Origin of the sequence: Diplocloster modestus (genome assembly GCF_019042245.1) — a bacterium.
Taxonomy (GTDB): Bacteria; Bacillota; Clostridia; order Lachnospirales; family Lachnospiraceae; genus Diplocloster; species Diplocloster modestus.
Window position 1 is genome coordinate 115,344 of the sequence record NZ_JAHQCX010000004.1, and the last position, 230,686, is coordinate 346,029.

The following is a 230,686-nucleotide window of genomic DNA, read 5'->3' on the forward strand; positions in this document are numbered from 1 at the left end:
CCAGCCGTCAAAAAACAGACTGAAACTCCACAGGCCCAGAACATTTCCCGCAAACCCGACGCCTGCGATGATAAATGCAACGCCCCATAAAATACTTGATAAGCGATATCTCATAAGTATATCCTCCTTTATTCCATGTTATTAAGTGTATCACACAATTCTTTTATATACCATACGAATTGGAATCCATCCTGCTGCCAGCGGTCAAAATACTGAAATCCCAGTTTTTCCGCAAGAGCGATGGAAGCGGTATTCTCTACCCTTATAAATGCGCTCAGCTCTTCGCAGTCCAGTTCTTCCTGGGCATACCGGATCGCCGCCTCACAGGCCTCAGCTGCGTATCCCTGCCTCCAGTGCCCGGCATCTATCACATAGCCCAATTCCAGCACACAGCAGTCATCCATCTGACGGGGGGTTAATCCTACCCTGCCGATCAACCTGCCGGTGGAGCGTTCAAACACCGCCCACAGTCCAAAGCCATAAAAAGCATATGCGCTCTCTATATAAGCCTTTGTCATCCTGCGCTCTTCCTGCGGATCTTTCTGAAGTCCGGGAATATATCTGGTAACCCGCTCATCACCATAAATCCCGTAAAGCGCATCCACATCATCCAGCGTAATTTCCCGGATCAGCAGACGTTTCGTCACCGCGATCGTTCATGGTTCCCCGTGCGCCCGTTTCCACACTCTGACCATAAATTTCTCATCAACTTCCTCGAATCCTTCCACCAGGATATCCGCCGCGCTTAAATCCTGATCCCCGGAATCCGGGTTGATATAGCCGACACAGGGGATTCCGGCCGCCTTCGCCGCCAGCACCCCATTCTGTGAATCTTCTATTATAATACACTCGTCAGGGGAGAGTCCCAACTCCTGTGCCGCGTATAAAAACACATCCGGAGCCGGCTTCGGCTTATCCAGCGTATCCGCACTGACCATCCGGTCGAAATATTCCGTAACCCCGATCCCGCGGACCGATTCCTCAATCAGATCTTCCACGGAGGAGGAGGCCACAGCCAGCTTTAATCCTGCCTTGTGCAGTTTCCGGATTAATTCCACCACGCCTGGTACCGGCGGATAACCTTCTGTCTGAAAAATCTCACTCTGCTTTTTCAGCCCTCTGGCCTGGATCTCCTCCACACTCAGCGTGAGCCCGAACAGGTTTATTATTTCTTCCACTACCCGGTACTGGGTGGAGCCCACCGTCTTCTGGTAGGCCTCATAGGTATATTCTTCTTTGCATCCAAGCTCTTCCAAGACCTGGCAGTAAGCTTTATAATGAACCGGCTCGCTGTTGATAATCACGCCGTCCATATCAAAGATGACTCCTTTTAGCATGCGTTTATGCTCCTAACAAATGAATTTACATAGAACATACCATTCCTTTTGACAAATAGCAACATTTTTTTGCAGAGGGAGCGAAGCAGGGCGGGAAGCGGGCAGGCTGGACACGGATTCTGGACCTGGCGGTGTACGCCTGGGAGAGCTGGCTTTCGGGCATGGGGACGGCTGGGTGTGGGGCGGCTGTATCTCTGTGGATGCGTTCGAGGGGGCTTTGGATTTCTAATAGGCCAGGATTTTGGCCAGGACAGCCCGGGGCCGGACAAACTCGCATTCGCTCAAACAGTGTCCGGCCCCGGGCTTGGCCAAAATTCTGCCCTATAAGAAATCCATAAGACCTCTCAATGCATCCACAGAGATACAGCCGCCCCACACCCAGCCGTCCCCATGCCCGAAAGCCAGCTCTCCCAGGCGTACACCGCCAGGTCCAGAATCCGTGTCCAGCCTGCCCGCTTCCCGCCCTGCTTCGCCTGCAAAAAAAATAAAGGGAGGTGATGGCGAATGTAGATTTTTCGAAATTGATCTGGTGTTTGCGGACGTTATTGTAAGATCGCTCCGGTATTGGCGGAGGTTACGCTTTTGGCGTAGCGGGCCAGGTAACCGCCTTTCGTATTGGGGGTGGGAGGGTTCCAGCGGGTTTTCCGGGCATTTAGGATTTCGTCGGATACTGCTACATGGATGGTGTGGTTCGGGATGTCGATGTCGATTTGGTCGTTTTCTTCGATCAGGGCGATAGGACCTCCCAGGGCGGCTTCGGGAGATACGTGTCCTATGGCGGCGCCCCGGGTAGCACCGGAGAATCTGCCGTCGGTGATCAGGGCTACGCTGCTTCCGAGTCCGCTTCCCATGATGGCGGAGGTGGGATTGAGCATTTCACGCATGCCCGGACCGCCTTTGGGTCCCTCGTAGCGGATGATAATGATATCGCCGGGGTGGATGAGGCTCTGGTAGATGGATTGGAGGGCTTCCTCTTCGCTGTTGAATACTCTGGCTCTCCCCGTGTGTTTCATCATTTCCGGGGCGACAGCTGAGCGCTTGACTACACAGCCGCCTGGGGCCAGATTGCCTTTGAGGACGGCGATTCCTCCGGTGGGGCTGTAGGGGTTATGGAACGAACGGATTACTTCCGGGTCCCTGATTTCACAGTTTTGGATATTTTCTGCTATGGTTCGGCCGGTACAGGTCATCAGGTTCGTATGTAAGAGGCCCTGTTTGCTGACCTCGTGCATGACGGCACGAATTCCTCCCGCCCGGTGTAAATCTTCGATATAATGGGGTCCGGCCGGGGCCAGATGACAGAGGTTCGGTGTTTTCTCTGAGATTTCATTAGCAAGATCCAGGTCCAGTGTAATATCGCACTCATGAGCGATGGCCGGCAGGTGGAGCATACTGTTCGTGCTGCATCCAAGAGCCATATCGATCGTTAGAGCATTCAGAAAAGCTTCCCGGGTCATAAGATCTCTTGGTTTTATATCCTGCTCTACCAACTTCAGAATCTGCATGCCTGACCGTTTCGCCAGCCTCAGACGCTCAGAATAGACGGCAGGTATCGTACCGTTCCCGGGCATTCCCATTCCAAGCACTTCCGTCAGGCAGTTCATACTGTTCGCTGTGAACATACCGGAACAGGAACCGCAGGTGGGACAGGCGTTTTGCTCATACGCTTCGACCTCCTTTTTCCCCACCTCTCCAGAAATGCACCGGCTTACCACCTCTGATACATTGGAATAGCTGATACGCTCCTGACCGATTCTTCCAGCCAGCATCGGGCCCCCGCTCACGAAGATCGACGGGATGTTCAGCCTGGCCGCGGCCATCAAGAGTCCTGGTACATTCTTGTCACAGCTGGGAACCATAACCAGACCGTCAAATGGATGCGCCATCGCCATGGCTTCCGTACTGTCCGCGACCAGCTCCCTGGTTACCAGGGAATACTTCATCCCTTCATGTCCCATAGCAATTCCGTCACAAACCGCGATAGCCGGAAACACCACCGGCACTCCACCAGCCAGGGACACCCCCTGCTTCACTGCCTCCACGATCTTATCCAGATTCATATGACCCGGCACGATCTCATTCCAGGAACTCACAATACCAATCAAAGGCTTCTCCATCTCCTCCTCCGTGAGGCCCAGTGCATACAACAGTGCTCTCTGCGGCGCCGCTTCCATCCCTTTCTTTATCCGGTCACTTCTCATGAACATCCTCTCCTTTCTCATATGATGTATGCTATCACATATGACATAGTATGTCAATTCAGTTATCATACATCATTCCACCGCTCCGCCCCGGACAAAGACAGCGTTCTGCCCTGTCAGGCACCCCACCCCCCTGTGTTCCCCCTAAGAGCAGCTCCGCCACCCCCAGACCTTCCTCTGTTCCATGGCTATCCCGCTACCTAGCGTTCAGACATACTGACCGCCTCAATCGCCACGCTTCCCCCGCGGACTACCTCGATTCTGTTCCCAAAGCACTCTGCCAGCAGCCGTATCAGGTCACTGTTTCTATTTTCAGTCTGCAGGCACTCCAGAATTACGGCGCTTTTTCCATAGTCTTTGATCCGCACCCGGAATACTTCCGCGATCCGGAAGATTTCCTGGCATTCCTCCACGCTCAGGTTTCCTGCCTTTATGAACATCAGCTCTTTTTTGTGAATGGGAATGTCGGTATAATCCACAACCTTTATAACTTCCACGCTGCGGTTCAGCTGTTTCTTGATCTGCTCAAAGGTCAAATCGTCGCTGGTCAGGCTGATGGTCATGCGGGAAACCGTGGGATCTTCGGTCTCTCCCACCGTCAAGCTGTTCAGATTGTACGCTTTTCCGGAGAACAGGCCGGATATTTTGGCCAGCACTCCGATTTCATTTTCTACAAACAGGGATATCCATCTCTTTTTCATCTACTTTTCCTCCTATGCTTCCATAATCATATCGCTCAATGCGTTGCCGCCCGGAACGATAGGCAGGACATTGGCTTCTCTTTCAATGATAAATTCGATTAAAGTGGGAGTACTCTTATTATCCCTGGCTGCTGTCAGCGCGGCTTCTATATCTTCCGCGGATTTTACCCGGATTCCTTTGGCATCATAGCTTTCCGCCAGCTTCACATAGTCGGGGAGATATTTGGGGCAGCATTTATCCGGATTCAGGCAGTCTCTTTTACAGCTTTTTCGGTAGCATAAGCAGGTGCTGGAATACCTGCGGTTGAAGAACATCTCCTGCCACTGGCGGACATTTCCCAGGTAGCCGTTGTTCATAACACAGATGATAACCGGAAGCTCCAGCGCCATAGCGGTGGCCATCTCCTGAAGATTCATCTGCATACCGCCGTCTCCGCTGATACAGATAACATCCGTGTCCGGATTCCCGATTTTCGCGCCGATGGCAGCCGGGAATCCGTAGCCCATGGTACCCAGTCCTCCTGAAGTCAGCAATTGCCGGTTCTCATCCAGCTCCAGATATTGGGTGGTCCAGAGCTGGTTCTGTCCAACATCAGTTACAACGATGGATTCCTGAAACATGGTATTGATCGTTCGAAGAATCAGTTCCGGAGTCAATATCTGATTCTGGTTTGATTTCTGATACTGGTTTTGATCCTGCATCCGAATCGGGTATTTCTGCTTCCATCCATCGATCTTTTGTGTCCACTCTTCCAACTGCAGCTGCTGCGCTTCCGCTACCATCATCTGAAGGGCCGCTTTTGCATCACCTACAATCGGGATATCTACCTCTATGTTTCTGGAGATTGACGCCGGATCTACATCCACGTGGATGATCGAAGCGCGGGGCGCGAATTCACTGATTTTTCCAGTAATCCGGTCGTTAAACCTGGTTCCAATGGAAAACATGACGTCGCACTCGCTGACCGCCTGGTTCGACGCGTAGTTTCCGTGCATCCCAATGTTTCCTACATACAACGGATGGGTGGTAGGAATGCAGCCCTTTCCCATGATCGTCGTGATAACCGGGACACCGGTCTTTTCTGCGAACTGGGTCAGCAGCGCTCCGGCGCCCGATATCTTCACACCGCCGCCGCACAGCAGAACCGGCTGTTTTGCTGTATTTAGTATTCCCATAGCTTTCTTTAGCTGGCCTGCATGGATTCCGGTGTTGGGCTTGTATCCGCGTATGTTTACTTCTTTTGGATATTCACTGCTGCCGAACTCCTGCTGGATGTCTTTCGGGATATCGACGACTACCGGTCCCGGCTTTCCAGATGCCGCAATATAGAAGGCCTCTCTGATGATCCTGCCCAGGTATTTCCGGTCACGCACGGTAACAGCATACTTACAGATGCTTCTCGTAATCCCGACGATATCTACCTCCTGGAAGGCATCGTTTCCGATGAGATTTGTGGGTACCTGGCCTGTGAAACAGACTAACGGCACGCTGTCATAGTTGGCGGTGGCGATACCGGTCACCAGATTGGTGGCTCCCGGACCGCTGGTAACCAGACAGACTCCTGTCTTTCCTGTCGATCTGGCATAGCCGTCTGCCTCGTGAACCAGTGCCTGCTCATGTCTTGGCAGCACCACATCCAGATCGCTCTGCCCATATAGAGCGTCGAAAAGATCGATGGCCATCCCGCCGGGATAGGCGAACAGAGTCTTTACCCCTTCCTCAATTAATGCTTTTACAAATAAATCCGCGCCTTTTATTTCTCGTCCATTCCTTCCCATGTCTTGCATACCTATAGGATTCCTTTCCATGTTTTTTTCTGCCATTTCCATCTTTCATCCCTCCTGTGTCATACATTTTCTGTGTGTTTTCCCTCTTACATGTGTCTGTGAAATTAAAAATAATGATGCCAAAATCTGCCGGAGTCCGAAACTGCCTTACGGATGCTGGAACGAAAAAAAGCCCTAAGCCAAATACCTTTGGCTTAGGGCGAATATTTCATCCGTGTTACCACCTAAATTCAGAGATTCCTCTCTGCACTCTGCCAGCACGGATAGATTACCGGAACTGACAAGAGACTCTATCAGTACGGATATTACTATCGATACCGCTTTCCCTGTAACGGTGGAAAATTCCGTTGAAGTCTACTAAAGATCGCTCTCGTTCGGTCCACTGCTCGGAGGCTACTTCCATACTCCCGAATTGAAGATTCGCACCAACCATCTTCTCTCTGTAAATTCCGCAAAGTATTTACTCTTCCTCGTCCCTGCATTTTCTATCTCATTTATTTTCACCACTTTAACACAGGAAATTCACGATGTCAATTGAAATATCCTATTTTTTAAATTTCTACATATTCTATTTCTAAAATAACAAAATAATTCTAAAATATTAAAAAAATATCTATTCCCGCACTTCTATAAAATGAATTCCTGCAGTTTCAGCCAAAGGGCATGCAGGAAGGGGTACCCGAAAGGGGCAAGAACAAAGAGGAACATTTCAACCAGATCCGCATCCTGATTTTCAGTCTCGATTGCTGTGAACTCATAATCTATGGTTTCATAGTACTGCTGATTGTACAAAAAATACTCGACCACGATAAAAGCGTTTGCACCATTATTTATAATATTGGAACATACAATGCGGGTATCTGTGACGGCTGCCTTTTTATAAATAATCCGCGCCGATTTCAAGGCTTCAAAGTTACTGTTCTCTTTTACTTTCCATATGGAATAAACGCCGATATTGCCAGTCGGTGTTTCACTGTATTGTTTGACGGTTGAGATGCTGATTATGTAGGTGTAAATAATAAACGTAACGGCTACAGCCAATATCAATAACAAGCCGGCGAAGATAAGCTGTTTTTTCTTTATTCTGGTCATAATCACTCCGCTCTTAAGTAGATTAAAACGAAAAACGTTTTTATCGTGCGTGCATAGTTGTTCGGAAACCATTTATCAGGAAATACCGGGGTTGGTATTAGGGATGAACCGAATCTAATGCTTGATATATTTATGTAATTCATATAATAAGTTTTTCATGTGCTCCATGATGAAAGCAATCTCGTTTTCATCGCATCCTTTTACAATGTTCAGCAGCTGATCCTGTAGCTCTGTTAATTCGTAGTCCTCCTGTGTACTTTTGGCCGGAATAATCTGATCCACCGAAATATCCAAAGCGGTAAGTATAGACAGCAGACAGTTTAAACTCATTCTCTTATGTCCTGTTTCCAGACGATAGATATAGTTTGGTGTAACGCCCACTAATTCCGCTAATTTTTCCTGGCTCAGACCTTTGCTTACTCTTAAGTTTTTTATATTTTTAGCCATCTGTTTGTAAATTAATTCCAAAACTATTCCACCTTATCTTCCTACCCATTATTTTAGTCATATCGTTTCGCTGTGCAACTGACTGTAGGGAAATTATTTTTCCCGCCAGTCAGGGTTGGGCAGAACCTCTAAGGAGGCCTGGCAGCCGGCTTTTTTCGACAATTAGAAAAGACGATTATCCTTGGATTTTTGGATAATCGCCTTTTCTTTTTTTCTATATAAAGAGGAACAGGTACCGCTTCGAAACTCTTATTAAAATACTCTATCCCTCTGGATCTAGCCCCAGTTCCTTCATCGCATGACGGATATGGATCTTCATCGCGCTTCTGGCTCCCTGGGCATCCCTGGCCTCCAGGAATTCCATGATAAGCCCATGATCGCTTAAGGTACTCTTTACCGCCGCCTCGCTCTGCGCGGAAAGCGCCACCCCCCTGCCGATCGCCTCATACAGCACCGGCATCAGTTTGTACATGAAGTCATTGTGGGTAGCTTTCGCAATCGCTTTGTGAAAAGTATGCTCTGCTTCGGTCCGGTCTTTCCCTTCACGGATCAGCTCTTCCACCTGCCGTCCGTAGCCAATGATCCGCTTCAGCTCCTGGTCACTGGCCCTGGCTGCCGCCAGCGCGGCCGCTTCCGGTTCAAAGATCAGACGCATCTCATACAGATCCCGCGCACCCGCTTTCGTATCCGTCAGGTTTCCAAGCGCCATTCCAGCAAAGGTATCATTTTCTTCCCGGACGTAGGTACCAAGCCCTCTGCGTATCTCCAGCACTCCGTTGGTGATCAGAATGCGAACAGCCTCCCGAAGAGTCGTCCGGCTGACATCCAGCTCCCGGGAGAGTTCGTTTTCATTTGGAATCTTATCCCCGGGCCGGAACCTTTTCTCGATCGTAATCATGGTCCTTATATCGTCGGCCACACTTTCCGAAAGCCTTCTCGTATTTGCCATTTTGACTCCTCCTCCGTCTGCTTCTTTCCGTCTGACGATACAGGAATCGTTCAGACGGTTTCCCGGCAGATCACTTCGAACCCCATTTTCCGCTGCCTTGCCGTCAGATTCTTTGCCTCCATCATGTCCAGCAGCATCTCTGCCGCCTCCACTCCGCTGTCCCGGTAAAAATAACGGGCAGTGGTCAGTTTGGGCGAGATTACTTCTGCTAATTTGGTATCTCCCAGGCTGGCAATGGATATATCCTCCGGTATCCGCCTGCCCAGATCCCGGATCGCATTAACCGCCCCCACCGCGATCTCATCCGCAGCCACAAACACCGCATCAATATCCGGCTTCCTGCTCAGCAGGTGACACATAGCATGATACCCATCCTGAATCCCATACCCGGTTTCTGTTATGATGATATTTTCGTCCGGAATGCCATTCTCGGACAAAACTGCCAGAAATCCATCCTGTTCCCTTAAAGCTTCCCTGTTTTTCCGCGGCACTGCCAGCATGGCGTACTGTGTTCTGCCCCGTTTGACGAGAAGCTCCGTCATGTTTCTGGCTGCCTCATAATCATCGAAGCAGACACAGCTGTGTCCTTTTACCTGCTGTCCGATGATCACGCAGGGCGTCGTAAGTTTATCCAGAAATTTCTGTTGTTCTGCAGGAAAACCGGTTGGGATAAAGATAATCCCATCCACCCGGTTGTTCCTGAATATATTCAGATATTCCAATTCTCTGCTCGTACTGTTTTTTGAGTTGCCCAGTAATAGATAATACCCTTTTTCTGCCAGAACGGAGGTAATTCCGTCTCCCATCTCGCAGGCAAAATCGGATCGTATTTCCGGAAGAACGATGCCCACCTGCATGGTTTTATTCGTCCTCAGCATCTGCGCCTGCGCGGATGGTATGTAGCCCGTCGCATCGATGACCTTTTTGATTGCCTGCCTTTTCTCCTGACTTACATACCCGTCATTTATATATCTGGATACCGTCGCCCTTGAAACTCCCGCCAGCCTCGCAATCTCATTTATATTCACGGTAAAATTCTCCTTTTATCATCGGTATAAAGCTCAAGAGAAATGATATCAGAAAAATTATGTTTTGGAAAGCCCGATTTTGTGGTAAACTTTAAAGAACAACGTAAGAAAGAAAGGATGTACAAAATTATGGCACAGAATCCAGTTGTAACATTTGAAATGGAAAATGGAGATCTCATCAAAGCGGAATTATATCCCGATCTCGCTCCCAATACGGTCAATAACTTTATCAGCCTTGTCAAATCCGGTTTCTACGACGGCTTGATCTTCCACCGGGTAATCAACGGTTTCATGATCCAGGGCGGATGCCCGGATGGCACCGGAATGGGAGGTCCCGGCTACAGCATAGCAGGCGAATTCGCTCAGAACGGATTCGTAAACCAGTTCAAACACGCTCCCGGCGTATTATCCATGGCCAGAGCGATGAATCCCAACTCCGCCGGAAGCCAGTTCTTTATCATGCATCAGACCTCTCCCCATCTGGACGGCTCTTATGCAGCCTTCGGCAAGGTGACGGAGGGAATGGATGTGGTAAATAAAATCGCGGAAACCGATACGGATTACAACGACCGGCCGCTTACTCCTCAGGTAATGAAAACAGTCACCGTAGAAACCTTTGGAGTAAATTATCCGGAACCTGAAAAAATGTAAGCATAGCCAAAGGAAACTAACCGGGATCAGCCAATGACGCGGAGGGCGGAGGTGCTATTTTTACCGTCACTCTGCCTGCCAGGCTCATCGGAACACCCATATAAACTATCTGCAGGAAGTCTCAATATTTCCGCAGATAGTATATCTTCAGAACAGCTGCCGCGGTCACATGAAACGCCAGCACCGCAGCCATGGTCAAAGCTACGATCTTATTATAATAGGCAGACACGGTGATCCCCACCACCAGCGCTCCGGTTGTAATAAAAAAGCTCTTCCCCAGCGCGTTCTGGCGGATCATCTGCCTGCGCTCATCGTTCTCGGAGCGGTACAGGGCATTCAGCCTGGTCTCGCTTTTAAGCGCCATCCAAAGTCTGACCAGATAAATGATCAGCAGGATACAAAATCCAAAGAAAAGGCCGCTGACAAAAGATGACAGCATCTCATCCGTACTGCCGCCCGCGGCGCTGCCTGCCGTCATAATACCGGCCGCTACGACCGCCACCGCTGTCAGCAGACCTATTCCATACATTATGATTCTATGTTTCACTGTTTTTCTGAATCCATTCATAAAGCTTCCTCCTTCACTTCTGAAAAGTCAAACACTTCTTCAATCGTCAATCCGAAATAGCGGGCTATCTTATAGGCCAGTACCAGAGATGCGGTATACTTTCCCACTTCGATCGAGGTAATGGTCTGCCTGGTCGTTCCCACCGCTTCCGCTAACTCTTCCTGGGATAATTTTGCCGCTTTCCGCAGTTCCCGTATTCGTGTTTTCAAACATATCACCTTCTACTTTTCGCTAAGTTAACTTTGCATTTATAGTATAGTTTGCTTTGCATTTTTTGTCAAGCCCGCTTTGCATTTTATTGAAATTTTCTGTTCCCGTGCCAATTTCGAAATGCTTCTGTTTTCGGGTACTGGATTTGACAGATATGTATTGAACTATTAGAATTAAGAAATAATAGCAGCGGTCCAAAAATCCCCGCTGGCCCTAAAACAGAGAAAAATTTGAGATTTCTGTGCTATTATTTATAATAGTGAAACATCCACGAGCATCGGAAAGGAGTTCTCTGACATGAGCAAAATTCTCTTAGTAGACGATGAAAAAGGCCTCGTTGCGATGATGAAAAATTATTTTGAGCTGTCCGGATACCAGGTGCTCACAGCCTGCTGCGCAGCGGAGGCTCTAAAGCAGGCAGCCCGGCAGCCGGACATTATTTTGCTGGACATCAATATGCCCGACCTGGACGGGCTGACCGTCTGCGCCCGCATTCGGGAGCATATCTCCTGTCCCATACTCTTCCTGACCGCCCGGGTAGAAACAACTGATAAAATCAGAGGCTTTCAAGCCGGAGCCGATGACTACATCGTCAAACCCTTTGATCTGGATGAACTGGGGGCAAGGGTAGCGGCCCACCTGCGCAGGGAAGACCGGAAACAGGGCCAGTCCGTCCTGCGTTTTTTCGGGAATATGGCCATCGACTATACCAAACGCCGGCTTTCCATCGATGATACGGAAATATCCTTATCGAAGATCGAGTTTGGCATCGTAGAACTGCTCTCCGCCAATCCAGGCCAGGTCTTTGACCGGGAGAGGATATATGACATCGTATGGGGCCTGGAGGGAAGCGGGAACAGCGACACGATCATGGAACACATTCGGAAAATAAGGGCAAAATTCTCTGCCTGCACAATGCACAATTACATTGAGACCGTATGGGGGGTGGGTTATAAATGGAATGGCTGAACAAGAAAGGACTGAGACAGTCCTTTTTTATCATCACCGCTCTCTTTTTATGTCTGGGAATCGTGTTAGCCGGCATCACATTTTCGATCTGCTTAAAAGTCCAAGATCATATCTCCGTTTCCCCAAATTTCGAAATATCATTGGACGAAGAGGGAAAAATCATCTCTGGGAAAGAAACAGCAGCGAAACCGCAAACCCCAGATCACGGAGGCGGCATCTGGAACCTGATCACGCTCCTCCAATTCACCCTGCCTGTACTATGGATTATCCTGTCACTGATCAGCGCCGCCGTCGTTTTTTACAATCTTAAACTAAAGCGTCCGCTTGCCGTATTGCAGGCGGGAGCCTCCCGAATCCGGCGCCATGATCTGGATTTTCAAATCGAATCCTGCGCGCAGGACGAACTGGGCCAGCTCTGTGAATCTTTTGAAATCATGCGAAAAGAGCTGCAAAAAAATAATCAGGAACTCTGGCGTCAGATGGAGGAGCGCAAAAGGCTGAACGCCGCCTTTTCACACGACTTAAGAAATCCCATCACCGTTCTGAAAGGCTCAGCGAAAATACTCCAAAAAGAAGCAGCGCAGGATTCCCCTGATTCACGAATACATGCACCCATAATAAAGGAATCCATATCTTTGATCACAGAATACACCGCCCGTATTGAAACCTACGTAGCGCTTATGACAAATGCACAAAAATTAGAAGAAATAGAATGCCGCCCCCTCCTATGCGATACAACCGCATTACACACAGAACTGGAACACGCGCTGACTGTCCTTACCTCCAGCCAGAAAAAAATGATAAAAATATCAAACACCATCCTCACTTTGCAGGTACGCATCGACAAACAATTCTTATTTGACACCGCAGAAAATCTGGTAAATAATGCCCTGCGCTATGCCTCCGCAACCGTCCAAGTCGAAGTATCCTATCACCAAGACAAAATACAATTCTGCATTACCGATGACGGTCCCGGCTACCCCGACACGATACTGCAAAAAGGGCCGACTCCTTTCCTCAGAGAAAACCCCTCAGGAAATGAGCATTTCGGAATGGGCTTGTACATCTGTAAACTCCTGTGCGAAAAGCACCAGGGAGGAAGCCTGACCCTTGAGAATACCAACCGTGGAGCAAAGGCTACTGCCATTTTTAGAACGGAAAGCCTCTTTCCGCCCCATTCCGCAAACTCCTTGAGCATTTCTTGAGATTCATCCGTTACAATCTTCTTATCAAGCAGATAAGGAGATTTTTTATGGATATTCAGGTGAATCAGATTTCGAAAACGTACGGCAGCGGTGATAATCAGGTGGCCGCCTTAAATCGGGCTGCCATGACCATCCACGCCGGTGACTTCATTTCCATTATGGGACCTTCCGGCAGCGGAAAGAGTACTTTACTGCATATCTTAAGCGGTTTGGACCGTCCGACCACCGGTACGGTGACATATGGCAAGACGGATATTCATCACGGGACAGACCGGGAACTATCCGCTTTCCGCAGGCGGAAAATCGGTTTTATCTTTCAACAGTTCAATCTTCTTCCCGTTCTCACCGCCCGGGAGAACATCATCATGCCGCTCCTGCTGGACAGGCAGAAACCGGATGAGGCGTATCTTCAGAAGCTGGCCGGGCTGCTGGGCCTTACTGACAGACTGGACCATCTCCCTCATGAATTATCCGGCGGGCAGCAGCAGCGGGTGGCGGTCGCCCGTGCTCTGATCGCGAAACCGGATGTGATCTTCGCGGATGAGCCGACCGGGAACCTGGACAGCAAAAGCGGCGGGGAAGTGATGGCTATGCTGTGTGACATTCGGGAAAAACTGGGCAAAACACTCGTCATCATTACTCATGACACCCGTATTGCGGAAATGGCCGGCCGCCGGTTCTATATCGTTGATGGAGAACTCTCGGAGGTGACGGTATCATGAAATCATATCTGTCTTTAGCCTGGAAGGAATTAAAAGCCCAGAAAATCACTTCGACCCTGATTTTACTTGCGGTTATCCTGTCGACGATTGCCACGACCGCCATCGGCCAGTCCATCGGGATCTTACAGTCCATGCGGGTGAATCAGGCTTCCGGCCTGAATGGGGACCGCTACGGGACTTTTCATCAATTAACCGAAGAACAGGCGGCCGCTTTGTCATCCGATCCCCGTCTATACGATGTCGGCAGTCTCATCAACCTGGGCAATCTGGATTTGGGCAGCAGCGGTCTGACCCTGTTTCTGAGGGAATACTGCGGGGATGCTCTGGACGCCTACCCCTCTGTCGGAAAAATAAAAGAGGGGCGGCTTCCCACAAAGGAACGGGAAATCGCCCTGCCGGAGGACGCGCTGCAGTATCTGGATTTTAACGGAAGTCCGGGTGATCTGATCACGCTGCCCGTAAAAGTCAGCCTGCTATCCGATGTACAGCCGCCTTATGAATATACCGCCGATTTTGTGCTGACCGGTATCCTGGAAAGCAATTACATCGGTTACGCCACCGGAACCGTGGACGCGGTAGCTGGTGAAGGAACTGCGGCCGCCCTGCTCCCTTGGCGCTATTTTCTGTATTCCACAGATTTCAAGACGAAAAACACAGATCTCTTTCAATCCATTGTGTATGAGCTTGCCGGTCAGCTGAATATACCGGAGGATCATATTCAATATAACTGGGTGCTGTTAGACGCTCTGGGTATCTCCTATGATGAAAAAGGAAGCGCCGATAGCGCCGCCGGTTTCCCCTTTATGACAGCCGCCTGCGTTCTGGTCGGCGCACTGATCCTGTTGGCGGCCGGCCTGGTTATCTACAATATATTAAAAGTCGCGGTTACAAAACGGATACAGGAATACGGGACACTGCGGGCCATCGGCGGTGAACGAAGACAGCTGTACCGGCTGGTGACGTCGCAGCTGCTGGTGCTTTGCGGAATCGGAATCCCGTCCGGATTATTATGCGGAGTCCTCTGCGCGAAAGGAATCCTGACAGCAGCCACCGGGCTGCTGAATCCGGATCTGTTCCTGGCTGCCGACACCCGGGAACTGAACGCTGTCATAGCGGAAAACAGCTCCTGGCAAGTATGGCCTATGCTGGCCAGCGCTGCCGTTACCCTGCTGTTCGCTGTGCTCGCCGCCTTTCCCGCTGCCCGCTATGCCTCCCATGTATCGCCCACGGTTGCCATGCGCGGGCAGAAGCTGAAGATCAAAAGACACAGCAGAAAGAAAAAACGGATACGCAGCTTCGAGGCTTTTTATGCCCGCCTGAACCTGAAGCGGGGCCGCGGACGTACCTGGGTCACCATTCTGTCTATGGTTATGAGCATTACTGTTTTTGTGGCACTTCAAAGTTTCAGCGGCCTTCTGGATACAAGCGCGGCCGTACAGCAAATGCATCTGGGCGACTACGCGGTCACTAACGAAACCGTTGGAATCCCCCCGGAAGCAGCGTCTGAATTAAAAGAACATGAAATGGTCGGGAATCTGTCTGCCGTAAAATTATCGGTCTATCAGCAGGATGAAGAGGGTAATCTGCCGGTCCGTCTTAATTTTCCGCTGCAGTCCTGGGAGTCCTTCCAGATAGCCGGAATCGATTCCTCCCGCCTGGCCTCTTACACGCCTGGTCTTTCGGATCAGGATCTTTTGGAACTGCAAAGTGGTAAAGCCTGCCTGATCAAGAATCCCATTGCCTTTGTCTATGAGGGGAAAACCATAGAGTCTACAAATCTACAGCTTAATGACAGGATTACGGTTAACGGGCAGGAAATGAGGGTGGCCGGTATCGCAGACAATCCGGTAACGATCAACAACGAGGGCTTTGTAAACGGCGTACAGGTGATCGTATCCGATGGGGCTTATGATACTTTGACCGGCCGGACACACTATTCCGAGCTCTACCCGGAACTGCGGGAAGGCGCTGATGCGGATTCTTTTGAAAAACAGCTGGACGAATGGTGCCTGGAAAATCCTGGCAGCCATTGGCTCTCCTACCGCCAGTCCGACGCGCAGCTGGCCGAGAGCTTCGAACAGATCCATCTTCTCTGCTGGGGACTGATTTTATTCATAGGATTGATCGGTGTATTGAATATCATCAACACAGTTTACACGAACATTCATACCCGGGTTCATGAAATCGGCATGCAGCGGGCAATCGGAATGAGTACGCGCAGCCTCTATCAAACATTCCTGTGGGAGGGCGCCTACTATGGTATGATCGCCTCTGTATTCGGCGCTGTCTGCGGATATCTTTGTACGATTTTTATCGGTGCGGCTGCGGCCGATCATTTACAGTGGACGGCCGTTCCGGTGCTTCCCATTCTGGAAGCCGCAGCTGTCTCTGTAGCCGCCTGCCTGGCAGCCACCGCGATCCCGCTGCGTGGGATCGCCAAAATGAATGTGGTAGAATCTATTCTGACAGTTGAATAAGGGTTTCCCTCCATCGCTAAATTCAGAATTCAGATCAATCTAAATAAAGAAGCACAGTACCCTCCGGCCTGTATTGTACAGATTATTTTTCTGTACAATACAGGCCGGAGGGTACTGTGCCTTTCTGTTTCACTGGTATTATTTGATATTTTGTATGTCCTTAATGATTTCCTCCGCGGAATAGAACTCCTTCACCAGGCTTTCCCGCTTCACTTTGGCCGTGTCATAGACCGCATTGAGTGCCTTATCATACTCTTCTTTGGACATGAGTTTTCCTTCCCATTTATACTGATAAACGGGCTCGCCGTTCTTATCCAGCTGGACATTTGAATTGTCCTCCGCGCCATAGTAACCGGCCGCGATCTGTTCCAGCCGGCCATTTTCCATTTGGTACACCACGTCATAGTAGCTGTCCATATGGCCGTCGGAATTACACAGCAGACTGCCCCGTTCAATATATGAGAAATTTAACCGGCTAAGCTGCGTCTCATAGACTCTCCCATCCGCGCAGCTGATAATTTTACTCCCGACCGCTTCACTGCTGCCGAAGGCTGCGATCTCCGGAATATCATCATCATTGATATAAATCAACCGGTACCCTTCCCACATACCTGCGTCCTGAGCCTGCAGATAATCAGTATAAGCCTGCTGCCATGAGCTCTTCGCATCCGCGGGCTTTGGCCGGTCCGCCCCGAGAAACCCCAGCACGGACTTTACGGTAATTTCCGCCAGCGCAGAGTTGGTTTGTTCACTCAGCTCTTTTTCAAAAGTGAAGGATCCCTTTGCATCACCACTGAAAATTCTCGCCTCCGAGTATCCGGTACCCGCGTCCGGTCCCGATGCCGGTGAATAACTGCAGATAATAATAATATCGTTATAGCCGTCGCTGTTATAATCCGGAAAAGATACCGCTTCTACGGAGTTGAAAATCTCATTTGGCCGGATGTTATCCGGGAACGGCCCATCCAGGATACTGCTCACCTTGTTGTCCTTCCAGACGACGAATTCGGCGTCCGCCAGCGGTTCCTGATCCGTATCCGGCGCATAGGAGGCAAATTTCACTTCACCTAAAGGGGGGAGTTCCACATCAAAAGTCTGGTCTTTGATGATTCTCTCATCCGGAAACGTCCTGTCTGCCTGGTCTTTTTGGTCCTTTTGATGCTCCTCCATTCCCTGGCTTTTCTTATCGTTTGTCCCGAAACCGGAATCCTGTTCTTCCCTTTGACTCTCCTGCGTGGCTGGCTCCTGGTCCGGTGCCGCTTCCTTCTCCTTGCCGCAGCCTGCCAACAGACTCATCAACAAGATACCAAACACGATGATAGTTGCTAGTCTCATGGTTCTTCCTGCAGATTTTCTGCTTGTTCTCTTCATGACATGATTTCCTCCGTGCATGCGTTTTCCGCACATACAGGTACGGGTGAACCTCTTATCGTTCAACCTTTTCCCTTTGTTGTTTCATTTCTCAGTTTCTCACAGGGATGTCTGTCCTGCAGTCCCTATTATACTATCACGGTACCAATCTGTCACTAATTTCTCTATCTGTGATCTGGAAATCTATAGGAATCTGATCTGAAAATCTATAGGAATTCCCCCTTGTTCCCTGTGGATTTACGGGGTATAATATAGTCACTTCGGAGAAAAGTGGAACAAAAGTGTATGGAAGAAAGGACACACCTGTCATGGAATTTGAACAAATTTTACACATTGTGGTCACCTGCTTCATCCACGTGCTGGAATGCATCGGTATCCTCATCATCATGGTGGGGGGCTTACGTACCTTCATCTCCTATGTGCGTTCCGGTTTCAATGCGGACAGGCATGACATCAAGCTGGGCTTTGCCCGGTCTCTGGCTTTTTCCCTCGAATTTAAACTGGCCGGGGAGATCCTGCGGACGGTAATTACCAAGACGATCAGTGAAATGTATGTCCTGGGCGCCATTATCCTGCTGCGGGCCATCCTCACTGTCGTGATCCACTACGAGATCAAGTTCGAAACCGAAAATGAACGTTTAGAGCAGGAACAGGAACAATTGGAACAAAAACAATCGAAGTAAGCGGCCTCATCCCCGGCCTTTCATATGGGACTATTACGGCAGAGGTTTTTCCAGCCTCATCTGGGCGGCCAGCGCATTCTGATACACCTTATCGCTTATGGGAAGATGCACTTCTTCCATAAACCAGCTGGACAGATACGCTGCGTTGGCCAGCTCCAGCGCATTGAGGCCTTCTTCTCCCGGAACAGCCAGCACGTTACCGTACCTGATATGATCCGCAAAATTCTGTAACATCAGCCGATAAGTATCGGCTGTTTCTTCCACTGGAATTCTTCTGCGTTGGTGAGAAGGCTTTCCATAGATCTCCCGGTTCGACCGCGCAAATTCATCTGTCGCAAGCTCATTCTCATCAAAGGTAAGTACCGCATTATTTTCTATCGTAAGCCGTCCCTTTGTCCCCCATATCTCCAGCCGGTTAACCCCCGGGCTTTCTCCCGAGGACGCCAGATAATTCCCTTTAAAACCCGCAGCGTAGTGAAATCTTAGTTCTACACTGTCATCCACGGAAAACGAATTAAATCTGCCGTAACATAAATCCGCCCGGATACTCTTTGGCATTCCGAACAGCCACTGCCAGAGATCCAGATCATGCTGGCACTGATTGATCAGCAAGCCTCCGCCCTCTCCCGTCCAGCTGCTGCGCCACGGGGAACTCTGGTGATAACAAGGAGACCGGTACCAATCGTTTCGGATCCAGAGCGCACTGGTCAGACTTCCAAGACAGCCATCGCTGATCATTCGGTGAGCCTTAAGCCAGACGGGCAGCATCCGCAGATTAAACATGACCGCAAAAGCAGGCCGAATGCGGTTTTCCGCGACGGGCGCCTGCCGGTGTGCGTTAATCAGCTGCCGCGCTTCCATCGTGCTGACCCCCAGCGGCTTCTCCACCAGTACATGCAATCCATACTGAAAAGCCCGAACCCCAAGTGCCACATGCGTCCGGTGGGGCGTGGCGATCAGAATTCCGTCAAACTCTCCGGCATGCGCGAACATTTGATCCGTATTTTCATACCGCTGTATTTCCGGATATCGTCTTTGTATCTCCTGTTGGCCTTCCTGATTCCGGCAGCAGATACCGGTAAGCGTAAGTCCTTCTATCCCGCCGTCCGTCATCAGCTCGGCATATTGTCTCCCCATTCCGCCATATCCCACTAATACCATGCGAATCTTTTTTTCATTTTTGCCTGTCATTTGGACGCTCCACAGACTACCTTTCCGGGATTCAGCAGTCCTTTGGGATCAAAAACCTGCTTGATTCCCTGCATCAGCCGGATCTGCGTCTTTCCTACCTGCTGCTCTAAGAATGCCTGCTTTGCATACCCGATTCCGTGCTCGCCCGATACCGCGCCGCCCAGTTCATTGGCCCGTTCATACATTTTATCGAAGGCCAGTGCCAGTTTCTTCTTCCACTCCTCCTCATTCAGCTCATCCCTGCAGATATAGACATGCAGATTGCCGTCCCCTGCATGCCCGAAGCTGGGGATCCGGATATCGATCTCCCTGGCCAGCTGGTGGGTATATTTGATAAATTCTGCCACATGGTTCCTGGGGACGACCACATCGCACTCATCCATCTCCGTTGTGGAGGCTTTGATCGCCTCCAGGAACGCGCTTCTGGCGGACCAGACAGAATCCTTGCGCTCATCCGTATCAACCAGCAGCACATCCAGCGCCCCCTGGCTCAGGCACAGCTTCGCGGTCTTATCATACTCCGCTTCCACCTGCTCCAGGGAGCTGCCGTCAAAGGTCAGCAGCAGATACGCGTCACTCTGGGTGTCCGGGAATTTCTTACCCAGATATTCTTCCGCGAACAGGATCGTCTCCCGCTCCATGAATTCGACCGCCGTCGGAGCGGATTTGGACCGGATGATCTCCGGAACCGCCTCGATCGCCGACTCCATAGACGGATACGGGATCAGCAGGCTGATGCTCTTCTGGGGCAGCGGCACCAGCTTCAGTACCGCTTTGGTAATAATGCCAAGCGTGCCCTCCGATCCGATCATCAGATCTTTTAAGCTGTACCCAGAGCTGTTTTTGACGATTTTCCCGCCCAGCTCCACGATCTCTCCGGTGGGAAGAACGACCGTCAGCGCCCGGACATAATCCCGGGTAACACCATATTTCACCGCCCGCATACCGCCGGCGTTGGTGCTGATGTTGCCGCCGATGGTGGCCGACTTCTCCCCCGGATCCGGCGGGTACAGAAAATCGTGGTCCTGGGCGAACTGGGCCAGTTCCATCAGCAGCACGCCCGGCTCCACTGTGACTGTCAGATTCTCTTCATCCAGCTCCAGGATGTGATTCATCTGCGTGGTTTCCAGCATGATACCGCCGTACAGGGCCACGGCCGCGCCGACTAATCCCGTTCCGGAGCCGCGGACAACTACCGGTATATTTTTATCATAAGAATATTTCATAATAGCAGATATTTCCCCTGTAGAGCCGGCCCGGATCAGCACGTCCGGATAACTGGAGATCCCCCCCAGCTCATCATGGCAATAATCCTCACCGATCTGCTCCCGGGTCAGCAGGTTCTTTTCCTCTACAATCTGTTTTAATGCCAGGATATCCTCCTGGTCCATTTTGTGATAATTCATCGCCCATGCCCTCCTTTCAGCTGCTCCGTCAGTTTCGGAACAATCTCATACAGATCGCCGACCAGTCCGTAGTGCGCCACATCGAAGATGGACGCGTTCGGGTCCTGATTGACCGCAATGATGCAGTCCGATCCCTTCATTCCTGCCACAAACTGTACGGACCCGGAGATTCCGAGCGTGATGATCAGCTTCGGCTTCACGGTCCTGCCGCTCAGTCCGATCTGATGCTTGGCGTCAAACCATCCTGCTTCGATCAGCGGTCTCGTACAGGCCATATGTGCCCCCAGCAGTTCACAGAGCTCTTCTATCATTTCCATGTCCTTCGGACTCTTTACACCGCGCCCCGCCGCCACAATCACTTCTGCCTCAGAAATATCGATTTCCTTGGGCTTTTCAATTACCTGCAGTACCTCGGTATCCGTTTCCACTGCGGAATCGGGAAGCTGCATCCTGGTCACCTTCCCTCCGGCCTGCTCCTGCCGCTTTGGCGCCGAGAAAATCTTATACCGGACGGTACAGAACTGGGGTCTTGCGTTTGGTGTCACGATCTGGGCCATAATATTTCCGCCGAAGGCCGGACGAATCTGCACCAGGTCCGTATTGTCCTTCATCTGCAATATCGTGCAGTCAGCGGTCAGCCCAGTCCGGAATCTGGCCGCCACCTTAGGAGCCAGTGACCGCCCCAGGTTCGTGGCACCGACTAACACAGCGCTGGGATGTACCTGCTTCACGAAATCTTCCAGGGCATTGGCATAAGGGCCTATCCTAAAATCCGACAACTCCGGCCTGTCATAGACAAATACTTCATCCACGCCGTAGTGCAGCAGTTCCTGCGCCGCATCGTTCAGTTGACTGCCCAGGATCACGGCGTAAACCGGATGCGCGTTGACCGCAGCCAGTTCTCTGGCCTTTCCGATCAGTTCGAACACGACAGGATGGATTCTTCCCTGTTCGTATTCCGCGAATACGGTAACTCCATTCCACAGGCTTTTATCGATTCCCCCGGATTTCTGTTCCTCCAGCGTGATCACTCCCTGGGGGCCTTTTTTCACACACAGCTTACACATTTTACAGCCGGCGCTGATATCCAGTTTTCCGTTTTCATAGCTGATGGCGCCGAACGGACAGGTTGTCATCAGCTGTCCCGCGGTCTGCTCATTTACCAGTTCTTCGTGTATATGTAACGTTTGCACGGCTCATTATCCTCCCTATATGAATTTCTTCCCGCCCAGTATCCGGACAAAGGTTGTGGTCAGCAGGTCAGCATCTCCCTCGAAGATCTCCTTCGATGTGTTTTTCTGAGGCGGGAAGATGCGCTCCACCTGCGTGGGAGATCCGGCCAGGCCGTAGTTATTCTCGTCCTGGTCCGCAAAATCTTGAATGGAAAACGTCTGTATGCAGTTCTCATCCGCTGCCATCTTCCGGCGGTACGACGGAAGCCTGGGCGTATTCGCGTCCTTATCGATGGTCAGCAGGCACGGAAGAACCATCTTTACCTGCTGCAGATACCGATCCATATTCGCTTCCACGGTGATCGTCTTTTCTCCGGTTACCGTATTTCCTCCGCCTATCTCACACCCCTTTACAGCCAGGATTCTCTGCACATTCGCCATATGATCCATCCCCAGGAACTCAGCCGTCTCAGGCCCTACCTGGGCAGTGTCCCCGTCTGTGGTCTGTTTGCCGCACAGGATCAGATCGTATTCTCCCATCTTCCGGATTCCCTGGGACAGGGTATAACTGGTCGCCACTACGTCCGCACCCGCGAATTTCCGGTCACTGATCAGGCCGCCGTTGTCGGCCCCCATATAGACCGCTTCCAGCAGTACGCTTTTGGCCTGGGGCGGCCCCATGGTGATCACATCCACCTTTCCGCCGTACGCTTCCCGCAGGCACAGCGCCTGCTCGATGGCATACAGGTCGAAAGGGTTCATCTTGGATTCCACGCCGTCCCGTTTTAAAACTCCCGTCTTTTCATCCACTTCCACATTGCTGGTCCCCGGTACCTGTTTGATACACACCAGAATTTTCATGTTCTACCTCCTCGACAGGTCTTTCTTTTTATGTTATTCCTAATAAAAAGATACCCCAACCAGTGCAGCCCGGGATGGCTGCGGCAGTTTGAGGTATCCATATGCACAATCCAAATTTAATACATCTAACCCATTTATTAATACATCTTATCCACGATGGATTCCGCGGATTTTTTATTGTTGATATAGCTCTCATTATATGTCTGCCGGTAATACTCCGTATACAGGACTTCCATAATATACAGCTGGCTCATAACCGCAGTGGTCGAGCCTCCCTGCAGCGGCCCTTCCTTAGCTCCGCAGAGAATGGAGGTGTCGGAATAAGTCGTAAGCGGCGATTTGGCGAATCTGGTAATGCCAACCACGTACGCTCCCGCTTCCTTTGCCAGTTTCGCCGTCAGGATCGAATCCTTCGTGGAACCGGAATAGGAGATCACCACCGCCACATCCTGCTGTCCCAGCAGAGACGCCGCCATGGCCTGCATATGGGAATCCGTATAACAGAAAACTTTATCCGTGATCCGCAGGAATTTGTTGGTCGCCATCATGGCCACATGACCGCTGGAACCGACGCCGAAAAACATGATCTTTCTGGCCGGCACCATCGCCCGCAGTACCTCCAGTAGCTTCTGGTGGTCCAGCAGCGCATTCGTCTCCACGATTGCGTTGACATTGGAATTCAAAAGCTTCTGGGTCAGCACCATCAGATTGTCATCCTTATTGACATCCTCCGACAGAGGCTGCACTTCCTCTTCCCCTTTGATACTTAGGGATACTTTTATCTTGAATTCCTGGTAACCCTGCAGCTTCATCGTCTTACAGAATCGGAATACGGTCGTTTCCCCTACCTTACATGCGTCCGCCAGATCCGTGATGGACATAAACAGAACATCCTGCGCATGCTGCAGCAGATAATCCGCCACTTTTCGTTCCGCCTTTGTAAACTGATTATAGTTGGAACGTACCTGCATCATAAAATCGCCTTGAGCCATAGCAACTCTCCTTCAAATATTTTCTCCATGATTTGAGAATTTTACCGGCCCACCCGTCCTTTTGCCAGGTGAACTGCTCCCCAAAGGCCCGCCCTGTTACCAAGTCCGGCCCTTTTGAACACCACATCCCGAAAGCTTGGCATGATCCGTTCCAGGGTTACTTCCTTCACCTTTTCCACTACATAGTCCTGAGCCATTACCCCGCCCCCCAGCAAAATGCACTGAGGATTAAAAATATGTATCAGTGTAACCAGTCCATGGGCAATCTCCCAGATCCAGTCGTCCAAAAGTGTCTGAAGCACAGGATCATTGGCGATCCTCTCAAAGAGTTCCCTGCCGTTATGAATGTCCGGGTCATAAGCGTGAACGGTTCGGATCAACGCGCTGGTTGAGGCATAGTCTTCATAGCAGCCGCTGATTCTCCGGCCTTTTACCACCTGTCTGCCATGGATAACCACACTTCCCACTTCACCGGCAGATCCGGCCACCCCTCGGAAAATCTGTTTTCCGATCACGATGGCTCCTCCCACTCCGGTTCCATAGGTAAGACACAGATAGTCTTCGAAGCCTCTGGCGGCTCCAAAGTGCCCCTCTCCAATCGCTGCAGCATTCACATCGTTCTCTACCGCAACAGGCACCCGGAATTCAGCCTCCAGCCGTTTTCGGATCTCCATACCGGTATATCCTGGAATATTATCGTTGGCGTAACGGATCTTTCCTTCCTGAACGTCCACCTGACCAGCTGTGCTGATCCCGATGGCGTCACAGGGGCCATATGACTTCAGAATCTCAGCCGCACGCTGCATAACGAATTCTCCGCCCAGACATGCGTCCGTATCCTGTTCCTTTCTTTCCGTTAACGTTTCCCCTTCGCAAACTGCGCTTTTTATGGATGTTCCCCCGATATCCAGTGCCAGTATTCTCATAACTCACTCCTGCCTTACCACATTGACACACTGCATCATGATACATACAATCATGGTAATTATTATATTATACACTCATTTGTGGATCGCCGCTACATATCTTTTCGTAATGTCCATAGGCCTTGTGATGGCTGTTCCCACCACAGCCGCCAGTACTCCTGTCTTTAAAGCTTCTTTTAACTGATCCGGACTCCAGATCCCGCCTTCCGCGATTACCGGCTTTCCCGTGTCCTCCACCAGCCGTCTCATCAGGTCAAAATTCGGAAGAACCGCCTCTGCCGTGTATGGCGTGTATCCATGCATGGTGGTCGCTATAATGTCAAATCCAAGTTCTGTGGCCTGTAATCCTTCCTCATAGGTCGAACAGTCCGCCATAAACAGCTGATTCGGATATCTTTTTCGTACCTCTCGAAAAAATGGTTCCAATTCAACCTTTCCCGGACGGGTCCTGTTCGTACTGTCAAGCGCAACAATTTCCACACCGGTCTGTATCAGTGCCTCTACTTCCTTTATGGTTGGTGTGATATAGACATCGGAATCCTCATATACTTTTTTGATAATTCCAATAACCGGTAACGGCACTTCTTTTTTTATTTCGATAATATCTGACACACTGTTGGCCCGGATTCCCACTGCACCGCCCTTCATCGCTGCAACCGCCATACGCTGCATGATATAAGAACTGTACAGCGGTTCGTCTTCCAGTGCCTGACAGGATACAATCAGTCCTCCTTTTATTTTCGCCAGTATGTTATTATCCATCTGGTATCAACCTCCTCTTCCCCCAAACAGCAGTTACCTGATCCTGGGTACGAAGTCATGTAATTTCTTCAAAGGCCTGATCCAGTCGTGCGAGATCTTCCGGTTTCACAATATTATTTTTCATAATATTATACTCTTTCAATGTCCGAATATTTTCCTGCGTTGGTTCTACACCCAGGTCCTTTAGAGTAAGGGGCATATTCATTTTCTTCATCATTCCCAGTATCTTCTGATATTCCGTCTCCGTCTCGTGGTTGAACCGCATCTGCATCAGCACTCCTACCGCTACGATCTCTCCGTGCAGCGCATTCTTCGCCTCCACCGGGAAGAATTTGCGGACCGCATCGTACAGGCCGTGGGCCACTGCCAGCTGGTCGGAACCGCTGGAGAAACCGCTGACCATGGAGGTGACGATCAGATTGATTAAGGTCAGATCCTGAAGCAGTTTTTCATCACCCATAGGGTTTTCATATACCTGCACGCCAAATCTGGTCAGGAAATCATAGATAAATATGGAGTTGGAATATGCCATATATTTCTGAAGGGATACTTCCGGATAGGTCAGTTTGGCCGTGCCGTTGACGATCTCCGGGAGTTTCGCGATCGAATCCATGATGCCGGACGCGAACAGCTGCTTCGGCGACGACCCGATAATATCCAGGTCCACCAGTACAGAGTCGATCTCTTTCTCCTTCGGGATGGAGCAGTCATAGCTGCCGTTCTCTTTTGTATACATGATGCTCACTGCCGAACTTCCGGCGCAGGTGGCCACCGAGGTCGGCACCGTTATGATCGGAAGTCCCGCCATATCGGAGAATACTTTACACAGATCCATACACTTCCCGCCGCCTATGGCCACGACCAGTTCACTTCCAGCCTCTTTCGCCGCTTTCGTCAGGCGATTCGCAAAGTCCACGGAGTTCGGTTCATTCATTACACGATAAACGGTCTCAATTCCTTTTTCCGCGATTCCGGCCTCTGCTTTTTCCCGGACCAGGGGCAGGGTCGAAGGGCCGCCCACGATAAAAGCTTTTTTTCCGTAGCGCAGGATTTCATCCGGCAAAAGCGCTGCGGTTCCCTTTCCATATATAAATCTGCTGCAGCCTATTTTCAGAAAACTTACCTCTTCCATTTCGTTCATTTCTCCTTTTATTTGTCGCTGCCGGCTGTCAGTCCGCCGATCAGATATTTTTGTGCCATAAGGTAAATTAGAATCGGAGGTATAATGGCGATCACTGTGCCCGCCATGATCCAGTTCCACGGAGTGACGATATCCACCATTCTCGATAATCCCACCGTCATGGACACCTTTCCGGGGGATGAAGTCAGGATCATCGGATACAGGTACGCATCCCAGCCATTAAAGAAGGACAAGGCGAACGCCGTCGTAACCGCCGGAAGCGATACCGGGAGAATAACCCGCACCAGTGCTCCCACTCTGGTACAGCCGTCTACCACAGCCGCTTCCTCCAGGGTTACCGGAATGCTGTCGAAGAAACCCTTTAATAGCAGGATCGGATTCGCGATCGCCGTAGCCACCATGGCGATGATGATCAGTATATAAGTGTCATACAACCCGGTGGAATAAGACAGGCCGTATAACGGTGTCACGATGACGATCTGCGGTACCACCTGGATCGCCACGATGATCATCAGGAACGGGACTTTGAATTTGAATTTGAATCTGGAGAGTGCGTAGGCTGCCAGTATGGCGATCACCACGGTGAACAGGCTGGTGCCAACCGCATAGATAATCGATGCTGCCAGATATTGCCACAGCGGCGTCTGACTGGCCAGCTCTACATAGTTCTCCCATCGGAAATACTTCGGCAGGATCATAGCCTCCCCGAGCTTCTCAAACGGTGTAAAGGAAGTCATTACCGCCACATAGATCGGCAGCAGGGCAATCAGCATCCATATGATTACAAAAAAGTACCGTACGATATAGTTTCCGGTCTTTTTCATGGTTTTTCTCTTTTTCGCATTCATTGGTTCTCCTCCTTTACGTTATGTTTCATCAGGAAGAAAGCAATGATGGATACCAGGGCCATCGTAAACAATGCAATCGCGGCAGCCCCTCCCAAATCCGAGTTAACGAATGCTTTCTTATAGATCGTGATACTCAAAAGTTCAGTCGCGTTCAGCGGTCCGCCTCCGGTGATGACATAGACCAGGTCAAAGATCGTAATAGACCAGGCCATCAGTATGGTTCCGCTCATAACCATAACCGGTTTTAGCAGCGGTAACGTGATATGGGTGAAGTATTTGATTCCCAGCGCCCCATCCAGCTTTGCGGCATCCTCCACCTCTGTGGGTATGGTCTGCAGCGCGGACAGAAGGCTCATGACAAGAAATGGGACTCCCTTCCAGATCCGGATAAAGATAACCGTCACCAATGCCAGATCCACTCCCAGAAAGCCGATCGGTTTGTCGATGATATGCAGATTCATCAGGATCGTATTGATGATACCGTTGGAGGAATTGAGCACCCAGCTCCACATAGTACCTGCAAACACGTGTGGAATCACCCAGGGAATAATGACAACGGTCCGCATAAAGCTGCGCCCGGGAAGGGGTTTATTCAGACACAAAGCCAAAATGGTGCCTACAATAAAGATTCCCAACAATCCGAACACCACCCAAACGCCGGTCCGGCCCAGTGTCGCCATAAATTCCGGTGTCGCTATGTAGGAAAAATTCTTAAAACCGACCCACTTCTGAAATTTACCGATCAGATTAACTTTCGCAAAGGAGTACCAGATCAAATTCACAAGCGGTATAGCAAAGATGGCAATCATAACAATGATCGCAGGTGTCAGATAGATGTAGGGTAGCCGCCCCTTTCTTCTTTTCAATTTCATAATAGTATCCTGCCTCTCATGAATTTCCGGGAAGACGGATGGGCAGGAATCCTGCCCATCTGCCCGATCTTACCGGACGCAGCCGCCCGGTAAGGAACGATATCTACTCACTATAGTTCGATGCTACCGTCTGAATCATAAAGTCTATCGCTTCATCCGGTGTCATTTTCTCAAGCGCTGCCGCCTGTGCGCCATCCGCGATCGCCTGCTCTATCATGGCTACCTGCTTATCCTTCGGACGGGCGGATACGGTCTCAAGCTGTTTTACCAGCGGTCCCCAGTAGGGATCTGCAAACTCTTCCTTATCTTTTTCAGATTCCAGTATCGGCATCAGTCCCCACATCGTCGCATGTCTGGTCTGATTATCGGAAGACATCAGGCACTGCACTAATTTCCAGGCTTCATCCGGGTTCTTGCATTCCGCAGGGATCGACCATCCGTCACATCCCATGATGGGATGGGAACCGGCCGGTCCGGCAGGGAATAATGAGGTCATGAACTTACTGTCCTCGCCTTTATCCAATTCATCCAGGAATTCTTTTACCGCCCATCCGCCATCCAGATACATAGCGATCTGGCCGTCACGGAATAAGGGTCTTAAGCCAAACGGGTTATATTCTTCGGGGCTGGGCTGGATAATGCCATAATCATTCACAATAGCTCTGACCTGCTCCAATGCATCGGCAAATAATTTCCTGTTATTTTCATCGTTTTCAAAGGTAAAGCATTTATTCGCGTCATCCCAGATATCCACACCGGTATAGCTGGCATAGAAACTTTCAATGACATTCGCATAATCCTCCATAGCCTTCACACCAAATCCAAGTCCGGGAACACCTGTCTTTTCCGTGATGGTTTTTGCGTAGCTGATCATCTCTTCCATGGTCTGCGGAGGCTTCTCGGGATCCAATCCGGCCTGTTTGAAGAGATCTTTGTTATACCACAGGCTGAACGCCCCGGTTGCAGCCGGAACCCAGTACATCTTTCCGTCGGACGTTGTAGCCACATCAATGACGGACTGTGGAATATCCTTGCTTAAAACAGGATCATTTTTAACCCGATCCGATAGATCAGCAAGATATCCTTCAGAAGCCAAATCCCAGCCGTTGATAATATTGATAAAGGTTACATCCGGCAGTTCCCCCTGCGCGCCCAATAATTTTAATTTGGTAGTTGCTTCTGTCCATGCCATAGCGTCGAATTTCACCGTAACGTCCGGATTCTCTTTCTCAAACTGCTCTACGATCGGTGCGAAAATAGGTTCTGCCTTGGTCAGATCCCCCAGTCTTAACAGATTAAGCTCTACTTTGCCACCCGAGCCGGCGTCTTTGGCAGCAGAATCGCCTGACGCTGTACTAGCCGGAGCGCTGCCGCCCTTGTCATCCGCCGCCTGCTCTTCTTTTCCCCCGCCGCACGCTGTTAAGGACACCGTCATAATTACTGCCATTGCCAATGCTAATAACCGTTTCATTCAACCTTCCCCTTTCATTCCTATACCGTATTTCCGACGGTATAATGGTTATACCCTCCGGGTATTCTTAAATTAAGCGGCCCGTCGCCTGACCCTGGCACGCGGGCCGCCATAGTTCATAAATCATCACCTGTTTCTTTGCGTATGTAACACTCGTGTATGAAATTCTTTATTTTAACCCAACTTCTTTCAGCATCTTCTCAATCTTGGCATCCAGCTCCGGGGTGATCTCCGGCAGCGGAATACGTCCGGGTCCGCAGTCAGAGCCAACTAAGGCTGCCGCTCTCTTTAAGATAGCCAGTACAACAGGCTCTCCGCCGGTGGCGGATTCTGCCGCTGCCAGATCCAGATAAGGGGTTAACCGGTCGCGGATCTTCTTCGCTGCCACATAATCTCCGGCGTTTCTGGCTTTCCACATTTCCACTGCGATCTCCGGTGCGAAGTTTGAGGTACTGGAGATAAAGCCTGCGGTTCCGGCCAGAGCTGCAAACGGCTCTAAGAATTCACCATGGCCATTGATTACAGCGATCTTGCCGCCGATCTTCCGGGCTACTTTTTCCATTTTCGCAAAGTTCGGGGTACATTCCTTGATACCTACTACATTCGAGCTGTCCACCAGCTGTTCCATGACTTCCAGCGGAACATCCTTATGGGTAACTTCCAGATTATTATATAGAAGGATTCCGATATTTGCCGCTTTCGATATCTCTTTGTAGAACCTCAAAACCGCGTCATCTGTAGGAACATAGTAATAAGGAGAAAGAACCATAACGCCCGCTGCTCCAGCGCCTTCGGCGTGAGCCATCAGATCCTTGACATCCTCGATATTGCTGTGATTGCAGCCTGCAATGATGGGAAGTTCATCCCCTGCTTCGTCCACTGCTGTTTCAATCAGTTTTTTACGTTCAGCAATCGTAAGAGCTCCGCATTCACCGGTGCTTCCGCCTACAACCAGAGTGCAGTTGTTGTCTTTGTTGATTCCTTTGCCGATCAGAAAACGGATGTGATTTCTAACGCCTTCATAATTCACCTGTCTGTCTTCGGTCATCGGAGTAACAGCGATTGCGCAAATACCTTTTAATGCTTTTTTGAGTTCTTCAGGTTTCATAATTTTCATATCCTCCTTTTCCCATTACGGGATTCCCCACACATGATTTGTTTGCCGGCAACTTAAATTTCTGCGGTACGGACGGGGATTTTTCATAATTGTGCCGTACGCTCGTTTAAGTTATTTTTATCATAGCACAGAAAAAAAAGAATTCAACCATTTTCGGAAAAAATTTTCTTTTTTATGAAATGTATAAAAAATATTTCCACTATTTTTGTGCACATTTAATGTCTTTTAATCATGGGGATACTCTAATATGTAATAAATCCCCTTAATTGGCAAGCGGAATGTGACAACAAAAGACGGACTATCGGCAGGAAGCTGATAGTCCGTCTTTTGCATTGAGAGGGTCGCGGCCCTCTCAATGGGGTTTCCAAAAGGGCACCCTTTGGTACACGACTTGTGGCCACACTCCCGGAAAAGTAGCAGGACAGCGGGCAACCGTCAAGGCTGAACTGAACTGTCTTACGCCCGGCCTTGACTGCCGCCTCCTGTCCCGCTGAATAGGTGGACAAGGCGAATTATCCCTCAAAGTGCTTGGCCGCTCTCTTTCTGATTTTGTAGCGTTATTGAGGCTTTCCCACCTTCTAATTCGCCTAAGGTGTACTGCTCCATGATTTCAGCCCTCGCCACATCTACCCATGCGTTTAAGTTCTGTATCTGCGTGGCGGCGATGCCCTCCACATAAATCTGTATATCGGCCAGCAACTTCACAAAATCCGGGTGCGCCGCCAGTTCGCAAAGCAGGACGGTATCAATCCGCCCGCTTTTCAGCAGGTCTTTCAGGCGTTCCTGTATTGTCAACGCCATATTATCCCCTCCTTACTAGCCACTCGATAAATCGAGAGTCATCATAGTTCTGTTTTTAGTATTGAGTACATCTTCATGTCAATAACTATACCGTTCTTGATGGCGTTATTTCTCAATGTGCCCTCATATTGAAAACCTGCTTTTTCAAGTACCCGGCAAGATGCGACATTGTATGCAAACGGCTCTGCGTAGATACGAATAATATCGCTCTTATCAAAAACACACTTGCAGATTTGTTTAACGGCTTCAGTCGTGATTCCTTTTCCCCAATATTTTTCTGCGATGTAATATCCTAATTCGGCAGTCTGTCTGTGGATATTTCCTTGACGAAAAACGCCAATACTTCCAATTACTTTTCCGTCTATGGTAATAGCAAAGGCAAACGTTTCATTTTCGTCCGCGGAGAGCATAGCAGAAATATAATCCGCTCCGTCTTGCTCTGTGTAAGGGTAAGGTAATCCGTCCCGAAGATTATCTTGTATTTTTATATTGGAGAGAGCCGAAGCTAAATCTTTTGCGTCTGATAACTTCCATTTTCTTATTTTACAAGTCATTTTTTGACATACCTCCTCGTCAACTCCCGATTTTTTAATCTGCCGTTTTCATTCTACCACAATTCCGAGAGCGTGGAAATAGTGCGTTTTCCAGCCGGATTTCCAACCTTTCGGATATACGGGACGGGCGGTCAAAAAAGTGTAGACATGTGTTAGTTCATCAACGCCGGCTTCGACAGCGGCAGGATAATTCTGACAAAAGCTTTCAGTCTGGTGCAGCCGTCCACTACCGCTGCCTCTTCCAGCGTTACAGGTATGGTAACAATAACTTTCCAAGATACATTTTCTTATGATACGCAGTTTTAGTCGAATTTCCTCATATCCCAACTCTCCTTTCACTTTTTTATAAATAAATATCCGGTCTTTCCGCAAAATTACCATCTTCTTACATTCAAAACCGTTACAATCCACAAATTCATCTTCAAATTTTCACAATCTCAGTCATAATGTGGAAAGTTAAAAAATTAACGAAGAATGATTGACATTTTTTTAACGATCCCATATAATAGGCATTGTCAAGAGATTGTTAAAAAATTATCAAATAGTTATTATAGGAGGATTCGTTATGGCAAAGAAAGAAACCCAAACCCCGGTACCTGCTGTCATCGACAGTGTGGAAGCGCTCCAGGCGAAAATGAAAGCGATGAGAGAAGCGCAGAAAAAATTCTCCACCTACTCTCAGGAACAGGTCGATAAAATCTTCTTCGCTGCGGCCATGGCGGCCAACAAGCAGAGAATTCCCCTTGCCAAAATGGCAGTGGCGGAAACAGGCATGGGCGTAGTCGAGGACAAAGTCATCAAAAACCATTACGCAGCCGAATATATTTACAATAAATACAAAACTATGAAGACCTGCGGTGTCCTGGAAGAGGATCCCGCCTTCGGTATCAAAAAAGTAGCGGATCCCATCGGCCTGGTGGCAGCGGTCATCCCGACTACCAACCCGACCTCCACCGCGATCTTCAAAACCCTGATTTCCTTAAAGACCAGGAACGCCATCATCATCTCCCCCCATCCCCGGGCTAAGAACTGTACCATCGAGGCGGCGAAAATCGTTCTGGATGCGGCCGTAGCCGCAGGCGCGCCGGAAGGCATCATCGGCTGGATCGACGTTCCATCCCTGGAGCTGACTAACGAGGTTATGAAGGAAGCCGACATCATCCTGGCAACCGGCGGCCCTGGTATGGTGAAGAGTGCTTATTCCTCCGGAAAACCGGCACTGGGTGTCGGCGCCGGCAATACTCCGGTCATCATCGATGATACGGCGGATATCCGGATGGCGGTCAACTCTATCATCCATTCTAAAACCTTTGACAACGGTATGATCTGTGCTTCCGAGCAGTCCGTTACCGTTCTGGATAAAGTATACAAACAGGTAAAAGACGAGTTCAGTTACCGCGGATGCTATTTCCTGAAATCTGACGAGATCGAGAAGGTCAGAAAGACGATCATCATCAACGGCGCCTTAAACGCTAAGATCGTAGGACAGTCCGCATACAACATCGCAAAACTGGCCGGTGTGGACGTGCCGGAGAAAACCAAGATCCTGATCGGTGAAGTGGAATCCGTGGATATTTCCGAGGAATTCGCACATGAGAAACTGTCGCCGGTACTGGCTATGTATAAAGCCAAAACCTTTGAAGAGGCCCTGGTAAAATCCGAACAGCTGATCGCTGACGGGGGATACGGCCATACTTCCTCCCTGTATATCAATACCAATGAAAAAGAAAAAATGGCAGAGCATGCGGCCAGAATGAAAACCTGCCGTATCCTTGTCAACACTCCTTCCTCCCACGGCGGAATCGGTGATCTGTACAACTTTAAATTAAATCCTTCCCTGACGCTTGGCTGCGGTACCTGGGGCGGCAACTCCGTATCGGAGAACGTCGGGCCGAAGCACCTGCTCAATATCAAGACCGTTGCCGAAAGGAGAGAAAATATGCTGTGGTTTAGAACACCTGAAAAGGTTTACTTCAAGAAAGGCTGTATGCCGGTCGCTCTGGACGAACTGGGCACGGTGATGGGCAAGAAAAAAGCTTTTATTGTCACCGATACTTTTCTTTACAAGAATGGCTATGTGAATCCCATCGAGCAGAAACTGGACGAAATGGGTATCCAGCACACCTGCTTCTATGATGTGGCTCCCGATCCGACCCTGACCTGTGCCAAAGAGGGAACCCGCCAGATGTTAAACTTTGAGCCTGACTGCATTATCGCACTGGGCGGTGGTTCCGCTATGGACGCGGCCAAGATCATGTGGGTCATGTATGAGCATCCGGAAGTAAACTTCCATGATATGGCTATGGACTTCATCGATATCCGGAAACGTATCTATACCTTCCCGAAAATGGGTGAGAAAGCTTATTTCGTAGCCATCCCCACCTCTTCCGGAACCGGTTCGGAGGTAACTCCTTTCGCCATCATCACAGACGAGGAAGCCGGAGTTAAATATCCGCTGGCCGACTACGAACTGCTGCCGAACATGGCTATCGTGGACGTAGACAATATGATGAGCCAGCCCAAGGGCCTGACCAGCGCGTCCGGTATCGACGTTATGACCCATGCCCTGGAAGCTTACGCTTCCGTTATGGCTACGGATTACACCGACGGTATGGCTTTGAAGGCTATGAAGAATGTGCTGAACTACCTTCCTACCGCTTATGAAGACGGTTCCAACTTAGAGGCCCGCCAGAAGATGGCCGACGCTTCCTGTATGGCCGGTATGGCATTTGCCAACGCATTTCTGGGTGTATGCCACTCCATGGCCCACAAACTGGGCGCCTTCCATCACCTGCCTCACGGTGTGGCCAATGCCCTGCTGTTGACCCTGGTGATGAAATATAACGCGGAAGAGGTTCCCACTAAGATGGGTACTTTCTCCCAGTATGAATATCCTCATACTCTGGCCCGCTATGTAGAGTGTGCGAACTTCTGCGGTATCGCAGGCAAGAACGATCAGGATACCCTGGATAAATTCATCGCGGCGATCGAAGACCTGAAAGAAAAGATCGGAATCAAGAAGACCATCGCCGAATACGGAATCAAAGAGGAAGATTTCCTGGCTACTCTGGATGAGATGGTGGAACAGGCTTTTGACGACCAGTGCACCGGAGCCAATCCCAGATATCCTCTGATGAGTGAAATCAAAGAGCTGTACCTGAAAGCTTACTACGGAAAATAAGCAGCAGATACGAAATCGGATCATATGATAACTCGGCATAGGAATCTTTTGGCCGGAAGAAAATAGTCCTCTGCAAAACCATTTTCATATGTTAAAATAATTGTTAGGAACCCACTTCATACGTTATCGTGCAGCGGCCGCTGCACGTGCGCCCGAAGGGTACGTATTCAGGAATGCCCGGAAGGTATACTCTGTAGAACAGGGAAGGGAGAGAATTCAATGAAATTAGATCAGATCATCGCTACCCGCGACAAAAAAACAGTATATAAAACCGAAGGACTGGTTATCAAGGTATTTAACGAGGATCACCCGAAATCAGATGTATTCAACGAGGCGTTAAATCATGCCAGAGTGGAGGAAACCGGCCTGAATATACCGAAGGTCGTGGAAGTCGCCCAGGCAGAGGGTAAATGGGCCATCGCCACCGAATATGTGGAAGGGAAAACCCTGGCACAGATGATGGAGGAGGATCCGGATAACCTTCAGCAGTATATGAACCGCTTCGTGGATCTTCAGCTGGAAGTTCACAGCAAATCTGCGCCGCTTCTGAATAAGCTGAAAGATAAGCTGAACCGTCAGATCAGCAGCCTGTCCGGGGAACTGAGTGCAACCGCGCGCTATGAGCTGCATACCCGTCTGGACAGTATGCCGAAGCATGCGAAGGTTTGCCACGGTGACTTTAATCCGACGAATATCATTATCGACAAGGCCGGAACGGCTTACATTATCGACTGGGCTCACGCGACACAGGGAAATGCTTCCGCGGACGCGGCCAACACTTATCTGCAGTTCTCCCTGTATGATCAGAGACTGGCGGAGATGTACATGAGCCTGTTCTGCGAGAAGAGCGATACCGCCAAACAGTATGTACAGCAGTGGCTGCCCATCGTGGCTGCCGCGCAGCTGACGAAAGGGAATGAGAAAGAAAAAGATTTCCTTTTAAAATGGATTGATGTGTTTGATTATCAATAGAAGGAAAGCATGATTCCGGTGATGTGAGGGGACTGGCTCATTCCGGACGGCGACTAAGCAAATGATAGAGTAACGCGAGGAAGGTGCCTGTCCCCGGTTGTTGGTTTGCAGCTAAGACCAACTTCCGGGGACAGGCACCTTCCTCGCGTTACTCTTCTATTCGTTTTGTCGCCGTCCGGAATGAGCCAGTCCCCTCTTTGAATCTTAATGTTCCAGTACCTCATATATATCTCTCGGCGTGATCGTATCCAGATAGCTCTGCTGCATTTTGCTCACTCCCCTCTGCTTAACTATCTTCTCCCAGTCCGCCGCGATCGCATCCACCGCCTCCTTTGGCGTCATCTTTCCTTCGATCGCCTGCCGCTTATAGATCTCGATCGCATCATACATCTGTACCGCTCCGGGAATCCGAAGATCCGGCACTCCGTACTGGTGACCCAGAGCCAGCGCAGGCAGAAAGCTATCCGCATCTTTGTAAATGTCCCGGATCGTCTCATCCTCCCACTCCCAGGTCTTGACGGGTTCATATTCCCAGTAAGCTTTCTGTACATTATGGATCAGCCGGTCTCCTGTAGTCATGAAGCGGATCAGGTCATAGGCCGCCTCCTGATTCTTACAGGTATTGATAATGGAAAACTGCCAGCCATGGCCCAGCATCGTAGCGCGATGTATCTCCTCTTCCTTCTTCCAAGAATTGTTCTTGACCTGGAAGACCTCATAGCTGCCCGGTATCATAGAATATCCGGTGGAGGCCGCCTTTTGGGGCAGCACGGAGATATCCCTCCTTGCTATGTCAAAAGTCGCAGGCCAGGTAAAAAGCAGCGCGATTTTTCCAGCTGCCCAGTTATTCTGCATATCGGTCCAGTTCAGGTTCTTCATCTCTTCGGTCGAATAATTTCCTCGGACACAGTAAACAATATCCTCCATTGCCCGGACTCCCGCCTCATTGTTAATCAGAGGCTTCATGGTCACCGAATTAAAATAGGCGTCCCCATTATATAACCCATCCTTTTCCAGGTAGGATACATAACGTACCAGAAAATGCCAGGCCGAGCCGCGGCTTCTGGCATTGATCTCCGCGGTACCGGAACAGTCCTTCCCATTGAAGAATTCCGCAATATCATAATATTGATCCCAGGTTTCCGGGAACAGCCGGTCGCCGATTCTAAGCTCATAGCCGTACCTGCTTTCAAATTCTGACCCGTATTTTTCCCAAAGATCCTTGCGGTAAGCGGTGATAAATACATCTCCATCCACATTCAGCGCATAGATATTGTCTCCATACCAATTATAGATTTCCCTGTAGTGCGGAAAATAGGAATCCCATTCCAGGCCGCCCTCACTGTAAGATAAATTCACTGTTTCCAGATCGATAAATCTATTGAGCGACACCAATTTTCCGGTTTCCACCAGATCTCCCATCAGATAGGACGGATATAGAATAATATCATACTTATTTTCACCTTTGATAATATCATATGCGGTATTTTCAAAAATTTTGGAAAATGGAATTTCTTCTATTTTTAAATTCACTCCATTTTGTACTGCCCAGGCAGTCCCATCCTTTTTCAGGAAGTCCGCCATACGGTCCTGAGGAGCCGCCACCGTAAGGGTAATTCCCTCAAACTCCTTTACCTGCGGGGCCTTCTCCCGGTTCGTTAAAACGACGGTATCCGTATCATGAAAGCTAAAATCCGGCTCCTTAAAACCGCCAAGTTCGCTTTCCAGTTCTTCTCCGATTTTTAGCGGCGGCGATTCTACCAGGTCTATATCCCCATATTCATCCCTGTGGATACCCGCTGCCAGCAGAAGTATAAGAATACCCGGCACAATCATGAGGAACGGAATCCGAACCCCCTTGTTCTTCTCTTTCATCTGCCGTCCATCTCCTTTAACAGCATCTTCCGGTATTCCGACGGACTGTATCCGTAGATCTTTCGGAAGACCTTACTGAAATATTTTGTATCCTGATAGCCTGCCGCCACCGATATTTCATAAATTTTAAGCGCCGGATTTTTCATCAGAAAAACCACTTCATCCATACGCTTTTTCGTAATATAATCCATCACATTGATGCCCGTCCGGGCCTTAAATATGGACGACAGATAACTTGCGGACATATGGATCTCCTCCGCTATATCTCTTAAGCTGATTTCCTCCCGGTAATGCTGGTCGATATAACTGCGGGCCTCCTCAATTGCCGTGTTGGACGTCTGCTGCAGTTTCCTGCCCGTATCCACATACTGGGCCGTTATCTTAAGCAGCACCTCCTGCATCTGCCCGATGCTGAGCGGTTCATTCACCGCCTGGAAGAACCGTTCCAGCCGGATATCTAACATCGACGGGGTCATTCCGCTGTCATAGATTTCCTGAATGATAATGGTCAGCAGCCGGTAATATACCATCCGGACGGTTTCTATATCCGCCTCTTTTAAGCTGCTTATCCGTAAGAATACCTCTTCGATGCATTCCCTGGCCGTCGTTTCATCCAGCCTCGCCAGCGCATTGGCGAACACTGCCTCATCATATTTTTGGATTACCTCTTTTTGAACCGCATGGGGCATATCCATATATTGGTAAATTCTATCCTCGTTGCGCACCCCGCAGATTTCCAGAGCCTCCCCCGCTTCCTGAAAAGATTTTCCGACGCAGAGCAGGTCCGGAACTTTTCTCCCGATTCCAGCCAGCACGGGCAGATGAAAATGTATTTCCAGATACCGCCGGAGTCTTTCACATTGTAAACGGATCTCATTTTCTCTGCAGCCTTCCCCGCCTTCCTCCAACAATACATAGATTTTATTATCCCTGGCCGCGCAGCATACCGGACATCCGCTGCGCTGCATCTGCTCTTTTACCGCCCTGCACGCGGCGGCGGTCACTGCCTCAGCCTCCGTACTTTTCTCCTGCTTAAGTGCCAGTATAAGAGCTATACAGCCTTCTCCCTTCATCGGTAATTCCAGGTCATTTACCATTTCCATGATCCGGTCGATCGCATATTGCTCCGAATCCACCAGCATGAAGATCAGTTTCTCCGCTTTATACCGCTTATTCTCTTCCATTGTGGTTATAATGGTATTCCGCAGCCGCTCTTTTTTCTTAAGCCGCTCGGCCACCCGTGTAAGAGCCGTCTTAAGCTCTTCCGCCTCCACCGGCTTGAGCAGATAATCCACAGCTTCGTATGTCACCGCGCTCTTCACATACTCGAATGAATTGTAACCGCTGAGAATCAGAAATTCCGTATCCGGGTAACAGTCCCTGGTCTGCTTCATCAGCTCGATACCGTCCATCCCTTTCATTTCCATATCCGTTACCACCAGTTCCGGCCGATTTTCCTGAATCATATCCAATGCGTCTCTGCCATTGGCCGCTTCCCCGATAATCGTAAAGCCAAGTTCCTCCCAATTCAAACAATTTTTCAGCCACAGCCGAACATAGCGCTCATCATCCACCGTCAGTACCCGATACATGCTTACCTCCATCCCTGATCGCAAGCCGGCGATACCGGCAGGAAAACAGATACCGTCGTTCCCACTCCCAGCCGGCTTTCCAGCCTGATCCCATACTCCGCTCCGTATCTTTTTTTGATTCTCTCATTTACATTACATATTCCGATCCCGCCTTTTCTCCGGCTGTTGATATTCGTTTCCTCCGCCGCCAGTCTCTGCTGTATTTCGCTTAACCGCTGCGGGTCCATCCCCTGTCCGTCATCGGTAAATTTAAGGATCAGTATATCATGCTCCTGCACGGATAAGATCTCGATCGTATTATCCTCTGTGCTGTCCCGGAATCCATGGACGATCGCATTTTCTATGATCGGTTCAAAGGAAAATCGGACGATCGGACGATCCAGGAATCTTTCATCCACCCGGTTTTGCAGGATTACCTTTTCATCAAACCGAAGATTGTGGATCGTCAGATAATTCCGGATATGGGTCAGCTCGTCCCGGATCTTCGCCGTATATTCCGTATTCAGGTTATACCGGAACATACCTGAGAGTGCGCCGATAGCGGTAATAATATTCTTCTGCGGATTCTCCGAATAGAGCAGCCCCTTGATCATTTCCAGTGTATTATACAGAAAATGCGGGTTAATCTGTGTCTGCAGCGCATATAGCTCAGCCTCTTTTTTCATAATCTCCAGGCTATATTTTTCATTCTGAAGCTTCTGTTCCACCCGGTGCTGCTCTTCCAGCTGAACGATCAGTCCCTGGATCTGCGTGATCATTTCCTTCAGATGCAGAGCCAGCTGCCCGGCCTCATCCCTGCCCTCGATATTCACCTCCGCCTCCAGATCCCCCGCTGCGATCTCATCCATTACATTGCCAAGCGCCGTTATCCGCTGGGTGACGCTCTGCGCGAAAAAATAACTGAAAATAAGGCCCAGAACCCAGATCAGGCTGGATACCAGCAGAATAAAATTCCGGACCTGATTGGTCTTGTGGGCAAATTCACTGCTGGGCAGCGATCCGATCACATACCATTGCAAAGCGTTATCACAGCTGAAAACCAAAAATTCCTTTTTTCCGTTCAGTCTTGTTTTCAAAACTCCCTCTGTCTGTCCCGTCGCTTTTACCGCCTCCAGCTTCTCTCTGGAGTTCAGTTCCCGGTCCTTGCTCTCCTGATTCCGATAGATCAGGCTGCCGTCGCCTTTAACGACAAACACCACCCCTTCCTTTCCCAAAGTAACCGTATCCAACGCTTTAAATATTTTATTTTTATCCACGTCCATCCTTAAGATGGCCAGCGGATTATTTTTCCTCACATTGAAAACCGCGGTATAACAATACAGATTCGAATCATCTCTCACCAGATACCCCGTATCATCATACCGGTCCGTCCAGTAGAAGTCCTCCGATTCCTTTCCCCGCAGCAGATTCCTTGCCCAATCCTCATTCATGATCTCACCGGCGCTGAACAGCGAATAATTATCCCAGGGAATATGATCGTCATATGAAAAAATACGGATATCCAGAATATCCTCATTTACCATGCGAAACGTCTCAATCTGTTTTTTCACCGCCTCAAAATACACCAGCATATCCTCGTAGTCATAGTCCCCTTCCAGCAGCAGATCCTCAAATCGCTCCCCCGCATAAAAGGAATTAAAAGAAACCTCCAGATTATTAATCCGGTAGTCAATATTATTATTAATCTGTTTTAAAACCTGCAGTGTCGTTTCCCCATACTCACTGTTCAACACCGACTCCGACTTATCAAACACAGAAAAAGAGAGTATCAAAATGGTGACAAATATACAGACCGTCAGATAAAGAAAAATCTTCGTCCTGAGCCGGATATTATTTGCCATACTTCGCACCATTTCAATACTTCTCTGTTTCAACTCACATCACACCCCATGCCGCCAACTTCTACGAATGATTATAAATGGTTACCGTTATACCGTATCCCTCCAGAATCCCCCGGAACTCCTCTAATTCCTCATCCGAAACCGCTCCCAGCTCTTCCAGTGGATAAGCAATCCCCAGCGCTTCATACTTCTGAACCCCTAACTTATGATACGGTAACAGATGCGCCTGCGCAATAGATAACTCCTGACAACATTTTCCAACCCTTTCTATATGTTCCCGATGCGCGTTAATTCCGGGAATCAGTGGCAGCCGGACAATCACCTGCTTTCCGGCCCTCACAAGCTTTTCCAGATTCTCAAGAATCCGTTCGTTCGGCACCCCCGTAACCTTCTGATGCATCTTAGAATCCATCTGCTTCAGATCGAAAAGGACCAGATCCAGCCCTCCAAGCACCTTCTCATAATCCTCCCACCGCGCATACCCGCAGGTCTCAATTGCCGTATGAATTCCATTCATTTTACACTCCCTCAAAATCTCAGCCGTGAACTCCGGCTGCATCAGCGGTTCCCCGCCGCTAAGCGTCACACCACCGCCGGAATTTCCATAAAACTGCCAGTCCTTCAGCACCTCCTCCAGAATCTCCGTCACACTCTTCTCTTCCCCCGCAGTCTCCAGCGCTCCCGCATAACACTTTCTCACACACTCCATACACAGATCGCACTTTTCCCTGTCAATCACCCGGCCCCCCTCAACACTCCGGATGGCACCCTTGGGGCAATTTCCCACGCACCTATCACAACCCAGGCACTTCATCTTCCGAAACAAAATATCCGGCTTCACCCCTCTCGACTCCGGATTACAGCACCACAAACAAGTAAGCGGACACCCCTTCAAAAACACCAGCGTCCTGATCCCCGGCCCATCCTGTACCGAAAACCTCTGAATATTAAAAATCGTTCCCACTCGATCCATAACCAGCTCCTCCATTCTCATCCCATTTAAACTCTCTCTACAACATCCCTCTATCTCAACGCTAAACACAATCACCATAATCGCATTTACAGCTACATAACCAAATTCACAACACTCCTCCGTCCCAACCACATTTACACCTGCCACCACATTTGCAGCCAAACTAACCTCACCGCCATAACTATTGGCCACAAATATATTAACACCTACAACTATATTTGCAGCTATGATTAACTTATAACCGCAACTCAGCCCTTCCCATCTCTCCCAGAAAAAAAGTCCGCCTTTTGCAGGGGGCTGCCGCGCGAAGGGGAGAGGAGGCCGGCGATCCGGGCGCGATATGGGCCTGATGGGTGTGGCGGTAAGCCTTTCGGGGAAAGTGTCCGTGTTCCGGGGACATTGGGCGGCCGTGCTGCTGCTTAACATAAGCGGGGCAACGGTTCCGGGATGCGGGGCGGCCTTCACGGCCGACCTGCAAGGTCCTCTGAGTACAGAACGCATCCGGCGTTCTGCACGAATAGGACCGGTTCCCGGAACCGCTGCCCCGCTTATGTTTAGCAGACAGCCGGCGCAAGCCCACAGTCCCCGGAACACGGACACTTTCCCCGAAAGGCTTACCGCCACACCCATCAGGCCCATATCCCGCCCGGATCGCCGGCCTCCTCTCCCCTTCGCGCGGCAGCCCCTCTCCCCCCGCAAAAGGCAACTACTTTTAGAAGTTTCCGATCTCCGCTCTGCGGATTATATTATCCTGCACCTCAGGAGCCAGACTTGTAAAATACGCACTGTATCCGGCTACCCGGACCAGCAGATCCTGATACTTCTCCGGATGCTCCTGCGCATCCCTGAGCGTCTTGCTGGACACCACATTAAACTGGATATGATATCCGCCCTTCTGCTGATACGTCTTGATCAGAGACGCCAGATTCCTGGTTCCCGCGTCTCCTTCCAGCGCCGATGGATGGAACCTCTGATTAAGCAGCGTTCCATTGGACGCTAGCCGCTGATCCACCTTTGAAGCGGAATTGATCACCGCAGACGGCCCTTTCTTATCGGAGCCCACCTGAGGGGAAAGTCCGCCGTCAGCCAGCGGGAAACCGGCCAGTCTGCCGGAGGGCAGCGCTCCGACCAGGGCGCCGAACGGCACGTTGGAGATCACCGTATAGATCCCCGGCGAATGTACGCCCTTCCGTCTCGGAATCGTGTATTTCGCCACTTCTTCACACCAGGCCCGGCCCACTTCCGACACGATGGCGTCCACATAGTCATCGTCATTTCCATATTTGGGCGCCCGGTTCAGCAGCATTTGGCGTTCGTTTTCCTTTCCTTCGAAATCATTCAGCAGCATATCGGTCATTTCACTCATGGTAAATACTTGTTCTTCGAATACCAGCTTTTTCAGCGCGGACAGCGCATCTCCCACATTGACGATTCCTACCGCCTGCGGGCACAGACAATTATACCGTCCTCCGCCTCTGGTAATATCCCTTCCGTTTTCCAGAGGATTTAACATCAGGGATGACAGATAGGGCTGCGGTACCATTTCTCCGTGAATCCAGTCCGCCATATTCATGATAATCGCCCCATGGTAGATAAAATATTTCATCTGGGTGAGGAAAGCATTCCACACCTCCTCATAGGACTGAAAGGTTCTGGGATCCTGGGTTTTAACGCCGATTAGTTTTCCCTTGTCCTTACCATAATAGCTGACCCCTCCGTTAAGCGCCAGCTCCAGCATCTTCGGAACCGTAACCCAGGCCGCTCCGCCATTTCCCCAGCTGTCCTCGCCTACCACCAGTTCCACACAGCCGATAATACACAGGTTTCTGGCGTCCTGCAAAGAGACTCCACGGTTCATCAGCGCATCCTTTGCGACCTCGATATTGAAGTTCTGGGGCATCCCGATCCCTGTCTTGATTACCTCTGCCGCACGCAGCCTTAATTTTTCCGGCGTTTTATCATGATAGCAGACCGACAGGTTCGGCTGAATCACCTTGATATGTTCCATCGCGTCCAGACAGATGTAGGACATCTCATTGGTCACGTCATTGCCCGCAGAATCCATTCCGCCCACATTCAGATCCTGTCCTGTGGGATCGCCGGCCCAGTATTTCGCGCTGGCGGTATCCACGAACTGATTGATTTCGCTGAACTTCACATACAGGCATTCTACCAGTTCTACCGCTTCCTCCCGCGTCAGCTTTCCGGCCGCTACATCTTTTTCATAAAACGGATACATATATTGGTCGAATCTGCCGGGGCAATAAGAATACCCATCCTCTTCGATCCATTGCATCACATGGGCGAAAAAGAATAACTGGCAGGCGTCTTTAAAATCTCTGGCCGGATTCTCGGATACATAATAACATCTGGCGGATATCTCTTCCAATTCTTTTTTTCTGGCCGGATCCGTCTCCTGTCCGGCCAATTCCTCAGCATAGGCGCCATAGCGTTTGCAGTAATTCATTGCGCCTTCCATACAGATACCGGCCGCCTGATAAAAATTGAAGGCTTCGTACTGTTCCGGGTTATTTCCCATATCTACCGTCTCTAATTTCCGGTCGATGTCCTCTTTCATTTTCTTAAAACCGGTATTGAGCACCTTGCCATAAGATGCATTTGTGTGTCCAATCCCATAATTAAGCGGAAGCGCGGCATTGTAAATACCCGTATCATAGACTGCCTTTGTTTCCGCGGAAATCATCGATAAGAACCGGGTGGTTTTCCGGTATTGTTTCCAGTACGGCACACATTTGCGGATCTCCTCCTTGGTCTGCTCCGTACAGCGGTACGGGTCCTGCGGACGTATTTCGAACATATCCAGATCGTTTTCGATCCAGTCTACATTATTCTCCGGATACAACACGCCGCCCTTGATATAGCGGCCGTTATTGCCGACGATTAATTCATCCGGCATAATCCGAAGCGTCATATGTTCCACGATATACCGGAACGCTTTCGCTCTGCGGATCTGTATCTCTTCCCCCTCCGTCTGCCTGTAGGCTTCCGTAACCAGGCGCATCCGTTCGCTGTCCACCTCCGGGACCGTATCTAGCAGCCGTTTCTTCAACCGTTCTGAACGGCACATATCCTCCGGTTTCATCTGCATAAAATCATTTACATATCCTGTTACCTGTTCCTTATGCATATTTTATTCCCCTTTCTTATATAAAATTTTCTTTTATTCTTCCAACCCTTTCAGCTCCCGATACCGCTTGATTCCCCGTCCCATTCTAATCATGGCGTTTATGGATTCCACCGCGTTTTTAACCGGACAGTCGCGGGTGCCCAGCAGACATTCCTCCAGCCCGATGTCACATCCTTCGCAGAGCGCTCTGCATTTTTCACCGGCCGCTTCCACCAAAGCGTTATCGAACTCTTTGATATTTCCGTCGATTACCAATTTCATCTGACTTACCTCACTTTCTTTTCCAAATAGCGGATTCGCAGCTATTCTTCCCTTTATTTCGACGTTGAATCTTCCCCGCATTTCAGTGTTGACAGGGAACGCATAGCCACCGCCACATAACAGGTTTCGGTATGAAGCCCGCAGTGTTGGCACAGTTTTTCCACAGCCTGTAACGCTTCCGTCACTTTTTCCTGGTCTACTTTCATCTTACTCGCCTCCTGTTTCTTTATTTTCTCTGAAGCATATACCGGAATGATAACGTCGCCAGGATGATCACTCCATTTACCAGATACAAAACCCATTGTGCAATTCCCATGATTAAAAATCCATTGGTGATCAGGGTCAGGAAAAATGCACCCAGAATCGTTCCCGGCATATTTCCCTTTCCTCCCGCCATGGTGGTGCCGCCAATTAACGTAACTGCAATCGCCGTCATCATATTTTCCGATAACATACCGGACACTGCATTGGATGATTGGGCGCATCCCAGGATTCCGGCCATAAACGAAAATACGGAGCACAGTACAAACGCTGCCACGATCGTATGGCGGATATGAATCCCTGCGAATTCTGCCGCTTCCCGGTTATCCCCGATAAACGCGATGTTTCTTCCGAACTTGGTTTTCTGCAACAGGATATAACCCAGCAGCACAAATACCGCCATCCACAGAAACATCACCGGAAATCTTCCGATATTTCCAGCGAACAAATTCGTAAACGCCTTATTGGAAAATACCACCGCCCGCTGTTTTGTAAGTATATAGGATAAGCCGTTGGCGATCATGTTCGCGGCCAGCGTGATAATAATGCTGGGCAGTTTCGTTTTTACAATGATCAGTCCGCTAATGAACCCAAAGCCCGCACAGACTGCAAAGGAAATGACAAATGCAGCCGCCACCGGCATTCCTTTGTTCATCAGGACGCACAGGATCGAGGCCGCCAGCGCCGGAAGCGTCTGTATCGAAAGATCGATCTCGCCCAATGTCAGTACAAAGGTAATTCCTGCCGCTAAAACTGTCACAATGCTCATGGACCGCAGGATTGTAAAAAAATTCTTGGCGGTCAGAAAGCCATTTGCAGTCACTGAGAACAGGAGGAACACCGCGGCGGTTACCAGCACGATAAACCCACCATGCGCGAAGAAACCCTGTCCCAGCCGCTTTATATTTGAATTTTCCATAATTTCCATTCCTTTCCCCGCGTTTTCATGTTCGTTTTAATTCCTGTTCCCGGTTGGACATCAGCGCGTTTCCGGTCAGTACGACGATGATGACAAGGCCCACGATGATATTGGTCAGATAAGGGGAAATGGCAAACATAAACAGGCCATTGGCAACGATGGTGATAAACAGCGCTCCCATAAACGTACCGATCATATTGGCGCGTCCTCCGGATACCGCAGTTCCCCCGATGACTGAGGCCACGATAGAATTAAGTACCAAAGCTTCCCCCACCCCTGCCGTCACATAGGTAGACCGGCAGCATTCCATGAAACCGGCGGCCGTTACGAACACCGCGTCCAGTAAGAACGCCAGCATTACATGTCTGTTGATCCGGATGCCGTAGATCATGGCCGCTTCCCGGTTATCTCCGATACACAACAGATTCCGTCCAAACCGGGTTTTTCGGATGATGAAGTCCCCGATCAGCAACATAGCCGCCATCCAGAGAACCGCGTTGGGAATTCCCGCGGTCTCACCGCCAAATACCTTCAACATACCCTGATGCTCCATCAGGATCGGTTTGTTATTGGCTATGATCCTGGTCAGTCCCATGGCTACTCCGCTCACCCCCAGTGTTCCGATGAAGCTTGGAAGCCCGGCTTTGACAATCACCAACGCATTTAGTAACCCCAATGCCAGAGTGGCCAATATACCAAGGATCAGCGCCGGAAGGAATGGCACATCCCGCATATACAATGCCGCGAAGATCACCGGTGACAAAGACAGCATCGCACCGTTGGATATATCCGTCTCCCCGATGGACAGAATAAAAGTTTCTCCAAAAGCCAGTACACTCAGTGTCGCCATCGACTGAAGAATCGCCTTTAAATTCGTCCCGCTGAAGAAATTTTTTGTCGTGACGCTAAAGATGAGCACCAGGGCCAGGATCGCTATATATAGAATCAGATTGTTATGTTTTGATTTTCTGCCAAATTTACGAACTTGTGTCATTCGCTTGTAAACCTCCGTTTCTTATACCCTTTCCGTATTCCTCAAGGGTATCTTTTCATTCCTGCTTCTTCATGCCTGTTATTTCGTGCTCTCTTCTATAATGCGTTCCCTGTTTTCTTCCGCCGCTTCGATAACCGCTTTGATCCGGCCTTCCTTAATAATCACCGCCCGGTTGCAGATGTCGATAATATCGTCGATCTCCGCCGTAATGATGATGACTCCTTTTCCCTGTTTCGCTGCTTCTAACAGCAGGGCCTTTACCTCTTCCTTCGCGCCGATATCAATTCCCTGGGTAGGTTCTACGAACATTAAAACCTCCGGTTCGACCAGCATGCTTCTGGCGATCAGTACCTTTTGCATATTACCGCCGCTTAAACTGGTCAGCTTCTTGTTAAGGGAGCTGTGTCCCCGGACATGGAATTTTTTGACCGCATCCTCCGCAAGCCGCAATTCCGCTTTTTTATTCACAAAGCGGCTTCTGCTTTTCACGTTTGTAAACTGCACCGCCAGGTTTTCCACAATGGATTTCTCATAAAATACTGTTCTGGGCCCCCGTTCCGGCAGCAGGGTAAGGCCATTTGCCACCGCCTGGCCCGGCGTCCGAATCTGTACTTTCCTGCCATCGATTTCAATTAGCGCGCTGCCTCTTTTATATGCCCCGTATATCATATCCAGCATGAGATTCTGTCCCTGATTTCGAAGGCCGTATACCCCAAGTATTTCACCTTTTTTAACATCGAAGCTGATATGATCCAACACACCGTTATCAGAGTGCAGGTCTTTTACCGACAGAAGAACCTCTTCTCCCGGTTTCTGCTTCTTAAAATTGCTGTTTACAAATTCCTGTCCTACAATCATTTCCACGATTTTATTATGGTTCAGGTTTTCGATCGGCTGGGTGCCGACCAGTTCCCCGCCCCGCAAGGCGGTTACCGTATCGCAGATTTCCAGCATTTCGGGTATCATATGGGAAATAAAAATAATACCCAGGCCTTTTTGCGCCAGTATTTTCATATGCCGGAACAAAATATCCCGCTCATGCCTTGCAAGCCCCGCCGTGGTCTCATCAAATACAATCACTTTAGCCCCGCCGTTAAGGCAGCGTACGACCTGCACCAGGCGCTGCATTACCGTATCGATGTCGCCCACCGGCATGGACGGGTCAATGTCAATATCAAAGTACTCTTTTAACAGCCGTTTTGATTCGGAATGAATGAAGCGTCTGTTCACCAGGCCTTTCTTTTTCACGAATTCCTTTCGTCCGATAAAAATGTTTTCCGCCACGGAAAGCTGACGAGCCAAATTCAATTCCTGGGGTACGATAAAAAATCCCGCCTGGCAGGCCTCCTTAGTCGATTGAAGTCTGACTTCCCTGCCTTCATAAAATATTTTTCCTTCCGTCGGCTTATGGATGCCCCCCATAATCTTGATCAGGACACTCTTGCCGGCCCCGTTATGTCCGGCCAGCCCCATTATCTCCCCACTGTGCAGACAGAGGGAGACACCGTGAAGGACCTCCGTCTCGCCAAATGTTTTTCTAATATTTTCCACACGGACCAATTCCATGTCCGCTTGGCGGCCTGTGCGGTCCGTAGCTTCTTCACTTTCTATACCGCCCATGCTCTCTCTGCCTTCTATGTTGTTTATACTGTCCATAGGATCTATGCCGTCCCTCCCTTCTGCCCGCAGGCCGCGCTGAAGGGTTTCTTATGTACAGCGGCCCGCGGGATTTTGATTATTTACTCCAGATATCCTCTACACCCAGATCCCATTGGTTCTCCAGCGCATCGATTTCTGCCGGAACCGGAATCTCCGTCACGCTTTCCGGAACGCAGTAGGTGAAATTCGTCTTCAGATTTTCATATACCGTAACCGGAAGGGGCGAGCTGACCACGAACTTCGGATATGTTTCCCCTGTTTCCTCTGCCAGCAGATTCTTACAGTACATCTTCACCAGGTTCGCTCCGGCCGTATACCAAGTCTGTGCCACAAAGGCCCCGGTGTAGTTGTGATCCGGCCCGTCGGTCGCCATCGGTATCGTGATCGTATTATCGATGTCTATCGTCACCATGGAAATATCCTTCCACGCCTCATAGCCCAGTTCCTTGAAAGCGGTCTGCGCATTGTCAGCCGGCGGATTCGCCCAGTCGATCAGCAGCACCTTGATATCCGGATTCGAAGCCAGCAGCCCGGTGATTACGGATTTGGATTCTGCCGGATCATCATACCACTCATCGACTACTTCCACATCCGGATACTTGGCCAGCACATCATCCCAGCCTTTGTACCTCTGGTAACAGGTGTTGATTGTGCCGTTTTTGCCGTTTATGTAGCCAATGGTCCCGATCTTACCCTGCCCGTTTAAGATCTTCACCGCCGCTTCCGCCGAATAGATGCCTGCCTGATACGCATCGATATCGGTGATTCCGATAAAGTTCGGATCGTTCCAGTCCAGGTCAAAGGGTACGGCAAGCATACACCCAAGCTTCGTCTTTTTCATAATCTTTTTCAGGATTTCCGTCTCCATCGCCGCATCGGAAGGACACGTGAAAATTGCATCGTAGTCCTGGGCAATCGCTTCGATCCTCTGATAGTCCTCCATCTGTGATGCACCGTCCTGAGCGGTAGCTACCCAAATATCTGAGAGTTCGATATTCAGATCCTCACACTGATCCCGGAATGCCTGCTGGATCAGTTTCATCGAATCATCCAGATGATCCTGCTCCAGTGCGATTTTTAAATTCATGGAACGTATCTTGTCTTTTTCCTCTTCTGTCAGTTCCAAATCCGCTCCGGTGCCTGATTTTACCGCTTCAGACATGCTGTCATCCTTATATTCCGCTTTGACCACCGGATCGTAAATGTCCAAAATATCCTGCTGGGTAAGCTTATGAAGCCCTTCTTCTGCAGAATCCTTCGTTTCATCCTGACCGGTGGGTTCTGCAGACGGATTCTGCTGTGTTTCTGCTGTTTGCGCAGCCGGCTGGTCTGCCGGCTGGCTTTGTGTGGAGCCGCAGCCCGCAGCCGAAGCGATGATCATCATGCAGCTTAATCCCAGCGCCAGTATCTTTTTTGTTCTTTTTAACATAACCTTCCTCCTAATTCATCCTATCGTCTGTTACACTTTCCTGATGCGGTACCTGCATCGTTTCCTTGTCTGCAATTGTATTTTATCCTGAGCCATAAGGATTCGTAACCCGATCATTTATCTGTCTTTTTCCAAAAGGTGTAACATTTTTTGATTTTCGGCAAAAGGGAGCGGAAAGGGGACTGGCTCATTCCGGACGGCGACCAAGCGGACGGAAGGGTAACGTGAGGAAGGTGCCTGTCCCCGGTAGTTGGTCTTAGCTACAAACCAACAACCGGGGACAGGCACCTTCCTCGCTTTGTTCTTCTATTCGTTTTATCGCCGTCCGGAAGGAGCCAGTCCCCTCTCGTTCTAGATCACAGCATTATATTCCCGTATTTTTTCCACTGAAACCTTTGGTTTATGCTGTGCGTCCAGCAGGCCGTTGACCTCCTGCATGACATCAGTCAGCTGAGTATAACAAAATCCCTGCAGCGTTTTAACTCTGCTGATCGCAAGAATCAGTTTCTGATACTGGTCCATCAGTTCCTGGGCCGTAACCTGCGTATCCTTATATCCCCATGCATGACTATAATCACTGACGGTAGCGGTACCGCCGAACTCTGACAGGATCACCGGCTGATGCATCCATCGATGTCCGTGGGCGTACAGCATCCTGCCCTGCGCGTCCTTATTCATCATGAGTTCCACATTCCCATATTTTTCTTCCAGTTCCTCCGGCCCCACCTGATAATCATGTATGGAACAAAGATCGGTAAAGCAAATCTGTTCCCAGCCATCGTTACTGCTCACGATCCTGCTGGGATCCATAGATTTTGTAAGATAATAAAGCATGGCTGCATAATTCTGCTGCTGTTCAGAGGAGATAATATTCCGTACACCCCAGGATTCGTTCAGGGTCACCCATGCGATGACACAGGGGTGATTCCAGTCCCGCCTGAGGATCTCGATCCATTCTCTGGTCGTATTGGCGACCGCCTCTGCGGAAAAAACATAAGCGCTGGGCATCTCCTCCCAGACCAGAAGCCCCAGCCGGTCCGCCCAATAGTAAAACCTGGGATCCTCGATCTTCTGATGTTTGCGCACACCGTTAAATCCCATCTCTTTCACCATCTTCAGATCCTGATAAAAGCTCTCATCGCTGGGGGCTGTCATCAGCCCGTCCACCCAATACCCCTGATCCATAATCAGTTTCTGATAATAGGGCTTGTTATTTAACAGTATTTTGCCGTTTTCTATGGAAATTTTTCTCATGCCGAAGTAACTCTTTACCCTGTCCTCACAATACCCGCCGGAACATATAGTGATCTCCAGATCGAACAGCTGCGGATGCTCGGGGGACCAATAGTGAAATTCCTCGATGGGATCGCTCTCCTGGATATGAAAACAAAATTCCGTGTTTCCAGGCTCCTGCTCCTGTTCTGATGCGGCAAGTACTCTTCCCTCATAAAGAATACGGCAGGAAATGTTCTTAGACCTGTTTCCAACCCAATGCGTATGAATGTCCACGATTTTATTATCGATGTCGGTAAGAACCTGCAGGGAATCAAAATAACCGGCTCCCGTTATCTCCAACCACACGCTCTGCCAAATGCCGCTGGTCTGGGTATACCAGCACCGCTCCGGCTCCTCCCCCCAGAACTGTTTCCCTCTGGGATAATCGCAGCTGTTGGTATCCACCACCCGAACGGTGAGGGAGTTGTTTCCATCACGGACACAGGTGCTGATATCGAACTGAAAGGAAGAATGTCCCCCATAGTGTTCCCCCACATACTGCTCATTGATCCATACCTTTGTATGGTAGTCCACCGCGCCGAATTTCAGAAGATAATGCCGCCCCTCCTCCTTCCTGATATCAAAATTCCTGTGATACCACAGATAATGATGGCAGGCGGTATCCCCAATTCCGCTGTTCTTAGACTGATAACAGAACGGTACGGTAATTTTATCTGTATACTCGTGCGATTGATACCAGTTCTGTTGTTCGCCGTTTCCGCTGTCATCGAACGCAAAGTCCCATATTCCATTCAGACTGATCCAATTCTCCCGCTCAAAATCAGGTCTTGGATATTCCTGTCGAATATAGTCATTCTTAATGTTCGTCATAGGTTAAGTCTCCAATCCTATATTGAATATTATTTCCCCCATCCGCTCGTCCAACGGAGGTCAGATAAAGAATCCTGCCGTCATTCAGTTCATACATAGCCGGCCATACGTTGCCGTCTTTTACCGTACAGGTGGCGCCGTTATCTTCTGTCATCCACAGCGTCTCCCATGGGGAATCCTGGTTTCTCATCCAGGTTTCACCGCAGTCATTGCTGACAGATACATGATGGGTATTGGAAGTGACCAAGATAGCTCCCGTATGCAGAGACAGGATAAAGGGGCCTCCCTTCTGATCCGGAATGCGCCCGCCGTTTACTTCCGGCCAGTGTATTCCATCCTCTGATATCTTAAAGAAGATATCCCCGCCCTCGGTTGCTATGACTTCATATACCAGCAGGTATCTTCCATCCGGCAGTCTGTCCCACACGGGCATGCCGGGCCGGGCCTCGCTCTTTTCCTTATCACAGACAACGGGGATCTCCGCGCCCCAGCTAAGCCCTCCATCGGCAGATATCTTCTCCGCGATCACCTGGGAATAAGGAGGATTCGCGCAGGCATATTTTTCACTGGCATACATAACCGCCACATCACCATTTTTGAGACGCAGCATATGCGGCTCGTAGACGCCCCGGTCCGGATTGCCCAGCTGGCCCGATTCCCCATGATTTTCGTCAATGATGCTCACTCTCTCCCACGTCTTTCCCTTATCGCGGCTCTTATAGACTGGCAGCTCATAGGACTGCTGCCAGATCACAGACCGGCAGGCCAGAAGGATATCGCCGTTGGGCAGCAAAAGAAGCTGCCCGTTATCCAGATCTCTTCCAGGGTCTTTTAAACTGGCTCTCTCCTCCCAATGAGTGCCGCCGTCATTGCTGACAGCGATGATCAGAGTATTGCCTCCGTACGGGTCCGCCATATAACCCATATTCCGGTAAACCGTGTATACAGCCAGCCAGCTTCCGTCCTCCAGAATAACCATTCTCGGATACTGGGAGCCAAAGCGTCCCGGACGGATTCGTCTTGCATCCGGCCCGGCGTCCTCACATAACGGCTCATTATTGATCAGCACAGGTTTCTTCCAGGATATATTGTTTTGCAACTTCATATTATGTAACCCCTATCTTTTTTGGTCGTGCTTCTACTCTATTGTTCACAGTTTTTCTCTATTGCTCACTGTTATACTTCTTGCTCATAGTCCTAATTTTATTTCTTGTTCATGGATCTTCCCTATATGCCGGCTGTTTTACCTCTTGTCGGCATTCACGCTAAGTTTTCTCTGCAGACAGTCTCCACCCGGAATGGACATCCGGGCGGAGAATATACACTATTTTACTATAATTTTAAAACACTGGGGATCCAGCCCATTAAATTCCCACTGCTGGATATTAGCGCCGTTTTCCACCCGCCCGGCATCGATATCCAGACACTTTCCGGAATTCTTGGCTATTATGGTATAATAGCCTTTTCCCCGGCTGAGCACGGTCCACTTCTGGGGATTTAACCCATTCGGGGTCCATTGCTGAATATTGGCGCCGTTTAATATGGAACCTTCGCTGACATCCAGGCACAGCGAACTGTTTACATTTTTTACCGAATAATACCCATCCGTATCCATGAGAAGCTCCCACTGCTGCCAGGAACCGCCGTTACTTTCCCATTGCTGAACATTGGCTCCCGGTTCCGTTAAGCCGTCCTTTACCTCCACAGCCTTTCCGCTGTGTTTTGCCAGAAACACATAGGGTGTATTTGTTTTGATACCAGAGACTGCTTCGATCTGCCAACACTGGGGCTCCAGTCCGTTCTGAGTCCAGACCTGTACATTACTCCCTGCCTCACTTTTTCCGCTATCCACGTCCAAGCACAGATCTGTAGACCCGGATCGAATCCGGTAATATCCATCGCCCAGCGATTCGAATCTCCAACGCTGTGACTCCGAATCCGTCCACGACGCCTGCATCACATTGGAACCGGCCGTTGACCCATCCACGGTCAATACCTTACCCGTATGGGCCGATACGATCTTATAGGAATCATTTCCGACTGCTTCAAAGATCCACTCCTGAGGAGACTCCCAATTTTCATCCCAGATCTGAATATTGGCTCCTTCCTCCCCCGATCCTGCGTCCAAGTCCAGATACTTATCCGTATGTTTCGGCTTCAGCTTATAGCAGCCGCCGTCCAGCCCCGGAGACGGTGGATTCAGATAACCCCTTCTCAGCTGGATATTATGTCCGCTGTCCGTGTAACCGGAACCCGACCTTCCGGCGGAAGTGATACAAACGATCTGATCGCTCCCCGTTTGATATAAGGCAGGCCATAGATTATCAGCGTCTCCGAACAGAGAACCAAAGGGGGCGTTACTCTCCAAATTCCAGGTCGTTCCTTCATCCCGGCTGACCGATATCTTATGTGTGTTGGAAGTAACCACCAGTTCCCCGGAGCTTAAGGCTAAGACGAAAGGCGCCCCTTTTTGACCCGGGATCTGACTTCCCATTCCAGCCGGCCAGTTGATTCCGTCCTCCGAGATTTTATAGAAGACATCCACATCCGTGGTTCCCACTATTTCATATACTAATATATATTTGCCGTTCTGCATTTTTGTCCAGACTGGCATACCGGGGCGGGCGTTCTCATGCTCGGTATCGTACACCGTCCATATCTCCTCACCCCATGTCTGTCCGGCTGTATTGGAGGTCTTCATGGCCAGGATCTGGGAATAGGCCGGTGATGACACCGCGTATTTCTCACTGGCATACATAACCCCTATCGTATCTGCGTCCAGCTGTACCATATAAGGCTCGTAGACTCCCCGGTCCGGGTTCGCAAGCTCTCCGGGAGCTCCGCTTATCTCGTCGATCGTACTCAGATAGGACCAGTGATAGCCCTGATCTGAACTTTTGTACACATCCAGTTTATAAGACTGATGCCAGATCACCGAACGGCAGGCCAGAAGAATATCTCCGTTTTCCAACTGCAGCAGCTGCGCATTGTCCAGATCTCTTCCCGGATCTGTGATCGTAGCAATAATGTTCCAGTTTTGTCCGCCATCCCCGCTCTTAGCGATCTGTAATTCATTGCCGCCCGCCGGATCCGCCAGATAACCATTATTTCTGTATATGGTATAGGCTGCCAGCCATGTATTCCCATTGGTGATCATGCGCGGAAATTGAGATCCGAAGTTTCCCGGTCTCTCACCTCTGGCGTCCGGGCCTGCGTCTGTAAATGGCATAATATTATGGACTAATACCGGCTCTTCCCAAGTGATCATCGGCGTGTCAGATGCCTGCGCTCCTTCCGCCGTCGTAGGCTGCCCCGTGATGACCGACAGTGCCAGGAGCATCGTGATGATTCCTGAAAGAACCCCCAAGTGTCTTTTTTTCATTCTACCCTTCCCCCAATCCGCTTACTTAAGCCCAGCGTCCGATATCGTCTCCTCGAATTGATCCGCCATCCACTTCAGGGAATCCTCCGGTGTCTTCTCTTTCGTCAATACATAGTGGCAACCCAGTTCCAGCACGTTGTTCAGCTCACTGGTGACAATCGGCACATCTACATCGGCAATGGAAGCTCCTTTATCCAGGCACTCCAGTAAGACCGGATATAACGGGTTATATTCTGCGATCTCCGGCTTCTCATAATTGGAAGTGCGGCACGGATCCATCGTATTCTCAACTTTTAAGATTTCCCCGTCTTTGGAGGTACAGAATTCACAGAACTTGAATGCCAGCTCCTGGTTGGCGGATTTAGCCGATATAGCCAGTGCCCATCCCCCCAGAACAGGCGCACCCCCGGCAGTGACAGAAGCGCCGACTTTATCCTTTACCGCAGACCCTTCCGACTGGGCGGTATTATACATTCCGGGCCACTGTTCCATCATAGCGGCGTCACCGGAGCAGAACATGGCATTGGAAGACTCCCAGTCAAATTCTTCCCAGTTTTCCGGAGCGCACTCAGCCAGCTGCAGCATATAATTCATGGCGTCCACGCCGGCCTGGTTATTAAAATCCGCCTCAAAACTGTCATTTACGATATCCCCGCCATAGGCGCAGAGACGGTTCTGCCAGATCCAGCGAAGATTCATAGCACCTGCATTCGCGCAATATCCATAGGTCGTGGGAGAATCCGGGTTAAATTTCTTTGTAAAAAACTTGCAGATGTCAAGATACTGATCCAAAGTCGTAGAATCGCCCGGTGCAGTCAGGTCATAGCCATACTGCTCCTTGAACTTCGCCTGCAGCTCCTGATCCTCAAACAGGTCGGTCCGGTAGAAATTCATAATCACATCCGGTTTGTAGGGCAAAGCTACGATTTTATTATCATAGCGGGCATAGGTGTCATATAATCCGGTCAGGAAATCGTCCGGATCATAATTTTCACTGGCCCAGTCCTCCATCATCCCGGTCATGTCCGCAACGAGTCCCGTGGTGGCATATCCGTGTATATTGGCGATGGGCATCAGGATGGCGTCAAAGCTGCCCCCCGCATTTAAGTCCATCTGTATCTTTTCCATATAACTCTCACCTGGAAATGTATTCACAACTACCTCTGCCCCGGTAATCACCTCAAACGTCTTCACTTGATTTTCCAATGCGGTCGCAAAATCCCCTTCGCAGGTGGCAATCGTAATTTTCTTCCCCTCGTATTTCCCTACCAGAGTCCCGTCCAGTGTCAGATTATCGAGTGTCAGACCCAATATGGTCGGAGCCTCAAAGTCCGCGTTCTGCTTCTCTTCCTGCACGGCGGCAGGCGGGTTGCTCTCCTGTGTCTGTGTCTCCTGTGTCTCCTGTGACTTGCTTCCACAGCCGGTCACTGCCAGAATCATGGATAAAATAAGGGAATACACCATCAGCTTTTTCATGTACCTATCTCCTTTACACTTCATTCATTATTAAGATCAGTTGCAATGTCGACATCGGATCTGTGCCTAAACGCGCATCCGCATGCTGTGCATACGTTTTTACCGTGATATCATGCTGCAGACATGATAGGATCATTTCTTATGCTTTCCGGAATCACAAGCTTTATTGAAACAGGATATTTTCCTGCAACAATCTTTTCTGTTCTATCCTTCTGTTATACCTTCTTTGTTCTATCTTGGAGCCAAAAACCTTTACCAGCCGTTATCCTTTTACAGCACCGGCCGTAATACCATCCACAATAAATTTCTGCGCAAACAGTGAGGTCAATATAGCCGGAATCATCACGATCATACCGATTGCCGACAATGTGCCATAGGGGATATCGGTGTTATATTGAATCATACTGGATATGGCAATGGGCAGCGTCTTTTTCTCATCACTGAACACCATTGTCAGCGCCATGCTGAACTCATTCCAGGAGTTAATGAATACCAGGATCCCCACTGTCACGATACCGGGTGTTACCAGTTTGACCGCCACCTTTGAGAAAAGGCTGAAGTTATTGCAGCCATCGATCAGCGCCGCCTCATAGATGGTAGCCGGCAGTTCCTTGAAGTAATTGATAAACAGCCATATGGCAAACGGCAGGTTCACCGCAATATGACACAGAGCGATACCCGTCAGCTTATCCGTCAGCCCGACTTTTAGAAATATCACAAAGTACGGGATCGTAAACAGCAGGGCCGGCACCATACGGATGGTGATAATGCCGTCACTGATCAGTTTTTTGCCCCGGAAGCGGAAGATCGACAGACCAAACGCTGCCGGCAAAGCCAGAAACATCGTGCCGGCGACTGCCAGACAGGCAATGAACATGCTATTTAGAAAATATCTCCCCACGTTGGTGTTGGTGAATATATCCACGTAGTACTGCATGGTAATCTTGGTGGGTATCCAAGCGGGAGGCAGCTGAAAGATCTGCGATCTCTCTTTAATGGAGGTCGTAAAGGTCCAGTATATGGGAAACAGGAAGTAGAGGGTAAAGATAGCCGCCACAAGAATCGCCATACCGGTCCAGAACATTTTTTTTGCACGATATTTATTCATACCTCATCGTCCCTCCTCTCCAAAATACGCATCAGCGCGAACGAGATCACCGCGATCACGATCAAAAACAGAAATGCTCCGGCAGATCCCTGCCCCACTTTCGAATATGTAATAGCCGTCTTATAGATCGTCGTACCGATGGTCTCCGTAGAGGTACCCGGCCCACCGGATGTCAGGGTATATATGACATCGAATGCCCTCAGGCTGTCCATAACACGTACCGTAACAACCATGGCGATAAAGTTCCGGATATGCGGGATCGTGATACGGAAAAAGATGGTGACCTTTTTCGCGCCGTCGATCAGTGCCGCCTCATATAATTCCTGTGGTACCGTTTTAAGCGCACCCATAAAAATCAAAAGGCAGAACGGTATGGAGCCCCACATCTCCACAAATATGATCGCGAGTTTTGCCGGCATCACTGTGGTCGTCCAGTTTACACTTTGAATTCCCAGCAGATTCAGGATATTATTGATCACCCCGTAATTCGGAGTGAACATAAGACCCCAGATCGTGCCTATGACAGTCGGCGCAATCATCATGGGGATAATCATGATCGTTTTGAGGATGCCCGCCCTTTTTTCGAAGACCCTGCTGGTCAGAATCTGCGCCAGCAGCATTCCGATCGCTACATCCAGCACCACCACGGCCACCGCGAAGGTGAATGTCCACCCGACAGCCTGACGGAACGCCTCATCCTGGATGATTTTTACATAATTTTTTAACCCTACAAATTTGGCTTCGCTCTGCGCAAAATACAGATTATAATTTGTCAAACTGATTCCAAAAGAATACAGAAGCGGAGCTACCGAAAATAAAAGTAAAAATATACCCGCGGGTGCTACAAAAATAAGATGTGCTTTTTTATCCGCGTAATGAACGATAGTCTTCCAACGACGTTTCAACTTTCCCGCCCCCCTTGAATTGTAGTTTAAACGCTTTAGCTTGTATCAAAAGAATAACATAAGTTATATATATTTTATATACTGAATTTAGTATAATTTCATAATTTGTTTTTCCGCTTAAAGCCTAGTATTCCGCAGTTTTTCGTATTTTCTTTATATTATTATAGACTTTTCATTTTTTTACTGTTATACTAACTATACTAAGTTTAGGGGATGATGTCGAATGAAAAAAATGCCTTTATACAAACAGATACAGGAAGATATCAAGCAGCAGATCGCCTTCGGTTCGCTTACTCCCGGCGACAGGCTTCCCTCAGAGATGGACTATTCCCGCAAATATTTTGTGAGTCAGATCACAGCCAAAAATGCTCTGAATGGTTTGGTCGATGAGGGATACTTAATAAGAATACAGGGGAAAGGAACCTTTGTAGCCAATAATCCAACGAAGACAACGTCTCCGTCCCTATCCGCACAGCCCTGCTTTCAGGCAGCCCAGAAGGGACTGGTCGGTCTGTTGATGCCCGCCATGGTTACAAAGGTATCCCAAAAATTGTTGAATTATATAGAAAAATTCGTGTCGGCTGAGAGTTATCAGCTGCTCTTTCATATCACCCGTGAATCTATCACAGACGAAGCATTCTCTATCCATTCCATGCGGGCAGAGGGGGTAAAGGGGCTCATCATTTTTCCAGCCATCGACGAGATGTATAATGAAGCGATCCTTCGGCTGAGTCTGGAAAAATTCCCGCTGGTCCTGGTGGACCGAAGCTTAAAGAGCATACCGGTGAGCAGCGTCACATCCGATAATTATACCGGCGTCTACGCCGCTACCTCCCATCTCATCAAAGCTGGACATAAAAACATCTCGATCATTTCTCCAAAAGTTACAAATTCTGCTGTGGAGGAACGGATCTCAGGATATGAGAATTTTCTGCTGGAACATAATATACTGATTAATAAGAGTAATTGGTGTATTCTGGATTTTGATATCAACGAGACCGCTTATGCGTTTGATTACATTAAGAATTTTTATGCCGGGCATCCGGAGATTTCAGCCGCGATCTGTATCAATGCGGAGATGGCCCAAACCACCTATTACGCTCTGAAGAGCATCGGCAAGAGAATACCCGAGGACCTTGAGCTGATTTCCTTTGATCAGCCTTATGTTCCCGGAGTATCCTATATTGTTCAGAACGAAGAAGCCATAGCCAGAAGGGCCGTAGATCTGCTACTGTCAAAGATAGAGGGCAATCCGGATAACGCTCAGATAAAAGTGGCGACGGAGTTTATCGACATCAGCAAGGCGGACTCCGGGGACGTGCCTTATCATATGCTCTATGTCTTAAATCAAGGGCCTTTTTCGACTTGAGCACTGTCTGCCCTTCCGGTTTTTCGCAGTGTATATGATCAATAGTAAAAAATAGGTGGCCGAACGATTCGGCCACCTCCCCAAAAAAGAATTTTTTATACTTTTTTATTTCGATTCTCCATGTATTTATCCCATACTACCATAATAAGTAGGATGACTCCCTTAATAAGGAGTTGATAGTTGAGTGTAATATTATATAAGTTCATGGCGTTCATCAAAAGGCTCATAAAGAGTACGCCGCCCAGCGTATTCAGAGCGCTGCCTTTTCCTCCCGACAGGGCGGTACCGCCTAAGATGACCATGGGGATAACCGTCAGCGGCCCATCGTCGGCTATTATAGGGCTGCCGGTATTCAGACGCGCCATCAGGAATATTCCGCCCACGGCGGATAATACCGCGAATATAACGAAAATAATAAATATGTAAAATTTCACATTCGTCCCTGTGCTTTTGGCGATCACCTGGGAACCGCCCACGGCATATAGATTTCTTCCGAAAACGGTATATTTCAACAGAAATTCGAAAACCAGAATAAAGATCAGAAAAAGAATCGTTATGACCGGTATCGGCCCGATGGTTCGCATTCCCAGATCGATCGCCAGGGGATCGGTCACCACCACAGGCGTCTGGTTACACAGGGCCAGGGCGATTCCCCGGACCAGGATCATCATGGCCAGGGTTACCACAAAGGAATCGATCTTCAGAAAAGAAACCACTCCCCCTGTAACGGCCCCCAGGATAGCGCTGGCCAACAGCGTCAGAAGCACAGCCGGTCCAAAGCCGACATGAGGGATAAGCATCGCACAGAACACGCCTGAGAACGCCATCATAGATCCCATGGAAATATTCAATTCCCCGCAGATCAGAGAGAGCGCCAAGCCCAGGGCCGCCATGCCGGAAGCCGGAAGCTGGATGAGCAGGCCGAAGATATTGTTCTGGGTCCAGAAGGACTCATTGATCAATGCCAGAAAAGCCGCAAATACCAGGGAAATAAAGAGAATTTTTTGATTTTTCACAACAGAGCTTATGCTTTTCATTGTCTCTCCCCCCTACTTTTTCTTGAGTCCGTCCAGTGCGACCGCCAACAGTAACACAAGCCCCTTGATCACCATCTGCAGTACGGAATTGATACCGGACAGATTCAGGATATTGGTGATTAGTCCGAAGATACACACACCGATCAGGGTCTGTACCATACCGCCTTTACCGCCGCCAAGTATATTGCCGCCGATCAGAGCCGCGATACAGGCGTCAAAGTCCGCGCCGTTTCCCATTGTATAGGAGGCGGAGGTGGTTCGGGAGGCTGTCACGATCCCGGCTGTGGCAGCGCAGGCTCCGGCGATCATAAAGGTGGTGATTTTTACCAGCAATACGGGAACGCCGGACAGGAAGGCCGTCTCTTTGTTCCCCCCGGTCAGAAAGATCATCCGCCCATATCTGGTTTTTACCAGGATGAACTGCAAAAGAATCATGATCAGGATCATCAGAATCGTGGCAAAGGGAATTCCCGCCACATTTCCCTGACCGATGAAGGAGAAAGCCGTGCCCCGCTGCGAGTACAGATTATTTCCCTTTGTATAGGTCAGCGCGATATACTGGGCTACAAGGGAGGTACCCAGGGTGATGAGGAAGGTCTCGCTTAAGCCTCCCCGGGTGACCTTTAATAAGATTCCGTTAAGGAGTCCCAGCAGACAGCCGGCCAGAATCGAACAGACCAGCGCAGCCCACAGGGGGACGCCGCTTCCCTGCAGCCCAATCGCCAGGCAGCCGCACACACCCAGGATACTGCCGATGGACAGGTCAAATCCTCCGGCCAGTAATACAAAAGTGACTCCTGCCGCCATGATCCCGTTAATACTGATCTGTCGGATAAAATTCAAAATATTTTGAGAGGTTAAGAATTGTTGTGACGCACAGGTCCCGATCAGGATCATGAGTAACAGTATAAACAGGTTTATATTTTCCCTGATCCAGGATAGTACCGCAGATAACACGTTTCGTCCGTTTCCGGTTTTATCATTCATTCTTTTCCCCCCTATATTGCAAGCCGGAGTACATTTTCGGAGGTGATCTGATCATTCCTGAGTTCTCCGGAAATTTGTCCCTCACGCATGACGATGACACGATTGGATAATGCCAGTATTTCAGGCAGGTCTGAAGAGATCAGCAGAATGCTTTTCCCCTGTTCGATGATCTGATTCATAATCTGATAGATCTCGAATTTAGAACCCACATCGATCCCCCGCGTGGGTTCATCGAATATGAACACCTTTGCATCCGTATTTAACCACTTGGATACAATAATTTTCTGTTGGTTCCCTCCGCTTAAATTCATGACCTTCTGTCTGGGAGAGGGCGTTTTAATATGAAATTGATCAATTAATTCCGAAATATTCTGATCTTCTTTTTTTCTGTTCAGCAGAAACCGTCCGCTGCTCTTTCGAAGGTTTGTCATGGTAATATTCATTGCCACACTAAAGCTTAAGATCACGCCGTCCTTCTTACGGTCCTCCGTGAGATAAGCGATCCCGTTGCGGATCGCATCTTTGGGGGAATTCACCGATATCTCATTTTGATCCATATAGATTTTGCCCGAGTCCCGATAGTCCGCACCGAATATCATTCTGCACACTTCGGTCCGTCCCGCGCCTACCAGCCCGGCGATGCCCAGAATCTCCCCGGCATGTACCGAAAAACTGACGTCCCGGGCGATTCCTTTCCGGCTTATCTGCTCCACTTTGAGCACCTCAGGTCCCGGATTGTGATGGATCTTTGGATAGATGTTTTTCATCTCTCTCCCCACCATCTTTTTGATGATGGTCTCATTATTCAGGTGCGCGATCTCATCCGTATCCACGATTTTACCATCCCGGATGATCGTTACCGTATCACAGATTCTGAAAATCTCCTCCATGCGGTGAGAGATATAAACTACCGTGACCCCCTCTGCTTTCAGATCGGCAATGACCCGATACAATATTTCCTGCTCCTTTTCCGTCAAAGTGGCGGACGGCTCATCCATCAGGATTACCTTGGCGTTAAAGGTCAGCGCTTTGGCAATCTCCACCATCTGCTTCTCCGCCACACTCAGCCGTTCCACTTTCATGGATACCTCAAGTCCTGAACCCACCTTTTTCAGAGCTTCCCGCGCCTCCTCATACACCCGGGGCCACGAGATCATACCGTGCCTTTTAAATTGCTTCATCCTGCCCAGATAGATATTTTCCGCAATACTTAAGCTCTCGATCAGATTCAGTTCCTGAAATATAATGGAAAGCCCCAGCTCCTGCGCCTTCAGCGGATGATCGATCACCGCCGGTCTGCCGTCTATCTCGATCTCCCCCTGGTCGGCTTTGTAATTTCCATACAGAATCTTCATCAGGGTAGACTTTCCGGCGCCGTTTTCTCCCACCAGCGCGTGTACGCTTCCCCGTTTCACGGCAAAAGATACTTCATCCAGAGCCTTCACACCCGGAAAGCTTTTTGAAATATTATGTAATTGAAGAACATAGTCCTCCACCTTGCTTCCCACCCTTCCCATGTCAGGGTGCTGTAACTCTTAAGGCAACCGTCCCCGGCCTTACAGCACCCTGCTCTTCTATTTTGCCTGACCCAACTTTGTCATGCCGTCATATGATCCGTGACAATGGCCAGGAACCGGATACTATTTGTAGTCGGCCACATTATCCTTGGTGATGACTTCCGGTACATATACCTGGGTCCGCTCCACAGTTTCTCCGTTCAGCACCTGCTTTACCACCTCGCAGGCCTTATCGGCGTACCATTTTGTTCCGACTGCTACGGTGCAGACGATCTCATCGCCTTCCACCATCTCTACGCCAACCGGATCTCCATTGATGGAACCGATCAGGATCTCTCCCTCTTTGCCGGCGGCCTTCACAGCCTCCAGAACTCCGACCGCCATTCCGTCATCGATGGGGAAGATCACTTTCAAATCCGGGTTGGCTGTAATCATATCCTCGGCTGCCGTCTGGGCTTTGGCCCGGTCCCAGCTGGCATCAATCTCAGCTACGATCTCCAGTTTTCCATCCACTGCATCTTTGAATCCCTGCTTGCGCTGCATGCTGTTATCCGCACCCGGTGTTCCGCCGATGATCCCGGCTTTTCCAGAATCCGCATGTTTTATGATCTCCTCGCCTACCAGACGGCCGGCGTCATACTGTCCGTAAACCACATAGTACAAAACGTCGTCCATCTGAAGTTCCGGTTCCATATTGAACAGACTGGTAATGATAATCCCCTGATCCGCAGCTTTCTTAAGCGCCGGCGCCACGGACGCATTCTGTGAAGCCTGAATCTGAATTCCGGTAACGCCCTGGGAGATACAGGTCTGGATCTGGTCCACCTGAGTCTGCGGATCCCCTTTACAGTTGAACTCCAGGTACTCATAACCGTATTCCTGACATGCTGCTTTCGCATCCTCCAGATATTTCTGCGTCCAGTCGTTGGCTTCCAACACCAGGAATGCAATCTTCACTTCTCCACCGGCGGCAGTCTGCCCATCTGTTGCCGCTCCCTCCGCCGGCTTATCTTCCGCAGTACCGTCAGCAGGAGCTGTCTGGCCGGAGCCGTCCTCCGTCTGCTTGGTTGTCTCAGCGTCTGCCTGGGCGCCTTCATCCTTTTTTGCGCCGCAGCCGGCTGCCATACTACTTACCATAACCAGAGATAATAACAATGCAAATAGCTTTTTCATTTACTTTCTTCCTCCTTTTTTATTCCGGTCTGTTTTCGTCAATAACCGGACGATGTTATTGCGTATTATATTTTTCTTTTCCTCATCCGAAATATGTGCAAACAGGATGCAGCCCAGGCAGTACGCCGGATTATACCAGGGCAGATCCGTTCCGAACAGGACTTTTTCCGAGCCGGCATGACTGCACATTTTCTCTATCATACCGTTCAGACGATAGGTATCTGTCAGTTCCAGATACACATTTTCCTGACTTGCCGCCAGTTTGATGGCCTCATCGCATTCCCCCTGGGCGGAATGTCCCATCAGGAATTTTAGATTCCGGTACCGCTCTGTCACATTGCGGATGGCATCGATGGAGCTGTAGGACCGGCCGTCCATAGCGGTCCCCCAGGTGTGGGACAGTACCAGCAGACCGTGGTCATCTGCATATTGAAGCAAAAGCTCATAGCCTTCGCTGTCCAGCCTGGTTTTGTGGTAATCCGGCAAAATCTTAAATCCCACATAGCCCTTATTTTCCTGAAACGCCCGCTCGATCTGATCCAGGGTGGCCGGATAATTGGGATTAAAGACAAAGTATCCCCTGATTTTATCCGGATGGCTTTTCATCGCCTCCTCTATCTCCTGATTTCCCGCAATTGGATCAAACAGTGCGCTGTTTGGCGCCGATATAATAAATTCAACATTCTTCTGTTCCATAGTGCCGAGCATCTCCCGGAGTTCTTGTCTTGGAAGGCTGCTGCCATAGAAACCACCCATATGCGTGTGGGTATCGATGATCGGGACACTGCTCAGACATCCATTTTCCATAAATTCTTCTGCCAAAGTAGATCTATTTTTCATATATGCCTCCATGTGTGCGTTTCCCTGCACAGATAGGTTTGCTGAAACCGGTTGTTCAAGCTTTTGCCTCGCTTATCAGACGTTCTATATTACCATGTGCGATTTCTTCGCGTGAAGAGGAAGATATTTCCAGGGAACGCAGCACTGCCAGCGATCCTCCGATATTATTCGTAGGGAAATCGCTTCCGTATACAAATCGTCCGCTGCCGAATCGGCCGATCATCCGTTCCAGTCCGCCGTCCGTCTCATAATCCCCGGTCTCAAAGTATACGTCCTGATAAGCCCGAAGCAGCGGGAACCAGAATCGGTCCGGACTCCATGGGCCGTAGTTGTGGATGATCACTCTCATCCGGGGGTACTGTTCCAGAAGACGGTATATATGTTCATAGCCCTCCGACGGTGTCAGGAATAACGGAATCTTCCGCATCTGGAGTTCGGTTAACAGTTCATCCATGGTAATCCGTTCCAGGAAATATCGCTGCGTCGTGGGATATGCCCGCAGAGCCTTCACCTGATGTTCCTGCATAGCCTGGAACAATTTCTCAGGTTCAAATTCCTCGTCTGTGGCGGGCGGCAGTATCGTCCAGGAAGGGATCAGTCTTTCGGGACATTTCGCCGTCTCTTTCACAAGCTTTTGATTTCCATAGGTGGGGGTTACATCGATCATGGCCTGATGCCCCACGATTGCGCTCTCGATTCCGCAGTAATCCATATACGCAATCATCTCCCCGGCGTCCCTCGCCTCCGCCACCCGCTCGACCAGCGTGAATCCTTCATGGTTCACAACCGTATGATTCACAACTCCATAACCGATCATGGCACTGCAGTCTATTACTCTCATACCGTCTCACTCCTTTATTCAAGATAAAATACCGGCTCCATATCCTTCCAGATATCCTGTGAAGTCTGCGGATTCCAAGGTTCCCGAAATCTGTCCGCTTCCGCTTCCCATTCCGCGCAGATTTGGTTCTCGGCCCACATTTTTTCTATCTGCCCAAGATTCCTCTCCTCCACTTCGTAGTAGGAGAACAGCAGGCCATCCGCGCAAAATATGGAATAGTTCCGAATCCCGGCTTTTTTCAGCACTTCCTTTATCTGCGGCCAGATAGCGGTGTGCAGTCTCTGATATCCTTCCAGGCCGTCCGGTTTTAAACGGGCCGCCCTGCCTATACGAATCATCCTGCTCATATCCTCACGCACTCAAACCCTCTGCACTGGGCAAAGCATTCCACCTCCCGGGAGAAATCACCCACTCCCAGCGCTAAATGATGGGAGGGACCGGCCTGGCACCACTCATCGAAGAATTGAGGGATCGGTTTGGCTACCCTGACCCTGCAGTTCGGATTTCCTATATTAAGGATATCCCCTTCCACCACTTCTCCGATCGTGTAGATCAATTTAAACGGAGCGTCTGTTCCAAACTGGGTCAGATTGATCAGCGTACAGGGCCCTTTTTTCATATCAAAATCAATACCCAGCCCTTTTCCGGTCTTACCGTGCTGCACATCCAGGTGTTTCAGTCTGGGCCTTCCCGACGCTACATTGATATTACTGGGTCCGTCATGACCCACCATAATAAAGTCCTCATCAAAGTCCATGGAAAAGAATTCCAGGAACATTCCGCCGCCGCCTAACAGATCCAGCAGTTTCATGGCCATCGCAGTCTTAATATCCCCCTCGGTAACCCCGGGGATTCCCATAGCCGCCAGCCTAGACACCGCCAGTGCGGACTGGGAACGAAGGGTTGTGGTCTCTTCTGTAGCTCCCCACCAGTAATAACCAAATGCATCGATTTTATGCCTGCGTATGACTTCATCGTAAGCTACCGCGATCTGCGCGGAAGTCTTCATGTGCTCGTTGGTTACGGTCTCATCCACCTCGTACAGGCTGCGGAACTGTTCATACATATCCTGAAGCTGCTCGTCCGTCACTCTTTCGTAGGCTTCTTTGAATTCCTCGATCTCCGGTCGGCACAGCATCCGGCCTGTGGTGCGGATCACCCGCTGCTCATCCGTAGGCATATCGGTCATATTTGTGTATGTATTGCCGATCACCGCAAAGTTCATACCTTCGAATGCACTGCCGGCGGCAGCCCCCATACAGTCTCTTCGTATGTCGTCCCACATCCCCTCATCCTGAAAATGTCCGCTGATCACTTTGAACTTTTTCGACAGTCCCACCAGGGTGCCTGCGTACTCCGGGATACAGCACGGTCCTTCATGGTGAAGGTAGATTTCCGTGTCGGCCGACTTATAATCGTAGCTGGAATCTTCATGGGCATTGATCAGGCGGATCGGTACAGCAAGTGTCCTCACTGCAGGTACGATCATCATTCCGGTGGTATAGCCCAGTGGAAAAATGAGCAGAATATCCACTTTGGCCGTGTTTAACGCCTCGGCCGCCCGAACGGCCGCCTCCGGGCTGTCCACCAGTTCTGAGTCCACTACCTCTCCAAATTCCTCCAGCCGTTCCCGGAACTTCGTATACATCCGGCTTCCCATATCCTTTAAGTTCGGGAACTGGCTCCAATAGATTCTGTGGCCTGTCCTGAGCAGACCGATTCTGGGTTTGAGTTTTGCTTGCATCATTTGTCTTATATCCTCCTTTTTATGTTAACATGATTCGACAGTTAAATCGTGAAACTCCATTCCGGTAAATCCGCATAAAATCTCCAGTTCCTTGCGATAGTCGCCCTGAACCCCACTCCAGTGATGACCAGCGCCCTGCTGCACCACGTCCTGGAGAATTCCGCTTACATCCCTTGAGAATGCAATCTTAAGCGGGGTACCTTCATATTCCAGATCCGTATGTACCGCATCTCCGTTTAAAACATACAGGTGCATACCGTCTTCCTTATTCATAAGATTTGCGATCGTATAGCTGCCTCTGGCATAAGTCGCGTAGCATATGGCACAGCCGTCACAGGTCTCTATGGATTTGCGCAACATCACTTCGGACCGGTCCTTCGCCAGGGAAAATGCCCCGGCCCCGCAGTGTGAAAACAGGATCGAGTTTTCTTCTTTATATAACTTCAGGAAATCTCCGTTAAACGCGGCTTTTCCGGCCAAATGTTCCAGCAGGCACATGACGATGGTGGAATGCAGATCCCCCTCGCAGCCGGCGGCGATCAGATCGTCATTTAATCTGGCGACCGCCAGGCATATCTGGGATTTCAGTTCCGGAAAACAGTTGATCGAATAACCGGCCAGGCAATAATGTTCCGTCAGCCGGCGGGCCGCCAGATAATAACGGGAAGCCAGAAGCCCGTCTATTTTCTCCACATCGCAAAGCCCGATCTGGCCTCTGATTTTCTCCCAGTAATCCTCCACCTCACACTCTGGTACCAGCGAGGCGGTCTGATAAAATTCTTCGATCGGTATATTTTCCAGATTGATCCCGAGTGTGCGTTTTACGGCAAATTCATCCCAGGCCATGCTCATCATGATATTGTTCTTGCCGGCGGATACCCCGATGGCCATATTTTTCATCCGGCCGTAGAGCATGGCCGCCCTGGCGAACTTCAAGAGCTTTTGCTCCGTATCTGTATCTCCGATATCCGCTACTTCCAGGGTATAATGCTTATGCAGGCTGTGCAGTGCCCCTGTTACCAGCACTCCTCCTACCAGGGTCAGCGCTCCGATCTCTTTGTCCACCGCCCAAAGGAACACAGGGACATCACACCGGTCAATCAGATCCACCAGGAAATAATCCGGGACGAACGTGGTCAGAACTACCAGAATCGCATCCGGATTCCCGGTATGAAGCTCTTTTCCGATCTGCTGCACCTCCTGTCTGCTCATAGCAATATAGTCCCCCGGCAGCCATCTGGCCTCCTGGTTCTGCTTCAGCGCGTTTTTCATTTCCTCGTATTTTTCATATACTCTTTCCTCCCCCAGATGATTGCCAGGAAAAGCCATAGCGGCGATTCCGATATATGGCTCATGCGTCATCCTTTTCTACCTCCTCCTATTACTTTCAGTATAGTTAAACGTTTACCTTTTGGGTTAAAAAAATATGGAGGAACGGCGGGAACCGTATGTATCACCAGCCGTACAGCTCCCAGTCCTGCCGCAGCGCTTCATCGGTAGAGTTTCTCACAATCAGCTGGCAGTTTAATTCCACACACTCCACCTCTTCCTTCTCATCCTCCATAAGCTTCAAAAGCTTCGCCGCCGACTCAAATCCCAGTTTATACTTTGGAACATTGATCGTCGACAGGGAAGGTTCCACCAGGGTACCCACAAAAATATTATCAAATCCGATGACCGCCACATCCCTGGGCACGGCACGGCCGGACTCTTTCAGAGCCTTTATGGCCCCTATAGCCATCTGATCGTTGGCGCTGAATACCGCGGTAAAATCCGATGATCCTGTCAGAAGCTTCTTTGTGGCGATATAACCGCTGATGGAAGAATAGTCCCCATAAGCGATCAGATCTTCTTCTACCCGGATTCCGGCGTCCTGTAAGGACTGCCGGTATCCTTCCAGATTATCATCACACATCATCAGATCTTTCGGACCGCAGATATGTGCGATTCGCCTGTGCCCTTTGGAAAACAGATGCTCCATAGCCACTTTGGCGTACTTCACATTATCTATACCGATCGTGCTGATCCCGGTTAACGCAACGTTACATTCGGTAAATATAATCGCGATCTTTCTCCCGCCATCCATCATCTGGTTCAGCTCCCGTGCGTAATTCATCAGGGAATTCTTAGGGCAGCAGCTGTCGATAATCAGTCCGTCCACCCAGTTAGAATAAAGAAAGCGGACCAGCTCCTTCTCTTTAGTAAAATTGTAATCGGAACTCTGGTACATAATCTTATAGCGTGTACTGCTCACCGCATCGTCAATCCCCTGAAGCACTTCGGGGAAAAATACCTGCGTCACCTTCGGCAAAATCACTCCGATATTGTAAGTCCGTCTGCTCTTCAGGCCGCTTGCGTTTACATTCAGATTATAGCCCAGCTCTTCGATGGCGGCTTTCACTTTCTCTTGCGTCTCTTCGGTAACTGCTTTTGTGTGGTTTAGTACATGAGAGACGGTGGCTGTGGAGACACCTGCTCTCTTTGCTACATCTTTTATGCTCGCCAATTTGCAATCTCCATTCTTTCTCAAGTTAAACGTTTACCATATAAATATTGTAATATACTATTCTGACTATGTCAACTGTTTTCTGACAATTTATTGAATTTTCTATTTCGGCTCCACCATTCACCGGGCAGGTTAAGCATAGCTGGTAACCATAAAAAAAGCTGCTTATAACAAATCACCGTTATAAACAGCTCACTCACTCCGAACATTTAATTACAATCCATAAAAGGCAAAATACACAATGTAAATACACATGCATATTCAGCATATTTCCACAAATACAGGCACTTAAAAAACGCTCATTTTCTACTGGGTCTGGTGATTGTTCTTCTCACCCTGATATGGTACTATTTTAATACGGAGCAACCGCGTACAAGGAGGTTAGCCTTCCCTCATTCAACAGAGGGGAGGTGGTGTGCATGACTACATATGAAGCCATATCGTTAATGATCGCTTTTGGTGTACTACTCATCACGCTGCTTACCTACATAGATAGGAAGCATAAGCATTAACAAAAATACCTACCTTGTCACTTAGCCGGTACAGGTAGGTATTTTAGACCCGAGAAGGCTAACCACCACTGTGGGCGATTGCTCCTTTATATTTTCAATATAACACAAGAATTATTTTTTGTAAACGTCATTTTCTAATATATTTCCTCCGAAACTTCCGGAGAGAACCCAGGCCGTTTGGCCGACGGAAGAAATATCCATCCGATCAGCACGGTAACCAGCGCGAAGCCCACATTCACCCGATAGATCATCGCATACCCTAAGGATTCCTGTATCGCGGAAAAGAGCGGCGGAAAGATAAAATTGGAAAAACCGAACATCAGCATGGAGACGATCCCATAGCAGCTCGAGACCAGCCTGTCCTCGGCCAGCAGATGCAGATATTGAAAAATGACGGTCAAAAACAGCGGAAACACAATACCGTGCAGCAGATCTCCCAGGATTACGACGGGTATGATCCCGGTAGAAATGCATAGGAATCTGAGTCCTGAGAACACGAATACCAGCAGAAATGACTTTTTCACATCATAATTCCTGAAAAACTTCCCGATGGCAATAAAACACAGGAATTCAGAAAAAATTTTGAGTCCTGTGCTGAGGCTGAACAATTGGTTGGACAACAGCAGATTCCCTGTGATCCCGGTCAGATAGGAGGAAAATGCGAAATCGCATCCCACATAGCTGCCTATTCCTAAAAAACTCATCAGGTACAGCACATTCACTCTTCGGTTCTTAAAAATATCCGCAAACCGGATCTTCTCCGCCCGCTCACTCTCTGTCACATCCTCGAATTTTTTCCAGATGATCAGGACGCAGGCAGACAGCAGGAGGATTGCCAGCAAATGAAGCCCCCGGAAAGAAAACAAGCTGATGATCGTTCCCCCCGCCAAAGTCAGGCATCCCATCCCGACCGAACCCCATTTTCGAATCTTATCATAGGGGTATCCCTTTTGATCCGCTATTTTTTCTATATATATTTCATAAGTACCGATCAGCGGCACTCCGAAGCAGCCATAGGCCGCCGCGAACCAATAGATGAAGCCTGGCCGTATCACCAGAAACAGGACGCACAAGCCGAACAAAGACATAAGATAGGCGAACATAAACCTTTTTTTATTGCGCGCCCTGGAGAACAGGTAGCTAAGAAGCGGCTGCGCCGCCAGGGAGAAACCGGCTCCGAAGGCGGTCACCCGGCTCACCTGCGCCAAGGTAAGCCCTGCCGCTTGGGAGAGAAACGGATAGTAAAATGTAGAGACGATTCCCGCTATGCAAAAATACAAAAAGGTGGTCACATTATAGTAAAACAGCGGGCTTTTTTTATCTAAAACCATTGGTCCAACATCTCCGCATGAAACTTCTCAAAGCCGGGTATGACATAATCCGCCTGGCATAAGATCCCCGGATTTCCAATCCCTACGCTTTTCATCCCGGCTCTTCTGGCCGCCTCGATCCCCGCGGCCGCATCCTCAAACACTACGCAGGCCGAAGGATCCGTCCCCAGTCTCTTCGCCCCTTTTAGAAACACCTCAGGGTCCGGCTTGGCTTGTGATACCTGACTGCCGTCCACCACGGCATCCAGATAGTCCTGCAATTTCAACCGCTCCAGAATCACACCGGCATTTTTACTCACGGAACCCAGCGCCGTTCTCAGTCCGTTTTTCCTGCACTCTTCCAGGAAATCCAGGACGCCGGGAAGCAGCTCGGATTGGTCCATTTTATTTATATATTCTACATACCAGCGGTTTTTCTTCTCCGCCATCTCTTCCTTTGCCTTCTGCGTACATTTCACATGACCGATCTCCAGGAGAATCTCCAGGGAATCCATCCGGCTGACACCCTTAAGCCTTTCGTTTTGTGCTTCCGTAAAGGAAAATCCCAGTTCTCCGGCCAGCCTCTTCCAGGCCAGATAGTGATATTTGGCCGTGTCGCACAGCACACCGTCCAGATCAAAGATACAAGCTTTTATTTCCATGTGCTCCTCCTAGTTTACTTCCAACCCGTTCCGGTCCGGAAGCGGGCGGTAAGCCTGATGTGGTTCCGTCTGATACCAGTAAGCTACTGTGGCGATATCATCCTGCAGCGGCAGGAACCGGTTCTCGCTCCTCCATCCCAGCGCCTGCATTGTCACACGAAGCTCTTCTTCAAAATAAATGGGATCCGGAATATGAAAACGGTACATGCCGAACCTGGTATTCGCCCGGTACAGGCCGTCGGGTTTTATGATCTGGGGCAGCCCCTGGTACAGGTTACTGAAGCTTCCATACTCTCCCGCCGGCTGTTCAAAGTTCCAGGCGCCCCCGAAATAATCCTCCGTGCCGGTCCCGCAGATCGTGGGGAATTCGGCATCATGATCCAGATAAAATTTCACTTCCCCTTCGCCCCACCAGCGGTTGCTGTTCACCTGCCAGGCCGCATAAGTTCCCACATACTGCCCTTTTCCGCGTATCCCGTCGATAATCGTATAGGGTACCTTATACTGAACCGGATTCTCCCGCCGGTAAGAGGCATGAAAATATGCCGCCTTATCGCTCACTGCCTCCAACAGATAATCGATCTGATAGAAAAATATCCGTTTTTCAGATCCTATGTTTTCTATGGTAATTCTGGCGCCCTGCCGAAACGGCATGGGAAAGTAACAGTTGTACCCTCCCGCAGGATTGACGCTGATCGGAGCGGAAGAGATATTCGCACGTTCACACCAGCCATTGCAGAAGAAATCACCCAGCGGCACCTCCACAGAGGGGACTTCCTCATCGTCCCAGTATATCCTGAGGATCAGAGATCTTACACTCTCCATATGAGCGGTCATCCACATATGGGTGATTTTACCGCTTTCGGTTATGGACGCGATCTCGTATACTTCTCCTGCTTCTATTTCCACATAGGGCCTGACCTTCCAGCCCATTCCCAGTTCTCTGGCCGGATGGGTCATATCTCCCTCGGCGATCCGGGCCATGGCGCCCCTGCCTTTCTCCCCGGTGGGATTCTCCGCCGTGATGGAACGGGATTTGGCCCCGGATAGTTCGTATATGCGGTTCATCGGATCAAACATTTATCCTTCCTCCTTCGTTACCGTAACCTGATCAGCCGTTACCTCTGCCTGATACCGTCCGCCTTTCAGGCGAAGACCGAATCGGATCGCCCGGATATGTTCCGGCAGAGCCGGATGGAACACAGGCTGTCCGTCCTTTCCAACCCCCGAAAAGCCCGCCAGGCCGCAGACCACAGCTTGCCAGAGGCCCCCCGCGTTGGCAATATGGATCCCTTCGGCCGCCCCGCGCTGCGCAAGATCAATCTCCATACTCTTCTGTAAAAACTCATAGCTGCGCTTCGCATCCTTCACACCGGCGTGAACCAGGGCGTGGATCACATAGGAAAGGGAGGAATCATGGGTCGTAATCTTCTCATAATATTCCAGGCAGTTCTTTTTCGTCTCCTGGTCGAATGCATCCGGAAACAAGCTGAATAAGCCCAGGGTATCCGCCTGTTTTAAAGCTTTGCTCCGGTAATTCTTCTCCTGGGAAATAAAATGGCCGAACGGTTTGCTGCGGTCCTTCCATATTTTGTCAAATTCCACGTCCGCGAAATGGTCAAAATCCTGGCACTGCCAGATAAAATGCGCATCCTCATCATACGGAAATACCAGCCGGTCGTGTACTTTTTGGAATTCCTCCATCTCCAGATCCGTCACGCCCAATTCGTTCTTGCGCTCATCACCGGCGATTTTAAGAGTTTCCAAGGTCTGTTTAAGCGCAAATTTTACCATATAGTTGGTATAGGCATTGTCATTGGTAAATGCCAGATATTCATCGGGGCCCATAACTCCCAGCAGATGGCAGGTATCTCCTGCCCAGTCGACCCTGCCGCACCAGTATCTGGCGGTTTCCACCATCATTTCCAATCCCTGGTTCAGAAGGAATTCGGTATCACCTGTCACTTTGCAGTAATGCCACAGGCCATAAATCACATCTGCGGTTACATGCACTTCCATATCGCCGTACTGCCAGTTCGAACATTGTTCCAGACCTGACTGGCAGCATTCCCACGGGTATCTGGCGCCGGGGTAGCCATACCGGGCGGCGTTCTTTTTGGCTCCTTCCAGCATCCGGTAACGGAATTCGATCAGGGACCGGGCTTTTTGGGGTGCGGTGTACAGATAGAATGGCAGCAGATAAATTTCCGTGTCCCAGAAATAGTGCCCAAAATACGCTTCTCCCGCAAAACCTTTGGCGTCGATGGCCACTTGGGATGACCAGGGGAAAGCGCGGAGCAGGTGATAGATACTAAATCTCAGACTATCCTGCAGCCGTTTATCTCCTACGATCTGTACATCCGATTCGCTCCAACGGTTTGCCCAGATCTCCTCATGGGCTTTAAGGGTCAACCTCTGCGCATCCAGTTCAAGGGTTACCATCCGCTCCCGCAGACGGAGCAGATCGCCAAAGGGGCCGGATAAGATCATCCCGTCCGCTTCATCCTTCCAGTCCATACTGGTCGCGATAATCGTGTATTTGTAAAACACAAACGGTTCGCCTTTTTTCAAACGAAGCTTCCAGATCTCCCGCAGTCTCTGTTCCGTGCGGGAGCTTTCTTCCTTATAATAATCTCCGTCCTCAAATTTGCAGAAACATTTCATACAGACCATCTGACCGCTGTCCAGCGTGATCTCCGCCCATAAGCCTTCCTGGTGAAAGAGCTTTGTATCCGTAAAATGACTGTATCCGTTGGTGGTTACCGCTGCATCCACGAAGCTTTCCACCCTGATTTCCATATCCTGTCCGGCTGCCAGCTCGGCTCTCTGGACAATATAATGCTGATTCTGAAGACTAGCGTATCTTGTATATTCAGCTTCCAGTGAACCGGCCGCCGTATTCCACACGAAATGTCTAGTCAATACTCCGTTTTTCAAATTCAGGGATTCCGCAAAATCAGAATAGTCTGATAGCCCCATGTCGAACCGTTCCTCGTCCTGATAGAGCTGTATTCCCATTGGATAAGGCAGATTTACAATTTCCTCTCCTAAAATCGGATGGTTTCCATAGATACCCGGGACATAAACGCCCCATTTACTGACCGGATTCCTGGCTTCTTCCAGCGTCACATTCGCAGGCAGTCGCCAGTAATGCTCATCCTGGGAAGCCCCCGACAAATCCTCCTCAAAAGAAGCCCGCATCTGAATATAACCGTTTCCCTGAGCCCAGGCGCCCTCATAATATTTATTCTTTTCAGGGCTCCATTTTCCCTTTCTCTTTAATACCATCATTTTGATACCCTTTCCCGCAAATATTCCAGCATACAATGCAGAAGCCAAACTGCCAGCGGATTAGAAGCAAAATCAGCCGGCTGGCTTCCCTGGCCGCCGTCAAGCTGAAGTGTCGTAGCCAGGATACGGCGATTGTCTTTCTGAAACTCCACCAGATAATCATGGACTGCATAAGTTCTGGCGTCATATCTTCGGATCAGACTTTTATAGGAACCTGCGTAGTTTTCCATTTCCTTTTTGTTAAAAGCACGGTCTGTTGAGATTCCGAAGAATTGGAGGGCGGCGTATCCCTTATGTTTCAACCGGTCCGTGACCGGATGCGGGAATATGCGTTTCACCCCTTCCCGGTAAAACGGGACATTTTGAACTGGTATACTGCCGTCGCCTTTCACACAGATGATCCTATGTACTCCGTCCGGAAGCCTGTCGGCCAATTCCTCATCCTGCCGGGTGGTCAGCAGTATGTCCCCTGCGCTCAATTTGCTTAAGCTGCGCAGATCTTTGATTCTTTCCACGGTAAAAAAATATTCTATACCGCTAAAGCTGCCGGAATCATCCAGCAGATAGACCGTATGATTGTTCTGTACCCTGGGATAACTCCACACTTCCCAGCTGTTTGAATAGCAAAAACCTTCGCCGGACACCTCCGCCTCCAGCGTATAGCGCATGGGACATTTAAGATCCGGAAGGCGGATCGAGATTTGTGATAGTTGTGCCGTCTTATCCCGTTCGATCCGGCAGCTTTCTTCCTGTTCCCAAATCAGATCATCGCCGTTTTCTAATCGCACCCGGACAAATCCTTCCAGCTCCCTTCTGCTGCGGTTGGAGACCACCAGCCGTCCCTTTACGCTGCTTCCGGCATAATAATTAAAAGGATCTGTGTCTCTAAAACGGTCTCCGCCGTTTTTCCAGATCCTGCCCAGATCTTTTTGAAGCGCGATTACCACGTCACCATTGATCCTCTTCATAAGCCCGGCTTCGCATTTGCTGTTCCCCTCATCATCAAAGATGCCGGAGGTGGTCAGGGGAACATCGCGTATCGTGGTGATGTTATAGCCCTTGATCTCCGGAAAACTCCTGGTCATCTCCAGCAGATATTTCCTGGTATCCATCATCTGCCTTCTGCTCAGTTCCTCAAGTCCGCCGATTTCACCCAATACACCGTAGGATTCCAGGATTTCCTTCTGGCGGTATACCGGCTGATCGGAGCCAAATCCCTTATGGACTTTCCGCAGCAGATTCTTATGCTCGTTGGGATTCGTCCACCAGACATCTTCATACTTCGTTCCGGTCACCGGCCGGAAGGTGTCGGCATCGTTGTATTCGCCGAATAACCAGGGCTTCTTTTTCCGATAGCCGGCTGTGAATTCATGCAGAAGCGCATCGAACCTGGGCAGCTCCGAGTAAAAATGATAATCATAGATATCCGACTTTGCACCGCAGACCCCGTCGAAGCACTCCCCGGAACCGCTGTTGTCACACAGGATCATTTGAGCTTCCCGCACTTTTACCATCCGGTAAAGGTCGTTCAGGGCGGTTTCCGGCACCGTCGCATCCAGCTCACAGCCAAGGCTTACGATGGAGACAGTAGGATACCGCATAAAATAATCCAGCATCCTCGGATATTGATGGTAAATCCGGCTGATGAGAAACTCATTTTCAAAAGGCAGCCACAGCGGCAGTTCCTGCCAGGTCACGATCCCCAGCTCATCGCAGAGCTCATAGTAATAAGCCGGAGGAAAATACAGACAGTGTTTCACGGTATTGAATCCCAGTTCTTTTAGACTCAGCAGTTCTTCTTTCACTTCATCATATGTGGGTGCCGGCAGCATCCGGTCCGTATAACATCCCCAGTGCAGGGCTCCCCTCATATAAAATGGGTTACCATTGAGTAAAATTTCCCCATCTTCGATGCGGATGTTCCGGAAACCGCCCGTAAAAACCCGTGTGTCGCACGCCGTATCGTTATAGTATAGGGTCACCGTACACCTGTACACGTTTGGCTGGTCTGGTGACCAGGGTTTCACATCTGTGACCGGAACCGACATTTTATTCCGGCATGGCATTCGGACTACACTCTTACTGTGATCCGGATTTTCCACCACTGCTTCCACGGACCATTCTGCGTATTCCTGCTTTGTATCGTCATCCTTCATAAGGGGGATTGCCCCATCCTCTTTCCCACAGATCTCTCTGCTGAAAACGGCCCCCTGCACTATCGTATCATTTTCCATGCTGAAAGCGGCTTCCAGCTCAATCGCGCGGTTCTCCATGCTGAAAACCGGAACCAGCCTGTCAAATGCGCCATATTCCCGTATCTCCAGGGACACCCCTTTCCAAATTCCGCCGAAGGGCAACATAATATCCGGGATGAATCCAAACAAAACCGACCGGAAGAAATACGGGCTGTTTTTGTCAAAATCCGGTTTCATGACCCGGACTTCCAGCACGTTTTCCCCTATCTGAACCGCCTGGCCCGCCTCGATCACAAAGGAATCCCAGATCCCCTCATGTTCTCCGATCTTCTGTTTGTTCAGGAACACTTCACAGTAATAGCTGACTCCTTCAAACACCAGGCGGTACCTGTTTTCCAGGTTTATCTTTTCTAACAAAAAGCTTTTCCGAAACAGAAAAGGACCATAAAAATCCCTGTTTTCCATTATCGTTTCCACCGCGCACGGAATCTGTACTTCCTGTATCTGAGTGTCATACTCCACTTTCCATGCGCCGTTTAAATCAATCGTTCGCATACTTCTCCTCCTGCCTATCCTCAATTCTATCCTTCAGCCTGACCCTTGTCTGATCTGAATCCTATCCTTTGATACCGGCCGATACATTACTGTTCAGAATCTGCTTCTGCCCCAGGAAGAATGCGATCATGGTGGGCAGTGTCATCAGCACAGTGATCGCCATGATGGACGTATAATCTGTGGTATATGCCCCCTTAAAGAGTGATAATCCGATGGGCAGCGTAAATTTATCAGAATCCGAGATATACACCAGGGGCCCCAGATAATCATTCCAAACCACGATCATATACATGATGGCGGACAGGGCCAGCTGGGGCTTCATCAGCGGAAGAAAGATCCTGGTAAAGATCTGGCGGTAATTCGCCCCGTCTATAATTGCCGATTCTTCGAAGTCTCTGGGAATCCCCCGGAGGAACTGCCTCATCAGGAAAATATAGAACGCCCCCCCGAACCAGGCCGGCACGATCAAAGGCTTTAGCGTATCCAGCCAATGGAACGCATTATATTCCATATAGAGCGGAATCACCAGCACATCCCACGGGATCATCATGGTTGACAGCATCAGTATGAAAAAGAAGCCTTTGCCTTTAAAATCAAATCTCGCAAAACCATAGGCCACCAAAGCGCTGGAAAGAGTCATCCCGATCACGGCCAGCACGGTCACGGCCAGCGAGTTTATGAGATACCTGGTAAATGGCTGGGCGTTCCAGGCTTCTTTAAAATTTTCCAGATGGAATTCCGACGGGATAAAGCGGATCGGATACTGGCCCAGTTCCGCCGGATTCCTTACAGCTGTCAGCAATGCCCAGATTAGCGGGAATAAAAATACGACAGCCAGCAGAATCAATATCACATAGACACCTGTTTTTTTTATTTTCGTTTCCATTTTTTCCTCCAGTGGCGCGTTTACCGCGCCATAAATTCAGAGATGGGTGAACATTTTGTTCAACCTTACTCCCCCCTACACTTCGTAATACGTCCATTTTTTAGAAATGAACAGCACAGCGACGGTCAAAGCCAGCACAACCAGGAACATTACCCAGGCATTGGATGCGGCGTATCCCAGCTGGAATTTTTTAAAAGCGTTCTCGTATACATAGAGGGAATATATGTATGTGGACTTGCTGGGGCCTCCGGCCGTCAGGTTCATCACCACGGTCAGCTGCTGGAACGAAGCAATAATGGCCATAATCAGGTTATAGACGATGGTCGGGCTGATTAACGGCAGCGTAATCCTGGTAAATTTCTTCCATCCGCTGGCTCCGTCGATCATGGCCGCTTCCGTCACCGATACCGGAATCTCTTTTAAGCCGGTCAGGAAGACTAACATCATGGAGCCCTGGGCCCAGATCGTCGTCAGGACCACAGCCCACATAGCGGCGTCCGGGCTTCGAAGCCAGGGCACGGACGGGAGTCCGATCGTATTTAACAGCTGGTTCATGATCCCGTTATCCTTCAGAATCCAGGACCAGATCAGCGCCAGCGCCACACCGGAGATAATCGTCGGGATGTAGAATACCGTTTTAAAGAACCCGGCCCCCTTTTTGATCACATTGAGCAGGGCTGCCAGCAGAAGAGCGATACCCACATTGATGGGCACCAGCATGGCGGCATATTTGAATGTGACGCCCATGGAGTGATAGAAATTCGAGTCTTGGAACATTTTTAGGTAATTGGCGATTCCGATAAATTCACGGGTCCCTGTGATTTTCCAGTCAAACAGACTCATGAACAGGGAGAATGCCAGCGGGAACAGGGTAAATACCAGGAATCCTATGATCCACGGAGATATGAACAGATATGGTATGATTTTTTTCTTTCCTTTTAATTTCATAGTATAGATTTCCCCTTTATAAAAGGGCTGCCGTATCTGCCTTCGATACGACAACCCTCTGTCAAGTTTCGTTATTGGATAATGGCTTCCGCCTTGGTCTGTACTTCATCCAGAACCGCGGCTACATCCGCATCTTCCTGAGCGAAGATCGCTTCCAGTCCGGCATCAATCTCGGAGTTTACTTCCGGCCATTGAGCGGATTTTACAAGAGAAGGTCTCTTGGCTTCAGAACGCTCCAGCATCGTATAGAACGGCGCCATCTGAGGGTCATCCAGTAAACCGGTGTCCTTTGCGACTGATTCGCGGACCGGCATTTCGATTTCGCACAGAGTTTTTACTGATTCATAGTTGGTGTAGTATTTGATAAATTCCCAGGCCGCGTCCTGATTCTTGGAGCCGTTTGTCACGGACAGGAAGGAGGCGTGAACCACGCTCATACTCTCTCCGCCCTCGAATTTTGGCATCGTGGTGATCCCTAAGTTGATTCCGGCGTCATTTATGGCTGAGACGAACCACTTACCCATCTCGCCGAATGCGTAATTCCCGGAACCCATCGCCTGACCGAAATCATCATTTCTGTTTCCGGTATAGGCTATTTTATCTTTGTAAATCATGTCGTGTAAAAACTGCAGTGTCTCCTTGTTGGCATCGCTGTTAATCACAGGCTTACCGGAATCATTAAGCCACTCCCCGCCGTTGGACCAGAGCATGGATTCTAACGCATAGGGATCCGGGTTGTAGTAGAAGTATAAGCCGGTGGCTCCGTCTTTTGTGGTGGCCGCTGCCGCCGCTTTCAGATCTTCCATGGTCCAGTCTTCGTTTATGGTCACGCCTGCCGCATCGGTCAAGTCTTTGTTATAATAGATGGCTCTGGTGGAGAATCCGATCGGCATACCGTAGATATTTCCGTTCATGTCCGCGTAGTTGAACAGGGTTGCATAGAAGTCATCCTTGTCTTCCAGGCTGTCGATCTTATCCTGCAGAGGCACCAGGCTTTCGTAGTATGCCGGGAAATTCCACATTTTCACGATGTCCGGCGCGTTGTCGGAACCGATGGCCGCTGCCAGTTTCTGATCAAATGCCGTTCCGTAGGTCTCTAACTTCACCTCGATCTGATCCTGGGATTCGTTAAATGCTTTCACGATCTGTTCCTGTACCGTAACGGCCGGGCCGGAATCACCGGTAGCATACCTAAGCTGTATTTTCTCTCCTCCCGCATTTGCGGTTTCCTGGACGGCGGTATCACCAGCCGCTTCCGGCTGTTTTTCTTCTTTCGGGCTGCCGCAGCCTGTCAGCGCTCCGGCTAACAGCATTACCCCCATTCCCAATGCAGTCAGCCTTTTCCATTTTCCTGCTGTACTTTTTGGGCATCCCTGATTGTCCGACGTACGATTCCAACTGTTTTTCATACTTTTATTCCTTCCCTTCTTGTGTTCTTGTTGATCTTATTATAAAAAAACGGAGCCTCTTTGCAGACTCCATTTTTTTAATAAATACACTACTTTTTTAATATCTGCTCTTCGTAATCGGACGGCGTACACCCGGTCTGCTGTTTAAATACCTTAAAAAAGTAGTTGTATTGGTTGTATCCCACCATGGAATAGATCTCTTTGATTTTATATTCCTGGGCTGCGATGAGCTTTTTTGCCTTTTCAATCCGTATCCGGTTCAGGTATTCCGTAAAACTACAGCCGGTATCTTCCCGGAAAATTTTGCTTAAATAGGCGTAGTGGATCCCCAGCTCCTCAGCCACGTCCTGCTGGGATATGGGATCCATATAGTGCTGATGGATATACCGGACAGCCTTTGCCGTATATTTGGAATAATTCTCATAAAGCGCCTGGCTCTGCCTCGCTGTCTGCTGAACGATGCCTTCATAAAAATCCATCAGGATTTCCTTGATCTCATCCACGGTCTCCGTCTTCTTAATCTTCTGGTACAGTACCGGAAAGCTCTTATCCGGCGCCGGTTCTCCCAGTTGCCTCTCTTTTATGACCGAATACCCCAGATTCAGCAGTTCCACGATCGACAGTTCTACGATCCGTATCGGCAGTTTTATTTTTTTATAATGGTCAAACAAAATGTACAGATCTTCCCGGTAGCTTTCATCCGCTTCTGTCAGTTTTTTCACGAACTGCTCCCGATCGATTCCGACGGAACCGCCTGTGTTCCCTGATAATTTTCTGGCTGCGCCTGTATTCTGTTCATACCCGCTGTAGACCTGGCCTTTGCCCTCGAAAAATTTGTTTTCCAGCATTTTCAGGCACTTATGATAGGATCTGACCAGATCCTCCATGGAACTGCAGCTGTTGTCCATCCCGACGGAAACCTGGATATTCATCATTTTTCTTATATTTTCATTCAGCCGTTTTGCATATTCCTGGGTTCGGGACAGGAGGTAGAGCTGACTCTTCACATCCGTAAAAGACAGGATGATGGCATAGCGGCCTTCCTGTATGGACAGGATCTCCTTTTCCGGCGCCTTCTGGATCACCTTGTCCATAATATCCCACAGGGCGTTCAAAAAAATCCGCTTGTCTTCTTCTCCAAAGCGTTCTGTCACCTTCTGGTAATCATCGATCTCGCAGACCAGGATGGAAGCGCTGCTTAAGTCAAAGGGAATCCCGTGCCTTCGGAATTTAACCGCGGCTTCCTTTGCCCCCATCTCCCCCCGCAGCAGCTGGGTAAAAATCTTACTTCTCAGCGCTCCCCGGCTTTCCTTAAGGATCTCCAGGGAATCCTGCCTGTTTTCCTCCGACTGCCTTTCCCGGATCTTTTCGCAGGCCTGCAGCAACGCATGGGTCAAAGTTTCCTCGGTAAGCATGTGTTTCAGGATATAGTCCAGGCTGCCCTCCTTGAAGCTTTCTTTTACGTAGTCAAAATCCTTGTAACTGCTGATGGCTACCACCTGTATCGCCGGATTTATCTCCCTGGCCTGGCGGATCAGTTCAATCCCGTCTATCTTGGGCATCCGCATATCCGTCAGCAGGATATCCGTTCTGTGTTTCCGGATATGGGAAAGGGCGTCTTCCGGCTGGGTATATTCACCGGAAACCTTCGTATTTTTCAGATTGATCAGGCTTTTTAATTTCGTCAGCGCCAGCACATCATCATCCACAATTACAATATTTATCACGCTTCCCACTCCTTATAGGGGATCCTCACCTTTACTACGGTGGATACTCCCACGGTGCTCTCCACCTCTATGCCGTACTCATCCCCGAAATGAATCTTAATGCGCTGATCCGTATTGGACAGGCCGATACCGTTAAATGTGGAAATCTTACTGGTATCAAACCCCTGCCCGTTATCCGTCACATCGATTTCAATGGTCTCATTGATGCGGACTGCCTTGATATAAATCAGCCCTTCTTCGCTGTCATCATTTTCTTCAATCCCGTGAATGATGGCATTTTCCACAATAGGCTGGATCATAAATTTTAGAATCCTGGCCTTCTCCAGGCCCGGTTCGATATCCATATAACAGGAAATGGGCAGAACCGATTTGTACTTATATATTTCCAGATAATCGTTGATATAGTCTAATTCAGTCTGGAGGGTTACATAGTCTTTTCCGTTCTCCATACTCACGTGGAGCAGATCCATCAGCGCGTTCACCAGCCGCTCCACATTGGTTACCCGCTGTACATAGCAAAGGTTCTTGATGGTATTTAAAGTATTGAAAAGGAAATGCATGTTGATCTGTCCCTGGAGGGAGCGGATCTCCAGCGCCGTCTTTTCTTTTTCTTTGGTTTTGATGTCTTCCATCAGCTGCCGTATATCATCGGTCATCAGGTTGAACGCCTCGGCCACCTTCCCGAACTCATCCCGGCTGTTCAGTTCCACCTTCGTGTCCAGTGTACCTCCGCTGAAGTTTTGAAGGGCTCTGGTCAGGGAATCCACATTCCGGCTGATCCACTTGGAGAGAATACTGATGACGCAGAGCATGATTCCCATCATCAGCAGGGTGATAACAAAAATATTCTGAAATTTGCTCCGTATATCGGACAACAGGTTATCCATTGGAATCGCTATCGTGATGGCGATTTCATTTCCAAACAGCTGCTGGCTTATGGCCAGCCACTCGCTGTTCTCTTTGTCTTTTATGATCCGGTGGCTCTCTTCCCTACCATTTTCGATATCATCAAAGTGCGCGGTCATCTCCGGGCTATCCTCCACTGCCGCGTAGCCGGAGGATGTATACAGACAGGAATTCTCCCGGGTACGCACCCGGATCGCCGTGTTACCAGGGAATACATCGTCGAATATATCATTGATATCCGCCCGGTTCAAATTGACCAGGCAAAAGCCAATCCGTTTTCCATAGTAAAGGATATTCCGGTACAGCATGATGTCATCCGGGGAAAAATCGGAATCTCCGTGGGCAAATACCAGTACATCCTCTGAATCCGGCGGAAGTATTTCGTCCAGCCTGTTTTCTTTTACGAATTCGTAGTCGAATCTATTCCCACGGTAGACCAGGTCACCGTTAAAATTCCCGATGGCGATGGACTGGATCACCGTATTATTGACATAGATACTGTTTATGTTCTCATCCAGCTTAGTCCGGGCCTGATTATTCAGGTATTCATTTTCCCAGCGGTTGTGAATATAACGGTCTACGGTACTGTTATTATAGGTAAGGGTTCTGGTCTGGCTGCTGATATTTTTCAAAAGGCTCTCAAGCTCCCTCGCTCTCTCATCCAGCAGTACATTCATGGACTGGAACATGGTCTCCACCACCATAGATCTGGAATTCGTGTACCAGATGGCGGAGGTGATCGTTACGGCGAAGGCCAGGATCGCGCAGAGGATCAGCATTATTTTGTATTTGAATTTTATATACATTTTTAGTTTCCTCTGAAGGGGGATTTTTATTCCGAATTGCTTTCCGAACAGTTATCGACATTATAACACAAAATCTTTTAATGCGTATAGAGTGGATTAATAACCGCGCTATAACCAAGGTGTATTCCTATGGGAAAAAAAGAATCTCAAAACATTTAATCACAGGCCGCCACGATCCTAATACAATATAATAAAAAGTAAGTTAGGAGCTCTATGATAACTGTTATCATTATAATTTCATTTATTTTGCTGGCGCTCATCCTCATCCTGGGGATCGTGTGGCTGATACGGACCAGGCACTTCCGTCCCAATCCCGACAAAGCCCAGCAGCAAAATGCGTTAAACAACGATCTGAAAGATTCCGGGTTTGCCTATCATCTCATGGACGACTACTTTTACTCACGGATGGACTGCTGGCAGCGGGAAGTGGGATACTGCCGGTTGTATGATGAAGGCGCGCCCTTTTTTAATATGATTTTCGATGCAGAACCGATCACATTTTCTTACGGCGGAAAGCGATGGCTGATAGAGCTGTGGAAAGGCCAATATGGTATCACCACAGGCGCAGAAATCGGAATATACAATACCACTCTTGAGGACCTGGACACCGACCGTTTCCGGGGTACTTTTTATGAAAACATCCAGGACAGCGAATTTCTGCCTCTCTCCTTCGTCCTGCGCAGGAAAGGGCGGGTCCTGTTGCGAAGGGAGGCCACGCACTGGTGGCTGACAGCCTTTAAACTGGGAACATTTTCTAAGCTGCGTACGCTGACTATGGACGCTTCGATCAGTTTCCCCGATGCTAAAATGTGTGCCGCGTTTGTCGGAGGCCTCATCGAAACCGGCTACCGGAGGAGGGAATACAAGGTTAAGGGAAACCGGGTGGATATCCGGTTTACCAAGCCCCATTCGGATCAGCCCGCCTCCCGGAATAAACTCCAGGCCAGTATCGTACAAAAAGTAAATAAAAGCAATTGCAGATTATACAAAAAAGCAACCGCAAGATACAGCGACACGCTGGATAAGCTGGAGTATCTGAAAAACGCCATGCCGGAAGTCTATGAGCTGTTTGTGAAATCGCTCTATGCCAAAGGAGTTTATGCGGCATTCGATTGGATCCGGGATATCATCTATCCTCATCATCCCGTGCCGCCGGTACCGTCTAAACCGCCGTACCCGCCGGTACCTCCGTGCCCGCCTAAGCCGCCGTGTCCGCCGATGCCGCCATGTCCGCTTGAACCTCTGTGTCCGCCGGTGTCAGCCTGCCTGCCTCTGCTTGCCTGTCCGCCCAAACCGTCGTGCCCGGCTAGGCCTTCCTGTCCGGCTGTGTCTTCCTTCCCGGATGTGTCATCGTGTCCCACCAGGCCTGTGAATTCGTTGGAACAGGATTATTCCGCAGAATTCCGGTGCGGGCGGAGTCATTCTGATCTTTGTCACTCCGGCGATCAGGCTTTCCATTATGCATCGGAATACGCTCATGAGGATCATGTCCGCGAAATCTTAACGGCAGGTCCGCAGGACGCTGAAAAAACTGATATAGAATAGAAAGTATGATATAGGGGAGGTGTGATTTTTGTGAATCACACCTCCCCTATCTAATAATCCACCATGAATTTGTATAGAATACTCTCTATCGCATTTCTGAATCTTCGCTTCGTTCTGCAATACCCCTGAGTTCTGAATTTCTTTTATAATCGGATTAAATATCTTTTACAGAACGTCTTTTTATGTAGATAATCAAAACAGAGGCAGCCAGTATGGAGCTAATCATCAGGAACAACAGGATTCCCGCCTCCGAGGTATCTCCCGTTGCCGCTGGTGTATTCTGACTGTCATTGCCGCTTCCTCCGGCGCCGCCCGAATTATCGGAAGAATTATTGTCTGATCCTTTCCCCTGATCCGGTGTTGGTTCCGGCGTGGAAGGAGGTACCGGTGTCGGAGAAACCGTGGGTCCCGGTGTAACGTCTGGTTCCTTATCCGTAGTATCTGTAACTTTCAGATGGAAGCTAAAGGATTTACCACTGGCCAGATTGATCTTCAGATCCGTGTCCTCTGTCAATGTATTCAAATAGTTTATAAGCAGGACAATCCCGTCCGTATCGATTCTATAATCCCTCCCTTCCTCCAGTTTGTCTATACTTATGATCACATTTCCATTCAGTTTAAGCGGAATGGTTATTTCTTTATGATCCGAGCCTTTTGAATTTTTATCAAAGGTACCTGATGTATTTGATAACTCAGCGTCAAACAACCCATTTTTCAGGAAATGATCACTGTGCATTTTCATGGATGCAGGCATACCAGCCATGTAAAAGGCGCTGTTATGGCCGCCGTCCCGCAAATCGTACCCGTGCTCTTTTCCCACGCTGTCCAAATATTCATGGGTATTGACCGTCCCCCTGTAATCCACCATAGTATCCTGAAGTCCGCAGTCTACATAGAAATCATAAGCTTCCAGCTGGCTTTCACTCAAACTCTTCAGGCAGTTCAGGCTTTCCTGATTCAGAGCTCCCATATGGCTCGCCACGGAGGTATACAACTCGGGATACAGGGTTCCGATGCACATTGCTCCAAAACCACCCATAGAAATCCCAGTCACACCGCTGAATTTGGCATCACCGAGCGCCCGGTAATTCTTCAAAATTTCCGACCGGATTTCCGAGGTTACATGTGTCCTCCAGGGACCGGTAGAGTCATGATTTGACGGATCATAATCCGAATCCCGGTAAAAACTATTTTTTCCTGAATCCGGCATAACTACGATCATCTCTGTCACCACTCCGCTTGCAATCTGCTGATCCATAAACGCACCGATTTGGTCTACATTGATGAAAGAGCTGCTGCTGGAATTAATTCCGTGAAGAAGATAAACCACCGGGTAGTTCCGATTATCATTTTCATAATAACTGGGGGGCAGATATATCCCATACTTCAGGGTCTGGTTAAAGAGCGCGGATTCATAGGAGACCGCATAACATCTGCTCCAGTTGCCGTATTCCAATATCTTGCCGCCGTCATCCGCATAACAGATTTCAACTGTGTCTGAAAAAATGACCGTCTGAGCGCCGCTGTTTCTGTCATTCCCTGTTATTGTTCGATTTGCGGAATACCAATACCGTCCCTGGTCATCTTTATAGGCTCCCGCATTCTCATCCTGTACGTTTATATTTTCGTAGGGCGACAGCATGTCCTGAATTTCTTTCAGCCTTTCTTCCTTTGTATGACCATCATTTTTATAATCACCGGAAATAGTTGCCGCATACGCGTTCATATCGCCGGCGTTCATGGCGTTTATCTGGCTTTGCACGACGGCATCCAGTTCTGCCGATGTGACCGGATCGGCGGGAAGGCCTTTTACCGCACGCACTGCCAGCTCATTCCCACAGATTGCGTAGGGATTGCCGCTGTAGAATCCCCCGTTTCCATTATTGTTATATACGCGGATGCATATCTCATTTTTCCCGCCCAGATTCAGGCATTTGGTCGGAATCTTATATTCCCTGTTAACTTCCCAGTATGATTTTTCAAATTTTACCTGTTCTTCTTTATTGGCGTTACTATAGTCAAAGCCGCCATTTGCAGGAAACTGATTTGTTTTATTACCATTGCCGTCTACAAATCCGCTGGAAGCTACCAGCTGTCCGTTAATATAGATTACATCCATATCGTCAATGATACCCATCAGCAGTGTAACCTCATTATCCGATGTGAAATCCGCCGGCAAATCGAAGTTTCTGCATACCCATGCTTCCGACCAGGAAGGGAACATAGCCGTATCAGGCGCAGAGGCCGTCAGGGGAGCAGGGGCGGAGGCGGAAGCCGCTCTTCCTAATACCGCCTGTGACAGAGATGGTTCCGGCTCTGATTCCGGGACGTTCGTCGGTTCCGGCTCTGCTGTGGCATCCGGGATTGCCGTCGTTCCCGGTTCTGCTATGGTTTCCGGGACTGCCGTCGGTTCCGGTTCTGCTGCGGTTTCCAGAACTGCTGCCGGAGCGGTATTTGCTGTGGTTTCCGGGACTGTCGACGGCTCAAGCTCTGGATTTACTGTGGTTTCCGGTGCTACCGCCGGCTCAAGATTTGCCGTAGTTTCCGGGGTTACTGTTGGTCTGGGATCTGATGTAGTTTCCGGGGCTGCCGCCGGCTCCTTATTTGGTGTAGCTGTAGGCCCATCTGTTAACTCAGGCTCCGGGTCAGATACTGGCTCAGCCGTTTTTGCCGTATTTGCTCTGGCCATTATTTTGACTGGCCGGCGCTGCAATGCACTTTGTAACAACATCCATATTTTGTTGCTTCCTCTTATGGCAATCCTGTGTAATATCCCAACCCTGGGAAGAAATTTGTGTATCTACGGGAGTTTATCCGATATTCGGGTTGATCCTCCTGCAGGGAGACATCCTTTATTTTTCGTTCTCACATTACTCTATGCGCTCAAGAAATTCTTCGATGCTGTCCGCTCTCGCTGCCAACTTTAACCAGGCAGATAAAATACTTACATCCTTCTGAGAAGTAACGCGTATGCGAAGCTGTTCCGGCACTTGCCCTAACTCTCCCAAAAGTTCCAAAACATCATCTGCTTTCCCTTGTTCTATCCCCAAATTTTCGCGTTCTTTCAACTCATCCGCAAATAATTCCCGTAATGCTTCACACATTTTTCTGCCCTCCTGATATTTTTTCCAGTTCGCCCGTACGATCAGATCCATCGCAGCCGCGTACAACGGGTTCTTTTCCATTCCTTTATATGCCTTGGCCAACGGTTCAATATCCGCTTTCAGCTCCAGGTCATTTCGCAGACGGCCCAGCCAGACATTCTCTTCTTTTGACAACTCTCCGATTATAAGAATCTGTATCGGGAACAAAAAACCTGAAACATAATAGATCCCCGGATACGGCCTATCTACTTCTGCATGATAAAAGTCTTGTAAATACAAAGCAGCTTTCTTGGATAATGGTACCCAGCCAGTGTTATGGTTAATTCCTCCGGTGGAATCTCCATCTCATGTTCTGTGTTGGCTTGATAAATACAGGTATATCCGTTTACTTTAAAAAAACTGTTGATACTAATATAGTCTTCCGGCCCTTTATATTCTACAAAATTATACCGGCGAAAGATCCTGCCGATACTTTTCTCAATCCGGAAGCCGGGTTCCTTTTTTATAATCAACGTATCGATCTGAAGCGGTTTACTCGAGAGGTTATATTCCCGCTCAAATTGAAGGAAATCTTCTCCATTAGATAGTTCAATCTGCAGGGCCGCCTGGAATGCCGGATGCCATTGCAATATCCTTTTTCCCATATATATTTCTCCTATCTATTATAATAGAATTTATCCGGTTCTTCAATGGTCATTCCATAAGCATTCCTCCGCTTCTTCGATCTTCTTATTGTGTTATCGCGCTGAATCTTCGGCCGATTCGGCCATTAATGTGCTGTGCAGCACTTAAGAGTGTCACATATGTGACAAATAGAATCCTTCTGCGGTTTAGACCCGCAAAGATCTGTGACGATCTGAGTTTTATTATACATAATTTACATATATTCTGCAATATTCAGATATATTAAAAATGGTACTGAAAAGCGCAAAAAAATGCTGTTACAAATTGAATTCCAGTGTCCTGGCCATTATTCTGACCGGCCGGCACCGCAACGCACTTTGTAACAACATCCATATTTTGTTTCTTCCTCTTACGGCAATCCTGTGTAATCATCCACAGGATTACAGAAATTTCTTCATCTCATCCACATTTGCCTGTTCCGTCTTAATATGCTTTTCCGCCAGTTTTTTTACGTCCTGGTCAGAGTCATCGTAATCATGCACGCTCTTTGTCATGTTCGTAATCCCCATGGTGCTGCCCTGGATCATAAGCTCCGCGATTTTGGAGGCAGAGTTATCCATCATCGTCTTCGCACTGGATGAGACGTAAGACATCATTTTCGCCATGGGATTCGCACTCGTGGGTTCCTGGTTTCTCTCGTGCAGCATTTTATCCGCCGTATCGTAGGTTTTCTGATACTCCGACAGCTGCCTGGTCAGCACCTGGCTTAAATTGGAATCCTCCGTCTGCTTGAGTATATGCATGATACCATCCCGTCCCATTTCCGCATTTTCACAGATATCACGCAGCAAGTCTACATCATTGATCATTTTATCCCTCCAGCGGCACATTCATTATGCCATTCTTATACAGGAAAAAAGTTTACCTCTTTTCCCAATCATTATCTTTCGGTTAGTTTTGGCAATATCCTGTGAAATTATGCGAATGCAGACAACAACTTTTTATTACTTTCACTTTTTGTCCGCAGTTGGAATATAATAGATTACATCATAGTGAGCAAAGGATTTTGTATATGAAACCTTATATCAAATATTTATTTATCACCGTGCTGGCCGCCGGTTGTTTCTATCTGGACCAGCAGGATTACCAGGCTAGCGATCAGGCTCCGGCTGCGGATCAGACTCATCAAACGCCGGCTGACAGTAAGACCGGGGACTCGGATGCGGCCGCGTCACAGGCTGCCGCCCCTTCTTTGGATTCGCTCTCCATACCGGCTGATAACAGCGGAGCCGTTTCGGATACGGACTGCATCACCTATGCACCTGGCTTTACATATGAACCAATCCCCCAGTCTGTCATCCGGCGTATCACCGGCTGTTCTTACCCGGAAGACTGCCCGCTCCCTTATTCTGAGCTGCGCTATCTGAATCTGATGTACGTGGACTATTCCGGCGGGACGCAGCAGGGGGAATTGATCTGTAACAAAGCCATCGCCCAGGATCTGATTGAAATCTTCTATGAACTGTACCAGGCCGGCTATCCTTTGGCTACAGTATCCCTCATTGATGACTATGGCGCGGACGATGAGGCTTCCATGCAGGCGAACAACACTTCCTGCTTTAATTACCGCAAAATTGCAGGTTCCGACAAGTTGTCTAACCACAGCCACGGATTGGCGGTGGACATCAATCCACTCTATAATCCGTATGTCACGGCGGCAGCAGTTAGTCCTTCCGGCAGCGGGCCCTATGCCGACCGTTCGTCGGAGTTTATCAGCAAAATCGATCATGAGGATCTCGCTTACCGCCTGTTTACGGAACATGGGTTTATCTGGGGCGGCGACTGGGTCAGCCGAAAAGATTACCAGCATTTTGAGAAATCTGATGATTAGTCAGCATCGGAAGCCAGCCTAATGTTGCAGTTTTTATATGCTCTCCTCCCCGGATTGTCCGGCTATTTTGGTGTGATCCTTATCGCTCAACGACCGGTAGGTATAGATGATCGCTATCACTGATATGATAAAGGTCAGAATATCGGACACCGGCATGGAATATAATACGCCGTCTAATCCGAAAAAATGCGGAAGCAGCAGGGCAAAGCCTACGCCGAATACGACCTCCCGAATCATGGAAAGAGACGTAGATAAGAGGGCTTTTCCCAGGGACTGCAGGTAAATAAAGGTGGCTTTATTGATGCACGCGAAGATAAGCATGCACAGATAGATCCGGAAAGCTTTCATAGCGAACTGGGTATAATAGATGCTCTCATTGGAAGCGCCGAAGATCCGGATCAGCTGCCCCGGCAGGATCTCCGCGATGATAAGAGCCACGGCTCCCACGCATCCCTCGGCGGTCAGGAGATAGGAAAAGAGCTTTTTCGCCCGATTCTTTCGTCCGGCGCCTATGTTATAGCCCACGATGGGGATACAGCCTGCTGCCATTCCGACCACCACAGATATGACGATCTGGAAAAACTTCATCACGATTCCCACGACCGCCATCGGGATCTGCGCGTACTGTTCCTGACCGAATATAGGATCTATGGCTCCGTATTTGCGGATCATATTGTTAATGGCCGCCATAGCCGCTACCAGGGAAATCTGCGAGAGAAAGCTGCAGATTCCCAGAGGGATGAATTTGGATATCACTTTTGCGTGGAATCGGAAACTGCTCTTATCCAATTTTACCGCCTTCAAGTGGCAGAGATACCAGACAGCCAGGATAGCCGTCAGGACCTGCCCGATAACCGTCGCCACCGCGGCCCCCATCATGCCCCATTTAAAGATAAATATAAAAATCGGATCCAGAATGATGTTGACAACCGCGCCCGCCAGTGTGGAGACCATGGCGAACCGGGGACTTCCATCGGAACGGATAACAGGATTCATGGCCTGCCCAAACATGTAGAAAGGGATTCCAATTGTAATGTAGGTAAAATATTCTTTGGAATAGGTAAAGGTCTCCGCGTTCACTTTTCCTCCAAAGGCCGTCAGGATCTGGTCCTGGAATAGTAAGTAGAGTGCCGTAATCCCCAAGCTGCTGATCAGGCAGAGCAGGACCGAGTTCCCAATACTTCTGTGGGCATTCGCCTTATTCTTCGCCCCCAGGCTGATGCTCACGAAGGCACAGCAGCCGTCTCCGATCATAACGGCCACCGCCAGCGCTACCACTGTCAGGGGAAATACGACCGTGTTGGCGGCGTTCCCATAGGAGCCCAGGTAATCCGCGTTGGCTATAAAGATCTGGTCAACGATGTTGTACAGAGCTGCCACCAGCAGTGAGATGATACATGGAATCGCGTATTTGCGCATGAGTGTGCCAAGCTTTTCTTTTTCCAGAAATGCGTTGGCGTTTGATTCGTTCATTTTGATAAACCTCCTGTTTTACAATTATTAAGAGTTTCGTATTCGAAAGGCTCTTTGCTGATTGGAACAAAAAAACGCGTGCCGACGAGCTGGTTTTACGCCGTCTGGCTACACGCTTTTCTACTACAGTATATTTATTAATATGTTGTGTGCTGCGGGCTGTTTTTTAAGCTGCCTTTCCTTTGGCCCCGGTCGGTTCCGCAGGGTCACACAGAAGAAAATAAAAACGTGTGGCGATTAACTGGATTTACGCAGTCATGCCACACGTTCTTGTTAAAAAATATCATTTTTTTACGGGATTTGCAAAGGTATTTTTGCACAAAATTTTCCCACAAAATTTCTGCGAAATCCTTTCAGGTTCTGATTTAGATCCACAGGCCCCTGCGAGCCTGACCCACCCGGTGACAGAGTTCTTGTAGCATGGATTCAATTTAGATCCACAGGCCCCTGCGAGCCTGACCCCTTGCGTGTGTGGCAAATACATCAATTACACTGATTTAGATCCACAGGCCCCTGCGAGCCTGACCCGAAACCTAAAACGGCATGAAAACGAAGAGCAAAAAATTTAGATCCACAGGCCCCTGCGAGCCTGACCCATTTAAAATCCTTTTTACCTTACTTTCGTTCACGATTTAGATCCACAGGCCCCTGCGAGCCTGACCCTCGATACGATAGAGGAGTGGGCCGCGCTTCCGGAATTTAGATCCACAGGCCCCTGCGAGCCTGACCCCTGGACACGGATGAAAGTATTTACTGGACTTATATTTAGATCCACAGGCCCCTGCGAGCCTGACCCATTGTCAGTTATAAATTCCAGCATATACTTTGATATTTAGATCCACAGGCCCCTGCGAGCCTGACCCCACTTTTTCATTCAGTTCTTTTACTGCGCCCCAGATTTAGATCCACAGGCCCCTGCGAGCCTGACCCAGGGGATTTAAGCAAACTTATTTACGCTATGGCCATTTAGATCCACAGGCCCCTGCGAGCCTGACCCATATTTTCCCGTTCCATTTGAGCGAAGGCAGCGAATTTAGATCCACAGGCCCCTGCGAGCCTGACCCAGACAGGGCAGACAATCAGCTCGAGATTATAGTCATTTAGATCCACAGGCCCCTGCGAGCCTGACCGTGCCAGAGCAAATCGGTATGCGGCAAATCACAGAATTTAGATCCACAGGCCCCTGCGAGCCTGACCCGGGGACACGGATATTCCGCTCTCCAGGACCTTTGCATTTAGATCCACAGGCCCCTGCGAGCCTGACCCAGGGCGGTGGCGAGGACGATATACCAGATTTTATATTTAGATCCACAGGCCCCTGCGAGCCTGACCCCCGGAAAAGACTTCGTTATTGACGGAATCGAGGATTTAGATCCACAGGCCCCTGCGAGCCTGACCCTAGCAATTTTTTGCTGGAATTGGCCTACTGGCTTATTTAGATCCACAGGCCCCTGCGAGCCTGACCCCAACCTTGTCCACATAAGGTATTCGATCTACCAATTTAGATCCACAGGCCCCTGCGAGCCTGACCCATATTTTCCCGTTCCATTTGAGCGAAGGCAGCGAATTTAGATCCACAGGCCCCTGCGAGCCTGACCCGCTTACGGAATGAACCTTGTAATCGTAGACGGAGATTTAGATCCACAGGCCCCTGCGAGCCTGACCCTTTTGCAATAGTCACAGCATTTCGCGCTTATCTTATTTAGATCCACAGGCCCCTGCGAGCCTGACCCAGGAATGCATTGGGTATTGTTTTTATCGTCGGAACATTTAGATCCACAGGCCCCTGCGAGCCTGACCCACTTCGGTTAGCTTCTCTGCACCGAAGCTTTTCAATTTAGATCCACAGGCCCCTGCGAGCCTGACCCAGCAAAATTATCCAATTACAAACAACCAGAACCAATCTTTTTATACAAACCAAACAATCCCCCTATAAAATCAATACAAAACATACCTCTCTTCAATAGAATTTAGCTATTATTACCCATCTATTTTGGTGCGAATGATCCAGTGATTTCATGTTCACTTCACATTCGCACCAATTAATATTATAAATTCTTCACCTACTAACAAATATGTTCTTTACAGCATATGTAATCCATGCAGGCATTTTTCTACCTCCCTGCATACATATGATAAAAAATGCCACTAATCCGCGTCTCCGTTCCCTACTTATAATCCTTCATAAACTTCCGGCTCCAGGTCCTGCAAAGGATTCAGCATAATCTCATAATCCTCTATCCCCCTCGGACTGCTCTCAGGATTTCTTTGCCTGATCTGCAGAGCCCGATGTACCTTTGCCGAAGAATACTGGCCGGCAGGACAATTATGTTTCCACCAATACACCCGATAAACCTCCATACTGCCATCAGGTCTGGCCGCAGAACAATCATTTTCAAAGAGAGTCTTTAACGCATCTTTAATTTTTTCCGCATCTTCGTCGGTAAATCCTGTTTTTTCTGCCAGCTGGTGATTAATACTCCCCTTTATCACATACAGGCCAAACTCGACCCGATGCTTCATTCCCATCGTATCGGAGGATTTCTTCCCCTCTGCGCTGGGCTCGCTGTTGGTACTTTTTGTAATTTGCAAATCTACGATATCTACAGGAGATACACTGATTCCGGGATGTACAGAAACAGGCCCTCTCACTCCGATCGATACATTGTTGTCTTTAAATGCGAAGACCTGTCCAAAGCTGCGGACATCGATCCACTTTTCGCAAGCGGCTTTCGCATAACTCTCACTATTTTTCTCTTTTAACGCAGCCGCAAGTTCTTCGCAATTCTTTGCACGCTCACTTAAGCTTTTATAGCCATCCTGTATCCGGTCATTTGATTGCACAAAGATCTCTTCCCCCATATCCTGCAGACGGTTCCTGATTTTCCTTTTAACGCACACATCCGAGATTTCTCCGAAGCCGTCATAATCTTCTCTGGGGCGGTTTCCATTCAGGGGATCCCCGTTTGGATTCGCGTTTCTTACAGTAACCAACACCGCAAAATCAATCTTATTTGTAAATTCACTCATTTTGACACCTCTCCTTTGATATTTTTATCTTTCTGATAGATTTCCTGCAATTGATGGTAGTAACCGTGAATATAATCTCCATCCAGTCTGTTTAGGTGCCTGGACGCTTCATCCGGAAACATATCTTCGATCTCCGTCAACAACTGATCGAAGTAAATTCTCTGACCAATGGACAATTTCCGCTTATAAGGTACCGTTTTTTCCCAGATAATCTGCCAGGTCTTAAAAGGCCGCTTTGCAAACATATTTGTATACCTGGTGGCATTTGTCTCCCGGTTCTCTCCCGGTGCAAAGGTGATCGACTCCATAGCATGAGCTACGGCCAATAGCCTGCCATATAGATAATCACCCTTTTTGTTGTCTCTCTCTAAAGCCATTTTTGCTTCCTCCTTTTCATCCTGAGATTCGTCAATATGTTGCTTACTGATCATTGCACAAGTAATCTCCAGATATTTCCGTCTGTTTAAGCGGCTGTAAGCCAACGGCCTGGAGGCATTAAAAATTGCAGCTCTCACCATATCTCTGGGCAGCGGATGTTTATTCAGAATACAGGGCAGCAGCCGCTCTAATGAGGCTTTCATCAATTTATCGTCCACACTTACGATCCCGTTTCTCTCAGCACCGTATGCGGCCAAAATCATATCTTCGGGCCTGGGGGCTCCTATAAAAGTGAAGTACTGATCCATATTGTCCTTTTTATAGCCTAATTTCCATGCACAGGTAGAGTGCCAGAAAGCCAGACGCTCCAGAAAGTCAGAACCATTGGTTGATTGATAATAAGTAAGCGATAATCTCCCTGTGGTAGCCGCATCCATGGCCATGACCACCATACGTGAATTTTTATTATTCAAATCACCATATAATCCTAAAATGGCTTTTCTCAATTCCAAAGCATAAGAAAACCCTGCATCCCCGGAGATTACACCGGCAATCTCCTCTGTGTCTGAAAGCAATTTGGGAACCTGTTTTCCCTCCACATTCCAGGCTATAATGGCAGTTCCAAACCTGCGGAATCCCTGGCGCTGCAGAAGCCAGCGAAGCGCATTGTGAGCCTCCTGTGACTGCACGTAACCAACCGACAGCGCTTCCTCCTTATTTTTAAACCGACCTCTATATGTGAAGCCTGACTCATCGTTCGCTGAAATCAGTTTCGCTTTGTCCGCACTGTTCCGAATCTTCGAGGGATGTTTGTCTGTACACGGAAGTATTTCCCCTGTAACATAATCGATATCTCTCTTTTTTAATGTACTCAGATAATAATTCACATAACTTTCATAGACATCCCTGTTGTTCCAAAGCTCACCCACTAAAGGCGCATCAAAATCCTGTATCCTGAATCGGATAAAACATTCCGAAGGGATAATTCCCTGAATCTTGTCCTTATCCTGAATGATTCCTTTTTCATCCAGACTTATGATCCCTTCTTCGACCAGGTCGGCGATCAGCGTCTTCTTCCTAAGATATCCATAAACTGCCATAACGTATCGATGGCAGTCCCGCGTCTCACACCATCGGGCCAACTGTTGTATATAAGCTTCATAATATTCCGCAGCCTTTTTCTTATCGCTGTGATCAGCAAAATCCCCGGCCACATAACACAATTTATCGCACAAAGGATGCGGCGCGATACCGCTTGACCTGGTTCCTGAATCCTCCGTCACTGGTATAATTGTTACAGCCCGGCCCTTATCTTCTATCTTTCCCGCTTCCTGAAATTCCCCGTCCAGATTAATCGCCACTTCCACCTGCGCATTTTGCGTCGAATGTCCGATCGGCAGAAGCACATTTCCGGTCTCATCTACTAGTCCGACAAGTTCCTTACTGTTCTCATACGTCTCATATAATTCCTGTATCCATCCCAACTATTTCACCTCCTCATATAGTTCCTCCGCGTTTGAAAAATGATCGCCGGTGAATTGTTTCATCTCCATTTGCCGTAGGACTCGCCGCTTCTGACAATCTTCCGGCCTTGCAAAATGGATGACGCCCCGCTCCATCACAGGATTCCAGAATCGAGCCGTCAGCTTTCCCTTTTCTTCCTCTCTGACCGCCTCGTCCGGATAAGTAAATCCATGAACCATCAGGCCAAAGACCAATTCCGGAACATCGTCATAGGCACCTTCCCCTTCCTCGAAACCACAGGGCTCCACATATCCCTGGCACTCCCTCGTGCCCAGGAATATATCCCTGCGTCCGCCCCTCTTCAACATTCTCTGCGCAATAAAAAAGTGCTTATTTTCATTTCTGTCGTCCGCCATATCCGGCCGGTTCTCATTCCACTCGAAGTGGGCCCTGACCCTATATTCCACATCTTTCAGATAGGTGTATATGGAAAGAGTATTACCACCTCCATAATCTACGGGCCTCATCCCCTGGGATTCTGTCTGTATCTGTTTCATAACCCGTACGCTGTCAATATGCCAGACAAAGGTCGGCTTCCAATAGATACTCTCCGTGATACCTTTCAGCGCCTGATAGGTCGGCACCGGATAAGTAAATTTTTCTCCTCCGGTTCTGGTAAGCGGATCGGAAAACAAGGCCCTCCTGCCATACACCTTGAACTCAATACTATTTTCTTTTTCCATACGTTTCCCTCCTGTCTTTTTAATCCTTTGCTCTTCCCTCGGTGACGATTCCAAGAGCCAGATCATAGTATTCTTCTTTTAATGCCAGAACATTTCCATTTAGCAAAACGATAAGGGCGTTCTTCTTTAAAAGTTCTTCTATCTGATATGGAAACAGATTTACGGTATACCGCTGGGCTTTTTTTAACAGTCCCGGCAGCTGTTCGGGAGCCGCCTCTTTATTCAGGATATGGATGAAATCCTTTCCCTTTTTGTATGGCACTAAGATCCCTGCGGTATTACTCTCAATCGCCTCAAATCTATCTCCGGCTGTCTTAAATGCCTGTTTCATAGCCAAATCAGGCAGTATACCCTGCTTAGTGCGGTAAGCCCTGCAGCCCTGTGGATTGTTTTCTAATAACTCTACAAGGTTCGTTCCAATCTCCTCCATAAGGTATTTCATTTTCTGCGCCGCATCGGCTCTGCCGTAATACCTTGTATAGTATTCATGCATGGCCCGGGGAGCCAGTGGGTCTGTTTCCCTCTTCGTAAATTCCGGGATAAGCACTTTGCTGATATTTCCCCCTGTCTCAATCTCCTCCAGTTGTCCCAGGTTCTCTTCCGTACAACGTATCACATACACCACTCCCGCACCGTCTTCGGCCTCAGCGTTACGGTTACAGCGTCCTGCTGCCTGCGCGATACTTTCAAGTCCTGCGTAAGAACGGACAACGCTTTGAAATGAAATATCCACCCCTGCCTCGATCAACGAAGTACTGATACAGACAAAAGGCTCTTCATCCAGGAGCTTCCTGCGCATTTCCCTGATAAAATCAATCCGATGTTCCGGCGCCATAATATTGCTCAAATGCATAATCGCAACCGGGCGGTCCGAATCCTTGTTTCTCGCGCATACTGCTTGATAAACCCGTCTGGCAGCCGCTTTGGTATTGAGAATAACCAGCACATTTCTTTTTTTCTTTAATATTTCTTCCACCAATTCGGCTGTGCGGCCGGCATCATATGGTCCTTTTAGGGGTTTGATCACGGTACGCTTAAGATCGCGGAACAAGTTCTCCGGTGATGAGATGATGGAAGCCGGATCACTTAAGTGGATTGGATTACTTACTTTACCCAATAAGGGCTGCGTAGCGGAACAAAGTACCACCGTCGTATGAAATAGTTGATTTAAGATATTCATTGCCATATTAAAGGGCTCTATCATACGCAGCGGCAGTGACTGAATCTCATCTATAATAATCACGGCATCGGACAAATTATGGAAGCGCCGGACAGCCTGAGTACTTCCCGAAAACAAGGCATTCAGGAATTGTACGAATGTGGTCATTATAATTTTCTGATCCCAATTTTCTGTCAAATGTTTATACCGGCCTAATTCCGTCTGTTTTTCAAGATCTCTATCCTCCGGAATTACATTGGAATGGTGTTCCAGTATCCAGTCTTCTTTTTGCAGAACGTCTCTATATTCCTTACTGTTTTGTTCCAACACAGATATATAGGGCGCGATATAGAAGATCCTTTTCTTCCCGGTATGCTGGGCATGCCTCAGAGCATAACGCATACTGCTTAAGGTCTTTCCCCCTCCCGTGGGTACCTGCAGGATATAAATGCCCGTCCCATTTTCTGCAAAACTGAAACACTCTTCGGAAACCTGATTTCGGTAAGTATTAATTTTATTGGTCTTAGGCAATTTTTTCATGTACAGATCCAGATTATGAAGCGGCTCCTTCCATTTCGGAGCACGGGTCCTGACCTCCTTCTCCTGGCGGTTTCCCGTAAAGGCCGCCGTATTCAGCCGGTCTGCATCTATTAAAATGGATAGCAGCATGCGCTCCAGCATTGCCAGTGCAAAATCTTTTGAAATGTGAACCAGGTCCGTTTCTTTTAAATAAGCCCCTACTTCCTTTACCGCTTCCTGGAACCAAGCATCAAAAGGTAATTCCGACAGATCATCCTTTTCAAAATTTTCCAGGATCTCTGAATACTCAAGAGCGTCCGTATTCTCCTCTAAGCGACGGTGAAAAATATCTTTACCATCCACAGACAGACAATCCATCAGTCCGTGATGTGATAAAATAGCGGTACAGATCACTTGTTCGGTTATCTTTTCCAGTTCACCGTTTTTATTGAAACGACGGTGAATATAGATCGCTCCGGCCGAGCTGTGATTGACGCTTCCCCTTATGGCTGACTGGGGATTTTCTACAGCCGCACGCAAATAAGATTCAAAGCGAATGCGCCATTTTCCCAAATCGTGAAAATATGCCGTTAGTTTTGCGAGATGAGGGATGCGTAGGGGAATTCCTATTATCCAGGCCAGTTCACCGGTTTCTTTCAGATGGTCCGGTATGCTTTGTTCTTTTTGTGTGCTCTTAACTATGTGAGCTATCATACGCTCTCCTTATCGGATGTACCGTTCCATACTTTTCTATAGTTGATTTTAGTGTAATAGAAGAAACCTCATTTTGAGGTTTCTTCTATCTTTATTTAGGGTTATTCTCTTGGCAGATTTAATAGATTATCCGTTTGGGTATCGTTAGGCTGTGAACGGACGTACTTTTCCCCGTATTTACTCTCCGCGGGTACAAGATTAGGATATGGGTAAATGTTGACCTTGATCGAATCCGGATACATTTGCAAATATGTATATAGATATTCTTTCTTGTAGTATCCGTTTAATGCATTTCCCGTGATATAGATTTCTTCGATTTCTGTTAAATTCATAGATGCCTTACAGTATGTCTTCATTTTAATTTTTGTAGCATACATAGTTTTCGTTCCTTTCTGTTCTGTTATATTATTATGAATAAAACCTGTTCGTCAGCTTAAAAATAACATCTCCTTCAGCTGCACAAATTAACAGAACAGTTGACAGAATGCTGCTTATAAATTAAAATAATGTTGTCTAGGCATTATCTACTTTTATAAGTAGATTTGTTACTGTTTCGCATCTGGCATAAAATTGTCAGGTGCGATTTTTATTCATAGGAAAATATTACCATACCACTTAGTTACTGTCAAGCTAATACAACGTATAAATTATATTAATAACATAATCCCGTTTTTTATTGTCGAAGTAATTTTTTTTGCAACAGAATAATTGCTTTTTAAATTTATTCTTGATATACTTTTGGGGTCAGATATTTTTCTGTGGATTTAAAAGACAACAAAACTCGGGACATGTTTTTGATTAATTCATAACACTGCTCAATAACTAATATCTGGTTATTGGGCAGTGTTATTTTATCTATATCTATCGAAATCAGATAAGGCCTGTCCCCCTCTTCTCCCGACCAGACCGCCCGCATAAACTGTACTCCACCCCATCTCCCAACCGGATTCCCGGCCTCATCCCCTCGCGTCCATCATTCACTAATTGTGTCATTTTCTGCAAAATCCAACCACAAATCTGCGCAATAAAATTTAATCATTTCCCATATTGACACACAACGTGTTCTATAGTATTATAATCGTACATATGTTCGATTTCCATTTTTTACCACCAACCCCAATCAGAAAATCGAATACCGAAAAGGAGCCTTCTATGAGAATCAGAAAAGAATATTCGGAAATGTTCCGGCGGGAATATGAGATCGAGGACACGGTCTGTATCGTGAATACGAAGCAGGCGGGGATGTATATTAAGCGTAATATCCCGCTTGTTGATCTGTTCTGGTCCAGGGATACGCTCGTATTTGTATTTAACCGTGAGGATACGAAAGAGGCTTATGAGCTTTGGTGCAGGCATGAGCTGTATTGATAGATAGATTGAAAGAAAGAATTTTAATTATTATACCGTTATAAACGTTATGAATGGAAGAATTATTAATGAACAAAACAGAAATGAAGAACATTGTCAAAAATACGGATTACAATACCGTATACTGCTATCATCAGGATCATGCGGGATTTGTTCCTCAGGAACTCGTGGAAAATGCGGACGGATTAGTGAACATCGTATTCCGGCCTTTTGATTTTGCCACGCTAGCGGCAGTATCCAGAGAAGGTGGCGGAAGTCGTCGTGCCGGAGGACGGCGGATATCACCCGGAGATCCGGGATCTGCTGGTATTGTACTATGTGTTGAGTCTCTCTGCAAATGTGAAGCTGGGAAAGTTTGATGCGGAGGAAATGTACCGGTGCAGTCTTTCTCCCATTGGGAAACTGGTTCTTACACAGATGAATACTATTGGTTTCCTGCAGCGGCTGGAGTCTCTGTGCGATCAGAAGATCGAGTATCGCAAATCAATGGCGCTGAAGGGGAAAGATGAATTTACACAGTTGATGGAGGCGCTGGTGGACCGGGCGAAGGCTGGGGATTTCAGCTGGATACAGCAGGTTGGCGGAGCCGGGTGGATTGGCAGCGGTAATGGGGCTGAACTATCGTGGCTGACAAAGCGGCCAAGGATGACAGAAAAGATTCTGAAATGATGAACTCTGATGCGGCTGTCAGATCGGATTCTAATGTGATGGATCGATTGGATGGGAAAGGTGTGGTGGCATAGGATGGGCTTGACTTTTATAGTCAGGCTTCATTACAGGTATTGCGAAGGTCGTTCCGGTGTTTGGAGGAGTGCCGGAATGACGAAAGGAGTGATTATATATGAGTGAAACACCGTGATTTACGCAGTTAAGCCACACGTTCTTATAAAAATATGACATTATTTTATGTGATTGGCAAAGGTATTTTCGCACAAATTTTCCATTCTAACAGGTTTTCAAAATTGTATTATAGCGTCCTCCGACTTTGCGACGCATCATATCCCACCGTCGTATGTATCTTCTCGTCCGACAGCTTCACCATATGCCGGATAAACCGTTCCTCAAACGCAGAACACCGGTATCTGGCACAGTACAAGAATCCGACTTCCAAAGGCTTCTGAAAATCCGTCAGCGGAATCGCCCTGACATACGTAATCCCCATCCGTTCCAGCTCGCCAATAAACATCTGCGGCAAAATCAACACCACATCCGGCTGGTTGAGAATACGGATAAAATTATCCATCGAATCAAACGTATAGATATAATCGGAAAACTCTTTCACTCGCATATGGGTCATCATATAATTCGACGAAACTTTGTGGTAGCTGTATGTTTGAAAGGTTGCGATCTTGTAGCGGTGGACACTGGTCACATCCGTGGTTTTCTTTACATACAGAGGATTATCTTTCCTGACAAAAGCGCAGATCGGTGAAGAAAACAGCGGCTGAAAGCAAAATTCCCGGCTCTCGATAATGCGCGTATAGATATTCTTCTCATAATCCATGTCAATCATGGAGATCAGCCCAATCCCTACCTGCGAATGAAACAGTTCATTTACAATATCCCCGCTCTGCTTTTCGTGGACAATCAATTCCAGATTTTGATAGGTACGGCAAAATTTCATCAAACCCTCATAAATAAATCCATTACAGATAAAAGGCATTGCCATAAATTCGAGATGTCCGCCCAAACGGTCGGCGCCCGTGCCTAAGACCAGCTGGTTCACCTTTTCCACAATTTCCGTTGCCTGTCCCAGAACTACCAGTCCCGCGTCCGTCGGTACGACTTCCCTGCTGCTGCGGCTGCGCTCAAAAATCTTTACCCCCAATTCTTTTTCCAGATTCAAGATGGCGCTGCTTAAGGAAGACTGCGCGATATATAGTTTATGAGCTGCTTTGCTAAAAGAGCGCTGCCGCTCCACCTCCAGAATATACTGCAACTGTTCTAACCGCATCGTATTCCCCCCTGAAAATATCCACACGCCGTTTTATTAAAGTTTTTACGTTTTACTACTACCCTCTATCTTGATTATGAAAAACTCCTTAGTATTCTTTATTGTATTCATTACTATGTTTTTTAACGTATATATTGCTATGTTTTATACCGTATTCTATATTATTAGTTTAGTCCATGACTATCCTAAAGTCAAATGATCCCTGTTGCCTGAAAACCAGTATCGGGCCTCCGAGTCCACCTCATAGATCGTCCAATCAATCGATCTGCACCGCAGGAATAAGGGGTAAACGACACTCCGATAATTGGATACGCAAATCCGGTATCCAATTATCGGAGTGTTGTTTACCCCTTATCTGAAGATCTTTATCCGTGGCCTTTATTCGCGATCTTTCACGACCAAATTCCCATTCTCTAATCCTGTAACATCAGCTCATCAAATAACAGCAGATATCTGGCAGCTCTATCCCCTTGCCTTAAACTTAATTGCCAGCAATGCCGCCCCAGCCGCTCCCACTAATTGAGGATCTATAGGAGGAATGGATAGCGTTGTCTTCAGCAGCCTTTCCAGGGCATTGCGGATTCCGATATTCTTTGCCCCTCCTCCTGTAAAAACGATCTCCGGTTGGATCTTGATCTTCTCCAGCAGGCCAAACACCCGCCTGGCGATGGCTTCGTGAATACCGGCCACCACATCTTCAACCGGGGTACCGGACGCGATCTTTCCGATCATTTCCTGCTCCGCAAAGACGGTACAGGTGTTGCTGATCTGCGCGGGTTGGCTGGAAGTCAGAGAGACCTCTCCCAATTTTTCCAGAGGTATCCCCAAAGTCTGTGCCGTTACTTCCAGATAGCGCCCGGTCCCGGCTGCACATTTGTCATTCATTACGAAATTATCCACTTTCCCATTGCGGATTTTAATCCCTTTACAGTCCTGTCCTCCGATATCGATGACCGACTTGGCCTCCGGGAAAAAATGGAGAACCCCCTGGGCATGACAGGTGATCTCGGTAATCTGACGGTCCGCATAGGGAACATTGATCCTCCCATAACCAGTGGCGACCGTATAGTCTACCTGTCCCGGCTCGATCCCCGCCTGCAGACACGCTTTTTCCAGCACCTCTTTGGACCGGCTTCGGTGCTCCGCTCCGGTAGGTCCCAGCAGGGAACCCCGGATCTCACCGTTTTCGTCCATCAGTACGATCTTGGTCGTAGTGGAACCCACATCTACTCCGGCAAATATCACAGTTCCCCACCTCCCGTCGTACCATCCATCTTCCCGTCTGAATCTCGCTTTCCGCACACAGCTTTCTCCCCATCCGCTTCACTGCCGTGAAGCTCTTCCAGAGCAACCAGCGCCGCTCCGTACGCGCAGGAAAACTGCGGTTCCGGCGCCTGGGACGCTCTGTCCTGCAGCCGGTCGGATACCGCTGCCACCAGCCCCTGGTTCTGGGCGGCTCCTCCGGTGATCACGCATTCCGGCGCGTAGCCCACCCGCTTTACCAGATTCACGATCTTCCCGCTGACAGCCAGATTCATGCCCGCCAGGATATTCTCTTTCGTCTCCCCCTCGCCGATCTTCGTGATCACATCGGACTCCGCGAACACCGCGCACCCTGTAGAAAAGGTGATCGGTTCCGTCCCCTTCATCGACAGCGGTCCGATCTCTTCCACATCGATCTCCAAAATCCTGGCGATCACCTGCATGAAACGGCCGCTGCCGGCCGCGCATTTCTCACTGAATACAAATTGCGCCACATGGCCATCCGGGTCCAGGCGGATCACCTTCGTGAGGGAGCCGCCCACATCCACCACTGTGTGACAGCCGGGCACCAGCTTCCTGCACGCGGTACTCTGACAGGTGACATCCGTCACCACCTTGGCGTCCTGATCCACGGATTTGGAGCCGATTCCGGTGAGTACGACCCTGCCCAGTTCTTCCGGCCGGATCCCCAGTTTCGCGCAGCCCCGTTCCAGCAGTTTTTTTGCGGTATCCCCATAGAGCACACCGCTGTTTTCCTTCTCCCGGACCATCTCTTTCCCGTCCTGATCCAGAATCAACAGTTTTGACATATAGGACCCCATATCCATGCCCGCCACATACATTTTCATCCCATCCTTTCTTTTTGCATGATACGGCAAAGCTGCCATGTGAATGACAGTCCACACATCCATCGACCGGACAGTTTTCTCTCCTCACACAGCAGCCCTGTTGCCACACTCCCTTCTGTTGTTCACTCACATCTGCCATTCTATCGTTTTTATTTACCGTTTCTCTTCCTGGCTTCTATCGTCTCTATGAATGCGTCGATCTGTGAAAAGATCTGCGCCTCGGAAAATTCTCTGGAGTCTGCCATATCGCTTTCCATGAACAGGGTCGGTAAATTAAACTGTTCGTTGATGACGTTCATCTGGTGAATCTGTCCCACGGTGACGGCACGGCAGCTCTTGGTCGCATGGCACATAATTCCGTCGCTTCTGTTTTCCTTTAGCAGATCGGCGATGCTCATCATCGTCAGGTTCATATTCTTTTCTCTGGCCTTGCGGAATTTTTCCCAATCCTTCTCCCAGCGCCTGGTAACCTCTTCCCGAATGGGATCATCCGTATCCACCTTGATCAGATCGTAGGGTTCCGACGGATTATAAGTAGTCTCACCGACAACAACGCCGCCTTTGGATACGATATAGTCAAAGAGGTTCATCTGATGCCACGGCGGAATTCCCATTCCCCAGCAGATTCTGTATTTTTCGTCCTCCAGGACATATTCTTTGTTCGCGATCTTGGTTTTGATCTCCTCGCACATATCGCGGTAGAAATCTCTGGTGGTCACGTCTCCCTGATTGAACATATACGGGTTAATGCAGCTGAAGTTATCCGACGCCGGCATGACGCATTTGCCCTGGGCACGCAGACGGTTGGCCTCGTACCAGTAGCACTGTGCCTCGTACTGATACTTCTGACACTGGCGGTAATAGTCCCAATCCATCTTCTGATGGGTCGCATTTTCCAGAAATTCCACAAAACGGTGCTGCTGTTCCACCTCATAGTCTATATAGGCCTGTTTCAGTCTCAGGTTATCCGTATCAATATAGGGGGACTGAATCAGCGGAATCTCATAATTAAAAGCCGGTACATCCGGTAAATAATAAGAAACGGAATCATACCATTTAAACCGGGTATCACAGCAATATCCGGTACCGAGCAACAGGTCGGGGTCCGGGATTCCGCCCGCCGGGAGAGTCTCCACCGGCATTCCCTCATTCCTGCAGCCACAGATCCCCAGTCCGATTCTGGCGTAGCTGCACACCAGATTCGAGAATCCGTCACTCTCCGCCTTATCGATAAAAGGGCCTTCCGCTTTCATCGCTGAACAGACTCCGGAGAAATTCTCCGTATAGACCGGCGTGATATCCAGAGCTTTTAAGATAACGCCGTTGACTCCCACCATAACATAAGCGACCGGGCGTCCCTCAGCTTTCGCCTGATGCGCTTTCGCATATTCGTCCTTGGACAGACGCCTGGCGATCCGGGGAGCCTGAGTATATTTCGTAGCCGTTGTTTTTTTCACGGGTTTTGCTTGTTCTGACATTTCTCATTCACTCCCTTCGTCAAAGCATTTCCACAAATGCCTGAATCCGCGTCTTTAATTGTCCTTTGGAATTGATAATGCTGTAGTCGTCCTCCAACGTCAGTACACTCAATCCCGCATCCTCCGCAAACCGGCGCAGTATCGGCACATCATACGCATGGGTATCGCAGTATCTCGTTATGAAAATAATCAGACCACTGACCCGGTATTCCTTCGCATAATGTGTGATATGGGCAAACCGCTCCTCCCTGGACTCTGTGCGGTAGGTTCTCGGACAATTAATATCATGCAGATAAGCATATGCGAGCGCATCATAGGGATCCTTTGACTCATCAGCCTGGAAGTTAAAAGTCCGGGTGCCGATACACATATCATCCACCACCAGATCCGCGCCGCACTCATCGATCAGCTCCAGCAGCGCCCAATCGTCCAGCTGAGCCATATGTAGCATTACTCTCGGTCTGGCAGGGCCTGAAGGCTTAAATGCACCAATCTCAGCAAGCGCATCTCTCAACAGCTGATTATGGGCCTCCACTTCCATAAAGGAGCCCGCAAAGACGAGTTTGTGGATATCCGTCGCCGATACCGGCGGGATATCCGCTTTCCGCAGTTCGTATATTTTATTGAGCAATATTCGGTTTTCATTATGCAGCCTGATTGCCTTCTTCAGGTTCTCATCCGTCACCTCAAGTCCCATCTGTTTTGCCATCTCGCATACTACGGCCCGGATGGATTCCGCATAGAATACATAAGAAGTGTCATAGGTCATATGCGGTACTTCGAGAAAGATCACATGTTTCACTTCTTTTACGTAGTAGTCCCAGATGTCATACATTTTCTCCAGGCACTCACATGCATGGGGAACGACGATTGCACTCAGGAAATCATACCGTCCCTTCAGCGCCAGATCGATACTGCTTCGGATAAACGGACACATGGTGGTCTCCAAAACCCGGTCGACTTCGGACGGAGTCTCCTCTACATCGCCGGTAATCCGATAAGGCACCGCACCTACAGCCGTAATCAGCTCTCTGGGAAAGGTACAGCAGTAGTGTCCGATGACGACCCGACCATTCTGTCTGGCTTCCCGAGCCAGCTTTTCGCGGTTCACGATCACATTTTCCGCGGCCTGCACACATTTAAACTGCGACACTTTAAACACCTCCATTTGCACTTGACGATTTACTTGATGTTTTTTTAACGATCCTTGTACTTTAAGTGTAAGCTCTGCTAACTTAAAAGTAAAATAGTTACAAGTGCAATTGGTTATCGGTTTAAACTATATGTCAGTTTATCTCTTTCTTCCCCTATTTCCCAATATAAATTAATAGTTTCTGAATTTAACAACTTTAAAGCTTCAAACTGCTTTTTTGAATCAGTCCTACAACGCCATCTACCAGAGGTTGATAACCTGCAATATCTTTGTTTTTCATGTTTTACCTCCAAAGGGGAAATCGGCATTAGCCGATTTCCCCAGTGTTATTTCTATAATATATGATTTAGAAATTTAAAGACGTATTCTGTCTTGGAGACCCGTTTTTAGCAAAACTCAAGCACTAAGATAGAATTCATATGGAAAATGCGTTCACTATATCCCAAACACATCATGCATCTCCGTCTCAGACATCGCCCGGCCGCTCTTCTTCGCGGCATTTTTCAGCATAGCATCCATCCGGTTCTCCACCGAGCGGCGGATCAGATCCTGGATATCCACCCTGCGCAGCGTGAAGAACAGCAGCGGATCTTCATCCAATCTCGCTCCCACACCATAGAGAACGGCGGCCACATGCTTACACATATAAGCATAGTCCGGACAGGAACATGAAAAATGAATCTCCTTCGGGGAGGGAAACATTCCGTACTCTTTTTCCGTGAAAATCACTTCCAGCTCCTTGGGAAACTTTCCCTCTACCAGTTTTTCCACGGAATCGATCCGGTGATTACACAGATTCACTACCTGCCGCCATCGTTTTTCTCCCAAGACATCGATCTCTACCTCTATCACATACGGCTTGGAGCCGGTACCCTGTACCAGAGCCTCTACGCTTCCCTCCCTGATCTGTAAGTCCAGCACCGCGTGGTTGCGCACATAACTTTTTCCCCGGGAAATACGGTTGGCATAGTCGGCGTAGCTCTCCAGGTTCTTATTCCATGCCTTACCCCACCAGCTCCGGGCAATGGTGTTACCTTCGGTCAACACCGGCGCCAGATCCGGATTTTTCTTTTTCAGCTTGGCGATCTGCGGTCAGCCTTGGCCCTCTTTTCCGCTACAGATACATAGGGCGCGAATCCGTAATAGCTCATGCTTTCACACCTCCCAGCCGGAACAGGTTCATCAGCTCCTCATTATTAAGCTCCGTGATCCACTGTTCCCCGGCCGATCCCAGGATATCGCCGGCCAGTTTCTGTTTTTCTTCGATCATGGCGTCGATCTTTTCCTCTATGGTTCCCTGTGTGACGAACTTGTGCACGATCACATTCTTTGTCTGTCCGATTCGGAAGGCCCGGTCCGTGGCCTGGTTCTCCACAGCCGGATTCCACCACCGGTCAAAATGCACCACATGATTAGCCGCGGTCAGATTAAGCCCCACGCCTCCGGCCTTTAGAGATAATACCATATAGGGTACGTACGCTTCCCCATTAAACTCTTCCACCATCTCACTTCTCTTCTTCACCGGGGTTCCGCCATGGAGAATCAATCCTTTTCTATTGAAAATTGACTCCAAAAACTCCGCCAGCGGCTCCGTCATTTCCTTAAACTGGGTAAATACCAGCACCCTCTCTCTCTTTTCATAGATGGTCTGGCAGATCTGTTCCAGGCACTCGAATTTTCCGCTGTTCTCCTTTTTATATTCTTCCAGCCCCAGATATTGGTCCGGGTGATTGCAAATCTGCTTAAACTTCATAATTCCGGCCAGAACCAGGCCTTTGCGCTCGATCCCTTCTGACTCTGCCAGCTTCCTCTCGATCTCTTTTACCAGCTTTGTGTAAAGTCCGATCTGTTTTTTGGAAAGTCCCGCATACTCCTTCACTTCCACCTTATCGGGCAGATCGGAGATGATGGAACGGTCTGTCTTCAGCCGGCGCAGAATAAAGGGCGTGACCATTTTCTTCAATGGCATAAAACCGACTTCCTCTGACTCCATCTCCTTCACAAGTCCCTGGAATTCTTTTACAGAGCCCAGAAGCCCCTTGTTCAGGAAATCAAAGAGAGACCAAAGGTCGCCCAGATTATTTTCAATCGGTGTCCCGGTCATGGCGACCCGAAGACGCGATGGGATCGCTTTCACCGCTTTCGTCTGCTTAGTGCCCGCATTTTTCACAGCCTGGGCTTCATCCAGAATCACGATATCCCAGCTTTTGACCAGCAGCCCTTCCAGCCTTTGTACCATTCCATAGGTAGTAATATATAAGAAAGCGTGCTCCGTATCCGTCTCATCCGTCTCCAGAGTCACCCCTGCCTGGCTGCCGTGGAGAATCTCATAGGGCAGCTCAGGTGCAAAACGCCCAAGCTCCTTCTGCCAGTTACCGATCAGGGACGCCGGGACCACCAGAAGCGCCTGTCCGCCGTGACTCTGCCGGTAATGCTCCAGCCACGCGATCACCTGTACCGTCTTGCCCAGCCCCATATCATCCGCCAGGCAGGCTCCAAGTCCAAGCTCGGCCATCAGGTTAAGCCATCGGTATCCCTCCTCCTGGTAAGTCCTCAGATCGGCACGGAACGTGGACTCCAGAGGGACTGGGGCAATGGATGCCGGCTTGACCATCATTTCCCGGATCTTCTTCATCCATTTACCATTCGATACTGTGACAGAGATCTCTTCTTCCTCCGCACTCTCCGGTACCGCACTTAATTCCAGTCTCATAGCCTCCGCCAGAGTAAGGTTTCCGCCTTTGGCCAGCTCTTTGGCTTTCTGCAGAGCCGTAAGCGCAGCTTCCAGTTTCTTTTTATTGATTTCCACCCATTTACCTTTGTACAGCACCAGCCCCTCAGCCATCGCCAGGAATTCCTTCAGCTGCTTCTCCGTAAGCTTCTCCCCATCGATCATCAGAGACGGAGAAAAATCCACAATGGCGTCCAGCCCCACCAGCGACTGTTTCTTGTTCCCCACGGTGAGAGATAAACTGACCGCGTTGGTATGCCGTCTCCACCAGTCCGGAACACGGCACATGATTCCCGCTTCCTCGTAGATGGGTATTTCCGACAAAAAGGTATAGGCTTCCTGTGCGGTAAACCGCAGAGGGGAAAACAGCTCGCCGCTCTCCATCAGATCCCCGATCAGAGGACTGGCATCCGCCGCTTTCGCCACCGCGGCCAGAAGAGACAGCAGTTTCTTCTGATCATCCTTAAACTCAAGCAAAGCGTTCTTTAATGGCGTGTGGATGGCCTTCTTACTTTTTACCGGCTTTGTGGAGTAAGTAGCCATAAAGGCAAAAGGATAATCCTCCTGATGGCTCTCCACCAGATGGAAAAAGACTCTGCCCGCCACACTAATCCTGGAGTTATATTCCGCAAAATAGGCTGCCGCCGTACCGTCATATTCCCGGATTTCACTTCTAAAGCACTCCAAAAGCTTTTGCCAGATATTACGGATCCACGTCTCATCCACAAACTCCGCGCCATTCACAAAAGGAAGAGCCTCCAAAAGTGCTCCTGTCTCCCCGGCAGACAGCACTGCTTCCATTTCATCCCGCTCCAATTCCAGTTCAGGGCTTGTAGAGATCCGCCGGATCAAATGGGCTGCGATACGATGCAGATACCACACGGAAGGTCTCATCCAGCCCTCCGGCAGCAGGAACCCCATATGATATAATCCCTTCCACGGTTCCTCCCTCAGCCGCTCAAACCAGACCCGTGATTCTTCTATGTACTGATTCTCACTATATTGGCTGTCTTTATCAAAGCCTGTCTTTATCTGAGCCGTTTTCTCCAGGCCTGCCTTTTCCTGGCCCATTGGCTCCGTACAGCCCGCCGCTTCTTTTTTTCTGCCGCGCCTGCCCGCCGCTTCCAGCAGCTCCACCTGAAATCCTGACGGCCTATAGAAGGCGTCCAATACCATCTTCCTCGTTCCCCTAACCGTTTTATCCAAAGTAAGGCTCCTTCCGAATTTACATCGCTTTGTTTCATAAGTATATCCTATTTTCTGCCGGCTAACAATAAGTAAATAGATCGTACGTCTCTGTTAGTTTTGCTGTTATTCATCCTGCTATCGATACCAGTCTTTCATATCTTGGGTTAAATGCTGCTATTCCATAGAACGATCTATTCATCTATTGGATAAAAAAAGGCTGCACCCTTCACCGATTCCCATCGGTCAAACGTACAGCCTGATTTTACATATTTCTTATTATACTAACTCCAGTACAACCTCCATCGCTGCATCGCCTTTTCTCGGGCCGATTTTCACGATTCTGGTGTAACCGCCGTTGCGGTTCTCATACTTGGGAGCGATCTCTTTGAATAACTTCTCAGTCAGATCCACATTTTTAGTGTTTTTCTTCTTGCCCGCAGCTTTTGCAGGTACTTCTTTTACGGGGTAGAGAACTTTTAACATCTGTCTTCTGGCATGAAGTCTGGACGGAGCGTCTTTGGTAACAGTCTTTTCCACTTCGTCGAAGAGCTGTACCTTCTTGCCATCCTGTACTTCTTTGATTCTCTTGCCGTCTTTATCCTTACGGGGAACCTTAGCGGTCACCGTAACGGTTTCGTAATTATCTTTTTCTTTTACTGCCATGGCGATCAAGCCTTCAGCCACTTTGCGGATTTCTTTTGCTTTCGCTTCGGTGGTGATGATCTTGCCGTTATTGATCAGGCTGGTCACCTGGTTTCTGATCAAAGCTTTTCTCTGGCTTGATGTTCTGCCAAGCTTTCTATATCCTGCCATTTACGCCTTACCTCCTACTACTATTCTTCCGTATGGTTTAACTCTAAACCAAGTTCTTTTAATTTCGCCAGTACCTCTTCCAGGGATTTGCGTCCCAGGTTACGGACCTTCATCATATCCTCGGAAGTCCGGTTACACAGCTCTTCGACCGTATTGATACCGGCTCTCTTCAGACAATTGTAGGAACGAACGGATAATTCCAGTTCATCAATGTTCATTTCCAGTACTTTTTCTTTTTCATTGTCCTCTTTTTCGATCATTACCTCTGCTGTCTTTGCATTTTCGGACAAATCTATAAATAAGCTCAGATGCTCACTCAGTACCTTAGCAGCCAGACTTACTGCCTCGTCCGGAGCTAATGTTCCGTTCGTATATACATCCAGCGTCAGTTTGTCAAAGTCCGTCACCTGGCCCACACGGGTATTCTCTACCGCCATGTTCACACGCTCAACCGGAGTATAGATGGAGTCCACGGCGATCACGCCGATGGGAAGTTCTTCATCTTTATTCTTGTCAGCGCTTACGTAACCTCTTCCTTTGGTTATGGTCAGCTCCATATACAGCTTGCTGTCCGCTCCGCCGTTCAAGGTCGCGATTACCAGATCAGGATTCATGATTTCAATATCCGGATCAACCTGGATATCTGCCGCTGTTACAACCCCTTCACCTTCGAACTCGATATAGGCCACTTTAGGCTCATTGGTATCACTGTTGTTCTTGATGGCCAAGCTCTTGATGTTCATGATGACTTCTGTCACATCTTCCTTAACACCAGGTATCGTGCTGAATTCATGCAGAACACCTTCAATCTTTACCTGGCTTACTGCTGCGCCGGGAAGAGATGAAAGCATAATTCTTCTGAGGGAATTACCAAGAGTTGTTCCATATCCTCGCTCCAAAGGCTCTACGACAAATCTGCCATACTTTTTATCTTCTGAGATTTCCGTAATATCAATTTTGGGTTTATTAAAATCGAACACTACAAAGCCCCTCCTTTTGGGTTATCATTGTTCTGAGGGTGATTATATACCACAAGCCTTTAAGGATTATTTGGAATATAATTCGACGATAAGCATCTCATCTACCGGAACATCGATTGCTTCTCTGTTCGGGAGTTCCTTTACGGTACCTTTCAGATTCTCCTGATCCACATCCAGCCATTCGGGAACCAGTCTTCCGCCTGCTACTTCCAAGATATCTTTATATCTTTGGTATCCTTTGCATTTTTCTTTGATTTCAATAACATCCCCGGCTTTGATTAAGTAGGAAGGAATGTTTACACACTTTCCGTTTACAGTGATGTGCTTGTGATCCACTACCTGTCTTGCCTCTCTTCTGGTTCTGGCAAAGCCCATACGGTAGATCACGCTGTCCAGACGTCTCTCTAATAAGATCATCAGGTTTTCACCGGTCATGCCGCGCATTTTATCCGCTTTTGCATAGTAGTTACGGAAAGGTTTTTCCAATACTCCGTAAATAAATTTCGCTTTCTGTTTCTCACGAAGCTGCAAACCATACTCACTCATTTTCCGGTTTGATCTTTTTAATTCTCTTCTGGATTTTTTATCATATCCTAAGTAGATCGGATCCAGTCCAAGGGATCTGCATCTTTTCAGGACGGGTACTCTATTAACTGCCATGTCAACTACACCTCCTATTAGACTCTTCTACGTTTTGGCGGACGACATCCGTTATGAGGAACCGGAGTGCAATCCCTGATACTGGTAACTTCCAAACCACAGGCCTGAAGCGCGCGGATCGCTGCTTCTCTTCCTGATCCGGGACCCTTTACCATAACGTCTACAGTCTTAAGGCCATGTACTAATGCTGCCTTCGTTGCAGTCTCTGCTGCCATCTGTGCTGCATAAGGAGTGGACTTTCTGGAGCCACGGAAACCTAATCCTCCCGCACTTGCCCAAGAAATTGCATTACCTTCCGTATCCGTCAAGGTTACAATCGTATTGTTAAAAGAAGACTGGATATGCGCTTGTCCGCGCTCAATGTTCTTCTTTACACGCTTTTTTGTCACTTTTTTGGTAACTTTTTTAGCCATTTTAAACTATTTTCCTTTCATTGAATTTGTCTGTCTTTTAAAGACAAATAATAGTTTTAATCAAGATCTACAGCAGAAGATTATTTCTTCTTATTCGCCACTGTTCTCTTCGGACCTTTTCTGGTTCTTGCGTTTGTCTTAGTCTTCTGACCGCGAACCGGGAGTCCTTTTCTGTGACGGATACCACGATAGCAGCCGATTTCCTGTAATCTCTTGATATTCATGGCAATTTCACGTCTCAAATCACCTTCAACCATCTGGGTTGCATCGATGACGTCACGGATTCTACCAACTTCTTCATCCGTCAAATCCCGGACACGGGTGTCGGGGTTTACTTTCGCTTCTGCCAAAATACGGTTGGAACTCGTTCTTCCAATTCCGTAGATGTAAGTCAAGCCAATCTCTACACGTTTTTCTCTCGGTAAGTCTACACCAGCGATACGAGCCATGTGCGCATTACACCTCCATTAGTTAATCATTACATTTCCTTGTTCTTGTCTGTCTTTTAAGACATACAGGTATACTGTAAGTGTTTCCTTGTTCTTGTCTGTCTTTTAAGACATATTACGTTTCAAAAGTCAATTCCATTTTCCCTCGGTATTGAAAAACAGAATCTATTGAATTATTTAAACCAGTATGAACAACGCAGCCTCGTGGTTCATACTGCAGCCGCACGAATAGAATGGAACCTGACAAGACAAATCAGCCCTGTCTCTGTTTGTGTTTCGGATTTTCACAGATAACTCTGATACTTCCTTTTCTCTTGATAACTTTGCACTTTTCGCAAATAGGTTTTACAGATGATCTTACCTTCACGGAAAACCCTCCTTTCTTGCCATAAGGCGATTCCTTATTTTTGCCCATAAATCCCGGACATCTCGGTATGTCCGCGGGCTTTTCTTATCTATTTTCAGGGCATAACTACAAAAGGGCCCCAAAAAACGTCCGTTTTATATTATAACATCAACCATATTATAATGCAAGACAAATCTTCCATAAATTCTCTGCGTTTTATGGGCATATCTGACTAATTATGTCTATTTATCTCTCCAGATAATTCTGCCCTTGGATAAATCGTAGGGGGACAGTTCAATCGTTACTTTATCGCCCGGCAGAATACGGATAAAATTCATACGCAGCTTTCCGCTGATATGAGCCAGCACCTTATGGCCGTTTTCCAATTCCACCTGAAACATAGCATTCGGCAACTTCTCTACGACTGTTCCTTCGATCTCGATAACATCGGCTTTTGACATAGTTTAGACCTCCTCACTTACCATTGTCGCCTGATAGGCTTTCAAAATATATTTGATTTCTTCGTCTATGATTTTACTTCCGTTTTCAAATTTCGTCTGCAGCTCACCGGATGCACGTTTGATGATCTGGACATGTCTCCGGTTCTTCTTTTTGGGCCGGTCCAGCGTCCTTTTTTTACCGTCCGCCAGATATACATATTCCGGTTCTACTTTTATTATGACATATAACTGGTCTTTGTCATGACCTGCCTTTGCCTTCGCCAGCATTCCTGCTTTCCAATCTTCCATAGCAAAACCTCTACTTCGAAAGAGTGAAAATTTCCGGCTCTCCATCTGTGATCAGAACCGTATTTTCGTAATGGGCGGACAAAGAACCGTCATCTGTTACTACTGTCCAGTCATCGTCAAGCCAAGCCACATCATAACGGCCTGCATTGATCATAGGCTCAATAGCAAGTGTCATACCGGGTTGCAGAAGTAAACCTCTTCTCTTCTGTCGGAAATTAGGTATCTGAGGATCCTCATGCATTTCCTTCCCTATGCCGTGGCCTACCAGATCCCGAACTACGCCATAGCCAAAACTCTCAGCATAATCGGCAATCGCAGCGGATATCTCATGGAGATGATGTCCTGCTCTGGCAAACTTGATTCCTTCAAAGAAACTCTGTTTTGTCACGTCAATGAGCTGCCTGGCCTCCTGGCTGATCTCCCCGACCGCATGCGTTCTGGCTGCGTCGGATTGATACCCCTTGTAAATGACTCCTGCATCCAGACTCACGATATCGCCCTCCTGGATTATGTGATGCCGATCGGGAATCCCGTGCACCACCTCATCATTTACGGAAACACAGATAGAAGCCGGATACCCGTTATATCCCAGAAAGGACGGGATACAACCAAAGCTTCGGATCAGCTCCTCGCCCAAAAGATCAATATCCTTTGTTGAGATACCGGGACGAACCGCTTTTTCCATTTCATTGTGTACTTTTTCAAGTATCTTGCCAGCTTCTCTCATCAGCTCAATTTCTCTGGCAGATTTTATTGTCACAGCCATATTTTTACGCTCCCAAAACCTTTACAATGTCACCGAAAACTTCCGCCATGTCCTTGGTTCCGTCTACTTCCACGAGAATTTTCTCCGCGGTATAATATTCAATCAAGGGCTGTGTCTGATCATGATACACATCCAGACGTTTCTTTACAGTTTCCGGTTTATCATCTTCTCTTAATACGAGTTCATTTCCGCACTTGTCGCAGATGCCTTCTTCCTTCGGAGGAATTGTAACTACATGATATGTAGCTCCGCAGTTTAAACAGGCTCTTCTGCCGGCCATACGATTGATGATGTTTTCATCTGCTACTTCTACGTTGACGGCGTAGTCTATTTTTTCACCGTTTGCAGATAATGCGGCATCCAGTGCCTCTGCCTGAGGGATCGTTCTGGGAAATCCATCCAGAATATAACCCTTTTTGCAGTCTTCCTGCTGTACACGGTCCACGACCAGATCTACAACCAGTTCATCAGGAACCAGAAGTCCCTGGTCCATATAGGTTTTTGCTTTCTTTCCTAATTCCGTACCATTTTTTATATTAGCTCTGAAAATGTCTCCGGTGGAGATGTGGGGAATCTGATATTTCTCTGCAATCTTTTCCGCCTGTGTTCCTTTACCAGCGCCGGGTGCTCCAAGCATAATTATTTTCATAGTGATTCCTCCTCCATTATGAAGTATTACCAATATTTTCCTTATATATGCCGTGTATTTAACGGCATATAGGTATACCCGCAGGGTGTTTCCTTATATATGCCGTGTATTTAACGGCATATAGGTATACCCACAGGGTGTTTCCATACTTATGCCCTAAAAGGGCGAACCAATCAAAGTCCGCCCCTTATCGGGTCAATCGCATTAGTCGTTCAGGAAACCTTTGTAGGAGCGAACCAGCATCTGTGATTCAACTTGCTTTAATGTTTCCAGAATAACTCCGACGATAATGATCAGTGAAGTTCCTCCAAAGGAAACATGAGCTCCGAATACACCGCTGAAGATGATCGGTATAACCGATACCACCGTCAGGCCGATAGCTCCGATAAAGATAATATAGTTCAGAATTCTTGTTAAATACTCCGTAGTAGGTTTTCCAGGACGGATACCAGGTACGAATCCACCCTGTTTTTTCATATTGTTCGCAATCTCCATCGGATTGAAGGTGATGGAAGTGTAGAAATACGCAAAGAATACGATTAATAAAATATATACCAGTAAGCCTACAGAATACGCCGGTTTTTGAGGATTACACCAATTTCCGGAATTCAGCACTGCCAAAATCGTACTGTCCTGGCCTTTACCGATAAATGTTGCAATTACAATCGGAAACTGCATCAGGGACGATGCGAAGATAACCGGAATAACGCCGGCCGTATTTACTTTCAGAGGTATATGTGTAGACTGGCCGCCTACCATTTTACGCCCCTGCATCTTTTTGGCATACTGCACTGGAATTCTGCGTTCTCCATTCTGCAACACGATAACAAATACTACTGTAAACAGGATAACTGCCAGGATAATGACTATCGCTAAGCCGGCTTTCGCAACACTTTTTCCCTGTACAAACCGCTGGAATAAAGTACCGATATCCTGAGGAAGCCGGGAAATAATGTTGATCAACAATACGATAGAGATACCATTTCCCACACCGTTTTCCGTAATACGTTCACCAATCCACATAAGGAATGCACTACCTGCCGTCATCGTAACAACTGTCATTGCCACGCTTACGAAATTGTAGTCCAGTAATAATCCCTGACGTCCAAAGCCAACTGCCATTGCGATCGATTCGATCAGTGCAAGGGCTACCGTTACATAACGGGTGATGGCCACGATTTTCTTTCTGCCGTCCTCTTCCTTGTGCATCTCTTCCAGCTTCGGAATCGCGATGGTCAGCAACTGCATGATGATGGAAGATGTGATGTACGGGGTAATACTAAGGGCGAAGATCGACATCGAAGTAAAAGAACCGCCGGTAAATGCGTCAAAGAAATTGAAGGCATCTCCGGAATGCTGCTGGAACCACTGCTGGAAGTACAACCGGTTCACTCCCGGAATCGGGAGCTGGGAACCGATACGTACAACTACCAACATGGCAAATGTGAATAAGAGCTTATTTCTTATGTCTTTTATTCTAAATGCATTACGAAGTGTTTCGAGCAATTAGATCACCTCTGTTTTTCCACCAAGAGCTTCGATTTTAGCTGCAGCATTTGCACTGAAAGCATTTGCCTGTACGGTAAGCTTCTTAGTTAATTCTCCATTTCCAAGAATTTTAACTCCATCTCTGGGGTTTTTTATAATACCTTTTTCCATCAAAGCCTCTACGGAAACTACTGCATCATTGTCAAACACTTCAAGAGCGTCCAGATTTATAGCTACGATTTCTTTTGAGTTTCTGCAGGTGAATCCCCTCTTAGGGATACGTCTGTATAAAGGCATCTGTCCACCTTCGAATCCGGCTCTGGGAGCTCCGGAACGGGCTTTTTGACCCTTGTGTCCTTTACCTGCAGTTTTACCGTTACCAGATGCATGGCCGCGGCCTCTTCTGAAGTTATCGCTGTGTTTGGATCCTTCTGCTGGTCTTAACGTCGATAAGTCCATCGTTACACCTCCTTAACTGCTGTTTCTATTAGATTTCTTCTACTTTCACTAAGTGTTTCACCTGCTGGATCATGCCACGAACTGCTGCATTATCCGGCATTTCTACAGTTTTGTTTAACTTGCGAAGGCCAAGGGCCTCAACTGTTTTTTTATGCTTCGGAACCGCGCCGATGGTGGATTTCACCAATGTGATTTTTAATTTCTCTGCCATTTTCATTGCCTCCTTAATTAAGCCAGAATTTCTTCGACGGCTTTGCCGCGATTCTTAGCTACTTCTTCCGGAGTTTTCAACTGTCTCAAGCCTTCGATGGTAGCGATTACCACGTTCTGCTTGTTGTTGGAGCCCAGGGATTTGGTACGGATATTTTTGATACCTGCAAGCTCCAGCACACTACGGGCCGGGCCGCCTGCGATGATACCAGTACCATCAGGAGCTCTCTTTAACAGCACGGAAGCACTTCCGAATTTTCCGATGAAATCATGAGTAATACTGTTATTTTCATCCATTGCTACGGTGATCAGCTTCTTGGCTGCGTCTTCTTTTCCTTTGCGGATCGCTTCCGGAATTTCGGTTGCCTTTCCAAGACCTGCACCGACATGGCCATTGCCATCGCCTACTACGACTAAAGCTGTGAAGCGGAAGTTACGACCACCTTTAACAACCTTAGTTACACGCTTGATGGAAACTACTTTTTCGGTTAATTCTAACTGACTAGCGTCAACGATTGTACGTTTCATGTGTTCTTCTCCTTCCTGCTTAGAATTTTAATCCGGCTTCTCTGGCTGCATCAGCCAGTGCCTGAATCTTTCCTTGATATATGAAGCCGCCACGGTCAAAGACAACCTCATCAATACCCTTTTCCAGGGCTTTCTTTGCGATAACCGTACCAAGATATGCAGCTGCTTCAACGTCGTTGGTTTTCTTAAGCTCTGCTTTTACATCCTTCTGAAGGGTTGATGCAGAAACTAAAGTGTTTCCCACGGTATCGTCGATGATCTGCGCATACATATGATTGTTGCTCCGAAACACAGCCAGACGCGGACGAACAGCTGTGCCACTGAAACGGTTGCGCATTCTTCTATGTTTATTCTGCCGGACTTCGGCTCTTGATTTCTTACTAACCATTTCTCTAACCCTCCTTTATTATTTCTTACCAGTCTTACCAACTTTACGTCTGATGACTTCGTCAGCATATTTGATACCTTTGCCCTTGTAAGGTTCCGGTCTTCTCTTATCTCTGATCTCAGCAGCGTATTGGCCAACTTTTTCTTTATCAATACCGGAGACGGTAATCTTGTTACCATCTACCTTGGATTCCAGTCCTTCCGGATCTTCCATCTCAACCGGATGAGAATATCCCAAAGAGAGGGTTAATTTCTTACCGGATTTTGCGGCACGGTAACCAACACCGTTGATTTCCAATACCTTTTCGTATCCATTGGTTACACCAACAACCATGTTGTTGATTAACGTTCTGGTCAGACCATGCAGGGATTTCATCTTCTTCAGGTCGTTGGGTCTGGTAACAACTACCTGACCATCTTCCATCTTGAGTTCCATCTCAGAGGGCAATACTCTCTCGAGAGTACCTTTCGGCCCTTTTACAGTCACTTTATTATTTTCTGCAATATCCACAGTTACGCCTGCGGGTACCGCGATTGGCATTCTTCCTATACGTGACATGCCCGTGTTCCTCCATTTCTATATTTAGAAGCCGCTTGGAATTTTACAAGCGGGGTGCTACGCTCGACTAGCGCTCGGCCGCAAAATACGCGCTAACGCTTACGTCTCGGTAACGGCGTTCTCACTAAGCTCTTCGTCGCAAGCTCCTCTTCGCTAAGTGTTCACAGCCTACCATACAAACGCTAAAACTTCTCCGCCTACCTGAAGTTTACGCGCTTCTTTATCAGTTACAACACCACTATTGGTGGAAATAATTGCGATTCCAAGTCCTCCTAAAACCTTCGGTAATTCATCTTTTCCTGCGTATACACGAAGTCCAGGTTTGGAAATCCTCTTAAGTCCGGTAATGATTTTCTCATTTTTATCTTTACCGTATTTCAGAGTAATACGGATTGTTTTAAAGCTGCCGTCTTCTACAAGATCGTATTTTGCGATATATCCTTCGTTTACCAGGATATTGGCTATCGCGATTTTCATCTTGGAAGCGGGTACATCTACGGTATCATGTTTTGCAGTATTTGCGTTACGGATTCTTGTAAGCATATCTGCAATCGGATCGCTCATTGTCATTTGGGTTTTACCTCCTTTTTTTTAGAATCTGCGGGGCTAATTAGCGGGGTGTTACATTCGACTGGGGCTCGACCGCAAAGGATGCGCTCACGCTTACGTCTCGGTAATGGCGTTCTCACTAGGCACGGAGTCGCTTACTTTTTCCTCGCCTCAGTGTTACGCTCGACTAGCGCTCGACCGCAAAGGACGCGCTCTCGCTGAGTCTCGGTAACGGCGTTCTCACTAGGCTCTTCGTCGCAAGCTCCTCATCACCAAGTGTTCACAGCCTCACCAGCTAGCCTTTTTAACGCCCGGTATCTGACCTTTATAAGCTAATTCACGGAAGCAGATTCTGCAAATTCCGTATTTTCTCAGATAAGCATGCGGACGGCCACAGATTCTGCAACGGTTGTATTCTCTGGTAGAATACTTTGCCGGACGCTGTTGCTTAATTTTCATTGATGTCTTAGCCATGAAATTTTCCCTCCTAATTATTTGGTAAACGGCATATTGAACTGTGTCAATAATTCACGGGCTTCTTCGTCGGTTTTCGCGGTTGTAACGAAAATGACATCCATGCCTCGTACTTTGTCAACCTTATCATATTCGATTTCCGGGAAAATCAACTGTTCTTTAATACCCAGCGCGTAGTTTCCTCTTCCGTCAAATGCGTTTGGGTTCACACCTCTGAAATCACGCACACGGGGAAGTGCCAGGTTGATGAGGCGGTCTACGAAATCATACATTCTTTCGCCCCGAAGTGTTACTTTACATCCGATCGGCATTCCTTCTCTGATCTTGAAGTTAGCGATGGAATTCTTCGCTCTGGTGATCACTGCCTTCTGGCCGGTGATTATTTCCATATCCTTGACAGCCGCTTCCAAAAGCTTCGCGTTTTCTTTGGCTTCACCAACACCCATGTTGATGACTACCTTGTCAAGTTTCGGTACTTCCATCACGTTTTTATATCCAAACTTTTTTGTCATCGCTTCCACGATTTCACTTTTGTAAATCTCTTTTAATCTACTCAACTTTCCGGACCTCCTTCCTTAGAATTAATCAATTACATCGCCGGTAGCTTTGGCTACACGTACTTTTTTGTCTCCATCCATTTTGTATCCGATTCTGGTTACTTTACCTTTGTGCAGGTACATGACGTTGGAAACATCGATCGGTCCTTCTTTATGCATAATACCGCCGTTCTGGTTTGCTGCGGAGGGCTTCGCATGTTTGGTTACCATATTAACGCCTTCTACCAGGACTCTGCCGTTTTTCTGATCTACGGAAAGGACTTTTCCTTCTTTGTCTTTATCTTTACCGGCAATCACTTTTACCGTGTCGCCTTTTTTAATTTTGATCGCTGACATCTTCTTAGAACACCTCCTTATAATACTTCCGGAGCCAAGGATACGATCTTCATAAACTGTTTCTCACGAAGCTCTCTGGCTACCGGCCCAAAAATACGTGTTCCTTTGGGAGTCTTGTCATCTTTGATGATGACTGCTGCATTTTCATCAAATTTTATATAAGAGCCGTCTTTACGACGAGCGCCTTTTACGGTACGTACCACAACAGCTTTTACAACATCGCCTTTTTTAACAACACCGCCTGGCGTTGCATCTTTGACCGTGGCTGTAATGATGTCACCGATATTGGCATATCTTCTGGTGGAACCACCCATAACTCTGATACAAAGTAATTCTTTGGCACCGGTATTGTCGGCAACTTTAAGCCTTGTTTCTTGTTGTATCATGCCTTTAACCTCCTTAAAATTTAACCCGAAGAAATTATTTCACTTTTTCTACGACTTCCACAAGTCTCCATCTCTTGTCTTTGGAAATGGGTCTTGTTTCCATAACTTTTACGGTATCGCCGATATTGCACACATTGTTCTCATCATGAGCTTTCAATTTATAAGTTCTCTTTACGATCTTTTTGTAAAGAGGATGTCTTACATGGTCTTCTACGGCAACAACGATGGTTTTATCCATTTTATTGCTGACAACTTTGCCCGTACGGGTTTTTCTCAGATTTCTTTCCATCTGTGTAGCTCCTCTCTATTACTCAGCAGCTTTCGCAGCTTCAGTCAGAACGGTCTGGATTCTGGCAATGTTTTTGCGAACTTCTTTGATTCTGCTTGTGTTATCTAACTGATTTGTCGCATTCTGGAATCTTAAGTTAAAAAGCTCTTTTTTCGCAGCTACTAACTCTTCCTTTAATTCCACAACAGATTTCGATTTTAATTCTTCTACAAATTTATTCGTTTTCACTGTTTATCACCGCCTTCTAAGTCTGCGCGAGAAACGACTTTACATTTCACAGGCAACTTATGGGTTGCAAGACGCAGTGCCTCTTTCGCCGTTTCCTCCGGTACACCTGAGATCTCGAACATCACACGGCCGGGTTTCACTACGGCTACCCAGTACTCTAAGGATCCTTTACCGGAACCCATACGTGTTTCTGCCGGTTTCGTAGTTACTGGTTTATCGGGGAATATTTTAATCCAAACCTGGCCGCCACGCTTGATGTAACGGGTCATAGCAACACGGGCTGCCTCGATCTGGTTCGATTTGATCCATCCGGGTTCCATGGCAATGATACCATACTCACCATTGCTGATGGTATTGCCCCTTAAAGCTTTCCCTTTCATGGAGCCACGGAACTGTTTCCGACGTTTTACTCTTTTCGGCATTAACATTATTTATCGCTCCCTTCCTTATCAGCTTTCGTTGGAAGTATTTCGCCTTTGTAGATCCACACCTTAACTCCGACTTTGCCGTAGGTGGTATCTGCCTCAGCGAATCCATAATCAATATCAGCACGAAGTGTCTGAAGCGGAATCGTACCTTCGCTGTAGAACTCGGTACGGGCCATATCTGCACCGCCTAAACGGCCGGATACGGAAGTTTTGATTCCAAGAGCGCCAGACTTTAAGCTTCTGCCCATGGAGGATTTCATCGCACGGCGGAAGGAAATACGGTTCACTAACTGCTGCGCAATATTTTCAGCCACTAACTGTGCATCTTTATCAGGTCTTTTCACTTCTTTGATATCTACTACCAATTTCTTGTCAGTAAATTTCTGAAGCTCTGCTTTTACTTTTTCAATTTCAGATCCGCCTTTACCGATGACTACGCCCGGTTTTGCGGTGTAGATCACGATTTTCACACGGTCTGCAGTACGTTCGATTTCGATTTTGGAAATCCCGGCACTGAATAATTTATTTTTCAGGAATTTTCTGATTTTGTAGTCTTCTACCAGATAATCAGCAAATTCATCTTCTGCATACCACTTAGAGTCCCAATCTTTGATGATACCGACTCTTAAGCCATGCGGATTAACTTTTTGTCCCATGATTGCCCTCCTTATCTTTCATCCAACACAATGGTAATGTGACTAATTCTTTTTTCAATCCGGTAAGCTCTTCCCTGAGCTCTCGGTCTGATTCTCTTCATTGTAGGTCCCTTGTTTGCATAGCACTCTGCAATGTAAAGATTCTCCGGATTCATTCCATTATTGTTTTCTGCGTTTGCAATAGCGGATTTCAATAATTTTTCGATCACGCCGGAAGCATATCTGGGGTTATACGCTAAAATACCAAGAGCCGCAGTCACGTCTTTCCCTCTGATGGCATCTAATACGAAACATGCCTTCTGGACAGACATTCTGGCATAAGATAACTTTGCGGAAGGTCTGGTATCTTTATTGGCATTTCTCTCTCTTTTTATCTGGCTTCTATGTCCTTTTGCCATGGTTTAGAATACCTCCTATCTTACTTTCGATTTCTTCTCATCTTTGCCATGTCCACGATAGGTTCTGGTAGCGACAAACTCACCCAGCTTGTGGCCTACCATGTCTTCCGTTACATATACCGGAACATGCTTTCTTCCATCATGAACTGCAATTGTATGTCCGACCATCTGCGGGAAAATCGTAGAACGGCGGGACCAGGTCTTGATGACCGATTTATCACCGGATGCGTTCATGGAGTCGATCTTTTTTAATAAACTCTCATCTGCGAACGGTCCTTTTTTTAATGAACGAGCCATAGGTTCTAACCTCCTTATTTCATAGCCTTTCCGTCTCTTCTTCTTACAATCAGCTTATTGGACTGTTTGTTCTTCTTTCTGGTCTTCAGGCCCAGAGCAGGCTTGCCCCAAGGGGTGCAAGGACCAGGACGTCCAATACCAGTTTTACCTTCACCACCACCGTGGGGATGGTCGTTGGGGTTCATGACGGAACCACGTACGGTCGGGCGGATACCCATGTGACGTTTCCGTCCTGCCTTACCTACGTTGATCAGGTTGTGCTCGCCGTTTCCTACCACACCTACGGAAGCACGGCAGATGATGGGAACCATTCTCATTTCACCGGAGGGAAGACGTAAGGTTGCGTATTTTCCTTCTTTTGCCATCAGCTGTGCGCTGGTACCTGCGGAACGGACCATCTGTCCGCCGCGGCCGGGATACAGCTCGATGTTGTGTACCTGGGTACCTACCGGGATATCAGATAACGGCAGGCAGTTTCCGATTCTCACTTCGGCTTCCGGTCCGTTCATGATCTTCATGCCGTCCTTTAAGCCTTCCGGAGCCAGGATATATGCTTTCTCGCCGTCTGCATAACAGATCAGTGCGATATTGGCGCTTCTGTTCGGATCGTACTCGATACCGATTACTTTTGCCTGGATTCCGTCTTTCTTTCTTTTGAAATCAATGAGTCTGTATTTTCTTCTGGAACCGCCTCCGCGGTGTCTGACTGTGATCTTTCCCTGATTATTACGGCCGGAGTTTTTGTTCAGAGATACTACCAGGGATTTTTCCGGGGTAGTCTTTGTGATTTCGGAGAAATCAGAACCGGTCATATGTCTTCTGGAAGGTGTATATGGGTTATAGGTTTTAATACCCATTTTTTTCACTCCTTTCAAGTTTTGGTTGTTGTTTGTTGCTATATTGTATGTTCCGTTCGACTAGCGCTCGACCGCAAAGGGCGCGCTCTCGCTGAGTCTCTGGAACGGCGTTCTCACTAAGCTCTTCGTCGCAAGCTCCTCATCGCTAAGTGATCACAGCCCTTCGAAAATTTCGATTTCTGCGCTGTCCTCGGTCAGCTTCACGATGGCCTTCTTGGTCTTGGCAGTTTTACCGTAGGTCATTCCACGTCTCTTGGTCTTGCCTTCCAGATTCATGGTATTGACACTGGCTACTTTTGTTCCGGAGAACATTTTCTCAACTGCTTCCTTGATCATCGTTTTGTTTGCTTCCGGATGGACTAAGAATGTGTATTTCTTCTCGCTCATCGCGTTCATACTTTTTTCCGTGATAATCGGTTTTAAGATTACATCATAGTATTGAATGCTTGCCATTATGCATACACCTCCTCGATGGTTGCAACAGCTGCCTTCGTTGTGATGACTGTGTTGTATTTTAAGATGTCGTATACATTGATGGTGTTGGTAAGAACCGTCCGGACTTCCGGAATGTTTCTTGCGGATAATACCACTTTCTCATCATTGTCATTCAGTACAACCAAAGCTTTGTTCACTTTTAAGTTGTTCAGAACTTCCTGGAACTTCTTGGTTTTGATTTCATCGAATTTCAGATCATCCAGCACGATGAATTTGCTTTCCATCACTCTGGAAGTCAAAGCCGACTTAAGTGCCGCTCTCTTTTCCTTTTTGTTCATCTTAAAGGAGTAGTCTCTCGGTACCGGTGCGAATACAACTCCGCCGCCCGTCCACTGAGGAGCTCTGATCGAACCCTGTCTTGCGTGACCGGTTCCTTTCTGTCTCCAGGGTTTCTTTCCACCGCCGGATACTTCAGAACGGGTTTTCGCTTTCTGAGTTCCCTGACGCTTATTTGCAAGCTGGTTTACGACTGCCATGTGTACCAGGTGCTCGTTTACTTCCACACCGAATACGGCATCATTTAATTCCATCGTACCAACTTCTTTGCCTTCCATATTATAAACAGATACGTTTGCCATCTGTAAGTTCCTCCTTTCTCAAAGCCTCTTATTTCGCCGTCTTCACGGTTTCTTTGATAATAACTAATGCTTTCCTGGGTCCGGGTACTGCGCCTTTTACCAGCAGCAGGTTCTTCTCTGCGTCTGCGCGGACAACTTCCAGGTTCTGTACCGTAACTTTCTTCGCTCCCATGTGTCCGGGCATCTTCTTGCCTTTGAATACTTTACTGGGATCGGATGCGGAACCGTTGGATCCGGCATGGCGGTGATATTTGGAACCGTGGGTCATGGGTCCTCTGTGCTGGCCATGTCTCTTGATCGCGCCCTGGAATCCTTTTCCTTTGGAAATGGCAGTAACATCAACTTTCTCGCCGTTCTCAAAGACATCTGCTTTGATTTCCTGTGCCAGCTGATATTCACTTGCATTTTCAAATTTGAATTCTTTAACGAATCTCTTACAGGATACGCCTGCTTTGTCGAACTGGCCCTTCATAGGCTTGTTCACCAAATTCTCACGTTTGTCCATGAAACCGACCTGTACGGCGTCATATCCGTCATTATCAGCGGTTTTCACCTGAGTAACCACGCAGGGACCAGCCTGTAATACGGTTACCGGAACTAACGTGCCATCTTCGTTGAAGATCTGGGTCATTCCAACCTTTGTAGCTAAGATCGCTTTTTTCATTCTTTCCTTTACCTCCTAAATCTACAGCGGAACGCGGCCATGCTTATTTAACTGCGTTCATACTAGTTCGGGAAAACAAGTTTCCTTAACGACACGGGGATACCGTATCGATTGCTGTTTATTTTTGTTTCATTTTGATGTCGATGTACACACCTGCGGGCATTTCCAGTCTGGACAATGCATCTACCGTCTTAGGGGTAGGTGTGATAATGTCGATCAGTCTTTTATGAGTTCTCTGCTCGAACTGCTCTCTGGAGTCTTTGTACTTGTGTACCGCTCTCAGGATGGTAACTACCTCTTTCTTCGTGGGCAGCGGCACCGGTCCGCTCACCTGAGCACCATTCTTCTTCACAGTTTCGATGATTTTTTTCGCGGATGCATCCACCAATTGATGATCATACGCTTTCAATGTGATTCTCATTACTTGACTTGCCATAAAAAAAGTCGCCTCCTTTTCGTACTTTTCATACCAGTACGACAAGCGGTGACTGTACACTCTTCCGTGTGTGTCGCGTTTGCTACATTCTTACACGGTGTGCTCTGCCCGGTCAAAAACCGTTCAGATACTCGATCCTGCTGATCCGGATCTTATTCGGTACAGTGACTTGTCGCCAGTTTCCTAACTTGACATTCGCTCCACGGAAAACCTGCCACATTTGGGCAGCAACCTCACGTTTCAACGCTATCAATGTCACAGCACGTTTAAGTATATAGGAAAGATCTGCGGATTGCAAGTATTTTTTTAATTTTTTTTGGTAAATTTTCGGAATAAGAGTTTCAATTCATGGCCCACTGGGCGGGGACTGGCACCTTTCGGCAGAAAAGACAGGTTTCAAGCAACTGCATGGAGAAAGGGGCCTGTCCCTGGATGTTGACTCGATAGACCCACATTCAAGAAGCAGGCACTTTTTTCTCACACAGACCGACAACCAGGGACAGGCCCCTTTCTCCACGCAGTTGCTTGAAACTTTCGCTTTACTGCCGAAAGGTGCCAGTCCCTTCCCATAATAACATTCAATTTATATTGTGGTATACGGATATTTCTGCTGTAACTCTTTATATAGGAAGCAATCGGGTGAGTGGTCGTTGATCATACCACAGGCCTGCAGATGTGAATAGACGGTAATGGCTCCCAAATATTTGAAGCCTTTGTTCTTCAAATCTTTGCTGATATCTTCGGACAGTTTATTTTGAGCCGGCAGGTTCCCGCCGGCGTGTTCTTTATACAGGATAGTTTTGCGGCCGGTAAAGGACCATAGGTAATGGTCGAAAGACCCGTATTGCTGCCGGATACGGAGAAAGCAGTTGGCATTATTGATTACAGCCTCTATCTTTCTGCGGGAACGGATCATGTCCGGTGTCTGCAGGATCTCTTCAATCTTTGCTTCCTGATAGGCCGCTATTTTCTCATAGTCGAAATCGTCAAAGCACCGGCGGAAGGTTTCCCGCTTCTTCAACATCATCGTCCAGTTCAGGCCGCACTGCATAACCTCCATCATGAGGAATTCGAACTGCTTACGGTCATCATGGACAGGGATTCCCCATTCGTTGTCATGATACTCCTGTAATATTCCGTGGTCCTGGCACCAGGTACATCTGGTGAGTTCTTTCATAATATAATGGCTCCTTTTGGACGTGTGATTCATCTTGGTTTCTTCTATTATAAAGAACAGGTTTTGAAATATCAATCTGAAACTTAAAAAAGGGGACTGGTATCTACATTTAAAGTGCAGTGAATTGAAAATTCAGTTTTCCGCCTATTTATACATCCTCATATAATCCCCGTGCGCGTCAACCAGCTCATCACACATCTTTACAATATCATCTATACTAAGCTCTGCCCCTGTGTGCGGGTCCATCATAGCGGCCTGATAGATGTATTCTTTCTTCCTTGTAACAGCCGCCTCAATGGTCAGGAGCTGCACATTGATGTTGCTCATGTTCATAGCCGCCAGCTGCACCGGAAGCCTTCCGATCCAGGTCGGATGAATACCCGTTCCATCCACCAGGCAGGGAACTTCCACACAGGCATCTGACGGAAGATTCTCTATAGAACCATGATTGATTACATTTCCGCCAATCTTATACGGCCGGTCGGTAACAACCGCTTCCATAATATAGGAAGCATATTCCAGACTTCTGTCATGGGTAATCTTCCCGTCGCTGAGGATGCTGCTGCGCTCTTCCTCCCAGCCTTTGATCTGATCCATACATCTTCTGGGATATTCATCCAGCGGAATATTGAATCTGTCGATCAGCTCCGGATAGCGGGATTTGATGAAAAACGGGTTATATTCAGCATTGTGCTCACTGGATTCCGTACAGTAATAACCCAGATGCTTTATGTACTCGAACCGGACCATATCTTTATGTTTACCCGCCGCATTCATCCCGGCTGCTCTTCTGCGTATTTCCGGATACAGGTCATTGCCGTCCTTGTCCTTAAGTTCCAGCAGCCATGCCATATGATTAATTCCTGCGATCGTCTCCAACCGACCTTCCAGCTTATCCTCCATATGCAGCTCTTCCAGCAGATGGCTGGAACAACACTGAACACTGTGGCAGAGCCCTACCGTCTCTACTCCCGTGTAACGCTGCATATAGCCGGTCAGGATTCCCATAGGGTTTGTATAATTCAGGAAAAGGGCGCCCGGACACACATCTTCGATGTCCCTGGCGAACTCCTCCAATATGGGGATGGTACGCAGTCCCCGCATAATTCCGCCGATGCCCATAGTATCTGCTATGGTCTGCCGAAGCCCGTATTTTTGGGGAATTTCAAAATCGGTTATAGTACAGGGGTCATATCCGCCTACCTGAATCGCATTTACAACAAATGCGGCATTTTTCAGCGCCTCTTTTCTCTGTTCTACACCCAGATATTTTTTGATAACGGCACGTCCTTGATTTACATTTTTATTAATTGCTTCGAGAATGACAGCAGATTCCTCCAGGCGCTTTCTGTCAATATCATACAGCGCTATCTCGCTGTCTTGCAGAGCTTTACTGCACATACAGTCTCCCAGTACATTTCTGGCAAACACCGTGCTTCCGGCACCCATAAATGTTATTTTTGACATGATAATTCCTCCATTTCTCTTTCCTTTTAATTATTTACAAATTGGTTTTACTATACAGCTTTTACGTGCCTGAATACTTGCTATATTCTGCTGCATAGTTTTATATTTTGTTGCATAGATAAGAACTATCCAGAAGGCCTTCCGGTTTTACAGGTTTTTTACAATGTCATATAGCACCATATTATATTGCTTTCTTATGATCTATATTATATAATCAGTGTGTGTAAGATTCTATCTTATTTGTGTCACATTATTGTGAATTTGTTGTATTTTTGGGTTCTTAACCCCCTTTACACAATCCGCAGCTGTGGCAGATTATTCAAAACAGTGGGGAGACCGAGATTATGATTATCGAAAAAATACCCGGGATTCTATCAATTTATTTTTGCGGAAGCGAACAATGCACGCCCGGCCACTCCTTCGGGCCTGCCGTACGTCCCCATTATCTGATCCATACGATACTGGACGGCAGGGGCACCTTTATAAGAAATGGGAAAACATACCGACTGGAGGCAGGAGATGCATTTCTCATCTCCCCTATGGAATCGACCTTTTACCAGGCGGACAGAACCGATCCGTGGAAATATGCCTGGATCGGATTTGACGGAATGGGAGTGGAGGAATATGTAGTGAGAACCTGTTTCAGGAATTCCCCTGTCTACCGCTGTCCGGAAGACAGGAATACACGGCCTGCCATGACATCTGTGATGTCAGCCATAACGGATGCCTTTCTCGCCACCGATCAGAACTCATTAACTCTTATGGGGTATTTCTTCCATCTGTTGGGCATCATGCAGGGAACGCAGCCGTTCGAAGATCGCAGCCACATAAAGGGATATCTGGAAAAAGCGATTGATTACATCCATAATAATTACAGCTACAATATCCATATTTCGGATATTGCTGCTTATATCGGCGTAGACCGCTCGTACCTGTACCGCCTGTTTATGCAGGAGGAACACATCTCTCCCAAACAATATCTGATGAGGCTGAGACTGCGAACCGCTTCCGGAATGCTGCATTCCCCACAGTACACCATAACAGAGATTGCATATTCCTGTGGTTTTCGGGATACGGCTACCTTCTGCAACCAGTTTAAGAAGAGTATGAAACTTACTCCCAGCCAATTCCGCAAGGAAGCTAGGGAGGAAACGGTACGAACGTTGCATTTTTATGAACAATCTTAAGTTTTCTTTAAATTAAGCTGCGGCTTAGGTAATATCATTGAATAATCCTCTCCATTATGCTACTTTTAATAAAGTAGCTATTACATCTGTACAGAAAGGAATGATGCCAAGGAATGTCAGCACAGACAAAAAAACCTCAAAATTCCGGAGGCAGAAAAACTTCTGCTCAAAGATCAAATTCGTCTTCTGCACACAAGTCTTCCCAGCAAAGCAAGGGGACATCCGGCCCGGCCCGGAAACCATCCTCGTCCAAAAAGGCCCCTTCCAATGGGAATCGTAAAAAACGCAGGAAAAAAGGCTCCGCGGGCTTTTATTTTATACAGTTCCTTATACTGACGGTACTTCTCGGGACTTTTGCTATTTTCGCCATCTCTTACGGGCCGAAAATCTATTCCTTATATAAGGAAGCAAAAGAACTGGTCGCTAATTCCGACCGCTCCACTTTCATGACCGGCCAGTCCGGAATGATCTATGATAAGGACGGCAGCCTGATCACGATCCTCAAAGGTGATAAAGATATGTATTATCTCCCTTCTGATCAGATTCCTCAGGAAGTCAAAGACGCCATTGTCAGTATTGAAGATAAGCGCTTTTATAAACATCACGGGATCGATCCGGTCGGCATCATCCGTTCCGCCGTATCCCTGGTCAAACAGGATGAAATTACCCAGGGCGGAAGTACCATCACCCAGCAGCTGGCCCGGAATGTTTTCCTGACGCACAAGGTCAGCTGGCAGAGAAAAATCCAGGAAATATTTATATCCTTTCAGCTGGAGCGCATTTACAGCAAGGATGATATCCTGGAATTTTACATCAACAACATCTATTTTTCAGACGGTTACTACGGGATCCAGGCTGCCAGCCGCGGATACTTCGATCAGGATGTCTCCGAACTTAACTTGTCCCAGATCGCATTTTTGTGCGCGATTCCCAACAATCCCACACTCTACGACCCCAAGGACCATATGGATAATACATTGGGACGAAGAGACCGGATATTGGCAAATATGAAAGAGGACGGTAGGATAAGTGACGACCAGTATCAGCAGGCTGTCTCGGAAGAAATCACGCTCCATGAAAAAACGGCTGTCACAACCACCTCCACATCGGCCGACAGTTATATTACTTACTGTGCAGTCCGCGCGCTGATGGAAATGGATGGTTTTGAATTCCAAAGTGAATTTGACAGCGAGGAGACCCAGCAGGCCTACCAGGATTCTTATAACACTTTATACGATCAGTGCAGACAGGATCTCTATACCAAAGGATATCAAATCTACACCTCCATCGATATGACGTTACAGCAGGAGCTGCAAAGTGCCATCGACGCCAGCCTGTCTGAATATACCACTCTAGGCACGGAGGGTGCTTATGCCTTGCAGGGAGCCGGTGTCTCCATAGACAACGCTACCGGCTATGTAACTGCCATCGTCGGAGCCCGCAGTCAGGAAGATATGCCTTTTTCCCTAAACCGGGCTTACCAGAGCTACCGACAGCCGGGAAGCTCGATCAAACCGCTGATCGTCTATACCCCGGCCTTAGAGAAAGGTTACACCCCGGATTCCACGGTAGTGGACCGCAAAACAGAGGGAGGCCCCGATAACTCCAACGGAAAATATTCCGGTTCCATCACCCTGCGCTATGCCGTAGAGCAGTCCAAAAATACGGTAGCCTGGAACCTGTTTCAGGAAATAACCCCAAAAGTCGGTCTTTCCTATTTAAAAGAGATGAATTTCTACAAAATTACGGAAGGTGACTACAATCTGGCCGCGGCTCTCGGCGGACTTACCAAAGGAGCCACTCCGCTGGAGATGACATCCGGCTACGCGGCCCTGGAAAATGGAGGCCGCTACCGCGCTCCCACCTGTATTATGCGCATCACCGATCCTGCCGGTAACAGCATTATCGAGACCTCCCTGAAGGAAAAACAGGTCTATACCGAGGATGCCGCCCGGACGATGACTGACATTCTAAAAAGTGTTATGACTAAGGGCCTCGGAAAAAGTGCCCGCATCTCTGCAATGGACAGCGCCGGCAAAACCGGTACGACAAACGATAACAAAGACGGCTGGTTCGTGGGATACACCGGCTATTACACCACAGGTATCTGGGTCGGGTACGATATGCCCCGCAAATTACCGGATCTATACGGTTCCTCCTATCCCAGCGAAATCTGGAAGCAGTTCATGGAAGCTGCCCATGAGGGGCTGGAACCAATTTCCCTGCCCTAGACTCTAATATGCTTTAAAAACATAGCAGTCCGCAGAACTGACTTTAATATTTCCCTGTCAGTCCTGCGGACTTTTTAACCGGATAATCATCTTTCCTGTATTTGCATTGCGGACACTGTCCTCTATGAATTATTTCCCATCCATCCAAACCAGAGGGCCTATGCTGTCATCCTTTTTTGATCTCCCCAGCCTTCGTAAGCGCCAGCTTCGTAGCCAGCGGTCCGACCAGCTCGTAGATTACGGTACCGCAGAGTATGATCGCGCGGATCGCGGCTCCGTGTTCGGGCACTACGGTCATAGCGATTCCTGAGAGGCCGATGGCCACACCGGCCTGGGGCAGGAGGGTAAAGCCCAGGTATTTCGAAACTACCGGAGGGGCTTTGGAAATCTTGGCGCCCAGGGCTGCGCCTAATGCCTTACCGGCCACACGGAATACGATATAGATCGCTCCGACCACCCCGATCGTGGGAATGATCCCGATATTTAACTCCGCGCCAGATATCACGAAGAACAGCATGAAGATCGGCGGAGTCAGTCTGTCCACAATCGGGAACATGACGTCGATCTCCGTGGAAATATTTACCAGCACACCGCTCATCATCATGCAAGCCAGCAGGGAGGATAATCCCAGTATATCGGAGACTCCGATACACAGGAAAATCATACCGATGATGCAGGACAGCCTCGTTCCACGTCCCGTGAACAGTTTCAGCAGGAATCTTAAGATAATTCCCAGGACCGCACCGTATACCAGTGCCCCTACGATCTCGAATACAGGCTCCAAAAGCGTCTGTGCCAACGCCACCTCTCCCTGGGAGGTGAGGGCTTTCGCGATCGCCACGGATATGCCAAAGCTCATCAGGGCAACTGCGTCGTCTATGGCTACAACCGGAAGCAATGTCTCGGTCACAGGGCCTTTGGCCTTATATTGCTTGACTACCATAAGCGTGGCCGCAGGGGCTGTGGCTGCGGCGATCGCCCCCAGTACCAATGAAAACGCCACGTTCTGGCCAGTCAGGATTAATACCAGATCGACCAGCAGTACGGCCGCCACGCCTTCGCAGACCGCGATGATAACCGGAGATTTTCCTACCTTTTTTAAATAGGAGAGCTTGAATTCGGAACCGATGGAAAAAGCGATGAATCCGAGGGCAATCTCAGAGATGATATCAAAGCTTTCGATTGTCTCAAGCGGCAGTATCTTCAAACAATAAGGACCAGCCAGCAGACCAATAATCAGGTAGCCGGTTACGTTCGGCAGATGTACCTGCTTAATCAGTTTCCCTCCGGCCAGTCCCAAAAACAGGGCGATAGCCAGATAGGTCAATGTATTAAGCGTCATAGGACTCACCCAGCCCTTCTACATAGGTAATCGGGATCGAGAACATGATTCCCGTATTCGGCTCTTTCATATCGCCGATGACGTTCTTAATGGCATTTCTGGTGTCCATCACCTGCTCATCTTTCAGTACCAACAGCATCAGTTTGCAGGTTTCTTTTTCATCCGAGGTCAGCATGGAGCGCAGCACTCCAAACATGGGCAGTTCCTCCATATTAATCAAGGCCTGCGCCATACCGGTACCTTCCAGTATCGTTCCCCCGGTCACGCCGGCCTCCGCCAGTTCCCGGATCAGATGTTCCATCAGATCCACTTTCTTCAGTATCAGCACTAATAACTGCATAATATCCCCCTTTTCATATGTTACAAATTATGGCAGGCAAGATTTTGTCCACCTGGTTTCCTCTATTATGCCTGTATTATAAGGCATATAGGTATACCCGCAGGGTGTTTCCTTTATTATGCCTGTATTATAAGGCATCTAGGTATACCCGCAGGGTGTTTCCTCTGATTAAAACGGGAAAACAGGCGCCCATCAGGCGCCTATTTAAAAGGTATACTTCTCTAATTTATTATTTTGAACTGCTCAGGTATTTTTCGATTTCACCGATCGCGTCTTCCTCATCTCCACCATCAGCGGACACTACGACCTCTTCACCAGCGGATAAGCCCAGAGTCATCATACCCATAATACTCTTTGCATTCACTTTTTTTTCTGCGATTTCCACATAGATACTACTCTCGAATTGACTGGCTACCTGGACCAACATAGCGACCGGCCGTGCTTCCAACCCAGATGAAAGTTGAATGGTAATAGGTTTCTTAATCATAATTACTCCTCCTTGTTTTGCCTTAGCTCTTCCGCTAAACTACTTAATTTTCTCAGTCTATGATTTACCCCTGACTTTCCCACCTGGGGCGTAAGCAGCATACCCAGCTCTTTTAAAGTAGCTTCCGGATACTCCAGTCTCAATGTTGCGATCTCACTTAGCCCTTCCGACAGATCGTCGAATCCGACGTTCTGCTGTATATAGCGGATATCCTCCATCTGCTTGACCGCTGCCGAGACAGTTTTATTGATATTGGCTGTCTCGCAGTTTACCTGCCGGTTAACGGAATTCCGCATATCCTTCAGAATCCGGACATTTTCCAGATTCATCAGGGAAACGTGAGCCTCCATCACATTCAGGATGTCCACAATCTGGGCTCCCTCTTTAATATAAACCACATAGTACTTCTTTCGCAATACAATTTTAGCTTCTATATCGAAGCTGCGTATGATTTCCTGAAGCTGTACAGCTTTCGGCATCGTGGCACAGACGATTTCCAAATGATAGAATTTCTCCGGATCACTGATAGAACCCGCCGCCAGAAACGCACCTCTTATGAAGGCCCGCCTGCAGCAGGCGCGCTGGATCACCAGATGATTGACCAGCGGGACTTCATCGTCCTCATCATTTGGCAGCATATCCAATAGCTTTGTAGCCTGCAGTATGCGGAGAGAATCCTCCGGATCTTTTACCGTCAGCAAATAGGTTTTGCTTTTTTTAAGATATACATTCCTTCGAATAGAAATTTCCGTCTTTATATTAAAGGTTTTTTTCAATAATGTAAAGTACTTTCTGGCAACTGCAATATTTTCCGTATGAATCTTCACAAAATATCTGTTTTTCTCCGTGATCTGGATTCGGCCGCACATGCCGATAATAGCTGCGATCTCTGCGATCTGGCAATGCCTGGCCCGGTTTACCTGCCTGGAAAGTTCTTCCTTGACCTCACTGGAAAAGGACATAGCTTCCTCCTTATAAGGGATCTCTATGCTTTGCGCACGGCATCCTTTTCAATATCCCGGTGTTCAATCTTCAGCCCGTATTCGACAGAGTTGCCAAGGGCCTCGTACAGCTTATTCGCCAATGTCACGGAGCGATGCTTGCCTCCGGTACAACCAATACTGATTACAAGCTGATTTTTACCTTCTATTATATAGTTTGGTATTAAAAACTTCAACATCTCGACTAATTTATTTAAAAATTCGTGAGAAACGTCAAAACCCATCACATATTCCTGCACTTCTTTGTCATTTCCAGTCCTGGGTTTCAGTTCATCAATATAATAGGGGTTGGGCAAAAAACGCACATCAAAGACCAGATCAGAATCACTGGGGATTCCATACTTAAAACCAAAGGACAGGATGGTGATCACCAGATTTTTAAATTCCTGATTCTGTACAAATATTTTATCCAGTTCTGCCTTTAATTCTCTTGTCAATAATTGGCTGGTATCAATGATGTAATCCGCCTGTTTTTTCAAAAATTCCAGTTTCCGCCGTTCTTCCTGAATCCCTTTATCCACCCGTCCGCCCCCAGACAGCGGATGGCTCCGCCTGGTCTCCTTGTATCGCTTGACCAGTACTTCATCCTCCGCATCCAGAAAAAGGACTTCATAAGTGAATCCGGCCACAACCATCCCTTCCAGCACCTGCTCCAGTTCTCCCAGAGCCTGTCCGCTGCGGATGTCTACTCCCAGCGCGACCTTTGAGATCTCGCTGGACGGAGCATAGGTAAGCTCCGCAAATTTGCTGATCAGAGAAATGGGCAGATTATCCACACAATAATAGCCCACATCCTCCAACATTTTCAAAGCGGTACTTTTTCCCGCACCGGACATCCCGGTTACAATGACAAATCTCATTTAGTCTACTCCCTCGAAACATCCAAGCGTCTTGACCTCTGTCTCCAGAGTAACGCCAAACTGTTCTTTTACTTCGGCCTGTATATGCCGGATCAGCTGCATAATCTGGGATGCGGTAGCACTCCCGCGGTTAATCACGAATCCACAGTGCTTCTCTGACACCTGCGCGTCCCCGATCCGGCAGCCCCGAAGGCCCGCATCCATAATCAGCTTACCGGCGAAATATCCCTCCGGCCTTTTAAACGTACTGCCGGCGCTTGGATATTCCAGTGGCTGCTTTTCACTGCGGGCTTTCTGCAGTTTCTCCATCCGCCCGCGGATCAATTCCGCTTCCCGGGGCGTCAGTTCAAATTCTGATTCCACCACAATACCGTGTTCTTTAGCCACTGCACTGGTCCGGTAACCGAACTCCATCTCATCCCTGGTAAGTACCCGAAGCTCGCCCTGCGGTGTCAGCATCGTTACCGCTGTGCATACATCCTTCAGTTCTCCTCCATAGGCACCTGCGTTCATCACCGAAGCTCCACCGACCGTACCTGGAATTCCGGCCGCGAACTCCAGACCGCCAAGGCCTTCCTCCAGCGCCCGTTTTGCCAGACGGGATAACAATACTCCGGCCTGCGCTGCGATGTGTGTTCCCTGCACCCGGATTTGATCCAGATTTTGAAAGACCTGAATCACAGCCCCCCGGTACCCGGTGTCGCTGACCAGTAGATTACTTCCATTGCCAAGTATATAGTAAGGGATTTTGCAGTCGTTACAGATTCGAATCGTCTGCTGAATTTCCTGAATGGTATGAGGGGTAATAAAATAGTCCGCAGGACCGCCGACCCGAAACGTAGTGTGTTTCTTCATGGCTTCTTTCAGTTTTACGCTGTCGCTGCCAACAATTTGACTTATTTGATTATAGAATTCCTGATTCACTGATAGGTCCTCTTATATTCTAATATATATTCACTAATATATTCCAAAGACGGTAACATTTATACCTGCAAAACCGTCTATGAATATCATACAATAATCGAACGATGAATTCAATCATTTTACTATGACAATCTTTTTACCGTTTTTTGCTGTTTTATAGCGGTTTTTACTAAGAAGAGAGCCGGGGCGGTTAAAAGGGGACATGTCCATTCCGGTTTGGGACAGGTAGAATCTGAATTCTACCTGTCCCAAACCGGAATGGACATGTCCCCTTTTCCAGACTACTCTGGTTTCAGGCAGGCTTCTATGTCATTCTGCTTATAATCTCCGCGGGACATATCCATGATATATCCGCTTTTTTCCAGCGCCTGCCGGTTCTTTTCCAGGGATTCCGCCGCTTCTGTGCCAAAGCTGGCTTTATTGTCATAGAGAAGGTAGGCTCCCCTGACATCTTCAGGGGACAGGTTTGGCATGATTACATTGGCTCCTGCGTCCAGTGCTTTTTCCCTGCCTTGCGGGGATAGCGTGGCTAACGCCGTGGTGGCAGGGATCAGGGCATAGGGCAGGAGAAGCCTGGTTAGGGCTACCATCAGGATTGTCATGTTGAGCGGGTCCTGGACTTCGGTGGCCATGGAAGGATCGGAAGCGAAATCTGCAAAGGGGGATTCGTGATGGGGTAAAAACGGACCGATTCCCACCATTTGAGGGGCAAGTTCAGATATGTATTTGAGATCTGCTGCCAAATGTTCTAAACTCTGGCAGGGAGAGCCTACCATGAAGCCGGCGCCGGTCTGGTAGCCGATTTCCTTTAGGCTGGTCAGACACTGCATCCGGTTTCTGAGACTTAGAGCCGGCGGGTGGAGTCTGGCATAGTGTGCCGGGGTGGCTGTCTCATGCCGGAGAAGATAGCGGTCGGCACCGGCTTCGTAGAGAAGGCGGTAGGATTCGCCGGATCGTTCTCCCAGAGACAGTGTAACGGCACAGCCTGGATACTCCGCTTTGATCGAACGGATAATCCCGCAGAGACGCTCGTCCGTATACCAGGGATCTTCGCCCCCCTGCAGAACAAAGGTGGAAAATCCCAGCGACGCCCCGGTCCGGCAGCAGCCCAGTATCTGTTCCCGATTCAGCCGGTAGCGCAGAGCATTCGCATTTGCCGACCTTATACCGCAATAGTAACAGTTGTTTTTACAATAGCTTGAGATCTCGATCAACCCGCGCAGATATACCCGATGCCCGTAGCTTCGGTCTCTCACCTCTCCGGCCAGTCTTTTGATATCGTTATGATATTCTTCATTCCGGATCAGGCCAAGCAGAGCCTCCTGTGTTGGCCTCTTTATGATTCTTAAAATAGTCTGTTCTCTGGTCGATTTCATCTTCTTATACCTCATCTGCTGGCTCTGACTCATCTATCTGACTCCGACACCCGTATTTTACATGGATTGGGAAAGTAAAACAGCCCCCTCCGGGAAAGGCTTCAGGGCCCTGGGCAGAATGCCCATTACGTGTGCGATGAGCATGCCATAGTTTGTCATGGGGATATTCTGTTCCCGGGCCGTGTGAATTCGATAGCGCATTTCCCTTTGGTTTAGCATACAGGCTCCGCAATGTATTATCAAAGCATAATCAGTCAACTTCTCCGGGAACCCGGTGCCGGAGGCCCAGGCAAATTCCAGACCGTCTCCGGCCTTTTCCCGGAGCCATCGGGGAATCTTCACCGTACCGATGTCGTCGGTCTGTCTGTGGTGGGTGCATCCTTCCACGATCAATACTTTATCTCCTGCTTTCAGGTGGTCTGCCGCCAGCGCCCCCTTTACCATGGGTTCCAGCTCACCCTTCTGCCGGGCGAACAGGATGGAAAATGAGGTGAGAAGTATATCTTCCGGCGTTTGTGCGCTGACCTGCCTGAAAGCCTGTGAATCTGTGATGACTATAGATGGTTTTACTGCCAGGCTGTCTAATGTCTCTTTGAGGCGGTTCTCCTTTGTCACAGCCATCATGGCATCTGCATCCAGAATTGCCCGGATCGTCTGCTGCTGGGGCAGTATCATTCTTCCTTTGGGAGCGGCGCTGTCGATGGGAGTAACCAGCACCGCCAGATCTCCCGGCTTTACAATGCCGCCCAACAAAGGAGCTTCTTCTTTTATCACGGAGGCTGCCTGTATGATCGCCTCTTTCACCTGGCCTATGAATTCTGCCTGATAAGCAGTACCGGTAAGGAAGGGAATCTGTTCCGCTTCCAGCAATGTTAACATACCGTCGGACGGCTTTGCCACGTCGCATTTGTTGATCACCGTCAGGCAGGGCAGGGATCTGATTCTGATCTCTTTCAGGAAGTCCACGAGCTCACAATCCGGCTCTTCCTGCGCTTCCAGAACCACCAGTGCGAAATCTGTCTTTCTCAGTACCTGCCTGGTCTTTTTGATCCGGAGAGCCCCCAGCTCTCCGATGTCATCAAATCCCGCTGTATCGATGAATACGACCGGTCCGATCGGCAGCAATTCCATAGACTTATATACCGGATCCGTGGTGGTTCCTGCCACATCAGAAACTACGGAAATCTCCTGTCTGGTCAATGCATTCATTAGGGTAGACTTTCCAGCGTTGCGTTTTCCGAATATGGCAATATGATAGCGGTTCCCCATAGGGGTCTGGTTCATGTCGTTCGTTGTCATTCGGTGCTCCTTTCATGATTTTCTCTATGCGTGCTCCGGGAATGTATCATTTACAGAAACAGGTCCCTTTCGCCGCTCTTAATTTTTTCTATGTTACCGGCGACCAGAATGCGCACTTTCTCATTATCTATCTTCGGAAGCTTGCTTTCGACCAGCCGGTCCACTTTACTTCTGAACTCATCCGTGCCGTAATCGCAGGCGTATTCAGTCAGGGTCATAAGCGCGTTTGGCAGACAGACATTTTTGATATTTCCGGATTTTGCCAGGGACATGAACCGGTCGCCGGTTCTACCGCTGCGATAACAGGCTGTGCAGAAGCTGGGAACGACATCCTCCTCCATCAGCCAATCCACCACGTCCTCATTGGTACGGCTGTCGGAGAGCACGAACTGGGGTTCATTGCGCTCTCTGGCGCTGTATCCGCCCACATCCACGCTGGAACCGCCGCTGATTTGTGAAATTCCGATTTTGATCAGCTCTTTTCTCATCTCCATGGTTTCACGGGTAGAGATGATCATTCCCGTAAACGGTACCGCCAGCCGGACAATAGCCACCAGCTTTTTAAATTTCTCATCATCTACGCCGTGATCCATAGCTGTCGGGTCCGTACCTTCCGCCGGACGTATCCTGGGCGAAGAGATCGTATGGAAACCGACGCCAAACTTTTTCTCCAAATGCTCATTGTGCAGCATCAGCCCCATAACTTCAAAATTAGGATCATCATGCAGGCCATAGAGCACACCGCCGCCCACGTCATCGATCCCCGCCTCCATAGCGCGGTCAAAAGCTGTCGTATGGTACCAATAATTGCTCTTGGGACCATGGGGATGCATCTTCTCATAAGTCTCTTTGCAATAAGTCTCCTGGAACAGGATATAAGTACCGATTCCCGCTTCTTTTAACATCCGGAATTCCTCGACGGAGGTAGAAGCGATATTGACATTGACCCGGCGGATCTCTCCATCCGTCTTCATATCATAGATGGTCTTAATGCAATCCAGTATATATTCGATCGGACAGTTTACCGGGTCCTCTCCCGCTTCCAGTGCCAGCCTCTTGTGCCCCATTTTTTCCAGGATACGTACCTCTTCCCTCACTTCATCCATCGTCAGCTTTTTGCGCTGATATTTGTGATGGCAGTTAAATCCGCAGTATGTACAGCCGTTAATGCAATAATCGCTCAGATAGAGCGGCGCGAACATAACGATACGGTCGCCGTAGATATGTTCTTTGATCTTTCCCGCTATCTGAAAGATCCGTTCCAGATGAACCGGATTCTCATTTGTCAAAAGAGCCGCCACCTCCAGGTGGGTCAGCCCCTCGAACCGGTCCGCCTTGTCCAGTATCCTTTCGATTTCCTCGTCACTTGCAGCTTTGGATTTTTCCAGGGTCTCCCGGATATAATCTCCATTAATAAATTCCTCGTCGGGTACGAAACCATCATGATTTAACATTCCCCTATACCTCCTTCTGTGATATCGCTGTCTTCACAAACACATGCGGCAGCCGTCCTAATTTACCTGTCAGAGCATTGATCTGGTCCATTTCGGCCATAACCGTAATCGACACGGCTGCTATCCCCTCCTGATCAAAGGGAATGCCCATTCGGCCTCTCACGATTCCATGAAACTCCGACACCACCTTATTGAAATCCTTCTGGCTGACTCCTGGTTCTTCCAGGATCGCACAGATCACTGCGATTTTCCTCATCCACGTTCCTCCTTCCGGCTGTATTAGGGAACCAAAAAAGCCCTTCTATCATTCCTGATAAAAGGGCACAAAACACCTCTGAAACCTACCTCTTTCAGCCGCCGGCAGGCGCACCGTCAGAACCGGTCTTTGTCTTCTCGTCCCCTTGTGAATCAGAAAATTCTTTTTCATCAGGTTGGCTTTATTATAGCAGGTAATTTTGCTTTATACAATAAAAAACTGAGGTATGTTTCTGTTTTGGTGTGCTTTTTCTGTGCAGCACAAGGGGACGTTTAAAAACATACTGATACGGAAACATGCTGGCTCCGTAATACATAATTTAGTGGTTTTTGGCTCATGTATTGCATTTTGGGTCTACAGCCGATATAATTTAAGTCAAATAAAACAAAATAAGGAAGGTACGGAATATGAATAAGAAGAAAGCCGTTGTGGCATTGGGACATAAAGCGCTGGGAATCACTCTGCCGGAACAAAAAATCGCGGCTCATGAGGCTGCCGCTTCGATCGCAGATCTCATTGAAAATGGGTACGAGCTGGTGATTTCTCACAGCAATGCTCCTCAGGTGGGTATGATCCATACCGCTATGAATGAATTCGCAGGACGCCATCCGGAGTTCACCGCCGCTCCTATGTCTGTCTGCTCCGCCATGAGCCAGGGGTATATCGGTTACGACCTCCAGAATTCCATTCGGGAGGAGCTATTGAACCGTGGAATTTATAAAACGGTCAGTACCGTGCTGACGCAGGTGGAAGTGGACCCGTATGACGAGGCGTTCTATAATCCGGAGAAACGGGTCGGCCGCTTTATGGATAAAGAGGAAGCCGAGCTGGAGGAGAAGAAGGGAAATTATGTGACAGAGGTTCCGGAAAAGGGATATCAGCGTATCGTGGCCGCGCCGAAACCTAAAAATATTATCGAAATCGACGCCATTAATGCGTTACTGGATGCCGGACAGGTAGTTATCGCTGCCGGCGGAGGCGGAATTCCTGTGCTGGCCCAAAGGCATCATCTCAAAGGTGCCAGCGCTGTTATCGAGAAGGATGCCGTCAGCGCGCTGATTGCGGAACGAATCGATGCGGATGTGCTGATCATCTTAACCGCAGTGGAAAAGGCTGCGCTGAATTATGGCAAACCAAACGAGCAGTGGCTGGATCAGATGACCACCACAGAAGCCAGAAAATATATCGAAGACGGACAGTTCGCCCCCGGATCCATGCTTCCTAAGATCGAGGCCGCTGTTGAGTTCGTCGAGGAACGCGAAGGAAGGACCGCCCTGATCACAATGCTGGATAAAGCGGTGGACAGCCTTGACGGCAAGACCGGAACGAGAATTGTAAAAGGATAAATATAAGAAGAAAATATAAGCGCGATATAAAAACGTTAACCGGTAATTTTTCCGGGAAATAAAGAACCGCCGGCCACTTCGTGATTTTACGACTGCGGACAGACTGATTTCTTTCAGATCTGTTTTCAATCATAACCACCGATGTGACCGGCGCTTCTTAATTTTATACGCCTTATGCGTTTCAAACATTCCTGGCAGTCAAGCCGGACAGGACTGCTTTCTCTCCCACATATTTCCGGGCAATCTGCAGAAAATGGTTGGCGTCGTCCTCTGTCATCAGAGGGGTATCCTGATACTCCCATTCCAGATGCATTTTCCGGTATTTGTCTCTGCACACGTTGTTAAATGCGCACAGTTCCCAGCGCTCGATTCCCTTTAGCACTTCCCCTTTCAGGAATTTCCCGATTTTATCTATGTTTTCTTCGGAAGCTGTAGCTCCGGGAATCAGCGGGGTCCGGATCCATATTTTTTTGTCCGGATCCCCATTGGCCTTCTGGATCAGCCAGATCAGATTGCTTAATATCAGTTGGTTGCTCATCCCGGTATACTGGATATGTTCATTTTTGTCCATCAGTTTGATGTCATAGAGGAAGGTATCCACGTAGGGGTAGACGGATTCGTAGGCTTCCCGCAGCCCCAGACCGCAGGTGTCCAGCGCCGTATTTTGACCGGCCTCCTTTATTTTCTTCAGCAGTTCCGTGACGAACCGGTATTGCAGGATGGGCTCTCCGCCCGATAAGGTAATTCCACCCTCGAAATCCTCAAAAAACATGGTGTCCTTCAGGGCTTCGGTCGCCAGGCTGTCCACATCCCAATAAGTTCCGACGATCTTAAGCGCCCCGGATGGGCATTTTTCCGCACACTGATAACATTCCTGACACCAGTCCCGGCGGATGCTGATTCCTTCCTCACCGGCCTGCACGGCTCCGAACTGGCAGGTATTCACACAGGTATGGCATCCGATGCATTCTCCGGCAGTCCACTGAAGTTCGGGATGCGGGGTGATGCTCTCGGGATTATGGCACCAGGCACAGTGCAGCGGACAGCCTTTCATGAATACCGTGGTACGCATTCCCGGACCATCATGTGTGGTGCCTCTGTGAAAATCAAACACCAGGCCGCAGTCCTTTCTGTAGTCAGATAGCTTCATAATTTACCCTCGTCACAAATTCTTTTTGGAATTCCCGGTCCATCACAACAAAGTGGGCACTGTAGCCGGTCACCTTGATCACGATGTCCGCATATTCCGGATTTGACGGATCATCGATGGCATTTTTTAACTGGTCCAGGTCGACGATATTGAAATTGATCTGTACCCCGCCGTTTTTCATGTAGGCCCTGGAGAATTTCTCGATATAGCTTCCCTTCTGCTCTTTCCCATCGAAAAACTTCGGCTGCAGCTCGATCTGCAGGGAACCGCCCTGGTACTTCCGGAACGGGACCTTCAACAGGGATTTGGCAGTGGCTGTTATACCGTTGTGATTGCGCCCGTGCATCGGGTTACACCCATGAGCGATGGGTTCCTCTGCCAGACGCCCGTCAGGGGTGGCTCCGATGATAGGGCCCGCATAGGTGTGCCCCATATACTGGAACAGGGACGCCCGGAAGTGGAAGCCTTTTATGTTATGCTGGCGTTCCAGGGTTTCCCGGATATTGGCGGCTACCCTCTGATAGATTTCATCCACATGATCCTCGTCGTTGCCGAATTTTTCCTGTTTGAGCATGATCTGCCGGAAAATCTCCTGATCTTTCCAGTTGCTGGCGATCGCTTTATTTAATTGGGCCATTGTATAGAGTTTATCTTCGAATATGACTTTTTTCATGGCATAGATAGAGTCTACCACATTGGGAACCGCCAGTACATTTACCGATGTATAGGCATTGCGGGCTCCGCCGATGTCAGTAATGTCCAGCCCTTTCTCGATCGTATCTTTCATGCACAGGGTGGTTACCATCTCCGGCCACACCCTCGCCTGCCACTTATAGACCCGGTTCTTAAACTCTGCCAGCGCCTCGGCTGTCCGCTCCACTTCCTCCTCATAGAGGGAAAAGAACTGCTCGAATTCGGCACAGCCTTCTTCTTCGGCTCTTTTCATCGCCCGCTGCATGGGCGCGGTCAGAACAAATGAATTCAGGTCGTGATCGCTGTATTCACTTCCCACCGAGCAATACCACTGGCATCCGCTGTAGGAGACGTTCCAGGCATCCTCAAACCGATAGCCGCTGTACAATTCCGAGTCCCTGAGCACATCGTAATTCACAAGTGTGGGAACTCCGCAGCCATGCCGCGTCACTACCTCGCAGGCATACCGATAGTAGCTCTCATCCATATCCGGGTGCCACATAACTCCCAGATGGTTATAGCCGCCCAGCATGTCATAGGCCTCAAGCCCAAGCCAGCTGATCTCGTTGGTGGCATCCCGTCCCTTGGCGTCTCTGCCGCCGAATGAAAAATAGTTTCCACCGTACTTCAGGTACAGCTCCGCCAGCAGTTCCCTGGCTTCCTCCCTGGTGATCACCCCATTTTCCAGATCCTTCCGGTAAAAATCGATCAACAGCTGATCCAGACGTCCATAGCCATTTCCATGGCCATTGATCCGCTCCACCACCTCATAGACCTGAATCCACTGCACCGCCTGCTCAAAGGTTTTCGGCTTTCCGGAAGCGATCTGGCGCATGTTTTCCGCTATTTCCATGTATAGGCTCTTCTGCTGTGGATCGGACTCTTCCCCAGCCAGCATTTCCGCCTGATCGGCATGGCGCCCCACAAAACGGATGATCGCTTCCACCACCATCACCTGCGCGTTCAGATAATCGATCCGGCTTTGATTGCCATAAGCCTTCCATTTTTCCAGACTGGCTTTCACATCCTTTAATAGTCCGGTCCAGCCCTTTTTCAGGCCGATACTCAAGTCCGGACAGGTGTGGGCCAGGCTCGTGCCACCAGCGCCCAGCTGGCGGAGCTCAAATCCCAGTTCCGTCACTTCCTCGGGATAGACGAATTTTCTCGCTTCATCCAACTGCCAGTGGAACTCGGAAACGATCTTTTCATCGGGGTACACCTCCGCTGGACTGTGATCCAGGAAATAAGCGTAATCCCTGGCCCAGTTCAACGCGCTATACTCAAATCCCTCCACTTTCGACGGCATCTCGCCGGCAAAAGGAAACGGCGCTCCTGTATCTACCCGGCAGTTATGATCTCCCAGGTTGATCCTCTCGTCATCTGACAGCGCCATCTCTCCGGTAGCCGGAGAAAATCCCGCGCTGTGCCCTGACCAGTGATATACGAGGAACTCCGGATTGTCTACATATACATTCCTCTTTCCGCTCTTGGAAAGGTCCGTACTTCTTTTCCAGAGCCTTTCCACCCGTTCACTGGCTTGAAACGCGGATTTATTTTCCAACATGTCATTATCCTCCTTTATTCTGTCTAATCTTCCCATCCCCTGTAGTCTGACTATACCTTATGGAGCAGCTATGCTGCGCCCCTGCCCGGAGGGCATGCATGAAGGGATGCTGTTACGTACACCTTATGTTTCGTCTCTGCCGCCTACCCATGCTTCCAGCGGTAACGTTCTTAGCTCAGGACTGTCTAAGCCTCCGGATACAGTCCATGGCAACCGCTATGATAATGACGGAGCCGATCACCACCATCTGGAGATAGGAAGAAACTCCCAGCAGATTCATCCCGTTTCGGATGCACTGCATGACCAGGACGCCAATCAGCGTACCCCAGATATTTCCTTTGCCGCCGGCCATGGAGATACCGCCAATCGCAGCGGCAGCAATCGCATCCGTCTCATATCCGGAAGCCACCAGGCCGGAGGTGCCGTTCATTCTCCCGGCGATGATGATACCAGCGATGGCACAGAGTACACCACTTAACGTATAGATCCCGCATTTGATCATTTTCACCTTGATACCGGACAGGCGGGAGGCAACCACATTGCCGCCGATCGAATAGGTATACAGTCCGAACTTTGTGTGTTTAAAGAGGAACCAGGAGATCAGATAGAGTAAAAACACTGTGATCACAGCGATCGGAATCATACCGATGTATTTCTGGCCCAGGAAATTAATACTGTCCGGCAGGCCATAGATCGCCTGCGCGTTGGTCCACTCATAGGCAAGCCCTCTGAATATCGTCATCGTACCCAGCGTGACCACAAAAGGCGGCATATCTAAAAGGGAGATCAGCAGGCCGTTTATCAAACCGCAGACACAGCCGATCAGCAGACACGCCAAAATACCCAGCGCTCCGTTCAGCCCTCTGTTCACCACCAATTCGCCCATCATAGCGGATGAAAGGGCGACGATTGCTCCGACCGACAGATCGATGCCGCCGGATATAATGACAAATGTCTCACAGATGGCCAGGACGCCGATGACCGACGCCTGCAGGCAGATGTTTATAAGATTTTTTGCTGAAAAGAAGTTCTCCGACACGATGCTCAATATCAGAATCATGATCAGCAGACCGGCCCCGGCCGTCAACTGACTGGAATTGTTATGTATGAACGTATTGACCTTATCATTCTTGATTTTCATTTCAAATCCCTCCTGATGCCAGGCGCAGTACTTTTTCCTGGCTGGCTTCTTCATGGCTTAATTCACCGGTGATCCTTCCCTCATGCATCACCAGTATTCTGTCCGACATCGCCAGCAGCTCCGGCAGTTCGGATGAGATCATAATGATTCCGACCCCGCGTGAGATCAGCTGATTCATAAGCTGATACACCTCGACTTTGGCCCCCACATCGATACCTCGGGTCGGTTCATCAAAGATAACGATTCGGGAATCCGACGCCAGCCATTTGGCCAGAACCACCTTCTGCTGGTTTCCACCGCTTAGATTCCCCACCATCTGATTAATGGACGGAGTCACAATCCGCAGATTCTCCTTTAACTCCTCCGGTATCGATGTGCGCTTTTTGCGCCCGATCACTCCGCATCTGCTGATTTTATCCACACTGGCCATGATCACGTTATCCTTGATGGACATACTCAGATTCAGCCCTTCCACCTTCCGGTCCTCCGGCGCGAGACCGATTCCCAGGCGGATGGCATCTTTGGGCTGGCGGATGACTGCCTTTTTCCCAAACACCGTAATCTCACCGCTGTCGATGGGATCCGCCCCAAAGATCGCTTTTACGGCCTCGGTACGACCGGCGCCCACTAATCCGCCGATCCCCAGAATTTCACCCGCGTGAAGGGTCAGATTGATATCCCGCAGCACCTGTTTCCGGTTCAGATGCTCCACCCGCAGAATTTCTTCTCCGATGGTTACGGATATCTTCGGAAATTTGTCCGTAATCTCCCGTCCGACCATCAGCTTAACCAGATAGTCGGTGTTTAGCTTTCCTTTTTCCACCTCGATGGTATCCACATAGGCCCCGTCCCTCATGACCGTTACCCGGTCCCCGATCCGGTTGATCTCCTCCAGTCTGTGGGAGATAAATATGATGGCGACACCGCGCTTCGTCAGGGTCTCAACCACCTGGAACAACTTGTCGATCTCCTGGTTGGTGAGAACGGCCGTGGGTTCATCCAGTATCAATATCTTGCAGTCCGTAGCGATCGCCTTGGCAATCTCGACCATCTGCTGGGCTGCCACACCCAGGTTCTTGACCGGTATCCTGGGATTGATCTTCGCTCCGATCGTCTCCAGGTATTCTTCGCTTTTGCGGTACATCTCCCTGCTGTTTAATTTGATGGTTTTCCCCACCATCAGCTCTTTGCCCAGGAAGATATTCTTCGCCGCGTCCAGCTCCGGTATCAGGTTGAATTCCTGGTAGACAGCGCTGATTCCCAACTTCTGCGCGTGCAGGGGACTGTCGAACTTTACCTGCCTGCCTTCCAGGAAGATCTCTCCTTCATCCGGGATATAAGCACCGGTAATCGTCTTGATCAATGTGGATTTTCCAGCCCCGTTTTCTCCCAGCAGCACATGGACTTCTCCCCTGCGCAGGGTGAGCTGTACCTGATCGAGGGCCAGAACTCCGGGAAATCTTTTGGTTATGTTCTTCATTTCTAATACAACCGCATTGTTCATCGTCCCACCGTCCTGATTTTTCTGAAAAATTTGCACCCTGTTTGACCAGGGTGCAAATTACACAAATGCATCAATCCTATTTACTGTAATTTGTTTCCTTATACTCGGCGGCATTTTCCCCCGTCACTACCTGGTAACCGGAATCGTTAAAGGCTTCCACGGACTCCCCGCCCAACGCCTTAATTGCGGTCTGCACGGCCAGACTCCCCATATTGGAAGGATTCTGGGCAACGGAACCTTTGAAAATAGGGTCTTTGGCGATCATCAGATCACAGGACTGCTCAAACGCGTCGTGTCCGACGATCATCACGTCTTCCCGTCCCGCGGATTTACATGCCTGATAGGCAGCCAGAGCTCCTCCGTCCCATGCGGCAAAAATAGCATTGAACTCCACATTTCCGTTGATCAGATCCTCCACTCCCTTAAGAGCGGTATCATCTACCCAGTCAGCGGCAATGGAACTGACCACTTCCGCATTTGGGGCCTTTTCCTTCAGCGTATCCACAAAACCGTCTTTCCGGTCTTTTCCTGTTCCCTGCGCCACCACGCCGTCGATGGTCACGACCTTTGCATCGTCCCCCAGGGCTTCTGCTATATAAGCAGCGGCTGCCCCGGCGGAAGCCTTGTTGTCGGTAGCCACCAGCGAGGTGATCTCGACGCCCGTCACCCCGTTATCCACCGCGATTACCGGCTTGCCTGCGTCGATGAACTTCTGTACGGCCGGAGCCACACCCACATCGTCACACGGAGCCACGATCAGGGCATCCACATCCTGGGTCAGGAAATCCTCGATTACGGAGATCTGTCCGGCTACATCGTTTTCTTTGGCCGGGCCGATTTCTTTAACGGTAACCTGGGCTTTTGAGGCTGCAGTTTGTATCGCGGCATTCAATTGAACCCAGAATGGTGTCGTGGACGATTTGGAGGCATAACCGATCACATATCCTTTGTCCTCTGTCTCTTGTTTTGTGCTGTCCGACTCAGCAGCCGGTGCAGAATTATTCGGGGCAGAGGTTGCAGATTCTGCACTTTCATTTTTCGAAGAACATCCCGTTATCATAGTTGCACATAATGACACCATACAAATCACGCTTAATAACTTTTTCATGCGGCAAATCCTCTCTTTCTTCTCCTACACATATTTGTTGATAAAGCATAGCTTTCTAAGCGGTTATTAAGTAACTTGCACAATTAATTTTCGGCGCCATCTGTCTTTTATTGTGGTTCTCACTTAATCTGCTCTCTTTATGTACTCACATAATAGCATTTATACCAACCTGTCACAACATTATATTGTGACTTCAGGGTTGCTGAATGTGACTTTTTCTGTAATTTGACGGAGTCGTTTCCATATACTTTTTGAAAGCTCTCGCAAAAGCCTTCTCGTCCATATAACCGCCCACAATACTGGCCTGATACACAGTCGCACCGTTTGCCAGAGCCTTGGACGCCTCGCTCATCTTCTTAGCCAGGATATAGCGGTTCGGAGACATTTTAAAGATGGACTTAAACTTCCTGGAAAAATACGACCGCTCCATCCCTGCCTGATCCGCCAGCTGACTGACCGTCAATTCCTCTCCGATATGCGTATCGATATATTCGATCACGCTCTTCATACGACGGCTGTTCGTCTTACGCAGAGGCAGCACCTCATTTAACATAGTCAAAAAAATATCAAACAGGCGGACGATCTCATTTTGATACTCCGGTTGTCCCGTCAGATAACGGATACTCTTTAAAAGGCTGTACATCACCGTTTCTTTCTCGATCTTCACAACACCGAAATCCGTATAAAAGTCCATCTTGATTTCCACATGGAACCAGAGGACTTCCAAAGGATTGTCCTTATTCTGCCACAATGTATAAGGATTCATCAGCGGAAAGATATAGAAATACCCCTTTTTCAGCCGGATATTCCGTTCCCCTTTCCGCAGATAAGCTTCCCCTCCGCAAATATAGTACATACGGTAAAACAGCGCGCTCTCATCCGTCATTCCCCAGGTGTCCGGACAGATCGTATAATCATTTAACAGAAGATTAAATTCGTAATTCATAATATCCCTCCCAACCAAAAACTCATCTTATCCTGATTATACATAATTCCCCCAAAAATTACACGCACAGAAAAAGCATCTCTTCGTGTTACTCACCTTCCCAGCCTTCACCAGTGCAGGCTTACGCTCCCACGCCGGCCTCCCACATTTCCTGTTGTCAATTTTCCCTTGTTTTACATATACTATATAGATATTAGGAAAAAGGTAACATATCGCATGGATGACTTTTTTGAATTTCTCTCCTTTGAAGGAACCGTAATCAGTGTCGCCAACGCAGACGAAAGATGCTGTACCCAGCGCATCACTGTCCAGAACGACGACAACAGCGTAGTAAACTTTATCGCCACTCCCAATACTTATTTCGTAGATCATATACAGGTGAATCCAGGCATGAGAATCACCGGCTGGTACTCTGCCAACGCCCCTGTTCCCCTGATCTACCCGCCCCAGTACACTGCCGTAGCCATCGCAGAATCCCTGTCCTGGCGCAGTGTTAAAGTCGATCGTTTCGATGATAATCTGATCAGCTATGACGGAACTCTCAGGCTGATCCTATCCCCCTACACCATCATCGAAACCCAGAACGGCCAGCTCTACTACTGTAAACTCGCGGGCCACGTCCTGGCTGTCCAGTACACCGCCACCACCCGCAGTATCCCTGCCCAAACTGTACCCGAGCGGATTACCGTCCTCTGCGTCGACGAACCCCAATAAAAAAGAGAAAAACCCCCATTTTCTGTCACGTTGTCCAACCCGCTCTTCCGCGGGTTTGTGACAGAAAATACAATAAAGGGGTTTTTCTCCTTTTTTATAGCTATGAGCACTTAGCGGCTGTTTTTTAGCCGCTTACGTGCGATGCACGAAAAGGTTTAGATCGTAGCGATATCGATCAGCGTCAGGTTCTTCCCTTCCTGGTTCTCCAGGCTGGTGGCCAGCGCATTGGCCGTATCCAGGGAGGTCAGGCAGTTCACGCCGGTCTCGATAGCATTTCTGCGGATCAGGAATCCATCCCGGTTTTTATCCCGGCCCTGTGTGGGCGTATCGATCACCAGATCGATCTCATGCCCCAAAATCAGGTCCATGATATTAGGTGATTCCTGCGTGATCTTATTGGTGCGCACAGCGTGTACTCCGTTCTCATTTAACACTTTTGCCGTACTTCTGGTGGCGTAGATGCGGTAGCCGATCTTCTCAAATCTTCTCGCCACTTCCACCGCTTCCAGTTTGTCCGCATCTTTTACGGTGATAATCATGTTTTTATATTTGGGCAGGCTGATCCCTGCGCCTAAGAATGCTTTGTAGAGTGCCTCGTTAAAGGTTTTCGCGATGCCCAGCACCTCGCCTGTCGATTTCATTTCAGGCCCCAGGCTGATATCCGCGCCCCGCAGCTTTTCAAAGGAGAACACCGGCATCTTGATGGCGATGTAATCCGCTTCGGGCTGAAGACCCGGTTTGTACCCCATTCCCCTGATGGTCTCCCCGATGATCACACGGGTGGCCAGCTCTACGATGGGGATGCCGGTTACCTTGCTGATGTAGGGGACGGTACGGCTGGATCTGGGGTTCACCTCGATGACATATACCTCGTCGCCGGCCACGATGAACTGGATGTTAATCAAGCCGATAACATGCAGGGATTTCGCCAGCTTCCTGGTGTATTCCTCCAGGACCCGGATCACCTTCTTATTCAGGCTCTGGGCGGGATATACGGAGATACTGTCTCCAGAGTGGACGCCGGCCCTCTCGATATGCTCCATGATACCGGGGATCAGGATATCTTCCCCGTCGCATACCGCGTCGACTTCGATCTCTTTGCCGACCAGATATTTGTCTACCAGGATCGGGTGTTCCTGAGCGATCTGATTGATGATGCCGATGAATTCGTCGATTTCCTCATCACAGATGGCGATCTGCATCCCCTGGCCTCCCAGTACATAGGAGGGCCGAACCAGGACCGGATAACCCAGCTCCGCGGCGGCCGCTTTGGCTTCCTCGGCTGTGTAGACTGTTCTTCCCGCGGGTCTTGGAATACAACACTGCTCCAGAATCTGGTCAAACAGTTCCCGGTCCTCCGCTGCATCCACATTCTCCGCAGAGGTCCCCAGGATCGGAACTCCCATCTTCATCAGGCTTTCCGTGAGCTTGATGGCGGTCTGCCCGCCGAACTGCACGACAGCGCCATCCGGTTTTTCCAGATTTACGATATTTTCCACGTCTTCCGGGGTCAGCGGTTCGAAATACAGCTTGTCGGCGATGTCGAAGTCTGTGCTGACCGTCTCCGGGTTATTATTTACAATAATTGTCTCATAGCCCTGTTTCTTAAAGGCCCAGGTACTGTGAACCGAACAGTAGTCAAACTCAATCCCCTGGCCGATTCGGATCGGCCCTGAGCCCAGTACCAGTACTTTCTTCTTCCCTTCGGTCTTCTCCACCTCACATTCGCTGCCGAAGCAGGAATAGTAATAGGGGGTGGACGCCGCGAACTCTGCGGCGCAGGTGTCTACCATCTTGAAGGCGGCCGTGATCTGGTTCGCCTTTCTCATGGCCTTAACTTCTTCCTCTTTTTTGCCGGAGAGCTGCGCGATGATGTAATCCGGGAATTCCAGCCGTTTTGCCTCGGCCAAAAGCTCCGGTGTCAGTTCATCTTTCTGCAGCGCCTGTTCCATCTCTACCAGGATGGCGATCTTATCGATAAACCACAGGTCGATCTTCGTGATGAAATTGATCGTATCCTGAGAAATTCCCCGGCGAATAGCCTCGGCGATCACAAAGATCCGGCGGTCATCCACGCGGTGCAGCACCTGCATCAGCTCTTCGTCGGACAGATGGCCGAAATCATAGGACATCAGGCTGTCCACATGCTGTTCCAGGGAGCGGATCGCTTTCATCAGCGCGCCTTCGAAGTTGGTACAGATACTCATAACTTCCCCGGTAGCTTTCATCTGGGTGGTCAGCGTGCGCTTTGCCATGATAAATTTGTCAAAGGGCAGTCTGGGTATCTTGACGACGCAGTAATCCAGAGCCGGTTCAAAGCTTGCATAGGTCTTGCCGGTAATGGCATTCTTAATCTCATCCAGAGTATATCCCAGAGCGATCTTGGCTGCCACCTTGGCGATCGGGTAACCCGTGGCTTTGGAAGCCAGCGCGGAGGAACGGCTGACCCGGGGATTTACCTCGATGACGCAGTATTCGAAGCTGTCCGGCTTCAGCGCGTACTGCACATTACATCCGCCGGTAATTTTCAACTCATTGATGATATTGAGGGCTGACGAGCGCAGCATCTGATATTCTTTGTCCCCCAGTGTCTGGGAAGGCGCCACGACGATACTGTCACCGGTATGCACTCCGACAGGGTCGATATTTTCCATATTACAAACGGTGATGCAGTTGCCGGCACCGTCCCGCATTACTTCGTATTCGATCTCTTTCCAGCCGGCGATGCAGCGTTCCACCAGAACCTGCCCCACACGGCTTAAGCGCAGGCCATTGGCCAGAATATCCATCAGCTGGCCCACATTGTAGGCGATTCCGCCGCCGCTTCCCCCCAGTGTGTAAGCGGGCCGCAGTACCACCGGATATCCGATCTCTTTAGCGAACTCAACCCCTTCCTCCACGGTCGTTACTACCTTGGAGGGAGCACAGGGTTCGTTGATCTTTTCCATGGTTTTTTTGAATTCGTCCCGGTCTTCCGCCTTCTTGATGGTAAGGGAGGTGGTTCCGATCAGTCTGACATTCTGCTCTTTTAAGAATCCGGATTCATCCAGCTCCATGGCCAGATTCAGTGCAGCCTGTCCGCCCAGGGTGGGCAGGACGCTGTCCGGTTTTTCTTCTATAATTAACTGCTGAAGCACTTTTACGGTCAGCGGTTCGATGTATACTTTATCGGCGATATCTTTGTCGGTCATGATCGTTGCCGGATTCGAATTCACCAGGACAACTTCGATGCCCTCTTCCTTCAGGGAACGGCAGGCCTGCGTGCCTGCATAGTCGAATTCAGCCGCCTGCCCGATCACGATCGGACCGGAACCGATCACCAGCACCTTTTTTACACTTGAATTCTTAGGCATTCCTGGCCACCTCCATCATAGATATAAAACGGTCGAACAGTGTATTGGAGTCCTGCGGTCCGGGACTTGCCTCGGGATGGAACTGCACGGTAAAAATATTTTTACCGATATATTTTAACCCCTCATTGGTTCCGTCATTGACATTGACAAACGCGGGAACCGCTACATTGGGATCCATGGCCCCTGCATCCACCACATAGCCATGATTCTGCGAGGAAATATAGACCCGCCCGCTGTCCAGATCCTTTACCGGATGATTGGCACCGCGGTGGCCGTATTTCATTTTGTGGGTATCCGCCCCGTTGGCCAGAGCCATGAGCTGATGGCCCAGGCAGATCGCGAAGATCGGAATATCACTCTGGTACAGTTTTTTAATTTCTTCAATGATCTCCCGGCACTCCTTGGGGTCCCCAGGCCCGTTGGACAGCATAATTCCGTCCGGCGCGTCCGCGATGATCTGTTCCGCCTTCGTCCGCGCCGGGTATATGGTTACCTCGCACCCTCGCTCGTTTAAGCATCTGGCGATATTTCTTTTCGCGCCGAAATCCATCAATGCCACTCTGTACCCCTCGCCGGAAAGCGTCTCTTTGTCCGCACAGGTGACTTTCTCCACTACTTTTCCAGTAGTATAAGATTTCAGCCTTGGAAGTATTTCTTCTATATTATAATTCGTATTGGTGGTGATCATACCGTTCATGGTACCTTTTTCTCTTAAGATCTTCGTCAATGCTCTTGTATCTATACCTGCGATTCCGGGGATATTATGTTTTTCTAAGAAATGTTGAATAGAATCTTCACTGCGGAAGTTGCTGGGAAGTCTGGATAATTCTCTGACAATATAGCCGTCCGGCCAGGGTTTTAAGGATTCCATATCCTCATAACATATACCATAATTACCGATTAGCGGATAGGTCATAACCACTGCCTGCCCCGCGTAAGAGGGATCCGTGAGTATTTCCAGATATCCGGTCATTGATGTGTTAAATACGATTTCGCTGATGACTTCACGGTCCGCTCCGATGCTCGTTCCCGTAAATACATGCCCGTCTTCAAGAATGAGAAAAGCTTTCATATTCCACCCTATTCCTTTCATTATTATTGTCTGATTTTCAAGACATACAGGTATACCCGTAGGGTATTTCATTATTAATAGTCTGGTTTCCAAGACATACAGGTATACCCGCAGGGTATTTCATTATTAATAGTAACCCTTGTATTAAGCCTTAAAAATGGCTTTTTCATTATATATAGAAAAAGCCATGGAACCTTTGCCTAAATTGACAGCATTGTACCACAGAATTCGTCACTTTTCAACTATTTACTTTTAATTCAAAATTTTTTTTTGATCATCAAAAATTATGTCAGATCCATAACCGTTCAAGCTCAACAGGAACCAAAGCAGGCAGAGAGGATAGAATATCCTCTCTGCCTGCTTGAAAGCATTTCCGCCAAAACACCTCAGCCCAATTTTTACCTTGTCTTTCGGATTTTATTTTCCAACGCCCAGACGCGTCTCTATCTGATTCAATAATTCTCTCCCCTGTGCCGGACGTATCTTCTCTTTTGCAATTTCCACAAACCGCGCAAATTCCTTGCTTTCTCCCCCCAAGGTAATAACATCTCCATTTTTCAGGGTAAATTTCAACGCTTTTTTGGTCATTGGTTTATCTACCCGGACTACGTCCTCCCACTTAAGTTCGCTGGTTTTTCCCATAAAAGAAATAATTATAATGCGATCGGAGGTAATCAACGTTTTTTTTACAAAAGTAAAGAGCATGCAAAAAGTACCCAGTAGTTGGGATACCAGCTGAAATCCTGCTACAAACAGGTAAGAGGCCGCTCCCGTTCCGGCCGTATTAGCGTCTGTCAGCTTCATCCAACAGATAACAAACCCCATGACAACCAGTAACACTCCCAGGAACGCCGTCATCCAGGTCTCGTGCAGGCAAAGTTCCCCTCGCTCTTTCGGCTGGTTTCGTATAATAAGAAGCGCGGCGGCTCCCAAAATCACCAGGGTCAGCACGATACTAGCATAGATTATCATCTGCATTTTCTATAACCTCCTCTTTCAATCGCATTAGGTACTGGTACAGCTTCTGTGCCTGCTCCGGTGCACGGGGCAGCAGCATCAGCACATCATATATATAAGGCCAAAAATGAATACCAAGAAGCTGGCCGGCAAAAGCCATGGCAGCCACCTCCTCCAGGGAAACAAGTCTGCTCTCCCTATGCAGGGCTCCCAGTTTCCAAAGCTGTATATGCTTCAGGTTCACATACAGAGTCTCATCCTGTTTTTGAAGTACATGAAACAGTTCATGTGCCAAAAGCAGCGAGTAAATATCCACATCTCCCAGCTGCCGGCCAAGCCCGGCGGCTTTTATCAGAGATTGTACATCCCGCGCATTATCATTATAAATCTCAATACAATCCGGTTCATAGTAACAGGCAAATGTTATAATCCCCGGCCCCTTCGGCATAGGGAGATTTCTCACAGTAACCCCTAACTTTTGTGACAGTACGCGGCTGTCACGGCTTTCCCATTTTTCACACAGCTTTTCGGCCTGCTCCCGCCCGCAGGCGGAAGCCTTTATGAAATATTTATGATAAGCCTGATCTGAAAGCTTATTTTGCAGCGGCTCCCTGCTCATGGCATAAGCGCTCCAGACTTTCTCCCCTAAAGACAGCAGCTCACTGCACCAGCCGCTAATCATCACAGTAATTCCGTTCTGGCGCTGATCAAAATGATTTCTTCCTCCATATTCGCGTCCAAAAATTCGCTTCGCATAATCGTAACCAGCTGCTCCAGACTCAAGGTGTTAGAAAAATCCAATACTTTTCCGCCCATGCCCAGGAAAATATCAGGTGTGCGAACCATCTCATTTTTGTAAGTAAGCATTTCGTTCCACAGTTCGGCCGTCTTTTCTTCCCACTCAGCCGCTTTGCACAACACTGCTGTTGCATCGCCGCACTGCACTTTTACAAAGCCGCGATGATCAATCAAGCGGAGCTGCTGCCTATTATCTGCCTTGTGTCCAAAGACAAAGAAAATATCACTTTTCAACAGCATTTCTACTTCCGATGGTTCCGTCCGCATGGAGGCAGCTGCCAGCTTTCTGGCTTCCTCTTCATCACAGCGCAGCTTCAGATCAGTAGCCTGTACCTCATTGGAACCAAGGGCAATAGCCGTAACCTTAGAGGTCTGAGAATCGATTTCCACCTGCACCTCCACGGTATCCGGCACCGCGCCATTCTTAATTGCCATAGCTGCGGCCTCTTTTTTTATCTCTGCTATATCTTCTGTTGTCGGATTCGGAATCACACGTTCCACCACATCACGAATCATGGCCAGAGCGACGCCAATGGAAGAAATGACCTCCGCATGGGTCGGAATCGAATAGTTCATACCCATTGCTTCCGCGCAAAATGGAAGTAATGCGCCGGCTCCGCCGCCACACCCGACTAAAGAAATCTGATCCCGCTGGATTTTATATTTTTCAGAAAAACCCAGAATGACCGGTTCGATTTTTTCATAAGCTTTCTGAAGAATCTGCCGCGCACACTCCTCCACGGAAACTCCCAGATAATCTGCAAGGGGTTTCATTGCCTTCCGGGCACTTTCTACATTTCCGTAGCTATAATCTCCCTTCTTCACATAGCCAAGAACATTCGCCGCGCAGCTATTCGTGATTGTGATGCGTTTCCCGTCTGCCAAACGGATGCGGACATAATCGCCGGGATCCCCTTCCTTTGGCGAGAAGAATTCCAGCACCGGATCTGTGATCTCTTCCTCCGGTGTGTATACCGCATAGGTCAGGCCGCCTATATGGGCACTTCTGGGGCCCACATCTGCCAGCTTGTTTCCATTCGCGCGCACCATGGAGCCTCCGGCCACACCAAGCACAATGACATCAAGAGAATTTACATACGTCTGATGCCCTCCTACAACAGAATACTCCACTGCCGGACGGCCGTTTTTGATCACACCGATGTTGGTGGATGTGCCTCCCACCTCAAAATAGATACCGTTTGAGGCCCGAAGGTACATCAGTGCTCCCATTACAGAAGCCGCAGGGCCGGACAGCATCGTCAGGACGGGACGCTTCTTCATCTCGGCAATATCCATAACGCCGCCGTCACCTCTCATGATCATTAACGGCACATCAATTCCCGACTTACGTACTGCCATTTCCGTACTGTTAGCCGTATTCAGCATCTTGGGCAGTATGCTGCCGTTGATTGCCGCCGTCCGGGTTCGGCGTGTGAGGCCATACAGCTTGCTGATTTCGGAAGCCACACTGACCATCAGCCCCTTTTCCTCCGCTACCTTCTTTACCAGCAATTCATCCTCAATCCCATCCACCCCAAAAGCCTGCGAAGCCACAATCACCTCCGCTCCTTCTGCCTGCAGACAGCCGATCTCCTGTTCCACTCTATCCTCTGTAATTTCCTTATTTTTCAAAAACGTATGGCAAGTCTCAATCCTGCGGCCGGTGCCAAGATCGATGTCCCCGATCCTGCTCTGCTTCCTGGCCAGTATCCCCTCCAGGCCGCCCCCGCCCATAGCCAGGATACCCACCTTCGCCACATCGCCCTCCAGCAATGCGTTGGTTGCCTGCGTAGTGCTATGCGCAATAAATACTACATCTTTCGGATCAATATTATTTTTTGTTAAACAATTTTCAAAACATTCTATAACGCCCGCCGCCACTCCAAGCTCGTGGTCATGCGTTGTCATCACAATGGATTCACCCACGATCTCCTGCGTTTTATTATCCAGGGCTACCGCCTTGGTATGCGTTCCTCCTACGTCAATTCCGACACGAATATTACACTTACTCAACTGGGTATTCCTCCTATTCATTTTCGATAGGTAAAAAGAGTATCGCTTGCAAAACTCTCCGCCTGAGGCAGGCCGCGCAAACGGCATCTTCCTTTCCGCCACAGTACGATCCCCCGGAAGGCTTTTTTATGCAACAGGAGCGCTATCCCATTGCAGAAAAAAGGGTTGGGAAGAGGGAATCCCTCTCCCCCCTCGAAATCGAAACGAATTCCGGCAGAAACTATCATCATAATTTTAGATTGCGAACATGAAGTATGCGACAACCTCTAGGACAAACGCGCAAGGCAGCGCATAGGGCAGTACCTGCCGCATAAAGTCTTTGATATTCACCTGCGTATAACCGATCGCCCACATATTCCAGGATTGTGTCGGGCATACATTGGTAGTTATAGTACAGCAGGGAATGTAAAACAGCGGATACAGAATGCTTAACGGCAGGTTTGTAGCGCTTGCAACGATTACAAAAGTAGCGACGCCGGCTCCCCAGATAGTTAACGGTCCGCGATACAGGGCCAAAAAGCCAAAAATACCAAAAATCAGGAACAACGCCAGCACATTGGTCGGCATAATCGGGGCAACGATCGGGGCAAGCAGATCCTTGCAGGAGCCTGCAGACTTGATAAACATCTGCAAAAACATCAGGAATGCGAGAACCAGGCCTACATCGGCAACGCCGTCATGGAAGGTTTTCTGGACCATTTCTGCAATCTTATTCCAGCTTTTTAAATTACCGGTAAAAAGCAAAGCCCATATAACAGCAAAGCAAATAGCCGGTACCTGCTGAATACCAAAGACAATGGAAAGGAAAACAGGAAGCAGCGGTGTCAGCATGGCCAGAACACCAACCTTCTTGCCATTTGTATCCACGTTGGGGGTAGCCGCCCACGCATGAGCCTTCTTGCCCTTCTTCCTGCTCAGGATCACCATCAGAACGATGGAGATAAAATGGATCACGAAGGCAGCAAACGCGAACCGATACCATTGGCTCCACTCCGCAGCAGTAGACAGATATTTTGCATCGCCGATCATCATAGTACCGGCGGCCTGCGTCAGCAGGGATTGATTAAAATAAAGTCCGCAGCCTACGCTCATTACAAAGGAACCTGCAGCCAGTGTCTTTGGAATCCCAAGAGAAAGCATGATCGGGAAAACGATAACACCGATGGCAACGACAGCGCCAGGGCCATAGGAGGTCGTAAATATAAGAGCTGTAACAATGCACAAAAGGATACAAGTAATACCCGGCTTATCGCCGCCAAGCTCAACTGCCTTACGGATAATCGTGCCGGCAATCCCTGTCTCAAGCAATATACGCCCAAACCAGCTGCCGAAAATGATGTACACGGCTGTCGGGCCGAAACCGGTCGGACCACCGTTAAATATCGTCTCATTGATTGTTGGCCAGTCGATGACACCGCCAATCGCTCCCAATCCGGACCAGAGAACAGCCATAATAAACAGGCCCAGCATCAGATTGCCGCCCTTAGCGGCATAAACAATAAATGCAAGATATGTAATCAATAAGAGTACACCAATAATAGTTTCCATAAAATAATTGCTCCCTTCTTTTACTTTTCAGTCATAAATTCCTTTTTCTCATTCCTTCTGCCGGCTCTAACAAGCTTTCTTTCCGTCTTAGATTTCACCCTTCCCAAATGTGAAACTTGTTCGTTATACCTCATCAAGCCTTCTCATCTGTGAATTTGACCAATGACGGTTATATCGGGTCTTTCCCGTCCTTGCATCCTCATATTCTATGCTCCAGTCAAGATGTCGATAGGGCGCTCCCGCCTCCTCAACGGCTATCCATTTCACAAGATCATCCATCATTTCCTCAGACCATGGGAAGGTATCGATATCCGCGCCATTATAAACCCCCTCCTTGATTCTCTGGAAACCGAATAAGTCGCGCACCTTCGTCTTCTCCGCGTGATTTACCACCTCTTCTGCCAGATGTGGAGGGATAAACAGTACTCCCGCGTCGCATGCATACACAACATCTCCAGGCAGGCAGACTGCTCCGCCTATACGGCACGGCGTATTGAATCCTGTAAGCACATGGTCGCGTAAGGGCGTGGGGTCAACTCCGCGGTAATATACATTGATGTCCGTTAACGTCTTCATCTGCTCAAGGTCACGTATGGATCCCCAAACTACCGCACCACCGCGTTTTGTCCGCTCCTGCAGCACAGTACCGAGATTGCCGCCTATAATGGTTCCGTATTTGACCTTATCAAACAGGTCTATAATCCATACGTCATCTTCAACCAGGCTGTCTACAACAAATATATTATACAGGTTCGTATTACCTTGCATCCCCTGCACCTTTGCCTGGCGTTTCATGGCGATTTCCAGGTCAAGGCGGATCGGAACAAAGGTTGACGTAACTGCACGTCCTACCGTAGGAGTGTTCATCTGCGGATTTGAACTTCTGAATCCGGTCTGGAACTGGTTATCATATCCAAGCTGCCAGCCTATCTCCCAGACCTCCTCAAGACTGTAATGGCGTATTTTCTCCAGAATCTCATCCGATACCCTGGGACGTCCGTCCTGCATACGCTCGCCTTCCCATAAAGGTGTAATTTGAATAATGTCTTTCTTACAGTTGAATTCCATTGCCTTACTCCTCCTTTTATGATTCTTTTAAATTACAGGCTCCCTCCGGTTCTCCAGTCCTTTTGGCCTGACATGAACCGGTTAAGCTCCTGAATTGTCGGAAGTCCATCGTTATCACCGATACTCATTACCTGAATTGCACCCACAGCATTACCTCTGCGGACAGCCTCTTTCATAGATAAACCTTCTCTGAATCCGGTAAGCACTCCTGCCGCAAATCCATCTCCCGCCCCCACCGTATCAACCACCTGATCAACCTTAAAACCTTCCGCATATCCGTTCTCATTACCTGACGCATAGTATGCGCCCACACTTCCAAGCTTAATAATTATAGTCTTAGCACCTTTGGTAAGATAATAATCAGCAATTCTCTCCGGTTCCTCCAGCCCTGTAAGAATCCTGGCCTCACTAATTCCCGGCAGGAACATATCACTCTTTCCAGCTATATCATTCATATAATCGCACATAACTTTTTGGTCTCCCCATAACTGAGGGCGCAAATTTGGATCAAAAGTAAAACACATTCCGTTTTCCTGCGTCTTTTCCAAAAGTGCCGCCACAGCTTCACGTGCCGACTCCGACAGCGCAGGTGTAATTCCCGTCATATGAATGGCGTCATATCCGTTGAAATCGAGTTCTTCAATATCGCCGGCATTTAAAGTCGAAGCGGCTGAATTCCTGCGAAAATAAAAAATATCCGGGTCGCCCTTCTCCACCTTTGATTTCAGCATAAAACCTGTAAAATGATCCTCTGCAAACCGAATAAGCTCTGTCGAAATATTTTCAGCTTTCATCATCTTAATTACTCGTTTTCCAAAAGGATCGTTACCGAGCTTTGTAAAATATCCTACCCGATGCCCCAGACGGCGCATTCCTACAGCCACATTAAATTCGGCGCCGGCCAAAGCCATGGTATATCCACTTACGTCTTCAAATTCCCCCTTTTCCTGTGCTATAAATAAGCCCATTGGTTCTCCCACTAACAATGTACCCTTTTCCACTTTTTCACCTCCCTTCTTAAACATTTCAAATTGCCCTGAAGCAGCAATTTTATTTGATACCTTCTCTTCTTGCACAGCTATGTTAATCGATTTCAAAACAAATCAAAATTTCACTTTTTCAATTAAATTAATATATTGTACAATTTTTAATGTATTTTATTACTTTTTTTATGAGATTACATTAAATATATCACATGCCATAAGTGTAAATCAAGTAATTTTTACTTAATATTTTCTAATTATTAAATGTATTTATTTTTTTATGTTTATCGTTTTACAAAAATCCCCAAAAATATTTCATAAATAAAAAGAGTCTACAGCAAAAATGCCGCAGACTCTGCTATTTTTTGATTCTATTATTTCTTCTTTCAGGATCTAGATCGTAAATGAATGGCAAATCCGCCAATCTCTTCCTGAAAATATATTGCAATTAACTTCTTTAAATCATCTTTTGGTTTGTCTCGGAAAGTATAGCCGCGATTCTCAAAATACGCGATTGCCCGGTCAATATAGTTTGTTTCTACTGCTATATGTCCACGCTCCCCATATAACGGATTTTTCAATATTTCAAACATAGTTCCAGCAAAGTAGGAAGCAGATGAATCTATCATTGGCAATTCAAACATCTCTGATAATAACTCGGCCTTTTCCCTAGCCTCTTCCTGATTACCGGAATTCATCCCCACATGCAGCAATTTAAAATCATGCATTTTTAAAACAGCTGCTTTCGCAATCTGTTCTATTTCATCAAACTTTCCCTCTTCAATCAGTTTAAGAGGACATAGCCAGCTGCCCCCGCATGAAGCAACACTAGGCACATCCAGGTATTCCATCAAGTTATCAGCGTTTATTCCACCGGTCGGCATAAAGCGCAGCGTATTGTAAACAGCGGATAAAGCTTTTATAAAAGCGGTACCTCCAAGGATTTCTGCTGGATAAACTTTTACCAGTGTTAACCCCAATTTTACAGCCTGCTGGGCTTCTGATGGGGTTGCGACTCCCGGTATCACTAAAATCTTCTCCCGGCTGCAATATTCTACCAGCTCTGCGTCCAGCCCAGGGCTAATTATAAATTGGGCACCGGCATTTATAGCATCCTTCGCCATGTCTATGCTGGTAATCGTCCCTGCACCAACCAACATATCCGGTAATGCTCTGCGGATTTCCTTTATAGAATCCCTTGCAGCCGCTGTGCGATATGTAATCTCTGCTACTCTGATTCCGCTTCTCATTAATGCCGATGCCAAAGGTACTGCATGTTCGCTTGAATCCAGTACAATGACCGGCGTGATTCCATTTAAATAAATTTTTTCAGCCGCCTTATCTTTCATAAAAGCTTTCCCCCTTTACAAACAGTATGTTAATCGATTTCATAATTTACAAAATCAGTATATCAGTTTGCGGAGAAAAAGACAAGACAGTTTTATTATTTCAAAAACTATTTATTTCGTATGCGCAATGTTGAATCCCTTATCACCAAAGGATTAGGCAGAAGAATTTCACTAGGCAGTTCATCCGGAGCGGCAATCCGTTCCAGTAACAATTTTGCCGCCCGCTCTCCAAGCTCCTTTGCATAAATGGTTGCCGTAGTAATATTGGTGTGTACAATTTCCGGCCAATTCATCCCATTATTCCAATCCCAATCATCCGGGCCGCACAGGCCAATATCATCCGGCATCGATAACCCTAATTTTGTAATAGCCTTATAGACACACATTGTCGAAACACTATTCGTACCAATAATCGCAGGGATGTCATCCTGGCTCAATGAACTAAGAAATTTTTTCAACTGTGCAATCACGCAGTCTTTATCATTCACATCAATCACATAAATATCATTTTCCGGCAGATAGCCATAGATCTCATGAACCGAGGCAAGAAATGCATCACGCCTTCTGTAACGGGTTGAATTATCGCTCCATGGCTGTACAAAAAAAGCAAGTCTTGTAAATCCCTGCTCTTTAAGATGCATCACAAAGCTTCTAATCATTTCATTATCCTTATTTGTAACAATATTAAAATTATAATCCCGCACGAAACGATCGCAAAGAACAATCGGAAAACCCTGACATGCTAAACTTATTAAAAATTTATTATCCGCAGATGTCGTGTTAACGATCAGCCCATCCACTTTTTTAAAAATCAGTGAACGGATATATTGTTCTTCACGCTGTTTATTCTCACTGCAATTAAGAAACAAAGGTGTGTATCCATTAGATACTAGAACCCTCTCAATTCCTATAATGATTGCCGAAGAAAAAGGCGATGACACATCCGCAATTAATACACCAATCATGTTACTTTTTTGGTTTCTTAAACTGCGCGCTATGTCACTTGGATGATAATCCAGCAATTCAATAACTGTCTTTATCCTATTACGGGTCTGTTCACTCATCAGTTCTTCTTTCCCGTTTATATACCGCGACACAGTAGTTGTCGAGACACCGGCCGCCTTTGCAATATCATTGATTGTAACTTTAGCTTTTGCCTTCAATCATTAAACTCCTTTAACTGTAAATTCATGAATTGTGGTTTATTATGTGCAATTTTTTGAAATCTGCCGAATTTCAACTCCATATACGAAAGGAAGCAGCCTACTGCCTTCTCATTAAGCGTAGGTGACAACGCCCTTTTGGAGCAGGATTTCCGGCCGATAGGACAATTTTGCTTTTCTGAGTCCTTCACTTCCGGCATCGTCCTCCCGGTTCGTATATTTATAATTTTTCGCCTCATGCGCCGCGAACTGCTGATTGATCATCGGATAAGCGCCAGGCACATCGGCAAAAGCTTTTTCATTGTGAACCACAAAGGTATCATCGCTTACCGGTTCCCCGATCGCGATCGCCACCACCTGCCCTTTTGCACGGATCAGACCGCCTGATAAGTGCAGTTCCTTTAACAGACGCAGCGCATTCATGGTCACGCACAGCTCCAGGCGCTTTTCCTCATCCTGGTCACAGGCATTTTCATGACGCCATTTCAGCGCCATCTGGAACGCGTCGTCCAGATTTTCATCCGTAATCTTTTCATATACCCAATCCGGATACAGCTCCCGGAATTTGTTAATATGGTTTCTCTTACCGTGATATTTTTTACCGGCCAGAGTGATCAGCTTTTCCGTTTCATAGACGTAATCTGCGGAATCCCGGTCGTACTCGATCTTAAATTTCCCCGGATATAATGCCTCCAATTTCGCAAAATCCTCTTCCGTAACCAGATGCATCCGGAATGGATTACCTTTTTCCTCGTAGTACTCCATCATTTTATCCATACAGCTTTTTAAATCCCCCTGTCCTCTGGGAAAATCAAAAGAGGGATTTTCTTGTATTGTCTGAAATACCAGCATGTCATCGACGATGGCAAATTCGATCGGATACTGCCTGGACCACAGGTAGGTGTTGGCAAATGTTTCTTCGCAGCTTCTGACCTGGGAGGCCCAGAGGTACTTAGTGACCAGATCCCGGTCTTCCAATGCTATTTTCTTAAATTCTATTTCCATAACTTTACTTCCTATCCTTTTTTCTATTCGTAGTTTCAATCTCATTTCAGTGGGAGATACCGGTTATTTTCTGCCGATAGCAGCCGTTAAGCTGGATCCGCCGGTTCCGGTTCCGCCTATAGAGTCGGGAAATCTTTGTTCATTATATTAAACAAGTTCCCCTTATTTTATACCTTGTCATGCAGCGAAAGCTGCATGCCTGCCCGAAGGGCATGTATTACGGGATGCCCTTTGGGTATACCTTGTCATGGGACCGAAGTCCCCTCATTGCGGAACTGCATTTGATACAGGCGTGCGTAGATTCCGTTTTTATCAAGAAGTTCCTCATGTGTTCCCTCTTCCTGGATTCCCTCCTCTGTCAGCACCAATATTTTTTCCGCATTGCGGATCGTGGACAGGCGGTGGGCGATCACAAAGGTAGTCCGGTTAGACGCCAGCCGTTCCAGAGATTCCTGAACCACCCGCTCACTCTCATTATCCAGAGCCGAAGTAGCCTCATCAAAAATAAGAATCGGTGGATTCTTTAGAAACACCCTGGCAATGGATAATCTCTGCTTTTGTCCGCCGGAAATCTTCACTCCCCGCTGTCCGATATCCGTATGATAGTGATCCTGCATTTCCATAATAAATTCATGGGCATTTGCCAGTTTTGCCGCCCGGACAACCTCTTCATCCGTAGCATCCGGCCTGCCGTACCGGATATTATCCATTACCGTTCCGGCAAACAGATACACATCCTGCTGAACGATTCCAATTTGATCTCTCAGATCCTTCAAACGCATATTTCGTATATCGATCCCGTCAATCGTAATGCGCCCCGAAGTAACATCATAAAATCTCGGGATCAGACTGCAAAGCGTCGTCTTACCGGCGCCTGAAGTTCCTACCAAAGCAATATAAGTACCTGCCTTCACATCCAGACTCACATGATGAAGCACCTTATCCGTACTGTCCTCATAACGGAAGGAGACGTCTTCGAATACGATATCTCCCCGCAGCTTCCGAATCGGAACTGCATCTTTTCCATCCCTGATATCCGGTTCCACATCCAAAATTTCCAAAAAGCGCTCATACCCGCTGTATCCGTTCTGGAACTGCTCGGTAAAATTCACCAGCTTCTTCACCGGCTCCGTAAAATTATTAATATATAGAAGAAATGTAATCAGGTCCGCTGCGTCGACCGTTCCCCTGGCGATAAACATCCCTCCGGCCATGAGTACCACCACGGTTACCAGGGTCGTAAAAGCCCCCAGCCCCGAATTATATCCTCCCATATACAGGTAGCTTCTCTTCTTCGCATCCACAAACTTGCTGTTGCCTTTATAAAACTTCTTCAGCTCGATCTCCTCATTGGCAAAAGACTTTACTACCCGGATACCGGAAAGATTATCCTCGATCTGACTGTTAATATCCGCGATCTTCGCCCGATTCTGCTTAAACGCGTGCTTCATTTTCGTATTAAAATAAAACGCATAGATCAGCATCACCGGCAAAAATGCAAACGCCACCCACGTCAGCGGCATGTTCACCTGAAACAGAATCACAAAAGAACCGATCATCTTGATCAGGGAAATAAATACATCCTCCGGCCCATGATGTAAAAGTTCACTGATATCAAACAGATCATTCGTAACCCTGGATAGCAGCTGCCCAACCTTTTGATTATCATAAAAAGCGAACGACAATTTCTGATAATGGGCAAAGATCTCATTTCTCATATCATACTCGATCTTCGCTCCCATAATATGTCCGTAATAGGCAATATAAAAATTACAGACAAATTCAATCAGTACCAGACCAATCATCAAAATTCCAAGCCGCAGTACCATCTGCACCGCATCGTTTAGCGGCAGCGCCGATACCCGGCTGGTAATATAGCGGACGATCAACGGAATTACCAAAGTCACCGCGGCGCCTATCACAGCAAAAAACATATCTGAAATAAAAAGCCACTTATAAGGTTTGTAATACGAAAATAGTTTCCTCCATTTATGTTCCATCATATTCCCCCTAGCTTACCTATTATAAACTCTCTGCCAAAATTTTTCAACTGTAATTATTCAGAGTGCAGATTGGTAAATTCGACAGTAGGCAGGGATGACTCCGGGAAGGCGGAACATAAGGAACGGGAGCTTCACTGGTCCCTGCCCTGGGAAAACAAAATAAAAAGAGAAAAGGATATACATCCGCGGTTGTATATCCTTAATCTATATTAAAAGTACGGGCAGAAGCCTCGTTACTTGAAATATCTTTATTTTTTCATTTTGGGATTGAATATAAGGGAAGCAAGGTATCCGAAGATTAGAGCTGCGGATACTCCTACAGCGCTGGCGGTAAAGCCTCCCATAAAGATCCCGAGGAATCCGTCGCTTGCGATCGACTCTTTGACACCCTTCCATAACAGATTCCCGAATCCAAGAAGCGGAACGCTGGCTCCGGCCCCTGCGAATTCCTGGAATGGCTGATAGATGTTAAGAGCTCCGAGTACAGCGCCGCTGCATACCAGAAGTACCATGATTCTGCCGGGCATCAGTTTTGTTTTTTCCATCAATATCTGAACCAGGGCACAGATCAGGCCGCCTACCCAGAAAGCATTGATATAATCCATTTATGTCCATCTCCCTTCTCTTTCTTTGCGTGGACAATACACTTAGTTTGTCCCGATCATAAGGCATTATGCACGTTCGGGCGGTAAAAATGATCAGCAGCTCTCCAGTACAACCGCCTGGGCGATGCCGGGAACTGTATTTCCTTCGTTGTAGCTTACCTTTGAGAGCAGCGCTCCGGTAGGTACCAGCATGACCCGTTTCCACGCTTTTTTCTCCAGCTGTCTCATAATATAGGCCGACAGGGTTACGGCCGCACAGCCGCAGCCGCTGCCGCCGTTGTGGGTGTCCTGGCGCTCTGCGTCATAGATCTCAATGCCGCAGTCCGTATGCTGGCTGCTGATATCAAAACCCTTTTCCTTCAGCAGTTCCAGAAGAATGGTTTTCCCTACATTTCCCAGATCCCCGGTAAAAATGCGGTCATAGTCGGACGGCTGGCGGTTGAAATCCATGAAATTCTGGTAGATTGTGTCACAGGCCGCAGGCGCCATACATGCCCCCATATTCAGGGAATCTTTGAGGCCGTAATCCACGATTTTTCCGGTGGTAATACCGGTAATACGAACTTTCCCTCCGTCTTTGCCCAGCACGAATGCACCGCAACCGGTGACTGTCCAGCAGGCGGACAGGGGCCGCTGGCCGGCGTACTGCAGGGGGAAACGGAATTCCTTCTCCGCACTGCCAAAATGGCTGGAAGCCATGGAGATTACATAATCCGCATAGTCCGCAGCTACTATCATAGCTCCCAGGGATAACGCTTCTCCTATGGTGGAGCAGGCTCCGTACAGTCCGAACAGCGGAATGTTCAGATCCACCAGTCCAAAGGAAGTAGCCACTCCCTGGGCCAGCAGATCACCGGAAAAGATATAGCGGATCTGCCAGCTCTCTAGTCCCGCTTTTCCGATGGCCATTTCCCCAGCCTGCTTCTGAAGATAGCTTTCAGCTGCCTCCCACGTTTTCTCACCAAACAGCGCGTCTTCGCCAACCACATCAAACAAATGTCCAAGGGGACCCTCTCCTTCTTTTTTTCCCACGATTGAGGCATGCCCCAATATATGCGGAGCATGTTCAAATTGCAGGCTTTGCTTTCCGATCATCTGCGTCATGAGATCACCCCCGTCCACTGCAGCAGATAATAGATCAATCCCAGCAGCCAAGAGGTAAAGATTCCGTACAGGATCACCGGACCGGCGATGGTAAATATTTTACACCCCACACCGAATACCTGGCCTTCCTTTTTAAACTCGATGGCAGGCGCCGCTACGGAATTAGCGAATCCGGTAATGGGTACCAGTGCGCCTGCTCCGCCGAATTTCGCAATCGCCGGGTAGATATTCAAACCGGTCAGGATGATACTGACCAAAATCAAAATCAGGGAGGTCCAGGCTCCGCTGATATCTTTCTCCAGACCGAGGCCCTCGCAGTAATTCAGAATAAACTGGCCAATCACACAGATAATCCCGCCGACGATAAATGCTTTCAGCATATTTAACGAGAGACTGTGGGTCGGTGTCACCTGCTTTACGTATTCGCCGTACTGTTGTTGTTTCTTTTCGTCCATAATTGCATTCTCCTTTACAAATGTAGCTGTATTTATTGCTGTATTTTCCTTATCTGCCGCATGGATTATCCGGCTACCATCCCTGGAAAAAGTACAGGATGGCCCCCAGAGACCTTCCGATCGCCATACTGATAATCATAGCGGTCAGGCCTTCCCGCAGTTTGATTCTCCGCTCAAAGATAGGGATCGTGTTCACGATCTCCGCCAGCGCCATAGCCCAGGCGCCCACAAACATTCCGCCAAAAAGGCCGTAAAATCCGAGTCCGATTTTTCCGAGATGAACCGGCAGCTGATAGATGTACATCAGATTTCCCAATGCGCCGCCCACCAGCACACAATCTTCATACCAGAGGATCCGATGCGCAGTGTGCGTCCTGCCGGCAAACCGCGGGATGATTCCCAATCCTACGATAAACGCAAAGATACCTCCGGCAACTGTGAATCCGCTGCTCAATCCGATGATAGCCATCAGAATCTGTCTAATTAACATCCACGTTCTTTCCCTTCCTGCTGCTGTCCTCTATGACTGTCGTGTTGACATCATCCTCGTACAGCCTCATTTCCACTTCGATGGGAGTCGGATCGACGGACAGTTTTCTGCCCCCGAAATGGTTAAAGAAAATGACCACTCCCACTGTCAGGCCGATAGAGTAGGACAGCTCCAATATTGTGAAACCGTTGGAGGTCTCACCTGTCATCAACATATAAATCTGGCTGAACAGTTTCGTCAGCTGTACGTCATTGTTAAACGACATAATGGAAAAAGCCGCTCCGAAAAAGGTGGTCAGGCAGACCAGAAGCGTCTTCAGGAAATCCATGACTTTGTGCTGGTGCGGTTCCTTTTCATATGCGACTACAAAATCCGTCTCGCCTACGTTATTTATTTCCAGTTGGGGGTAGATCGAATGGATCTGCTCGATTACCTTCAGCACTGACACTGCATTCCGGCTGTAGCGTTTGGCATCTGAAAGGGTCAGGATCTTCATAGCCTTCAGCCGGTTAACCACGTCTTTATTACTGCACTCCAGCTTCGCCACGTCCCCCAAACGAACCTCCGTGGTATGCACTTCCGTGTTCCGCTCTATTTTTAAATACAAGGTATCCTTCAAAGACATAGGTTCCGACACCCTTCTGTTATATTTTCAACAAATGTACCTTCCGTAATAATGCTTTCCTTCTGGACAACATAGGAATAATAGAAAATCCCTACCACGATCGCGATTAATACAAGAGAAAGAAGAAATACTCTGAATTTCGTCCGGTTTATCATTTTTATCCACTTCCTTTACCATTCATTTGCTTTTTTCGATATTCTAAATGTAGTATGGCAGGATTTTATAAAAATATGTAAAAAATTCAAAAGGGGACATGTCCATTCCGGTTTGGGACATGTCCATCTTAAGTTGGACATGTCCCAGACTGAAATGGACATGTCCCAAATCAATTTGGACATGTCCCCTTTTGTCAGTTCTGCTCTTCTTCGAAAAGCAGTGATTCGATATAATATTCCTGAGCCATAAATGCAGCTCCTGTGGTGCTGTTGTTTTTTTCTTTTACCAGCTCAAGAGTCAGACCGGCAAATAAATTCTCATGCATAAGCTCTCTCATCTTCTCACTGGCCAGATGGAAGAACTCCGGGAAGTCGGATATGATCGCGCCTCCCACCAGAATGTATCTTGTATTGTACATATAGACCAGGTTTCTAAGAAGCATGGCCAGATGCCTCGCCTGGCGGTCTACAAAGCTGACTGCCCACTCCTCCCTGGCGCGGAAAGAATCGTAGATCTGTTCTACCTCTGTAATCAGATGTCCTTCTTCCTGGCACTGTTCGATGAGGCTGTTCTTCGTCAGATAGGTCTGGACGCAGCCCGTCTGGCCGCAGTCACAGTGCCGGCCGCTGGATTCCAGAATGACATGCCCTACTTCTCCTGCCGCATTGTTACTGCCCCGGACCAAAGCTCCGCCATACATGACCGCGGAACCGACTCCGGTACCGATGGACAGATAGGTGACATCCTCATGTTTGATGTCCCTATGCCTGTGCGCCAAGCCCACCAGAGAAGCTTTCATATCATTATCGACGAATACCGGCTGGTCAAACAGTTCCTCTGCCAGCCTTCCAATCTCGACATTTTCCCACTGAAACTGAGGAGCAAAATAAATCGTACCGGTTTCATAATCTACATTACCTATACATGAAATACCGACGGCCATAATTTTCTTTATCTCATACCCGGATTCCAGGCATAATTCCACAAAGGCCGCGTGGGCAATCTTCACGATTTCTTCCGGCTGATACGGCCTTTTTCTCAATTTAATCTGTTTGCCTGCGGTGATAAGATCTCTGAAATTCAGGATACAGATATTGATGTAATCGGAATCGATGGATATTCCGGCTGTCAGAATCGCATCATCGATGACTTTTAGCCGGATTCCATTTCGCCCTACACTGCCATTCACCACGGATTCTGCCTGCTGTACCAGACCGAACTCCATAAGCTGATCCGCTATTCGTGTGATGCTGGTAGGGCTCATTTTCGTTATCTTTACAATGTCTGCCCTGGAGATCAGAGCGTCCTGATTATCACGGATAATGTTTAAAACCAGCTTGCAGTTATTCATTTTTATATTACTTTGATTCTGAACCGTTCGCTTTTTCAATATGATCCTGCTCCTACATAGTATCTTTTCCGATTTTCTTTCATTCTACAACAAAATCAGGGGAAGCTCAATCATATGGTTCAACTTCGTTCAGGATTCTGTCTTATCTGAATTGCACCAGTCAAAACATACGGCGGCTACCCCCTTGCAGCAGATTACAATGTCCTCGACTTTACATTCCTCGTTGGTTCTGTGGGCCAGTGCCGGATTCCCGGGGCCATAATTGACCACCGGTATCCCCGGAACTCTCATCAGCCATCCTGTGTCCGTATGGAAGCCGGAACCGTTGAGGATCGTTTCCGGCCGGATCTGCCTCGCGCTTTCCCGGAATACCTTAACGAATGGATGATCTGCTGGCACTTCCGAGCAGTCAGCCTCGCAGACCCACTCCACCCTCGGGGGATTTTGGGCAAGCCAGGGGTCAGCATCGCTGATTCTTTTCATGAAGTCTTCGAATTCTCTTCGGGTACTGACTCCCAGACCATCCTCGTTTGTCTCCTGGGGCAATACCTGGATATTGTAAGAAAGTTTACAGGTGGCGGGAAAACTGGACCGGTGATGCCCGCCTTCGATCATGGCCACCTTGACTTGACAGGATTCTTTTAAAAGCGGATGGTTTTTGTCTGGCCGCAGCGCCCATTCTTTGTTCAGATTGTCGATCTGGTCCATGATATATCTGGCCTTCTCGATGGCATCCACGACTCCGCCTTCGGACCAGTGCGGCTGAGATACCTCCAAATGTCCGGTTTTACCGTAGATCGTAATATCGCCCCACTGAATATTCCTGCACAGCAGGCTGATCTCCAGATCTGTGGGTTCTCCCATAATACCTGCATCGATCTGTACGCCTTTTTTCTTCAGCCAGTCGGCAATCGCAAGACACCCCGTTCCGCCAGACTCTTCACACACGGCACTGGCCAGCCAGATATCCCCTCTGGGTTTTTCACCGGTCTCCACCATAGCTTTGACCGCCATCACCATACCGGCCAGGCCGCCCAGCATATCTACAACGCCGCGCCCATGCAATACTCCTTCCTCTATCCGGGCGTCAAATGGCGGATACTCCCACTCCTCCAGATCGTCCGCCGCTACCACATCGCAGTGTCCGATCAGCAGAATGGATTTGGCATGATCCGGATCTGTCCCCGGCAACTTAGCCACTATGTTTGGTCGGCTGCTAAAATCGATCTGGTCCGTGTAACCGGTTATAAAACCAGGTTTTTCACGGTAAGGTTCCAGTTCATTCAGATCCACATCGAAGGAATAGATCTCCATCCCCAGATCCTGTAACTGTTCCAGAATAATCTTTTCGCAGCCGGCCTCGTTGTAGCCGTGATCCGCTGCATAGACCGGATTGACCGGGCGCGAACGGATCATATTCTGAGTGAGCCCGATCAGATTTTCTTTCCTTTCTTCTATATAAGTAAGTAATGTCTCTTTCCCCATTTTAAATTTTCCTCCGTTTGTTAATCATATGGATCTGGCGTGCCGCCACACTAGTTATTTACCAACAATGATTGTCTGCTATATTTACCGGCACACCGTTTATCTCATACCTACAGATGCTTTATTTCACACTCTTCTCCTGTGTGGAGCTCAGCGCAACCGCCACGATAATCACCAGCCCTCTGACGATCATCTGCTGATGAACGCTCAGGCCGTACATTACAAGAGCATTGTCAATCATTCCGATCATAATCGCACCCACGATCGCACCTGGTATGGACGCCTTTCCACCAAACATGGATGTCCCTCCAAGAACGGAGGCCGCAATCACGCTGGTTCCGGCATCTTCTCCCAGGGTATATCTGCCGCCGCCAAACCTGCCGCTCCAGAGGATACCCGCCAGCGCTGCCAGGACTCCGCAGATCATCATAACCTGCATCTGAACTTTTTTAATCTTCACGCCGGAATAGAAGGCAGCGTTGGGATTACCTCCCACTGCCAGGGTCCTGCGGCCAAAGGCTGTCTTTTTCATCACGATATAGCCGGCCGCAAAAATGATAATCATCCAGATAAATACGGAAGGAATCACACCCAGATTCCCGCCGCCGAAGATATCCAGAAACGTTTGGTTGGTAATCGGCACCGCCTTTAGATTCGTCATCGTTCTGGCGATCCCCATCCACACTGTCTGTGTACCAAGGGTCGCGATAAACGGCGGCATATTCAGGTAAGCGATCAGCACACCGTTGGCAGCCCCGGCCAGGCAGCCATAGAGGAGCGCCCCTGCCACCCCTGCTGCAATCCCATAGGACTCCACCAGGAGGGCACACACCAAGGAAGCCACACCCACGATCGGTCCGATCGACAGATCGATCAGTGCAGCGGCCAGCACGAAAGTCATTCCCACGGCCATAATGGCAATTAGGCATGTCTGCCGCAAGATATTCATCAGATTACTGATATGTGCGAACCCAACCCCCACATTGTGAAGTGTCACGCTGAATATAAGGAACAGACCAATAAATGCGATAAATACAATCATTTCATTGAGTTTAATTTTCATTCTCCGTTTTGTCTCCAAAAGTCATCCCCACTTTCTCACTGTATTGCGGCTGTCAGCTCGTCCTGCGTAATAGTCTCAAAATCTTCATTCAGCAGTTCCCCTGTAATCTCCTGGTTTTTCAGAATTAGAATCCGATTGCAGTTCTGATTGACCTCCTCGGTCTCGGATGAAGCCAGGATCACTGCTCCGCCGGTCTGTTTAAATTCATCGATGATCTGCATAATCTCCGCCTTCGCATGTACATCCACACCAAAGGTGGGATCGTCCATGAGAATGATCTTTGGGTTTGTGGCCAGCGCCTTGGCGATTACCACCTTCTGCTGGTTTCCGCCGGACAGGCTGCGCACGATGGTGTCCAGGTTCTGGGTCTTGATCTGCATCCGCCCGATATAGGTTTGGGCAACCTCGTTACCTTTCTTGTCGTCCAGCAGAAAATGCCTCTTCATTTTATTCAGCCAGGACAATTCCATATTAAATCGGACGGAGTGATCGACGGACAGCCCCTGAATCTGTCTGCTCTCAGGAATCAGGAAAAATCCAGCCTCCACCGCTTCGCTGGGATGCCGGATCCTCACCGGCTTACCGAGGATCTGGATCTGCCCCCCGGTGATGGGCTCCACCCCGAACAGGGCCTGGAACAGTTCTGTACGTCCGCTGCCCTTAAGTCCCGCCAGTCCCAGCACTTCCCCTTCATACAGTTTAAAGGACAGGGGGGTTTTGATTCTCCTGGTCGTGATCCCTTTTACCTCCAGAAGCGGGGTAGTTTTATCTATATGGACTACACTGCGCTTTTTCTGCAGCGCATTGCTTTCCTCGCCGAGCATGGCACTGATAATGGTATCCATGGAGGCATCCTGAATCTGCGCGTCCAGTGTCAGATAGCCATCCCTGATCACAGTTACACTGTCACAGTTTTGTATAATTTCTTTTAAATGATGGGTAATCAGTACAACAGAAATTTTATTCTCTTTCAGCCTCTGTATCATGGTGAACAGCTTTTCACACTGCTTTCCATCCAGTGCGGCGGTAGGCTCATCCATAAGGATGATCTTTTTATTTTTCAGAACGGCTTTACAGATCTCTATCATCTGCATATCCGAAGAACTCAGCTCTTTAATTCTCTTATAAATATCAATATGGATATCATATTCCCTAAAAAAATCAAGTACCCGTTTCGCGCTCTCTTTTTCATTTATGATCCCATAAGTTTTAATCTCACTGTTCAGATAAATATTTTCCAGCACCGTCATCTCAGATACCAGGCTGAACTCCTGGAAAATCATCCCTACGGAATCGGATGCCTTTCTGTAACTGTTATGAATTTCCTCTCCGAAGATTTTTATATCGCCGCTGACCGGCTTATAGATCCCCTGAATGATTTTCAGCAAAGTACTCTTTCCGGCCCCATTTTTCCCGATCAGTCCTCTGATTTCACCTGGTTTCAAATTGAAATCAATATCCTGCAGGACAAAAACCCCATTAAAGGACATACAGATATCCTTCATTTCCAACACATAGTTAGCCATTTTCTCTCCCTTCCTTCGGGCTGTTCTGTATGAGGAAAGGAAACGCAGCCTATCCATTGACTGCAGATAAGCTGCAGCTCCATTCCCGATTGCGTATGCCGCTGTGCTTTTATGCGCCTATCCCTTTTTCCGTCAACGCATCTTTTAATACTTCGGGCAGTTCATCCCCAAAGGACCATTTCCACATTTCTTCCATGTTCTCCGGTGTCACCTTCTTCCCAGGACCTGCCAGTTCTGCCGGAACCTCCTGCCCCAGATATGATTTGGCCAGCGCGATGGCTGCTGCGGAGGCATAGTAATAGGCCGAATCACAGACAATACCAGAAATATATCCGCCGTTAATCATATCCAGGCAGCAAATGGTATCCAGATCGATGGTCACAATGTTGAAATCCTGCATATTCAGGCTTTTTACTACTTCCAGCACTTCTAACGCCGGTGCGGAAAATGTGACAAATACACCTTTGGCATCCGGATGTCTGGTCAGCATCGCGCTGATCGCCGGGCCTGCGTCACTGGCCAGCTCAATACCGGCTTCTTCCGCCAGGTTGATATCCGGATAATCATTTTTGATCGCATCCACAAACGCACCGTCGCGGGTATTGGATACATAGTTCACGCTGCTGATGGTTATTGCCAGTACATCTCCTTTTCCCCCGATGGAATCCGCCAGCATTTCGGCGGCCATTCTGCCTTCTTCTGCGAATTCATCGGACACCATAGTCACATATTCTTTTCCCGCGGTGTAACCATCCGGGACGGAACCCGTAAATGCTAGTTTGATTCCGGCTTGTACCACCGGGTCGAAGTTCTTGGCCGCAATCTTGGATTCCTGTGCCTGGCACACGATCGCATCCACACCCATGGAGATAAAATTTTCCATATTGGACTGCTGGACTGCCGGATCCAATTCGCAGTATGCCTCCCCTACCGTTTCGATTCCCAGAGCCTCGCAGGTATCCTTAAATCCTCTAATCTGTCCATATCCAAAATCCGATTCCGTGGGTACCTCGATTGCAAAACGTAGTCCCATGTCTTTGACCTGCTTGATTTCATCCGCAGACAATCCATACTGCTGTCCTGCCCATTCAATGTAGAAACCGTCCCCGGAGGAAGCTGCATCCTTATCCGCCGCTTCCGCCGCTTTCGGTGTATCCTGCGGTTCCGCCTTTTCAGACGACGCAGTAGCAGCCGGCTCTGCCGCCGCATCTGCCGGAGCGGTGCCGCTGCCGCTGTTGGAAGCGCAACCGGTTAACTGGACCCCAATCATTGCCACCATCAATAATGCTGTGATTCTCTTTGTTCTCTTCTTCATTGTCTTTCTCCCTTCTCCTTCTCTTTCTTTGTTGTTGTACCTGTATAACCTACACTTTTCCTATCAGATCCTTTTCACTGCCGTTTCTGTTTTCATCCCTCCATTTCCGCTGCTTAATGCGTTAGTGTTCTATCGGTGTTCCGATAAGGATATGTTCTCTACTCTGAGTGTAGCTCCAGGCAAAAATACCTTCATGATCGTGAAATTAGGAAATTTATTATTCCAGTGATGTTATTAATTTGGTTAAAATTGATCTTTTATTCTCATCCCTTTTTCCCGATTTAATAAGAAAGGACGCAAGTATCCTTCACTGCCAGCCATCGGGAGTACCTCCGGCTTCAGCGGGATATTCAAAATATTCATCATGTATTCCCGGCGTTTTTGCATCCGGCTGTACACCTTGGGATAATCTCTCATCAGTTCCTGGCGAAGCTGCTCATTTGCCAGCACGATACCATCTTCCGCATTTGCTCCCCCGCAGCCTGGTATACTGAAAATGATATCCATCTGAAGCATCATGCCGCTTCGCAGCCTAATTTCAGAATCCCGGAAAATGGGGGATGACATCCATTCCTCTCCCGCAGTCAGATGCCCTGGATTTAAAGTCCATCCGTATTTTTCAGGGGGAGCCGCCTGTTCGACCGTCCGGTACATTTGCCCTCCGGTAACGCCGACCCCGATCGCTGCATACCAGGCTGCCGCCGCCGCATAATAGGGCTTAACCACTCTCTCAAGATAATCGAAAGCCGGTTCCGGTAATTCCTGTTCCGTCTTTACCACATACCCGCAGCGGCTGGTCAGTCCGCCCCGCAGTCCCATTGTTGTAGTAAAGCGCTCACCTCTACAAAGCTTTTTGGGTCTGGGAGCCACAACCGCGTTGGTAAATCGCTCCCCGGCTGCACAGATCGTCTGAACGCTGACCGGCTGGCCCTGAACCGCCAGATACTCCGCCAGATCAGTCTCCCGGGCCCCCTCCCGGATCTCATCCAGCATCTTCATCACACAGGAGGATGCCTGGGAAGCGCCATATTCATAATGGGCGATCTCATTGGCGCCGACTGTCGTCCTGACTCCGTTTGCCGGATCGATAAACAGTCCGGTGGCATTGATTACAGCTTTACTTCCTCCCACTTTGCGGATAAGCGCGTCTGTTATGTAATAAGGTACCTCATAGATTTTACGGTTATCCAGTCCGGGGGCTGTGAACATCTTCCACCCCGCAATTCCAGCCCGCATACCTTCCCTTACGCTGGCCGCTTCCAGCGCTTCGGAAACGGACATTCCCGGATCCATAGGCTGGTTGGGTAAAGAAAAATACGGGACATGAAGGGCTTTCACCGGAATCCTGCTGTAGTCCGCCATGCGCAGGGATTCATTTCCCAACATCAGCCATGCGCTGCCGTCCCTGTGTAAAATCAATACTGCCTCCTCAAACCTTGGTTCAAAACCAGTCAGATATCCAAAGTTAGTCCCGTGTTCCCGGTCTGCATAAATCAGAAGGACATCCAGCTCCTGGAGTTTCATCTGCTCCAGCACCCTGTGCTTGTGGAGCTTCATGGTATCATCGGTAAGATCAATTGGTTCCGGAGCCGCTTCCATGAATGGCGGCGGTATCACAGTATATTCCGTCTGTTCTGGCAAGAAATGCATGTCGCTCCTCCTTTTTGTCCATAGCCATTCTGGCCGCGCCGTAATAACCCGCATCATTTCCCATAACAGCCAAGACAATTTTTGCTTTTTCCTTTTTTAAAATCGCGTGTTTTTCATAGTGTTCCTGTATGATCCGTATCAGAAAATCTCCCGCTGCCGAAACGCCTCCGCCTATGACAAATACCTGAGGGTCCACTACATAGCTGACGGCCGCCAGACATTTACCAAGGAACTGCATACAGTAATCCAGTGTAACCAGTGCGGCGGGGTCCCCTGCTTTCGCCGCATCCACCACGTCCCTTGCAGTAAAACCTTCCATGCCCCTCAGGACTGACGGCAGACTGGTATCCTTCAATATCTTACCTGCATTCCGGACGATTCCAGTGGCGGAAGCCATCTGATCCAGACACCCACGGCCGCCGCAGTTACAAATATCCGTTTCATTTGGATTTACCATGATATGGCCAATCTCTCCACCCAGGCCTTTCGCACCGTATACAATTTTCCCATCCAATATTACCCCGCTGCCCACTCCGGTTCCCAGCGTGACCAGAACCAGACTTTGGTAGCCGATACCGCCGCCTCTCCACATCTCTCCAAGCGCCGCTACATTTGCATCGTTTCCTACTGTGACTGGGATCCCTCCAAGCAGCTCGGAGAGTACCAGGGAAGGATTTATATCGGTCAAGCCGAGATTCACGCAGGATTCGACATAACCATTATCCAGTACTGGTCCCGGCACCCCTATTCCAACTCCCCTGACCTTGGTGCGGGAAATACATCTCTCTTCCAGAATATACAAAATTTCTCCTGCAATATTCTGCATAATATCATTCTTCCCAACCTCTGTATAATTTCTGCCGCGTGTTGGGATCTCCCAGTTCTCCAGCATTCGACCACTCTCCGAGAACATCCCCAGCTTAATATTCGTTCCTCCGACATCCACCCCAAAATAGTAATCCATACCACACCTCATCGTAAAATAATACTTCGATCTTCTGCAAACCTATTTTATTTCTCCTATGATGTTATAAATAGTATCATATGTATATTTATCTGTCAATTAAGAATAATAGTCAAAATTTATCCGAGAATTTTGGGACATTTTAAAGCAAATAAGGGGACATGTCCATTCCGGTTTGGGACATGTCCATCTTAAGTTGGACATGTCCCAGACTGAAATGGACATGTCCCCTTTCCTCTACCATTATTAAAGCTTGTCCCGCAGTTTCTGCAAGATCTTCTTTTCCAGCCTGGATACCTGAACCTGTGAGATCCCGATCTTCTCCGCCACCTGCGTCTGGGTCTTGTCCTCATAATAACGCATGAGGATGATTTCCCGTTCCTTTTCCGTCAGGGAATCCAATAACTGCTCCAGCACCAGCTGATTCAATACCGCATCGTTCTGGCTGGTCTCCTCCTCCAGCTTATCGATCAGATAGATATCACTGCCGTCCCCCTGATAGATGGTTTTATAGAGGGACTCCACCTCCACGCCGGAATCCAGCGCCATAACGATTTCTTCCTGGCTGGCGCCGATCTCTGCGGAGATCTCTTCCAGGGTCGGCTCCCGGCCGATCTTATGGTTGAGCATTTCCCGGCACCTTCGCGCTTTGTTGGCTGTTTCCTTTAAAGATCTGCTCACTTTGATCATTCCGTCGTCTCTTAAGAATCTTTTGATCTCTCCGGTAATCATCGGAACCGCATAGGTTGAAAACTTTACATCGTAACTGATATCGAATTTGTCGATTGCCTTGATCAGCCCGATACTGCCGATCTGGAACAGGTCCTCCATCTCATGGCCCCGTCCCTGGAATCTGCGGACGATACTCCACACCAATCCAATGTTTTCTTCCACAAGCCTATCTCTCGCTTCTTTATCCCCTTCGTGTGATTTGACAATTAAAGCGATCGTATGCTCCATGAATTCATCCCTTTACTCTTCCTCATATTCGCTGTCCCTGCGTCCGATTTTCTTTTTCATGGAAACCTTGGTTCCCTTTCCCACTTCGGACTCTACTTTCAGTTCATCCATAAAAGCCTCCATAAATGAAAATCCCATGCCGGAACGCTCCTGCTCCGGAGCGGTGGTAAATAACGGCTCCATGGCTTTTTCCACATCCGGGATGCCTCTGCCCTGATCGATGACCTCCAGACAGAGTTCGTCCTCACAGGTCGTGCAGTTTATGGTGATTTTATGTATCTCATTGCCGTATCCATGGATGATCGCATTGGTGACTGCTTCCGATACCGCCGTCTTTACATCCGCCACTTCTTCCAAAGTGGGATTCAGCTGGGTTAAAAACGCCGCGACCGCGACCCTGGCGAATCCTTCGTTTGACGACCTGCTGTCGAATTCTAATTTCATTTCATTACTCTCCTTCATGGTGCTCCCCCTTTATAATGTTTTGGTTTCCTGTGGAAAGTCGTCATAGATATCGATTATCTTGTGTATGCCGGATAAGGTGAGAATCCGCCGGATTCTGGGGCTTACCGATACGGCCAGAACCTTTCCTCCGGTAAAATTCAGGTTCTTGTAGCGTCCCATGATGACGCCAATCCCGGAGCTGTCCATAAAGTTCGTGTTAGAAAAATCAAATACGATACTCCTGATATTCCGCTTTTCCATCATATTATCCGCACCCTTTCGAATCTCTTCTGCATTATGATGATCCAGTTCTGTCGGAACGTGGATAATCAGGCTGGTATTATCCAGTTGAAACAATGGTGACATCTGTATTCCCTCCTGTCTTAAATTGCCGCTTTCGGTATCAACCGTCCTTAAACTGTGAAAAAATGCACAAAAAGAGCGTGGCAACCCACGCCCTTTCTCATTCCTGTGTATTATCCGGCAGCTCCTCCCCTGTGTCCTGTGGAAGCTGCTGATCCGTGTTATCATTCGTCTGATTGCTTCCAGCCGCATTCCCGGCTGCATTTTCACCACCGGCATTCGCCCCTTCCACCGGCGGCGTGCTCATATAACTTGCGGACTGCCGCGCCTTATTGGTGTTCGGGTACTTGTCATATACCTGCTGGTAAAACTTATCTGCATTGGCCTGATCCCCGGAACGGTCATAAGCCCGCGCCAGATAGAACAAAGCATCCCCGTTGTGGACATCTGCGTTTAATTCTACGGCCTGCCCAAGATCCTGAATAGACGCAGCGAAATCACCTTTTTTGTATGCGTCATAGCCGGTGGTATACAGCTCCTCGGCAGCCTTGGTGTTCACATCTGTCTGGATCGCGTCGTAGAGTGTTTTGGCATCCCCGGAAAGGGACGCGGCATCTACTTTTTGAAGCGCATCCGCAGCGGTCACGGTATCTTGTGCACTGTAGGCCGCATATGCGGCCAGCAGCTGTTCATAGCTGGTCACTTTCACATCCTGTGCCTGCGCCTGCTGCTTTGCTTCTTCCTCATTGGACTTCGCCGCGGCCAGATCGGTTTCCAGCTGTTTAATGTTGGCATTCTTGGTGGACAGCTGTTCGTTAAATTCGATCTCCGACTGATTGCTGTTGCCCTTCTCCGCCTGCATACGGGCCGGAAGGACCAGGAACCACATAAGCGCCGCTCCCACCAGCAATCCGATTATGATATTAATCACCGTCGACATGCCGGAATTATCCTTAAACGTCTTCGGCTGTATAATCGTCTCATTTCCACTGCGGTAGGCTACCGAATCCTCATTCTTCGGCTCCTCCGGTTTTGGATTTACTCCTTTGAATGCATTCAGCTCTTTGACCAGATGTAAGGTCAAGGTATTGGCACGGTCTATTTTACCGGCTCTTCGCAGCATACTCTCCGCTCTGCCGTAATCTTCATTCTTCATGTAACACAGCGCCAGCAGCTGATACGCTTTGACCAGTTTCGGATTCATGGACAGCACTTTTTTCAGCTGGATTACCGCCAGATCGTCACTGCTCTGCTCACAGTACAAAAGCGCCTGGTTAAACTTCTTGATGGTGGTGTTCATGGTTTCCAGTCGGCCCTGATTCTCCTGCAGATCGTTCAGAAAATAATCCGCCGGATTCTTTTTGGACTGAATATTTTTGCTGATGACCCACTGGCTTAAGGCGGCCACAGCCTCACCCATCTCATAGTAGATCAACCCCAGCAGGTTCCTGGCCTGCACATGATTTTTATTATATTTTAATGCCAGATTCAGACTGGTCACAGCACCGGACAGATCCCGCACCTTCGCCTTTTCCAGTCCGTCGTTGTATAACGCATTGGACAATCGTATTATCTTTTTATATACTGATACATCAGCCCCGCAGTTCGTGCAGTAATCCACATCGGACAGGGTGCTGCCGCAATATAAGCATCTCATACTGTTTCACCTACTCTTCCGCGCTGCGTGCATGTCATATTTCCACATATTCAAATGTCGCCGTTCAAATGTCTGAAAATCATTCTGCACTATCGTTCTTTGTTTCTCGATTCCTTAAGCATTTCCTTCAAAATATCGGTCATATCCGTCAGATCCTGATTGCGGATCGCCTCTTCCGCTTCCTCAACCTCCAGGCTCGGATGAAATTTCTTCAATTCTTCTTCAAAGTTCAGCATTGTACCGCCTCCTTATTACTTCTTTCAATTCACCAACCAGATACAAAGACCCGGCGCAAAACAGCATACCATCGCCTGTTCGCTCTATAGCTGTCTGAAACGCCTGTTCCATATCCGGTACAGCCGTCACCTTCTTTGATGTCCGTTCCTCAAAGATACGTTTTAACTCATCGGATGGCACACCACGGCCGCTGCTTAATTGGGTTATCACATAACTATCAAATAAATCTGCTTCAATAATGGTCTGGATCATTTGCGGATATTGTTTTTCCTTTACCGCAGAAAACAACAGAACTTTCGGCCCGCGCTCCTGGAATACCCTTACGGTCTCTGCAAATCCGCAGATACCATCCACGTTATGTGCACCGTCCAGATACACATCCGGAAGGACCTCCTCCATACGCCCCGGCCATCTCATATTGGAAATACCCTGCTGCATCGCCTCCCGGCTGATCTCGTGCCCGGTATCTAACACCTCCAGCGCCTGTAATGCCAAAACTGCATTTCGGACCTGATAGGCCGCCGCACTGTGCACGGTCATTCCAATACATCCATAATAACGACTGCAATAAGAAAAATCAACGGTTTTGTCAGTATTTAATAATTTTGTTATAATTTCATCATGTACCGGCCGCGTTGGCGCTCCCATCTTCACGGCCTGCCGTTCCACCACGCGGTTCACTGCGTCCTTAGCCGCGTCATAGACCACGGGAACTCCTGCTTTGATGATTCCGGCCTTTTCCGCCGCAATCTCTTCAATCGTGCTGCCCAGCCACTCCATATGGTCCAGGCTGATGGAGGTAATCACTGTCACCGCCGGATCTTTGATGGCGTTGGTCGCGTCCAGTCTGCCGCCCAGCCCTGTCTCCAGCACCCCATACTCCACATGGTTCTCTTCAAACATTACCATAGCCATGGCAAATAAATACTCGAAAAAAGTCGGATGCGGCATTCCCTCCCGCTGCATAACCGACACCGCCCGGTCCACTCGCTCAAATGCATGAACCAGCTGCTCATTTTCCACATTCTTACCGTTTATCTGAAACCGCTCATTTACGCATTCCAGATGGGGTGACGTAAACATTCCCACGGAATATCCCGCCGTCCGTAATACAGAATTAACATAGGCGCAGACTGATCCCTTTCCATTCGTCCCCGCCACGTGTATGATCTTCATCTGATGCCCAGGATTGCCCAGATTCTGAAGGAGTCTCCTCGTATGGTTTAAGTCATTTTTCTTCGTAAATTTCGGTATATCTAAAAGATAAGACACTGCCTCTTCATATGTCACTGATACTCATCCACCTTTTTTATCCACACCCATTATACCTGAATCTCCTTTTATTTCCAACCTAAAGTTTTTAACATCTTTAGACAAATCTCGCAGGATAATATGAGCAAAGTCCGGCGCGGAAACGGAGGCGCCGGACTTTTAGACAGATCCCTGGGATCTTTGAAAAATATCTACTATAATGTGGAGCGTACTGCATCTATAAAGGCAGATGGGTCTATGAAGAGGTCACCGGCCGCATTTTCGTATGCGGTCTCTCTCATGAGTGTTATCATCCGGGTTCCTGTAAGCAAAGGATTGATCTGCCATCCCAGTGCTAATATTCCTGTTCCATAGGGGATAGCCCAGCTGTGGCCGCCTATCGCATCATAGCTATAAGAATATTCCCCCCTTGATAGGTTTCCGCGGTGGTACGGTAACTTACAGGTGTCCCCAGTGCCTGGGGCGGACATTCCTGGAAATCACCATCGGGTGTTAAACCAGTAAGTATTGATATCTTTTGTATTATATTCTCCTGGTTTTAAAGTTATGGTTTCTCCGATACCGCGCACATCTGCATATGGTTCCAATAATATACTGTCATCCGCAGTTTTCCCCTGAGATGCTATGTCAGGCGTATTTGTATCTTTCTCTATATCCTTCTGGTTGTCAGCGGTGTGTGGATCTGCGGGAATTCCACAGTGACCACGAACAGGTCTGCGATAGTCTCCACAGTCATCCTGCCTCCGCAGGCCTCCGTAAAGCTCTTCGCGATCGACAGGCCCAGACCGCTGCCGCCGTCTGTCCGGCTTGAGTCGCCCCTTGTAAAACGTTCCGTAAAATTTACGTCGGCAGGGATCTCCGAAGCGGACGTATTTTTCACACTTGCCACCGCGACCGAACCGTCTGTTTTCAGGTTCACGTATATGCGGGAACCGTCCAGGGAATACCGCAGTGCATTTTGCAGCAGGTTCTGGAACACCCGGTACAGGCGCTGCCCATCCGCCATGATCAGGATCTCTTCTTCCGGGATATCGGTCTTTATCTGGACCTTACTGCCGGCAATCCGTTCAGACATGTCTGCCAGGGTTTGGCGGAGCAGCTTGCCCAGATCCAGCGCTTCGATCTCTACCGGCAGCTGCCCGGAGGCCGCTTTGCTCACTTCAAAGACATCCTGCACCATTTCTTTTAATTTCTGAGATTTGCTGTCCAGGATCTGTACATAATCTCTGATGTAATCCGGCAGCCCTTCTTCCTGTTTGAGAAGCTCCACATAGCTGATGATGGAGGTCAGCGGGGTCTTGATGTCGTGGGATACATTGGACACCAGTTCCACTTTCATGCGTTCGCTCTTGATCTGCTCTTTTACCGCGGTATCCATACCTTTGCGGATATCATTCAGATCCTGCACGGCCCCGGCCAGGTCACTGTCCGGCTGAACCTGCAGTTCACTGGTGATCGCTCCGTCGCGCACAGTCTTGATCTGATCGATGAGCGTTCCCGTATCCTGCATCAGCCGTTCATTTTTCTTCATGTAATACATCTGCATATAGATCATCAAAACAGCACCCAGAACCACCAAAATCATCAGGATCAGAAGCGGTACGATCTCATATCCGCCGGCCAGGCAAAAGATCAACAGACTGGCAGCCGACAGTAAAATGAGCACGGCCGCTACAACGATCAATGGTATACACCGGTGCACAACCCGCCTCTGAAACGGAAGTTTTAAGTCCGCAGCACGGAACGCGCCCGCAATATGTCCGCTGATACTCTGTTTCCATACCTTTTGATTGTATCTGTTATCATTTACAAACAGATAGATAATCCAGAACAGTCCGACCAGCCCGGCTGGCCACGCAAACATTTCCTGGAATAATTCCCGAAACATGCCTGTATAGAATTCTCCATACCGGATTCTCATGAAGATTTCGCTCCACCAATAGCCGGAACGAAATAGTACGAGTCCCAGAGCCAATAGCAGCAGGATAAGCTTTACCTCATACCAGATTTTTCCTGTTATTTTGGCTATCCGCTGATCCGCCCGCTTCTTATCTTTACGCAGGATAAGATAGACAACGATCAGGAGGACTCCCACCGCCAGTGAGGCAGCTAATGCGATGTATCGGCCCTTTTCCTGCCGCTGGTTATATTCGATCCAGTACAGTCGGTTGTAGAGCTGCCTGGAGGAGTCTTTCGCATACTCCCCTTTGATATAGAGCTTTGGCGACTTGGCCGCGGCTATGGTAACGGTAGCTTTCTGGGTTTCCTCATCCACAGTAAAGTTCTTATAACCGGGTACGTACCAGTCACTGTCCTCCCGGTAGTAACCATCCTTGTACACATCTATCTCTTTGCCGTCTTTTCGCATCTTCACTGTATTGCCGTCAAAGTACATCAGGAAGTTGTAGTCTTTGGGCGCGGCCATACCAGCGCCATCCAGTTGTGTGCCCTCGGCGTTCGTGTAAACGGTTCCGTCGTTATAGGTGATCCGATACAAGATATTTTTGTCATCTTTGATCGCATTGTGATACTGCTCGGCTCTCTTCTTATTCTCCTCTTTGGAGCTGTAATCACCGTTTCCATATACACCGTACTCGTAACCATCGTAATCGTCATAATCACTGCTGTAATCCCCGATCGCTTCGGTAACTTCATTCGGATAATCCTCACTCAGGCTCCAGCTCCAATCGCCGGTTCCGCTCTCGACCGCATATGCCTGCGCGATGTCTTCATAATAAGTGTCCGCACCGGAGTAATAGTTATACGCACGATAACCGTTTCCCCAGAGAGGCCCGCCGGTAGCCATCGCCAGAAAATTTTCCAGGTAATCCGCCATCTGCCAGCGGAATTCTCCTGTATTCTGATAATCTTCCTCAAAGGCTTCCGTTATCTGCGCCTTCCATGAGGATCTGGAGGATAATAAATAGACGGAATCTATGATACCGGACAGTAACAGGGTTATCCCCAGAAAAAATGCGGTAAAACTAATGATGCTTTTCCATTTTGTAGCCAATTCCCCACACCACCTTTATATATTCTGGTTCTTTTGGATTGAGTTCGATTTTTTCCCGGATGCGTCTGATATGGACCATAACCGTATTTTCCGGTGCGAAGGCCTCTTCTTCCCATACTCTCCGGTAGATCTCCTCGGCCGGAAATACTCTGCCCAGATTCCGCATCAGCAGATCGACGATCTTCGTCTCTGTGGCCGTCAGCTTGACCGGTTCCTGATCCGCATATAATACACGCTCATCGGTCCGGTAGCTGAGCCTTCCATTGAAGATTTCACTGGATACCACGGAAGCATTGATGTCTCCCAGGCTTGTATACCTCCTCAGATGACTGCGCACCCGCGCCACCAGTTCCTGCGGATCGTACGGTTTGGTCACATAATCATCGGCTCCCATGGAAAGACCCAGGACCTTATCCGTATTCTCACTCTTGGCACTTAAGACGATGATCGGCAGATTCTTTCTCTCCCGTATCTTCATCACAGCGGACAGACCGTCTAACTTCGGCATCATCACATCGATTAATATCAACTGTACCGGATATTCCGCGATCTTCTGTAATGCTTCCAGGCCGTCGTAGGCTTTTTGAACCGTGTAGCCTTCCTTTTCCAGCAGGATCGATATGGCTTTTACTATCTCTTTGTCGTCGTCTACGACCAGTACACATCCGTTCATCTGATCTCCTCCTTAAGAACAATCCTATCATAATATGGATATCTTACAAACACGCGGGTATATTTCTTACGAAAATCTTACATTTACTTATAAGGGTAACTTGTGCTGATGCTTATTGATGGTCTTGTTGACTGAAAGTTCTTTTATGGGGTGCTTTAGGTTTAAAAGATTGTTTTATTATAACATGGTACTGTTCGAAAAGCATTATGGAAAAGATGCCGATGCATGGCGTAAATGGTATGGTGGATAATTTTTATAGGTTGATTTTGAAAATAAAAATGTAACAAATTTTGGATTCCACAAAAATTGTTACATTCTTTGATACGCTTTTACTTTTGTTTATTTTCATTTTTGATATCGCGTCTTGAAAAATTTAACGCTTTTCCTCAGCAATCTTCAGATCACTAGTGCATTATTTTACATCCACGCTCTCCATGCGGAGAGCGACTAACAGGCTGGTTATTCTGGACATGTGGCAGAGATTTCAATCCACGCCCTCCATGCGGAGAGCGACGATCTATACCATGGATTATGCATCCGATGCCATATTTCAATCCACGCCCTCCATGCGGAGAGCGACCCGACTGCTTAATGTCGGAGAAAGAGGAATAAAATATTTCAATCCACGCCCTCCATGCGGAGAGCGACACACTCGAAATAAGTGTATAATAAAGATAGTTAAGATTTCAATCCACGCCCTCCATGCGGAGAGCGACAACTCATCCATGATAATCACGGTTGGTTTTTCCGATTTCAATCCACGCCCTCCATGCGGAGAGCGACCAATACTGATCGTTAGAGATCCGTCCGCCGCAGATTTCAATCCACGCCCTCCATGCGGAGAGCGACGCAAGGTGATGGGGATGATCCGGACAACGAAACGATTTCAATCCACGCCCTCCATGCGGAGAGCGACAAGTTGCGGCCGAACCAAACAGCAAGAAGGAGGATATTTCAATCCACGCCCTCCATGCGGAGAGCGACAGCAAATCTAAACAAAATTATTTCACTAATTTATCTAATTTCAACCAATATAACCAAAAACAAGCAAAAAACTTCCTAACTATTTAGCTTCAATTAACTTATTTATATAAATTTACAATAAATTTCAGGTGCGAATGTCCCGTGGATTATATGTTCACTTCACATTCGCACTAAAAAACCAACGGCTCAGTTCCATCAAATCTGGGTTTTGCCCCTATATATTCCACCTTACTCTTGTACTTATCTCCCAAGTAGTAAAACCTTCAAATTATCTACCTTTTTATCAATAATTTTCTCTAGTAAAGCCTTTACTTGTCTGCACTTAACAGCATCCATGCTCCACTCAAATACTGAATTCCGGACACGTTGTCCATAATTCACACACTGCTTCGCAGCTCTTCGTATCTAGTTTTTCCTGCAGCAGTTTCAGTATCTACATCATATGATATCAATACGAGAATACATATCATCTACTTCCCCCCAAAAATAGTGATACTCATTCAGATAACCTCTGATGTACCTGGCCAATAACATAGCCTGCACATGTGGGTCGATTCCCCATTCAATTTTTTCATCGAGAAAAGAATGTTCTCAATGAACAGGTATTGCAGCTCTTTGACCATTTCACACCATATGTATAGTTTCTTTCATAAATTGATACATTTCCCTGGATATATCCTGCGTTTTTTCCATAGCCCAGTATCGAATGTGACTGACAGACGCCTTTTTGTCTCGCCATAATACAAATAGCCATCTGGTATTGTACAACGCAGCATCTTTTCAAGGCAAAGAGACTGTCTATTGAAGTTTATCCACATCATTTTCTTTGGGAATTCCCCGCTTATATTCAATTGGATTCGTTCCCCGCCTGCTTTTGCGCATGTCCTCCGCAGACCACGCAGCCGCTCTGCGGCTGAATTATCGTATGATGAAATTCCATGTTCACGCCGTCAAACCAGATATACTTCCCTTCGAATCCCTCGGTATGTCCGGTCAGTGCCAGCACCGCCATCTGGGCCTGGGCCATCCCGATCATGCCAGCCATGGTACCGAACGCGGCAGGCTCCCTATCATTTTCCATGGCCTGAGGATAGAGGCAGGCCAGACAGGGACCTCCGGCCTGCTTTACATAGAACAGACAGCCGCCCCATCCATTGATACCGCCGTCGATCAATGGGATATTTCTGCGGACACAGGCTTCGTTTAAAAGGAGCCTTGTCTCCAGATTGTCTACCGCGGCGATGACCAGATCGAACTCTTCTGCCAGATCCGCGTTTGCCCTGGTCAGCCGATATGTATACACTTCCGACTGGATGCCAGGGGAAAACCGGGCCAGCCATGCGGCGGCCACCTCAGTTTTCCATCTGCCGATGTCCGCAGGTGTATACAGAAATTGACGGTTCAGATTATTAAGTGTGATCCTGTCATGATCCATGATCCCGATCCGCCCGATACCCGCGCCGGCAAGTCCTTGAAGTACCGAGCAGCCAAGTCCCCCAGCCCCGACCAGCAGGATGGAGGCTGCGAACAGTTTTTTCTGTCCGCTTCCCTGCAGATATTTTAATTTCTCCTGTCTGTTATACCGCTGGATATCCATTTTCCCCCCCGATACGTGCGTCTTTTCGCACATATAGATCTGGTGGAACAGGTCGATTACTTAACCGCCTCCGCACAGCGGTAAAAAACGTATTTCGTCCTGATCCTGAATCTTGGTACGGTAATTTCCAGTGTTCAGAATCCCTTTGCCGTTTACGGTAATAAGGCTTCTCTTCGCTTCGGCGTATGCCTCTTTTCCATAAACTGTCTTAATATGCTTCAGACACTCTTTGATATCTTCCCCGGGACAGACCTCCTGTTCCGCGCCGGTCAATTCCCTCAGTTCCCCGTAATACTTCAGATACGCCATTTTCCCACGCCCCCCCTCAATCGTACAACTTCAGCTGCTTGCGTTTCCGCTTCGCCGGATAACCGTCCTTCCCCCATCCCCGTACCTGATAGTAGCGGGGAAGCATTTGCTTAAGCTTAACCACGGTATCCGGGTTATCACTGTCCTGCGGTGTCTTGGTCAGCCGCTCCGGCAATGCGTCATCTTTTGCGGTCATACCTTCCCGGTAGTTGTACATCCGTTCCAGGTTGTATCCCCTCTCACCGATCTGCATAAACTTACCGGTTGTCATCGGAAGTCCGGTAATCAGTTTCAGTGTCTGGGCATGCGGCAGCAGATACATGGAATTAAATGGAAGAAGTCCGGGCATGAGTTTCCACATGATTCCCAGAACCCCACGGGCCGCCAGCAGTGCTTTACCGCAGAACTTCGTGAACCAGTGGGAAGGACCCAGGCGGAAGAGAAAGGACGGAATCATGCTGTAAGCGGTAAACAGGCAGAAACCAGCTCCGGATACGGCCTCCATCGTATTTTGCAGCATGACGGTCAGCTCCGGTTTTCCCTTTGTGGACAGCGGGTCCGCGGAGATCACGCCCACAGACTCGAACAGGGCCAGATACCCTCCGTTCAGATGGCAGCCGCCCCGGTTCGACGTGGCATAGCCAAGGCCCATTCCAACCGACTGCCTGGGTTCATAGGAAGCTAATTCCAGCCCTTTGGCATGGATCGCCGCCGCCTCATGTCCATAGCGCTCTGCCAGCCATTTGGAACCATTCGCCAGCTCATCGCAGATGCCTTCCCGATAAGCGATCTTGCGGATCACTTCCGTCAGGTTGTCGGTGCGGCCGAATTCCACACCAAAATCCGCGATTCCCTGTTCCTTTAATTCCATGGCAAAGGCAATGGTCCCGCCCAGGGATATGGTATCCATTCCCAGCTCATCCGCCAGATAATTTACTTCATTGATGATATCCAGATCCGCATTTTCAATGTTCGATCCAAACAGGCCCACCGTCTCATACTCCGGCCCTTTGACTTCCACATCGTGAACCTTCACCCGCCGCTCGCAGCGCACCGGGCAGCTGGTACAGCCGCTGTTTTTCACCAGCTTGGTGTCCGCCAGCCGCTCACCGCTGATCTCATCCGCGTGCTCATAAGAACCTTTCTGGAAATTCCGCGTGGGCAGCGCATCTGAGGCGTTGGCTTTGTTCACCAGCCCGGCGCTGCCGTATTTCGGAAGGGACGCTCCGGTCATCGGATGATGCTGCAGGAAGCGGACCCATTTCTCCACATACTCATCAAAGCCTTCCCGGTCATAGATATAGGGTTCCTTCGTTCCGTAGGCCACACAGGCTTTTAGGTTCTTCGATCCCATGACAGCTCCTGCGCCGCACCGCCCGGCCACCCGTTCGCCGGATACCGCGCAGGCATACCGCACCAGATGTTCGCCTGCGGGTCCGATCACCAGTTTTCCGTATTCCTGGGGAAATTGTTTCTGTACCTCCTGTGCCTCCATTCCCCACAATTCCCTGGCAGATTTTAAATGGATTTCCCCGTCGATCATCATGAGATAACAGGGATTTTTCGCCCGTCCTGTGATAATGAGCCCGTCATAACCGGCTCTCTTTAACATCATCCCGAACGTCCCTCCGCAGTTGGAGGTGGCTATGCCACCGGTCATCACATTTTTGAAGCTCATATTAAACCGGCTGGAAGAGGGCGCTCCGGTTCCATTCGCCGGACAGGTATTAATGATCAGCATGGCCTCCGGCGCCAGAGGATCCAGGCCTGGAGATGTCAAGTCGTATAAAAGCCTGGAACCCATGATTTTTCCGCCGATATATTTTTCAAACATCTCCTGATTGATCGGATAGCGGGTGGCTTTTCTTCCGGTCAGATCTATTTTCGCATAAACCGGTAATCTCACAGCGCTCCCACCTCCTTTGCAGTTCCCATTCCGATCACGTGCAGCGGACAGATCTGTTCGCACAGACCGCAGCCGACGCAGGCTTTTTCATTGGCCAGCTGCGCGAATACCCGAATATCCCCTTTATACGCAGGAGGAGAGATCTTCAGCGCCTGGGCCCTGCAGATCTGCACGCACATAGAACAGGCGCTGCACCTGGCCGTGTCAATGATGGGCTTCCTCCATTCGGTCCTGGGAACTTTGGATACCTTAACCCCCTCCTGATCCAGGATCGCTTCCTTCGGACAGGCGCGGCCGCAGACTCCGCACTCCACACACCGCCTTGGGTCAATCTTATGTAAGTGTTTTGCCGCACCGGCAATCGCGCTCACCGGGCACAGGCGGGCGCAGAGGCCGCAGCCAATGCAGGCTTCTGTTATCTGGTATGCCATTTAGCCAGACACCTCCTGACGGTTAATAAGCTTTTTTCAGTATCCGGATCACATCCTCTTTATCCACAGCCACCGGGTTTGCCAGCATTGCTCCGTCTCGCAGCGCCGTGACTGCCACCGTCTCAAAATCCCCGGGATTTACTCCGGCATCCTGAAGGCGCATCGGCAGGCCGCAGATGCGGTTCAGTTTCCTCTGCAGGCGCCGGACCGTCCGGATCGCCTCTTTCCCCCGCTCTTCCCTGGCGGTCTGCGCATAGATCTCAGGGCCTGCCAGATATAACAGCAGTTCGCCGTAGACTTCATCCAGTTTTCCCAGATTATATCTCATCACATGGGGCAGCAGTATCGTCATCGCATCTCCATGGGGAACATGACAGACTCCTCCCAGCGCATGGCCGATCCCGTGCACCGCTCCGACCATGGAATTCGAAAATGCGGCTCCAGCCATGGTGGAGGCATTTGCCATAGCAAGACGCGCCTCCGGGTCTTTCCCGTCCGTCACCGCTTTGACCAGATACTCCCGCACCATCGTAATCGCCGCCGTGGCATACGCATCGCTCAGCGGATTCTTCTGCGTGCAGCTGTATGCCTCCATCGCATGGCACAGCGCGTCAAAGCCGGTGGATGCCGTGATTCTGGGCGGCAGGGTCTCGGTCATCCGGGGATCCAGCACCGCTACATCGGGCAGCATATGGTTGGAGATAAACTCCATCTTGACCGCTTTCTTTTCATTTTTAATCACAGCCACCATTGTCATCTCGGAACCGGTGCCCGAGGTGGTGGGCACTGTGATAAACGGCACATGTTTTCCCCTGGTCATGGACTCGCATCCCTGAAGCTTTAACAGGTCATCCACACCGTGTGCGATCATGATCGCCGTCCCCTTAGCCGTATCCATGACCGAACCGCCTCCGATGGCGACCAGGCTGTCGCAGTTGTTCTCTTTGTACCGCTTCGTAATCTCATTCACCACTTCCACGGAGGAGTCCGCCGGGATATCGGTGAATACGGCAGCCGGCCGGCTGCCCTGGCTTAACATAGCGTCCAGCACCTTCTGCAGGGCTCCTATTTTCTCCAGCACTTGGTCGGAGAGCACCATCGGCCTGCCGGCCTCCAGCCCCTCAAGCTCATAGGCGATATTTTCCAGCGCCTTCTGCCCGGACAGGATTTTCGTGGAATTCTGAAATTCATAATATTTTGGCAGCATAGTTACCCTCCCTTATATTCCTAAGATTGCGCGGCAATACACCGCAATACTGCTGACCTGCTTTTTCGGCAGTCTGCGCAGGATTCTTCTGGTCATAACCGGTGGAAACAGATAACTCTCCGTCAGGTCGATGCACCGGACGATGGACATGACCTCGTACAGATCCCCTTTGACCATAAACCGGTGCTGGGCGTACGCCGCCGTGGTCCCGATCTGTCCGGAAAATACCAGAAAAGCACCGTCCAGACTCTTAAAAGCCATGCAGATATCCGGCTCGCTCACGTCCTTTAACCGGGCCAATCCCCACGACACCCGCTTCATACACAGCTTGGGACCATTGTGGGAGGCGCTTAGCACAATCGTCCGGCCCACCGGCCAGCTGTCAATCTCCTCCTTCACCCTGGAGTCCAGCTTATAGAGGACTTTCATTCCCCGGTAGAGAAAAAAACAGATAACGGAGGCAAACAGGGATTTTGCGGTCGTGGCCAGATTCCTTTTTTTACTTGGTTTCATAGCATCCCTCCTGACTTGGGTTACTGCCATGCCCGCCGACCGGGCTGCGCAGAATTTTATATTCTACTCTAACTATAGACTCGATGAGGGTATGCGTCAACCAGGTATTTTTTGCTCTGATCGCTTTTTGCTATGATCGCTTAGCAGCTGTTTTTTAGCCAGCTTTGCCGGACACACTGAAATAAAAAAGGCAACACATCTGTGCTCCCGAACAACTTTTGGCGTCCAAAACTGGCATGGTCATATTTACCATAACTGGTTATTTTAATAATGCCAGAATTGTTTTATACTGCAAAGCATAAAGGAGGCGATCAGTAATGAAAGATACAAAGAAACTTGTGGTAGCCGCTCTGATGGCGGCCCTTACCTGTGCAGCTACCATGGTGATCAAAATTCCAACACCGACATTCGGCTATATCCATCCGGGTGATGGCCTGGTATTATTATGCGGAATCGTGCTTGGTCCGGTAGGAGGCGCCCTGGCGGCCGGTATCGGCTCCATGCTGGCAGACGTCTTCTCCGGCTACATGTCCTTCGCGCTTGGCACCCTGATCATCAAAGCACTGACAGCCGCCATCGCAGGACTGTTGTTCCGGCGCATCCGCGCGATCCGAAGCGGAAGCACCGGCAGCAGCTACGCCGGTATCATCACCGGCGGAGTAGCAGGAGAACTGTTCATGGCAGCCGGATATCTATTCTATGAAACCCTGCTGGCCGTCATCAGCGGAAGCGCCCTGGCCGCAGCCTTCACAGCCTCTGCCGCCGGCGTTATATTTAACATCGTACAGGGCGTAGTAGGTATCGTTCTTGCCATCCTCCTATTTCCAGTGCTATATCAGATTCCCAATGTGCGTGCCTGGGTCACCAGGAAATAATGCCTTATACGTGCTCTTACCAAAGCCGGGGCGGGCAGGCGCAAGGCGGGACATCAGGACGGGAGGCCAGGTGCCAAGCACCGGTATTCTCCCATCCTGATGTCCCGCCTTGTGCCTGCCCGCTCCGGCCCTAAGTACTAGTTCCTGAATAAAACTACTCCTTTTTCCCACTAAACCAGATGCTTCTGCCCAGAGCCCCTAATGCTGCCAGAAGCCGGAGGAATCTCCTCCGGTATTATCCCCGGGATCGGGATCCTTCTGCGTACTCTCCTCCGCCCTGTCCGTTTTGTAATGTAGTCCACGGCCCCGGCCTTAAATCCTTTGAATTCAGCGTCTGGGCCTGTGATGCCTGTCAGATAGATGACAGGAATGCCGGTAGGCCCGGAATAATGAATCCGCTTCATTTTCCCTGACAGCCTCTTCTTTTGTCTGTTCCGGCAGAATCTGCTGTTGTTTGTATACAAGAAATCTAGTTTTCTGTTTTAAAAATATTGCACAATTTCCTAAGAGTCTGCAGAATATGTTCCTCCCCCGGCAATTACATTTTTTTAAGTATAACATAACCGGGATGATACATATAGTATCTGTCAGTTACCTATGGGCCTCCTTTGAACTAAGCTCAGGTAAGTTACGCAAGTGCTGCTCACTCATGGTGATGATTTTCCTGTCCGTCGGAACTATCCTCCGAATGGTGGCTGTTTTGGCCGTCGTTGGGCGACGTCGTGGTTTCTCCAGTATCTGCGTGGTTGTTGTGTTCTTCATGACCCGTGCCTTCCCCATGGGATTCGCAGGCGTCGATCTGTCCCTGCAGCTCTTCGATGCTGTGATGGGTGTAATCTGTGATATCCACATCCGGATCGGTTTCCTTCAGTTCCTGAAGATACAAATATTTCCCCGGAGTGACGCCGTAGTCATGGGCCTGGGATACCGTATCCTCATCTACCGCATGGCATTCCGACTGAAGAGCCGGATATTCAGCGGACGCGGTGTCAACGTACTGGCGGACCTCCTTAAGCATAGATTCCTGGGTGTCCGCTGTCTTTGCATAGACAGTGACCACAATGTCTGATGCGGAGTTGAAATATCCTTCCATTTCTTCCGCGCCCATAATCGTATCCACAGCCTCCTGCCAGGGAAGGTTTTTTAGATTTTGTTCAGCAAGGATCTGTTCTCCCTCCGGATTAAGGGCCCTGGTCTCAACTACACGGTTGAAACGGTTGATCCCCAGCTCAATGGAGGGATTGACATCGATACTCACCAGAGAGGTCTGGGCATAATAATAATGGAAGCTGCCGGCGCCCAGCGTAAATACCAGGGCCAGACAGGCCGCCGCCGTGTAAAACGGCCTGAGACTCCTTCTTTTTTCCGGAAGAAGTATCACTTCGCCGGTCTTCCAGCTACGGTTGGCGGGAAGGGATACGAATTCCCCTCCGTTTTTCATTACAACGGCTGTATTTTTCTCTATTTTCATAACAATTCCGGTCTGTGCTTTCATTTTAATTCACCTCCCTGTACTTAGGTAAGAATGTACGGATTCCGGGATAATCTCCCATCAGCAGGATCGCCAGGGTTATGATATATTTCCGGTGTTTCTCTATCGTCTTCGCGGAGACTTTTAGCTGCGCCGCCAGTTCCGCCTGGGGCAGGCGGTGCTGACGGATCAGCCCTTTCCTATAATCAGGTTCCTCCACTACCGCACGCGCGATCATGAGGCAGTTCTTCCTGGAACGCTCCTGCTTCGGACAGATCCGGGGCAGTTCTTCCCATCGTATCCCATAGGCATCCAGCACATCCGACAACAGCTGAATCTCCTCGGACAGTGCGTTCCGCTCCTGGTCTTTTTCATAGAGCTGCCAGGATACTTTCGCCTCCGCATCAGACATCTGCCCGGATTCCTCCTCCTCTTTCGGTTCAAAGGCAATCACTTTTGAGCGGTATCCCATCTGCTTTCGTCCTTCATCAATCAGACGGTTTTTGATACAGATCTTGCAAAAAGAGAGGAAATTCCCTTTCTGGGGTGAATATTGTCTGATACAGTTCAGAAATGTCAGCATGGCGAGACTCAGCATATCATCGTATTCCAACATCAGGTCCTGCATTCCGGTTATCTGCTTTTTTAAAAACGGCAGATAGTCCGACATAAGTTGTTCTGTTTTCCCGGGATCCGCCTGCGCGCTTTGAACCCGCATTTCTATCGTATTCACATCAGTTCTCCTATTTCTTACTTCTGCTCCATTCAGATTGCACGGATATGCATCTATAGAGGATATGCATCTATATAAAAGATACGGATCCGGTCCTGTATTTTATAGGGTGCCAAAAATTTTTTTCGGCACCCTACGTTTTTCACATTGTCAGTCGTAATCTGTTAACGAGTCAAAAATAAAAAAATGAAATGAGGTAATCTTATGTTACAGAAAAAATTCGCTGCTTTCCTTTTAACCGGTATGCTGACCGCTGCTGTTGTATGTATCCCCGCCCTGGCATCTACTTCCGAGACCGCTCCTGCCGATTCCGCTCCGGCAAGCTACCCCATATGTACGGAGAACGGGTGCAGCAAAACCTACGATCACAAACATGACGGGACTTGGTATGAGGGGCACCATAAGGAAGATTGTTCCGACCGCACGGACTCCTCAACATGTACCGGAAAACACTCCGGCACTCACCACACCAGCACCTCCCAGTCACAGGGCCGGCACTCCCATCACACAGGAACCCAGACCCAGGCTTCTACCGCAACACAGGACACTCAGACGAATAACGGCCACGCGCATCACAGCCACAGCGGAAGCCATCACTAAGCCATCACTAAGTCAGCACTGATAACCAAACAGATGATTCAGCCAATACAGGCTGAGTGAAAACCATTTACCGCAGCTTTCATTGTTCGTATCTACGTCATAATTGCACATAGAGAGCCCATGCACCCCGCTGGGGAATATATGGCATTCAAACGGAACTCCGGCCCGCTTTAACGCCATACTGAACAGCATGGTATTCTCAACCGGTACCACATTATCATCTGCGGTGTGCCACAGGAATGCAGGCGGTGTATCGGCCGTTACCCTCTTTTCCAGCGAGAACCATTCCTTCAGCTCCCCATCCCCGCCGGACACATTCTCCAGGGACCCCTGATGCGCAAACTCTCCCGCGGTAATCACCGGGTAACTTAAGATCATCGCATTCGGACGGTTCTTTCCGTTCTCCGTATCCATTCTGTCTGTCAGCCGGCCGCTGTTCCACAGCGTCCCCAGGCTGGCCGCCAGATGGCCTCCGGCCGAAAATCCCATCACCGCAATCTGATCCGGCTGAATCTGCCATTCCCCGGCCCTCCTGCGGATCATCATAACAGTTTCAGACAGTTCCATCAGCGGCCTGAGTTCCTTCGCGTATTCCCCAATGGAATAATTCAGCGCAAACACCTGATACCCAGCCGCGAACCAGGCGAAAGCCGGCGGATCTTTTTCCCGGTCGGACAACATCTCATATCCGCCCCCCGGGCAGACCACCATACAGGGTCTGATTCTATGGTTCTCCATTTCCTCACTGACATCGTGCAGATATCCCGTCACATAAGCATTAGAGCCTGTATCCAGCACTTCCTTAACAATCTTCATCACTCTAACCTCCTAAAGGGGGACATGTCCAAACCAGTTTGGGACATGTCCAAATTCACTTAATAACTACCATACAACATTCACATTGTTTTTGTCTATATATTTTAAAGGAATCCCCCATAAAACTCCAAACTCAAATAATTCTTCCCCCGAGTGTCTGTCCGAATTCACTCATCACCAAAGCCGGAGCGGGCTGGCGCAAGGAGCAGCTTTCCGGGGGCGCAGGCGCGCCAAAAAAGCGGAGACCCAATCCCTTCCCTTAAGCCCGGGGCCCCGGTGGTGTCTCCCGGGGTGAGCATAGGGCGGCTGTGCAGCAGCTTAGTAAAATTTAAAAACCGGATTCAGGATGCACGGCGGACTTCATGTCCGACGGGCAAGGGCCACTGAACCGGGAACGCCTCATGCGTTCCTGGTGAATTGGCCCGGTTCCTGAATCCGGTTTTTGAATTTCACTTAGCTGCTGCCAGCGCAAGCCCTCCGCTCATCCTGGGAGACACCACCGGGGCCCCGGGCTTAAGGGAAGGGATTGGGTCTCCGTTTTTTTGGCGCGCCTGCGCCCCCGGAAAGCTACTCCTTGCGCCAGCCCGCTCCGGCCCCCCAGCACTAATTCCCAGCAGCCCTCTTATCCTCCTGTTTCTTCCTCTCTACAAAACGCCCCATAATAAAAGCGATGATGCCCACACCGATTCCGGTCTGAAGGCAGAAAAACAGGCTCTCGACTTCTCCCGGAAGTTCTCCTCCGATGATAGTCTCCAGCACCGGCTCGAACCACGGCTGGTAATCTTTGTGGACCTCGGCAATCATCTGGCTTCCGGCATCGTCAGAGCCTCCGAATTCAGCTCCCTTTAATGCGAATAGCGGAATCCCCGCCAGAAGGACTGCTATGACCAGCAAGATCAGAACAAGTTTTGTATCTTTACTCATCTATTTTACCTCCTTATAAAATCCAACGGATTTCAGTTCCGCTTTGGCATAGGTCTCCAGCGCGATTATGATAACCAATGTCAGGATTCCTTCCAGAACAGCCAGCGGCAGCTGGGTTGGAGCGAATACTCCCAGAAATTTAGCCGCGGATACGGCAACACCGCCATTTTCTGCAGGATGCGCCAGGGCCAGCTGAAGGCTGGTTATACAGTAGGTAAAGATATCTCCCAGAAAAGCGGCCAGGAAAATACTTAACCGGCGGTTCACCTTACATTTCATACATAGTTTGTATATTCCATACGCCAGGAAAGGCCCTGCTATCGCCATGGAAAAAGTATTGGCTCCCAGCGTGGTCAGCCCGCCATGCGCCAGAAGGATCGCCTGGAATAACAGGACAATGATACCTAGAATACCCACGACGCTGGGACCAAATAAGATAGCACCCAAACCGGTACCGGTCATATGGGAGCAGCTCCCTGTCACGGACGGAATCTTCAGTGAGGAAATGACGAAAATAAATGCGCCGGACATGGCCAGTATGGTGATCGCCCTTCGGTTTTCCTTCAAAATCTTTTTCAGTGAAAAGAACCCGGCAACCAGAAACGGCAGACAGATCACCCCCCATGCGATACAGTAACCGGCCGGGAGATAACCCTCCATGATATGCATCGCATTGACAGCCGGAACTACGGCGAATATGGCCGCAAACACCGTTGCTAACTTCACTGCTCTTTTTTGTCTTTTTGACATCTCTCTTCTCCTTTCTTTCATGACTTCGCGTACATGCTTCCCAGGCATGAGCCAAAATCATGACAATCCGATCTTTTACGGATTTCGTCTGCGTCCTGCCATCTTCCGTGGCTGATACGCAGTTTGTCCCGCGCCGTTAGGCTGGAACGCAAATAGGAAGGGCAGGTCTTCTGACTCGAGCATCCGCATTTGCCTCCACTCTCTTCCCGGTTTCCCAGTGATTCCCGTATTCGTGTGAAAATACGGAGACGGACGCAAACTCCTCTCTTACAGCGGCGGGACCGCAAGGGCTTTTCACCCTTTTCCCTATTATCCTGCGGAGAAATGCAGGCACCTCTTCCCCTTAAATGCACCCTTTCGGGCAGGCTCACGGCTTACGCTGTGCGCCAATGTATATGCAAAAGCGGTCTTAAAACATCCCGCGAATTGCCTGAACTAAAGTAAGTACTTCTGCTGAACAGACACTTTATGCTCTCTCTACCAGATCTCTGAACGCTTCGGTATCTCTGGGATATTTCTTCTGATCCGGCAGCAGATGCTTTTCTACCAGCATCTCATAGATATCCATCAGGGCCGGACGCTTCAGATGCGCCCTTGTCAGAATCTCTGTGTCGGAGAACACGTCCAATGCCGTCCCGTCCCCGATCACCTTACCTGCGCAGACCACCAGGACTCTCTGGGCCCAGCGGTAGGCAAAATCCACATCGTGTGTGGATATGATAATGGTTTTATCCTCTGACCCGAGCTTTTTCAGGACTTCCTCCAGCATTCCGGCGTTGACCGGATCCAGGGAGGCGGTAGGCTCATCAAAAATGATCACTTCCGGCTTCATCGCGATGATATCCGCGATACTGACCCGCTTCTTTTCCCCGCCGCTTAAATAATGCGGCGGCCTGTCCCGAAATTCGTTCAGATCCATATAATCCAGGGCCTCATCCACCAGCTTTTCCACTTCCGGCCTGGCCAGTTTCAGATTCATGGGTCCAAAGGACACCTCTGCCAATACCGTAGATGCGATGATCTGGCTATCCGCATCCTGGAAAACAATCCCCACCTTTTTGCGCAGCGCGTTGATATTTTTTTTATTCACTTTTTCACCGTGAAAAAAGATCTCCCCATGATCTGGAGACAGCACCCCGTTCATATTTAAAAATAACGTGGATTTTCCCGCCCCATTGGCTCCAAGCACTGCAATACGTTCTCCTTTACAGATTCTTAGATTGACACCGTCAAGTGCCTGGGTTCCGGTATCATATTGATAGGTGAGTTCCCGGATTTCCAGAATGGCAGGATTCTCTTCCACTCGCTGCTTTGATCCCATTTTTTCCTCCAGCGGCGCATTTGCCGCGCCATCTATTCTAAAGCTCTATGTGTTTTCCCTCATAAAAGAACCGACAAGCTCACCAAAGCAAGCAAATACCCGACAGCAGCCATTACCTGCCAGACCTCTGTTTTTTTCTCTTCCTCCAAAAACTTAAGCTCCCCTTCATATCCCCTGCTTTCCAGGGCATCATAGTAAATCCCTGCTTTCCGAAAGGACAGGATCAATAGATTTCCGGCTATATTCCCGAACGTATAGCAGCTTCTCCGGAAGCCCTCATACCCGAGCCTGGCCCTGGCCGCTGTACTCATTCTGCCCTGCACGTCCAGCAGTATAAAAATAAAACGGTATATCATATTCATCAGCTCGATGAGCAGTTTCGGCAGATGTGCCCGGCCCAGCACCGAGATGATTTCACTGGCAGGTGTGGAAAGCGTGAGCATATACATGGCGCTGACCGCACCCAGAGCTTTAAAGCTCAGCTGAACCGCCCGCATGATGTCTGTTCTGGAAGTATATAAATAAAACAGGCGCAGATTCAGGTTAAAATCTCCGTAAGGCCTGGTGGCGACACCCAGTCCGATGGCGATACTTCCCATCAATATAAATGCGGCGGGAATTTTCATAAGGGACAGATACCGGCGGATACTTAAGCCTCCCACACATATGGTCAGCAGACCCATGCTGATCATCACCGTAACAGATACCCAGATATGATCCAAAACGATGCAGACGATCAGCAGAGCGACAGAAAACAACACTTTAAAGGAGGCGTTTACTTTCCGCATGCCGGAGGTGTAAGCATAGTAATCAATCGACTCCGCTCCCTGGTGTTTGTGAGGTTGCCTGCTCATACACACATATACAGCAGGGCGTTGCAGATCGCAGCCGCCACGTTGCTGCCGCCTTTTCTTCCTCTGGCGACGATATAGGGAACATCCGCCTCCATCAGATATTCCTTGGCCTCCGCCACATTTACGAAACCAACCGGAACCCCGATCACCAGCCGGGGATGAATACGGCCTTCGTCGATCAGCTCCCGCAGGCGGATCAGTGCCGTAGGAGCATTGCCGATGGCAAAGATAAAATCTTCTCCCAGGCCGGCCGCTTTTTCCATGCTGACGGCCGCCCGGGTAACCCCTCTTCGCTTCGCTTCTCCGGCCACATCCTCATCGGCCATAAAGCAGTGGACCTGCCCTCCGAATCCGGCCAGGGTCTGTTTGCTGATACCCGCCTTTCCCATATTCGTGTCCGTCACGATCGACACGCCGTTTTGGATCGCAGCCAGTGCTTTTTCCACCGCCTGGTCAGAGAAGCACAGGGTATCCGCGTAGGAAAAATCCGCCGTTGTATGGATCACCCGTTTGATCACCGGTTTTTGTATCGGGTCCAGATCCCGCTTAAGTTCCTGCTCAATAATTTCAAAACTTCTCTGTTCTATTTTTTGAGGGTCCATGGTATCAAAATGCATACGAAACCGCCTCCTTCTTCCTGCTCTTATATTCCGACCATACGGTAAATCTCGTTTATATTCAGATTTTCCCGCACCGCGTCCGCCAGCTGGTCGTATTGCCTTCGCTTATACTCTTCGATATCCATATGCCTGCTGTCTTCAAAGGACAATCCTTTCCGCCGGTAGATCAGACGCAGAAAACGGTTGGTAAATTCATTGTTTTCAAATATCCCATGCACATAAGTGCCGGCTGCATTCCGGCAGACACATCCGTCCGCTTTCACCGGTCCCGCTCCGGAGCCGCTTACGGCTAACCGTATCCTGGAAAAATCAGACACCTGTCCAAACTCCCTGCCACATTTGTCTGACCCTGAGCCCCCGGTTCCGGAGGCCGCGGCGCCGATGGTACGCGATGTCCCCATGTGGATTTCATATCCGGTAAAAGAGCTGCCCGACAGCCCCTGGTAAAAGCCCGTAAGGCCTGACACGGTACCGTGGACTCTGGTTCTTACCTTCTGTTCTTCAAATACTGTCTGGACCGGCAAAAGCCCCATCCCCTGCATCTGTCCGCCATACTCCACCCCGCAGGGATCACAAAGGCTCTCCCCCAGCATCTGATAACCGCCGCAGATCCCGAATACCGGAACCCCTTTCGCCGCACACTTAAGAACCGCTGTCTCCAGCCCGCTCTGCCGCAGCCATCTGAGATCTCCCATGGTATTCTTCGTACCCGGCAGCAGGATCAGATCCGGCTCCCCCAGTTCTTTCACTGACGATACATATACAACCTCCAGCCCCTCCACGGTTTCCAGCGGATTAAAGTCCGTAAAATTAGAAATATGCGGCAGCCGGATTACCGCCGCTTTTACTTCCCCGGCTGTACCCTTCCTATAGAACCGTTCCGTCAGGCTGTCCTCGTCCTCGATATCCACGCTGATCCACGGCATCACACCCACGACCGGCAGCCGGCACTTTTCCTCCAGCATGGCGATTCCAGGTTCCAGGATGCCACGGTCGCCCCGGAACTTGTTGATGATCAGTCCCTTGACCCGCTCCCGCTCCTGCGGTTCCAGAAGTTCTACGGTACCGTACAGCTGGGCGAAGACACCGCCCCGGTCTATATCCCCTGCCAGCAGGACAGGCGCGTCCACCATCTTTGCCAGTCCCATATTGACGATATCATGGGTCTTTAAATTGATCTCCGCGGGGCTTCCCGCACCTTCGATCACGATGATGTCCCGGTCTTTTTCCAGTTCCCGGTAGGCCTCCATGATCACCGGTACCAGCTTCTGTTTATAGCGGAAATATTCAGCTGCGGGCATATTTCCCCGTACCTCACCGCATACGATCACCTGGCTTCCCACATCGCTGACCGGTTTTAACAGGATCGGGTTCATCCGCACCGACGGTTCGATGCCTGCCGCCTCCGCCTGCACCACCTGCGCCCGCCCCATCTCCAGCCCTTCCGCCGTTATATAGGAATTAAGCGCCATGTTCTGGGATTTGAACGGAGCCACGCGGTAGCCGTCCTGGGCGAATACCCGGAGCAATCCGGCTGTCAGCAGGCTCTTTCCCGCATTTGACATCGTTCCCTGTATCATTATATTTTTAGCCACAACTCTCACCTGCCTGTTCCATTCCCGGTGACGGCTGCATTCCCGGGTACTGTTCCTTCCCTGCCGCATTTACAATACGCCGGATCTCCCGCAGCAACACCCTGTTTTCCTCCGGGTTTTTGACCGCTGCCCGGTAATATCCGGCCGTTAGGCCCTGGTAATTCGCACAGCTGCGGATCAGGATCCCTGCCCTCTCCAGTCCTTCAAATAAAGGGATCCGGCTATAGAAGCATATAAAATCCGCGGCCGGGGAAAATACTTCCATTCCCAGTTCCCGAAGTTTTTCGGCCATCTCCTTTTGCTGGTTACGGATCAGCTCCCTGGTGCGAGGCAAATAATCCCACCGGGGTTCCCGGATCCTGTGCCTGGCGATGCTGGTACCGGCCGTCTGTGCAGCCTGGGATACACTCCATTCGGGGATCTGTTCCCGGACTCCCCGCAGCAGCGTGTTATCGCTGCACATGCCATAGCCCAGGCGGATTCCCGGCATCGCATAAATCTTCGTAAAGGCATTCAGTACAAACAGCTGCGGATTTTCTTTCAATACCCGTTTCCCGCTGGCAGTCTCATAATCCTCACAAAACGGGAGAAAACATTCATCCAGCATTACAACGGTCCCCGATTCCCGGCACTGTCTCAGAATGTTTGCAAACAAATCCTTTTCCAGACGGTTGCCCATGGGATTTGCAGGATTGCACAGATACAATAGGTCTGTATCCGGCGTCAGTTTGTTAAGGATTTCATCCGTGATCCGGAAACCGTTCTCTTTTTTCAGGATAAAAGACACGGCCTGTCCGCCGGCGGCATCCACGGCCCGCTCATATTCGGAAAATGAGGGCTGGGGGACCAGCGCCCGGAGCGGCCTTTCTTTTTTCTTCGCCAGTGCCCTTGGAAGCGCATAGATTAATTCCGATGCGCCGTTGCCGCAGATTACCCACTCACCGGGGACCTGCTCCATCTGGGCTATGGCAGTCTTTAATCCGCGGTATTCCGGGTCCGGATACCGCTCACAGCAGACCGCTTCCTCCCGAAGCTTCTGAAGCGCGAACGCAGGTATTCCAAGCGGATTGATATTGCTGGAGAAATCATACCTGATCTGCCGGTTGTATATATTGCCTCCGTGCCTGTCCTGGTCTGTAGGTCTCATTCTGGTAAGCTCCTTCATTATCATTCAGATCTTTATTCTCATGATACAATACATCCCCCCTCTGACGGCGCACACCGCCAAAAGGGCAAGAACCGCCGAACCGTACAGCAGACGGTTGGCCAGCCTGATATCCTCCGCATCTACCGGCCGGACCGGATCTCCGATCACCGGCTTCTCTTTCTTATGCCCGAAGTACCAGGCGTCTCCCGCCAGCTGGATCTTTAGTGCCCCGGCGCAGGCTGCCTCGGTCTGCGCCGAATTGGGGCTGTCATGTTTCCTGCCGTCCCGCCTTAAGATCCGCCACGCGTTCTTTCCATCCATTCCCAGCAGAAATGAAACTGCCGTCATGAGCAGGCCGCTGATCCTGGATGGAAGATAATTCAATATGTCATCCACTCTGGCCGCTGTTCTGCCAAAATACAGGTATTTTTCATTTTTATAACCAATCATGGAATCCATCGTATTCACCGCTTTATAGAAAAAACCCAGCAAAGGGCCACCCAGTGCCATATAAAGCAGAGGCGCGATACTGCCATCCGACGCGTTCTCCGCCACGGTTTCCACCGCGGCCTTTGTTATCCCCGTCTCATCCAGCACAGAGGTATCTCTCCCCACAATCATGGACACCGCTGTTCTGGCTCCTTCCACGTCGCCGTCCTTCAGCGCCTGGTAGACTTTCATGCTCTCAACCTTCAGACATTTCGTCGCCAGCAGCTGGTAACACATAAACGCTTCCACCGCCATACCAAGATACCGGTGTATCCGATAAGACAGCAGCAGCAGGCCCGCTGGTATCAGTACGGATACGAGACATACCAACACCGCCAGAGCCGCCCCTTTCCACAACTGGACCCCTGGTGGATCTTCTTCTCTTAAAAGCCGCTGCTCCAGCTGTTGAATGACCCATCCGATTCCCCGTATCGGATGCGGCATCCAGTACGGATCCCCAAACAGAAGATCCAGTATAAATCCTGTTATCAAACGAATCATAATTTCCTCACAATCTTAAGCTGCCATCCATCGCTGCCCTCTGCCTGAACAACGCCCTCGCCCCCACCGCCGTCTGTTTGCACAACGCATTCAAACCCGCCGCCGTTGGCGCATTGATAATCAAAATAATCACCCTTTGGTTCCCCCAGAGCTTCCATGACCGCCATGATGGTTCCTCCATGTGCGATCATAACCAAACTCTTTTGCACCTGCTTAAGCTCTTGGTTCCATTTGGCCGCCGCCCTGTTCATCACATGGAGAAATTCTCCGACACATCTCTCCTTAAAGTGCGCTCTGTCCTCTCCTCCCGGAAACGGAAGCGTACCGCCGCTGTCGATCCATTCCCGGTACTCTTTGCACCCGCTTAATTCCAGATAATTCTTTCCTTCGAACAGGCCGAAGCTGCATTCCTTCCATGCGCTGACCGGGCAAAATTCCATACCCGGATAGAGCAGGCCTGCTGTCTGTACACACCGCCTCATGGGACTTATATACAGCAGGTCCGCTTTTGGGTACCGCCCCGCTTCTTTTGCCTCCAGCAGCGCGCGCACTCCGGATGGGCTCAGATCCTCATCCGTGGTTCCTATATACCGCTTTTCTTCGTTGCCCTTTGTCATCCCATGCCGGATCAGCGTAATCTTCATTTTATCTTCTGTCCGATTCCGCATACGATCCGAACCACCGTCTGCGCCGCCTGCGCCGCTTCACACATGGTCCGTCCCACCGCTTCCCGGAACTCTCTTTCTTCTTTTTCTATGGGTACCACTCCATATCCCACTTCGTCACAGATAATAACCACATCCGGTTTTTCTGACAGCAGATCCTTAAGGCACCCGATGGGATCCTGCCGCTGCTCCAGCTGCCGCCGGATCACTTCCTGATAATCGGAAATGATATCCGCCCCGCTTCCCTCCGTCATTTCCACATAGGCCCGTTTTCCCTGTGCCTTTCCTCCAATATATAAATGCATCCGGCATCCCTCCTGTCTTTCTATAGGAAACGCTGTAAAACCACCAGAACCAGCAGCATACAAAGCTCCGCACATGCCAGGAACCAGCCGGCCAGATCGCCGGTCACCCCGCCGAACTCTTTGTAAGCCTTATAGCGGTAGTAGATAAAACACAAGCCGCCGGCCGCACACATCCCGCTCCCCAGTACCGGCTGCACCGCTGCCATCACAGCTGCCGTAACCGCCAGCAGAAGTATCAGAACCAGCCGTACCGCCCTTTTATGAGCGGTTGATGAAAATGCGTAAAGCAGCCCTTCTTTCCTGGCCCCCCGGAACCATACGACAGAAAGGCCGCTCAATGTCCTGGACCAGACAAAGCTGCACCCGTACAAAATAAAGGCCGTCTGATTCTTAAGCTCCGTTAAAGCCCCATAGGTCAAAAGGACATATGGGATGAGCATTAACACCGCAAACGCACCGATATGGGAGTCTTTCAGAATCTCCAACTTCCTCTCCTTCGGCTTATAGGAATGCAGCGCGTCCATCGTATCCATATATCCGTCCAGATGAATGCCTCCGGTAACGAGGACTGACAAAGTCAGAACCCCGGCTCCCAGGAACGCCTGGCTGAAACCGGCCAGACGGCAGATGGTGTAAAAACCGAATATAAGCAGCCCCAGCACCGCGCCTACCAATGGGAAAAAGCAGATACTGTAACGCATATTTTTCTCAGACCACTCAACTCCCGGCATCGGAATTTTACTGTACATCCCAAAGGCGATGATACATGATTTCAGGATTGTCATCGTTCTTCCCCTTTCCCTGCGGGCACTGCCGATATGGTTTTCAGCAGAACCGGAATCGAATAGACGACCTCATATACCTGATCCATCCAGGCTCCCAGCAAGGTATTCAGAAAGCCGAGACTCTCTATATACCCCTCCGTTTCCGGCGGATAGGTATGGCCGTCGGAAAATATCTCATTGGTGACGATGACCAGGTGACGGCACCGCCGGCCCAGATCCTTTATCTGGCGGAAGATGCGTTCTGCCAGCGCCTTTGGCTCTTCCTTAAGCGATTGTTCCCCATACATCTCATTTGCCAGCAGATTCGAAAGGCATTCCAAAAGGACTGTCGGGGAAATGCCGCCGCCCGCGGCATCCGCAACGGCTCTGTCCTTCCCTGCTGCGTCTGGATGCAGTTCAAACGCCTGATGAATATTCCGGTAACACTCGATCGTCTGAAATCCCTTTGCCTCCCGAAGCCTGCGATGACGGCGTATCCTCTTTCCTGCCTCCTCGCCATAGGGTTCCATGGTTGCTATGTAATAGAGGGATACGCCTCTTGAGAGCTCTGCGGCCAGGTTTTCCGCATATTCCGATTTCCCGCTGGCGCTTCCGCCGGTCACCAGGCATCTCATCTAATATCTCCTATGCATTCTTTTTTGGATATATCAATATTTACCTTCGTGTTTTCATTTCCGTTTTCCCCGCTGTCTTCATACTCCTGGTATGCTTCTATCCCGATTTCGGAAAAACTGTCATTTTCCCGGTAGACTTCCAGCGCCATATCCAGCATCGGCACCAGCAGCACCGCTCCGGTCCCCTCTCCCAGGGCCAGATGACCGTCTATGACGGGAGAAAGCCCCAGTTCCCTCATCACCGGTTCTGCCGCCGGTTCACGGCTCAGATGGGAAGCCAGCAGGAACGGCCTCACCTGCGGGCAGATGCGGACAGCCGCCAGCGCGGCGGCAGCGGAGATCAATCCATCCACGATCACCGGGATCCGGTAAACGGCGCCTCCGATAAAGATACCAGCCATACCGGCCAGATCCAGCCCTCCCAGGGTCTGAAGGATCTCCAATGGACTCATACGTTCCACCGGATAGGTTTCCAGTGCCCGTGCGATGACCCCGCGTTTTCTGGCAAGTCCTTCATCATCCAGGCCTGCGCCTCTTCCCACGGTATCTTTGGCGGAAAGCCCCAGATAAGCGGCAATCAGCGCGCTGCTGGTTGTCGTATTTCCGATGCCCATCTCTCCGGTAGCCAGCAGTTCATACCCCTGCTCCCGGCATTCCCGGACCAGACGAATCCCGGTGTCTACGGCACGGCAGACTTCCTCTTCAGACATGGCCGGACCCTTCAGAAAGTTTCTGGTACCATCCGCGACTTTCATTGCCCGCAGATTTGGATGCGTGATCCCCCGGGCAATCCCTATATCGACCGGAATCACATCGATCCCGGCCCTGTCCGACATCCGGTTGATGCTTGCAGTTCCTTTGGCTATATTTAATGACACGACAGCGGTCACTTCAGAATCCGTCTGTGTAACCCCCTCTTCCACAATCCCGTTATCCGCGCACATGACGATGACCGCACGCTTTCCGATCCGCACATTTTCATCCCCGGTAATACCCGCGATCTGTATCACCAGCTCCTCCAGCCTCCCCAACCCTTTCAGCGGTTTGGCTATACTGTCCCACCGGTCTGCCGCCCGTCCTGCTGCCGCCTCATCGATTCCGCAGGGCATCTGTCCTGCCAGATATGCGGTATACTGCTCCCGTGTAAACTCCGGTATATTCTCCATTCCAATCCTTCTTTCCCATCCGCAGGTTTTTTGTTCCTCCGCTTCTACGGCATGCTCCTTTTGCTCCCCATGCCTCTGCGCTCTTTCTCTATGATACTCCCCGGCCTTCGCAATAAAACGATCCGCGGCCTTCTCATTTCCAAAGAAATACAGATGCGGAAAACCTGCATACAATGTATCTGAAGAGATTCCTTCCTGCCACTGTCTGCGGCTGCCCGGCTTCACCGCCAGAAACGCGCTGCCCTTGTGTTCACTGTCCCAGTAATGGAAACTGTGGGCTTTGATGGTATCCCCCGTTTCTCCCAACAGACAGTCTGCTTCCGGCTTAAGTTCCAGATACCCGAACCGCTGCAGATGTTCCGTCTTATAGCAGCGTCCCTTCAGCACTCCTGCCATGGAATGATATGTGCCGTCCTCCCCCTCCAGCTCCTCATGCAGATATAGGAAACCGCCGCACTCCGCAATACAGGGCAGGCCATTTTCTATCTTCCTCCTGATCTGCCGGCGCATTGCTTCATTGTGTGCCAGTTTTTCCGCATAGAGCTCAGGATAGCCTCCGCTCAATATCAGTCCATCGATATCCTCTCCGGGGCCGGAATCCTTAAGCGGGCTGAAGTATACGATCTCACAGCCATGCTCCTGCAGATAGTCCAGGTTGTCCCTATACAGGAAACAGAAAGCTTCATCCTTTGCCACAGCGATCCTTACTGGTTCTGCCATATGCTCCCCGGATACCGCCTTTCTAACTATCGGAGGAGCAGACTTCGCAAGTGTCATCAGACCGTCAAGATCAATGGTCCGTTCCAATTGATCCGAAAACCGGTCTACGATCTCTTTGAAATTATCAATCTCCCGTGCGGTAACCAAGCCCAGATGACGGCTCTGGAAGAGAAGCTCCTGTTTCTGCCGGGGAACATAGCCGAATACACAAATCCCCATTTCCTCCGCCACCCTCTTTGCTTCCGGATACAGACTTTCCGGCATCCTATTAAAAATAACCCCCCGGATCATAGACGGTTGCCGAAACTCCAGAAATCCCTTCAGCACAGCCAGCACGGAACACCCCATCCCCCCGCAGTTCACCAGAAGAACTACGGGGGTATCGGTCAGCTGTGCAATATCACGGCTGCTGCCCTGATCTGTGAACCCGATCCCGTCATAATATCCCATAACCCCTTCCACGATGCTGATCTCTTTCTCTTTGCCATTTTTCCAGATTAAATGCAGCAGCTTATCCCGGTCCGTAAAAAAACTGTCCAGATTCCCCGTACTCACTCCCAGTACACGGCTGTGGAACATGGTATCGATATAATCCGGCCCGCACTTAAAAGCCGCGGCCGAATGTCCCCGCCGGATCAGGCTGTTGAGAATCCCGCAGGTGATGGAGGTTTTTCCGGCCCCGCTTCCGGTCCCGGCGATCAGTATTCTGGGAACCGGCTCTTCCCCTTCTAAAGCTCCGGGAATTTTCTCACTGTGATAATGAACACAGGATTCTGACCTGTCAGCATATGATAACTGCCCGCCACGTGGGTTTTGCTCACCTGAACCTGTACTATATCCATCTGTAACTGCATCTGTGTACATATTGTAAGAACCTCCGTTACCGTTTCTAAAGCAATGGCATCCAATACCACCTGCATCTGCGGATTCTGCCGGAACAGCCTCGTAAGAATCGCAGCAACCCTGCCTTTGCTGCCTCCGATAAAAGCGGCGTCCGGCACCGGCAGGCCTTCCAACACCTCCGGGGCCATGCCGTCCACAACCGCCAGATTCCGCAGGCCAAAATGTTCCGCGTTTTTTTTAATCAGTTCCACCGCCTCCGGCTTACACTCAATCGCATAGACCTTGCCCCGGTCCGCAGCCATGGCCATCTCTACCGACACAGAGCCGGTTCCGGCTCCGATATCATATACGATATCTGTTTCCTTAAGCGCCAGTTTGCTCATGACCACCGCCCGGATCTCCGGCTTGGTCATCGGCACGTTTCCCCGGATGAATGCTTCCTCGGGAATTCCCACACAGGTTTTGCCTTCTCTGATTGTTTTCCCCTCCGCATGTTCCGACAGGATCATCAGAACACACAGCGACTGAAATTCCTTATCCAGAAAATCCCGTACCTGGCCGGAGGATATCCGCTCTTCCGGGTAGGACAGGTTCTCCCCGATCCATAAGCCGCAGCTGCCGAAACCAGCTTCTGTGAGGCCTTGCAAATGTTCTGCCGCATCTTCCCCGGTCAGCACAAAGACCTTGCTGTGCTTTCGTACGGCTGTAGCCAGACTTTGCTTTCTGCCATGCAGGCTCAGGATGAAGGCATCCTCCCACGGAATGCCGATCTTTGCGGAAAAATAAGCGAGGGAGGAAATACCTGGTATCACTGCTGTGTGATAGCCTTCCAGCGCTTTTTCCAGATTCCGTGTATTGCTGTAGAATCCCGTGTCGCCGGACAAGAGGACGGCAAACCGCTGCCTGGGGGACTGATCAATGATCTCCCGGATCTGTTCAGCCTGGTACTGTACCCATATCTCTTTTTTACTGTCCGCATAGGGTCTGACCAGCCGCTCAGGCCCGATCAGCACCTCGGCCTGTGTGATCCGGCATTTTCCTTCAACCGTCAGGGTATCGGGCGTGCCCATTCCACATCCCACCAAAGCGATCTCTTTCCTCATCCAGCCAATTCTCCTATCTGTATTTTCATCTCTTCCAGAGAATAACCGCTCTCCTGCACCGGCCTGTCTATCAGCAGGACACGGATATCCGCTTTTCTGGCTGCGTTTATCTTTTCCTGAAAACCTCCCTGCCTGCCTGATTCTTTCGTCAGCAGCCAGCGGATACCGAATTCACGGATCAGCGCATAATTCAGCTCTTCGGAAAACGGCCCCTGCATCGCGATCAGATGTCTCCCTTTGATACCGCTGGCATGGCAGGCTTCCAGCACTTCCGGCACAGGAAGCACTCTCACAAAAAGCCGTTCTTCATAATGAGGAATAGCGCACAGAGGTTTTAACTCTTTGCTGCCGGTGGTTACCAGGATATTCCCTTCGGTCCCGGTGAGTATCTTTGCGGCTGTGCCGATATCCGCCGCATGGATCACAAGATCAGCGTGCATTCTATCTGCCCTATCTATTGCAGCCGCTTCCTCCTTCGTATCCAGTTTCTCCATCGGAACTGCTCCCGCCTGCGCGGGACGAAGCAGCCTTCTGTATGATATATCCGCAATCCTGCAGGCTTCGCGGATATTCTGTGTAACAGCGCTGGCATAGGGATGGGTGGCATCCACCACGAACTTCGGCTGTTCCCGCACAAAAAGCCGGCTCATCTCTTCCATGTCCAGCCGTCCCGTCCGGACATCCAGCTTCCCCGGGACTTCCCGGATCAATTCTTCGCCGTAGGACGTGGCGACGCAGATCAGCGACGGAATCCCCAGCGCGCTTAAATATTCGCTCAGCTCCCGCCCCTCCGACGTACCGCCGAATAGTATGACCTTATACCGATGCATAATGGTATCCACGGGGAGTCACCATCCAATTCCCGATTTTTTTCGTCTGGCTGCTGCCTATGTATACGGTGGTAAACATGTCCACCTGTGTTTCCCGCATTTCCCGGAGCGTACAGATCACAGCCTCTTCGCCATCCCTGCCGATCTGCTTCACATAACCGCAGACCGTATCCGGCGGCTGGTACTGCAGGATGATATCACAGGCTTCCTTCAGATAATCTTTCCGTTTGCGGCTGGATGGATTATAAATACACAGAACCATATCCGCCTGGGCACACAGCGCGATGCGCTGCCTGATCCGTTCCATGGGGGTCAGCAGATCACTTAAGCTGATCACCGCGAAGTCGTGGGATAATGGGGCTCCCAGTACCGCGCCGCCGCTGCAGGCCGCCGTCACTCCAGCTATGAACTTAAGCGTGGTTCCCGGTTCCTCTCCGGCCAGTTCACAGAGCAGGCTCGCCATCCCATACACACCGCTGTCGCCGCTGCATACCACCGCCACCTCCCTGCCCTCACGGGCTTTCGTAAGCGCATACAGGCACCGCTCGGTTTCCTGTTTCATAGGTGTGGTATAATATTCTTTCCCCGGAAAATATTCCCGGACCAAATCGGCATAGACCGTGTATCCCACAATCAGATCGCTGGCCTCCATGGCCCTCTTTGCCTCGATTGTCATATATTCGTAGCCTCCGGGCCCAAATCCGATCACTCTTAACATGTTAGCTGCTCCTTCTTTCCTTGATTATATATAAATCATGGATGATTCATCTGAACTCATTCCCAGTCTGCCATATCCAGCGGAGCCGGAGTCTGCCATGTCCAGCGGAGCCGGAATTTCTTCTGCGCAACGGCAAAGGTCATTCCGTTTTCCGCCTGTTTTGGAACCAATAACACGCCGCCCCCGCTTCCAAGCACCGCACTCCTCTCGCAGACATTATCCACCCCGACCGTATGTTCCACGAAAGCGGAGCCCTGATATTCTCCTTCTACCTTCCGAAGCGCGTCCTCTGAGAAGGTCACAAACGGAACCCTAAGTTTGCGCGCCAGCTGTATCAGGCCCTCTTCCTCCTTTTTCCGGTCAATGGAGTAAATCGCCCGGATTCGTTCAGCTGCCATTCCCCGTTCCCGAAAAGCCCGGTCTAAAAAATCTGCCAACTGGGTGAACGGTGTCCCCTTTCTGCATCCCATCCCCACGAACAGATCCCGGGGGATCAGGTGCAGGGTGGTCTGAAACGGCAGTGCTGTTTTATCGTATCCGATATAGAAACCGGCCTCCTCCGCCGTCCCTGTGCTGCCAGGATGATAAAGCTCATCTGAAATCACGGCTCCTTCCGGCGAAGATATGGGATAATACCGTAAACCATCCGGAACCGGCCCGGAGATTTCCTCTTCCGATGCCGCTCCCACCTTTTTCCCTTCCAGGATACGGCCGGAGATTTCCTTTATTTTTCCAATCTCGGTTATACTCAGGAAATTCTTTGCGGCGAATACATCTACCGCAAAACGTTGTTCGCAATCCGTAGCCGTGGTAATGACCGGTTGGGCTCCGGCGCATACTGCAACTTCCCGGCACCATTCGTTGGCGCCGCCCAGATGTCCGGACAGTACACTGACACAATATTCCCCCAGTTCATCCATCACCAGCACCGCCGGATCGCAGTCTTTGCCCGCGATCAGCGGCGCAATACTCCGCACCGCAATGCCCATAGCTCCGATGAACAGGATCCCGTCCATACTGGGGAAGAGATCACACATCAGTTCCGTAATACTTGTAAATGGTCTGCATTCCCCCGCCGCGAACCGGCTGACCGCATAGTTCTCTATCGTCATTCCAGGGGATTCCCTTCGGATCTGTTCCCCAATCCATAGATTCAGTCCGGTGCCCTTTTCTGTAAATGACAGGATGGCCGCCCGCCTCATACCTTGGTCCCCTTTCGGAACTCTGTGGTAAAGGACGCATCATACAGCTTCGACAGTTCATAATCCTCCCCCAGGCATTCCCCGACCACGATCAATGCGGTTTTTCGGATTCCATGGGTAAATGCCATCTGGGGCAGATCTTTGAGCATTCCGCGAACGATCTGTTCCTCTTTCCAGCTGGCTTTATATACGATAGCACAGGGCGTATCCCCTGAATAAGCGCCCCGCAGCAGTTCCTGCTGTACTTTTTTTGCCATGCCCACACTCAAAAATATCACCATGGTGCAGCCATGTCCTGCCAGAAGATGCAGCTGCTCCAGCTCCGGCACCGGCGTCCTCCCTTCCATTCTGGTGATGATCACCGACTGGGAAACCGCTGGAAGTGTATATTCTGCCTGTAAAGCCGCTGCTGCCGCACAAAAGCTGCTGACTCCAGGGCATATCTGATAGGGAATTCCCGCTTCTTTAAGCCTGTCCATCTGCTCCCGGATAGCCCCATACAGGGACGGATCCCCGGTGTGCAGGCGTACCACTCTGCGGCCCAAGCGGTCTGCGTCGATCATCACCTTCATCACCTCGTCCAGCGTCATATAAGCACTGTTATAAATCCGGCAGTCCGCGTTTGCTTCCTCTAGAAGCTTCGGATTGACCAAGGACCCGGCGTAGATAATGATATCCGCCGCCCGAAGCAGTTCCTGCCCCCGTACCGTGATCAGATCCTCTGCACCGGGACCCGCCCCCACAAAATTCACCATAATATCACCTGCCCTCCTGATCTGTTGACCGATCCCGAAACCGCTTAAGCAAAATGTCCGCGTTTTGGGTCTGCCCCAATAATCCATACTTGTTAGAGAACAGGATCACGCCTGTCTCCAGCTCCCGGCCCGTTCGATGGTTCAGATGAGCCTCTATCTTATTCATCAATACGTTCATCACTGCTTCCGTCATTCCCGCTGTCTTAAGGATCTCCAGTGCCTCGTCTGTGGTCACACAGCCGAGAATCTGTCTTCCCATCTGCGCGTCTCCCCCCGCCTGCAAAAGACAGGCGGTCAGCGTCTCCATTCTGGCGTCTGCGAAACGGGAGTGTGTGTTCATTACCCCGGCTCCGATCTTCACCAGTTTTCCGATATGCCCGATGAGAAGCAGGCTGCGAAAATCCATCTGACACGCCATATCCAGGGTATCCCCTATAAAATTACTGCATTTCACACAGATATCCAGGTCAATTCCCAGCTGTTCCGAAGCAAAATCCTTCCCATAATTCCCCGGAGCGACCATCACGTCCCGGATACCGGCCGCTGCCTTTACCTGGAGCTCCAGACGGATCGTCTCCACCAGCGCCGCCTCACTCATAGGCTCCACGATCCCGGTAGAACCCAGGATAGAGATACCGTCTTTGATCCCCAGTCTGGAATTAAAGGTTTTTTCCGCGATCTGCTTTCCTTCCGGCACGGACAGAAGGATTTCAAAACCGCCTTCATAACCATACCGGTCCGAGATCTCCTCCACCGCCTGTCGGATCATATTTTGCGGGCCCTGGTTAATCGCCGGCTGACCCGGCTTTTGCTGAAGCCCTTCCCTGGTCACCCTGCCGATGCCCTCCCCTGCGTCCAGGCAGATTCCCTGGTCTGTCTTACGTACGGTGGCATAGATCATAATTCCGTCCGTGACATCTGCATCGTCTCCCGCGTCTTTTTTCACCCCGCAGGTTACCGCGCCGTTCTGCTGCCGGACGCCATACAACGGCAGCCGCAAAAGCACGCCCCCCGGTGTCGTTAACTCCACCGCTTCAATTCGGTTCCCGTCAAGCAGCATTTGAGCAGCCGCTTTGGCAGCCGCGGCCGCGCAGGACCCGGTGGTGTAACCGCATCTCAATTTTTTTTTATCCTTATATCTGTATTCTTCCAGCATCCCGATCACCCGAAAATTTTACTTTTCAATCTTTCTAACCCATGTTACAATGCAGATAATTTGTGGCTGGTATCCATTTGGATTCCTCTGCCGCCAAATGAAAGGAGAATATTCCATGAATGGTACTTTATACGGCATAGGCGTCGGTCCCGGGGACCCGGAACTGCTGACCATAAAAGCCGTCCGGATTCTCAGGGAAACCGCATGGCTCGCGATCCCCGGCGCGGACAAGGAAAGCTGCGCTGCTTATCAAATCGCCGTTCAGGCAGTTCCCGAAATTCATAAGAAACCTTGTCTGTACATACAGATGCCCATGACCAAAGATGAAGCCCGGCTTCAGGCCAGCCATGAAGCCGGCTGTGCCCGGATCGAGAAGGTATTGTCCAAAGGAGAATCCGTATGTTTTCTCACCCTTGGAGATCCGGCGATCTACTCCACCTATCTGTATCTGAAAAAACTCGCTTCCGCCCACGGCTATCCGACAGAAATCGTAAGCGGGATACCCTCATTTTGTGCAGCGGCCGCCGCTTTGAACATCGGTCTGGTGGAAAGGGCCCAGCCTATGGTCATCATCCCCGGCGCCTATCCAACCGAAGATGTACTTGATTTTCCCGGCACAAAGGTCCTGATGAAATCCGGGAAACAGCTGGCACAGGTGCGGGATCAGTTAAAGAATCGCCGCCTCACCGCATCCATGGTGGAAAACTGCGGCCTGCCGACAGAAAAAATCTACCCTGCTCTTAAGGATATCCCGGATTCCGCGGGTTATCTGTCCCTTATCGTGGCAAAGCCCGGCGAAGATGGGAGATAAACAGCTCCTGTACCGCCGGATTTTCCCCCAGGCCTTTTAACCTGCATTGAACCCGGTATCCCTGCGTTCGAAAGAGCTGGCACCAGGAGTTTTCCTCTCCGGCCATATCATTCTTTGCATGGTCGCCGGCTACGATCATAAACGGAATCAGTGAGACAGATCGGTAGCCGCCGCTGCTCACCTGTCCCAGGGTTTCATGGATATCCGGCTTTCCTTCCACCGTTGATATGTAATAGTCTTTACGGCCTCTGCCATGCAGGACTTTTTGCAGCCGCCGGTATGAGGCATTCGCAAAATGCTCGCTGCCATGTCCCATAAATACAACAGCCTGTCCCTTCTCTTTCCTTTCCTGCTCCAAAATATCCGCTACGATCTCATAATCCTCTTCACTTTTCAGCAGAGGTTCTCCTATACCAAAATACCGGAAGCGATCCCTGTACTTCTTGGCTTCCTCTTTCATCAGTTCATTCTCGATTCCGTCGATAATGTGGGTAGGCTGCACCACCGCTGCCTCTATACCATCCGCCAGCATCTGCTCCAGCGCGCTCTTCACATCCGGAACCCGGATACCTTCCGCTTCTTCTATTCTGCTTCGTACGATCTTACTTGTAAAAGCGCGGTAGATCCGATACTCCGGAAATGAGGCACGTATTTTTTCTTCGATGGCCCCAATCGTCTTTTCCCGGGTATCCCGGTAAGTTGTCCCAAAGCTCACTACCAGTATTCCTTTTTTCATCCGTTCCTCCAGTTTATGCTTCTGCATGAACTAAGTTTCATCTGCGAAACTCGGCTTTTTTATTTCATAGGAGCACTTTCCCTTGAAATGAAAAAACGCTCTTTTATGCGGCTTACACATAAAAAAGCGTATGATAACACATCCTTTAAAGGATCCATTTCTCACACCCTGTCATACTCCGTGACAGCTTGCGTAAGTCCTATCAAAAGGCAGGTTTTCTGGCTCGGCTTTTTTCCGCAGATCGTATTCCTTCCCATATGGAATCCCGATTTGGTTCTATACAGTGGTATCTATCAGCTGATCCGCAAAAGCCATACAGCGGCGGGACCGCACAGGTTTTCCACCTGTTTCCCTATTATCCCCTGCACCGGATGTGCGGGGGCACCTTTTCATATTGGATTGTAAATACACGATAAAGTATAGCATTAACCGATTACCCAGTCAACAACACCTGCTATACAATCTCTCATTTCCTATATATCTCATTTTACATCTCATCTGTCTCCGGAACCTCACTTAACCGGATCGGCCGGATATCAATCCCCGAATCCGGATGAAGCGTGATCAGCGTCGCGCCTCTTTGCTCCGTCCGTTTGGAAATCCCAGGCATCGCCAGATAGTCGATGGACATTCCAAAGGTCAGCCTGACCTTTTTATACTCCAGAGATATATTGTTATAGTGATCGTGTCCCACAAAGATCCCCTTCGTACTGCCAAGAGCCGTCACTGCTTCAAACAGCCTGCTTTGCTGATCCGGGCAACTGATCGCCCCGTTCTTTTCCCCCACTTCACCGTAGTAACAGACCACCTCCGGATCGCCCGCTTTATATTTCTCATAAGCTTCCCGGAATTCAGGAAGCGGTATATGAAAAAACAG

Annotated in this window: 213 protein-coding genes, 2 pseudogenes, 2 CRISPR repeat arrays, 2 riboswitches and 1 other annotated feature (2 of these 220 only partly in view); of the genes and pseudogenes, 21 read left to right on the forward strand and 194 right to left on the reverse strand. The window is 49.1% G+C overall.

Going from position 1 to position 230,686, the window contains the following annotated elements:
- The 10 genes from KTH90_RS07550 to KTH90_RS07595 form a co-directional block, all read right to left on the reverse strand.
- Positions 1–114, reverse strand: the start of a protein-coding gene (locus tag KTH90_RS07550) for a LiaF transmembrane domain-containing protein (protein ID WP_158350073.1). The gene continues 765 nt to the left of window position 1, outside the view; only the first 114 of its 879 coding nucleotides appear in the window; the start codon lies at positions 112–114; its stop codon lies off the left edge, out of view.
- Positions 115–128: 14 nt separating this feature from the next.
- Positions 129–647 (reverse strand): GNAT family N-acetyltransferase, encoded by a 519-nt coding sequence (locus KTH90_RS07555; protein WP_238726562.1) that lies wholly within the window; start codon positions 645–647, stop codon positions 129–131.
- 9 nt (positions 648–656) lie between these two features.
- Positions 657–1,337: an HAD family hydrolase gene (locus KTH90_RS07560; protein ID WP_158350075.1), complete on the reverse strand. Its 681-nt coding sequence runs from the start codon at positions 1,335–1,337 to the stop codon at positions 657–659.
- 542 nt (positions 1,338–1,879) lie between these two features.
- Positions 1,880–3,538: a dihydroxy-acid dehydratase gene (gene ilvD / locus KTH90_RS07565; protein WP_158350076.1), complete on the reverse strand. Its 1,659-nt coding sequence runs from the start codon at positions 3,536–3,538 to the stop codon at positions 1,880–1,882.
- 200 nt (positions 3,539–3,738) lie between these two features.
- Positions 3,739–4,239, reverse strand: a complete 501-nt coding sequence (gene ilvN, locus KTH90_RS07570; RefSeq protein ID WP_158350077.1) for an acetolactate synthase small subunit — start codon at positions 4,237–4,239, stop codon at positions 3,739–3,741.
- A gap of 12 nt (positions 4,240–4,251) precedes the next feature.
- A complete protein-coding gene (gene ilvB / locus KTH90_RS07575; protein ID WP_158350389.1) occupies positions 4,252–6,018 on the reverse strand; it encodes a biosynthetic-type acetolactate synthase large subunit in 1,767 nt (588 codons plus the stop codon).
- Positions 6,019–6,219: 201 nt separating this feature from the next.
- Positions 6,220–6,513, reverse strand: a binding site (T-box leader).
- Between the two features lie 141 nt (positions 6,514–6,654).
- A complete protein-coding gene (locus KTH90_RS07580; RefSeq protein ID WP_158350078.1) occupies positions 6,655–7,119 on the reverse strand; it encodes a hypothetical protein in 465 nt (154 codons plus the stop codon).
- A gap of 114 nt (positions 7,120–7,233) precedes the next feature.
- Entirely contained in the window at positions 7,234–7,587 is a 354-nt protein-coding gene (locus tag KTH90_RS07585; protein ID WP_158350079.1) for a helix-turn-helix domain-containing protein, read from the reverse strand.
- A 241-nt stretch (positions 7,588–7,828) separates the two neighbouring features.
- Positions 7,829–8,515, reverse strand: coding sequence for a FadR/GntR family transcriptional regulator (locus tag KTH90_RS07590; RefSeq protein ID WP_158350080.1), 687 nt, complete (start codon positions 8,513–8,515; stop codon positions 7,829–7,831).
- Positions 8,516–8,565: 50 nt separating this feature from the next.
- Entirely contained in the window at positions 8,566–9,543 is a 978-nt protein-coding gene (locus tag KTH90_RS07595; RefSeq protein ID WP_158350081.1) for a LacI family DNA-binding transcriptional regulator, read from the reverse strand.
- 129 nt (positions 9,544–9,672) lie between these two features.
- Between KTH90_RS07595 and KTH90_RS07600 the strand changes: the two genes are divergently transcribed.
- The gene (locus tag KTH90_RS07600) at positions 9,673–10,194 is read left to right on the forward strand and encodes a peptidylprolyl isomerase (RefSeq protein ID WP_158350082.1); all 522 of its coding nucleotides are present in this window, start codon (positions 9,673–9,675) and stop codon (positions 10,192–10,194) included.
- A 121-nt stretch (positions 10,195–10,315) separates the two neighbouring features.
- Here the strand turns inward: KTH90_RS07600 and KTH90_RS07605 are convergent, their stop codons facing one another.
- Together KTH90_RS07605 and KTH90_RS07610 are read right to left on the reverse strand one after the other, a co-directional pair.
- A complete protein-coding gene (locus KTH90_RS07605; protein ID WP_158350083.1) occupies positions 10,316–10,762 on the reverse strand; it encodes a hypothetical protein in 447 nt (148 codons plus the stop codon).
- Positions 10,759–10,971, reverse strand: a complete 213-nt coding sequence (locus KTH90_RS07610; protein ID WP_158350084.1) for a helix-turn-helix transcriptional regulator — start codon at positions 10,969–10,971, stop codon at positions 10,759–10,761. The genes KTH90_RS07605 and KTH90_RS07610 overlap by 4 nt, the downstream gene beginning before the upstream one ends.
- A gap of 298 nt (positions 10,972–11,269) precedes the next feature.
- Here KTH90_RS07610 and KTH90_RS07615 point away from each other — a divergent pair, with 298 nt between their 5' ends.
- Genes KTH90_RS07615 through KTH90_RS07630 form a run of 4 tightly spaced genes read left to right on the forward strand, consistent with a single transcriptional unit; the run spans position 11,270 to position 16,345 of the window.
- Positions 11,270–11,941, forward strand: a complete 672-nt coding sequence (locus tag KTH90_RS07615) for a response regulator transcription factor (protein ID WP_238726563.1) — start codon at positions 11,270–11,272, stop codon at positions 11,939–11,941.
- A complete protein-coding gene (locus KTH90_RS07620; protein WP_238726564.1) occupies positions 11,929–13,146 on the forward strand; it encodes a HAMP domain-containing sensor histidine kinase in 1,218 nt (405 codons plus the stop codon). Before KTH90_RS07615 ends, KTH90_RS07620 begins: the two co-directional genes overlap by 13 nt.
- A 47-nt stretch (positions 13,147–13,193) precedes the next feature.
- The gene (locus KTH90_RS07625) at positions 13,194–13,868 is read left to right on the forward strand and encodes an ABC transporter ATP-binding protein (protein ID WP_158350087.1); all 675 of its coding nucleotides are present in this window, start codon (positions 13,194–13,196) and stop codon (positions 13,866–13,868) included.
- On the forward strand, positions 13,865–16,345 hold the full coding sequence (locus KTH90_RS07630) for an ABC transporter permease (protein ID WP_238726565.1): 2,481 nt from the start codon (positions 13,865–13,867) through the stop codon (positions 16,343–16,345). Before KTH90_RS07625 ends, KTH90_RS07630 begins: the two co-directional genes overlap by 4 nt.
- 138 nt (positions 16,346–16,483) lie before the next feature.
- On the opposite strand, the gene KTH90_RS07635 is transcribed toward KTH90_RS07630, so the two are convergent.
- Positions 16,484–17,680 carry a hypothetical protein gene (locus KTH90_RS07635; protein WP_238726566.1) on the reverse strand — a complete coding sequence of 399 codons (1,197 nt, stop codon included), beginning with the start codon at positions 17,678–17,680 and terminating at the stop codon, positions 16,484–16,486.
- Between the two features lie 344 nt (positions 17,681–18,024).
- Here KTH90_RS07635 and KTH90_RS07640 point away from each other — a divergent pair, with 344 nt between their 5' ends.
- A complete protein-coding gene (locus tag KTH90_RS07640) occupies positions 18,025–18,399 on the forward strand; it encodes a DUF1622 domain-containing protein (RefSeq protein ID WP_158350090.1) in 375 nt (124 codons plus the stop codon).
- A 33-nt stretch (positions 18,400–18,432) separates the two neighbouring features.
- Here the strand turns inward: KTH90_RS07640 and KTH90_RS07645 are convergent, their stop codons facing one another.
- From KTH90_RS07645 to KTH90_RS07710, 14 genes and pseudogenes are all read right to left on the reverse strand, one after another.
- Positions 18,433–19,590, reverse strand: a complete 1,158-nt coding sequence (locus KTH90_RS07645) for a Gfo/Idh/MocA family protein (protein WP_158350091.1) — start codon at positions 19,588–19,590, stop codon at positions 18,433–18,435.
- The gene (locus tag KTH90_RS07650) at positions 19,587–20,996 is read right to left on the reverse strand and encodes an FAD-binding oxidoreductase (RefSeq protein ID WP_158350092.1); all 1,410 of its coding nucleotides are present in this window, start codon (positions 20,994–20,996) and stop codon (positions 19,587–19,589) included. Before KTH90_RS07650 ends, KTH90_RS07645 begins: the two co-directional genes overlap by 4 nt.
- Positions 20,993–22,189: an FAD-binding protein gene (locus KTH90_RS07655; protein ID WP_238726567.1), complete on the reverse strand. Its 1,197-nt coding sequence runs from the start codon at positions 22,187–22,189 to the stop codon at positions 20,993–20,995. Before KTH90_RS07655 ends, KTH90_RS07650 begins: the two co-directional genes overlap by 4 nt.
- A 15-nt stretch (positions 22,190–22,204) precedes the next feature.
- The gene (locus KTH90_RS07660) at positions 22,205–23,029 is read right to left on the reverse strand and encodes an electron transfer flavoprotein subunit beta/FixA family protein (protein WP_238726568.1); all 825 of its coding nucleotides are present in this window, start codon (positions 23,027–23,029) and stop codon (positions 22,205–22,207) included.
- A 137-nt stretch (positions 23,030–23,166) separates the two neighbouring features.
- Complete coding sequence (locus tag KTH90_RS07665; protein WP_158350094.1) at positions 23,167–24,021, reverse strand: MurR/RpiR family transcriptional regulator; 855 nt, start codon at positions 24,019–24,021, stop codon at positions 23,167–23,169.
- Positions 24,022–24,062: 41 nt separating this feature from the next.
- Positions 24,063–24,947 carry an ROK family protein gene (locus KTH90_RS07670; RefSeq protein ID WP_238726569.1) on the reverse strand — a complete coding sequence of 295 codons (885 nt, stop codon included), beginning with the start codon at positions 24,945–24,947 and terminating at the stop codon, positions 24,063–24,065.
- A 75-nt stretch (positions 24,948–25,022) separates the two neighbouring features.
- Positions 25,023–25,709, reverse strand: coding sequence for an N-acetylmannosamine-6-phosphate 2-epimerase (locus tag KTH90_RS07675; protein ID WP_238726570.1), 687 nt, complete (start codon positions 25,707–25,709; stop codon positions 25,023–25,025).
- Between the two features lie 55 nt (positions 25,710–25,764).
- On the reverse strand, positions 25,765–26,841 hold the full coding sequence (locus tag KTH90_RS07680; RefSeq protein WP_238726571.1) for an iron-containing alcohol dehydrogenase: 1,077 nt from the start codon (positions 26,839–26,841) through the stop codon (positions 25,765–25,767).
- Between the two features lie 17 nt (positions 26,842–26,858).
- A complete protein-coding gene (locus KTH90_RS07685) occupies positions 26,859–27,698 on the reverse strand; it encodes a carbohydrate ABC transporter permease (protein ID WP_158350098.1) in 840 nt (279 codons plus the stop codon).
- Entirely contained in the window at positions 27,695–28,570 is an 876-nt protein-coding gene (locus KTH90_RS07690) for a carbohydrate ABC transporter permease (protein WP_158350099.1), read from the reverse strand. Before KTH90_RS07690 ends, KTH90_RS07685 begins: the two co-directional genes overlap by 4 nt.
- 103 nt (positions 28,571–28,673) lie before the next feature.
- Positions 28,674–30,041 carry an ABC transporter substrate-binding protein gene (locus tag KTH90_RS07695; protein WP_158350100.1) on the reverse strand — a complete coding sequence of 456 codons (1,368 nt, stop codon included), beginning with the start codon at positions 30,039–30,041 and terminating at the stop codon, positions 28,674–28,676.
- A gap of 169 nt (positions 30,042–30,210) precedes the next feature.
- Positions 30,211–31,149: a dihydrodipicolinate synthase family protein gene (locus KTH90_RS07700; RefSeq protein WP_238726572.1), complete on the reverse strand. Its 939-nt coding sequence runs from the start codon at positions 31,147–31,149 to the stop codon at positions 30,211–30,213.
- Positions 31,150–31,740: 591 nt separating this feature from the next.
- Positions 31,741–31,929: pseudogene (locus tag KTH90_RS07705) on the reverse strand (helix-turn-helix domain-containing protein); the annotation flags it as partial.
- A gap of 71 nt (positions 31,930–32,000) precedes the next feature.
- The gene (locus KTH90_RS07710) at positions 32,001–32,513 is read right to left on the reverse strand and encodes a GNAT family N-acetyltransferase (RefSeq protein WP_238726573.1); all 513 of its coding nucleotides are present in this window, start codon (positions 32,511–32,513) and stop codon (positions 32,001–32,003) included.
- 565 nt (positions 32,514–33,078) lie between these two features.
- On the opposite strand from KTH90_RS07710, the gene adhE reads away from it, so the two are divergent.
- Both adhE and KTH90_RS07720 read left to right on the forward strand, forming a co-directional pair.
- Positions 33,079–35,694 carry a bifunctional acetaldehyde-CoA/alcohol dehydrogenase gene (gene adhE, locus KTH90_RS07715; RefSeq protein WP_238726574.1) on the forward strand — a complete coding sequence of 872 codons (2,616 nt, stop codon included), beginning with the start codon at positions 33,079–33,081 and terminating at the stop codon, positions 35,692–35,694.
- A 219-nt stretch (positions 35,695–35,913) separates the two neighbouring features.
- Entirely contained in the window at positions 35,914–36,666 is a 753-nt protein-coding gene (locus tag KTH90_RS07720) for a phosphotransferase family protein (protein ID WP_158350104.1), read from the forward strand.
- Between the two features lie 204 nt (positions 36,667–36,870).
- Here KTH90_RS07720 and KTH90_RS07725 read toward each other — a convergent pair whose 3' ends face one another.
- The 17 genes from KTH90_RS07725 to KTH90_RS07805 all read right to left on the reverse strand — a co-directional run bounded on the left by KTH90_RS07725 (position 36,871) and on the right by KTH90_RS07805 (position 60,595).
- Positions 36,871–38,541 carry an ABC transporter substrate-binding protein gene (locus KTH90_RS07725; RefSeq protein ID WP_158350105.1) on the reverse strand — a complete coding sequence of 557 codons (1,671 nt, stop codon included), beginning with the start codon at positions 38,539–38,541 and terminating at the stop codon, positions 36,871–36,873.
- A complete protein-coding gene (locus KTH90_RS07730) occupies positions 38,538–40,133 on the reverse strand; it encodes a response regulator (protein WP_238726575.1) in 1,596 nt (531 codons plus the stop codon). The genes KTH90_RS07725 and KTH90_RS07730 overlap by 4 nt, the downstream gene beginning before the upstream one ends.
- Positions 40,134–40,135: 2 nt before the next feature.
- Entirely contained in the window at positions 40,136–42,007 is a 1,872-nt protein-coding gene (locus tag KTH90_RS07735) for a cache domain-containing sensor histidine kinase (RefSeq protein WP_238726576.1), read from the reverse strand.
- 28 nt (positions 42,008–42,035) lie between these two features.
- Complete coding sequence (locus KTH90_RS07740) at positions 42,036–43,139, reverse strand: glycyl-radical enzyme activating protein (RefSeq protein ID WP_238726577.1); 1,104 nt, start codon at positions 43,137–43,139, stop codon at positions 42,036–42,038.
- 520 nt (positions 43,140–43,659) lie between these two features.
- A complete protein-coding gene (locus KTH90_RS07745; RefSeq protein ID WP_158350109.1) occupies positions 43,660–46,095 on the reverse strand; it encodes a glycyl radical protein in 2,436 nt (811 codons plus the stop codon).
- Positions 46,096–46,128: 33 nt separating this feature from the next.
- Positions 46,129–46,356 carry a hypothetical protein gene (locus tag KTH90_RS07750; protein ID WP_158343830.1) on the reverse strand — a complete coding sequence of 76 codons (228 nt, stop codon included), beginning with the start codon at positions 46,354–46,356 and terminating at the stop codon, positions 46,129–46,131.
- Positions 46,357–46,409: 53 nt separating this feature from the next.
- The gene (locus KTH90_RS07755) at positions 46,410–46,562 is read right to left on the reverse strand and encodes a hypothetical protein (protein ID WP_238720230.1); all 153 of its coding nucleotides are present in this window, start codon (positions 46,560–46,562) and stop codon (positions 46,410–46,412) included.
- Positions 46,563–46,582: 20 nt separating this feature from the next.
- Entirely contained in the window at positions 46,583–47,536 is a 954-nt protein-coding gene (locus KTH90_RS07760; protein ID WP_238726578.1) for an ABC transporter permease, read from the reverse strand.
- Between the two features lie 25 nt (positions 47,537–47,561).
- A complete protein-coding gene (locus tag KTH90_RS07765; RefSeq protein ID WP_238726579.1) occupies positions 47,562–48,530 on the reverse strand; it encodes an ABC transporter permease in 969 nt (322 codons plus the stop codon).
- A gap of 78 nt (positions 48,531–48,608) precedes the next feature.
- On the reverse strand, positions 48,609–50,186 hold the full coding sequence (locus KTH90_RS07770; RefSeq protein WP_238726580.1) for a sugar ABC transporter ATP-binding protein: 1,578 nt from the start codon (positions 50,184–50,186) through the stop codon (positions 48,609–48,611).
- Between the two features lie 79 nt (positions 50,187–50,265).
- On the reverse strand, positions 50,266–51,618 hold the full coding sequence (locus tag KTH90_RS07775) for a substrate-binding domain-containing protein (RefSeq protein WP_158350112.1): 1,353 nt from the start codon (positions 51,616–51,618) through the stop codon (positions 50,266–50,268).
- A 351-nt stretch (positions 51,619–51,969) separates the two neighbouring features.
- Complete coding sequence (locus KTH90_RS07780; RefSeq protein WP_238726581.1) at positions 51,970–53,724, reverse strand: glycoside hydrolase family 2 protein; 1,755 nt, start codon at positions 53,722–53,724, stop codon at positions 51,970–51,972.
- Positions 53,711–54,829: a sialidase family protein gene (locus KTH90_RS07785; RefSeq protein ID WP_238726582.1), complete on the reverse strand. Its 1,119-nt coding sequence runs from the start codon at positions 54,827–54,829 to the stop codon at positions 53,711–53,713. The genes KTH90_RS07780 and KTH90_RS07785 overlap by 14 nt, the downstream gene beginning before the upstream one ends.
- Positions 54,830–55,048: 219 nt before the next feature.
- Complete coding sequence (locus KTH90_RS07790; RefSeq protein WP_238726583.1) at positions 55,049–57,106, reverse strand: RICIN domain-containing protein; 2,058 nt, start codon at positions 57,104–57,106, stop codon at positions 55,049–55,051.
- Between the two features lie 21 nt (positions 57,107–57,127).
- Positions 57,128–58,582, reverse strand: a complete 1,455-nt coding sequence (locus tag KTH90_RS07795; RefSeq protein ID WP_238726584.1) for an ABC transporter substrate-binding protein — start codon at positions 58,580–58,582, stop codon at positions 57,128–57,130.
- A 262-nt stretch (positions 58,583–58,844) separates the two neighbouring features.
- Positions 58,845–59,690: a carbohydrate ABC transporter permease gene (locus tag KTH90_RS07800; RefSeq protein ID WP_238726585.1), complete on the reverse strand. Its 846-nt coding sequence runs from the start codon at positions 59,688–59,690 to the stop codon at positions 58,845–58,847.
- Positions 59,687–60,595, reverse strand: coding sequence for a carbohydrate ABC transporter permease (locus KTH90_RS07805; protein ID WP_238726586.1), 909 nt, complete (start codon positions 60,593–60,595; stop codon positions 59,687–59,689). Before KTH90_RS07805 ends, KTH90_RS07800 begins: the two co-directional genes overlap by 4 nt.
- Positions 60,596–60,818: 223 nt before the next feature.
- On the opposite strand from KTH90_RS07805, the gene KTH90_RS07810 reads away from it, so the two are divergent.
- Complete coding sequence (locus KTH90_RS07810) at positions 60,819–61,964, forward strand: GntR family transcriptional regulator (RefSeq protein ID WP_238726587.1); 1,146 nt, start codon at positions 60,819–60,821, stop codon at positions 61,962–61,964.
- Between the two features lie 95 nt (positions 61,965–62,059).
- Here KTH90_RS07810 and KTH90_RS07815 read toward each other — a convergent pair whose 3' ends face one another.
- From KTH90_RS07815 to KTH90_RS07860, 10 genes are all read right to left on the reverse strand, one after another.
- Positions 62,060–63,001, reverse strand: a complete 942-nt coding sequence (locus tag KTH90_RS07815) for an ABC transporter permease (RefSeq protein WP_238726588.1) — start codon at positions 62,999–63,001, stop codon at positions 62,060–62,062.
- A 12-nt stretch (positions 63,002–63,013) separates the two neighbouring features.
- The gene (locus KTH90_RS07820; protein ID WP_238726589.1) at positions 63,014–63,988 is read right to left on the reverse strand and encodes an ABC transporter permease; all 975 of its coding nucleotides are present in this window, start codon (positions 63,986–63,988) and stop codon (positions 63,014–63,016) included.
- A gap of 11 nt (positions 63,989–63,999) precedes the next feature.
- Positions 64,000–65,505: a sugar ABC transporter ATP-binding protein gene (locus KTH90_RS07825; RefSeq protein ID WP_238726590.1), complete on the reverse strand. Its 1,506-nt coding sequence runs from the start codon at positions 65,503–65,505 to the stop codon at positions 64,000–64,002.
- 123 nt (positions 65,506–65,628) lie between these two features.
- Entirely contained in the window at positions 65,629–66,678 is a 1,050-nt protein-coding gene (locus KTH90_RS07830) for a sugar ABC transporter substrate-binding protein (protein WP_238726591.1), read from the reverse strand.
- A complete protein-coding gene (locus KTH90_RS07835) occupies positions 66,679–67,518 on the reverse strand; it encodes an amidohydrolase family protein (protein ID WP_238726592.1) in 840 nt (279 codons plus the stop codon). It abuts the gene before it with no gap.
- Between the two features lie 55 nt (positions 67,519–67,573).
- Positions 67,574–68,359, reverse strand: a complete 786-nt coding sequence (locus tag KTH90_RS07840) for an amidohydrolase family protein (protein ID WP_238726593.1) — start codon at positions 68,357–68,359, stop codon at positions 67,574–67,576.
- 14 nt (positions 68,360–68,373) lie between these two features.
- A complete protein-coding gene (locus KTH90_RS07845; RefSeq protein WP_238726594.1) occupies positions 68,374–68,697 on the reverse strand; it encodes an L-rhamnose mutarotase in 324 nt (107 codons plus the stop codon).
- Between the two features lie 5 nt (positions 68,698–68,702).
- Complete coding sequence (locus tag KTH90_RS07850; RefSeq protein WP_238726595.1) at positions 68,703–70,106, reverse strand: L-arabinose isomerase family protein; 1,404 nt, start codon at positions 70,104–70,106, stop codon at positions 68,703–68,705.
- A gap of 24 nt (positions 70,107–70,130) precedes the next feature.
- Entirely contained in the window at positions 70,131–71,468 is a 1,338-nt protein-coding gene (locus KTH90_RS07855) for a hypothetical protein (protein WP_238726596.1), read from the reverse strand.
- Between the two features lie 91 nt (positions 71,469–71,559).
- Positions 71,560–72,612 carry a LacI family DNA-binding transcriptional regulator gene (locus KTH90_RS07860; protein WP_238726597.1) on the reverse strand — a complete coding sequence of 351 codons (1,053 nt, stop codon included), beginning with the start codon at positions 72,610–72,612 and terminating at the stop codon, positions 71,560–71,562.
- 419 nt (positions 72,613–73,031) lie between these two features.
- Between KTH90_RS07860 and KTH90_RS07865 the strand changes: the two genes are divergently transcribed.
- The gene (locus KTH90_RS07865; protein WP_238726598.1) at positions 73,032–73,124 is read left to right on the forward strand and encodes a putative holin-like toxin; all 93 of its coding nucleotides are present in this window, start codon (positions 73,032–73,034) and stop codon (positions 73,122–73,124) included.
- 134 nt (positions 73,125–73,258) lie between these two features.
- Here KTH90_RS07865 and KTH90_RS07870 read toward each other — a convergent pair whose 3' ends face one another.
- From KTH90_RS07870 to KTH90_RS07915, 10 genes are all read right to left on the reverse strand, one after another.
- Entirely contained in the window at positions 73,259–74,455 is a 1,197-nt protein-coding gene (locus KTH90_RS07870) for an MFS transporter (protein ID WP_158350113.1), read from the reverse strand.
- A complete protein-coding gene (pgmB, locus tag KTH90_RS07875) occupies positions 74,446–75,096 on the reverse strand; it encodes a beta-phosphoglucomutase (RefSeq protein WP_158350114.1) in 651 nt (216 codons plus the stop codon). Before pgmB ends, KTH90_RS07870 begins: the two co-directional genes overlap by 10 nt.
- 9 nt (positions 75,097–75,105) lie before the next feature.
- Positions 75,106–76,176, reverse strand: a complete 1,071-nt coding sequence (locus tag KTH90_RS07880; RefSeq protein WP_158350115.1) for a glycoside hydrolase family 172 protein — start codon at positions 76,174–76,176, stop codon at positions 75,106–75,108.
- Positions 76,177–78,387: a glycosyl hydrolase family 65 protein gene (locus KTH90_RS07885; protein WP_238726599.1), complete on the reverse strand. Its 2,211-nt coding sequence runs from the start codon at positions 78,385–78,387 to the stop codon at positions 76,177–76,179.
- Positions 78,384–81,137: a sugar-binding domain-containing protein gene (locus tag KTH90_RS07890; RefSeq protein ID WP_238726600.1), complete on the reverse strand. Its 2,754-nt coding sequence runs from the start codon at positions 81,135–81,137 to the stop codon at positions 78,384–78,386. The genes KTH90_RS07885 and KTH90_RS07890 overlap by 4 nt, the downstream gene beginning before the upstream one ends.
- 61 nt (positions 81,138–81,198) lie before the next feature.
- A complete protein-coding gene (locus KTH90_RS07895) occupies positions 81,199–82,023 on the reverse strand; it encodes a carbohydrate ABC transporter permease (RefSeq protein WP_238726601.1) in 825 nt (274 codons plus the stop codon).
- A 75-nt stretch (positions 82,024–82,098) separates the two neighbouring features.
- The gene (locus KTH90_RS07900; protein ID WP_158350119.1) at positions 82,099–82,971 is read right to left on the reverse strand and encodes a carbohydrate ABC transporter permease; all 873 of its coding nucleotides are present in this window, start codon (positions 82,969–82,971) and stop codon (positions 82,099–82,101) included.
- A 71-nt stretch (positions 82,972–83,042) separates the two neighbouring features.
- Positions 83,043–84,380 carry an ABC transporter substrate-binding protein gene (locus tag KTH90_RS07905; RefSeq protein WP_158350120.1) on the reverse strand — a complete coding sequence of 446 codons (1,338 nt, stop codon included), beginning with the start codon at positions 84,378–84,380 and terminating at the stop codon, positions 83,043–83,045.
- An 89-nt stretch (positions 84,381–84,469) separates the two neighbouring features.
- Positions 84,470–86,107, reverse strand: a complete 1,638-nt coding sequence (locus KTH90_RS07910) for a response regulator transcription factor (RefSeq protein ID WP_238726602.1) — start codon at positions 86,105–86,107, stop codon at positions 84,470–84,472.
- On the reverse strand, positions 86,104–87,819 hold the full coding sequence (locus KTH90_RS07915) for a sensor histidine kinase (protein ID WP_238726603.1): 1,716 nt from the start codon (positions 87,817–87,819) through the stop codon (positions 86,104–86,106). Before KTH90_RS07915 ends, KTH90_RS07910 begins: the two co-directional genes overlap by 4 nt.
- Positions 87,820–88,032: 213 nt before the next feature.
- Here KTH90_RS07915 and KTH90_RS07920 point away from each other — a divergent pair, with 213 nt between their 5' ends.
- Positions 88,033–89,364 (forward strand): DUF4474 domain-containing protein, encoded by a 1,332-nt coding sequence (locus KTH90_RS07920; protein WP_238726604.1) that lies wholly within the window; start codon positions 88,033–88,035, stop codon positions 89,362–89,364.
- 154 nt (positions 89,365–89,518) lie between these two features.
- Here the strand turns inward: KTH90_RS07920 and KTH90_RS07925 are convergent, their stop codons facing one another.
- From KTH90_RS07925 to KTH90_RS07935, 4 genes are all read right to left on the reverse strand, one after another.
- Positions 89,519–92,095 (reverse strand): alpha/beta hydrolase-fold protein, encoded by a 2,577-nt coding sequence (locus KTH90_RS07925; RefSeq protein WP_158350124.1) that lies wholly within the window; start codon positions 92,093–92,095, stop codon positions 89,519–89,521.
- Positions 92,096–92,234: 139 nt separating this feature from the next.
- A complete protein-coding gene (locus KTH90_RS25085; RefSeq protein WP_330655959.1) occupies positions 92,235–92,642 on the reverse strand; it encodes a hypothetical protein in 408 nt (135 codons plus the stop codon).
- A 71-nt stretch (positions 92,643–92,713) separates the two neighbouring features.
- The gene (locus KTH90_RS25090) at positions 92,714–93,112 is read right to left on the reverse strand and encodes a hypothetical protein (RefSeq protein WP_330655960.1); all 399 of its coding nucleotides are present in this window, start codon (positions 93,110–93,112) and stop codon (positions 92,714–92,716) included.
- Between the two features lie 420 nt (positions 93,113–93,532).
- Positions 93,533–93,961 (reverse strand): hypothetical protein, encoded by a 429-nt coding sequence (locus tag KTH90_RS07935; RefSeq protein WP_158350125.1) that lies wholly within the window; start codon positions 93,959–93,961, stop codon positions 93,533–93,535.
- Positions 93,962–94,164: 203 nt separating this feature from the next.
- Between KTH90_RS07935 and KTH90_RS07940 the strand changes: the two genes are divergently transcribed.
- Positions 94,165–94,983, forward strand: coding sequence for a M15 family metallopeptidase (locus tag KTH90_RS07940; RefSeq protein WP_158350126.1), 819 nt, complete (start codon positions 94,165–94,167; stop codon positions 94,981–94,983).
- A gap of 33 nt (positions 94,984–95,016) precedes the next feature.
- Here the strand turns inward: KTH90_RS07940 and KTH90_RS07945 are convergent, their stop codons facing one another.
- From KTH90_RS07945 to KTH90_RS25300, 6 genes are all read right to left on the reverse strand, one after another.
- Positions 95,017–96,456 (reverse strand): MATE family efflux transporter, encoded by a 1,440-nt coding sequence (locus KTH90_RS07945; protein ID WP_158350127.1) that lies wholly within the window; start codon positions 96,454–96,456, stop codon positions 95,017–95,019.
- A 363-nt stretch (positions 96,457–96,819) separates the two neighbouring features.
- Positions 96,820–98,324: direct repeats of the CRISPR family, unit length 33 nt; unit sequence ATTTAGATCCACAGGCCCCTGCGAGCCTGACCC.
- Positions 98,325–98,628: 304 nt separating this feature from the next.
- Positions 98,629–99,486: a type I-C CRISPR-associated protein Cas7/Csd2 gene (gene cas7c / locus KTH90_RS07950; protein WP_158350128.1), complete on the reverse strand. Its 858-nt coding sequence runs from the start codon at positions 99,484–99,486 to the stop codon at positions 98,629–98,631.
- Positions 99,483–101,348, reverse strand: coding sequence for a type I-C CRISPR-associated protein Cas8c/Csd1 (gene cas8c / locus KTH90_RS07955; protein ID WP_158350129.1), 1,866 nt, complete (start codon positions 101,346–101,348; stop codon positions 99,483–99,485). Before cas8c ends, cas7c begins: the two co-directional genes overlap by 4 nt.
- Positions 101,349–102,071 carry a type I-C CRISPR-associated protein Cas5c gene (cas5c, locus tag KTH90_RS07960; RefSeq protein WP_158350130.1) on the reverse strand — a complete coding sequence of 241 codons (723 nt, stop codon included), beginning with the start codon at positions 102,069–102,071 and terminating at the stop codon, positions 101,349–101,351.
- A gap of 19 nt (positions 102,072–102,090) precedes the next feature.
- Entirely contained in the window at positions 102,091–104,463 is a 2,373-nt protein-coding gene (gene cas3, locus KTH90_RS07965; RefSeq protein WP_238726605.1) for a CRISPR-associated helicase Cas3', read from the reverse strand.
- Positions 104,464–104,564: 101 nt separating this feature from the next.
- Entirely contained in the window at positions 104,565–104,840 is a 276-nt protein-coding gene (locus KTH90_RS25300; RefSeq protein WP_158350132.1) for a DUF3892 domain-containing protein, read from the reverse strand.
- A gap of 775 nt (positions 104,841–105,615) precedes the next feature.
- On the opposite strand from KTH90_RS25300, the gene KTH90_RS07975 reads away from it, so the two are divergent.
- Positions 105,616–105,831 (forward strand): hypothetical protein, encoded by a 216-nt coding sequence (locus KTH90_RS07975; protein WP_158350133.1) that lies wholly within the window; start codon positions 105,616–105,618, stop codon positions 105,829–105,831.
- 246 nt (positions 105,832–106,077) lie between these two features.
- Positions 106,078–106,500, forward strand: coding sequence for a hypothetical protein (locus tag KTH90_RS07980; RefSeq protein ID WP_238726607.1), 423 nt, complete (start codon positions 106,078–106,080; stop codon positions 106,498–106,500).
- Positions 106,501–106,798: 298 nt separating this feature from the next.
- On the opposite strand, the gene KTH90_RS07985 is transcribed toward KTH90_RS07980, so the two are convergent.
- The 41 genes from KTH90_RS07985 to melA form a co-directional block, all read right to left on the reverse strand.
- Positions 106,799–107,785 (reverse strand): LysR family transcriptional regulator, encoded by a 987-nt coding sequence (locus tag KTH90_RS07985; protein WP_238726608.1) that lies wholly within the window; start codon positions 107,783–107,785, stop codon positions 106,799–106,801.
- Positions 107,786–108,247: 462 nt separating this feature from the next.
- Positions 108,248–109,030: an acyl-CoA dehydratase activase gene (locus KTH90_RS07990; protein ID WP_238726609.1), complete on the reverse strand. Its 783-nt coding sequence runs from the start codon at positions 109,028–109,030 to the stop codon at positions 108,248–108,250.
- Positions 109,027–109,896 carry an acyl-CoA dehydratase activase gene (locus KTH90_RS07995; protein WP_238726610.1) on the reverse strand — a complete coding sequence of 290 codons (870 nt, stop codon included), beginning with the start codon at positions 109,894–109,896 and terminating at the stop codon, positions 109,027–109,029. Before KTH90_RS07995 ends, KTH90_RS07990 begins: the two co-directional genes overlap by 4 nt.
- Positions 109,897–110,045: 149 nt before the next feature.
- Positions 110,046–111,374, reverse strand: a complete 1,329-nt coding sequence (locus KTH90_RS08000) for a 2-hydroxyacyl-CoA dehydratase subunit D (RefSeq protein WP_158350138.1) — start codon at positions 111,372–111,374, stop codon at positions 110,046–110,048.
- A gap of 19 nt (positions 111,375–111,393) precedes the next feature.
- On the reverse strand, positions 111,394–112,527 hold the full coding sequence (locus KTH90_RS08005; RefSeq protein ID WP_238726611.1) for a 2-hydroxyacyl-CoA dehydratase subunit D: 1,134 nt from the start codon (positions 112,525–112,527) through the stop codon (positions 111,394–111,396).
- A gap of 435 nt (positions 112,528–112,962) precedes the next feature.
- Positions 112,963–113,571 carry an SWIM zinc finger family protein gene (locus KTH90_RS08010; protein WP_238726612.1) on the reverse strand — a complete coding sequence of 203 codons (609 nt, stop codon included), beginning with the start codon at positions 113,569–113,571 and terminating at the stop codon, positions 112,963–112,965.
- A gap of 103 nt (positions 113,572–113,674) precedes the next feature.
- On the reverse strand, positions 113,675–116,464 hold the full coding sequence (locus KTH90_RS08015) for a DEAD/DEAH box helicase (protein ID WP_238726613.1): 2,790 nt from the start codon (positions 116,462–116,464) through the stop codon (positions 113,675–113,677).
- Between the two features lie 258 nt (positions 116,465–116,722).
- Positions 116,723–117,259, reverse strand: a complete 537-nt coding sequence (locus tag KTH90_RS08020) for a bL17 family ribosomal protein (RefSeq protein ID WP_158350141.1) — start codon at positions 117,257–117,259, stop codon at positions 116,723–116,725.
- A gap of 20 nt (positions 117,260–117,279) precedes the next feature.
- Positions 117,280–118,239: a DNA-directed RNA polymerase subunit alpha gene (locus tag KTH90_RS08025; RefSeq protein WP_158343482.1), complete on the reverse strand. Its 960-nt coding sequence runs from the start codon at positions 118,237–118,239 to the stop codon at positions 117,280–117,282.
- Between the two features lie 66 nt (positions 118,240–118,305).
- Entirely contained in the window at positions 118,306–118,899 is a 594-nt protein-coding gene (gene rpsD / locus KTH90_RS08030; RefSeq protein ID WP_158350142.1) for a 30S ribosomal protein S4, read from the reverse strand.
- Positions 118,900–118,916: 17 nt separating this feature from the next.
- On the reverse strand, positions 118,917–119,312 hold the full coding sequence (rpsK, locus tag KTH90_RS08035) for a 30S ribosomal protein S11 (protein WP_158343486.1): 396 nt from the start codon (positions 119,310–119,312) through the stop codon (positions 118,917–118,919).
- Between the two features lie 80 nt (positions 119,313–119,392).
- Positions 119,393–119,761 carry a 30S ribosomal protein S13 gene (rpsM, locus tag KTH90_RS08040; RefSeq protein WP_158343488.1) on the reverse strand — a complete coding sequence of 123 codons (369 nt, stop codon included), beginning with the start codon at positions 119,759–119,761 and terminating at the stop codon, positions 119,393–119,395.
- A gap of 253 nt (positions 119,762–120,014) precedes the next feature.
- Positions 120,015–120,128, reverse strand: a complete 114-nt coding sequence (gene rpmJ / locus KTH90_RS08045; protein ID WP_073992704.1) for a 50S ribosomal protein L36 — start codon at positions 120,126–120,128, stop codon at positions 120,015–120,017.
- 221 nt (positions 120,129–120,349) lie between these two features.
- Entirely contained in the window at positions 120,350–120,568 is a 219-nt protein-coding gene (infA, locus tag KTH90_RS08050; protein WP_158343490.1) for a translation initiation factor IF-1, read from the reverse strand.
- Between the two features lie 3 nt (positions 120,569–120,571).
- The gene (locus KTH90_RS08055; protein ID WP_158350143.1) at positions 120,572–120,856 is read right to left on the reverse strand and encodes a KOW domain-containing RNA-binding protein; all 285 of its coding nucleotides are present in this window, start codon (positions 120,854–120,856) and stop codon (positions 120,572–120,574) included.
- 10 nt (positions 120,857–120,866) lie between these two features.
- Positions 120,867–121,622: a type I methionyl aminopeptidase gene (map, locus tag KTH90_RS08060; RefSeq protein ID WP_158350144.1), complete on the reverse strand. Its 756-nt coding sequence runs from the start codon at positions 121,620–121,622 to the stop codon at positions 120,867–120,869.
- Between the two features lie 4 nt (positions 121,623–121,626).
- Complete coding sequence (locus KTH90_RS08065; RefSeq protein ID WP_158350145.1) at positions 121,627–122,271, reverse strand: adenylate kinase; 645 nt, start codon at positions 122,269–122,271, stop codon at positions 121,627–121,629.
- Between the two features lie 204 nt (positions 122,272–122,475).
- The gene (secY, locus tag KTH90_RS08070) at positions 122,476–123,777 is read right to left on the reverse strand and encodes a preprotein translocase subunit SecY (RefSeq protein ID WP_158350146.1); all 1,302 of its coding nucleotides are present in this window, start codon (positions 123,775–123,777) and stop codon (positions 122,476–122,478) included.
- Positions 123,778–124,218, reverse strand: coding sequence for a 50S ribosomal protein L15 (rplO, locus tag KTH90_RS08075; RefSeq protein ID WP_158350147.1), 441 nt, complete (start codon positions 124,216–124,218; stop codon positions 123,778–123,780).
- A gap of 28 nt (positions 124,219–124,246) precedes the next feature.
- The gene (gene rpmD, locus KTH90_RS08080) at positions 124,247–124,429 is read right to left on the reverse strand and encodes a 50S ribosomal protein L30 (protein WP_158350148.1); all 183 of its coding nucleotides are present in this window, start codon (positions 124,427–124,429) and stop codon (positions 124,247–124,249) included.
- Positions 124,430–124,446: 17 nt separating this feature from the next.
- Positions 124,447–124,956, reverse strand: coding sequence for a 30S ribosomal protein S5 (gene rpsE / locus KTH90_RS08085; protein WP_158343504.1), 510 nt, complete (start codon positions 124,954–124,956; stop codon positions 124,447–124,449).
- Positions 124,957–124,975: 19 nt separating this feature from the next.
- Positions 124,976–125,344 (reverse strand): 50S ribosomal protein L18, encoded by a 369-nt coding sequence (rplR, locus tag KTH90_RS08090; protein ID WP_158350149.1) that lies wholly within the window; start codon positions 125,342–125,344, stop codon positions 124,976–124,978.
- Positions 125,345–125,362: 18 nt separating this feature from the next.
- Complete coding sequence (rplF, locus tag KTH90_RS08095) at positions 125,363–125,902, reverse strand: 50S ribosomal protein L6 (protein WP_158350150.1); 540 nt, start codon at positions 125,900–125,902, stop codon at positions 125,363–125,365.
- A 168-nt stretch (positions 125,903–126,070) separates the two neighbouring features.
- Positions 126,071–126,472 (reverse strand): 30S ribosomal protein S8, encoded by a 402-nt coding sequence (gene rpsH, locus KTH90_RS08100; protein WP_158350151.1) that lies wholly within the window; start codon positions 126,470–126,472, stop codon positions 126,071–126,073.
- Positions 126,473–126,739: 267 nt separating this feature from the next.
- Entirely contained in the window at positions 126,740–126,925 is a 186-nt protein-coding gene (locus KTH90_RS08105; RefSeq protein ID WP_158350152.1) for a type Z 30S ribosomal protein S14, read from the reverse strand.
- 17 nt (positions 126,926–126,942) lie between these two features.
- A complete protein-coding gene (rplE, locus tag KTH90_RS08110; protein WP_158350153.1) occupies positions 126,943–127,482 on the reverse strand; it encodes a 50S ribosomal protein L5 in 540 nt (179 codons plus the stop codon).
- 24 nt (positions 127,483–127,506) lie between these two features.
- On the reverse strand, positions 127,507–127,818 hold the full coding sequence (gene rplX, locus KTH90_RS08115) for a 50S ribosomal protein L24 (protein ID WP_158343515.1): 312 nt from the start codon (positions 127,816–127,818) through the stop codon (positions 127,507–127,509).
- A 17-nt stretch (positions 127,819–127,835) separates the two neighbouring features.
- Positions 127,836–128,204 carry a 50S ribosomal protein L14 gene (gene rplN, locus KTH90_RS08120; protein WP_158350154.1) on the reverse strand — a complete coding sequence of 123 codons (369 nt, stop codon included), beginning with the start codon at positions 128,202–128,204 and terminating at the stop codon, positions 127,836–127,838.
- Positions 128,205–128,238: 34 nt separating this feature from the next.
- Complete coding sequence (gene rpsQ / locus KTH90_RS08125) at positions 128,239–128,493, reverse strand: 30S ribosomal protein S17 (protein ID WP_158343520.1); 255 nt, start codon at positions 128,491–128,493, stop codon at positions 128,239–128,241.
- An 18-nt stretch (positions 128,494–128,511) separates the two neighbouring features.
- A complete protein-coding gene (gene rpmC / locus KTH90_RS08130; RefSeq protein WP_158350155.1) occupies positions 128,512–128,721 on the reverse strand; it encodes a 50S ribosomal protein L29 in 210 nt (69 codons plus the stop codon).
- The gene (gene rplP / locus KTH90_RS08135) at positions 128,718–129,149 is read right to left on the reverse strand and encodes a 50S ribosomal protein L16 (protein ID WP_158343524.1); all 432 of its coding nucleotides are present in this window, start codon (positions 129,147–129,149) and stop codon (positions 128,718–128,720) included. The genes rpmC and rplP overlap by 4 nt, the downstream gene beginning before the upstream one ends.
- The gene (gene rpsC, locus KTH90_RS08140; RefSeq protein WP_158343527.1) at positions 129,149–129,805 is read right to left on the reverse strand and encodes a 30S ribosomal protein S3; all 657 of its coding nucleotides are present in this window, start codon (positions 129,803–129,805) and stop codon (positions 129,149–129,151) included. The genes rplP and rpsC overlap by 1 nt, the downstream gene beginning before the upstream one ends.
- An 11-nt stretch (positions 129,806–129,816) precedes the next feature.
- Positions 129,817–130,203, reverse strand: coding sequence for a 50S ribosomal protein L22 (gene rplV / locus KTH90_RS08145; RefSeq protein WP_158343529.1), 387 nt, complete (start codon positions 130,201–130,203; stop codon positions 129,817–129,819).
- 15 nt (positions 130,204–130,218) lie between these two features.
- Positions 130,219–130,500: a 30S ribosomal protein S19 gene (gene rpsS / locus KTH90_RS08150; protein ID WP_158343531.1), complete on the reverse strand. Its 282-nt coding sequence runs from the start codon at positions 130,498–130,500 to the stop codon at positions 130,219–130,221.
- 14 nt (positions 130,501–130,514) lie between these two features.
- Positions 130,515–131,357: a 50S ribosomal protein L2 gene (rplB, locus tag KTH90_RS08155; RefSeq protein WP_158350156.1), complete on the reverse strand. Its 843-nt coding sequence runs from the start codon at positions 131,355–131,357 to the stop codon at positions 130,515–130,517.
- Between the two features lie 153 nt (positions 131,358–131,510).
- Positions 131,511–131,810: a 50S ribosomal protein L23 gene (rplW, locus tag KTH90_RS08160; RefSeq protein WP_158350157.1), complete on the reverse strand. Its 300-nt coding sequence runs from the start codon at positions 131,808–131,810 to the stop codon at positions 131,511–131,513.
- The gene (rplD, locus tag KTH90_RS08165) at positions 131,810–132,430 is read right to left on the reverse strand and encodes a 50S ribosomal protein L4 (protein WP_158350158.1); all 621 of its coding nucleotides are present in this window, start codon (positions 132,428–132,430) and stop codon (positions 131,810–131,812) included. Before rplD ends, rplW begins: the two co-directional genes overlap by 1 nt.
- Positions 132,431–132,458: 28 nt before the next feature.
- Positions 132,459–133,094: a 50S ribosomal protein L3 gene (gene rplC / locus KTH90_RS08170; protein WP_158350159.1), complete on the reverse strand. Its 636-nt coding sequence runs from the start codon at positions 133,092–133,094 to the stop codon at positions 132,459–132,461.
- A 118-nt stretch (positions 133,095–133,212) separates the two neighbouring features.
- A complete protein-coding gene (gene rpsJ / locus KTH90_RS08175; RefSeq protein ID WP_158343542.1) occupies positions 133,213–133,530 on the reverse strand; it encodes a 30S ribosomal protein S10 in 318 nt (105 codons plus the stop codon).
- A gap of 583 nt (positions 133,531–134,113) precedes the next feature.
- On the reverse strand, positions 134,114–134,707 hold the full coding sequence (locus tag KTH90_RS08180; protein ID WP_158350160.1) for a DNA-3-methyladenine glycosylase I: 594 nt from the start codon (positions 134,705–134,707) through the stop codon (positions 134,114–134,116).
- 144 nt (positions 134,708–134,851) lie between these two features.
- Positions 134,852–136,174 carry an alpha-glucosidase/alpha-galactosidase gene (gene melA / locus KTH90_RS08185; RefSeq protein WP_158350161.1) on the reverse strand — a complete coding sequence of 441 codons (1,323 nt, stop codon included), beginning with the start codon at positions 136,172–136,174 and terminating at the stop codon, positions 134,852–134,854.
- 344 nt (positions 136,175–136,518) lie between these two features.
- Here melA and KTH90_RS08190 point away from each other — a divergent pair, with 344 nt between their 5' ends.
- Both KTH90_RS08190 and KTH90_RS08195 read left to right on the forward strand, forming a co-directional pair.
- Positions 136,519–137,361 carry an AraC family transcriptional regulator gene (locus tag KTH90_RS08190; protein ID WP_158350162.1) on the forward strand — a complete coding sequence of 281 codons (843 nt, stop codon included), beginning with the start codon at positions 136,519–136,521 and terminating at the stop codon, positions 137,359–137,361.
- Between the two features lie 113 nt (positions 137,362–137,474).
- Positions 137,475–139,592 carry a transglycosylase domain-containing protein gene (locus KTH90_RS08195; protein WP_158350163.1) on the forward strand — a complete coding sequence of 706 codons (2,118 nt, stop codon included), beginning with the start codon at positions 137,475–137,477 and terminating at the stop codon, positions 139,590–139,592.
- Between the two features lie 166 nt (positions 139,593–139,758).
- Here KTH90_RS08195 and KTH90_RS08200 read toward each other — a convergent pair whose 3' ends face one another.
- The 10 genes from KTH90_RS08200 to KTH90_RS08245 all read right to left on the reverse strand — a co-directional run bounded on the left by KTH90_RS08200 (position 139,759) and on the right by KTH90_RS08245 (position 148,931).
- The gene (locus KTH90_RS08200) at positions 139,759–140,934 is read right to left on the reverse strand and encodes a cation:proton antiporter (protein WP_158350164.1); all 1,176 of its coding nucleotides are present in this window, start codon (positions 140,932–140,934) and stop codon (positions 139,759–139,761) included.
- A complete protein-coding gene (locus KTH90_RS08205; RefSeq protein ID WP_158350165.1) occupies positions 140,924–141,274 on the reverse strand; it encodes a hypothetical protein in 351 nt (116 codons plus the stop codon). Before KTH90_RS08205 ends, KTH90_RS08200 begins: the two co-directional genes overlap by 11 nt.
- A 229-nt stretch (positions 141,275–141,503) precedes the next feature.
- Positions 141,504–141,761: an HPr family phosphocarrier protein gene (locus KTH90_RS08210; RefSeq protein ID WP_158350166.1), complete on the reverse strand. Its 258-nt coding sequence runs from the start codon at positions 141,759–141,761 to the stop codon at positions 141,504–141,506.
- A gap of 2 nt (positions 141,762–141,763) precedes the next feature.
- The gene (gene whiA, locus KTH90_RS08215) at positions 141,764–142,723 is read right to left on the reverse strand and encodes a DNA-binding protein WhiA (protein WP_158350167.1); all 960 of its coding nucleotides are present in this window, start codon (positions 142,721–142,723) and stop codon (positions 141,764–141,766) included.
- A gap of 23 nt (positions 142,724–142,746) precedes the next feature.
- Positions 142,747–143,622, reverse strand: a complete 876-nt coding sequence (gene rapZ, locus KTH90_RS08220; protein WP_158350168.1) for an RNase adapter RapZ — start codon at positions 143,620–143,622, stop codon at positions 142,747–142,749.
- A complete protein-coding gene (gene murB, locus KTH90_RS08225; protein ID WP_158350169.1) occupies positions 143,623–144,546 on the reverse strand; it encodes a UDP-N-acetylmuramate dehydrogenase in 924 nt (307 codons plus the stop codon). It abuts the gene before it with no gap.
- 281 nt (positions 144,547–144,827) lie between these two features.
- Positions 144,828–145,922: a [FeFe] hydrogenase H-cluster radical SAM maturase HydE gene (hydE, locus tag KTH90_RS08230; protein ID WP_158350397.1), complete on the reverse strand. Its 1,095-nt coding sequence runs from the start codon at positions 145,920–145,922 to the stop codon at positions 144,828–144,830.
- Positions 145,923–145,979: 57 nt separating this feature from the next.
- The gene (gene hydF, locus KTH90_RS08235) at positions 145,980–147,221 is read right to left on the reverse strand and encodes a [FeFe] hydrogenase H-cluster maturation GTPase HydF (protein WP_238726615.1); all 1,242 of its coding nucleotides are present in this window, start codon (positions 147,219–147,221) and stop codon (positions 145,980–145,982) included.
- Positions 147,222–147,271: 50 nt separating this feature from the next.
- A complete protein-coding gene (gene hydG, locus KTH90_RS08240; RefSeq protein WP_158350170.1) occupies positions 147,272–148,675 on the reverse strand; it encodes a [FeFe] hydrogenase H-cluster radical SAM maturase HydG in 1,404 nt (467 codons plus the stop codon).
- A 4-nt stretch (positions 148,676–148,679) separates the two neighbouring features.
- Entirely contained in the window at positions 148,680–148,931 is a 252-nt protein-coding gene (locus KTH90_RS08245; RefSeq protein WP_158348583.1) for a TM1266 family iron-only hydrogenase system putative regulator, read from the reverse strand.
- 407 nt (positions 148,932–149,338) lie between these two features.
- Here KTH90_RS08245 and arcC point away from each other — a divergent pair, with 407 nt between their 5' ends.
- Positions 149,339–150,277 (forward strand): carbamate kinase, encoded by a 939-nt coding sequence (arcC, locus tag KTH90_RS08250; protein ID WP_158350171.1) that lies wholly within the window; start codon positions 149,339–149,341, stop codon positions 150,275–150,277.
- Positions 150,278–150,458: 181 nt separating this feature from the next.
- On the opposite strand, the gene KTH90_RS08255 is transcribed toward arcC, so the two are convergent.
- From KTH90_RS08255 to KTH90_RS08280, 6 genes are all read right to left on the reverse strand, one after another.
- Positions 150,459–151,427, reverse strand: a complete 969-nt coding sequence (locus tag KTH90_RS08255; protein WP_238726616.1) for a glycyl-radical enzyme activating protein — start codon at positions 151,425–151,427, stop codon at positions 150,459–150,461.
- Positions 151,414–153,684, reverse strand: a complete 2,271-nt coding sequence (locus KTH90_RS08260; RefSeq protein ID WP_238726617.1) for a pyruvate formate lyase family protein — start codon at positions 153,682–153,684, stop codon at positions 151,414–151,416. The genes KTH90_RS08255 and KTH90_RS08260 overlap by 14 nt, the downstream gene beginning before the upstream one ends.
- Positions 153,685–153,859: 175 nt before the next feature.
- Positions 153,860–154,825, reverse strand: coding sequence for an ABC transporter permease (locus tag KTH90_RS08265; protein ID WP_238726618.1), 966 nt, complete (start codon positions 154,823–154,825; stop codon positions 153,860–153,862).
- A 1-nt stretch (position 154,826) separates the two neighbouring features.
- Entirely contained in the window at positions 154,827–156,329 is a 1,503-nt protein-coding gene (locus KTH90_RS08270) for a sugar ABC transporter ATP-binding protein (RefSeq protein ID WP_158350175.1), read from the reverse strand.
- Positions 156,330–156,405: 76 nt separating this feature from the next.
- Positions 156,406–157,437 carry a sugar ABC transporter substrate-binding protein gene (locus KTH90_RS08275; protein WP_158350176.1) on the reverse strand — a complete coding sequence of 344 codons (1,032 nt, stop codon included), beginning with the start codon at positions 157,435–157,437 and terminating at the stop codon, positions 156,406–156,408.
- A gap of 193 nt (positions 157,438–157,630) precedes the next feature.
- Positions 157,631–158,383: an AraC family transcriptional regulator gene (locus KTH90_RS08280; RefSeq protein ID WP_158350177.1), complete on the reverse strand. Its 753-nt coding sequence runs from the start codon at positions 158,381–158,383 to the stop codon at positions 157,631–157,633.
- Positions 158,384–158,599: 216 nt separating this feature from the next.
- Between KTH90_RS08280 and KTH90_RS08285 the strand changes: the two genes are divergently transcribed.
- On the forward strand, positions 158,600–159,097 hold the full coding sequence (locus KTH90_RS08285) for a hypothetical protein (protein ID WP_158350178.1): 498 nt from the start codon (positions 158,600–158,602) through the stop codon (positions 159,095–159,097).
- Between the two features lie 155 nt (positions 159,098–159,252).
- Here the strand turns inward: KTH90_RS08285 and carB are convergent, their stop codons facing one another.
- From carB to KTH90_RS08480, 39 genes and pseudogenes are all read right to left on the reverse strand, one after another.
- The gene (carB, locus tag KTH90_RS08290) at positions 159,253–162,450 is read right to left on the reverse strand and encodes a carbamoyl-phosphate synthase large subunit (protein WP_158350179.1); all 3,198 of its coding nucleotides are present in this window, start codon (positions 162,448–162,450) and stop codon (positions 159,253–159,255) included.
- A complete protein-coding gene (locus KTH90_RS08295; protein ID WP_158350180.1) occupies positions 162,443–163,522 on the reverse strand; it encodes a carbamoyl phosphate synthase small subunit in 1,080 nt (359 codons plus the stop codon). Before KTH90_RS08295 ends, carB begins: the two co-directional genes overlap by 8 nt.
- Before the next feature lie 417 nt (positions 163,523–163,939).
- Entirely contained in the window at positions 163,940–164,500 is a 561-nt protein-coding gene (locus KTH90_RS08300) for a hypothetical protein (protein ID WP_158350181.1), read from the reverse strand.
- Positions 164,478–165,161: a hypothetical protein gene (locus KTH90_RS08305; protein WP_238726619.1), complete on the reverse strand. Its 684-nt coding sequence runs from the start codon at positions 165,159–165,161 to the stop codon at positions 164,478–164,480. Before KTH90_RS08305 ends, KTH90_RS08300 begins: the two co-directional genes overlap by 23 nt.
- Positions 165,161–167,311 (reverse strand): hydantoinase/oxoprolinase family protein, encoded by a 2,151-nt coding sequence (locus tag KTH90_RS08310; protein ID WP_238726639.1) that lies wholly within the window; start codon positions 167,309–167,311, stop codon positions 165,161–165,163. The genes KTH90_RS08305 and KTH90_RS08310 overlap by 1 nt, the downstream gene beginning before the upstream one ends.
- 213 nt (positions 167,312–167,524) lie before the next feature.
- Positions 167,525–168,838: a citrate transporter gene (locus KTH90_RS08315; protein ID WP_158350184.1), complete on the reverse strand. Its 1,314-nt coding sequence runs from the start codon at positions 168,836–168,838 to the stop codon at positions 167,525–167,527.
- Between the two features lie 123 nt (positions 168,839–168,961).
- A complete protein-coding gene (locus KTH90_RS08320; protein ID WP_158350185.1) occupies positions 168,962–169,906 on the reverse strand; it encodes an RraA family protein in 945 nt (314 codons plus the stop codon).
- 32 nt (positions 169,907–169,938) lie between these two features.
- Complete coding sequence (locus KTH90_RS08325; RefSeq protein ID WP_238726620.1) at positions 169,939–170,907, reverse strand: sugar kinase; 969 nt, start codon at positions 170,905–170,907, stop codon at positions 169,939–169,941.
- Positions 170,908–171,275: 368 nt separating this feature from the next.
- Positions 171,276–172,238, reverse strand: a complete 963-nt coding sequence (eda, locus tag KTH90_RS08330) for a bifunctional 4-hydroxy-2-oxoglutarate aldolase/2-dehydro-3-deoxy-phosphogluconate aldolase (protein ID WP_158350186.1) — start codon at positions 172,236–172,238, stop codon at positions 171,276–171,278.
- Between the two features lie 107 nt (positions 172,239–172,345).
- Complete coding sequence (locus KTH90_RS08335; RefSeq protein ID WP_238726621.1) at positions 172,346–173,401, reverse strand: LacI family DNA-binding transcriptional regulator; 1,056 nt, start codon at positions 173,399–173,401, stop codon at positions 172,346–172,348.
- A 114-nt stretch (positions 173,402–173,515) separates the two neighbouring features.
- Positions 173,516–174,406, reverse strand: coding sequence for a DUF2156 domain-containing protein (locus KTH90_RS08340; protein WP_158350188.1), 891 nt, complete (start codon positions 174,404–174,406; stop codon positions 173,516–173,518).
- Positions 174,407–174,651: 245 nt separating this feature from the next.
- Positions 174,652–176,406, reverse strand: coding sequence for an ABC transporter ATP-binding protein (locus KTH90_RS08345; protein WP_158350189.1), 1,755 nt, complete (start codon positions 176,404–176,406; stop codon positions 174,652–174,654).
- Positions 176,407–176,657: 251 nt separating this feature from the next.
- The gene (locus tag KTH90_RS08350) at positions 176,658–177,014 is read right to left on the reverse strand and encodes a SpoVA/SpoVAEb family sporulation membrane protein (protein ID WP_158350190.1); all 357 of its coding nucleotides are present in this window, start codon (positions 177,012–177,014) and stop codon (positions 176,658–176,660) included.
- Positions 177,015–177,107: 93 nt separating this feature from the next.
- On the reverse strand, positions 177,108–178,118 hold the full coding sequence (locus tag KTH90_RS08355; RefSeq protein WP_238726622.1) for a stage V sporulation protein AD: 1,011 nt from the start codon (positions 178,116–178,118) through the stop codon (positions 177,108–177,110).
- The gene (locus KTH90_RS08360; protein ID WP_238726623.1) at positions 178,115–178,573 is read right to left on the reverse strand and encodes a SpoVA/SpoVAEb family sporulation membrane protein; all 459 of its coding nucleotides are present in this window, start codon (positions 178,571–178,573) and stop codon (positions 178,115–178,117) included. The genes KTH90_RS08355 and KTH90_RS08360 overlap by 4 nt, the downstream gene beginning before the upstream one ends.
- Positions 178,574–178,646: 73 nt before the next feature.
- The gene (locus KTH90_RS08365) at positions 178,647–179,063 is read right to left on the reverse strand and encodes a stage V sporulation protein AB (protein WP_158350194.1); all 417 of its coding nucleotides are present in this window, start codon (positions 179,061–179,063) and stop codon (positions 178,647–178,649) included.
- The gene (locus KTH90_RS08370) at positions 179,053–179,688 is read right to left on the reverse strand and encodes a stage V sporulation protein AA (protein WP_158346439.1); all 636 of its coding nucleotides are present in this window, start codon (positions 179,686–179,688) and stop codon (positions 179,053–179,055) included. Before KTH90_RS08370 ends, KTH90_RS08365 begins: the two co-directional genes overlap by 11 nt.
- 349 nt (positions 179,689–180,037) lie before the next feature.
- Positions 180,038–181,234, reverse strand: a complete 1,197-nt coding sequence (locus KTH90_RS08375) for an ROK family protein (RefSeq protein WP_158350196.1) — start codon at positions 181,232–181,234, stop codon at positions 180,038–180,040.
- A gap of 90 nt (positions 181,235–181,324) precedes the next feature.
- Positions 181,325–182,680 (reverse strand): M20 family metallopeptidase, encoded by a 1,356-nt coding sequence (locus tag KTH90_RS08380; RefSeq protein WP_158350198.1) that lies wholly within the window; start codon positions 182,678–182,680, stop codon positions 181,325–181,327.
- Positions 182,681–182,801: 121 nt separating this feature from the next.
- Positions 182,802–183,743, reverse strand: a complete 942-nt coding sequence (locus KTH90_RS08385; protein ID WP_158350200.1) for an ABC transporter permease — start codon at positions 183,741–183,743, stop codon at positions 182,802–182,804.
- A gap of 35 nt (positions 183,744–183,778) precedes the next feature.
- A complete protein-coding gene (locus KTH90_RS08390) occupies positions 183,779–185,269 on the reverse strand; it encodes a sugar ABC transporter ATP-binding protein (RefSeq protein ID WP_238726624.1) in 1,491 nt (496 codons plus the stop codon).
- Between the two features lie 109 nt (positions 185,270–185,378).
- On the reverse strand, positions 185,379–186,584 hold the full coding sequence (locus KTH90_RS08395; protein ID WP_158350204.1) for a substrate-binding domain-containing protein: 1,206 nt from the start codon (positions 186,582–186,584) through the stop codon (positions 185,379–185,381).
- A 243-nt stretch (positions 186,585–186,827) separates the two neighbouring features.
- Entirely contained in the window at positions 186,828–188,234 is a 1,407-nt protein-coding gene (locus KTH90_RS08400; RefSeq protein ID WP_158350206.1) for a M24 family metallopeptidase, read from the reverse strand.
- Complete coding sequence (locus KTH90_RS08405; protein WP_158350208.1) at positions 188,158–189,198, reverse strand: ROK family glucokinase; 1,041 nt, start codon at positions 189,196–189,198, stop codon at positions 188,158–188,160. Before KTH90_RS08405 ends, KTH90_RS08400 begins: the two co-directional genes overlap by 77 nt.
- Before the next feature lie 246 nt (positions 189,199–189,444).
- Positions 189,445–190,158: an RNA polymerase sporulation sigma factor SigF gene (sigF, locus tag KTH90_RS08410; protein ID WP_158346443.1), complete on the reverse strand. Its 714-nt coding sequence runs from the start codon at positions 190,156–190,158 to the stop codon at positions 189,445–189,447.
- 12 nt (positions 190,159–190,170) lie between these two features.
- Complete coding sequence (spoIIAB, locus tag KTH90_RS08415) at positions 190,171–190,620, reverse strand: anti-sigma F factor (RefSeq protein WP_158350210.1); 450 nt, start codon at positions 190,618–190,620, stop codon at positions 190,171–190,173.
- Positions 190,621–190,632: 12 nt separating this feature from the next.
- Positions 190,633–190,968 carry an anti-sigma F factor antagonist gene (spoIIAA, locus tag KTH90_RS08420; RefSeq protein WP_158350212.1) on the reverse strand — a complete coding sequence of 112 codons (336 nt, stop codon included), beginning with the start codon at positions 190,966–190,968 and terminating at the stop codon, positions 190,633–190,635.
- 97 nt (positions 190,969–191,065) lie between these two features.
- Positions 191,066–192,562, reverse strand: a complete 1,497-nt coding sequence (locus KTH90_RS08425) for a tetratricopeptide repeat protein (RefSeq protein WP_158350214.1) — start codon at positions 192,560–192,562, stop codon at positions 191,066–191,068.
- Positions 192,563–192,651: 89 nt separating this feature from the next.
- Entirely contained in the window at positions 192,652–192,798 is a 147-nt protein-coding gene (locus tag KTH90_RS08430) for a hypothetical protein (RefSeq protein ID WP_238726625.1), read from the reverse strand.
- Positions 192,785–194,089 carry a bifunctional folylpolyglutamate synthase/dihydrofolate synthase gene (locus tag KTH90_RS08435; RefSeq protein WP_158350216.1) on the reverse strand — a complete coding sequence of 435 codons (1,305 nt, stop codon included), beginning with the start codon at positions 194,087–194,089 and terminating at the stop codon, positions 192,785–192,787. Before KTH90_RS08435 ends, KTH90_RS08430 begins: the two co-directional genes overlap by 14 nt.
- 631 nt (positions 194,090–194,720) lie before the next feature.
- Entirely contained in the window at positions 194,721–197,084 is a 2,364-nt protein-coding gene (locus KTH90_RS08440) for a sensor histidine kinase (protein ID WP_158350218.1), read from the reverse strand.
- On the reverse strand, positions 197,056–197,757 hold the full coding sequence (locus KTH90_RS08445) for a response regulator transcription factor (RefSeq protein ID WP_158350220.1): 702 nt from the start codon (positions 197,755–197,757) through the stop codon (positions 197,056–197,058). The genes KTH90_RS08440 and KTH90_RS08445 overlap by 29 nt, the downstream gene beginning before the upstream one ends.
- A gap of 414 nt (positions 197,758–198,171) precedes the next feature.
- Positions 198,172–198,741: a CRISPR direct-repeat array (repeat unit 34 nt; unit sequence GATTTCAATCCACGCCCTCCATGCGGAGAGCGAC).
- Positions 198,742–198,911: 170 nt separating this feature from the next.
- A pseudogene (gene cas2, locus KTH90_RS25305) lies at positions 198,912–199,202 on the reverse strand (CRISPR-associated endonuclease Cas2).
- Positions 199,203–199,588: 386 nt separating this feature from the next.
- On the reverse strand, positions 199,589–200,338 hold the full coding sequence (locus tag KTH90_RS08455) for a HesA/MoeB/ThiF family protein (RefSeq protein ID WP_238726626.1): 750 nt from the start codon (positions 200,336–200,338) through the stop codon (positions 199,589–199,591).
- 60 nt (positions 200,339–200,398) lie between these two features.
- The gene (locus KTH90_RS08460) at positions 200,399–200,647 is read right to left on the reverse strand and encodes a MoaD/ThiS family protein (RefSeq protein ID WP_158350224.1); all 249 of its coding nucleotides are present in this window, start codon (positions 200,645–200,647) and stop codon (positions 200,399–200,401) included.
- A gap of 16 nt (positions 200,648–200,663) precedes the next feature.
- The gene (locus KTH90_RS08465; protein WP_158350226.1) at positions 200,664–202,553 is read right to left on the reverse strand and encodes an aldehyde ferredoxin oxidoreductase family protein; all 1,890 of its coding nucleotides are present in this window, start codon (positions 202,551–202,553) and stop codon (positions 200,664–200,666) included.
- Positions 202,550–202,984, reverse strand: coding sequence for a 4Fe-4S binding protein (locus tag KTH90_RS08470; protein ID WP_158350227.1), 435 nt, complete (start codon positions 202,982–202,984; stop codon positions 202,550–202,552). The genes KTH90_RS08465 and KTH90_RS08470 overlap by 4 nt, the downstream gene beginning before the upstream one ends.
- Before the next feature lie 22 nt (positions 202,985–203,006).
- Positions 203,007–204,191 (reverse strand): iron-containing alcohol dehydrogenase, encoded by a 1,185-nt coding sequence (locus KTH90_RS08475; RefSeq protein ID WP_158350229.1) that lies wholly within the window; start codon positions 204,189–204,191, stop codon positions 203,007–203,009.
- A 12-nt stretch (positions 204,192–204,203) separates the two neighbouring features.
- On the reverse strand, positions 204,204–204,704 hold the full coding sequence (locus tag KTH90_RS08480) for a hypothetical protein (protein WP_158350231.1): 501 nt from the start codon (positions 204,702–204,704) through the stop codon (positions 204,204–204,206).
- 317 nt (positions 204,705–205,021) lie between these two features.
- On the opposite strand from KTH90_RS08480, the gene KTH90_RS08485 reads away from it, so the two are divergent.
- The gene (locus tag KTH90_RS08485) at positions 205,022–205,579 is read left to right on the forward strand and encodes an ECF transporter S component (protein WP_158350233.1); all 558 of its coding nucleotides are present in this window, start codon (positions 205,022–205,024) and stop codon (positions 205,577–205,579) included.
- Between the two features lie 643 nt (positions 205,580–206,222).
- Here KTH90_RS08485 and KTH90_RS08490 read toward each other — a convergent pair.
- Together KTH90_RS08490 and KTH90_RS08495 are read right to left on the reverse strand one after the other, a co-directional pair.
- Positions 206,223–207,074: an anti-sigma factor domain-containing protein gene (locus KTH90_RS08490; protein WP_158350235.1), complete on the reverse strand. Its 852-nt coding sequence runs from the start codon at positions 207,072–207,074 to the stop codon at positions 206,223–206,225.
- 1 nt (position 207,075) lies between these two features.
- The gene (locus KTH90_RS08495; RefSeq protein ID WP_158350236.1) at positions 207,076–207,783 is read right to left on the reverse strand and encodes a sigma-70 family RNA polymerase sigma factor; all 708 of its coding nucleotides are present in this window, start codon (positions 207,781–207,783) and stop codon (positions 207,076–207,078) included.
- A 204-nt stretch (positions 207,784–207,987) separates the two neighbouring features.
- Between KTH90_RS08495 and KTH90_RS08500 the strand changes: the two genes are divergently transcribed.
- Entirely contained in the window at positions 207,988–208,383 is a 396-nt protein-coding gene (locus KTH90_RS08500) for a hypothetical protein (RefSeq protein ID WP_158350238.1), read from the forward strand.
- A gap of 12 nt (positions 208,384–208,395) precedes the next feature.
- Here KTH90_RS08500 and KTH90_RS08505 read toward each other — a convergent pair whose 3' ends face one another.
- The 20 genes from KTH90_RS08505 to cbiD all read right to left on the reverse strand — a co-directional run bounded on the left by KTH90_RS08505 (position 208,396) and on the right by cbiD (position 228,262).
- Positions 208,396–209,199: an alpha/beta hydrolase gene (locus KTH90_RS08505; RefSeq protein WP_158350240.1), complete on the reverse strand. Its 804-nt coding sequence runs from the start codon at positions 209,197–209,199 to the stop codon at positions 208,396–208,398.
- A gap of 603 nt (positions 209,200–209,802) precedes the next feature.
- Positions 209,803–210,123 (reverse strand): energy-coupling factor ABC transporter substrate-binding protein, encoded by a 321-nt coding sequence (locus tag KTH90_RS08510; protein ID WP_158350242.1) that lies wholly within the window; start codon positions 210,121–210,123, stop codon positions 209,803–209,805.
- On the reverse strand, positions 210,124–210,873 hold the full coding sequence (locus KTH90_RS08515) for an energy-coupling factor ABC transporter permease (protein ID WP_158350244.1): 750 nt from the start codon (positions 210,871–210,873) through the stop codon (positions 210,124–210,126). It abuts the gene before it with no gap.
- Between the two features lie 143 nt (positions 210,874–211,016).
- Positions 211,017–211,226, reverse strand: a riboswitch (cobalamin riboswitch).
- A 113-nt stretch (positions 211,227–211,339) separates the two neighbouring features.
- Positions 211,340–212,194, reverse strand: coding sequence for an energy-coupling factor ABC transporter ATP-binding protein (locus KTH90_RS08520; protein ID WP_158350246.1), 855 nt, complete (start codon positions 212,192–212,194; stop codon positions 211,340–211,342).
- A gap of 59 nt (positions 212,195–212,253) precedes the next feature.
- Positions 212,254–213,048, reverse strand: a complete 795-nt coding sequence (cbiQ, locus tag KTH90_RS08525) for a cobalt ECF transporter T component CbiQ (RefSeq protein WP_158350248.1) — start codon at positions 213,046–213,048, stop codon at positions 212,254–212,256.
- Positions 213,045–213,665, reverse strand: a complete 621-nt coding sequence (locus KTH90_RS08530; RefSeq protein ID WP_158350250.1) for a precorrin-8X methylmutase — start codon at positions 213,663–213,665, stop codon at positions 213,045–213,047. Before KTH90_RS08530 ends, cbiQ begins: the two co-directional genes overlap by 4 nt.
- Positions 213,666–213,691: 26 nt before the next feature.
- Positions 213,692–215,263, reverse strand: coding sequence for a cobyric acid synthase (locus KTH90_RS08535; protein ID WP_158350252.1), 1,572 nt, complete (start codon positions 215,261–215,263; stop codon positions 213,692–213,694).
- Positions 215,256–216,410 (reverse strand): pyridoxal phosphate-dependent aminotransferase, encoded by a 1,155-nt coding sequence (locus KTH90_RS08540; protein WP_238726627.1) that lies wholly within the window; start codon positions 216,408–216,410, stop codon positions 215,256–215,258. The genes KTH90_RS08535 and KTH90_RS08540 overlap by 8 nt, the downstream gene beginning before the upstream one ends.
- 24 nt (positions 216,411–216,434) lie before the next feature.
- Positions 216,435–217,400, reverse strand: coding sequence for an adenosylcobinamide-phosphate synthase CbiB (gene cbiB, locus KTH90_RS08545; RefSeq protein WP_158350256.1), 966 nt, complete (start codon positions 217,398–217,400; stop codon positions 216,435–216,437).
- Positions 217,397–218,068 (reverse strand): histidine phosphatase family protein, encoded by a 672-nt coding sequence (locus KTH90_RS08550; protein WP_238726628.1) that lies wholly within the window; start codon positions 218,066–218,068, stop codon positions 217,397–217,399. The genes cbiB and KTH90_RS08550 overlap by 4 nt, the downstream gene beginning before the upstream one ends.
- Entirely contained in the window at positions 218,041–218,370 is a 330-nt protein-coding gene (locus KTH90_RS08555) for a bifunctional adenosylcobinamide kinase/adenosylcobinamide-phosphate guanylyltransferase (RefSeq protein WP_238726629.1), read from the reverse strand. Before KTH90_RS08555 ends, KTH90_RS08550 begins: the two co-directional genes overlap by 28 nt.
- Before the next feature lie 20 nt (positions 218,371–218,390).
- Positions 218,391–219,155, reverse strand: a complete 765-nt coding sequence (locus KTH90_RS08560) for an adenosylcobinamide-GDP ribazoletransferase (protein WP_158350260.1) — start codon at positions 219,153–219,155, stop codon at positions 218,391–218,393.
- Positions 219,152–219,769 (reverse strand): bifunctional adenosylcobinamide kinase/adenosylcobinamide-phosphate guanylyltransferase, encoded by a 618-nt coding sequence (locus KTH90_RS08565; protein WP_158350262.1) that lies wholly within the window; start codon positions 219,767–219,769, stop codon positions 219,152–219,154. Before KTH90_RS08565 ends, KTH90_RS08560 begins: the two co-directional genes overlap by 4 nt.
- Entirely contained in the window at positions 219,766–222,399 is a 2,634-nt protein-coding gene (locus tag KTH90_RS08570) for a cobyrinate a,c-diamide synthase (protein WP_238726640.1), read from the reverse strand. The genes KTH90_RS08565 and KTH90_RS08570 overlap by 4 nt, the downstream gene beginning before the upstream one ends.
- Entirely contained in the window at positions 222,384–223,601 is a 1,218-nt protein-coding gene (gene cbiE / locus KTH90_RS08575; protein ID WP_158350266.1) for a precorrin-6y C5,15-methyltransferase (decarboxylating) subunit CbiE, read from the reverse strand. Before cbiE ends, KTH90_RS08570 begins: the two co-directional genes overlap by 16 nt.
- Positions 223,598–224,431, reverse strand: coding sequence for a precorrin-6A/cobalt-precorrin-6A reductase (locus tag KTH90_RS08580; RefSeq protein WP_158350269.1), 834 nt, complete (start codon positions 224,429–224,431; stop codon positions 223,598–223,600). Before KTH90_RS08580 ends, cbiE begins: the two co-directional genes overlap by 4 nt.
- Entirely contained in the window at positions 224,418–225,149 is a 732-nt protein-coding gene (gene cobJ / locus KTH90_RS08585) for a precorrin-3B C(17)-methyltransferase (protein WP_158350271.1), read from the reverse strand. Before cobJ ends, KTH90_RS08580 begins: the two co-directional genes overlap by 14 nt.
- Positions 225,150–225,205: 56 nt before the next feature.
- Positions 225,206–226,351 (reverse strand): cobalt-precorrin 5A hydrolase, encoded by a 1,146-nt coding sequence (locus tag KTH90_RS08590; RefSeq protein ID WP_158350273.1) that lies wholly within the window; start codon positions 226,349–226,351, stop codon positions 225,206–225,208.
- Positions 226,348–227,106, reverse strand: coding sequence for a precorrin-4 C(11)-methyltransferase (gene cobM / locus KTH90_RS08595; RefSeq protein WP_158350275.1), 759 nt, complete (start codon positions 227,104–227,106; stop codon positions 226,348–226,350). Before cobM ends, KTH90_RS08590 begins: the two co-directional genes overlap by 4 nt.
- 4 nt (positions 227,107–227,110) lie before the next feature.
- Complete coding sequence (cbiD, locus tag KTH90_RS08600) at positions 227,111–228,262, reverse strand: cobalt-precorrin-5B (C(1))-methyltransferase CbiD (protein ID WP_158350277.1); 1,152 nt, start codon at positions 228,260–228,262, stop codon at positions 227,111–227,113.
- A gap of 115 nt (positions 228,263–228,377) precedes the next feature.
- On the opposite strand from cbiD, the gene cobI reads away from it, so the two are divergent.
- The gene (gene cobI, locus KTH90_RS08605; RefSeq protein WP_158350279.1) at positions 228,378–229,073 is read left to right on the forward strand and encodes a precorrin-2 C(20)-methyltransferase; all 696 of its coding nucleotides are present in this window, start codon (positions 228,378–228,380) and stop codon (positions 229,071–229,073) included.
- Here cobI and KTH90_RS08610 read toward each other — a convergent pair.
- The gene (locus KTH90_RS08610) at positions 229,039–229,809 is read right to left on the reverse strand and encodes a sirohydrochlorin cobaltochelatase (RefSeq protein ID WP_238726630.1); all 771 of its coding nucleotides are present in this window, start codon (positions 229,807–229,809) and stop codon (positions 229,039–229,041) included. The two genes, cobI and KTH90_RS08610, sit on opposite strands and share 35 nt — an antisense overlap.
- 191 nt (positions 229,810–230,000) lie before the next feature.
- Positions 230,001–230,213: riboswitch (cobalamin riboswitch) on the reverse strand.
- 83 nt (positions 230,214–230,296) lie between these two features.
- Positions 230,297–230,686, reverse strand: the 3' end of a protein-coding gene (locus KTH90_RS08615; RefSeq protein ID WP_158350283.1) for a metallophosphoesterase. The gene runs 1,314 nt beyond the window's last position; only the last 390 of its 1,704 coding nucleotides appear in the window; its start codon lies beyond the right edge, outside the window; it ends in the stop codon at positions 230,297–230,299.

Excerpts from the sequence above, each read along its gene's own strand:
- cas7c (WP_158350128.1), bottom strand. The coding sequence starts at position 99,486 with ATGAGTGAATTTACAAATAAGATTGATTTTGCGGTGTTGGTTACTGTA.
- KTH90_RS08580 (WP_158350269.1), bottom strand. The coding sequence starts at position 224,431 with ATGCATCGGTATAAGGTCATACTATTCGGCGGTACGTCGGAGGGGCGG.
- KTH90_RS25300 (WP_158350132.1), bottom strand. The coding sequence starts at position 104,840 with ATGTATGCTACAAAAATTAAAATGAAGACATACTGTAAGGCATCTATG.
- KTH90_RS08400 (WP_158350206.1), bottom strand. The coding sequence starts at position 188,234 with ATGCATTTCTTGCCAGAACAGACGGAATATACTGTGATACCGCCGCCA.
- spoIIAA (WP_158350212.1), bottom strand. The coding sequence starts at position 190,968 with ATGTCACCATTGTTTCAACTGGATAATACCAGCCTGATTATCCACGTT.
- KTH90_RS07995 (WP_238726610.1), bottom strand. The coding sequence starts at position 109,896 with ATGAAAATGTATGTGGCGGGCATGGATATGGGGTCCTATATGTCAAAA.
- rpsS (WP_158343531.1), bottom strand. The coding sequence starts at position 130,500 with ATGGCTCGTTCATTAAAAAAAGGACCGTTCGCAGATGAGAGTTTATTA.
- KTH90_RS08195 (WP_158350163.1), top strand. The coding sequence starts at position 137,475 with ATGTCAGCACAGACAAAAAAACCTCAAAATTCCGGAGGCAGAAAAACT.
- KTH90_RS07905 (WP_158350120.1), bottom strand. The coding sequence starts at position 84,380 with ATGAAAAACAGTTGGAATCGTACGTCGGACAATCAGGGATGCCCAAAA.
- cobJ (WP_158350271.1), bottom strand. The coding sequence starts at position 225,149 with ATGTTAAGAGTGATCGGATTTGGGCCCGGAGGCTACGAATATATGACA.
- KTH90_RS08455 (WP_238726626.1), bottom strand. The coding sequence starts at position 200,338 with ATGGATATCCAGCGGTATAACAGACAGGAGAAATTAAAATATCTGCAG.
- KTH90_RS07825 (WP_238726590.1), bottom strand. The coding sequence starts at position 65,505 with ATGGGAAGGGTGGGAAGCAAGGTGGAGGACTATGTTCTTCAATTACAT.
- sigF (WP_158346443.1), bottom strand. The coding sequence starts at position 190,158 with ATGGAGCATACGATCGCTTTAATTGTCAAATCACACGAAGGGGATAAA.
- KTH90_RS08430 (WP_238726625.1), bottom strand. The coding sequence starts at position 192,798 with ATGCTGAACTTTGAAGAAGAATTGAAGAAATTTCATCCGAGCCTGGAG.
- KTH90_RS08560 (WP_158350260.1), bottom strand. The coding sequence starts at position 219,155 with ATGACAATCCTGAAATCATGTATCATCGCCTTTGGGATGTACAGTAAA.
- KTH90_RS07690 (WP_158350099.1), bottom strand. The coding sequence starts at position 28,570 with ATGAAATTGAAAAGAAGAAAGGGGCGGCTACCCTACATCTATCTGACA.
- KTH90_RS07615 (WP_238726563.1), top strand. The coding sequence starts at position 11,270 with ATGAGCAAAATTCTCTTAGTAGACGATGAAAAAGGCCTCGTTGCGATG.
- ilvD (WP_158350076.1), bottom strand. The coding sequence starts at position 3,538 with ATGAGAAGTGACCGGATAAAGAAAGGGATGGAAGCGGCGCCGCAGAGA.
- rplC (WP_158350159.1), bottom strand. The coding sequence starts at position 133,094 with ATGAAAAAAGCGATCTTAGCTACAAAGGTTGGAATGACCCAGATCTTC.
- cbiD (WP_158350277.1), bottom strand. The coding sequence starts at position 228,262 with ATGCTGGAAGAATACAGATATAAGGATAAAAAAAAATTGAGATGCGGT.
- KTH90_RS08540 (WP_238726627.1), bottom strand. The coding sequence starts at position 216,410 with ATGAGACCTACAGACCAGGACAGGCACGGAGGCAATATATACAACCGG.
- KTH90_RS07725 (WP_158350105.1), bottom strand. The coding sequence starts at position 38,541 with ATGAAAGAGAAGAACAAGGGGGTTCGGATTCCGTTCCTCATGATTGTG.
- KTH90_RS07865 (WP_238726598.1), top strand. The coding sequence starts at position 73,032 with ATGACTACATATGAAGCCATATCGTTAATGATCGCTTTTGGTGTACTA.
- KTH90_RS07560 (WP_158350075.1), bottom strand. The coding sequence starts at position 1,337 with ATGCTAAAAGGAGTCATCTTTGATATGGACGGCGTGATTATCAACAGC.
- KTH90_RS08340 (WP_158350188.1), bottom strand. The coding sequence starts at position 174,406 with ATGGAAATAGAATTTAAGAAAATAGCATTGGAAGACCGGGATCTGGTC.
- KTH90_RS08380 (WP_158350198.1), bottom strand. The coding sequence starts at position 182,680 with ATGGGGAAAGAGACATTACTTACTTATATAGAAGAAAGGAAAGAAAAT.
- KTH90_RS07720 (WP_158350104.1), top strand. The coding sequence starts at position 35,914 with ATGAAATTAGATCAGATCATCGCTACCCGCGACAAAAAAACAGTATAT.
- KTH90_RS08295 (WP_158350180.1), bottom strand. The coding sequence starts at position 163,522 with ATGAAAGCTTTTCTCATTCTTGAAGACGGGCATGTATTTACGGGAACG.
- KTH90_RS07700 (WP_238726572.1), bottom strand. The coding sequence starts at position 31,149 with ATGAAACCTGAAGAACTCAAAAAAGCATTAAAAGGTATTTGCGCAATC.
- KTH90_RS08360 (WP_238726623.1), bottom strand. The coding sequence starts at position 178,573 with ATGGACGAAAAGAAACAACAACAGTACGGCGAATACGTAAAGCAGGTG.
- cas5c (WP_158350130.1), bottom strand. The coding sequence starts at position 102,071 with ATGGAAAAAGAAAATAGTATTGAGTTCAAGGTGTATGGCAGGAGGGCC.
- KTH90_RS07895 (WP_238726601.1), bottom strand. The coding sequence starts at position 82,023 with ATGGAAACGAAAATAAAAAAAACAGGTGTCTATGTGATATTGATTCTG.
- KTH90_RS08460 (WP_158350224.1), bottom strand. The coding sequence starts at position 200,647 with ATGGCGTATCTGAAGTATTACGGGGAACTGAGGGAATTGACCGGCGCG.
- KTH90_RS07925 (WP_158350124.1), bottom strand. The coding sequence starts at position 92,095 with ATGTTGTTACAAAGTGCATTGCAGCGCCGGCCAGTCAAAATAATGGCC.
- rplX (WP_158343515.1), bottom strand. The coding sequence starts at position 127,818 with ATGTCAGCGATCAAAATTAAAAAAGGCGACACGGTAAAAGTGATTGCC.
- KTH90_RS08425 (WP_158350214.1), bottom strand. The coding sequence starts at position 192,562 with ATGAGATGCTTATATTGCGGCAGCACCCTGTCCGATGTGGATTACTGC.
- KTH90_RS08310 (WP_238726639.1), bottom strand. The coding sequence starts at position 167,311 with ATGAATAGGAGGAATACCCAGTTGAGTAAGTGTAATATTCGTGTCGGA.
- hydG (WP_158350170.1), bottom strand. The coding sequence starts at position 148,675 with ATGTTAAATCATGATGGTTTCGTACCCGACGAGGAATTTATTAATGGA.
- KTH90_RS07900 (WP_158350119.1), bottom strand. The coding sequence starts at position 82,971 with ATGAAATTAAAAGGAAAGAAAAAAATCATACCATATCTGTTCATATCT.
- KTH90_RS07810 (WP_238726587.1), top strand. The coding sequence starts at position 60,819 with ATGAAAAAAATGCCTTTATACAAACAGATACAGGAAGATATCAAGCAG.
- rpsH (WP_158350151.1), bottom strand. The coding sequence starts at position 126,472 with ATGACAATGAGCGATCCGATTGCAGATATGCTTACAAGAATCCGTAAC.
- KTH90_RS08445 (WP_158350220.1), bottom strand. The coding sequence starts at position 197,757 with ATGAACGGATGTGTACTGGTCGTAGACGACGACAAAGAGATAGTAAAA.
- KTH90_RS07675 (WP_238726570.1), bottom strand. The coding sequence starts at position 25,709 with ATGGATAATAACATACTGGCGAAAATAAAAGGAGGACTGATTGTATCC.
- KTH90_RS07625 (WP_158350087.1), top strand. The coding sequence starts at position 13,194 with ATGGATATTCAGGTGAATCAGATTTCGAAAACGTACGGCAGCGGTGAT.
- KTH90_RS08270 (WP_158350175.1), bottom strand. The coding sequence starts at position 156,329 with ATGAACAATGCGGTTGTATTAGAAATGAAGAACATAACCAAAAGATTT.
- rplP (WP_158343524.1), bottom strand. The coding sequence starts at position 129,149 with ATGTTAATGCCGAAAAGAGTAAAACGTCGGAAACAGTTCCGTGGCTCC.
- KTH90_RS08260 (WP_238726617.1), bottom strand. The coding sequence starts at position 153,684 with ATGTTGGAAAATAAATCCGCGTTTCAAGCCAGTGAACGGGTGGAAAGG.
- KTH90_RS07975 (WP_158350133.1), top strand. The coding sequence starts at position 105,616 with ATGAGAATCAGAAAAGAATATTCGGAAATGTTCCGGCGGGAATATGAG.
- KTH90_RS25090 (WP_330655960.1), bottom strand. The coding sequence starts at position 93,112 with ATGGGAAAAAGGATATTGCAATGGCATCCGGCATTCCAGGCGGCCCTG.
- KTH90_RS07845 (WP_238726594.1), bottom strand. The coding sequence starts at position 68,697 with ATGATTCGTATAGGCAGGGCGGCCCGTTTAAAACCGGACGGCCTGGAA.
- KTH90_RS07940 (WP_158350126.1), top strand. The coding sequence starts at position 94,165 with ATGAAACCTTATATCAAATATTTATTTATCACCGTGCTGGCCGCCGGT.
- KTH90_RS08590 (WP_158350273.1), bottom strand. The coding sequence starts at position 226,351 with ATGAGGCGGGCGGCCATCCTGTCATTTACAGAAAAGGGCACCGGACTG.
- rplB (WP_158350156.1), bottom strand. The coding sequence starts at position 131,357 with ATGGGTATTAAAACCTATAACCCATATACACCTTCCAGAAGACATATG.
- KTH90_RS08355 (WP_238726622.1), bottom strand. The coding sequence starts at position 178,118 with ATGACGCAGATGATCGGAAAGCAAAGCCTGCAATTTGAACATGCTCCG.
- KTH90_RS08275 (WP_158350176.1), bottom strand. The coding sequence starts at position 157,437 with ATGAAAAAGTTATTAAGCGTGATTTGTATGGTGTCATTATGTGCAACT.
- KTH90_RS07765 (WP_238726579.1), bottom strand. The coding sequence starts at position 48,530 with ATGACACAAGTTCGTAAATTTGGCAGAAAATCAAAACATAACAATCTG.
- infA (WP_158343490.1), bottom strand. The coding sequence starts at position 120,568 with ATGTCAAAAGCCGATGTTATCGAGATCGAAGGAACAGTCGTAGAGAAG.
- rpsJ (WP_158343542.1), bottom strand. The coding sequence starts at position 133,530 with ATGGCAAGTCAAGTAATGAGAATCACATTGAAAGCGTATGATCATCAA.
- ilvB (WP_158350389.1), bottom strand. The coding sequence starts at position 6,018 with ATGGGAAGGAATGGACGAGAAATAAAAGGCGCGGATTTATTTGTAAAA.
- KTH90_RS07730 (WP_238726575.1), bottom strand. The coding sequence starts at position 40,133 with ATGTATCGGGTACTGACGGTGGATGATGAGCGCTATGTTCGGCTGTGG.
- cbiB (WP_158350256.1), bottom strand. The coding sequence starts at position 217,400 with ATGATTCGTTTGATAACAGGATTTATACTGGATCTTCTGTTTGGGGAT.
- KTH90_RS08385 (WP_158350200.1), bottom strand. The coding sequence starts at position 183,743 with ATGAAAATTAAACTCAATGAAATGATTGTATTTATCGCATTTATTGGT.
- rplW (WP_158350157.1), bottom strand. The coding sequence starts at position 131,810 with ATGGCAAGCATTCAATACTATGATGTAATCTTAAAACCGATTATCACG.
- KTH90_RS07985 (WP_238726608.1), bottom strand. The coding sequence starts at position 107,785 with ATGCGGTTAGAACAGTTGCAGTATATTCTGGAGGTGGAGCGGCAGCGC.
- KTH90_RS07780 (WP_238726581.1), bottom strand. The coding sequence starts at position 53,724 with ATGACGAACATTAAGAATGACTATATTCGACAGGAATATCCAAGACCT.
- KTH90_RS07745 (WP_158350109.1), bottom strand. The coding sequence starts at position 46,095 with ATGCATAAGGAACAGGTAACAGGATATGTAAATGATTTTATGCAGATG.
- KTH90_RS08395 (WP_158350204.1), bottom strand. The coding sequence starts at position 186,584 with ATGAAGAAGAGAACAAAGAGAATCACAGCATTATTGATGGTGGCAATG.
- KTH90_RS08065 (WP_158350145.1), bottom strand. The coding sequence starts at position 122,271 with ATGAAAATAATTATGCTTGGAGCACCCGGCGCTGGTAAAGGAACACAG.
- KTH90_RS07935 (WP_158350125.1), bottom strand. The coding sequence starts at position 93,961 with ATGATCAATGATGTAGACTTGCTGCGTGATATCTGTGAAAATGCGGAA.
- KTH90_RS07665 (WP_158350094.1), bottom strand. The coding sequence starts at position 24,021 with ATGGCTCAAGGCGATTTTATGATGCAGGTACGTTCCAACTATAATCAG.
- KTH90_RS08350 (WP_158350190.1), bottom strand. The coding sequence starts at position 177,014 with ATGGATTATATCAATGCTTTCTGGGTAGGCGGCCTGATCTGTGCCCTG.
- KTH90_RS08055 (WP_158350143.1), bottom strand. The coding sequence starts at position 120,856 with ATGGAAGATTGGAAAGCAGGAATGCTGGCGAAGGCAAAGGCAGGTCAT.
- KTH90_RS08485 (WP_158350233.1), top strand. The coding sequence starts at position 205,022 with ATGAAAGATACAAAGAAACTTGTGGTAGCCGCTCTGATGGCGGCCCTT.
- KTH90_RS07750 (WP_158343830.1), bottom strand. The coding sequence starts at position 46,356 with ATGAAATTGGTAATCGACGGAAATATCAAAGAGTTCGATAACGCTTTG.
- KTH90_RS08000 (WP_158350138.1), bottom strand. The coding sequence starts at position 111,374 with ATGTCAGAACAAGCAAAACCCGTGAAAAAAACAACGGCTACGAAATAT.
- KTH90_RS07870 (WP_158350113.1), bottom strand. The coding sequence starts at position 74,455 with ATGGTTTTAGATAAAAAAAGCCCGCTGTTTTACTATAATGTGACCACC.
- KTH90_RS08190 (WP_158350162.1), top strand. The coding sequence starts at position 136,519 with ATGATTATCGAAAAAATACCCGGGATTCTATCAATTTATTTTTGCGGA.
- KTH90_RS07635 (WP_238726566.1), bottom strand. The coding sequence starts at position 17,680 with ATGAGACTAGCAACTATCATCGTGTTTGGTATCTTGTTGATGAGTCTG.
- KTH90_RS07790 (WP_238726583.1), bottom strand. The coding sequence starts at position 57,106 with ATGAAAAAAAGACACTTGGGGGTTCTTTCAGGAATCATCACGATGCTC.
- KTH90_RS07590 (WP_158350080.1), bottom strand. The coding sequence starts at position 8,515 with ATGGCAAATACGAGAAGGCTTTCGGAAAGTGTGGCCGACGATATAAGG.
- map (WP_158350144.1), bottom strand. The coding sequence starts at position 121,622 with ATGGCTGTGACAATAAAATCTGCCAGAGAAATTGAGCTGATGAGAGAA.
- KTH90_RS08210 (WP_158350166.1), bottom strand. The coding sequence starts at position 141,761 with ATGATTAAGAAACCTATTACCATTCAACTTTCATCTGGGTTGGAAGCA.
- rplN (WP_158350154.1), bottom strand. The coding sequence starts at position 128,204 with ATGATACAACAAGAAACAAGGCTTAAAGTTGCCGACAATACCGGTGCC.
- rplF (WP_158350150.1), bottom strand. The coding sequence starts at position 125,902 with ATGTCACGTATAGGAAGAATGCCAATCGCGGTACCCGCAGGCGTAACT.
- eda (WP_158350186.1), bottom strand. The coding sequence starts at position 172,238 with ATGAAAGATAAGGCGGCTGAAAAAATTTATTTAAATGGAATCACGCCG.
- KTH90_RS07755 (WP_238720230.1), bottom strand. The coding sequence starts at position 46,562 with ATGAAAGTAGACCAGGAAAAAGTGACGGAAGCGTTACAGGCTGTGGAA.
- cbiE (WP_158350266.1), bottom strand. The coding sequence starts at position 223,601 with ATGAGGAAAGAGATCGCTTTGGTGGGATGTGGAATGGGCACGCCCGAT.
- KTH90_RS08550 (WP_238726628.1), bottom strand. The coding sequence starts at position 218,068 with ATGCGGAATCGGACAGAAGATAAAATGAAGATTACGCTGATCCGGCAT.
- KTH90_RS07785 (WP_238726582.1), bottom strand. The coding sequence starts at position 54,829 with ATGAAGTTGCAAAACAATATATCCTGGAAGAAACCTGTGCTGATCAAT.
- KTH90_RS07580 (WP_158350078.1), bottom strand. The coding sequence starts at position 7,119 with ATGACCAGAATAAAGAAAAAACAGCTTATCTTCGCCGGCTTGTTATTG.
- rplV (WP_158343529.1), bottom strand. The coding sequence starts at position 130,203 with ATGGCAAAAGGACATAGAAGCCAGATAAAAAGAGAGAGAAATGCCAAT.
- KTH90_RS07600 (WP_158350082.1), top strand. The coding sequence starts at position 9,673 with ATGGCACAGAATCCAGTTGTAACATTTGAAATGGAAAATGGAGATCTC.
- cobI (WP_158350279.1), top strand. The coding sequence starts at position 228,378 with ATGAATGGTACTTTATACGGCATAGGCGTCGGTCCCGGGGACCCGGAA.
- KTH90_RS07650 (WP_158350092.1), bottom strand. The coding sequence starts at position 20,996 with ATGAATTATCACAAAATGGACCAGGAGGATATCCTGGCATTAAAACAG.
- KTH90_RS07945 (WP_158350127.1), bottom strand. The coding sequence starts at position 96,456 with ATGAACGAATCAAACGCCAACGCATTTCTGGAAAAAGAAAAGCTTGGC.
- KTH90_RS07890 (WP_238726600.1), bottom strand. The coding sequence starts at position 81,137 with ATGCGAACGATTGATTTAAACGGCGCATGGAAAGTGGAGTATGACACT.
- rpsK (WP_158343486.1), bottom strand. The coding sequence starts at position 119,312 with ATGGCTAAAAAAGTTACCAAAAAAGTGACAAAAAAGCGTGTAAAGAAG.
- KTH90_RS07820 (WP_238726589.1), bottom strand. The coding sequence starts at position 63,988 with ATGAATGATAAAACCGGAAACGGACGAAACGTGTTATCTGCGGTACTA.
- KTH90_RS08345 (WP_158350189.1), bottom strand. The coding sequence starts at position 176,406 with ATGGAACATAAATGGAGGAAACTATTTTCGTATTACAAACCTTATAAG.
- KTH90_RS07670 (WP_238726569.1), bottom strand. The coding sequence starts at position 24,947 with ATGAGAATACTGGCACTGGATATCGGGGGAACATCCATAAAAAGCGCA.
- arcC (WP_158350171.1), top strand. The coding sequence starts at position 149,339 with ATGAATAAGAAGAAAGCCGTTGTGGCATTGGGACATAAAGCGCTGGGA.
- KTH90_RS07630 (WP_238726565.1), top strand. The coding sequence starts at position 13,865 with ATGAAATCATATCTGTCTTTAGCCTGGAAGGAATTAAAAGCCCAGAAA.
- KTH90_RS07880 (WP_158350115.1), bottom strand. The coding sequence starts at position 76,176 with ATGTTTGATCCGATGAACCGCATATACGAACTATCCGGGGCCAAATCC.
- KTH90_RS08255 (WP_238726616.1), bottom strand. The coding sequence starts at position 151,427 with ATGAAGCTATCTGACTACAGAAAGGACTGCGGCCTGGTGTTTGATTTT.
- KTH90_RS08285 (WP_158350178.1), top strand. The coding sequence starts at position 158,600 with ATGGATGACTTTTTTGAATTTCTCTCCTTTGAAGGAACCGTAATCAGT.
- KTH90_RS07920 (WP_238726604.1), top strand. The coding sequence starts at position 88,033 with ATGATAACTGTTATCATTATAATTTCATTTATTTTGCTGGCGCTCATC.
- KTH90_RS08510 (WP_158350242.1), bottom strand. The coding sequence starts at position 210,123 with ATGAGTAAAGATACAAAACTTGTTCTGATCTTGCTGGTCATAGCAGTC.
- KTH90_RS08490 (WP_158350235.1), bottom strand. The coding sequence starts at position 207,074 with ATGAAAGCACAGACCGGAATTGTTATGAAAATAGAGAAAAATACAGCC.
- cobM (WP_158350275.1), bottom strand. The coding sequence starts at position 227,106 with ATGGTGAATTTTGTGGGGGCGGGTCCCGGTGCAGAGGATCTGATCACG.
- KTH90_RS08205 (WP_158350165.1), bottom strand. The coding sequence starts at position 141,274 with ATGCAGTTATTAGTGCTGATACTGAAGAAAGTGGATCTGATGGAACAT.
- KTH90_RS08500 (WP_158350238.1), top strand. The coding sequence starts at position 207,988 with ATGTTACAGAAAAAATTCGCTGCTTTCCTTTTAACCGGTATGCTGACC.
- KTH90_RS08515 (WP_158350244.1), bottom strand. The coding sequence starts at position 210,873 with ATGTCAAAAAGACAAAAAAGAGCAGTGAAGTTAGCAACGGTGTTTGCG.
- KTH90_RS08020 (WP_158350141.1), bottom strand. The coding sequence starts at position 117,259 with ATGGCAGGATATAGAAAGCTTGGCAGAACATCAAGCCAGAGAAAAGCT.
- cbiQ (WP_158350248.1), bottom strand. The coding sequence starts at position 213,048 with ATGAGCAGGCAACCTCACAAACACCAGGGAGCGGAGTCGATTGATTAC.
- KTH90_RS07885 (WP_238726599.1), bottom strand. The coding sequence starts at position 78,387 with ATGATGGTATTAAAGAGAAAGGGAAAATGGAGCCCTGAAAAGAATAAA.
- KTH90_RS08470 (WP_158350227.1), bottom strand. The coding sequence starts at position 202,984 with ATGGCATACCAGATAACAGAAGCCTGCATTGGCTGCGGCCTCTGCGCC.
- KTH90_RS08475 (WP_158350229.1), bottom strand. The coding sequence starts at position 204,191 with ATGCTGCCAAAATATTATGAATTTCAGAATTCCACGAAAATCCTGTCC.
- KTH90_RS08405 (WP_158350208.1), bottom strand. The coding sequence starts at position 189,198 with ATGGATTACTATTTTGGGGTGGATGTCGGAGGAACGAATATTAAGCTG.
- KTH90_RS08280 (WP_158350177.1), bottom strand. The coding sequence starts at position 158,383 with ATGAATTACGAATTTAATCTTCTGTTAAATGATTATACGATCTGTCCG.
- ilvN (WP_158350077.1), bottom strand. The coding sequence starts at position 4,239 with ATGAAAAAGAGATGGATATCCCTGTTTGTAGAAAATGAAATCGGAGTG.
- rpsE (WP_158343504.1), bottom strand. The coding sequence starts at position 124,956 with ATGAAACGTACAATCGTTGACGCTAGTCAGTTAGAATTAACCGAAAAA.
- KTH90_RS07645 (WP_158350091.1), bottom strand. The coding sequence starts at position 19,590 with ATGACAGGCAAAAATGAAAAAAAGATTCGCATGGTATTAGTGGGATAT.
- hydE (WP_158350397.1), bottom strand. The coding sequence starts at position 145,922 with ATGAAATCGACCAGAGAACAGACTATTTTAAGAATCATAAAGAGGCCA.
- melA (WP_158350161.1), bottom strand. The coding sequence starts at position 136,174 with ATGTCAAAAATAACATTTATGGGTGCCGGAAGCACGGTGTTTGCCAGA.
- cas3 (WP_238726605.1), bottom strand. The coding sequence starts at position 104,463 with ATGATAGCTCACATAGTTAAGAGCACACAAAAAGAACAAAGCATACCG.
- KTH90_RS08530 (WP_158350250.1), bottom strand. The coding sequence starts at position 213,665 with ATGCATTTTGATACCATGGACCCTCAAAAAATAGAACAGAGAAGTTTT.
- adhE (WP_238726574.1), top strand. The coding sequence starts at position 33,079 with ATGGCAAAGAAAGAAACCCAAACCCCGGTACCTGCTGTCATCGACAGT.
- carB (WP_158350179.1), bottom strand. The coding sequence starts at position 162,450 with ATGCCTAAGAATTCAAGTGTAAAAAAGGTGCTGGTGATCGGTTCCGGT.
- KTH90_RS07640 (WP_158350090.1), top strand. The coding sequence starts at position 18,025 with ATGGAATTTGAACAAATTTTACACATTGTGGTCACCTGCTTCATCCAC.
- KTH90_RS07850 (WP_238726595.1), bottom strand. The coding sequence starts at position 70,106 with ATGATGCAAGCAAAACTCAAACCCAGAATCGGTCTGCTCAGGACAGGC.
- KTH90_RS07800 (WP_238726585.1), bottom strand. The coding sequence starts at position 59,690 with ATGAATAAATATCGTGCAAAAAAAATGTTCTGGACCGGTATGGCGATT.
- KTH90_RS08245 (WP_158348583.1), bottom strand. The coding sequence starts at position 148,931 with ATGAGGAAAATCGCAGTGATCTGTGCGATCCTGGAAGAACCAGGAGTC.
- KTH90_RS07775 (WP_158350112.1), bottom strand. The coding sequence starts at position 51,618 with ATGTTAAAAAGAACAAAAAAGATACTGGCGCTGGGATTAAGCTGCATG.
- KTH90_RS08315 (WP_158350184.1), bottom strand. The coding sequence starts at position 168,838 with ATGGAAACTATTATTGGTGTACTCTTATTGATTACATATCTTGCATTT.
- KTH90_RS07815 (WP_238726588.1), bottom strand. The coding sequence starts at position 63,001 with ATGAAAAGCATAAGCTCTGTTGTGAAAAATCAAAAAATTCTCTTTATT.
- whiA (WP_158350167.1), bottom strand. The coding sequence starts at position 142,723 with ATGTCCTTTTCCAGTGAGGTCAAGGAAGAACTTTCCAGGCAGGTAAAC.
- KTH90_RS07605 (WP_158350083.1), bottom strand. The coding sequence starts at position 10,762 with ATGAATGGATTCAGAAAAACAGTGAAACATAGAATCATAATGTATGGA.
- rpsM (WP_158343488.1), bottom strand. The coding sequence starts at position 119,761 with ATGGCTCGTATCGCTGGTGTAGACTTACCGAGAGAAAAACGTGTAGAG.
- rpsQ (WP_158343520.1), bottom strand. The coding sequence starts at position 128,493 with ATGGAAAGAAATCTGAGAAAAACCCGTACGGGCAAAGTTGTCAGCAAT.
- KTH90_RS07855 (WP_238726596.1), bottom strand. The coding sequence starts at position 71,468 with ATGACGCATGAGCCATATATCGGAATCGCCGCTATGGCTTTTCCTGGC.
- KTH90_RS08555 (WP_238726629.1), bottom strand. The coding sequence starts at position 218,370 with ATGCATTTATATATTGGAGGAAAGGCACAGGGAAAACGGGCCTATGTG.
- spoIIAB (WP_158350210.1), bottom strand. The coding sequence starts at position 190,620 with ATGAAGGAGAGTAATGAAATGAAATTAGAATTCGACAGCAGGTCGTCA.
- KTH90_RS08365 (WP_158350194.1), bottom strand. The coding sequence starts at position 179,063 with ATGTTAATTAGACAGATTCTGATGGCTATCATCGGATTGAGCAGCGGA.
- rpsD (WP_158350142.1), bottom strand. The coding sequence starts at position 118,899 with ATGGCAGTTAATAGAGTACCCGTCCTGAAAAGATGCAGATCCCTTGGA.
- pgmB (WP_158350114.1), bottom strand. The coding sequence starts at position 75,096 with ATGGAAATAAAAGCTTGTATCTTTGATCTGGACGGTGTGCTGTGCGAC.
- KTH90_RS07840 (WP_238726593.1), bottom strand. The coding sequence starts at position 68,359 with ATGAGAGTAATAGACTGCAGTGCCATGATCGGTTATGGAGTTGTGAAT.
- rpmD (WP_158350148.1), bottom strand. The coding sequence starts at position 124,429 with ATGGCAGAGAAATTAAAAATCACATTGGTGAAATCCACCATCGGCGCG.
- KTH90_RS07795 (WP_238726584.1), bottom strand. The coding sequence starts at position 58,582 with ATGAAAAAGCTGATGGTGTATTCCCTTATTTTATCCATGATTCTGGCA.
- KTH90_RS08520 (WP_158350246.1), bottom strand. The coding sequence starts at position 212,194 with ATGGGATCAAAGCAGCGAGTGGAAGAGAATCCTGCCATTCTGGAAATC.
- KTH90_RS07770 (WP_238726580.1), bottom strand. The coding sequence starts at position 50,186 with ATGGACAGTATAAACAACATAGAAGGCAGAGAGAGCATGGGCGGTATA.
- KTH90_RS07915 (WP_238726603.1), bottom strand. The coding sequence starts at position 87,819 with ATGTATATAAAATTCAAATACAAAATAATGCTGATCCTCTGCGCGATC.
- KTH90_RS08265 (WP_238726618.1), bottom strand. The coding sequence starts at position 154,825 with ATGAAAATCAAGAATGATAAGGTCAATACGTTCATACATAACAATTCC.
- rplD (WP_158350158.1), bottom strand. The coding sequence starts at position 132,430 with ATGGCAAACGTATCTGTTTATAATATGGAAGGCAAAGAAGTTGGTACG.
- KTH90_RS07695 (WP_158350100.1), bottom strand. The coding sequence starts at position 30,041 with ATGAAACGGTTATTAGCATTGGCAATGGCAGTAATTATGACGGTGTCC.
- KTH90_RS08610 (WP_238726630.1), bottom strand. The coding sequence starts at position 229,809 with ATGAAAAAAGGAATACTGGTAGTGAGCTTTGGGACAACTTACCGGGAT.
- KTH90_RS07830 (WP_238726591.1), bottom strand. The coding sequence starts at position 66,678 with ATGAAAAAGCTATTTGCATTGTTATTATCTCTGGTTATGGTAAGTAGT.
- KTH90_RS08300 (WP_158350181.1), bottom strand. The coding sequence starts at position 164,500 with ATGCAGATGATAATCTATGCTAGTATCGTGCTGACCCTGGTGATTTTG.
- KTH90_RS08480 (WP_158350231.1), bottom strand. The coding sequence starts at position 204,704 with ATGAAACCAAGTAAAAAAAGGAATCTGGCCACGACCGCAAAATCCCTG.
- KTH90_RS07680 (WP_238726571.1), bottom strand. The coding sequence starts at position 26,841 with ATGGAAGAGGTAAGTTTTCTGAAAATAGGCTGCAGCAGATTTATATAT.
- KTH90_RS07835 (WP_238726592.1), bottom strand. The coding sequence starts at position 67,518 with ATGAAAAATAGATCTACTTTGGCAGAAGAATTTATGGAAAATGGATGT.
- hydF (WP_238726615.1), bottom strand. The coding sequence starts at position 147,221 with ATGACAACGAACGACATGAACCAGACCCCTATGGGGAACCGCTATCAT.
- KTH90_RS07660 (WP_238726568.1), bottom strand. The coding sequence starts at position 23,029 with ATGAAAATTCTGGTGTGTATCAAACAGGTACCGGGGACCAGCAATGTG.
- KTH90_RS08320 (WP_158350185.1), bottom strand. The coding sequence starts at position 169,906 with ATGGAATTCAACTGTAAGAAAGACATTATTCAAATTACACCTTTATGG.
- KTH90_RS08565 (WP_158350262.1), bottom strand. The coding sequence starts at position 219,769 with ATGAGATGCCTGGTGACCGGCGGAAGCGCCAGCGGGAAATCGGAATAT.
- KTH90_RS08390 (WP_238726624.1), bottom strand. The coding sequence starts at position 185,269 with ATGGCTAACTATGTGTTGGAAATGAAGGATATCTGTATGTCCTTTAAT.
- KTH90_RS08305 (WP_238726619.1), bottom strand. The coding sequence starts at position 165,161 with ATGATTAGCGGCTGGTGCAGTGAGCTGCTGTCTTTAGGGGAGAAAGTC.
- KTH90_RS08200 (WP_158350164.1), bottom strand. The coding sequence starts at position 140,934 with ATGACGCTTAATACATTGACCTATCTGGCTATCGCCCTGTTTTTGGGA.
- KTH90_RS08370 (WP_158346439.1), bottom strand. The coding sequence starts at position 179,688 with ATGTCTTTGAAGGATACCTTGTATTTAAAAATAGAGCGGAACACGGAA.
- KTH90_RS07620 (WP_238726564.1), top strand. The coding sequence starts at position 11,929 with ATGGAATGGCTGAACAAGAAAGGACTGAGACAGTCCTTTTTTATCATC.
- rpsC (WP_158343527.1), bottom strand. The coding sequence starts at position 129,805 with ATGGGACAAAAAGTTAATCCGCATGGCTTAAGAGTCGGTATCATCAAA.
- rapZ (WP_158350168.1), bottom strand. The coding sequence starts at position 143,622 with ATGAGATTTGTCATTGTAACCGGGATGTCCGGTGCGGGAAAAAGTACC.
- KTH90_RS08180 (WP_158350160.1), bottom strand. The coding sequence starts at position 134,707 with ATGAAAGAACTCACCAGATGTACCTGGTGCCAGGACCACGGAATATTA.
- rplO (WP_158350147.1), bottom strand. The coding sequence starts at position 124,218 with ATGGACTTATCGACGTTAAGACCAGCAGAAGGATCCAAACACAGCGAT.
- KTH90_RS07685 (WP_158350098.1), bottom strand. The coding sequence starts at position 27,698 with ATGAATGCGAAAAAGAGAAAAACCATGAAAAAGACCGGAAACTATATC.
- KTH90_RS07760 (WP_238726578.1), bottom strand. The coding sequence starts at position 47,536 with ATGGAAAATTCAAATATAAAGCGGCTGGGACAGGGTTTCTTCGCGCAT.
- KTH90_RS08105 (WP_158350152.1), bottom strand. The coding sequence starts at position 126,925 with ATGGCTAAGACATCAATGAAAATTAAGCAACAGCGTCCGGCAAAGTAT.
- rplR (WP_158350149.1), bottom strand. The coding sequence starts at position 125,344 with ATGGTTAGTAAGAAATCAAGAGCCGAAGTCCGGCAGAATAAACATAGA.
- KTH90_RS08505 (WP_158350240.1), bottom strand. The coding sequence starts at position 209,199 with ATGAAGATTGTTAAGGAAGTGCTGGATACAGGCTCTAATGCTTATGTG.
- KTH90_RS07710 (WP_238726573.1), bottom strand. The coding sequence starts at position 32,513 with ATGACTTGTAAAATAAGAAAATGGAAGTTATCAGACGCAAAAGATTTA.